219 protein-coding genes, 3 tRNA genes, 1 other RNA gene, 15 pseudogenes and 1 riboswitch (2 of these 239 running past the window's edge) are annotated in these 230,686 nt (G+C 53.9%); of the genes and pseudogenes, 139 read left to right on the top strand and 99 right to left on the bottom strand.

All coding sequences use genetic code 11. From position 1 onward, the window contains the following. The 14 genes from LCD46_19495 to LCD46_19430 all read left to right on the top strand — a co-directional run. A protein-coding gene (locus LCD46_19495) for an inovirus Gp2 family protein (GenBank protein ID UOY70199.1) crosses the window boundary here: on the top strand, nt 1–328 show its 3' portion. It extends 299 nt beyond the left edge of the window; 328 of the gene's 627 nt are visible here — the last part of the coding sequence; the start codon falls outside the window, past its left edge; its stop codon occupies nt 326–328. Nucleotides 329–568: 240 nt separating this feature from the next. Then, nucleotides 569–1,266, top strand: a protein-coding gene (locus tag LCD46_19490) for an IS1 family transposase (protein ID UOY70198.1) whose coding sequence is annotated in 2 segments (ribosomal slippage) — nt 569–818 and nt 818–1,266 — 699 coding nt in all. Because the reading frame shifts where the segments join, the coding sequence is not laid out codon by codon here. A 296-nt stretch (nt 1,267–1,562) separates the two neighbouring features. Then, a complete protein-coding gene (locus tag LCD46_19485; protein UOY70197.1) occupies nt 1,563–2,426 on the top strand; it encodes a GTPase family protein in 864 nt (287 codons plus the stop codon). Nucleotides 2,427–2,517: 91 nt separating this feature from the next. Beyond that, nucleotides 2,518–3,339, top strand: a complete 822-nt coding sequence (locus tag LCD46_19480) for a DUF945 domain-containing protein (protein UOY70196.1) — start codon at nt 2,518–2,520, stop codon at nt 3,337–3,339. 216 nt (nt 3,340–3,555) lie between these two features. Then, nucleotides 3,556–4,257 carry a WYL domain-containing protein gene (locus LCD46_19475; GenBank protein UOY70195.1) on the top strand — a complete coding sequence of 234 codons (702 nt, stop codon included), beginning with the start codon at nt 3,556–3,558 and terminating at the stop codon, nt 4,255–4,257. Between the two features lie 36 nt (nt 4,258–4,293). Then, a complete protein-coding gene (locus LCD46_19470) occupies nt 4,294–4,530 on the top strand; it encodes a hypothetical protein (GenBank protein UOY70194.1) in 237 nt (78 codons plus the stop codon). Further along, complete coding sequence (locus tag LCD46_19465) at nt 4,530–4,973, top strand: hypothetical protein (GenBank protein ID UOY70193.1); 444 nt, start codon at nt 4,530–4,532, stop codon at nt 4,971–4,973. Before LCD46_19470 ends, LCD46_19465 begins: the two co-directional genes overlap by 1 nt. Nucleotides 4,974–4,996: 23 nt before the next feature. Then, entirely contained in the window at nt 4,997–5,464 is a 468-nt protein-coding gene (locus tag LCD46_19460; GenBank protein ID UOY70192.1) for a hypothetical protein, read from the top strand. 76 nt (nt 5,465–5,540) lie between these two features. Continuing rightward, nucleotides 5,541–5,780, top strand: coding sequence for a DUF905 domain-containing protein (locus tag LCD46_19455; GenBank protein ID UOY70191.1), 240 nt, complete (start codon nt 5,541–5,543; stop codon nt 5,778–5,780). Between the two features lie 101 nt (nt 5,781–5,881). Next, a complete protein-coding gene (locus tag LCD46_19450; protein ID UOY70190.1) occupies nt 5,882–6,340 on the top strand; it encodes an antirestriction protein in 459 nt (152 codons plus the stop codon). A gap of 15 nt (nt 6,341–6,355) precedes the next feature. After that, complete coding sequence (locus LCD46_19445; GenBank protein ID UOY70189.1) at nt 6,356–6,832, top strand: RadC family protein; 477 nt, start codon at nt 6,356–6,358, stop codon at nt 6,830–6,832. A gap of 8 nt (nt 6,833–6,840) precedes the next feature. Continuing rightward, nucleotides 6,841–7,062 carry a DUF987 domain-containing protein gene (locus LCD46_19440; GenBank protein UOY70188.1) on the top strand — a complete coding sequence of 74 codons (222 nt, stop codon included), beginning with the start codon at nt 6,841–6,843 and terminating at the stop codon, nt 7,060–7,062. Nucleotides 7,063–7,081: 19 nt separating this feature from the next. Then, entirely contained in the window at nt 7,082–7,399 is a 318-nt protein-coding gene (locus LCD46_19435; protein ID UOY70187.1) for a type IV toxin-antitoxin system YeeU family antitoxin, read from the top strand. A gap of 20 nt (nt 7,400–7,419) precedes the next feature. Beyond that, nucleotides 7,420–7,761 (top strand): toxin, encoded by a 342-nt coding sequence (locus LCD46_19430; GenBank protein ID UOY70186.1) that lies wholly within the window; start codon nt 7,420–7,422, stop codon nt 7,759–7,761. A gap of 161 nt (nt 7,762–7,922) precedes the next feature. Here LCD46_19430 and LCD46_19425 read toward each other — a convergent pair. Then, nucleotides 7,923–7,998 (bottom strand) — tRNA-Ile (locus LCD46_19425). Nucleotides 7,999–8,122: 124 nt separating this feature from the next. Here LCD46_19425 and mug point away from each other — a divergent pair. Next, nucleotides 8,123–8,629, top strand: coding sequence for a G/U mismatch-specific DNA glycosylase (mug, locus tag LCD46_19420; GenBank protein ID UOY70185.1), 507 nt, complete (start codon nt 8,123–8,125; stop codon nt 8,627–8,629). A gap of 88 nt (nt 8,630–8,717) precedes the next feature. Here mug and rpoD read toward each other — a convergent pair whose 3' ends face one another. The 3 genes and pseudogenes from rpoD to rpsU all read right to left on the bottom strand — a co-directional run bounded on the left by rpoD (nt 8,718) and on the right by rpsU (nt 12,796). Further along, complete coding sequence (gene rpoD, locus LCD46_19415; protein UOY70184.1) at nt 8,718–10,565, bottom strand: RNA polymerase sigma factor RpoD; 1,848 nt, start codon at nt 10,563–10,565, stop codon at nt 8,718–8,720. Nucleotides 10,566–10,660: 95 nt separating this feature from the next. Next, nucleotides 10,661–12,465: pseudogene (gene dnaG / locus LCD46_19410) on the bottom strand (DNA primase). 115 nt (nt 12,466–12,580) lie between these two features. Further along, a complete protein-coding gene (rpsU, locus tag LCD46_19405; protein UOY70183.1) occupies nt 12,581–12,796 on the bottom strand; it encodes a 30S ribosomal protein S21 in 216 nt (71 codons plus the stop codon). A gap of 236 nt (nt 12,797–13,032) precedes the next feature. Between rpsU and tsaD the strand changes: the two genes are divergently transcribed. Then, nucleotides 13,033–14,046, top strand: a complete 1,014-nt coding sequence (gene tsaD, locus LCD46_19400) for a tRNA (adenosine(37)-N6)-threonylcarbamoyltransferase complex transferase subunit TsaD (protein UOY70182.1) — start codon at nt 13,033–13,035, stop codon at nt 14,044–14,046. A gap of 47 nt (nt 14,047–14,093) precedes the next feature. On the opposite strand, the gene ureG is transcribed toward tsaD, so the two are convergent. The 9 genes from ureG to plsY all read right to left on the bottom strand — a co-directional run bounded on the left by ureG (nt 14,094) and on the right by plsY (nt 20,304). Beyond that, on the bottom strand, nt 14,094–14,711 hold the full coding sequence (gene ureG, locus LCD46_19395; GenBank protein ID UOY70181.1) for an urease accessory protein UreG: 618 nt from the start codon (nt 14,709–14,711) through the stop codon (nt 14,094–14,096). A gap of 9 nt (nt 14,712–14,720) precedes the next feature. Next, nucleotides 14,721–15,395 (bottom strand): urease accessory protein UreF, encoded by a 675-nt coding sequence (locus LCD46_19390; protein UOY70180.1) that lies wholly within the window; start codon nt 15,393–15,395, stop codon nt 14,721–14,723. Beyond that, entirely contained in the window at nt 15,395–15,934 is a 540-nt protein-coding gene (locus tag LCD46_19385; protein ID UOY70179.1) for a HupE/UreJ family protein, read from the bottom strand. Before LCD46_19385 ends, LCD46_19390 begins: the two co-directional genes overlap by 1 nt. A gap of 9 nt (nt 15,935–15,943) precedes the next feature. Next, nucleotides 15,944–16,408, bottom strand: a complete 465-nt coding sequence (gene ureE, locus LCD46_19380) for an urease accessory protein UreE (protein ID UOY70178.1) — start codon at nt 16,406–16,408, stop codon at nt 15,944–15,946. Between the two features lie 9 nt (nt 16,409–16,417). Next, nucleotides 16,418–18,121 carry an urease subunit alpha gene (ureC, locus tag LCD46_19375; GenBank protein UOY70177.1) on the bottom strand — a complete coding sequence of 568 codons (1,704 nt, stop codon included), beginning with the start codon at nt 18,119–18,121 and terminating at the stop codon, nt 16,418–16,420. After that, nucleotides 18,114–18,428 carry an urease subunit beta gene (locus LCD46_19370; protein ID UOY70176.1) on the bottom strand — a complete coding sequence of 105 codons (315 nt, stop codon included), beginning with the start codon at nt 18,426–18,428 and terminating at the stop codon, nt 18,114–18,116. The genes ureC and LCD46_19370 overlap by 8 nt, the downstream gene beginning before the upstream one ends. 10 nt (nt 18,429–18,438) lie before the next feature. Next, nucleotides 18,439–18,741 carry an urease subunit gamma gene (locus LCD46_19365; GenBank protein UOY70175.1) on the bottom strand — a complete coding sequence of 101 codons (303 nt, stop codon included), beginning with the start codon at nt 18,739–18,741 and terminating at the stop codon, nt 18,439–18,441. 10 nt (nt 18,742–18,751) lie between these two features. Then, nucleotides 18,752–19,579, bottom strand: coding sequence for an urease accessory protein UreD (locus tag LCD46_19360; GenBank protein UOY70174.1), 828 nt, complete (start codon nt 19,577–19,579; stop codon nt 18,752–18,754). Between the two features lie 110 nt (nt 19,580–19,689). Further along, complete coding sequence (gene plsY / locus LCD46_19355) at nt 19,690–20,304, bottom strand: glycerol-3-phosphate 1-O-acyltransferase PlsY (GenBank protein UOY70173.1); 615 nt, start codon at nt 20,302–20,304, stop codon at nt 19,690–19,692. Between the two features lie 107 nt (nt 20,305–20,411). On the opposite strand from plsY, the gene folB reads away from it, so the two are divergent. Then, on the top strand, nt 20,412–20,780 hold the full coding sequence (gene folB / locus LCD46_19350; GenBank protein UOY70172.1) for a bifunctional dihydroneopterin aldolase/7,8-dihydroneopterin epimerase: 369 nt from the start codon (nt 20,412–20,414) through the stop codon (nt 20,778–20,780). A 106-nt stretch (nt 20,781–20,886) separates the two neighbouring features. After that, nucleotides 20,887–21,708, top strand: coding sequence for an undecaprenyl-diphosphate phosphatase (gene bacA, locus LCD46_19345; GenBank protein UOY70171.1), 822 nt, complete (start codon nt 20,887–20,889; stop codon nt 21,706–21,708). Between the two features lie 10 nt (nt 21,709–21,718). On the opposite strand, the gene LCD46_19340 is transcribed toward bacA, so the two are convergent. After that, nucleotides 21,719–22,960, bottom strand: coding sequence for a multifunctional CCA addition/repair protein (locus LCD46_19340; GenBank protein UOY70170.1), 1,242 nt, complete (start codon nt 22,958–22,960; stop codon nt 21,719–21,721). A 61-nt stretch (nt 22,961–23,021) separates the two neighbouring features. Further along, nucleotides 23,022–23,642, bottom strand: coding sequence for an SH3 domain-containing protein (locus LCD46_19335; GenBank protein UOY73005.1), 621 nt, complete (start codon nt 23,640–23,642; stop codon nt 23,022–23,024). Nucleotides 23,643–23,871: 229 nt separating this feature from the next. Between LCD46_19335 and LCD46_19330 the strand changes: the two genes are divergently transcribed. Genes LCD46_19330 through hldE form a run of 3 tightly spaced genes read left to right on the top strand, consistent with a single transcriptional unit; the run spans nt 23,872 to nt 29,521 of the window. Next, nucleotides 23,872–25,173 carry an inorganic triphosphatase gene (locus tag LCD46_19330; protein UOY70169.1) on the top strand — a complete coding sequence of 434 codons (1,302 nt, stop codon included), beginning with the start codon at nt 23,872–23,874 and terminating at the stop codon, nt 25,171–25,173. Nucleotides 25,174–25,194: 21 nt separating this feature from the next. Beyond that, nucleotides 25,195–28,050, top strand: a complete 2,856-nt coding sequence (glnE, locus tag LCD46_19325) for a bifunctional [glutamate--ammonia ligase]-adenylyl-L-tyrosine phosphorylase/[glutamate--ammonia-ligase] adenylyltransferase (protein ID UOY70168.1) — start codon at nt 25,195–25,197, stop codon at nt 28,048–28,050. A 40-nt stretch (nt 28,051–28,090) separates the two neighbouring features. Continuing rightward, complete coding sequence (gene hldE, locus LCD46_19320) at nt 28,091–29,521, top strand: bifunctional D-glycero-beta-D-manno-heptose-7-phosphate kinase/D-glycero-beta-D-manno-heptose 1-phosphate adenylyltransferase HldE (protein UOY70167.1); 1,431 nt, start codon at nt 28,091–28,093, stop codon at nt 29,519–29,521. Between the two features lie 77 nt (nt 29,522–29,598). Here the strand turns inward: hldE and ubiK are convergent, their stop codons facing one another. Continuing rightward, the gene (gene ubiK, locus LCD46_19315) at nt 29,599–29,895 is read right to left on the bottom strand and encodes a ubiquinone biosynthesis accessory factor UbiK (GenBank protein UOY70166.1); all 297 of its coding nucleotides are present in this window, start codon (nt 29,893–29,895) and stop codon (nt 29,599–29,601) included. 120 nt (nt 29,896–30,015) lie between these two features. Beyond that, a riboswitch (FMN riboswitch) is annotated at nt 30,016–30,166 on the top strand. 106 nt (nt 30,167–30,272) lie between these two features. Between ubiK and ribB the strand changes: the two genes are divergently transcribed. Continuing rightward, on the top strand, nt 30,273–30,926 hold the full coding sequence (gene ribB / locus LCD46_19310) for a 3,4-dihydroxy-2-butanone-4-phosphate synthase (GenBank protein ID UOY70165.1): 654 nt from the start codon (nt 30,273–30,275) through the stop codon (nt 30,924–30,926). Nucleotides 30,927–30,970: 44 nt separating this feature from the next. Here ribB and LCD46_19305 read toward each other — a convergent pair whose 3' ends face one another. From LCD46_19305 to zupT, 5 genes are all read right to left on the bottom strand, one after another. Then, entirely contained in the window at nt 30,971–32,032 is a 1,062-nt protein-coding gene (locus tag LCD46_19305) for a type 1 fimbrial protein (GenBank protein ID UOY70164.1), read from the bottom strand. After that, the gene (locus tag LCD46_19300) at nt 32,016–32,774 is read right to left on the bottom strand and encodes a molecular chaperone (protein UOY73004.1); all 759 of its coding nucleotides are present in this window, start codon (nt 32,772–32,774) and stop codon (nt 32,016–32,018) included. The genes LCD46_19305 and LCD46_19300 overlap by 17 nt, the downstream gene beginning before the upstream one ends. Nucleotides 32,775–32,783: 9 nt before the next feature. After that, complete coding sequence (locus LCD46_19295; GenBank protein ID UOY70163.1) at nt 32,784–35,228, bottom strand: fimbrial biogenesis outer membrane usher protein; 2,445 nt, start codon at nt 35,226–35,228, stop codon at nt 32,784–32,786. 74 nt (nt 35,229–35,302) lie between these two features. After that, entirely contained in the window at nt 35,303–35,863 is a 561-nt protein-coding gene (locus tag LCD46_19290; GenBank protein ID UOY70162.1) for a fimbrial protein, read from the bottom strand. Nucleotides 35,864–36,194: 331 nt separating this feature from the next. Then, nucleotides 36,195–36,968, bottom strand: coding sequence for a zinc transporter ZupT (zupT, locus tag LCD46_19285; protein UOY70161.1), 774 nt, complete (start codon nt 36,966–36,968; stop codon nt 36,195–36,197). A gap of 196 nt (nt 36,969–37,164) precedes the next feature. Here zupT and ygiD point away from each other — a divergent pair, with 196 nt between their 5' ends. Further along, nucleotides 37,165–37,953, top strand: coding sequence for a 4,5-DOPA dioxygenase extradiol (gene ygiD / locus LCD46_19280; protein UOY70160.1), 789 nt, complete (start codon nt 37,165–37,167; stop codon nt 37,951–37,953). A gap of 92 nt (nt 37,954–38,045) precedes the next feature. On the opposite strand, the gene LCD46_19275 is transcribed toward ygiD, so the two are convergent. The 3 genes from LCD46_19275 to tolC all read right to left on the bottom strand — a co-directional run bounded on the left by LCD46_19275 (nt 38,046) and on the right by tolC (nt 41,514). After that, nucleotides 38,046–39,206 (bottom strand): glutathionylspermidine synthase family protein, encoded by a 1,161-nt coding sequence (locus tag LCD46_19275; protein UOY70159.1) that lies wholly within the window; start codon nt 39,204–39,206, stop codon nt 38,046–38,048. A gap of 2 nt (nt 39,207–39,208) precedes the next feature. Beyond that, a complete protein-coding gene (locus tag LCD46_19270) occupies nt 39,209–39,874 on the bottom strand; it encodes a DUF1190 family protein (GenBank protein ID UOY70158.1) in 666 nt (221 codons plus the stop codon). A gap of 161 nt (nt 39,875–40,035) precedes the next feature. Further along, complete coding sequence (tolC, locus tag LCD46_19265) at nt 40,036–41,514, bottom strand: outer membrane channel protein TolC (protein ID UOY70157.1); 1,479 nt, start codon at nt 41,512–41,514, stop codon at nt 40,036–40,038. Nucleotides 41,515–41,718: 204 nt separating this feature from the next. Between tolC and nudF the strand changes: the two genes are divergently transcribed. From nudF to parE, 5 genes are read left to right on the top strand one after another with little or no spacing between them, the layout of a single operon-like run. After that, the gene (gene nudF, locus LCD46_19260; protein UOY70156.1) at nt 41,719–42,351 is read left to right on the top strand and encodes an ADP-ribose diphosphatase; all 633 of its coding nucleotides are present in this window, start codon (nt 41,719–41,721) and stop codon (nt 42,349–42,351) included. After that, a complete protein-coding gene (locus LCD46_19255) occupies nt 42,348–42,770 on the top strand; it encodes a DUF1249 family protein (protein ID UOY70155.1) in 423 nt (140 codons plus the stop codon). Before nudF ends, LCD46_19255 begins: the two co-directional genes overlap by 4 nt. Before the next feature lie 27 nt (nt 42,771–42,797). After that, complete coding sequence (gene cpdA, locus LCD46_19250) at nt 42,798–43,625, top strand: 3',5'-cyclic-AMP phosphodiesterase (GenBank protein ID UOY70154.1); 828 nt, start codon at nt 42,798–42,800, stop codon at nt 43,623–43,625. After that, nucleotides 43,625–44,206, top strand: a complete 582-nt coding sequence (yqiA, locus tag LCD46_19245; protein ID UOY70153.1) for an esterase YqiA — start codon at nt 43,625–43,627, stop codon at nt 44,204–44,206. The genes cpdA and yqiA overlap by 1 nt, the downstream gene beginning before the upstream one ends. Before the next feature lie 28 nt (nt 44,207–44,234). After that, nucleotides 44,235–46,127: a DNA topoisomerase IV subunit B gene (gene parE, locus LCD46_19240; protein ID UOY70152.1), complete on the top strand. Its 1,893-nt coding sequence runs from the start codon at nt 44,235–44,237 to the stop codon at nt 46,125–46,127. A gap of 37 nt (nt 46,128–46,164) precedes the next feature. On the opposite strand, the gene LCD46_19235 is transcribed toward parE, so the two are convergent. Beyond that, the gene (locus LCD46_19235; protein UOY70151.1) at nt 46,165–48,306 is read right to left on the bottom strand and encodes a TonB-dependent siderophore receptor; all 2,142 of its coding nucleotides are present in this window, start codon (nt 48,304–48,306) and stop codon (nt 46,165–46,167) included. A gap of 385 nt (nt 48,307–48,691) precedes the next feature. Between LCD46_19235 and LCD46_19230 the strand changes: the two genes are divergently transcribed. The 5 genes from LCD46_19230 to LCD46_19210 are packed head-to-tail and all read left to right on the top strand — an operon-like array spanning nt 48,692 to nt 53,366. Beyond that, nucleotides 48,692–49,504 (top strand): ABC transporter ATP-binding protein, encoded by an 813-nt coding sequence (locus LCD46_19230; GenBank protein ID UOY70150.1) that lies wholly within the window; start codon nt 48,692–48,694, stop codon nt 49,502–49,504. Beyond that, a complete protein-coding gene (locus LCD46_19225) occupies nt 49,501–50,484 on the top strand; it encodes an iron ABC transporter permease (GenBank protein UOY70149.1) in 984 nt (327 codons plus the stop codon). Before LCD46_19230 ends, LCD46_19225 begins: the two co-directional genes overlap by 4 nt. Beyond that, nucleotides 50,481–51,521 (top strand): iron ABC transporter permease, encoded by a 1,041-nt coding sequence (locus LCD46_19220; GenBank protein UOY70148.1) that lies wholly within the window; start codon nt 50,481–50,483, stop codon nt 51,519–51,521. The genes LCD46_19225 and LCD46_19220 overlap by 4 nt, the downstream gene beginning before the upstream one ends. A 10-nt stretch (nt 51,522–51,531) precedes the next feature. Beyond that, nucleotides 51,532–52,482 (top strand): iron-siderophore ABC transporter substrate-binding protein, encoded by a 951-nt coding sequence (locus tag LCD46_19215; GenBank protein UOY70147.1) that lies wholly within the window; start codon nt 51,532–51,534, stop codon nt 52,480–52,482. Then, nucleotides 52,479–53,366: a MurR/RpiR family transcriptional regulator gene (locus LCD46_19210; GenBank protein UOY70146.1), complete on the top strand. Its 888-nt coding sequence runs from the start codon at nt 52,479–52,481 to the stop codon at nt 53,364–53,366. Before LCD46_19215 ends, LCD46_19210 begins: the two co-directional genes overlap by 4 nt. Before the next feature lie 45 nt (nt 53,367–53,411). On the opposite strand, the gene LCD46_19205 is transcribed toward LCD46_19210, so the two are convergent. The 4 genes from LCD46_19205 to qseB form a co-directional block, all read right to left on the bottom strand. Continuing rightward, a complete protein-coding gene (locus LCD46_19205; protein UOY70145.1) occupies nt 53,412–53,726 on the bottom strand; it encodes an antibiotic biosynthesis monooxygenase in 315 nt (104 codons plus the stop codon). Between the two features lie 31 nt (nt 53,727–53,757). Continuing rightward, a complete protein-coding gene (locus tag LCD46_19200) occupies nt 53,758–54,339 on the bottom strand; it encodes an NAD(P)H-dependent oxidoreductase (protein ID UOY70144.1) in 582 nt (193 codons plus the stop codon). Nucleotides 54,340–54,444: 105 nt separating this feature from the next. Beyond that, on the bottom strand, nt 54,445–55,782 hold the full coding sequence (gene qseC / locus LCD46_19195; GenBank protein UOY70143.1) for a two-component system sensor histidine kinase QseC: 1,338 nt from the start codon (nt 55,780–55,782) through the stop codon (nt 54,445–54,447). Then, on the bottom strand, nt 55,779–56,438 hold the full coding sequence (gene qseB, locus LCD46_19190; GenBank protein ID UOY70142.1) for a two-component system response regulator QseB: 660 nt from the start codon (nt 56,436–56,438) through the stop codon (nt 55,779–55,781). Before qseB ends, qseC begins: the two co-directional genes overlap by 4 nt. Before the next feature lie 138 nt (nt 56,439–56,576). On the opposite strand from qseB, the gene LCD46_19185 reads away from it, so the two are divergent. The 4 genes from LCD46_19185 to ftsP all read left to right on the top strand — a co-directional run bounded on the left by LCD46_19185 (nt 56,577) and on the right by ftsP (nt 61,727). Then, nucleotides 56,577–56,978 (top strand): YgiW/YdeI family stress tolerance OB fold protein, encoded by a 402-nt coding sequence (locus LCD46_19185; GenBank protein ID UOY70141.1) that lies wholly within the window; start codon nt 56,577–56,579, stop codon nt 56,976–56,978. A 118-nt stretch (nt 56,979–57,096) separates the two neighbouring features. Further along, the gene (gene parC, locus LCD46_19180) at nt 57,097–59,355 is read left to right on the top strand and encodes a DNA topoisomerase IV subunit A (GenBank protein UOY70140.1); all 2,259 of its coding nucleotides are present in this window, start codon (nt 57,097–57,099) and stop codon (nt 59,353–59,355) included. A gap of 163 nt (nt 59,356–59,518) precedes the next feature. Next, nucleotides 59,519–60,256, top strand: a complete 738-nt coding sequence (gene plsC, locus LCD46_19175; protein ID UOY70139.1) for a 1-acylglycerol-3-phosphate O-acyltransferase — start codon at nt 59,519–59,521, stop codon at nt 60,254–60,256. A 58-nt stretch (nt 60,257–60,314) separates the two neighbouring features. Next, entirely contained in the window at nt 60,315–61,727 is a 1,413-nt protein-coding gene (gene ftsP / locus LCD46_19170) for a cell division protein FtsP (protein ID UOY70138.1), read from the top strand. 32 nt (nt 61,728–61,759) lie between these two features. Here ftsP and LCD46_19165 read toward each other — a convergent pair whose 3' ends face one another. Then, complete coding sequence (locus tag LCD46_19165; protein UOY70137.1) at nt 61,760–63,235, bottom strand: TrkH family potassium uptake protein; 1,476 nt, start codon at nt 63,233–63,235, stop codon at nt 61,760–61,762. Between the two features lie 200 nt (nt 63,236–63,435). Between LCD46_19165 and LCD46_19160 the strand changes: the two are divergent. Next, nucleotides 63,436–64,611 (top strand): annotated as a pseudogene (locus LCD46_19160) (YgiQ family radical SAM protein). A 135-nt stretch (nt 64,612–64,746) separates the two neighbouring features. Here LCD46_19160 and LCD46_19155 read toward each other — a convergent pair. Next, complete coding sequence (locus LCD46_19155; protein UOY70136.1) at nt 64,747–65,382, bottom strand: hypothetical protein; 636 nt, start codon at nt 65,380–65,382, stop codon at nt 64,747–64,749. Nucleotides 65,383–65,995: 613 nt separating this feature from the next. Between LCD46_19155 and LCD46_19150 the strand changes: the two genes are divergently transcribed. The 7 genes and pseudogenes from LCD46_19150 (at nt 65,996) to LCD46_19120 (ending at nt 75,100) form a co-directional block, all read left to right on the top strand. Next, entirely contained in the window at nt 65,996–67,243 is a 1,248-nt protein-coding gene (locus LCD46_19150) for a site-specific integrase (GenBank protein ID UOY70135.1), read from the top strand. Beyond that, nucleotides 67,230–68,996 carry a hypothetical protein gene (locus LCD46_19145; protein ID UOY70134.1) on the top strand — a complete coding sequence of 589 codons (1,767 nt, stop codon included), beginning with the start codon at nt 67,230–67,232 and terminating at the stop codon, nt 68,994–68,996. Before LCD46_19150 ends, LCD46_19145 begins: the two co-directional genes overlap by 14 nt. Beyond that, nucleotides 68,984–71,101: a hypothetical protein gene (locus LCD46_19140; GenBank protein ID UOY70133.1), complete on the top strand. Its 2,118-nt coding sequence runs from the start codon at nt 68,984–68,986 to the stop codon at nt 71,099–71,101. Before LCD46_19145 ends, LCD46_19140 begins: the two co-directional genes overlap by 13 nt. Nucleotides 71,102–71,104: 3 nt before the next feature. Further along, nucleotides 71,105–71,533, top strand: coding sequence for a hypothetical protein (locus tag LCD46_19135; protein UOY70132.1), 429 nt, complete (start codon nt 71,105–71,107; stop codon nt 71,531–71,533). Between the two features lie 90 nt (nt 71,534–71,623). Continuing rightward, a protein-coding gene (locus LCD46_19130) for an IS3 family transposase (protein UOY70131.1) occupies nt 71,624–72,771 on the top strand; the annotation gives its coding sequence in 2 pieces (ribosomal slippage) (nt 71,624–71,861 and nt 71,861–72,771; 1,149 coding nt in all). A gap of 334 nt (nt 72,772–73,105) precedes the next feature. Then, nucleotides 73,106–74,239, top strand: coding sequence for a glutathione-independent formaldehyde dehydrogenase (locus LCD46_19125; protein ID UOY70130.1), 1,134 nt, complete (start codon nt 73,106–73,108; stop codon nt 74,237–74,239). Between the two features lie 165 nt (nt 74,240–74,404). After that, nucleotides 74,405–75,100, top strand: a pseudogene (locus LCD46_19120) (IS1 family transposase). A 14-nt stretch (nt 75,101–75,114) separates the two neighbouring features. Here LCD46_19120 and lacA read toward each other — a convergent pair. From lacA to lacI, 4 genes and pseudogenes are all read right to left on the bottom strand, one after another. Then, a pseudogene (gene lacA / locus LCD46_19115) lies at nt 75,115–75,255 on the bottom strand (galactoside O-acetyltransferase). A gap of 65 nt (nt 75,256–75,320) precedes the next feature. Beyond that, a complete protein-coding gene (gene lacY, locus LCD46_19110; protein ID UOY70129.1) occupies nt 75,321–76,574 on the bottom strand; it encodes a lactose permease in 1,254 nt (417 codons plus the stop codon). Nucleotides 76,575–76,625: 51 nt separating this feature from the next. Then, nucleotides 76,626–79,700 carry a beta-galactosidase gene (lacZ, locus tag LCD46_19105; protein UOY70128.1) on the bottom strand — a complete coding sequence of 1,025 codons (3,075 nt, stop codon included), beginning with the start codon at nt 79,698–79,700 and terminating at the stop codon, nt 76,626–76,628. A gap of 121 nt (nt 79,701–79,821) precedes the next feature. After that, the gene (lacI, locus tag LCD46_19100; protein UOY70127.1) at nt 79,822–80,904 is read right to left on the bottom strand and encodes a DNA-binding transcriptional repressor LacI; all 1,083 of its coding nucleotides are present in this window, start codon (nt 80,902–80,904) and stop codon (nt 79,822–79,824) included. 346 nt (nt 80,905–81,250) lie between these two features. Here lacI and LCD46_19095 point away from each other — a divergent pair, with 346 nt between their 5' ends. Then, nucleotides 81,251–81,529 carry an EAL domain-containing protein gene (locus LCD46_19095; GenBank protein UOY70126.1) on the top strand — a complete coding sequence of 93 codons (279 nt, stop codon included), beginning with the start codon at nt 81,251–81,253 and terminating at the stop codon, nt 81,527–81,529. Between the two features lie 28 nt (nt 81,530–81,557). Here LCD46_19095 and LCD46_19090 read toward each other — a convergent pair. Further along, nucleotides 81,558–81,815, bottom strand: a pseudogene (locus tag LCD46_19090) (IS66 family transposase). Nucleotides 81,816–81,834: 19 nt separating this feature from the next. Here LCD46_19090 and LCD46_19085 point away from each other — a divergent pair. Next, nucleotides 81,835–82,803 (top strand): IS5 family transposase, encoded by a 969-nt coding sequence (locus LCD46_19085; GenBank protein ID UOY70125.1) that lies wholly within the window; start codon nt 81,835–81,837, stop codon nt 82,801–82,803. 56 nt (nt 82,804–82,859) lie between these two features. Next, nucleotides 82,860–83,144: pseudogene (locus tag LCD46_19080) on the top strand (copper-binding protein). A 199-nt stretch (nt 83,145–83,343) separates the two neighbouring features. Here LCD46_19080 and LCD46_19075 read toward each other — a convergent pair. The 3 genes and pseudogenes from LCD46_19075 to LCD46_19065 all read right to left on the bottom strand — a co-directional run bounded on the left by LCD46_19075 (nt 83,344) and on the right by LCD46_19065 (nt 85,616). After that, nucleotides 83,344–84,936, bottom strand: a pseudogene (locus tag LCD46_19075) (IS66 family transposase). A 30-nt stretch (nt 84,937–84,966) separates the two neighbouring features. After that, complete coding sequence (gene tnpB, locus LCD46_19070; GenBank protein ID UOY70124.1) at nt 84,967–85,317, bottom strand: IS66 family insertion sequence element accessory protein TnpB; 351 nt, start codon at nt 85,315–85,317, stop codon at nt 84,967–84,969. After that, nucleotides 85,314–85,616, bottom strand: coding sequence for a hypothetical protein (locus tag LCD46_19065; protein ID UOY70123.1), 303 nt, complete (start codon nt 85,614–85,616; stop codon nt 85,314–85,316). Before LCD46_19065 ends, tnpB begins: the two co-directional genes overlap by 4 nt. Before the next feature lie 99 nt (nt 85,617–85,715). Here LCD46_19065 and LCD46_19060 point away from each other — a divergent pair. From LCD46_19060 to LCD46_19045, 4 genes and pseudogenes are all read left to right on the top strand, one after another. Then, nucleotides 85,716–86,575, top strand: a pseudogene (locus tag LCD46_19060) (IS3 family transposase). A 281-nt stretch (nt 86,576–86,856) separates the two neighbouring features. Then, nucleotides 86,857–87,933, top strand: coding sequence for an IS110 family transposase (locus LCD46_19055; protein ID UOY70122.1), 1,077 nt, complete (start codon nt 86,857–86,859; stop codon nt 87,931–87,933). 16 nt (nt 87,934–87,949) lie between these two features. After that, a pseudogene (locus tag LCD46_19050) lies at nt 87,950–88,226 on the top strand (IS3 family transposase). 114 nt (nt 88,227–88,340) lie between these two features. Beyond that, nucleotides 88,341–88,493: pseudogene (locus tag LCD46_19045) on the top strand (resolvase). 27 nt (nt 88,494–88,520) lie between these two features. On the opposite strand, the gene fghA reads toward LCD46_19045, so the two are convergent. From fghA to LCD46_19015, 6 genes are all read right to left on the bottom strand, one after another. Beyond that, a complete protein-coding gene (fghA, locus tag LCD46_19040) occupies nt 88,521–89,357 on the bottom strand; it encodes an S-formylglutathione hydrolase (GenBank protein ID UOY70121.1) in 837 nt (278 codons plus the stop codon). 64 nt (nt 89,358–89,421) lie between these two features. After that, nucleotides 89,422–89,820: a VOC family protein gene (locus LCD46_19035; protein UOY70120.1), complete on the bottom strand. Its 399-nt coding sequence runs from the start codon at nt 89,818–89,820 to the stop codon at nt 89,422–89,424. 43 nt (nt 89,821–89,863) lie between these two features. After that, the gene (gene frmA / locus LCD46_19030; GenBank protein ID UOY70119.1) at nt 89,864–90,973 is read right to left on the bottom strand and encodes an S-(hydroxymethyl)glutathione dehydrogenase; all 1,110 of its coding nucleotides are present in this window, start codon (nt 90,971–90,973) and stop codon (nt 89,864–89,866) included. 34 nt (nt 90,974–91,007) lie between these two features. Further along, complete coding sequence (gene frmR, locus LCD46_19025) at nt 91,008–91,283, bottom strand: formaldehyde-responsive transcriptional repressor FrmR (GenBank protein ID UOY70118.1); 276 nt, start codon at nt 91,281–91,283, stop codon at nt 91,008–91,010. Between the two features lie 113 nt (nt 91,284–91,396). Beyond that, nucleotides 91,397–92,094, bottom strand: a protein-coding gene (locus LCD46_19020; protein ID UOY70117.1) for an IS1 family transposase whose coding sequence is annotated in 2 segments (ribosomal slippage) — nt 91,397–91,845 and nt 91,845–92,094 — 699 coding nt in all. Because the reading frame shifts where the segments join, the coding sequence is not laid out codon by codon here. A 536-nt stretch (nt 92,095–92,630) separates the two neighbouring features. Next, nucleotides 92,631–92,927, bottom strand: a complete 297-nt coding sequence (locus tag LCD46_19015) for a helix-turn-helix transcriptional regulator (GenBank protein UOY70116.1) — start codon at nt 92,925–92,927, stop codon at nt 92,631–92,633. Between the two features lie 858 nt (nt 92,928–93,785). Between LCD46_19015 and LCD46_19010 the strand changes: the two genes are divergently transcribed. The 3 genes and pseudogenes from LCD46_19010 (at nt 93,786) to LCD46_19000 (ending at nt 98,717) form a co-directional block, all read left to right on the top strand. Next, nucleotides 93,786–97,061: a KAP family NTPase gene (locus LCD46_19010; protein ID UOY70115.1), complete on the top strand. Its 3,276-nt coding sequence runs from the start codon at nt 93,786–93,788 to the stop codon at nt 97,059–97,061. Nucleotides 97,062–97,265: 204 nt separating this feature from the next. After that, complete coding sequence (locus tag LCD46_19005; protein UOY70114.1) at nt 97,266–97,595, top strand: hypothetical protein; 330 nt, start codon at nt 97,266–97,268, stop codon at nt 97,593–97,595. Nucleotides 97,596–97,709: 114 nt separating this feature from the next. Further along, nucleotides 97,710–98,717: pseudogene (locus LCD46_19000) on the top strand (DUF3362 domain-containing protein). 32 nt (nt 98,718–98,749) lie between these two features. Here the strand turns inward: LCD46_19000 and dkgA are convergent. Both dkgA and yqhD read right to left on the bottom strand, forming a co-directional pair. Beyond that, nucleotides 98,750–99,577, bottom strand: a complete 828-nt coding sequence (dkgA, locus tag LCD46_18995; protein UOY70113.1) for a 2,5-didehydrogluconate reductase DkgA — start codon at nt 99,575–99,577, stop codon at nt 98,750–98,752. A 105-nt stretch (nt 99,578–99,682) separates the two neighbouring features. Next, complete coding sequence (gene yqhD / locus LCD46_18990; protein UOY70112.1) at nt 99,683–100,846, bottom strand: alcohol dehydrogenase; 1,164 nt, start codon at nt 100,844–100,846, stop codon at nt 99,683–99,685. A gap of 195 nt (nt 100,847–101,041) precedes the next feature. Between yqhD and LCD46_18985 the strand changes: the two genes are divergently transcribed. Beyond that, the gene (locus LCD46_18985) at nt 101,042–101,941 is read left to right on the top strand and encodes an AraC family transcriptional regulator (protein UOY70111.1); all 900 of its coding nucleotides are present in this window, start codon (nt 101,042–101,044) and stop codon (nt 101,939–101,941) included. A gap of 46 nt (nt 101,942–101,987) precedes the next feature. Here LCD46_18985 and LCD46_18980 read toward each other — a convergent pair whose 3' ends face one another. Both LCD46_18980 and metC read right to left on the bottom strand, forming a co-directional pair. Next, nucleotides 101,988–102,647, bottom strand: coding sequence for a DedA family protein (locus tag LCD46_18980; protein UOY70110.1), 660 nt, complete (start codon nt 102,645–102,647; stop codon nt 101,988–101,990). A gap of 143 nt (nt 102,648–102,790) precedes the next feature. Continuing rightward, entirely contained in the window at nt 102,791–103,978 is a 1,188-nt protein-coding gene (metC, locus tag LCD46_18975; protein UOY70109.1) for a cystathionine beta-lyase, read from the bottom strand. Nucleotides 103,979–104,229: 251 nt separating this feature from the next. On the opposite strand from metC, the gene exbB reads away from it, so the two are divergent. Continuing rightward, a complete protein-coding gene (exbB, locus tag LCD46_18970; GenBank protein UOY70108.1) occupies nt 104,230–104,961 on the top strand; it encodes a tol-pal system-associated acyl-CoA thioesterase in 732 nt (243 codons plus the stop codon). A gap of 4 nt (nt 104,962–104,965) precedes the next feature. Continuing rightward, nucleotides 104,966–105,391 (top strand): TonB system transport protein ExbD, encoded by a 426-nt coding sequence (gene exbD, locus LCD46_18965; protein ID UOY70107.1) that lies wholly within the window; start codon nt 104,966–104,968, stop codon nt 105,389–105,391. Between the two features lie 45 nt (nt 105,392–105,436). Here exbD and LCD46_18960 read toward each other — a convergent pair whose 3' ends face one another. After that, complete coding sequence (locus LCD46_18960; protein ID UOY70106.1) at nt 105,437–105,889, bottom strand: cytoplasmic protein; 453 nt, start codon at nt 105,887–105,889, stop codon at nt 105,437–105,439. Between the two features lies 1 nt (nt 105,890). Then, nucleotides 105,891–106,295, bottom strand: a complete 405-nt coding sequence (locus tag LCD46_18955; protein ID UOY70105.1) for a hypothetical protein — start codon at nt 106,293–106,295, stop codon at nt 105,891–105,893. Between the two features lie 103 nt (nt 106,296–106,398). On the opposite strand from LCD46_18955, the gene LCD46_18950 reads away from it, so the two are divergent. Together LCD46_18950 and LCD46_18945 are read left to right on the top strand one after the other, a co-directional pair. Further along, nucleotides 106,399–106,902, top strand: a complete 504-nt coding sequence (locus LCD46_18950) for an RNA helicase (GenBank protein ID UOY70104.1) — start codon at nt 106,399–106,401, stop codon at nt 106,900–106,902. A gap of 81 nt (nt 106,903–106,983) precedes the next feature. Further along, nucleotides 106,984–107,472 carry a TIGR00645 family protein gene (locus LCD46_18945; protein UOY70103.1) on the top strand — a complete coding sequence of 163 codons (489 nt, stop codon included), beginning with the start codon at nt 106,984–106,986 and terminating at the stop codon, nt 107,470–107,472. A 44-nt stretch (nt 107,473–107,516) separates the two neighbouring features. On the opposite strand, the gene LCD46_18940 is transcribed toward LCD46_18945, so the two are convergent. Then, nucleotides 107,517–108,557, bottom strand: coding sequence for an aldo/keto reductase (locus LCD46_18940; GenBank protein UOY70102.1), 1,041 nt, complete (start codon nt 108,555–108,557; stop codon nt 107,517–107,519). Nucleotides 108,558–108,786: 229 nt separating this feature from the next. Here LCD46_18940 and LCD46_18935 point away from each other — a divergent pair, with 229 nt between their 5' ends. The 3 genes from LCD46_18935 to LCD46_18925 all read left to right on the top strand — a co-directional run bounded on the left by LCD46_18935 (nt 108,787) and on the right by LCD46_18925 (nt 111,385). Next, a complete protein-coding gene (locus LCD46_18935; protein ID UOY70101.1) occupies nt 108,787–110,334 on the top strand; it encodes a methyl-accepting chemotaxis protein in 1,548 nt (515 codons plus the stop codon). A 127-nt stretch (nt 110,335–110,461) separates the two neighbouring features. Continuing rightward, nucleotides 110,462–110,716: a hypothetical protein gene (locus LCD46_18930; GenBank protein UOY70100.1), complete on the top strand. Its 255-nt coding sequence runs from the start codon at nt 110,462–110,464 to the stop codon at nt 110,714–110,716. 390 nt (nt 110,717–111,106) lie between these two features. Continuing rightward, the gene (locus tag LCD46_18925) at nt 111,107–111,385 is read left to right on the top strand and encodes a hypothetical protein (protein ID UOY70099.1); all 279 of its coding nucleotides are present in this window, start codon (nt 111,107–111,109) and stop codon (nt 111,383–111,385) included. A gap of 10 nt (nt 111,386–111,395) precedes the next feature. Here LCD46_18925 and LCD46_18920 read toward each other — a convergent pair whose 3' ends face one another. After that, the gene (locus tag LCD46_18920) at nt 111,396–111,986 is read right to left on the bottom strand and encodes a TetR/AcrR family transcriptional regulator (GenBank protein ID UOY70098.1); all 591 of its coding nucleotides are present in this window, start codon (nt 111,984–111,986) and stop codon (nt 111,396–111,398) included. Between the two features lie 141 nt (nt 111,987–112,127). Here LCD46_18920 and LCD46_18915 point away from each other — a divergent pair, with 141 nt between their 5' ends. Genes LCD46_18915 through LCD46_18905 form a run of 3 tightly spaced genes read left to right on the top strand, consistent with a single transcriptional unit; the run spans nt 112,128 to nt 114,996 of the window. Then, nucleotides 112,128–113,183, top strand: a complete 1,056-nt coding sequence (locus LCD46_18915; protein ID UOY70097.1) for a sugar phosphate isomerase/epimerase — start codon at nt 112,128–112,130, stop codon at nt 113,181–113,183. Nucleotides 113,184–113,207: 24 nt separating this feature from the next. Next, complete coding sequence (locus LCD46_18910) at nt 113,208–114,104, top strand: alpha/beta hydrolase (GenBank protein ID UOY70096.1); 897 nt, start codon at nt 113,208–113,210, stop codon at nt 114,102–114,104. Continuing rightward, complete coding sequence (locus LCD46_18905) at nt 114,094–114,996, top strand: alpha/beta hydrolase (GenBank protein ID UOY70095.1); 903 nt, start codon at nt 114,094–114,096, stop codon at nt 114,994–114,996. Before LCD46_18910 ends, LCD46_18905 begins: the two co-directional genes overlap by 11 nt. A 73-nt stretch (nt 114,997–115,069) precedes the next feature. Here LCD46_18905 and LCD46_18900 read toward each other — a convergent pair whose 3' ends face one another. Beyond that, nucleotides 115,070–115,402, bottom strand: a complete 333-nt coding sequence (locus tag LCD46_18900; GenBank protein ID UOY70094.1) for a glycine zipper family protein — start codon at nt 115,400–115,402, stop codon at nt 115,070–115,072. 160 nt (nt 115,403–115,562) lie between these two features. Continuing rightward, nucleotides 115,563–116,429, bottom strand: coding sequence for a glutathione-dependent disulfide-bond oxidoreductase (gene yghU / locus LCD46_18895; GenBank protein UOY70093.1), 867 nt, complete (start codon nt 116,427–116,429; stop codon nt 115,563–115,565). Between the two features lie 245 nt (nt 116,430–116,674). On the opposite strand from yghU, the gene LCD46_18890 reads away from it, so the two are divergent. The 19 genes and pseudogenes from LCD46_18890 (at nt 116,675) to LCD46_18800 (ending at nt 134,857) form a co-directional block, all read left to right on the top strand. After that, on the top strand, nt 116,675–118,264 hold the full coding sequence (locus LCD46_18890; protein UOY70092.1) for an ABC transporter substrate-binding protein: 1,590 nt from the start codon (nt 116,675–116,677) through the stop codon (nt 118,262–118,264). A gap of 45 nt (nt 118,265–118,309) precedes the next feature. Beyond that, entirely contained in the window at nt 118,310–119,263 is a 954-nt protein-coding gene (locus LCD46_18885) for an ABC transporter permease (GenBank protein UOY70091.1), read from the top strand. A gap of 4 nt (nt 119,264–119,267) precedes the next feature. Continuing rightward, nucleotides 119,268–120,113: an ABC transporter permease gene (locus LCD46_18880; protein UOY70090.1), complete on the top strand. Its 846-nt coding sequence runs from the start codon at nt 119,268–119,270 to the stop codon at nt 120,111–120,113. Beyond that, nucleotides 120,106–121,083, top strand: a complete 978-nt coding sequence (locus LCD46_18875) for an ABC transporter ATP-binding protein (protein UOY70089.1) — start codon at nt 120,106–120,108, stop codon at nt 121,081–121,083. The genes LCD46_18880 and LCD46_18875 overlap by 8 nt, the downstream gene beginning before the upstream one ends. After that, nucleotides 121,080–122,057, top strand: a complete 978-nt coding sequence (locus tag LCD46_18870) for an ABC transporter ATP-binding protein (protein ID UOY70088.1) — start codon at nt 121,080–121,082, stop codon at nt 122,055–122,057. The genes LCD46_18875 and LCD46_18870 overlap by 4 nt, the downstream gene beginning before the upstream one ends. A gap of 112 nt (nt 122,058–122,169) precedes the next feature. Continuing rightward, nucleotides 122,170–124,032 carry a bifunctional glutathionylspermidine amidase/synthase gene (gene gss / locus LCD46_18865; protein ID UOY70087.1) on the top strand — a complete coding sequence of 621 codons (1,863 nt, stop codon included), beginning with the start codon at nt 122,170–122,172 and terminating at the stop codon, nt 124,030–124,032. Between the two features lie 129 nt (nt 124,033–124,161). Continuing rightward, a complete protein-coding gene (locus tag LCD46_18860) occupies nt 124,162–124,713 on the top strand; it encodes a peroxiredoxin (GenBank protein UOY70086.1) in 552 nt (183 codons plus the stop codon). Nucleotides 124,714–124,733: 20 nt separating this feature from the next. Beyond that, complete coding sequence (locus LCD46_18855) at nt 124,734–125,966, top strand: thioredoxin family protein (protein UOY70085.1); 1,233 nt, start codon at nt 124,734–124,736, stop codon at nt 125,964–125,966. A gap of 20 nt (nt 125,967–125,986) precedes the next feature. After that, nucleotides 125,987–126,544, top strand: a complete 558-nt coding sequence (locus tag LCD46_18850; GenBank protein UOY70084.1) for a sigma-70 family RNA polymerase sigma factor — start codon at nt 125,987–125,989, stop codon at nt 126,542–126,544. Next, nucleotides 126,531–127,160 carry an NrsF family protein gene (locus LCD46_18845; GenBank protein UOY70083.1) on the top strand — a complete coding sequence of 210 codons (630 nt, stop codon included), beginning with the start codon at nt 126,531–126,533 and terminating at the stop codon, nt 127,158–127,160. The genes LCD46_18850 and LCD46_18845 overlap by 14 nt, the downstream gene beginning before the upstream one ends. Nucleotides 127,161–127,822: 662 nt before the next feature. Next, nucleotides 127,823–128,323, top strand: a complete 501-nt coding sequence (gene tssB, locus LCD46_18840; protein ID UOY70082.1) for a type VI secretion system contractile sheath small subunit — start codon at nt 127,823–127,825, stop codon at nt 128,321–128,323. A gap of 33 nt (nt 128,324–128,356) precedes the next feature. Then, nucleotides 128,357–129,067, top strand: a pseudogene (locus LCD46_18835) (type VI secretion system contractile sheath large subunit). Then, nucleotides 129,066–130,361: pseudogene (locus LCD46_18830) on the top strand (AAA family ATPase). The pseudogenes LCD46_18835 and LCD46_18830 overlap by 2 nt, the downstream one beginning before the upstream one ends. A 1-nt stretch (nt 130,362) precedes the next feature. Next, nucleotides 130,363–130,932, top strand: a pseudogene (locus tag LCD46_18825) (type VI secretion system baseplate subunit TssF). Next, on the top strand, nt 130,896–131,981 hold the full coding sequence (gene tssG, locus LCD46_18820) for a type VI secretion system baseplate subunit TssG (GenBank protein UOY70081.1): 1,086 nt from the start codon (nt 130,896–130,898) through the stop codon (nt 131,979–131,981). The pseudogene LCD46_18825 and the gene tssG overlap by 37 nt, the downstream one beginning before the upstream one ends. Then, a complete protein-coding gene (tssJ, locus tag LCD46_18815) occupies nt 131,959–132,504 on the top strand; it encodes a type VI secretion system lipoprotein TssJ (protein ID UOY70080.1) in 546 nt (181 codons plus the stop codon). The genes tssG and tssJ overlap by 23 nt, the downstream gene beginning before the upstream one ends. Further along, complete coding sequence (gene tssE / locus LCD46_18810; GenBank protein UOY70079.1) at nt 132,504–132,974, top strand: type VI secretion system baseplate subunit TssE; 471 nt, start codon at nt 132,504–132,506, stop codon at nt 132,972–132,974. Before tssJ ends, tssE begins: the two co-directional genes overlap by 1 nt. A gap of 40 nt (nt 132,975–133,014) precedes the next feature. Continuing rightward, nucleotides 133,015–133,464 (top strand): hypothetical protein, encoded by a 450-nt coding sequence (locus tag LCD46_18805; protein UOY70078.1) that lies wholly within the window; start codon nt 133,015–133,017, stop codon nt 133,462–133,464. Nucleotides 133,465–133,501: 37 nt separating this feature from the next. After that, complete coding sequence (locus LCD46_18800) at nt 133,502–134,857, top strand: type VI secretion system ImpA family N-terminal domain-containing protein (protein ID UOY70077.1); 1,356 nt, start codon at nt 133,502–133,504, stop codon at nt 134,855–134,857. Between the two features lie 213 nt (nt 134,858–135,070). Here LCD46_18800 and LCD46_18795 read toward each other — a convergent pair. Together LCD46_18795 and LCD46_18790 are read right to left on the bottom strand one after the other, a co-directional pair. Beyond that, nucleotides 135,071–135,146, bottom strand: a tRNA-Phe gene (locus tag LCD46_18795). A 95-nt stretch (nt 135,147–135,241) separates the two neighbouring features. Beyond that, complete coding sequence (locus LCD46_18790; GenBank protein UOY70076.1) at nt 135,242–135,958, bottom strand: DUF554 domain-containing protein; 717 nt, start codon at nt 135,956–135,958, stop codon at nt 135,242–135,244. Nucleotides 135,959–136,139: 181 nt separating this feature from the next. On the opposite strand from LCD46_18790, the gene LCD46_18785 reads away from it, so the two are divergent. Next, nucleotides 136,140–138,275, top strand: coding sequence for an ornithine decarboxylase (locus LCD46_18785; protein UOY70075.1), 2,136 nt, complete (start codon nt 136,140–136,142; stop codon nt 138,273–138,275). A gap of 42 nt (nt 138,276–138,317) precedes the next feature. Here LCD46_18785 and LCD46_18780 read toward each other — a convergent pair whose 3' ends face one another. Together LCD46_18780 and LCD46_18775 are read right to left on the bottom strand one after the other, a co-directional pair. Next, nucleotides 138,318–139,010: a response regulator gene (locus tag LCD46_18780; GenBank protein ID UOY70074.1), complete on the bottom strand. Its 693-nt coding sequence runs from the start codon at nt 139,008–139,010 to the stop codon at nt 138,318–138,320. After that, on the bottom strand, nt 139,000–140,625 hold the full coding sequence (locus LCD46_18775; GenBank protein ID UOY70073.1) for a sensor histidine kinase: 1,626 nt from the start codon (nt 140,623–140,625) through the stop codon (nt 139,000–139,002). The genes LCD46_18780 and LCD46_18775 overlap by 11 nt, the downstream gene beginning before the upstream one ends. A 345-nt stretch (nt 140,626–140,970) precedes the next feature. On the opposite strand from LCD46_18775, the gene LCD46_18770 reads away from it, so the two are divergent. From LCD46_18770 to citG, 8 genes are read left to right on the top strand one after another with little or no spacing between them, the layout of a single operon-like run. Then, a complete protein-coding gene (locus tag LCD46_18770) occupies nt 140,971–142,332 on the top strand; it encodes a 2-hydroxycarboxylate transporter family protein (protein UOY70072.1) in 1,362 nt (453 codons plus the stop codon). A 17-nt stretch (nt 142,333–142,349) separates the two neighbouring features. Beyond that, entirely contained in the window at nt 142,350–143,213 is an 864-nt protein-coding gene (locus tag LCD46_18765; protein UOY70071.1) for a fumarylacetoacetate hydrolase family protein, read from the top strand. 13 nt (nt 143,214–143,226) lie between these two features. Then, a complete protein-coding gene (gene citC / locus LCD46_18760) occupies nt 143,227–144,249 on the top strand; it encodes a [citrate (pro-3S)-lyase] ligase (protein ID UOY70070.1) in 1,023 nt (340 codons plus the stop codon). Between the two features lie 16 nt (nt 144,250–144,265). Next, on the top strand, nt 144,266–144,559 hold the full coding sequence (citD, locus tag LCD46_18755) for a citrate lyase acyl carrier protein (GenBank protein UOY70069.1): 294 nt from the start codon (nt 144,266–144,268) through the stop codon (nt 144,557–144,559). Next, nucleotides 144,556–145,431: a citrate (pro-3S)-lyase subunit beta gene (gene citE / locus LCD46_18750; protein UOY70068.1), complete on the top strand. Its 876-nt coding sequence runs from the start codon at nt 144,556–144,558 to the stop codon at nt 145,429–145,431. Before citD ends, citE begins: the two co-directional genes overlap by 4 nt. A gap of 10 nt (nt 145,432–145,441) precedes the next feature. Next, nucleotides 145,442–146,959 (top strand): citrate lyase subunit alpha, encoded by a 1,518-nt coding sequence (gene citF, locus LCD46_18745; protein UOY70067.1) that lies wholly within the window; start codon nt 145,442–145,444, stop codon nt 146,957–146,959. Between the two features lie 2 nt (nt 146,960–146,961). Next, the gene (gene citX / locus LCD46_18740; protein UOY70066.1) at nt 146,962–147,501 is read left to right on the top strand and encodes a citrate lyase holo-[acyl-carrier protein] synthase; all 540 of its coding nucleotides are present in this window, start codon (nt 146,962–146,964) and stop codon (nt 147,499–147,501) included. Then, entirely contained in the window at nt 147,479–148,288 is an 810-nt protein-coding gene (citG, locus tag LCD46_18735; protein UOY70065.1) for a triphosphoribosyl-dephospho-CoA synthase CitG, read from the top strand. Before citX ends, citG begins: the two co-directional genes overlap by 23 nt. Nucleotides 148,289–148,306: 18 nt before the next feature. Here the strand turns inward: citG and LCD46_18730 are convergent, their stop codons facing one another. The 4 genes from LCD46_18730 to mutY form a co-directional block, all read right to left on the bottom strand. Further along, entirely contained in the window at nt 148,307–149,563 is a 1,257-nt protein-coding gene (locus LCD46_18730; protein ID UOY70064.1) for a nucleoside permease, read from the bottom strand. 217 nt (nt 149,564–149,780) lie between these two features. Further along, nucleotides 149,781–150,857, bottom strand: a complete 1,077-nt coding sequence (gene mltC, locus LCD46_18725; protein ID UOY73003.1) for a membrane-bound lytic murein transglycosylase MltC — start codon at nt 150,855–150,857, stop codon at nt 149,781–149,783. 56 nt (nt 150,858–150,913) lie between these two features. Further along, complete coding sequence (locus LCD46_18720; GenBank protein UOY70063.1) at nt 150,914–151,186, bottom strand: oxidative damage protection protein; 273 nt, start codon at nt 151,184–151,186, stop codon at nt 150,914–150,916. A gap of 25 nt (nt 151,187–151,211) precedes the next feature. Then, entirely contained in the window at nt 151,212–152,264 is a 1,053-nt protein-coding gene (gene mutY / locus LCD46_18715; protein UOY70062.1) for an A/G-specific adenine glycosylase, read from the bottom strand. A 144-nt stretch (nt 152,265–152,408) separates the two neighbouring features. On the opposite strand from mutY, the gene trmB reads away from it, so the two are divergent. From trmB to LCD46_18700, 3 genes are read left to right on the top strand one after another with little or no spacing between them, the layout of a single operon-like run. Then, nucleotides 152,409–153,128, top strand: coding sequence for a tRNA (guanosine(46)-N7)-methyltransferase TrmB (gene trmB / locus LCD46_18710; GenBank protein ID UOY70061.1), 720 nt, complete (start codon nt 152,409–152,411; stop codon nt 153,126–153,128). Further along, a complete protein-coding gene (locus tag LCD46_18705; protein UOY70060.1) occupies nt 153,128–153,454 on the top strand; it encodes a YggL family protein in 327 nt (108 codons plus the stop codon). Before trmB ends, LCD46_18705 begins: the two co-directional genes overlap by 1 nt. Nucleotides 153,455–153,510: 56 nt before the next feature. Further along, entirely contained in the window at nt 153,511–154,227 is a 717-nt protein-coding gene (locus LCD46_18700) for a DUF2884 domain-containing protein (protein ID UOY70059.1), read from the top strand. An 82-nt stretch (nt 154,228–154,309) separates the two neighbouring features. On the opposite strand, the gene LCD46_18695 is transcribed toward LCD46_18700, so the two are convergent. The 6 genes from LCD46_18695 to LCD46_18670 form a co-directional block, all read right to left on the bottom strand. Continuing rightward, complete coding sequence (locus LCD46_18695; GenBank protein ID UOY70058.1) at nt 154,310–154,648, bottom strand: endonuclease domain-containing protein; 339 nt, start codon at nt 154,646–154,648, stop codon at nt 154,310–154,312. A gap of 63 nt (nt 154,649–154,711) precedes the next feature. Then, nucleotides 154,712–155,854, bottom strand: a complete 1,143-nt coding sequence (gene hemW, locus LCD46_18690; GenBank protein ID UOY70057.1) for a radical SAM family heme chaperone HemW — start codon at nt 155,852–155,854, stop codon at nt 154,712–154,714. Continuing rightward, nucleotides 155,847–156,440, bottom strand: a complete 594-nt coding sequence (locus LCD46_18685) for an XTP/dITP diphosphatase (protein UOY70056.1) — start codon at nt 156,438–156,440, stop codon at nt 155,847–155,849. The genes hemW and LCD46_18685 overlap by 8 nt, the downstream gene beginning before the upstream one ends. A gap of 3 nt (nt 156,441–156,443) precedes the next feature. Then, nucleotides 156,444–156,740, bottom strand: coding sequence for a DUF167 family protein YggU (gene yggU, locus LCD46_18680; protein UOY70055.1), 297 nt, complete (start codon nt 156,738–156,740; stop codon nt 156,444–156,446). Further along, nucleotides 156,737–157,303, bottom strand: coding sequence for a YggT family protein (locus LCD46_18675; GenBank protein UOY70054.1), 567 nt, complete (start codon nt 157,301–157,303; stop codon nt 156,737–156,739). The genes yggU and LCD46_18675 overlap by 4 nt, the downstream gene beginning before the upstream one ends. Before the next feature lie 21 nt (nt 157,304–157,324). Then, nucleotides 157,325–158,026 (bottom strand): YggS family pyridoxal phosphate-dependent enzyme, encoded by a 702-nt coding sequence (locus LCD46_18670; GenBank protein ID UOY70053.1) that lies wholly within the window; start codon nt 158,024–158,026, stop codon nt 157,325–157,327. 17 nt (nt 158,027–158,043) lie between these two features. Here LCD46_18670 and LCD46_18665 point away from each other — a divergent pair, with 17 nt between their 5' ends. Continuing rightward, on the top strand, nt 158,044–159,042 hold the full coding sequence (locus LCD46_18665) for a type IV pilus twitching motility protein PilT (protein ID UOY70052.1): 999 nt from the start codon (nt 158,044–158,046) through the stop codon (nt 159,040–159,042). Here LCD46_18665 and ruvX read toward each other — a convergent pair. The 9 genes and pseudogenes from ruvX to LCD46_18620 form a co-directional block, all read right to left on the bottom strand. After that, a complete protein-coding gene (gene ruvX, locus LCD46_18660; protein ID UOY70051.1) occupies nt 159,036–159,452 on the bottom strand; it encodes a Holliday junction resolvase RuvX in 417 nt (138 codons plus the stop codon). The genes LCD46_18665 and ruvX overlap by 7 nt on opposite strands. Further along, complete coding sequence (locus tag LCD46_18655; protein UOY70050.1) at nt 159,452–160,012, bottom strand: YqgE/AlgH family protein; 561 nt, start codon at nt 160,010–160,012, stop codon at nt 159,452–159,454. The genes ruvX and LCD46_18655 overlap by 1 nt, the downstream gene beginning before the upstream one ends. Before the next feature lie 87 nt (nt 160,013–160,099). Continuing rightward, nucleotides 160,100–161,047 carry a glutathione synthase gene (gene gshB, locus LCD46_18650; protein UOY70049.1) on the bottom strand — a complete coding sequence of 316 codons (948 nt, stop codon included), beginning with the start codon at nt 161,045–161,047 and terminating at the stop codon, nt 160,100–160,102. Nucleotides 161,048–161,066: 19 nt separating this feature from the next. After that, on the bottom strand, nt 161,067–161,798 hold the full coding sequence (rsmE, locus tag LCD46_18645; protein UOY70048.1) for a 16S rRNA (uracil(1498)-N(3))-methyltransferase: 732 nt from the start codon (nt 161,796–161,798) through the stop codon (nt 161,067–161,069). A gap of 52 nt (nt 161,799–161,850) precedes the next feature. Next, entirely contained in the window at nt 161,851–162,558 is a 708-nt protein-coding gene (gene endA, locus LCD46_18640; protein UOY70047.1) for a deoxyribonuclease I, read from the bottom strand. 94 nt (nt 162,559–162,652) lie between these two features. Next, a complete protein-coding gene (locus tag LCD46_18635; GenBank protein ID UOY70046.1) occupies nt 162,653–163,150 on the bottom strand; it encodes a SprT family zinc-dependent metalloprotease in 498 nt (165 codons plus the stop codon). A gap of 59 nt (nt 163,151–163,209) precedes the next feature. Continuing rightward, complete coding sequence (gene galP, locus LCD46_18630; protein ID UOY70045.1) at nt 163,210–164,607, bottom strand: galactose/proton symporter; 1,398 nt, start codon at nt 164,605–164,607, stop codon at nt 163,210–163,212. Between the two features lie 344 nt (nt 164,608–164,951). After that, nucleotides 164,952–166,106, bottom strand: coding sequence for a methionine adenosyltransferase (gene metK / locus LCD46_18625; protein UOY70044.1), 1,155 nt, complete (start codon nt 166,104–166,106; stop codon nt 164,952–164,954). A gap of 367 nt (nt 166,107–166,473) precedes the next feature. After that, nucleotides 166,474–166,632: pseudogene (locus LCD46_18620) on the bottom strand (hypothetical protein). Between the two features lie 136 nt (nt 166,633–166,768). Here LCD46_18620 and yqgB point away from each other — a divergent pair. The 3 genes from yqgB (at nt 166,769) to speB (ending at nt 170,017) form a co-directional block, all read left to right on the top strand. Next, complete coding sequence (yqgB, locus tag LCD46_18615) at nt 166,769–166,900, top strand: acid stress response protein YqgB (GenBank protein ID UOY70043.1); 132 nt, start codon at nt 166,769–166,771, stop codon at nt 166,898–166,900. An 8-nt stretch (nt 166,901–166,908) separates the two neighbouring features. Further along, nucleotides 166,909–168,885, top strand: coding sequence for a biosynthetic arginine decarboxylase (speA, locus tag LCD46_18610; protein UOY70042.1), 1,977 nt, complete (start codon nt 166,909–166,911; stop codon nt 168,883–168,885). A gap of 211 nt (nt 168,886–169,096) precedes the next feature. Continuing rightward, entirely contained in the window at nt 169,097–170,017 is a 921-nt protein-coding gene (speB, locus tag LCD46_18605; GenBank protein ID UOY70041.1) for an agmatinase, read from the top strand. 86 nt (nt 170,018–170,103) lie between these two features. Here speB and LCD46_18600 read toward each other — a convergent pair whose 3' ends face one another. Further along, complete coding sequence (locus LCD46_18600; protein UOY70040.1) at nt 170,104–170,862, bottom strand: M48 family metallopeptidase; 759 nt, start codon at nt 170,860–170,862, stop codon at nt 170,104–170,106. Nucleotides 170,863–171,134: 272 nt separating this feature from the next. Here LCD46_18600 and tkt point away from each other — a divergent pair, with 272 nt between their 5' ends. The 4 genes from tkt to fbaA all read left to right on the top strand — a co-directional run bounded on the left by tkt (nt 171,135) and on the right by fbaA (nt 176,856). Next, nucleotides 171,135–173,126, top strand: coding sequence for a transketolase (tkt, locus tag LCD46_18595; GenBank protein UOY70039.1), 1,992 nt, complete (start codon nt 171,135–171,137; stop codon nt 173,124–173,126). A gap of 325 nt (nt 173,127–173,451) precedes the next feature. After that, nucleotides 173,452–174,471 carry an erythrose-4-phosphate dehydrogenase gene (gene epd, locus LCD46_18590; GenBank protein UOY70038.1) on the top strand — a complete coding sequence of 340 codons (1,020 nt, stop codon included), beginning with the start codon at nt 173,452–173,454 and terminating at the stop codon, nt 174,469–174,471. A gap of 49 nt (nt 174,472–174,520) precedes the next feature. Further along, complete coding sequence (gene pgk / locus LCD46_18585; protein UOY70037.1) at nt 174,521–175,684, top strand: phosphoglycerate kinase; 1,164 nt, start codon at nt 174,521–174,523, stop codon at nt 175,682–175,684. Nucleotides 175,685–175,776: 92 nt separating this feature from the next. Further along, on the top strand, nt 175,777–176,856 hold the full coding sequence (fbaA, locus tag LCD46_18580) for a class II fructose-bisphosphate aldolase (GenBank protein UOY70036.1): 1,080 nt from the start codon (nt 175,777–175,779) through the stop codon (nt 176,854–176,856). 47 nt (nt 176,857–176,903) lie between these two features. Here the strand turns inward: fbaA and LCD46_18575 are convergent, their stop codons facing one another. Further along, the gene (locus LCD46_18575; GenBank protein ID UOY70035.1) at nt 176,904–177,809 is read right to left on the bottom strand and encodes a carbamate kinase; all 906 of its coding nucleotides are present in this window, start codon (nt 177,807–177,809) and stop codon (nt 176,904–176,906) included. 334 nt (nt 177,810–178,143) lie between these two features. Between LCD46_18575 and LCD46_18570 the strand changes: the two genes are divergently transcribed. The 8 genes from LCD46_18570 to LCD46_18535 all read left to right on the top strand — a co-directional run bounded on the left by LCD46_18570 (nt 178,144) and on the right by LCD46_18535 (nt 186,659). Continuing rightward, on the top strand, nt 178,144–179,367 hold the full coding sequence (locus LCD46_18570) for an MFS transporter (GenBank protein ID UOY70034.1): 1,224 nt from the start codon (nt 178,144–178,146) through the stop codon (nt 179,365–179,367). A 13-nt stretch (nt 179,368–179,380) separates the two neighbouring features. Continuing rightward, on the top strand, nt 179,381–181,042 hold the full coding sequence (locus LCD46_18565; GenBank protein ID UOY70033.1) for an acyl-CoA synthetase FdrA: 1,662 nt from the start codon (nt 179,381–179,383) through the stop codon (nt 181,040–181,042). Nucleotides 181,043–181,058: 16 nt separating this feature from the next. Then, entirely contained in the window at nt 181,059–182,321 is a 1,263-nt protein-coding gene (locus LCD46_18560; GenBank protein ID UOY70032.1) for a DUF1116 domain-containing protein, read from the top strand. A gap of 40 nt (nt 182,322–182,361) precedes the next feature. Continuing rightward, on the top strand, nt 182,362–183,237 hold the full coding sequence (locus LCD46_18555; GenBank protein ID UOY70031.1) for a DUF2877 domain-containing protein: 876 nt from the start codon (nt 182,362–182,364) through the stop codon (nt 183,235–183,237). Further along, nucleotides 183,155–184,084, top strand: coding sequence for an HTH-type transcriptional activator AllS (allS, locus tag LCD46_18550; protein ID UOY70030.1), 930 nt, complete (start codon nt 183,155–183,157; stop codon nt 184,082–184,084). Before LCD46_18555 ends, allS begins: the two co-directional genes overlap by 83 nt. Before the next feature lie 123 nt (nt 184,085–184,207). After that, a complete protein-coding gene (locus LCD46_18545; GenBank protein UOY70029.1) occupies nt 184,208–185,062 on the top strand; it encodes a small-conductance mechanosensitive channel MscS in 855 nt (284 codons plus the stop codon). A gap of 145 nt (nt 185,063–185,207) precedes the next feature. Further along, nucleotides 185,208–185,843 (top strand): arginine exporter ArgO, encoded by a 636-nt coding sequence (gene argO / locus LCD46_18540; protein ID UOY70028.1) that lies wholly within the window; start codon nt 185,208–185,210, stop codon nt 185,841–185,843. A 93-nt stretch (nt 185,844–185,936) separates the two neighbouring features. Next, nucleotides 185,937–186,659 (top strand): oxidative stress defense protein, encoded by a 723-nt coding sequence (locus LCD46_18535; protein UOY70027.1) that lies wholly within the window; start codon nt 185,937–185,939, stop codon nt 186,657–186,659. A 41-nt stretch (nt 186,660–186,700) separates the two neighbouring features. Here the strand turns inward: LCD46_18535 and argP are convergent, their stop codons facing one another. Then, nucleotides 186,701–187,594: a DNA-binding transcriptional regulator ArgP gene (gene argP / locus LCD46_18530; GenBank protein ID UOY70026.1), complete on the bottom strand. Its 894-nt coding sequence runs from the start codon at nt 187,592–187,594 to the stop codon at nt 186,701–186,703. 127 nt (nt 187,595–187,721) lie between these two features. Between argP and rpiA the strand changes: the two genes are divergently transcribed. Both rpiA and serA read left to right on the top strand, forming a co-directional pair. Then, nucleotides 187,722–188,381, top strand: coding sequence for a ribose-5-phosphate isomerase RpiA (gene rpiA, locus LCD46_18525; GenBank protein UOY70025.1), 660 nt, complete (start codon nt 187,722–187,724; stop codon nt 188,379–188,381). A 267-nt stretch (nt 188,382–188,648) separates the two neighbouring features. Continuing rightward, entirely contained in the window at nt 188,649–189,881 is a 1,233-nt protein-coding gene (serA, locus tag LCD46_18520; GenBank protein UOY70024.1) for a phosphoglycerate dehydrogenase, read from the top strand. A gap of 41 nt (nt 189,882–189,922) precedes the next feature. Here the strand turns inward: serA and LCD46_18515 are convergent, their stop codons facing one another. From LCD46_18515 to zapA, 3 genes are all read right to left on the bottom strand, one after another. Continuing rightward, nucleotides 189,923–190,519: a 5-formyltetrahydrofolate cyclo-ligase gene (locus LCD46_18515; protein ID UOY70023.1), complete on the bottom strand. Its 597-nt coding sequence runs from the start codon at nt 190,517–190,519 to the stop codon at nt 189,923–189,925. A gap of 24 nt (nt 190,520–190,543) precedes the next feature. Next, nucleotides 190,544–190,727: non-coding RNA, 6S RNA (gene ssrS, locus LCD46_18510), on the bottom strand. Between the two features lie 41 nt (nt 190,728–190,768). Next, nucleotides 190,769–191,098, bottom strand: coding sequence for a cell division protein ZapA (gene zapA / locus LCD46_18505; GenBank protein UOY70022.1), 330 nt, complete (start codon nt 191,096–191,098; stop codon nt 190,769–190,771). A 168-nt stretch (nt 191,099–191,266) separates the two neighbouring features. Here zapA and LCD46_18500 point away from each other — a divergent pair, with 168 nt between their 5' ends. From LCD46_18500 to LCD46_18465, 8 genes are all read left to right on the top strand, one after another. Then, nucleotides 191,267–191,845, top strand: coding sequence for a YecA family protein (locus LCD46_18500; GenBank protein ID UOY70021.1), 579 nt, complete (start codon nt 191,267–191,269; stop codon nt 191,843–191,845). Between the two features lie 31 nt (nt 191,846–191,876). Beyond that, nucleotides 191,877–193,190: a Xaa-Pro aminopeptidase gene (gene pepP / locus LCD46_18495; protein UOY73002.1), complete on the top strand. Its 1,314-nt coding sequence runs from the start codon at nt 191,877–191,879 to the stop codon at nt 193,188–193,190. Beyond that, on the top strand, nt 193,187–194,365 hold the full coding sequence (ubiH, locus tag LCD46_18490; protein ID UOY70020.1) for a 2-octaprenyl-6-methoxyphenyl hydroxylase: 1,179 nt from the start codon (nt 193,187–193,189) through the stop codon (nt 194,363–194,365). The genes pepP and ubiH overlap by 4 nt, the downstream gene beginning before the upstream one ends. Before the next feature lie 12 nt (nt 194,366–194,377). After that, on the top strand, nt 194,378–195,580 hold the full coding sequence (gene ubiI, locus LCD46_18485) for an FAD-dependent 2-octaprenylphenol hydroxylase (GenBank protein UOY70019.1): 1,203 nt from the start codon (nt 194,378–194,380) through the stop codon (nt 195,578–195,580). Nucleotides 195,581–195,977: 397 nt separating this feature from the next. Further along, nucleotides 195,978–197,072 carry a glycine cleavage system aminomethyltransferase GcvT gene (gene gcvT, locus LCD46_18480; protein UOY70018.1) on the top strand — a complete coding sequence of 365 codons (1,095 nt, stop codon included), beginning with the start codon at nt 195,978–195,980 and terminating at the stop codon, nt 197,070–197,072. A 23-nt stretch (nt 197,073–197,095) separates the two neighbouring features. After that, complete coding sequence (gene gcvH, locus LCD46_18475) at nt 197,096–197,485, top strand: glycine cleavage system protein GcvH (protein UOY70017.1); 390 nt, start codon at nt 197,096–197,098, stop codon at nt 197,483–197,485. A gap of 124 nt (nt 197,486–197,609) precedes the next feature. Beyond that, nucleotides 197,610–200,483, top strand: a complete 2,874-nt coding sequence (gene gcvP / locus LCD46_18470; protein UOY70016.1) for an aminomethyl-transferring glycine dehydrogenase — start codon at nt 197,610–197,612, stop codon at nt 200,481–200,483. 70 nt (nt 200,484–200,553) lie between these two features. Further along, nucleotides 200,554–201,297: an SDR family oxidoreductase gene (locus tag LCD46_18465; protein ID UOY70015.1), complete on the top strand. Its 744-nt coding sequence runs from the start codon at nt 200,554–200,556 to the stop codon at nt 201,295–201,297. A gap of 32 nt (nt 201,298–201,329) precedes the next feature. Here LCD46_18465 and bglA read toward each other — a convergent pair whose 3' ends face one another. Continuing rightward, nucleotides 201,330–202,763 carry a 6-phospho-beta-glucosidase BglA gene (gene bglA, locus LCD46_18460; protein UOY73001.1) on the bottom strand — a complete coding sequence of 478 codons (1,434 nt, stop codon included), beginning with the start codon at nt 202,761–202,763 and terminating at the stop codon, nt 201,330–201,332. Between the two features lie 116 nt (nt 202,764–202,879). Further along, nucleotides 202,880–203,611 (bottom strand): MurR/RpiR family transcriptional regulator, encoded by a 732-nt coding sequence (locus LCD46_18455; protein ID UOY73000.1) that lies wholly within the window; start codon nt 203,609–203,611, stop codon nt 202,880–202,882. A 266-nt stretch (nt 203,612–203,877) separates the two neighbouring features. Here LCD46_18455 and LCD46_18450 point away from each other — a divergent pair, with 266 nt between their 5' ends. After that, nucleotides 203,878–204,537 carry a hemolysin III family protein gene (locus LCD46_18450; protein UOY70014.1) on the top strand — a complete coding sequence of 220 codons (660 nt, stop codon included), beginning with the start codon at nt 203,878–203,880 and terminating at the stop codon, nt 204,535–204,537. An 84-nt stretch (nt 204,538–204,621) separates the two neighbouring features. Here the strand turns inward: LCD46_18450 and ygfZ are convergent, their stop codons facing one another. Continuing rightward, nucleotides 204,622–205,602 (bottom strand): tRNA-modifying protein YgfZ, encoded by a 981-nt coding sequence (gene ygfZ, locus LCD46_18445; GenBank protein ID UOY70013.1) that lies wholly within the window; start codon nt 205,600–205,602, stop codon nt 204,622–204,624. 294 nt (nt 205,603–205,896) lie between these two features. Here ygfZ and sdhE point away from each other — a divergent pair, with 294 nt between their 5' ends. Both sdhE and LCD46_18435 read left to right on the top strand, forming a co-directional pair. Beyond that, nucleotides 205,897–206,163 carry an FAD assembly factor SdhE gene (gene sdhE, locus LCD46_18440; protein UOY70012.1) on the top strand — a complete coding sequence of 89 codons (267 nt, stop codon included), beginning with the start codon at nt 205,897–205,899 and terminating at the stop codon, nt 206,161–206,163. Beyond that, nucleotides 206,144–206,554, top strand: a complete 411-nt coding sequence (locus LCD46_18435) for a protein YgfX (protein UOY70011.1) — start codon at nt 206,144–206,146, stop codon at nt 206,552–206,554. Before sdhE ends, LCD46_18435 begins: the two co-directional genes overlap by 20 nt. A 6-nt stretch (nt 206,555–206,560) precedes the next feature. Here the strand turns inward: LCD46_18435 and fldB are convergent, their stop codons facing one another. After that, nucleotides 206,561–207,082 (bottom strand): flavodoxin FldB, encoded by a 522-nt coding sequence (gene fldB, locus LCD46_18430; GenBank protein UOY70010.1) that lies wholly within the window; start codon nt 207,080–207,082, stop codon nt 206,561–206,563. 101 nt (nt 207,083–207,183) lie between these two features. On the opposite strand from fldB, the gene xerD reads away from it, so the two are divergent. From xerD to lysS, 5 genes are all read left to right on the top strand, one after another. Beyond that, nucleotides 207,184–208,080 carry a site-specific tyrosine recombinase XerD gene (gene xerD, locus LCD46_18425; GenBank protein ID UOY70009.1) on the top strand — a complete coding sequence of 299 codons (897 nt, stop codon included), beginning with the start codon at nt 207,184–207,186 and terminating at the stop codon, nt 208,078–208,080. A gap of 28 nt (nt 208,081–208,108) precedes the next feature. Then, nucleotides 208,109–208,822: a bifunctional protein-disulfide isomerase/oxidoreductase DsbC gene (gene dsbC, locus LCD46_18420; GenBank protein ID UOY70008.1), complete on the top strand. Its 714-nt coding sequence runs from the start codon at nt 208,109–208,111 to the stop codon at nt 208,820–208,822. Between the two features lie 5 nt (nt 208,823–208,827). Further along, nucleotides 208,828–210,561: a single-stranded-DNA-specific exonuclease RecJ gene (gene recJ, locus LCD46_18415; protein UOY70007.1), complete on the top strand. Its 1,734-nt coding sequence runs from the start codon at nt 208,828–208,830 to the stop codon at nt 210,559–210,561. A gap of 90 nt (nt 210,562–210,651) precedes the next feature. Further along, nucleotides 210,652–211,750 (top strand): peptide chain release factor 2 gene (gene prfB, locus LCD46_18410; GenBank protein ID UOY70006.1). Its coding sequence is split into 2 segments (ribosomal slippage): nt 210,652–210,726 and nt 210,728–211,750, totalling 1,098 coding nucleotides; the frame shifts between segments, so codons are not numbered across the junction. A 9-nt stretch (nt 211,751–211,759) separates the two neighbouring features. Next, nucleotides 211,760–213,277, top strand: a complete 1,518-nt coding sequence (lysS, locus tag LCD46_18405; protein UOY70005.1) for a lysine--tRNA ligase — start codon at nt 211,760–211,762, stop codon at nt 213,275–213,277. A gap of 38 nt (nt 213,278–213,315) precedes the next feature. On the opposite strand, the gene idi is transcribed toward lysS, so the two are convergent. After that, nucleotides 213,316–213,858, bottom strand: coding sequence for an isopentenyl-diphosphate Delta-isomerase (idi, locus tag LCD46_18400; protein ID UOY70004.1), 543 nt, complete (start codon nt 213,856–213,858; stop codon nt 213,316–213,318). A gap of 213 nt (nt 213,859–214,071) precedes the next feature. Here idi and LCD46_18395 point away from each other — a divergent pair, with 213 nt between their 5' ends. The 3 genes from LCD46_18395 to LCD46_18385 all read left to right on the top strand — a co-directional run bounded on the left by LCD46_18395 (nt 214,072) and on the right by LCD46_18385 (nt 216,906). After that, nucleotides 214,072–214,764: a peptidoglycan DD-metalloendopeptidase family protein gene (locus LCD46_18395; protein ID UOY72999.1), complete on the top strand. Its 693-nt coding sequence runs from the start codon at nt 214,072–214,074 to the stop codon at nt 214,762–214,764. An 80-nt stretch (nt 214,765–214,844) separates the two neighbouring features. Continuing rightward, a tRNA-Gly gene (locus LCD46_18390) sits at nt 214,845–214,918 on the top strand. 840 nt (nt 214,919–215,758) lie between these two features. Continuing rightward, nucleotides 215,759–216,906 (top strand): IS3 family transposase gene (locus LCD46_18385; protein ID UOY70003.1). Its coding sequence is split into 2 segments (ribosomal slippage): nt 215,759–215,996 and nt 215,996–216,906, totalling 1,149 coding nucleotides; the frame shifts between segments, so codons are not numbered across the junction. 1 nt (nt 216,907) lies between these two features. On the opposite strand, the gene LCD46_18380 is transcribed toward LCD46_18385, so the two are convergent. Beyond that, nucleotides 216,908–218,035: a PAAR domain-containing protein gene (locus LCD46_18380; GenBank protein UOY70002.1), complete on the bottom strand. Its 1,128-nt coding sequence runs from the start codon at nt 218,033–218,035 to the stop codon at nt 216,908–216,910. A 251-nt stretch (nt 218,036–218,286) separates the two neighbouring features. On the opposite strand from LCD46_18380, the gene LCD46_18375 reads away from it, so the two are divergent. Together LCD46_18375 and LCD46_18370 are read left to right on the top strand one after the other, a co-directional pair. Beyond that, a complete protein-coding gene (locus LCD46_18375) occupies nt 218,287–218,826 on the top strand; it encodes a GNAT family N-acetyltransferase (GenBank protein ID UOY70001.1) in 540 nt (179 codons plus the stop codon). A gap of 165 nt (nt 218,827–218,991) precedes the next feature. Beyond that, nucleotides 218,992–220,112, top strand: a protein-coding gene (locus LCD46_18370; GenBank protein UOY70000.1) for an IS3-like element ISSen4 family transposase whose coding sequence is annotated in 2 segments (ribosomal slippage) — nt 218,992–219,250 and nt 219,250–220,112 — 1,122 coding nt in all. Because the reading frame shifts where the segments join, the coding sequence is not laid out codon by codon here. A gap of 105 nt (nt 220,113–220,217) precedes the next feature. Here the strand turns inward: LCD46_18370 and LCD46_18365 are convergent. The 6 genes from LCD46_18365 to LCD46_18340 all read right to left on the bottom strand — a co-directional run bounded on the left by LCD46_18365 (nt 220,218) and on the right by LCD46_18340 (nt 227,249). Then, entirely contained in the window at nt 220,218–220,781 is a 564-nt protein-coding gene (locus LCD46_18365) for a recombinase family protein (GenBank protein ID UOY69999.1), read from the bottom strand. After that, entirely contained in the window at nt 220,760–221,830 is a 1,071-nt protein-coding gene (locus tag LCD46_18360) for an ABC transporter ATP-binding protein (protein ID UOY69998.1), read from the bottom strand. Before LCD46_18360 ends, LCD46_18365 begins: the two co-directional genes overlap by 22 nt. Then, nucleotides 221,823–223,592, bottom strand: a complete 1,770-nt coding sequence (locus LCD46_18355; GenBank protein ID UOY69997.1) for an iron ABC transporter permease — start codon at nt 223,590–223,592, stop codon at nt 221,823–221,825. The genes LCD46_18360 and LCD46_18355 overlap by 8 nt, the downstream gene beginning before the upstream one ends. Nucleotides 223,593–223,672: 80 nt before the next feature. Beyond that, nucleotides 223,673–224,761 carry an ABC transporter substrate-binding protein gene (locus LCD46_18350; GenBank protein UOY69996.1) on the bottom strand — a complete coding sequence of 363 codons (1,089 nt, stop codon included), beginning with the start codon at nt 224,759–224,761 and terminating at the stop codon, nt 223,673–223,675. 168 nt (nt 224,762–224,929) lie between these two features. Next, nucleotides 224,930–225,625 carry a response regulator gene (locus tag LCD46_18345; protein UOY69995.1) on the bottom strand — a complete coding sequence of 232 codons (696 nt, stop codon included), beginning with the start codon at nt 225,623–225,625 and terminating at the stop codon, nt 224,930–224,932. Then, on the bottom strand, nt 225,609–227,249 hold the full coding sequence (locus tag LCD46_18340; GenBank protein UOY69994.1) for a sensor histidine kinase: 1,641 nt from the start codon (nt 227,247–227,249) through the stop codon (nt 225,609–225,611). Before LCD46_18340 ends, LCD46_18345 begins: the two co-directional genes overlap by 17 nt. A gap of 178 nt (nt 227,250–227,427) precedes the next feature. Between LCD46_18340 and LCD46_18335 the strand changes: the two genes are divergently transcribed. After that, nucleotides 227,428–227,658 (top strand): (4Fe-4S)-binding protein, encoded by a 231-nt coding sequence (locus tag LCD46_18335; protein UOY69993.1) that lies wholly within the window; start codon nt 227,428–227,430, stop codon nt 227,656–227,658. A gap of 10 nt (nt 227,659–227,668) precedes the next feature. Beyond that, complete coding sequence (locus tag LCD46_18330; GenBank protein UOY69992.1) at nt 227,669–227,941, top strand: N-acetyltransferase; 273 nt, start codon at nt 227,669–227,671, stop codon at nt 227,939–227,941. A 25-nt stretch (nt 227,942–227,966) separates the two neighbouring features. On the opposite strand, the gene LCD46_18325 is transcribed toward LCD46_18330, so the two are convergent. Beyond that, nucleotides 227,967–228,578 carry a LysE family translocator gene (locus LCD46_18325; protein ID UOY69991.1) on the bottom strand — a complete coding sequence of 204 codons (612 nt, stop codon included), beginning with the start codon at nt 228,576–228,578 and terminating at the stop codon, nt 227,967–227,969. A 115-nt stretch (nt 228,579–228,693) separates the two neighbouring features. On the opposite strand from LCD46_18325, the gene LCD46_18320 reads away from it, so the two are divergent. Further along, nucleotides 228,694–229,164 carry an Lrp/AsnC family transcriptional regulator gene (locus LCD46_18320; protein ID UOY69990.1) on the top strand — a complete coding sequence of 157 codons (471 nt, stop codon included), beginning with the start codon at nt 228,694–228,696 and terminating at the stop codon, nt 229,162–229,164. 36 nt (nt 229,165–229,200) lie between these two features. Here the strand turns inward: LCD46_18320 and LCD46_18315 are convergent, their stop codons facing one another. Both LCD46_18315 and LCD46_18310 read right to left on the bottom strand, forming a co-directional pair. Next, entirely contained in the window at nt 229,201–230,430 is a 1,230-nt protein-coding gene (locus LCD46_18315; protein UOY69989.1) for an amino acid permease, read from the bottom strand. Nucleotides 230,431–230,549: 119 nt separating this feature from the next. Then, nucleotides 230,550–230,686: the 3' portion of a multidrug/biocide efflux PACE transporter gene (locus LCD46_18310; protein UOY72998.1), read on the bottom strand. Its footprint extends 325 nt past the window's final position; only the last 137 of its 462 coding nucleotides appear in the window; its start codon lies beyond the right edge, outside the window — the gene reads right to left on this strand; its stop codon occupies nt 230,550–230,552.

Genomic DNA, 230,686 nt, shown 5'->3' with positions numbered 1-230,686 from the left:
AGAATATACCAAAAATGGAAAGCGGCATTATCATTTAATACTGTGCTTCAATCAGGATGCTTATTATCATGTAGGTGATTACGATTTAAACCGTAACACTCTAAGAACAATGATAACAACAGCTTGGTACAGTGCACTTGGCATCCCGCTTGATGACTCTGGGAAGTTAGTTAATTACCCGTCAAATGGCAAATACCTTCTCAATCGTAAAAGGAACAACTTCGAGCAAACTTACAACGATTTGATGAACAGGGTGGATTACATGACCAAAGTAAGGACTAAAATAGTCGGTGATGGAGACCGTAATTTCGGTTGCAGTCGCGGGTAATTTATTTTTTACAGCAATGGCCTTTCTTATGGATGGAAAGGCCAATATTCTTCAGTTAAAATTATTAGCTGCTTGGGGTGTGCATATCGGACGAAAAGATAGCATCCAGAATTTCAGTCGATTTCAGTAACTTTTCAAGTGCTGTTCTTAGTGGGGAAAATACCTCATGCTCCACTGGAAATTCAGGTAATGCTGCCAACTTACTGATTTAGTGTATGATGGTGATTTTAAGGTGCTTGCGTGGCTTCCATTTCCATCAGATGTCCTTCCTGCTCCGCTACTGAAGGCGTGGTGCGTAACGGCAAAAGCACTGCCGGACATCAGCGCTATCTCTGCTCTCATTGCCGTAAAACATGGCAACTACAGTTCACTTACACCGCCTCTCAGCCCGGTACGCACCAGAAAATCATTGATATGGCCATGAATGGCGTCGGATGTCGCGCCAGTGCACGCATTATGGGCGTTGGCCTCAACACGGTTTTACGTCACTTAAAAAACTCAGGCCGCAGTCGGTAACCTCGCGCATACAACCGGGCAGTGATGTGATTGTCTGCGCTGAAATGGACGAACAGTGGGGCTACGTCGGTGCTAAATCACGTCAGCGCTGGCTGTTTTACGCGTATGACAGGATACGGAGGACGGTTGTGGCGCACGTCTTCGGTGAACGCACTCTGGCCACACTGGAGCGTCTTCTGAGCCTGCTGTCGGCCTTTGAGGTCGTGGTATGGATGACGGATGGCTGGCCGCTGTATGAATCACGCCTGAAGGGAAAGCTGCACGTTATCAGCAAGCGTTACACTCAGCGCATTGAGCGACATAACCTGAATCTGAGACAACATCTGGCAAGGCTGGGACGGAAGTCACTGTCGTTCTCAAAATCGGTGGAGCTGCATGACAAGGTCATCGGGCATTATCTGAACATAAAACACTATCAGTAAGTTGGAGTCATTACCATGTTTCTATAACGTTAGATTAATGCCTAACAACTATAAAACCTTACTGCCCAATGCCCTATCGCCCCTCGGACAATTTGCCCTTATCCACTGATCGGGCTTGAGGATGAGGGGGGCAGAATAACCTAACGACTTAGGGGCCGGGATCACAGGCGGCAGCTGTTTAACGCTTACCTTAATTCAAATTATTTTCAGACATATATCATTCTTCTGAACATACCCGACTAACGGCGGAATCTCACGATTCTGCCGTTTTTGTATTATTTTTCAGAGGAGTAGTAATGAACAATTCTGAAGGTTTGAAGCCGTTTCAGCAGTCGCTTGATGGTCTGCCACAATGGGTATCTGAACGTATATTGCAGCAGATAAATCAGTTAACCCGCTACGAGCCAGTGATCGGCATTATGGGTAAATCCGGAGCCGGGAAATCCAGCCTGTGTAATGTCCTGTTTGCCAGTGAGGTATCGCCAGTCAGCGATGTTGCTGCCTGTACCCGTGAGCCACTGCGCTTTCGGCTGCAGGTTGGTGAGCGGTTTATGACGCTGGTGGACCTGCCCGGTGTGGGTGAAAGTGGCGCTCGCGATACCGAGTATGCTGCGCTGTACCGCGAACAGCTTCCTCGCCTCGACCTGGTGCTGTGGCTCATTAAAGCCGATGACCGCGCACTGGCAGTGGATGAGCACTTTTATCATCAGGTAATTGGGGAGGCATACCGGCATAAAGTACTGTTTGTGATCAGCCAGTCGGATAAGGCCGAACCCACCAGCGGTGAGGGACTATTGTCCACGGCGCAGAAGCAGAATATCAGCCGCAAAATCTGTCTGCTGCATGAGCTGTTCCAGCCCGTACATCCGGTGTGTGCTGTGTCGGTCCGTCTACAATGGGGGCTACGGGTGGTGGCCGAACGAATGATTAAGTGCCTGCCACGTGAGGCCACCAGCCCGGTAGTGTCGCAACTCCAGTCTTCCTTTCGCACGACGGTAGTCCGGGAGCAGGCTCGTAGCGACTTTGGTGAAACCGTCGGTGCTGTACTCGATAGCATCAGTGCCTTTCCCCTGATACCCGCCCCGGTGCGGGCCGTCATTCAGGCCGTGCGCACCACCGTGGTGTCAGTGGCCCGCGCCGTCTGGGATTTCTTCTTCTGAATATTTAACCCATTCCTGTTATTTCCCTGACCCTGTCGCCGATGCGACGGGGATCCCTTTTATTTGTTTTCCCGTTATGAGGAGTCTGCTTATGACCCGTCTGGCTTCGCGCTTTGGCGCAGCAAACCTTATTCGTCGCGACCGCCCGTTAACCCGCGAAGAGCTGTTTCGCGTGGTGCCCAGTGTATTCAGTGAGGACAAACACGCATCCCGTAGTGAGCGTTATACCTATATACCCACCATATCCCTGCTGGACAGCCTGCAGCGCGAAGGCTTCCAGCCGTTCTTTGCCTGTCAGACCCGGGTACGCGACCTGGGTCGACGCGAGCACACAAAACACATGCTACGCCTTCGTCGGGAGGGGCAGATTACCGGTAAACAGGTACCAGAAATTATCCTGCTCAACTCCCATGATGGCACCAGTTCGTACCAGATGTTGCCGGGTTTATTTCGTGCGGTTTGTCAGAACGGGCTCGTCTGCGGTGAGTCATTTGGCGAGGTGCGTGTGCCGCACAAAGGCGATGTAGTGAGTCAGGTGATTGAGGGGGCCTATGAAGTGCTGGGCATTTTTGACCGTGTGGAGGAGAAGCGGGATGCGATGCAGTCGTTGCTGTTGCCACCACCTGCGCAGCAGGCACTGGCAAAAGCCGCGCTGACGTACCGCTTTGGTGAGGACCACCAGCCGGTGACTGAGTCGCAGATCCTCTCCCCGCGCCGCTGGCAGGATGAGAGTAGCGACCTGTGGACCACGTACCAGCGAATTCAGGAGAACCTGATTAAGGGTGGGCTCAGTGGCCGTAATGCCAAAGGAGGACGGTCACATACCCGTGCCGTTCGCGGTATCGACGGGGACGTGAAACTTAACCGGGCACTGTGGGTGATGGCGGAAGCGATGCTCACGCAACTGCAGTGACCGTTTAATGTTGCCGCTTTGTTAATATCGGACACCACCTGTCCGCATCGCACCGTGCTGGCGGTCCTCACTCACTGAGGAATGGCCTGTAACCCCCGCTGCCTCTGGCTTTTGCAGAAATGAAAAATAGTTTCTGTGATGTCCATACCCTGTCCGACCCCCTCTTTAAAGTAATCACATCATTTTCAGTCAGTTAACTTTCACGGAGAACGTCTCATGACACAGGCAGAACGCCGCCATGACCGGCTGGCTGTCAGGCTGTCACTGATAATCAGCCGTCTGGTGGCAGGGGAAACGCTGAGTGTGCGTAAGCTGGCCGCTGAGTTTGGTGTGTCGGTGCGCACGCTGCGGCGTGATTTTCGTGAGCGGCTGATGTATCTGGACCTGGAGTATCAGTCCGGATATTGCCGCTTACGTACTGCGGGCAGTGAGACGCAGATGGTGCCCGACGTGCTTATCTTTGCCCACCGCAGCGGGATGGCCGGTCTTTTCCCTGGCTTTAACCGTCGTCTGGTAAACGCACTGCTGATGTGCGATGAGTCTCCCTGCGTAATCGCACCCGCCAGTCCGGCTCCTTCGCTATCAGGCGCATTGTCTTTCTGGCGACTGATTCAGGCCATTACCGGGCGCAGGCGGGTGACGCTGATTGCCGAGGGGCAGCGCTGTGAGCGGCTGGCACCCTGCCGGTTACTTATCCACCAGCAGGCCTGGTATCTGGTGGCAGAGCACGACGGACATATCGCCGTATTCACCCTGGATGAAATCCATCTGGTTCAACCCCTGCAGGAGTCTTTTCGCCGCAACGACAGTCTGTGCAGTCTGGTTGAAGACCCGGTGTTTATTCAGGCCTTACCCCATTTTCGCTTTATCCAGCAGTCGCTGCTTGCGTTTGTTCCGGCCGACAGCCCACCGGAATAGTGCAGGTCTATCTCAACTCATCCGCAGGGAGAGCCTATGCCATTTATTGCCATTATCGCCATTGTTGTCATCGTCATCATTCTGAACAAAACCGGGGTGTCCGACAGCCTCACGGCCCTGACCCTTGCCACCGTTGCCGCACTGCTGACGGGCGGAGGGGCAGCCGGTGCGGCCAGTGTCGCACTGACACCGTTCGTCGGCGTGCCGGTGGGTATTTTCGTGGGCATTTATGTCTTTGCCAAAGTGGTTCGTCTGATTTCAGGAAAAAAATAATGAAACGTAAAACACTGTCTCTGCTGGTGCTGGTTGCCATCACGCTGTTTCTCAGCGCATGCGATAACAGAAGTGATGACCTGAAGGCCATCAGCAAATTTAAGGATCTCACCCCACCGCGTTTCAGTGATGTGGTCAGCCACCAGGATGATGTCAGCGAAGAATGGTCACAGGTTGACTACTTATCCGGTCCCACCTTGCAGGTTTTACGTACCCACCAGTCGCCCGATGGCTGCGAGGGTGGCAGTTACTACTACCTCGTGGATATGCAGGAAAAAACCGTCCAGCCACTGATGAATGCGCTGTGTATTGCCGATAACATCAAACTGGAATACCAGGAGGTGACGGACCCGTATACCAAAGAAAGATACTTTGAGTACGCCCATGACGGCAAACTGATGGGTCGACTGCTGATACCCTCAAACCCTGAGAACCAGGAATAAAAATAACGATAAAGGAGAGAGAAATGACAATACGTTCACTAAGTCGATTTATGCTGGCGGGTGTACTGCTCGCGAGCTTTAATGCCTCTGCGATCCCGGGGTTCTGGCAGCAGGGTTACGGTCAGGGCAATACGGAATACAGTGTGACCGAAGCCAGCGGGAAGACGTTTACCATCAACTGCACAGGGAACCCGGACCAGAATGGTTTCTATCAGCATTCTGTTTTTCTTACCCTTGCCGATGACAAGACGGTCAGTTCGCACGATGACGACACCACTATCACCGTAGTGATGGATCACCAGCAATATATTATTCCGTCCAGCCTGGGCTGGCGTAACGGCGATAATGCCTGGTTTGACTTCATCAGCAATATCTCTGAGGCCGGGCAGTTCGACGTCTACGTCAATGACCACAAAGCAGGGAGCTTCACGGCAGACCGGAAGAACGCAGAGAAAGTTCTGTCCACTCTCGGAGACTGCAGTAACGACTGATAGCAGTATCTTCCCCAGCAAATCCACCCCGACAGCCAGCAGGCTGCCGGGGTTTTCTTTTATCAGGAGTCCGAAAATGTCCCAATCCGTGTTGCTGCCACCGGGGCCTTTCACCCGGAGACAAGCGCAAGCGGTCACTACCACTTACAGCAATATCACACTCGAAGACGACCAGGGCAGTCACTTCCGCCTGGTGGTTCGAGACACTGAAGGCCGGATGCTCTGGCGGGCATGGAACTTTGAACCGGATGCCGGTGAAGGTCTTAACCGCTATATCCGCACCTCAGGCATCCATACAGGCACCTCCACCCGCTGAGCCCGAAGCATTTACCCGCGACATTTCACCTTCCCGAATACCCTTTATTCCCCATTCGCCAGCCATCGCCGCTGGCGTTTTTGATTAACGGAGAAATATCCATGACAACGCAGACACAGCAAGACCTCGCCCCCGCGAACCAACCTGAATTTGAACTGACCGTCACGCCGGTCCCCGATGAACAGCGTATCGATTTCTGGTCACAGTACTTTGGCGCTATCCCGCAGTGGCTACTCCTGGAGCCGCATATCTTCGCCTGGATGGACCGCTTCTGCGAGGGCTACAGCGGCGGCATCTGGTCGTTCTACACCCTCAGCAATGGCGGCGCGTTTATGGCCCCTGATGCTGACAATGACGATAAATGGCATCTGTTCAACGGCATGAACGGCAATGGTGCGGAAATGAGCGCGGAAGCCGCAGGTATCGCTGTCTGCCTGATTGAATACAGCCATCACGCCTGTCGCACCGAATGCGATGCCATGACAGAGCACTATTACCGCCTGCGGGAGTATGCTCTGCGGCATCCTGAAGCTCACGCCATTTTGCGTATCATCGACTGACCGGAGGCACAACGGATGAAACAGCTTTCCTTTTTACCCGGCGAGATGACGCCACAGGACCGGCGTCTCATTCAGCGGGCGCTCAGGGCTCTGGACCGCCACCTGCATGAGCCCGGGGTGGCCTTCACCTCCTCACATGCTGTCCGTGAATGGCTGCGACTGCATATGGCCGCACTTGAGCGAGAAGAGTTCCGGGTGTTGTACTTGGACAACCAGAACCAGCTTATCGCCCATGAAACGCTCTTTACCGGCACGATTAACCGCACCGAGGTGCATCCCCGGGAAGTGGTCAAACGTGCTCTGCACTTCAACGCGGCTGCGGTGATATTGGCGCATAACCATCCTTCCGGCGAGACAGCTCCCAGCCAGGCTGACAAAGCCCTCACGCAGCGACTGGTGCAGGCACTTCAGCTGGTGGATATCCGCGTTCCTGACCACCTGATTGTCGGCGGCAGGCAAATCTATTCGTTTGCAGAACACGGCCTGTTGTGAGGTATGACATGAAAATTATCAGTAAACGCCGGGCAATGACGATATACCGCCAGCATCCTGAGTCCCGGATCTTTCGCTACTGCAGTGGAAAATATCAGTGGCACGGTAGCGTCTGTCATTACACCGGTAGGGATGTGCCGGATATCACCGGAGTCCTCGCGGTATACGCCGAACGACGCCAGGACCGTAACGGGCCCTATACCTGCCTGATGAGCATCACCCTGAACTGACAATAAAAGGAGAGCCGCCATGACCCACACCATCTGGGGCCTGCAGCGGAATATCACGCCGCGCCTGGGAGCCCGTCTGGTGCAGGAGGGGAACCGGCTGCATTATCTGGCTGACCGGGCCAGTATCACCGGCAAGTTCAGTGACACCGAATGCCGGAAGCTGGATGAAACATTCCCGCACTTTATCCGCCAGATGGAATCGATGCTGACCACTGGTGAAATGAATCCCCGCAATGCCCACTGTGTCACCCTGTTCCACAACGGTTTCACCTGTGAAGCCGACACCCTTGGCAGTTGCGGTTACGTGTACATCGCCATTTATCCCACCCAGCGCTAATAACTTTCACGAGAGCAAACATGAAAACTTTACCTGCAACAACTCAGCGGGCGGTGAAGCCCTGCCTGTCACCCGTGGCTGTCTGGCAAATGCTACTGACACGCCTGCTGGAACAGCACTATGGTCTCACCCTCAACGACACACCGTTCAGTGAGGAACGTGTTATACAGGAACATATCGATGCCGGGATCTCGCTGGCTGATGCCGTGAATTTTCTGGTGGAAAAATACGAACTGGTGCGTATCGACAGGAAGGGATTTAACTGGCAGGAACAATCCCCTTATCTCCGGGCTGTAGACATTCTGCGAGCGCGGCAGGCAACTGGCTTGTTGCGGCAAAGCCGTAAAAATTCGGTACGGTGAATATTACAGGCAGTGCTACTGGCTTTCATCACTATCCGGGGATGCTGGCAGCGAGATGAAGAGGGCAGGGTAGCAATTCCTTACCTGACCCATTACCTGACCCAAATCGCATCCAAAGAAAAAGGAGTCAGACGATTTCTCATCTAACTCCTTGTTTTGTTTGGTGGCCCCTGTTGGGTTTGAACCAACGACCAAGCGATTATGAGTCGCCTGCTCTAACCACTGAGCTAAGGGGCCGTGGCGGTGAATTATAAAGTAACTCCCCTCAGCAATCCAGCCATTCAAACCTGCCTGCTGTTTTTATAAACAACGCATAATCAATCCTTTATACTTCCATAACGATGTATCAGTGGGAGTAAAGATGATCAACGACATTCTGGCCCCTGGGCTGCGGGTGGTGTTCTGCGGAATTAACCCTGGCAAGTCCTCGGCGCACACCGGTTTTCACTTCGCCCATCCGGGGAATCGTTTCTGGAAGGTTATCCATCAGGCGGGGTTTACTGACCGTTTGCTCAAGCCCGAAGAAGAGCAACACCTTCTGGATACGCGCTGCGGTATCACCATGCTGGTCGAGCGTCCTACGGTGCAGGCAACGGAGGTCAACCTGCATGAACTGCGCAGCGGCGGTCGGGAGCTGATCAAGAAAATAGATGATTATCAGCCGGCAGCTCTGGCAATCCTCGGTAAGCAGGCCTACGAGCAGGCGTTCAGCCAGCGTGGAACGAAGTGGGGCAAGCAGAGCATCATGATTGGCGTTACGCAGGTGTGGGTGTTGCCGAACCCGAGCGGGCTCAACAGAGCAACACTGGATAAGCTGGTAGAGGCTTATCGGGAGCTGGATGAGGCGTTGATGGTGCGGGGGCTTTAGGGGCCTCTCCGGCCTGATGCCCTCGCCCTGAGAGGGAATAAACAAAAAAAAAGCTCCCCGAAGGGAGCTTTTTCACTGTCAGGACTGATTAGTCGTCCAGGAAGCTACGCAGTACTTCAGAGCGGCTTGGATGGCGCAGTTTACGCAGCGCCTTCGCTTCGATCTGACGGATACGTTCGCGGGTAACGTCAAACTGTTTACCCACTTCTTCCAGCGTGTGGTCGGTGTTCATGTCGATACCGAAACGCATACGCAGAACTTTTGCTTCACGGGCGGTCAGGCCAGCCAGAACGTCGTGCGTCGCGGCACGCAGGCTCTCGGTGGTGGCAGAGTCCAGCGGCAGCTCGAGGGTGGTATCCTCGATGAAATCACCCAGATGCGAATCTTCATCATCACCGATTGGTGTTTCCATGGAGATTGGCTCTTTGGCGATCTTCAGCACTTTACGGATTTTGTCTTCTGGCATCAGCATGCGCTCAGCCAGCTCTTCCGGCGTCGGTTCGCGACCCATCTCCTGCAGCATCTGGCGAGAAATACGGTTGAGCTTGTTGATGGTCTCAATCATATGCACCGGAATACGGATGGTGCGCGCCTGATCCGCGATAGAGCGGGTGATCGCCTGACGGATCCACCAGGTTGCATAGGTGGAGAACTTGTAGCCACGACGATATTCAAACTTATCTACCGCTTTCATCAGACCGATGTTGCCTTCCTGAATCAGATCCAGGAACTGCAGACCACGGTTGGTGTATTTCTTAGCGATAGAGATAACCAGACGCAAGTTCGCTTCAACCATCTCTTTCTTCGCACGGCGGGCTTTCGCTTCACCGATGGACATACGACGGTTGATGTCTTTAACCTGTTCGATGGTCAGGCCGGTCTCTTCTTCAATCTGTTGCAGCTTCTGCAGGCCACGATGCACATCGTCCTTCACGTCGTGCAGTTTTTCAGACCACGGCTTGTTCATCGCGATAGCGGCGTTGAACCAGGTTTCGCTGGTTTCGTTGCCGGTGAAGAGGGTGATGAAGTTCTTCTTCGGCATTTTGCACTGCTCAACGCACAGCTTCATGATGATGCGTTCCTGGGTACGTACGCGATCCATCATCACGCGCATGCTGTTAACCAGGTAGTCGAACTGTTTTGGCACCAGGCGGAACTGTTTGAACACTTCAGACAGTTTCAGGATCTCTTCCTGAGCGGCGGCATGGCTGCGGCCTTTCGCTTTGATGGTGTCACGCGTCACTTCGTACTGGGTACGCAGCTCGGCAAACTTCTCACGCGCCAGTTCAGGGTCGATGCTGTTGTCATCGTCGCTGCTGTCGTCGTCGCCGTCTTCCTCATCTTCGTCTTCGTCGTCATCCATCTCTTCCTGAGACAGTTCAGAACCGACGTGAGTGGCGGTGGGTGCCATATCTTCTTCGGCGTTAGGGTCGACAAAACCGGTGATCAGGTCAGACAGGCGCGCTTCTTCCGCTTCAACGCGATCGTACTGCTCCAGCAGATAGGTGATCGCTTCCGGGTATTCGGCAACAGAGCACTGAACCTGGTTGATCCCGTCTTCGATGCGTTTTGCGATGTCAATTTCGCCTTCGCGGGTCAACAGTTCAACGGTACCCATTTCGCGCATGTACATGCGGACCGGGTCAGTGGTACGCCCGATTTCAGATTCCACGCTGGACAGTACCTGTGCAGCAGCTTCTTCCGCATCTTCGTCAGTGTTGTTGGAGGTTTCAGCCAGCAACAGATCATCGGCATCCGGTGCTTCTTCCATCACCTGAATGCCCATGTCATTGATCATTTGGATGATGTCTTCGATTTGATCTGAATCGACGATATCTTCCGGCAGATGGTCATTGACCTCGGCATAGGTCAGATAGCCTTGCTCCTTACCGCGTTGGACAAGAAGTTTCAGCTGTGACTGCGGGTTTTGCTCCATAAGACGGTATCCACACTTAATTCGTTTGATTGGTGTCGGCGATGGGGCTGCCAACCTTTAAAGCGAGGGCGTACTTATATTTTTGCCGCTGCCTCTCAGTGCGGCTGCCGGGGGCTTCCCGATCGATATTCGGCACTTAAGCCGTTAAATTCTTTTATTTCTTCGCCAGTTCCTGGTTAATCATCCAGAGTTCCCGGCGTTCTTCGCTGCTTAAGCCGTGTGTGCGCTCGCGAGCAATCAACTCTTCCTGGCGCAGCTCAAGCATCGAATCAAACATATGGTTGAGTGAGTCGGTGAACGTTTTTTCTGCAATATCCTTATCTGCTATATCGTCCCACATCGACAGTTTTTCAAGGGTTACGGCCTCTTTTGTGCCGCGATAATGTTCTAAAAGTTGTCCGGTGGTCAGACCTGGTTGCGACAAACAAATGTTGACCAATTCTGAAAATAAGCCAAGTCCGGGCAATTTTTCGTGGTTCAAACCCGCCAGCGACGGCACTTGCGGAGCAAGTTCGGGGTTTTGCACCAGTAACCCTATCAGTATACGCATGGTTGTGCGTTTTAGCTGAGGCGCGGGGCGAACCGCACCATTTTCAGCCTGTTTTGGCATTAAACGTTCAAGCTGGCTGTCATCCAGAATGCCAAGCTTGTTGCCTAACTCCTGACGCAGATAGATACGCAGCGTTTCGCCCGGCACCTGGCTGATTAACGGCAGTGCCAGCGTACTGAGCTGCGCGCGTCCGTCAGGGGTACTCAAATCCACCTGCGGCATCAGGCTGTTAAACAAAAACGTGGAGAGCGGCTGAGCCTGCTCCATCCGCGCTTCAAACGCCGCTTTGCCCTCTTTACGCACCAGCGTATCCGGGTCTTCACCGTCGGGCAGAAACATAAAGCGCAATTGACGCCCGTCGGTCATGTAAGGAAGTGCCGTTTCCAGCGCGCGCCAGGCGGCATCCCGTCCTGCGCGGTCACCGTCGTAACAGCAGATGACGTTGTTGGTCACCCTGAACAGCAACTGAATATGATCGGCCGTGGTGGACGTCCCTAACGACGCAACGGCGTAGTTAATGTCGTACTGCGCCAGGGCAACGACATCCATATAGCCTTCGACGACCAGAAGACGCGGAGGTTCCGCATTATCTTGCTGCGCCTCATAAAGGCCATACAGCTGACGGCCTTTATGGAAAATATCGGTTTCCGGGGAGTTGAGGTATTTCGGCAGGGCATCACCCAATACGCGACCACCAAAACCTATTACCCGTCCACGCTTGTCGCGAATCGGGAACATCACCCGTTCGCGGAAGCGGTCGTAGCTTCGTCCCTGGTCATTGGTGACCAGCATGCCTGCATCGATGAGGGATTTACGATCTTCGCTATTGCCGCCAAAACGCTTTAACACGTTATCCCAGCCGGGCGGGGCGTAACCAATAGCGAAACGCGCAATGACATCGTCGCTCAGTCCGCGCTTGTTCAGATACTGACGCGCAGGCTCAGCCGCAGAGTGCTTAAGAGACTGTTGGTAAAACGAATTCAGGCCATCCATCAGCTGATACAGCGTTTGCCGTTGATGGCGCTCTATCTGGCTTGGCCCACTGCCTGCTTCATACGGCACTTCAAGGTTATGCATTGCCGCCAGTTCTTCGACGGTTTCAACGAACTCGAGCTTGTCGTAGTTCATTAAAAAATCAACGGCGTTACCGTGAGCACCACAGCCGAAGCAATGGTAAAACTGCTTTTCACCGTTTACGGTGAAGGAGGGGGTTTTTTCGTTATGGAACGGACAGCACGCATGGTAGTTCTTGCCCTGCTTTTTCAGCTTTACCCGCGCGTCGATGAGATCGACGATGTCGGTTCTGGCGAGCAGGTCATTGATGAAAACGCGTGGGATTCTTCCGGCCATATGCCCCAAAAATTTAAGCGACTTATAAACGAAAACAAGCCGCGCATTCCTTCCGGAAGCACGGCCTTACGACTATTACTCTGTCTGTCAATTGAGGGCTGAGGCCCTCAACCAATTAGTACAGACGAGTACGGCGTGCGTTTTCGCGAGCCAGTTTCTTCGCGTGACGTTTCACTGCAGAAGCTTTAGCGCGCTTACGTTCGGTCGTTGGTTTTTCATAGAACTCACGACGACGAACTTCAGCCAGAACACCTGCTTTCTCGCATGAACGTTTGAAGCGACGCAGTGCTACGTCGAACGGCTCGTTTTCACGTACTTTAATTACCGGCATGTAACTCTCACCTTTAATAAATTCGGTTTGCCGCTGGCATCAACGCCAGCTTATTTCAAAATGGTGCGGAATTTTACTGCAAATGCTGCTGCTTTGTAAAGCACCGATGCGATTTTGAAAGGGACTTTAATAAGGGTGAGGAGTATACACGAGCCTTCTTCCTGGGGCGAACAAAGTTTTACATCAACCCGCCCAGGCTCTACACTGCGCGGTATTGAAACGAGGTAAAACAAGTCATGCGTGTACTGGGTATTGAAACATCCTGCGATGAAACCGGCATCGCCATTTACGACGACGAGAAAGGGCTTCTGGCCAACCAACTGTATAGTCAGGTGAAATTACATGCTGACTACGGCGGCGTCGTGCCAGAACTGGCCTCTCGTGACCACGTGCGTAAAACGGTTCCCCTGATTCAGGCGGCACTGAAAGAGGCCGGGTTGAGTTCAACAGATATTGATGCCGTAGCGTATACCGCAGGCCCGGGTCTGGTCGGTGCCCTGCTGGTGGGTGCAACGGTTGGGCGTTCGCTGGCCTTTGCATGGGATGTGCCGGCCATTCCGGTTCACCATATGGAAGGGCATCTGCTGGCGCCGATGCTGGAAGATAACCCACCTGAGTTTCCGTTTGTGGCACTGCTGGTTTCTGGCGGTCATACCCAGCTGATTAGCGTGACGGGCATTGGCAAGTATGAGCTGCTGGGCGAGTCGATCGACGACGCCGCCGGTGAAGCGTTCGATAAAACCGCCAAGCTGCTGGGGCTCGATTATCCTGGCGGCCCAATGCTTTCTAAGATGGCGTCGCAGGGTACGGAAGGGCGCTTTGTCTTCCCGCGTCCGATGACCGACCGTCCGGGGCTGGACTTCAGCTTCTCTGGCCTGAAAACCTTCGCAGCCAATACCATTCGTAATAACGATGATAGCGAGCAGACCCGCGCCGATATCGCCCGCGCGTTCGAAGATGCGGTAGTCGATACGCTGATGATCAAGTGCAAACGCGCGCTGGATCAGACCGGTTTTAAGCGTCTGGTGATGGCTGGCGGCGTCAGCGCCAACCGTACGCTGCGGGCGAAGCTCGCAGAGATGATGCAAAAGCGTCGTGGGGAAGTGTTCTACGCGCGTCCGGAATTTTGTACCGACAACGGTGCGATGATTGCCTACGCCGGGATGGTACGTCTCAACGCCGGTGCAACGTCCGATCTGAGCGTCTCCGTGCGTCCGCGCTGGCCGCTGGCGGAACTGCCTGAGGCGTAACCCCCTCAGCCTAACCCTCTCCCCATAGGGGAGAGGGAAATTTACGACTACACCCGCAACATCCCTTTCTCTTCTAAAAAACCAATAATCGTCGCTAACCCGTCACCTGCCTTCAGGTTGGTAAAGGCCCACGGACGTTCACCGCGCATGCGGTTGGTGTCGCGCTCCATCACCTCCAGCGAAGCACCCACGTACGGCGCGAGATCGGTTTTGTTGATCACCAGGAAATCGGATTTGGTGATCCCCGGCCCACCCTTGCGCGGTATCTTCTCCCCCTCGGCCACGTCGATCACGTAGATCGTCAGATCCGCCAGTTCGGGACTGAAGGTCGCACTCAGGTTATCGCCGCCACTTTCAACGAAGATCAGATCCAGATTACCGAATTTCTCGCTTAATGCTTCTACAGCGGCCAGGTTCATTGAGGCATCTTCACGGATGGCGGTATGCGGGCAGCCACCGGTCTCCACGCCCACGATGCGTTCCGGCTCCAGCGCACCCGCTTCGGTCAGGATGCGCTGATCCTCTTTGGTGTAGATATCGTTCGTCACCACCGCCAGGTGATAGGTGTCGCGCATCGCTTTGCACAGTGCTTCCAGCAACGCCGTTTTGCCCGACCCTACCGGGCCGCCGACGCCCACGCGCAGGGGATGTTTGTAATCAGCCATGTTCACTCCTCAGGAACGGAATAACCGTGAATATTGTGTTTCGTGGCGCGCAGAGGCGATAGCGGACAGCGGCGTCGCTGCACCTATCTCGTCATCACTGCGCAAAAATGCCTGTTCAAGCCCGTCGGCAAAATGGTTGCTCAGGTCGATAATCAGCTGCTGGGCGGCCTGTTGCCCAAACGGCACCAGCTTGACGCCCGCCATGACCGCGCTCTCTATCCAGCTGTAGCCGAGACTCAGCGCCAGCTCGCGCACGCCGATGCCCCAGCGCACGCCGAGCCACGCCATGCCGCAGAGCTGGCTTTGTGTAAACAGCGGCAGCCATTCGGGCGGACAGTCAGGCTCCCAGCTTTTGATGAGGCGCGTAAAGGCCGCCCCGCGGTTGCGCTCCTCTTCACGTAACTCGCGCGTTTCCCGGCAGGCGAGCAGATACGCTGTCCAGCGTTTGGCTGTGACGAGATCCTGTTGCTCACAGGCCTGATACAGGCGGATAAACAGCGGCAGATCGACACAGAAAAAACTCTGCTCCATCTGCTGCGTCTGCCAGCGTTTGAAGGCATCGGTACTCGTGACCCAACCGGCTTCAACAGCCCATTCCAGCCCCTGTGACCAGGTAAATGACCCGACCGGCAGGCTGCTGCTGGAAAGCTGCATCAGGCGCAGCCACTGGCGGGCGTGCTCCATTAGCTCATCAGCGCCAGCAGGGCGGAGACAATCAGTCCGCCGCCGAAGGTTTTACGCAGCCCATCGTGACGGCGCAGCAGCAACCCTGCGGCGAAACTGGCGCACAGTACGGTGGCGCTGGCAAACATAAACCCGCTGGTGAACAGCCAGAAGCTGTGGCCGGACATCTCCACACCGTGCGCCCAGCCGTGGAACATCGCCAGGGCAGGGACTGCCAGCAGCAGACGGTTTTCGGTTTTAAACATCATCACGCCGCAGACCGCCAGCGAGGCGATAATCAGCATCTCCATGCCGCTAAAGCCACCCAGCAGACTGCCCGCAATGGCGCCGACAAGCATCATGCCGAGGGTGGCAAAGGGCAGTAACAACTTGCGGCCGCTCAGGGCGGAGAGCACGCCAGCGCCTGTCAGCATCAGCAGATGATCGAGGCCGGTCAGCGGGTGGAAAAATCCGGCCTGGAAGCTATCGGCACCGTGTCCCGGATGTGCCAGCGCAGGCAGGGAAAAAGCCAGCAGTAAAAGGGGTGAGTACTTGCGCATGATTAATCCTTAATGTGAATGAGCGTGAGAGTGGCTATGACTATGGGCCTCGCTGGTGTAGGCCCCTGCTTCGGGTTCAAATGGCAGGCTGGCAAACGTCACCTCAAGCCCGAACTGGCGCAGCATATCGTCGAGGACGTGATCGTGATGATAGCGCAGCTCGCCGGGCATGATTTGCAGCGGCACGTGACGGTTGCCCAGGTGATAGCAGGCGCGGGCGAGCAGGAACGGATCGGCGCAGCGCACCACAGAGACGGACTCCGGAGCGGCAATCACTTCAATGACTTCGCTGCCGTCTTCGTTGCAGAGCAGGTCACCGCCGCGCAACAGTAAACCGCGCGGCAGCATCAACCCGGCTTCGCGCCCGTCGTTCAGCGCCACGCGGGCGCGGCTTTTCACCCGCACGTCAATCGGCAGCGTGACGCTGGCGGTGACGGGGTGGGCATGGTCCAGGCGTTGGGTTAAATAGATCATCATCACTCCTCAAAACAGGAAATAGCGTTGCGCCATCGGCAGAACGTCAGCCGGTTCGCTGGTAATCAGTTCGCCGTCGACGCGCACTTCATAGGTCTGCGAATCAACGGTGATATTTGGCTGAAGGCCGTTGTGGATCATGTCCACTTTTTTCACCGTCCGGCAGCCTTTCACCACCGCGATGGCGCTCTGCAGGTTGAGCTGCTGCGGGATGCCGTTCGCACTGGCGGCTTGCGAGATAAACGTCAGCCGCGTGGCGTGGCGCGCGGCACCGAGTGCGCCAAACATCGGGCGGTAATGGACCGGCTGCGGCGTGGGGATAGAGGCGTTGATATCCCCCATCGGCGCGCAGGCGATCATCCCACCTTTGACGATGGTGGCGGGTTTGACGCCAAAAAACGCCGGGGACCAGACCACCAGATCCGCCAGTTTTCCCGCCTCAATCGAACCCACTTCATGGGCGATACCGTGGGTCAGCGCCGGGTTGATGGTGTATTTGGCAACATAGCGCTTCACGCGGAAGTTGTCGTTATCGCCGGTCTCTTCCGGCAGGGGGCCGCGCTGCACCTTCATGCGGTGTGCCACTTGCCAGGTGCGGATAATCACTTCCCCCACGCGGCCCATCGCCTGAGAGTCTGACGAGATGAGGGAGAATGCGCCGATATCGTGCAGCACATCTTCAGCGGCGATGGTTTCACGGCGAATACGTGATTCCGCAAAGGCGACGTCCTCAGCAATATCCGGATCGAGGTGATGGCAGACCATCAGCATGTCGAGATGCTCGTCGATGGTGTTCACCGTGTAGGGCAGCGTCGGGTTGGTGGAGGAGGGCAGAATATTCGGGTGCGCGCAGGCGGTGATGATATCCGGCGCGTGGCCGCCGCCCGCGCCTTCGGTGTGGAAGGTGTGGATGGTACGCCCGCCAATCGCCGCCAGCGTATCTTCGACAAACCCGGATTCGTTCAGCGTGTCGCTGTGCAGCGCCACCTGAATATCCATCTCGTCTGCGACCTCCAGAGAACAGTTGATGGCGGCAGGCGTGGCACCCCAGTCTTCGTGGATTTTAAGCCCGATAGCACCGGCGGCGATCTGCTCGCGCAGAGCGTCCGGGTTTGAGCCGTTACCCTTGCCGAGCAGACCAATATTCACCGGCAGCGTATCTGCGGCCTGTAACATGCGGGCGATATACCACGGCCCCGGCGTGCAGGTCGTGGCGTTGGTGCCTGCTGCAGGCCCGGTACCGCCGCCGATCATGGTCGTGACGCCGGAGACCAGCGCCTCTTCCGCCTGCTGCGGGCAGATCCAGTGAATGTGGGTGTCGATCCCGCCGGCGGTGACGATCTTCCCCTCGGCGGCAATTACTTCCGTTGCCGCGCCAATCGGGATCGTCACGCCGGGCTGAATATCCGGGTTACCGGCTTTACCGACGGCAAAGATCCGCCCGTTCTTCACACCGATATCGGCTTTCACGATCCCCCAGTGATCAACTATCAGCGCGTTGGTGAGAACCAGATCCACGCATTGATCCGTTGTCATTTGTCCTTGACCCATGCCGTCGCGGATCACTTTTCCGCCGCCGAATTTTACCTCTTCACCGTAAACAGTGAGATCCTCTTCCACTTCGATCCACAGATCGCTGTCGGCCAGCCGCACTTTATCGCCCGTGGTGGGGCCGAACATGTCGGCGTAGGCCTGACGTGAAATTTCAGCCATTGCTCACCTCTCCCATCACCTCACCGCGAAAACCGACAATGCGCTTCGCGCCGCTGATCTGAACCAGCGTCACTTCGCGCTTTTGGCCGGGTTCGAAACGTACGGCGGTCCCGGCCGGAATATTCAGCCGGTAGCCTTTGGTTATCGCCCGGTCGAACTTCAGCGCCGGGTTGACCTCGTAAAAGTGGTAGTGCGATCCCACCTGGATCGGCCTGTCACCGTGGTTTTCGACGATCACACTCTGCGTTGCTCGCCCTACGTTGATGGCAATATTTCCGGGCTGGATCTGGTATTCACCTGGGATCATCACGCGCTCCTTAGACGATCGGGTTATGGACAGTGACGAGCTTTGAACCGTCGGGGAAGGTGGCTTCTACCTGAATGTCGGGGATCATCTCGGGTACACCTTCCATCACCTGGTCGCGTGTGAGGACATGGCGGCCCGCCTCCATCAGTGAGGCGACGGTTTCGCCATCGCGCGCACCTTCCATAATAAAGGCGCTGATCAACGCGACGGATTCCGGATAATTGAGCTTTACCCCGCGTGCAAGGCGGCGTTCGGCAACCAGCGCGGCGGTGAACAGCAACAGCTTGTCTTTTTCTCTGGGGGTCAGTTCCATAACGTTTCTCTTATGTCTGCCAGATACGCGGCGAACAGGCAGTTTTGTGGGATAAAAGCGGGCGAAGCGACTGCCAGATATCGCGCATCACTCGCTGACAAATCAGGTTATCGTGAGAGAGAAAGCGCACCGACAGCAGATCGTCAGTAAGGGTTGCCCCGGCAACGTTTTCCAGTGGTGTAAGCAGTTCACGTACTCTGTCGAGATGCTCTTCCCTGGCCGGATAGAACAGCAGCGTGCCGACCCACGGATGCCCGGCAACGGGCGTGAGATCGCCATCGCTAAGATGCTGACGCTCAATCAGGCGAGGTTCGTCTTCAATCCAGATTTCAAGGCGGCTCTCCAGCCTGCCGTGGCTGAAGGTCTCACCGATCACCGGGCGCCCCAGACAGTACAGCTCCCAGGCCATCAATGTACTGGAGGCCTTCAGGTGGAAAACGGAGCGCAGCGCGGCGTTCGCGCCGGGAAAGATAATGGTGTCCTGCGGCAACCACTCCAGCGTGGCGTCTTCATCGAGATAAAAGTGCTGGCTCAGACGAGCCTGCGGGCCACTGCTGCGATAGAACTTACTGGCACCGGGCATGGTGATGAGCGCATGGCTTTTGGCGTCCAGCCGAACGGAAATGTCCAGCGTATCGCCACCCACAATTCCGCCGGGTGGATGCAGCAGGTAAAGGTGGCAGGTATCCCCTTCCGGGTAAAACGGACGCTGAACCGTAAGCGGCCCGAGGTGATGAGCGGAATGCAGGAGGGTTTTCTCAGGCGTGTGACAAAACTGCAGGGCAAGCGACGCTTGCCAGCCTTTATACGTAGTATCAGTGACCTGAGCTGCTATCATGCTGCATCCATTTGCTCACCATCGGGATACGTTTCAGTATGCCCTGGCGGAAATGAAGGCTGTCATATGAGTCGCTTATGGATACGTTATCTGCTGCGGGTGTCGCGCGATTACTCAGGCTCTTTTTTCTTTCTCTTGAGCTTTGTCCAAATTTTGGTCTCCTGGCGACGCCACAGGCGCTGGATATTGTCGTGATGACGCAGCAGGATAAGGCAAGAGAGCATCGACACCGGGAAGGTGAATTGAGGTTTGAACCACCAGACGTAAAACGGGGCGATCAGCGCGCTGACAATGGCACCCAGTGACGAGTAGCCGCTCAGAAGAATGGTCAGCAGCCAGGTGCCGGCCATGACGCCGGTTAAGTCCCAGCCGATAGGCGCAATGGCACCAAAGGCGGTTGCAACGCCTTTGCCACCTTTAAATCCGAAGAATACAGGCCAGATGTGGCCGACACAGGCAGCGATGGCAATGAGCCCCAGCCAGAACGGCGTGACGCCCAGCGCATATGCGCCCCAGACGGGTAGCATCCCTTTCAGTACATCAAAAATCAAAACCGCTACGGCTGCACCCTTGCCGCCAATTCGTAGTACGTTGGTCGCCCCCGGGTTCCCGGAACCACTTTCACGCGGGTCAGGTAACCCTGCAATGCGGCAGACCAGAATGGCGCTGGAGATTGAGCCGCAAAGATAGGCGAGGAGGATCATTCCAGGCGCGATTGCACTCATAACGCTGTTCCGTTTTGAAAATGTATCTGTATTCTCAGCATCTGTGGATAATACGCATAATTCGCCGGAAGTGGTATCCGGTTTAGCCAAAAAGCAGGCAGGTCGTGATGGATATTGTATTTATAGAGCAACTTTCGGTAATCACCACTATTGGTGTTTACGACTGGGAACAGACCATTGAGCAGAAGCTGGTGTTCGATATCGAAATGGGCTGGGATAACCGTAAGTCAGCAAAAAGTGATGACGTGAATGACTGTCTGAGCTATGCCGATATCAGTGAAACGGTCATCGCCCACGTTGAAGGGCAACGTTTTGCGCTGGTCGAACGGGTGGCTGAAGAAGTCGCAGAATTGCTGCTGAAAAAATTCAATTCACCGTGGGTGCGCATTAAGTTAAGTAAACCAGGAGCAGTGGCGCGCGCCACCAATGTTGGCGTTATTATTGAGCGTGGCACAAATCTGAAAGGCAAGATTTAACGTCATAATAGCTAAACCATTTTAGGTTATACCGGTCTTAACGCTGTATCTTTCTCGGTTGTCCGAATGGGGCACCGTTTTTTTATATCTTCTTAGGGGTTTATAGATGAGCGATATGCACTCGCTGCTGGTGGCGGCAATACTGGGTGTGGTCGAAGGATTGACGGAGTTTTTGCCGGTTTCCAGTACGGGCCATATGATTATCGTTGGCCATCTGCTGGGCTTTGAAGGCGATACCGCTAAAACGTTTGAAGTGGTCATCCAACTGGGTTCTATTCTGGCGGTAGTGGTGATGTTCTGGCGTCGTCTGTTTGGTCTGATCGGCATCCACTTTGGCCGTCCGCCTCAGCATGAAGGTATGGGTAAAGGCCGACTGTCACTGATCCATATTCTGCTCGGGATGATCCCTGCGGTGGTGCTGGGTCTGGTGTTCCACGACGCCATTAAATCGCTGTTTAACCCGATTAACGTGATGTACGCGTTGGTCGTGGGTGGTTTCCTGCTGATCGCGGCGGAAGTGCTGAAGCCGAAAACCCCGCGTGCGGAAGGTCTGGATGACATGACCTACCGCCAGGCGTTTATGATTGGTTGCTTCCAGTGCCTGGCACTGTGGCCGGGCTTCTCACGTTCAGGCGCGACTATTTCTGGCGGGATGCTGATGGGCGTAAGCCGTTATGCGGCCTCTGAGTTTTCGTTCCTGCTGGCAGTACCAATGATGATGGGCGCCACTGCACTCGACGTCTACAAAAGCATTGGGTTCCTCACCACGGGTGACATTCCGATGTTCGCCGTTGGTTTCATCACCGCCTTTATCGTGGCGCTGATTGCCATTAAAACTTTCCTGCAGTTGATTAAGCGTATCTCGTTTATTCCGTTCGCAATCTATCGCTTTATCGTGGCGGCAGCGGTTTACGTGGTCTTCTTCTGACCGATAGCCCTCAGTCTTTCGGCTGAGGGCAATGCTTTTCTTTCCAGTCTGTCACCGCCTGAATCCGACGTCTGGTGAGTTCTTCACGGATCTCAGGTCCTTTAAAGCCCGCTTCGACAACATCCTTCGTTGGCACCGCTTTCGCGACTTCCCAGGCTTTACGCAATAAACGTCCCTGCGGGTAATCACACGCTTCAAACCCGGTGCGCCCACGTACGTCAGCTTCACTGGTCAGGGCGATTTGCTCCACGCGGTGAGGTTTGCGCCAGGCGTCGATGTTATCGAACAGCTTGACGATGGTGGCCGGTTTCAGGATGGGGAAGGTGTGGATCAGGTCGTGGAACTCGGCCACCAGTTTCGCCAGATCGCGGATCTCATTCGGGACGCGCAGACGCTGACAAAGCCCCTCGACCAGCTTCACGCCTGCCGGGCCATGCCCGTGATGACGCGGCCAGAACTCTTTTGGCGTTAAGCCTTTGCCCAGATCGTGGCACAGGGTGGAAAAACGGATGTCGACCTCGGGGCTGAGCATAGCCGCCATACTGAGCGTCATCAGGGTATGAACGCCGGTATCAATTTCCGGGTGCCATTTCGCCGGTGCAGGGACACCAAACAGCGCGTCGATTTCCGGGAACAGCACCTTCAGCGCGCCGCAGTCGCGCAGAACCTGGAAAAAGACCTGCGGGTTGCGCGTAGTGAGGGCATTTTCCGTCTCTTTCCAGACGCGCTCTGGCGTCAGGTGTTCAAGTTCACCCGCCTCGGTCATGGCGGTCATCAGCGCCATTGTCTCATCGGCAATACGGAAACTCAGGTGGGCATAACGCGCGGCAAAACGCGCCACGCGCAGAACGCGGAGCGGATCTTCAGAAAACGCCGGGGAGACGTGACGTAAAAGGCGGTTACGCAGATCGTCCTGACCGCCATAAGCGTCAATGATGTGCCCCTGCTCATCCTGTGCCAGCGCGTTGATGGTGAGATCGCGACGCAGGAGATCTTGCTCCAGCGTGACGTCCGGCGCGGCATAACAGGTGAAACCCGTGTAGCCAGAACCGGATTTCCGCTCGGTACGCGCGAGGGCGTACTCTTCCCGGCTTTTTGGGTGCAGGAATACGGGAAAATCGCGGCCTACCTGCTGGTAGCCCGCGTCGAGCATCTCTTCGGGGGTGGCACCGACCACCACCCAGTCTTTATCTTTGACCGGCAGACCTAACAACGCATCACGTACCGCACCACCGACCAGATAACTCTTCACGCCCTACACTCCCGTTTTCTCTTTTTCCAGGATCATACGTAAGTCTGGCAGAGAAGACGAGTTAGTTCATCCAGCGGTCTTTACGCTTACGGCTTGGGATCAGATGCGGCAGCACCAGACCGAGCACCAGACCCACGCCCAGCACGCCACCGCCATACATAAACCACTGCATGATGATGGTGCGCTGTTTGTCGTCGAGCTGCAGATTGGCGGCATTCACTTTCTTCTGCGCGACAATCAGCTCGTTTTTGAGTTTTTGGTTCTCTTCTTTCAGACCGTTGATCACACCGTCACTCTGCGCCACTTTCTGCTGCATTTCTGCGGTGCGTTGGTTCCAGGTTCCGTCGATGTTATTCAGCTTGTCGGTCAGGGTTTTCACCTGGTTTTCCAGATCCGGTACGCGGGTGCGCAGACTTGGCACGGTGCTCAGCTCTTTCAGCGGGATCCAGGACGTACGGCCGGTACTGTCGCGAACCTGGCCATAGTTGGTGTCCGCGTTGGTCTGTAACAGGGTGACTTCCTCGCCGGCATTTACCGTGCCCACGAGGCGATAATTATCTCCGGGGCCACTGCGTACCCAGGTGTTCAGTTCGTCAGAAACGTAACGCTTCTCTTCAGCGTGCACGGTGGTTGCGGCGCTAAAAGCGAGTAAAGTAAGTCCAATCAGGCGTAATTTAAGCATCATTAGTCGTTATTTTCATAAATAGTGGAACGATAGTAGTGGCAACAGTGTCTCTACGCAAAGCATTCGTCAGCAATCAGAATCATCTGTGTCACGACTCTACACATTTACGCCCGTCAAATTGCTCATTGCATGGCAATTTGGCGCAAAATACTATGTACTGACAAACAAATGGCGAGGAAGTTCGTCCTCATTGACGCGTCTGTGACGCCCGCAAAAGTACAAGGCTATGGCACAAGAAATTGAATTAAAGTTTATCGTCGAAAAAGACAGCTTTGACGCTCTTAGTCAGCATCTGCACACGCTTTCCGGCGAACACCATGCACCGGTACAACTGCTTAATATCTATTACGAAACGCCAGACAACTGGCTGCGCCGCCACGATATGGGGCTACGTATCCGTGGCGCGAACGGACGCTACGAGATGACGATGAAAATTGCCGGTCGCGTGGTTGGCGGTTTACATCAGCGCCCGGAATACAATATCGACATCAGTAAGCCAGAACTTGAGCTGGAACGTTTCCCGACAGAAGTTTGGCCTGAGGGTAAACTGCCAGAAACCTTATCCGCAGACGTACAGCCCCTGTTCAGTACTGATTTCTGGCGCGAAAAATGGCTGGTGACGGAAGGCAAGAGCCGCATTGAAATCGCGCTGGATTTAGGTGAGGTGAAGGCGGGTGAGTTCCAGGAGCCGATCTGCGAACTGGAGCTTGAACTGCTGGAAGGGGATGCGAATGATGTGCTGAAGCTGGCGCGCAAGCTGGTGAACCAGTCCGGGTTGCGTCAGGGAAGCCTGAGTAAAGCCGCGCGAGGTTACCACCTGGCGGTCGGAAATGCGCCACGCGTGGTGAAAGAGACGACGATTTTGCACGTTGCGCCGAAAGCCAGCGTAGAGCAGGGTCTGGAAGCCGCGCTGGAGCTGGCGCTCTCGCAGTGGCAGTACCATGAAGAGCTGTGGGCGCGGAATGTGAAAAACGCGAAATCCCACGTGCTGGCGGCGATTGCCATGGTGCGCCATACCCTGACGCTGTTTGGCGGTATTGTTCCTCGCAAAGCGAGCGCTCACTTACGTGACCTGCTGACGCAAATCGAAACGCTGATGCTGTCCGACGTATCGGCACAAACAGCGATCTATAGCCCGCAAACGGCGACGGCAAAACTGGCACTGACCGAGTTTCTGGTCACGCGTGGCTGGCGTACCTTCCTGGATGCGAAAGCGCAGACCAAAATCGCGGAGAACTTCAAACGTTTCGCGGATATTCATCTCTCTCGTCATGCCGCCGAGCTGAAGAGCACCTTTGCTTACCCGCTGGGTGACCAGTATGGCGATCAGCTTCCTCGTCTTTCGCGCAATATCGACAGCATGCTGCTGCTTTCCGGTGCCTATGACGGCGTGAAGGCTCAGGCCTGGCTGGAGAACTGGCAGGGGCTGAAGCATGCCATTGAAACCCGTCAGCATATTGAGATTGAGCATTTCCGTAACGAGGCCATTTCGCAGGAGCCGTTCTGGCTGCACAGCGGAAAACGTTAACTCTGGCAAGGAACCCCAATCATGCCGCTTTCTTCGCAGTTACAGCAGCAGTGGCAGACCGTTTGCGAACGTCTGCCTGAGTCATTACCGACGTCATCATTAAGCGAGCAGGCGAAGAGCGTGCTCACTTTCAGTGATTTTGTGCAGGAAAGTATCACCGCCAACCCGGACTGGCTGGTGGAGCTTGAAAATTCACCGCCACAGGCAGAAGAGTGGCGGCATTATGCTGACTGGTTGCAAACCGCGCTTGCTGAAGTTGCGGATGAAGCAACGCTGATGCGCGTCCTGCGCCAGTTCCGTCGCCGGGTAATGGTGCGTATTGCCTGGGCGCAATCTCTGGCGCTGGTCAGCGAAGAGAGCACGTTACAGCAGCTAAGTGAGCTGGCACAGACGTTGATTGTTGCTGCGCGAGACTGGCTCTACGCCGCCTGCTGTAAAGAGTGGGGAACACCGTGCAGCGAGGAAGGGGTTCCTCAGCCACTGTTGATTCTGGGGATGGGTAAGCTGGGCGGTTGCGAGCTTAACTTCTCCTCCGATATCGATCTGATTTTTGCCTGGCCGGAGAACGGCTCTACGCGCGGCGGACGTCGTGAGCTGGACAACGCCCAGTTCTTTACCCGACTCGGCCAGCGTCTGATTAAGGCCCTGGATCAGCCGACGCAGGATGGTTTCGTCTACCGCGTGGACATGCGTCTGCGTCCCTTTGGCGACAGCGGCCCGCTGGTGTTGAGCTTTGCCGCACTGGAAGATTATTACCAGGAGCAAGGGCGCGACTGGGAGCGTTATGCCATGGTCAAAGCGCGGATCATGGGCGACAGCGACGATGCCTACGCCAACGAGCTGCGCGCCATGCTGCGCCCGTTCGTGTTCCGCCGTTACATTGACTTCAGCGTGATCCAGTCCCTGAGAAACATGAAAGGGATGATTGCCCGAGAAGTGCGCCGCCGTGGGCTGAAAGACAATATTAAGCTCGGTGCAGGCGGTATCCGCGAAATCGAATTTATCGTCCAGGTCTTCCAGCTTATTCGCGGCGGGCGTGAGCCTACGCTGCAGTCCCGTTCACTGCTGCCGACGCTGAGCGCCATCGAGCAGCTTCACCTGTTACCGGACGGTGACGCGCAAACCCTGCGTGAGGCCTATCTGTTCCTGCGTCGTCTGGAGAACCTGCTGCAAAGTATCAACGACGAACAGACCCAGACCCTGCCAGCGGATGATCTGAACCGGGCGCGTCTTGCCTGGGGGATGCGCGCAGATGACTGGTCAATGCTGACCGAACGGCTGGATGCGCATATGGCAGGAGTACGCCGTATCTTTAACGACCTGATTGGCGATGACGAAAGTGAATCGCAGGACGATGCGCTTTCCGAGCACTGGCGCGAGCTATGGCAGGATGCGCTTCAGGAAGATGACACTACGCCAGTGCTGGCACACCTGAGTGACGACGCCCGCCATCGTGTGGTGGCACTGATTGCTGATTTTCGTCTTGAACTGAATAAACGTGCGATTGGGCCACGTGGTCGGCAGGTACTTGATCATTTGATGCCGCATCTGCTGAGCGAGGTTTGCTCCCGCGCGGATGCGCCGGTGCCGTTGTCACGCATGATGCCGCTGCTGAGTGGGATTATCACGCGTACCACGTACCTTGAACTATTGAGCGAGTTTCCAGGGGCGCTTAAACATCTGATTACGCTCTGCGCTGCGTCGCCAATGGTAGCCAACAAGCTGGCGCGTTATCCGCTGTTGCTCGACGAACTGCTCGACCCGAATACGCTCTACCAGCCGACGGCGACGGACGCCTACCGGGACGAGCTGCGCCAGTATCTGCTGCGGGTGCCGGAAGAGGACGAAGAGCAGCAGCTGGAGGCGTTGCGTCAGTTTAAGCAGGCACAGATGCTGCGTGTGGCAGCGGCAGATATCGCCGGAACGCTGCCGGTGATGAAAGTGAGCGATCACTTAACCTGGCTTGCGGAAGCGATCATCGACGCGGTCGTGCATCAGGCCTGGGTGCAGATGGTGGCTCGCTACGGCCAGCCGAAACACCTGGCCGACCGTGAGGGTCGTGGTTTTGCGGTGGTGGGGTACGGCAAGCTCGGCGGCTGGGAGCTGGGCTATAGCTCCGATCTGGATTTAATCTTCCTGCACGATTGCCCGGTCGACGTGATGACTGACGGCGAACGTGAGATTGACGGGCGCCAGTTCTATCTGCGTCTGGCCCAGCGCATTATGCACCTGTTCAGCACCCGTACCTCATCCGGCATTTTGTACGAAGTGGATGCACGTCTGCGACCCTCCGGCGCGGCGGGCATGCTGGTCACCTCGACGGAGTCCTTTGCTGATTACCAGAAGAACGAAGCCTGGACGTGGGAGCATCAGGCGCTGGTGCGTGCCCGCGTGGTGTACGGCGATCCGCAGCTTAAAACGCAGTTTGACGTCATCCGTAAGGATGTCATGACGACGGTGCGAGAGGGTGTCACGTTGCAAACTGAAGTGCGGGAAATGCGCGAGAAAATGCGCGCGCATCTGGGCAATAAACATCGCGATCGCTTTGATATCAAAGCCGATGAGGGGGGGATTACCGATATTGAGTTTATTACCCAGTACCTGGTGCTGCTGCACGCGCACGATAAACCGAAGCTGACACGCTGGTCGGACAATGTACGCATTCTGGAACTGCTCGCGCAAAACGACATTATGGACGAGCAGGAGGCACAGGCGTTAACCCGCGCCTATACCACGCTACGCGATGAGCTGCACCACCTGGCACTGCAGGAACAGCCGGGGCATGTGGCGCTGGACTGTTTCAGCAGTGAACGCGCTCAGGTGACGGCAAGCTGGCAGAAGTGGCTGGTGGAACCGTGCGTAACAAAACAAGTGTGATATTATCGCGCGCAAATTGTGAATCTTTCTGGAGTCAGGAATGAAAGTAACACTGCCAGAGTTTGAACGTGCTGGAGTTATGGTTGTCGGGGATGTGATGCTGGATCGCTACTGGTATGGGCCAACCAGCCGCATCTCTCCGGAAGCGCCGGTACCGGTGGTTAAGGTCGACACCATTGAAGAGCGTCCCGGCGGCGCGGCAAACGTGGCGATGAACATTGCCTCTCTGGGCGCGCATTCGCGTCTGGTGGGCTTGACCGGCATCGACGATGCGGCGCGTGCGCTGAGCAAGTCACTGGCGGACGTGAACGTGAAGTGTGACTTCGTTTCTGTACCGACCCACCCGACGATCACCAAACTGCGCGTGCTGTCGCGCAACCAGCAGTTAATCCGCCTCGACTTTGAAGAAGGGTTCGAGGGAGTTGACCCTGAGCCGCTGCACGAGCGTATTAATCAGGCGCTGGGTAATATTGGTGCGCTGGTGCTGTCCGACTATGCCAAAGGTGCGCTGGCGAGCGTGCAGACGATGATTCAGCTCGCGCGTAAAGCCAACGTGCCGGTGCTGATCGACCCGAAAGGCACCGATTTTGAGCGCTATCGCGGCGCAACGCTGCTGACGCCAAACCTCTCTGAGTTTGAAGCGGTGGCGGGTAAGTGCAAAACGGAAGCAGAAATTGTCGAACGTGGCATGAAGATCATTGCTGATTTCGAGCTGTCTGCACTGCTGGTGACCCGTTCAGAGCAGGGGATGACCCTGATTCAACCAGGCAAAGCACCCCTGCATATGCCCACTCAGGCGCAGGAAGTGTATGACGTGACCGGTGCTGGCGATACGGTGATTGGCGTGCTGGCGGCGACGCTTGCAGCCGGGAATTCCCTTGAAGAAGCCTGTTACTTTGCTAACGCAGCGGCGGGTGTCGTCGTCGGCAAACTCGGTACTTCAACCGTTTCGCCTATTGAGCTGGAAAATGCCGTGCGTGGCCGTGCAGACACCGGTTTCGGTGTGATGAGCGAAGACGAACTGAAAGCCGCCGTTGCCGCAGCGCGTAAGCGCGGTGAGAAAGTGGTGATGACCAACGGCGTGTTTGACATTCTGCATGCGGGCCACGTCTCTTATCTGGCGAATGCGCGCAAGCTGGGCGATCGCCTGATTGTGGCGGTGAACAGTGATGCGTCAACGAAGCGTCTGAAGGGTGAAACGCGTCCGGTGAACCCGCTGGAACAGCGTATGATCGTTCTCGGTGCGCTGGAAGCCGTGGACTGGGTGGTGTCGTTTGAAGAAGACACGCCGCAGCGTCTGATTGCCGGTATTCTGCCGGACCTGCTGGTGAAAGGTGGCGATTACAAGCCGGATCAAATTGCGGGCAGCGAAGAGGTCTGGGCCAACGGCGGCGAAGTGATGGTGCTCAACTTTGAGGACGGGTGTTCAACCACCAACATCATTAAGAAGATCCAGAAAGACAGTCAGTAAAAAAACGGGCCAATTGGCCCGTTTTTTTTCTCCCTCTCCCACAGGGAGAGGGTTGGGGTGAGGGCATCAGGCCGCTCTTACTCCTGCTCATCCACCGGTGGAATGGCCGGTGCCGGCTTCACTTCTTCCTGCGTATTGCGGTTTTCCAGCTCGGTCAGACGCTGTTCCAGCAACGCCAGCTTCTCGCGGGTACGCAGCAGAACCTGGGTCTGCACGTCAAACTCTTCGCGGCTGACTAGATCAAGGCGAACCAACTGCGCCTGCAGCGTCTGGCGGATTTTCTTTTCTACGTCATCACCAAATTCACGAATGCCTTTCGGCATGGATTCGTGTACCTGACGCGCAATTTGCTCAATTTTTTTCGGGTCAATCATTGTCGTTTCCCTTGATGAAAAGGTGTCAGTGCCTATTGTAGCGCGTCATGCCGCGGGTTAAACAAAATTGTTTGATGCTTATGCATTGCCCAGGGTAATCAATAGCGTTATAGTTATCTCGCTTATTCTCAGGGCGGGGCGAAATTCCCCACCGGCGGTAAATCAGCTTCACGCTGAAAGCCCGCGAGCGCTTTGGGTGAACACTCAAAGGTCAGCAGATCCGGTGTAATTCCGGGGCCGACGGTTAGAGTCCGGATGGGAGAGAGTAACGATCCAGTCGGGCATGGGCCCGCTCACGTTATCTTTTTGCCGCTTATACGGCGCTCCTAAGACTGCCCTGATTCTGGTAACCATAATGTTAATGAGGTTTTTTTACCATGAATCAGACGCTACTTTCCTCTTTTGGCACTTCAACTCAACGTGTTGAACATGCACTGGATGCACTGCGCGAAGGCCGCGGTGTGATGGTGCTTGACGATGAAAACCGTGAAAACGAAGGCGACATGATTTTCGCCGCCGAAAACATGACCGTTGAGCAGATGGCGCTGACCATCCGTCACGGTAGCGGCATCGTATGCCTGTGTATTACCGAAGACCGTCGTAAGCAGCTCGAACTGCCAATGATGGTTGAGAACAACACCAGCGCCTTTGGTACCGGTTTTACCGTGACCATTGAAGCGGCGCATGGCGTGACCACCGGTGTGTCTGCGGCTGACCGTCTGACCACCGTACGTGCCGCGATTGCTGATGATGCGAAGCCCTCCGATCTGCATCGTCCAGGCCACGTCTTCCCTCTGCGCGCGCAGGCTGGCGGCGTCCTGACCCGCGGTGGCCACACCGAAGCGACTATCGATCTGGTGACGCTGGCAGGCTTCAAACCTGCAGGTGTTTTGTGTGAACTGACCAACGATGACGGCACCATGGCGCGCGCGCCGGAGTGCATCACCTTTGCCCGTCTGCACAATATGCCGGTAGTCACGATTGAAGATCTGGTCGAGTACCGCCAGGCGCACGAGCGCAAAGCCAGCTGAAACCGCTGAAGTGAAAAAGCCGGGGAAACCCGGCTTTTTTATGTTTAGTGGTAGTTAATTTTAAACAGCACTACGGTTTCGAATGGTCCGGACTGGATCGCTTTTCCCGGCACCGGCGTCAGCTCAGCGGTATAGGTCTGTTCGTACTGCAACGTACTGCCGGTAAAATCGGCATACTCTTCGTATCGGTTAAAGGTGTAGGGCTGCGTTCCGTTCAGGATGCGTAATTTCAGGCCGTTACCGATGAGCAGGGCGGTATCTTCATCGCTCAGCGTCTCGTTCGTATAGAACGACGAATCCATTTTGAATCCATCGGAACACTCGGCGTCCTGTATCTTGGTCGTTCTGACCGAGAACGTGCGCGTTCGCTTTCCCTGATTCATCATGTCGCGGGCGCTGAACGTACCAAAATCAATCTCCTGATTTTCCGGATAGATGCTGAAGGTCGCCCCGCAGTCCAGCACGGTGATATTGTTCAGGCCATTAATATGATACTTAAGGTTTTTCGCGTCGGACATCTGGTTGACGCCGCCCTTGCCGTCGAACTGCACCACGATATAGTCCCCAAGCGTGCTGACGTAGCCGTGCGGCGGCATGACCTTGATTCTGACGTACAGACGAAAGCGCACGATGAACGTGCGTGAGGTGTGAATGTCGTTTGCATTGCCGGAGCAGATGCGGTTCTCCCAGCCCATTTGCTGGATTTGGGCAGGTGTATAGATAGTGATCTGTTTGTTATCAAGGCACTGGGACGTATCGACCCCGTTGGGTTGTCCTGTCGCATCGTAGTCGATCCCTTCATAAGTTACGCCGAGATCGTAGTAGGGATCGGACGCCGACGGGTAGGGGTTAACCCAGGCATAGATGTCCTCTTTTTCAAAATTACTGGTGGCATTGTGGTCGCAGGTCACAGGAACTTTGATTTCGTCAGATTCCCATATTTTCTCCCCCACCTGCGCGTTGCTGGGAATGGCAAAAGGCGAGATTGTTTTTGTCTCCTCCACAGGCCCGCCGGAAACGCCGAGATAACAATCAAGCGCCAGCGCCTCCCTGAATGGCAGAAGGGCAAGTAGCAGCAAAAACAGAAAATTAGCGAGCTTGCGCATTGTTTTGACCCTTCCGCTCGCTGAGCTGGCATTGAGCCTTACCCACACAGGTAACGTCCACTTTTTTCAGCGCGCCGTAATCATCAATGTAACCCACGCTGTAGTAGCTCCCGTGGTAGTCGCCGGTAGAGGTGGACGCTGTGGCAAACGGAGCAATCATCAGGCTGTCGAAGCCCGGCAGCTGGGTTTTCGCATTTTTACTCAGCCACGCGAGGGTAATGTAATAGGGCGTGGGGTTGTGCACGCTGAGCCCCGTTGCGGTGGCGGTAATTTCCATGCGCATTTCGCTTTGATCACCCGGCTTTTTGGTGATGGCTTTTGGCCGCCAGAACAGCTTAATGAGACTCTGCATGGCCACCTGCATAACGCTGCGCGCTTCGCTGGCGCTGCTTGTGGGCGGAACTTCGCGCAGGTTGAAGTAAAACAGCGACTCTCTGTCCTTCGGCAACTGCCCAACCGCCGCCTGCTTCACAATTCTGACCTGCGATGACGCGCCCGCTTCAATGCGCTGAATGGGCGGCAGCGCCATGAAGTGGCTGTCCTCTTTGCGCCCGTTTTCGTCTTCAATCCAGGAAAGCGCCAGGTAGGGTAAGGTTTTGCTCTGGTTATCGACTTTCAGGCTGCTTGCCTTGTCCCCTTCGGGAAAAACGATCCGCGTACGGTCCAGGTTAATGGCGGCATGCGCGTTCAATGCGGTGCCGAGCAACATCAGGCTCAGGGCCTTAAGTGGGGTGGGTTTCATCATGGTTTCTTACTGGCAAGGCAGCATGAGCTGCATACTGTTTTCAAGGTGAGAAGGTAACGAGAAGCGACACTGATGGTTGTTTCCCCACGTGACCAGGAACTGTTGCTCAGGCTGGACGGCGCCCAGCCAGACGCGACCCTCCTCGGCGACCATACCTACCTGCTGGCCGTTATCCTGCAGGCTGACCAGGGCGCCGAGCGGCGGTGTCCCGGAAGGCGTTCGCAAAATGCCGGCAATATCGTTACCGGCTCGGGTCGCGATTTGACGATAGCCGATGGCGCCTTCTGTCCAGGTGGCAGTGACCACCCGCGTATCAACGTCAACGCCGTCAGGCAAATTGTTCATGTTGACCCGCACGCTGGCCGGGGTATAGCTGGAAAACGACGGCAGAACACCGATACCCGACGCGTTGGTTTCGTCATGCGATACGTTCAGCGGGATATGGCCCACGCCGTCGGTGCTGACCATGACGCGTGGCTCATTGCCGTAGCTGCGACGGTGCAGGGCAAACCCTTTCGCCGTCCCGGTAAACGAGCCGTTCCAGCTGGCGCTCATTGAGTTGTACTCATTCGCCTTATAGCTGCCCGAGACGTTGAGATCCCCCAGCGAAGAATAGTGCTGATAGTTTCCGCTGAACTGTGCGCCCGCATCGGCTTTTTCGCTCTCGGTGCCTGCAGAGACGCCCCAGGTATTGTTCCGGTCAGAGGTATCGTACCAGGAGACGCTCTGGCTCAGGCTGTCGCCGTTGCGAAGATCGTAGTTCAGGCGATGGTCAGGATCGAGCGGCACGCTCAGCGAGAGATAAAACTGGTTGTCGTCCTTTTCATCATCTTCGTAATGGGTTCTGCTCAACGACAGGGTCAGGCCAAGGTTTTTCCAGCGGCCAAGGTCGAAGTTATAGCCTGCGGTGACGCTGCCGGTCGTGGAAGGCGAGTCATCCCACCATGTTTGGCGCAGCATGCTTAGATAAAGGTTTAGCGAGAGGGCCGATATGTACTGACTGGCGGTGACGCTGAGAGTCTGTTTTTCCGTCTGGCTGTCGCTGTAGTCGTCATCCAGATAGCGCGCATAGCTCAGGAACTGACGGTCCGAGTATCGGTAGCTCGCCAGCGTAAGCTGGCTACCGGTGGTGTCGAATCGTTTACTGTAGTTAAAACGGTAGCTGTAGCCCGTCTGCGGATCCTCACCCGGCAGCTGGCTGGTGGCCCGGGTGATATCAAACGAGAGCGCCCCCAGATACGCCATGTTTTGTCCCAGCCCGGCGGCCAGGGCGCGGTAGTGGTCACCATCGGCCAGCGTTCCGCCATAGAGTGAGGTTTGCGACAGCATGCCCCAGGAAAACTCGCCGCTCATGAAGGTGCTGTCCTCAACGTCATGCGATGCGTCCTTTCGCGGCTTGCCTGCTGCCAGCTTGTAGCGAACCTGTCCCTGACGCGTCAGGAAGGGAACGGATTCGGCAGAGACCTGGAACGTACTCACCCGGCCATCTTCTTCCGTTACCTTCACGTCGAGCGTGCCCTGCACCGACTGGTTGAGATCCTGAATGATGAACGGGCCCGGCGGGACTTTTGTTTGATAGATGACCCTGTCGGCGAGGCTTACGGTGACCGTCGCGTTGGTTTGGGCAATGCCGGAGATTTGTGGCGCATAGCCGCGCAGTGACCACGGCAGCATGCGCTCATCGCTGATAAGCGACGCGCCGGTGTAGGTGAAGGCGTCGAAGATCGACGACTGGAAATCCGTTTCGCCGAGCGTCAGCTTTGCGCCCATGGTGGGGAGGGGGCGGAACATATAAACGCGCGAGAAGCGCCCGTTATGCTCTGAACCGCCGTCCGCGTGCGTCTGGTTGTATTGATAATCGCTGCGCAGCCGCCAGGCGCCGACGTTCGCGCCCGCCGTGCCGTAAGTGTTGGCATTATCTGAACTGCTGCCGCTGTTGGGCTGGTAGTGGCTGGCAAAAAGATTGTAGTCCAGGAGGACGCCCGCCACGCCGTTATCCCAGGTTGACGGGGGCATCCAGTCGGCAGAACGGTACTGCAACCACGCCTGGGGAATGGACACGTTTAGCGTCTGGCTTGCTTGTTCAAAGGTAAAATGAACGTCCGGCAGCGGGGCGAAGTCTATACAGCCCTCTTTTTCAGTTAGCGATTCCCGTATTTTATCCTGCAGGCCGAACGTGTCGGCCAGCTCGGCGGGAATACAGACCTGGACTGCATCATTCACTTTTTTCCACGTTAACTGCCAGCCGTTTGCTAAGGGGATGTCATTAATCGAAACCGTAACAAAATAACGTCCGGGTACGACGGAGGCGCGATCTTTAAACTGTGTTAAGTCGACGCTGTTGCGCTGATCTTTATCGATGGCATTAATATTAAATTCGGTACCAGAGGCGACTTTCGTCATTAACAGGGCGGTAATGATGATTATGCATGTTGATTTATGTTTCATCATCCTGTTGCCCAAAGTAAATATAAAATGCCGACTGGCATAACGAGCCAGTCGGTAGATAACGAGGTAAATTTGAATTATTTATACGCCAGCACATAGTTTGCGGTGGCTTCAACCTGACCCGGCGTTGCCGTTTTGCCGCTCAGTACTTCCATCTGCGCCTTAAAGTGCAGCGTCTGGGTGGTGGAGCCTGCCAGCAGGGTAACTTCACTGGCGCTACCCAGGGTGATGTTCGCTTCCGCATTATCCAGCAGGCGGACGCCCACGTTCTGCGCGCCGTTGGCATACGTGTTGGTCATCAGACTGGTATCCGTTGTATCCGTGGCGGAGCTGGTGAACGTGACGTCAACTTTGGTGATTGGGGTATCGGTTTCATCGCCTGGATCGTCCAGTTGGCAGTTTTCCAGGTTGATATCTACCGCCACGGGTGACGATTTTTTATTGGCATTAATAACTGCGGTCGTAATTTCACCCAAATCGACTTCTTTATCAACGCTGTCTGGTGCAATATTGCATGGTGCATCAATCACCACACCTTTGAATTTGATCTTACCGGAACCTTGTTCTGCAGCAAACGCCGACCCAGAAATAAGCGTGGCCATTGCCACGGCTAAAAGCGCTTTTTTTCCTGTAAACATGAAAATATCCTTTTTCAGTTGAATTCATATCCTGAATATTAATCAGAATATTGCCAGGGAAGTATACCGATCTCCGACGAGGCAATGCGATTAACCAAGCTTAAAAATCATTTTAGATCTAATTAAAATATAAATGCGGGTTATTGTAAGTGGATGAATTTCAAGAAGTGTAAATTATAATTCCGGATGCATTGTTTAATGTTATTACGCACAATAATGTTCAGTAAAAAACTTTATTTTTTTATAAGTAAGGATGCGGGACATATATTCCTTAAAAAGTTATTTCTTTAACAAATAATAGGCACCTCCGTTTCAGGAGGCGCCCGTCACGTCAGCCAATGCCTGCGGCCTGAAGTAAGACCAGACTTAACCCCATCACCGACATTCCGCACAGGACGCCATAGCTTGGGTTGTTGTTTGGATCGATCTCTTTTGCCAGCGGCATCAGCTCGTCAACCGACAGCGCAACCATAATCCCCGCAACCGCGGCCATAATGGCAGCCATGACTACCGGCGAAACCAGGCTACCGAGGATGAGCCAGGCCAGCACGCCGCCAAGAATTTCCGCCATGCCGGATATCCCGGCCCAGAAGATTGCCGTGCGCTTTGAGCTCGTGGCGGCATAGACCGGACCGGCCACCGCGAGTCCTTCAGGAATATTGTGCAACGCCACCGCCAGGGCGATGCCGAGGCCCATTTCCAGGTTACTGCTGGCGGTGACATACGTCGCCACGCCTTCCGGGAAGTTGTGCAGGCTTATGCCGAGCGTCAGCAAAATGGCGGTGCGCTTAATGTTACGCGGCGCGGGCGCTACGTTTTTTTGCATTAAGTCCTGAGGGTGCGCGTGGGGCAACATGCGATCGAGCGCGAAATATCCCAGCAGGCCAACGACAAACATGCCGTAGCCCAGCAGCGGAGATATACCTTCTGTTCCCAACGCGGCAGGCAGCATCTCCATCAGGGAGATGAGTAGCATGATCCCGGCTGCAAAGCCCAGTGAGAAGGCCAATACGCGATTAGAGGGTTTCTGACCAAGAACACCGAGGATCGCACCGATGAAGGTCGCAGCGCCCGCAAGTATCGTCAGGATCAAAGGTACTGACATTCATTACTCCTTTTGATAATGATTCTCATTAATATAAATGATTCTTTGTCAGCAAAGCGAGCAGAGTGGTTCTGCTTTACATATTCCTTACATTCAAATTTCCTGATGATGATCTTCACGCTTATCAGCGTTCATCTTTGCCGGATTGCGCGTAATGTAGCACCATTAAATTGACACCTTCTGTAAGGATATCATCATGACTTCTTCCCGTATGCCAGCCCTGTTTTTAGGCCACGGCAGCCCAATGAACGTTCTGGAAGACAACGTCTATACCCGCGCATGGCGTAGCCTGGGCGAGACGCTGCCGCGTCCAAAAGCGATTGTGGTGGTATCCGCGCACTGGTTCACCCGGGGCACGGGCGTGACCGCCATGGAAGCGCCTAAGACAATTCATGATTTTGGCGGCTTCCCGCAGGCGCTGTATGACACGCACTATCCGGCCCCCGGCTCACCTGAGCTGGCACAGCATCTGGTGGAGCTGCTTGCTCCTGTTCCGGTGGCGCTGGATAAAGAAGCCTGGGGTTTTGACCATGGCTCCTGGGGCGTGCTGATTAAAATGTATCCTGATGCAGATATCCCGATGGTGCAGTTGAGCATCGACAGCACCAAACCGGCTGCCTGGCATCTGGAGATGGGTCGTAAGCTTGCAACCCTGCGTGATGAAGGCATCATGCTGGTGGCAAGCGGTAACGTGGTTCACAACCTGCGAACGGCACGCTGGCACGGCGAGAACACGCCCTATCCGTGGGCGACCTCTTTTAATGATTACGTCAAAGCGAATCTGACCTGGCAAGGCCCGGCTGAGGAGCATCCGTTAGTGAACTATCTGGATCACGAAGGCGGTTCGCTCTCTAACCCGACGCCGGAACACTTCCTGCCGCTATTGTACGTTCTAGGTGCGTGGGATGGTCAGGAGCCGGTTACGATCCCGGTCGACGGTATTGAGATGGGGAGCCTGAGTATGCTTTCGGTGCAGGTGGGGTAATAAAAGCAAAACGGCAACCTCAGGTTGCCGTTTTTAGTGTTTGCACCCTCTCTCTGTGGGAGAGGGGCTGGGTGAGGGCATCAGGCCGCGGTCTATTCAACAAAAATATGCGGATAGAATCGTGACAGATCCTGCGTGATCAGGGCGCGATCTTCGCGGATGCCAATCCCGGCTGGCCGATCGTTGATGAGCCAGCTGCCAATCAGCGTGTAGCTGTCGCCAAATTTCGGCAGTTGATAAAATTCCTGGACGATCATCCCTTCTTCGCCGTAAGGCCCTTCAACCGCTTCCAGCGTTTTGCCGTTTTCGATAATCGACACGTTCGCCCCTTCACGGGAGAAGATCGGCTTCACGACGTATTTCTCCATTTGCGGATAATCATCTTCCGCAAAATACGCAGGCAGCAGGTTAGGATGGTTCGGGAACATTTCCCACAGCAACGGCAGCAGGGCTTTGTTGGAGATAATGCTCTTCCATGCGGGTTCCAGCCAGCGTACGCCTGCATCTTCCAGCTTCGTGGAGAACATTTCGCGCAACATATATTCCCACGGGTAGAGCTTGAACAGGTTGCTAATCACCTGATCCTGCAGGTCGGTAAACTGACCTTTCTCACCCAGACCGATATCTTCGATATAGAGGAATTCGGTTGCCACTTCCGCTTCGGCGGCGCAGTCCTGCAGATACTGAACCGTCCCGCGATCTTCTTCCGTGTCGCGGCAACAGGCGAGGTGCAGCAGGTTGAAGCCAAATTGTTCGCGCAGCTCGGCAAAACGCTCTATCAGCTTTTCCTGCAGGCTGTTGAACTGATCGCTTCCTTCCGGCAGGTTTCCGGCATTGGCCTGGTCTTCCAGCCAGATCCACTGGAAGAACGCCGCTTCGTATAAAGAAGTGGGCGTGTCGGCGTTATTTTCAAGAAGCTTAGGTTCACCCACGCCGTCCCATGCCAGGTCAAGGCGAGAGTAAAGCGAAGGCTGATTCGTTTTCCACGACTGACGGACAAAGCTCCAGGTGTGCTTTGGAATGCGGAATTTTGCCATCAGCTCGTCGCTGTCGATGACTTTATCCACCACCTTGAGGCACATCTGGTGCAGCTCGGCCGTCACTTCTTCCAGTTTCTCAACTTGGGCGAGCGTGAGTTTGTAATAGGCATCTTCACACCAGTACGGCTCGCCGTACATGGTGTGGAAGTTAAAACCGTATTCGGTGGCTTTTTCGCGCCAGTCCGGGCGCTCGGTGATACTGACTCGCTCCATGATCAGCCGCCCATTGAGCGAGTAGAGGAGCCTGTCGCGCTACGCTGCATGCTGGTCTGCTTCGCTACGGATTCACCAAACCCGCCACGGGTGATGGTGCTGGTGGTCGCAGGCTTCGGCGCCATCGCCGTTTTCGGGACGGTCACAGTGCGGCCTGGGGTTGCTGCGCCGTAGCCTTTGCCGCTGGCGTCGGTGTATTGACCATAAGCCGGGCTGGCCGGGTTTTTCGAGCTAAACAGCGGTTGCTGCTGATAACCCGCACCGCCACCCATCAGACGGCCCATCATATAACCTGCCATCAGCGGCATCCAGAAACTGCCGCTGGACTGCGCCTGTGCCTGATTTTCTGGCGCAGTGCCCGCCTGAGCAGGCGTCTGCTGGCACTGACCTTCACCGAACTCAGCCACACAATCTGCGCGTGAAGCATATTTCGGTGCGGTACGTTCTGCTTCTTTCAGGGCGTTGTTATAAGCAGTCTTACATTCAGCGGCGTTACCGGTTGCCGTTGAGCAGTCTTCCGCATTTTGATACAGCGAAACCGTTTCATCGGTTTTCTCACAACCAGCCAGCATAAAGACAGCCGTAACTGCCAGCGCAACAGGGGTGAGGTGACGCGCGTTCCAGCTCTTGCGGAACGATGCGTGATTTATGGATTTTGTCCGTTTCATCTTTGTCTTCCAGGACCCAGTGGTAATAACGCTCAGGATAGAGGATGAGTGGTTGAAAATGAAGCGAAGAGGGGGGGAATCAGGGGGATCTTTACGTTGGCTTACGTTCGGGTGTGATTCAGATGCGCCCTCTCCCCGTGGGAGAGGGCCTGATGACAATCTTAGTTACGGAACGGGTTATTACCTTTGCTGGCGGACGTGGTCGTACGCGCGGCGGCAGGCTGTGCAGCAGGGGCGTTGCTGTTAGCGTTGAAGTTATCTACGGCGGCAACCTGATCAGGGTTCTCAGGTGCAACGCTGTCCGGCGACGTTGAGACCGGTTTGCCCAGTGCGCTGTTCAGCATCTGCAGGTCTTGCTCGTTCAGCGTACCCAGAGCCTGTTTGATGTTCAACTGGTTAATCAGGTACTGGTAACGTGCGCTGGAGAGCTGTTGTTTCGCGTTGTACAGCGTGGTGGTTGCGTCCAGCACGTCAACGATAGTACGTGTACCCACGGAGTAGCCCGCTTCCATCGCATCCAGGGAGCTCTGTGCAGACACAACGGCCTGTTTATAGGCGTTGATGCTGCTGATTGAGGCGTTCACGTTGTTGAAGGATGAACGTACGGTCTGCACCACGTTGCGGTGGGCACTTTCCAGCTGCTCGCTCGCGCCAACAAAGTTGTACTGCGCCTGTTTCACCTGCGAGTTGACCTGGCCGCCCTGATACAGTGGCAGGGAGAAGTTCAGACCCACTTTGTTCTGACCCATATTGCTGTCGTCATACTGGGCTGAGTTCGTTTTGGAGCCGCTGTAGGTCGTATCTGAAATACCGGTAGATGCACTGAGGCTCAGGGTAGGCAGGTGGCCATCCTGTGCCTGACGAATCTGTTCGCGGGCCAGATCCTGGCTCAGACGCGCCTGCAGCAAGGTCAGGTTACGGTTTTCCGCTTCTTTCAACAGGGCGTTGACCGCCTGCGGTTTATCCGTTTTGAAGCTGTCCACGTTCAGAGACGCCAGCTCAGGGTAGTAATTCCCGGTGACCTGACGCAGTGATTCCAGTGCGTTGTCGAGGTTGTTACGCGCGGTCACTTCGTTGGCCAGTACGCTGTCGTACTGTGAACGGGCGTTCTGCACGTCAGTGATCGCAACCAGACCTACGTTGAAACGCTGTGTGGTTTGATCTAACTGGCGGTAAATGGCCTGTTTCTGCGCTTCGGTGTAGGAGAGCGAGTCAATCGCGCTCAGCACGTTGAAATAAGCTGTGGCGGTGTTCAGAATCAGCGTTTGCTGGTCAGTCTGATAGGTCACATCCTGGATGCCTGCGCTCTTTTCCTGCAGGGTCAGGGCACGCCATTTGGACATATCAAACAGCGTTTGTGTCAATTGCAGTGAGGCGCTGGTAGCATTGGAGTTGACGCCGTTAGCGTCGCGGAAACCGTTGCTGTAGGTATAATCTGCACCTAAACCTAACTGTGGCAGCAATGGGCTACGCGCTTCGTTAATCTTTTCAAACGCAGCATCACGATCGGCCGCTGATTTACGTAAATCAGGGTTGCCCAGACGTGCCTGCTGATAGACCTGTAACAGGTTTTCCGCCTGGCTCATTGCACTGAAGCCCGTCAGGCTCAGGCCGATAAGGATGGGGAGCAATTTCTTCATTTGCATTCCTTGTTGTGAAGCAGTATTAGCGCTGATCTAATTAAAAAATAATTGCCGATTCTAACAGAATCTTCCATACCAAAAGGTTGGCGTTACGTGCCATCTGGCGGTAATTTGCACCAATCTAACATATAGCCTTGCAAACGGCAGCCAAACAGCCTTGAAATTCACAATTTCATCACCATTGCTACCAGGACTCGACTCATGCAGAAACCAGAAAAGTTGCCCGTGACATTCGCCAAAAACGATGTAGAAATTATTGCACGAGAAATGCTTTATAGCGGTTTTTTTTCGATGGAACTTTACCGTTTCAGGCATCGCCTGTTTAACGGTGAAATGAGCGGCGAAATCAGACGCGAAATTTTTGAGCGCGGGCATGCGGCAGTCTTGCTACCCTTTGACCCAGTGCGCGACGAAGTTGTGCTGGTGGAACAGATCCGAATTGCGGCTTACGACGTCAGCGAGAGCCCGTGGTTACTGGAGATGGTAGCCGGGATGATCGAAGAGGGCGAATCGGTCGAAGACGTTGCCCGCCGTGAGGCACTGGAAGAAGCAGGATTGGTGGTGGGACGTACAAAACCGGTGCTGAGCTATCTGGCAAGCCCGGGGGGCACCAGCGAGCGCCTTTCCATTATGGTAGGCGAAGTGGATGCCACGACGGCGGAAGGGATCCACGGTCTGGCAGATGAAAACGAAGATATTCGGGTTCATGTGGTGAGCCGGGAACAGGCTTATCAGTGGGTAGAAGAGGGGAAAATCGACAACGCAGCGTCTGTCATCGCCCTGCAATGGCTGCAACTGCATTATCAGACATTACGAAACGAGTGGAAAAAATGAAGCGTTATACACCTGACTTCCCAGAAATGATGCGCCTGTGCGAAACCAATTTCGCACAATTGCGCCGCCTGCTGCCGAAAAATGACGCACCCGGCGAAACGGTAAGCTATCAGGTGAGCAACGCGCAGTATCGGTTAACGATAACAGAATCAACGCGCTACACTACGCTGGTGGAGATTGAGCAAACGGCACCCAGTATTAGCTACTGGAGCCTGCCGTCGATGACGGTGCGCCTCTATCACGATGCAATGGTCGCTGAAGTGTGTTCAAGTCAGCAGATCTTTCGCTTCAAGGCACGGTATGATTACCCGAATAAAAAGTTGCATCAACGCGACGAAAAGCATCAAATTAACCAGTTTTTAGCTGACTGGCTAAGATATTGTTTAGCACATGGAGCAATGGCGATTCCGGTTTGTTAGCGTCATAAACCTACCTAAGGACACCATTTGGAAAGCCTGTTGAACCTGACTGTTGCTGGTGGGGCGCCAGTCAGGATATTACAAATCACCGATACCCACCTTTTTGCCGAAAAGCATGAAACTCTGCTGGGGGTCAACACCTGGGAGAGCTATCAGGCGGTACTTAGCGCCATTCACGCTGAAAATCGTGCATGCGATCTGATTGTCGCAACGGGCGATCTGGCGCAGGACCAATCCTCCGCGGCCTACCAGCATTTTGCTGAAGGCATCGCGAGCTTCAGTGTGCCTTGCGTCTGGCTACCTGGAAACCACGATTTCCAGCCGGCTATGTACAATGCCCTCCAGGATGCGGGTATTTCTCCGGCAAAATGTGTCTTTGCGGGTGAACAGTGGCAGATCCTGCTGCTGGATAGCCAGGTGTTTGGTGTCCCGCACGGTGAGTTAAGCGAGTTCCAGCTCGACTGGCTGGAGACCAAACTGGCTGCTGAACCTGAACGTCATACGCTGTTATTACTTCATCATCACCCTCTGCCAGCGGGTTGCAGCTGGCTCGATCAGCACAGTCTGCGTAATTCTGCTGCGCTGGATCGCGTGCTGGCGAAATTCCCGCGTGTGAAGAATCTCCTGTGCGGACATATCCATCAGGAACAGGATCTCGACTGGAATGGTCGCCGTATGCTGGCGACGCCATCGACCTGCGTTCAGTTTAAGCCGCACTGTGCCAACTTTACGCTTGATACCATCGCACCAGGCTGGCGCTGGCTGGAACTGCATGCTAATGGTTCGCTGACCACGGAAGTCTGTCGTTTGACAGGCGCAAAATTCCGTCCGGACACCGCTTCAGAAGGCTATTGATGTCTACGCTCCTTTATCTACACGGATTCAACAGCTCGCCGCGCTCCGCAAAAGCGACACAGTTTCGCCAGTGGCTGAGCGAGCATCATCCCGATGTTGAGATGATTATCCCGCAGCTGCCTCCTTACCCGGCGGAAGCCGCGGAGATGCTGGAATCTATTGTGCTTGAACACGGCGGCGAATCATTCGGTGTGGTCGGCTCATCGCTGGGCGGATACTACGCCACCTGGCTCTCGCAATGCTTTATGCTGCCCGCAGTTGTTGTTAACCCGGCGGTACGGCCATTTGAGCTGCTCCGTGACTTTCTTGGCGCAAACGAGAACCCCTACACCGGCCAGCAATATGTGCTAGAGTCACGCCATATTTACGATCTCAAAGTTATGCAGGTTGACCCGCTTGAAGCGCCGGATCTTATCTGGCTGCTGCAACAGACGGGTGATGAAGTGCTGGATTACCGCCAGGCAGTGGCGTATTACGCATCCTGCCGCCAGACTATAGAAGAGGGCGGAAACCATGCTTTCACGGGCTTTGAGAATCATTTCACCCAGATTGTCGATTTTCTTGGACTGCACAGCCACTGACAATCAATGCGAATTGCTAGTTTAAATCATGACGCAAACCTATAACGCTGATGCCATTGAGGTCCTCACCGGGCTTGAGCCGGTTCGCCGCCGCCCGGGGATGTACACCGATACGACGCGCCCAAACCACCTGGGCCAGGAAGTTATTGATAACAGTGTGGACGAAGCGCTGGCGGGCCATGCCAAACGCGTTGACGTCATCCTGCATGCCGATCAGTCGCTGGAAGTCATTGACGACGGACGCGGTATGCCGGTGGATATCCACCCGGAAGAGGGCGTCCCGGCCGTTGAGCTGATCCTCTGCCGGCTGCATGCAGGCGGCAAGTTCTCCAACAAAAACTATCAGTTCTCTGGTGGTTTACACGGCGTGGGGATCTCTGTGGTTAACGCCCTGTCTAAGCGCGTGGAAGTAAACGTCCGCCGTGATGGTCAGGTCTACAACATCGCGTTTGAAAATGGTGAGAAGGTGCAGGATCTGCAGGTCGTCGGCACGTGCGGTAAACGCAACACCGGCACCAGCGTTCACTTCTGGCCTGACGAAAGTTTCTTCGACAGCCCGCGCTTCTCCGTTTCCCGCCTGACGCACCTGCTGAAAGCCAAAGCGGTGCTCTGCCCCGGCGTGGAAATCACCTTTAAAGACAACGTTAACAACACCGAGCAGAGCTGGCGCTATGAAGACGGTCTTAACGACTATCTGTGCGAAGCGGTAAACGGCCTGCCGACGCTGCCGGAAAAACCGTTCGTCGGCAATTTCACCGGCGATACCGAAGCGGTGGACTGGGCGCTGCTGTGGCTGCCGGAAGGCGGTGAGCTGCTGACCGAAAGCTACGTTAACCTGATCCCCACCATGCTCGGCGGTACGCACGTCAACGGCCTGCGCCAGGGGCTGCTGGACGCGATGCGCGAGTTCTGCGAATACCGTAACATTCTGCCGCGCGGCGTGAAGCTGTCGGCGGAAGATATCTGGGATCGTTGCGCCTACGTACTCTCTGTGAAAATGCAGGATCCGCAGTTTGCCGGTCAGACCAAAGAGCGTTTGTCGTCACGTCAGTGTGCGGCGTTTGTCTCCGGCGTGGTGAAAGATGCGTTTACCCTGTGGCTGAACCAGAACGTTCAGGCGGCAGAGATGCTGGCTGAAATGGCCATTTCCAGCGCCCAGCGTCGTCTGCGTGCCGCGAAGAAAGTGGTGCGTAAAAAGCTGACCAGCGGCCCCGCGCTGCCGGGCAAACTGGCGGACTGTACCGCGCAGGATCTCAACCGTACCGAACTGTTCCTCGTGGAAGGCGACTCGGCGGGTGGATCGGCCAAACAGGCGCGCGATCGTGAATACCAGGCGATCATGCCGCTCAAGGGTAAGATCCTGAACACCTGGGAGGTCTCTTCAGATGAAGTGCTGGCCTCGCAGGAAGTGCATGATATCTCGGTGGCGATCGGCATCGATCCTGACAGCGACGATCTGAGCCAGCTGCGCTACGGTAAGATCTGTATCCTTGCGGATGCGGACTCCGATGGTTTGCACATCGCTACGCTGCTGTGCGCACTGTTTGTGAAGCACTTCCGCACGCTGGTGAAAAACGGCCACGTTCACGTGGCGCTGCCGCCGCTGTACCGTATCGACCTCGGCAAAGAAGTGTATTACGCGCTGACGGAAGAAGAAAAAGCGGGTGTGCTGGAACAGCTGAAGCGTAAGAAGGGCAAACCGAACGTCCAGCGCTTTAAAGGGCTGGGTGAGATGAACCCGATGCAGCTGCGCGAAACCACGCTGGATCCCAACACGCGTCGTCTGGTGCAACTGACGATCAGTGACGAAGACGAGCAGCAAACCAACGCGATGATGGATATGCTCCTTGCCAAGAAACGTTCGGAAGACCGACGTAACTGGCTGCAGGAGAAAGGCGATATGGCGGATATTGAAGCCTGATGCTGAAAAAGCCCTGCGATGCAGGGCTTTTTTTATGTCAAAACTCCATCTTCACCGTAAACTGCACTTCGCGCGGGTCGCCAATCTGGTTGCCCAGGTTATTGGTCGCGATAGATGAGGTGTAGTAAGTCTTATCAAACAGGTTCTTCACGTTCACCTGCAGCGTCACCGGATACTGCAGTTTCATCTTATAGGCCGCAAAGGCATCGGCAACAAAATAGCCCGGTAAATAATAGTCCGCGCCGTTGGTCGCTGAGCGACGGCTCACGCCGTGTCCACCCCCGCCAAGCGTCAACGTATTTCCGCCGATCGCATTGTGAATGTCATAGGTCAGGAACAGTGAGCCGGTATGGCGTGGCACGTTCGGCAGCGGTTTGCCTGCATAGTCCGGGTCTTCCAGCACTTTTGCGTCGGTATAGCCGTAGCTGGCAATAATATTGGTGTTTTCCGTCAGGGACCCTGCCAGATCCACCTCTACACCCTGCGAACGCACACGCCCAGCGGTTTTTGCGACGGTTTCTCCCGCGATGCTTTCGGTGTACAACACGTTGCGTTTGTGAATATCAAACAGTGCGATATTGGCAGTAATACCGTCAAACAGGTCAAACTTAGCGCCAATTTCATACGCATTTGATGTTTCTGGCGGCAGATCGCCGATGTAGCTCGCAATGGACGATTGCGGCATAAACGTCTGGGAATAGTTGGCAAACAGCGAGACCGCTGGCGTGAGTTTGTAAACCAGCCCCAGCTTCGGTGTCCACTGGTCGTCGCGGCTGTCGGTATTGACGTTGAACGGGCGACCTTTACCGGCGTACTGTGTGTAATACTGATAGCGTAATCCGGCGACGGCGATCCATTTATCGGTCAGGTACAGCGCGTCCTGAGCGTAGGCGGAGTAGCTCTCTTGCTTGATGGTCTGGTCGCTGTCTGACGCTGAGACAGTGGTGCACTTGCTAAGGTTGCCATACGTCGGGTTATAGATATTGAAATCTTTGACGTTTTTACAGCGGATCATATCCGTACGCAGCAGATCGTAATTCTCATACGATACGCCGGTCAGGATCTCGTTGTAGAAGCCAGCGATGTCCACATTCCCCTGCAGATCCGCACGCGACGTATGCATCCGCTGGGTCGAGCCTTGCGTCGCATCTACGCGGCGGGTCAGGTTGCCAGTTTTTGAATCGTAGGCCATTACGCGGGCCTGGTTATCGCTGTATTTATCCTGGCTAAAGCTGTAGTCGAACTTTGCGGTCCACTGGCTGTTCAGGCGATATTCTGCGTTGAGCTGCGCCAGGTCTGACTGACCATCGGTGATGTTAAACGGTTCATCAAAACGCGTTTTGCGATCAACGTTTACCGGCTGTTTGGTGTTGAGATCGAAGATCGTTCCGCGATCGAATGGTGTCTTATAGTCGCGATGCGAATAGAGCACGGTCACGGTGGCATCATCGCCAAACCAGGTCAGCGACGGTGCGATAAAGGTGCTGCGCTCGTTGCCAAAATTGCGCCAGTAATCTTCGTCCTGATACTCACCCGTGAGACGATACGCCAGACGCGTGCCTTCAATTGGGCCGGTAACATCAACCTGGCCGGTACCGCCGCCAAAGCTGGAAGAAGTGGCAGAAAGTGAGCCGCCGAAGGTCTTCTCCGGGCGTTTAGTGACGACGTTAATCAAACCGCCAGGATCGAGAATGCCATACAGCGTTGAGGCCGGGCCTTTAAGCACTTCCACGCGCTCGGTTGCGGCATTAAAACTGCGCGGCAGGACGGTGCGCAGACCGTTGGTCATGATTGACCCGTCGCGGTTCGCGCCAAACCCACGACGAACAAATGCATCCTGCGTACCGCCCAGAGTATTGGTTTGCACCACGTTGCTGACGTTATAGAGCGCTTCATCCAGCGTAGTGGCGTGCTGATCTTCCAGCACCTTATCGCTGACGGTATTGACCACCTGCGGGATATCCAGCATTGGCATGTTGGTCAGTGTCGCGGTGGAGGTATTCAACGGCTGATAGCCATTTGTAGCATCTGCCGTGGCATTCGGACTGGCGATGACGGTAAGCGTTTCGCCGTCTTTAGCCGTTGTGTTGTCCGCTGCCTGTACCAACGGCGCCATAAACAGCAGTGAAAAGAGCGCGCGCCCTTTTGCCCCAGAGAGAGAAGGTGTGTACGTAGCCATTACATCTGTTTTCCCGAAATATCCCGCACATGAATGTTTGCGGAAGAATGTGTGAGTCATTGCCCTTAATGGTCTGTCCGTTAGCCTGTTCAGGCATCGAACATGTAATTGAGAATCATTCAATCACGTGAGAATGTAGTAGTAAATGGAAAAAAACAAAAATCGACTACAGCCGAAAATCACACGTAAAAACGAAACGAAATTGCATTTAACGTGATGAAATTAATGTATTTATGAGGTTTTGTGTTTTCGATTAATTTCTTGCTTATCCCTGTTTTTGCCAGGGTGTTTCTTCGCTTGACTACTACATGGCGCCGCGTCAAACTTCTCAAAAGAGAATGAGTTTTATTTTTATTTGTTAGTTTTTCATTACGTTGGCGTTCACGTGACTTACAACACGAAAAAATCGGGACTGGTTCTGGAGAACCTCTCTGCGGGTTATCAGAAAAAAATCATCGTTGATGATATCTCCCTTGCGATCCCTCAGCAGAAAATGACGGTGCTGGTAGGGGCGAACGGCTGTGGAAAGTCCACACTGTTGAGCACTATCGCGCGACTGCTGCAGCCGCTCGGGGGCACCGCGCTGCTGGACGGTAAAGCCATTCATGAGCAGCCGACCAAAACGGTTGCCCGTCAGTTGGGTATCCTTCCTCAGTCTCCGCTGCTGCCGGAAGGGTTAACCGTCTTTGAGCTGGTTTCTCGCGGGCGCTTTCCCTGGCAAAATTTTATGCGCCAGTGGAGCGACGAGGACGAACGGGCTGTTGAAGAGGCGCTTCACCTGACGGGGACGGCGGAGTTTGCGCATCTGTCGGTCGAAAGCTTGTCCGGCGGCCAGCGCCAGCGCTGCTGGATCGCCATGGCCCTGGCGCAGCAAACGCCGTATATCCTGCTGGATGAACCGACAACCTTTCTCGATCTCCGCTATCAAGTGGAGATCCTGGAATTGCTGCATACGCTGACCCGCCAGCACGGACGCACCGTCGTGGTGGTGCTGCACGATCTTAATTTCGCGGTGAACTACGGTGATTCACTGATCTTTTTACGTCAGGGGAAAGTTGAAGGCGTATTGCATGAGGGCGATGCCTGCACGCCGGAACTGATCAAAGCGGTGTTTGATGTCGACGTGCATATGTCGGTTAACCCGTTAACCGGCAAACCGTTTTTTATGCCGTTTCGTCAGGTCACTGAAAAACCATGATACGCACGACGCTGGCTTTTATTCTCTTTGCGTTACTGCTGATGATGGGGGCGATCGCCCACCTGGGTATCGGCGCGCGCGTTATTCCTCCGCTGACGGTGGTCCAGGCGTTTTTTGATTTTAATCCCCATAATTTCGATCATAACGTCATTATCAAATTAAGACTGCTGCGCCTCAGCGCCGCGATGGTGACAGGCGCCGCGCTCGGCGTGGCGGGCGTCCTGCTGCAGTCCGTGATCCGCAACCCGCTCGGTGAACCGCATATTCTGGGGCTGAATGCCGGTGCGGCGCTGGCGGTGGTGCTGACGAGTGCGCTCGGAATGACGCTGCCGTTTGGTCGCCCGCTCGTTGCCGCCGCCGGTGCCGCCGCGCTGTTTTTGCTGGTGCTGATGTTCTCCTCGTCTGGCCGCACCGGGCTCACACCCATGAAAGTGACGCTGTGTGGCGTGGCACTGTCGGCATTTGCCTCATCAGTGACTGCCGCAGTCCTGATTCTGGATGAACAGACCCTGCTCGCCCTGCGAACCTGGCTGGCGGGGGATTTAGCGGGGATAAAACAAGAAACGCTCCGGAGTGCCCTGTGGGCTGCTGCTGCCGGTTTTGTTCTCGCTATCGGAGTGTCGCCGTCGCTCAATATGCTGGCTCTGGGCGACCGGATGGCGCAGGGGCTTGGCGTATCGCTGCTGAAAACTCGCCTGCTCGCCCTGCTGGCCATCGCGCTGCTCTGCGGTGCGGCCGTCTCTATCGCCGGGCCGATTGGCTTTATCGGCCTGGTCGTGCCGCAGCTCATTCGCCGTCTGGTGTCGGTCGATTTACGCGTGATGGTGCCGCTGTCTGCCCTGTGTGGCGCGCTGGTTCTGCTGCTGGCAGATATTGCCGCCCGTACATTGTTTACGCCCTGGGAGCTGGCAACCGGCATCATGACAGCCCTGGTTGGCGCACCAGTCTTCATTTTCATGGCGTCGAGGATGTTCAAATGAACCGGGCCGGACTCCGCGCGATCCGTATTGGTCGCCTGTCGGCATTGGTTCGCCCGAAGACGCTGGCATGCCTGGCGTTTTTAGCACTGGTGGCATTAAGTCTGCTGGGCTTTGGTCTGACGCACGGTTCGTTGCCCATTCCCACCTCCGCTATTGCCCGCGCGCTGTTTTCTCCTGAAGGTCTGACAGCAGAGGCGCACTATATCGTGATGGATATTCGTCTGCCGCGCCTGCTGATGGCGATACTGTGCGGCGCAATGCTCGGTATGGCCGGGGCGGCCATGCAGTCCATCACCCGCAATGGCCTGGCCGATCCCGGTCTTATTGGCGTGAAAGAGGGCTGCAGTGCGGCAGTGCTGGTGCTGATCTTTCAGTTCCCGGAGTTGAGCCTGGCCTGGCGTCCGCTGGCAGGAATGGCCGGGGGACTACTCACTGCGATGCTGGTGATCTTGCTGGCGCGTGATATTTCGCGCCCGCGATTCATCCTGATTGGCATCGGCGTGTCATGGGCCTTTGCTGCTGCAATGGGCGTCTTTATGACCACCGCCGACGTGCGTGACGTGCAGACGGCAATGCTCTGGCTGGCAGGAAGCCTGCATGCGGCAAACTGGACGCTGGTGGGGCTGGCTGCACTCTGGACGCTTCCCGCGTTTGCGTTGTTACTGTTTACCGCGCGCGCCGCCGATGTTGCGTTACTCGGTAATCAGGCCGCAACAGGCCTGGGCGTGCGTACAACCCGACTGGCGCTGCTGCGCGTTCTCGCCCCGGTGGTGCTGACGGCGGCCTGCGTCTCCTGCGTAGGCAGTATTGGTTTCGTGGGACTCATTGCCCCGCATATGGCACGTCTGCTGCTGCGTGGTGGGCAAACCGCGCTCCTGACGGGAAGTGCTGTGCTGGGTGCGCTGCTGGTGCTGCTGGCGGATAACGTTGGCCGTCTGGCATTTCTCCCGCTGCAACTGCCAGCGGGAATTGTGATTTCATTGATTGGCGGACCGTTTTTCCTGCTGTTGCTCTGGCAGCGTCGGGACAGATTTTAGGGGACTGAGGATGCGCGTACTTTTTTCGATGTTGTTGCTGGTCGGGTTTGCGGTGAGCGCGGCAGAACCGACTCAGACATTTACCGATGATTTGGGGCGCAAGGTTGTTGTGCCAGTTCATCCGAAACGGATTGTCTCGCTGCATGACCTGGATATCACCATCCCGCTCATTGAGCTTGGCGTACCGCCGGTAGCCAGCCACGGCCGTACGCGACCGGACGGCAGCCATTTTCTGCGCTCCAGCGGCATGCTAACGGGCGTCGATTTCGATAATTCCGACATCAAGTTTATCGGCACTGCGGATATCGACATTGAGGCCATCGCCGCTGCAAAACCGGATCTGATTATCACTGAGCCGACCCGCAACACGCCGGTGGAACAGCTGCAAAAAATTGCCCCGACGGTGAGCATCGATCATCTCGACGGCGGTGCGCCGGAAATCTACCGCAAACTGGCGCAACTTACCGGAACGCAGGCGCGACTGAAGATCCTGGAGCGCCGCTATAAGGAACAAATCAACGCGCTGAAAGCGACGGTGGATACCCGTAAAATTAGCGTATCAGTGATTCAGGCGAATCAGGGAAAGATTAACGCCATGCACAGCTACCACTCGTTGGGGCGTGTACTGCGTGATGCCGGGTTCACCTTCCCGCCGCTAATTGAGGCCATCCCGGAAGGGGGACGGATTGACGTCAGCGCCGAGCGCCTGCCGGAGCTGGATGCTGATTTCGTCTTCGCCACCTGGCGTGGGGATACGGGCGGTAAACCGCAGGACGAGCTGGCAGCGATGGAGGCGGTAATGCCTGGCTGGTGTCAGTTCCTGAACGCCTGCCGAACCGGACACTACGTGCTGATCTCACGTGAAGAGGCCATCTCGAATTCCTTCGCGTCTTTAGGCCTGATGGCCGCGCAGGTGCAATCGCAGATCGCCGGGCGACCACTGCCGGAGGCAGCACGGTGATCCGCAAAGAGAAAGGGCGCGTGGATGTCTACGGTGACCGCTTTCGTTCGCGTGCGCACCAGTTGACGCCGCGCGTGCTGCAGGTGGCAAGCTATATCAATGAGAACCGCGAAGCGGTGATGGAACAGACCGCAATGGAGATCGCGACGCAGTTGAAAACCTCGGATGCCACCGTCGTTCGCGCCATTCAGGCGCTGGGGTTCGCCGGGCTGCGCGATCTCAAACAGACGCTGGAGCAGTGGTTTGGCCCAGTGGTCAGTTCCAGCGAAAAGATGTCTACCACGGTGAATACACTGACCAGCGACGTCAACGCGAGCATTGATTTTGTGCTGGAGGGACATCAGCACACTCTGGACGTGTTATCCGAACCCCACAACCGCTATGCGATGGCTCAGGCGGTCTCACTGCTGGCACAGGCGAGGCAGGTCGCGATTTTTGGTATCGGCGCATCGGGTATTCTGGCCGAGTACACCGCCAGGTTGTTCAGCCGTATGGGATTACCCGCCACACCGCTTAACCGCACAGGAATAGGGCTTGCCGAACAGCTCATCGCCCTTCAGCGCGGTGACGTGCTGGTGATGATGGCCCAGAAATCCGCGCACCGGGAGGGGCAAACCACGCTGCGTGAAGCAAAACGTCTCGGTATTCCGACTATCCTGCTGACCAACGCCCTGGACTCGCGTTTCAGTAAAGAGGCCAGCGTGGTGATCCACGTCCCGCGCGGCGGTGAAAAGGGCAAAATCCCACTTCATGGTACGGTACTGCTGTGTCTGGAGATGATTATTGTGTCCGTCGCCTCCACCGAGCCGCAGCGCACCATCAAATCAATGAAGCGGATCAACGAGTTTCATCGGGGATTAAAACCGGGGAAGAAAAGCAGCTAAAAACAAAGCCCGGTGGCGCTAGCGCTTACCGGGCCTGGGGGAAACTTAAACCCCTTGCTCCAGAATACGGATGTGGGTTTCCAGCACGTCACCCTTCACCGCGTCGCTCCACGCTTTCATGTGCGGGGTCTGCAGGTGCGCTTCAAGATGCGCGACGGTTTCCCACTGCTCAACCATGATGATCGAGTCCGGCGCGGTGGCCTGGAAGCTGGCGTCAGTGGCGGCATCCACCATTGGCGCGTAGCCATGGCAGCCTTCTTCTTTCAGTACGGTCGGGATAATTTTCGCGAACTGATCCAGCACCGCCTGACGGTGATGTTGACCTGGACGAGTACGGATTTCTGCGATAACGGTAAGCATGTTTACTACTCCTTTAATTCCAGGCTACCAGTTAAGCAAAAATTTCCGCGAGATGCTTGCGATATTCTGCGATATAGCGTGGGACATCAGGCATTTTAATCACGTCGTTGACGATAAAGGTTGGCAGCGGATCCATCCCCAGGAACTGGTTAGCCTTATGGAACGGCAGGTATGCGCCGTCAACGCCTACGCCTTCGAAGAACTGATCTTTCTCGGTGAAGGCTTCCAGCGGGGCGTTCCAGGTCAGTGACAGCATATATTTTTTGCCCTGAATCAGACCGCCTGAACCGTATTTTTTGGACGCGTCAGAGCGGGTGCGGCCATCGCTGGCATACAGAGAGCCGTGACCTTCAGTGAACACGTCATCCATGTATTTTTTCACGGTCCACGGCGCGGCCATCCACCAGCCCGGCATCTGCCAGATCACCACGTCAGCCCACAGGAAGTTCTGCACTTCGGCTTTCACGTCATAGTTGCTGTCTGCACGCACGACCTTAACATCATGCCCGGCGTCGCGCAGGAAACCGTCCGCGACCTCGGTCAGGGTGTCATTCAACTGGCCTTTAGAGTGCGCAAATTCTTTTGCACCGTTAATAATCAGAATGTTGCTCATTATTTGTCCTCGATGATGAGAGTATGGCGGGTATTCTACGCGCGAGGACGAAGCGGAAAAATGAGCAAAATGTGCAAAGTCTTTTGCGCTAAATGCAATAATCCCTTACCAGCTGACCTTCACTTCAAAACCGCCTTCCGCCGCATTGCTTAATGAAACACGCATACCGTGCAGGGCGGCGATGCGCTTCACAATGGATAATCCGAGCCCGCTGCCCATGGCATCCTGACCCGGTGGTCGATAAAATCGCTCGCCGAGGCGCGCCAGCGCATCAGGCGAAATACCAGGGCCGTTGTCGCGTACGGTAAAGCTTCGGGTGTCCAGCGTCACGTCCACCACGCTGCCTCGCGGGCTATAACGAATGGCGTTATCCAGCAGGTTGCGAACAAGCAGGCTCAGGAGCAACTGCTGACCCGTGCGTGTAACCTCTGGCGCATTGATGTTCAGCCGGATATCAATGCCTGCCTGTTGAGCGGGATGCCAGATATCCAGCACGGCCGACTGCAGTAAATCGGCAAGGGTAATCGGTTCGACATCGTCAAGATTATCCAGTGAATCCAGACGCGACAGCGTAAGAAGTTGATCCACCAGCCGGGACGCACGGTCAATACCCGCATGCAGTTGTGTGAGCGCTTTTGCCTGCGCCTGCGGATCGTCCGAGGAGAGCTGTGCCACGTCAGTTTGCACTTTCAGGGCCGCCAGCGGACTGCGTAATTCGTGGGCGGCATCGGAGGTAAAACGGCGCTCGCGGGTCATCATCTCCTGGGTGCGGGCGAACAGATGATTCAGCGAGTCGAGCAGGGGGCGCACTTCCGTGGGGACACCCTGAACCGTCAGCGGTTCGGTGGCATCTGGCGAGCGGGAGCGCAGGGTCTGCGCCAGTTTTTTCAGCGGCCTGAGTTCACGGCTTAACAGAAGGATTAGCAACAACAGCATCACGGGGAGCGCCACCAGCCACGGCGTAAGCTGCGAACTGACTATATCCAGCGCCATATCCTGCCGGTACTCCCACTCCTGGCCGATCACCACGCGGTACTTTCCGTCGGGGGAGGTCAGCCATAAAAAACGCCACTCGTCGTTGTCGCCCTGTAGCTGCCCGTTATCAAACCCGTCGCGGCGATAGTGGTACGGAATATCGCGCCCGTTTTCCCCGTCGTTCAGTATCATTTTGCCGTCGACGGTATAGATGGCGAAAGCCAGCGCGTCGTCATCCAGACGACCATGCTTCGCTTTCTTTGGGATCTCACGCATGCGCTCGGGGGCACGGATCTCATCAAGATCCATTGTCAGCAGCCGTTTGGCAAATAGCATTTGCTGGGTATCAAACAGCTTATCGAGCTTGTGTGTCGTCTGCTGCCAGGCGACCAGGCTGGCGGCAAACCAGGCCGTCAGAGAGAGCAGCAGGAAGAGAAGCGTCAGGCGAAGTTTCAGGCTCAGTTTCATGCGTCACCCAGGGTATAGCCGATGCCATGCACGGTGCGGATAAACTCGCTGCCAAGTTTACGGCGCAGATGATGGACGTGAACCTCGATGGCATTGCTGGAGACCTCATCGTCCCAAGTATACAGTTTTTCTTCGATCAGCTTACGCGGCAACACCCGGCCTGCATTACGCATCAGCAGCTCAAGCAGCGCGAATTCTTTGGGTTTGAGCGTCAGCGTTTCGCCGTCCAGCGTGGCGATGAGACGGGTCGGATCGAGCGTGACGTTGCCGTGTCGAAGCTCGCTGCGTGCCTGTCCATGGCTGCGGCGGACCAGTGCTTCGAGACGGGCACCGACCTCGATCAGGGCGAACGGCTTACAAAGGTAATCATCCGCGCCCAGACGCAACCCTTCAACACGCTGGTTCAGTGCATCCCGCGCGGTCAGGATCAGCACCGGTTCGCTGCGCCCGCTTTCGCGCCAGCCACGCAGGATCTCAAGCCCGTCGATTTCCGGTAACGTCAGATCCAGCACCACGGCATCATACGGCGCGCTATACAGTGCAGCCTGACCCGTTTTTCCGTCGGTAAACCAGTCCACGCTAAAGCCCATTTTGCCTAAACCCGCTTTGATGCCATCGCCGATTAACCTGTCATCTTCTACCAGTAAAATGCGCATGTTCCCTCCTTGATGTCGTCAGTAAACCCTCTGTAAGCGCCTGCTGTACAGCAATAATAAATAAATTTTTCCCTTAAGAAGTTGTTAAGGATTACCCTGTTAAATGGACTGCGAAACCAGATTAAAGGGAGAGTTAATATGAGAAAATTCGCTGCAATTGCCGCCATCATGATGATGACCACTGCCCCTGTTTTTGCTGCACAGGGTGGATTTAACGGCCCGTCGGCCACACAAACCCAGACCCAAACGCAGGCAGGCGGCTTTGTCGATAATGACGCGAACCTCACCACCGCGGTGAAGGTGAAAGAGATGAAGGATGACAGCTGGGTGAAGCTGCGCGGGAACATCACCCAGCGCCTGTCCGACGATCGCTATACCTTCCGCGATGAGACCGGCACGGTCAACGTGGAGATTGACCACAAGCGCTGGAACGGCGTGACTGTAAGTCCACAGGATAAAGTGGAAATCCAGGGTAAGGTCGATAAAGAGTGGAACGACTTCGAAATCGACGTGAAGCAGGTTATTAAGCTGAACAAATAACCCGGAAAGGGCCGCATAAGCGGCCCTTTTTCTTTGTGACTCAACACGGCAGATAAGGTAGTATCTGCGGCAATATTGCCTGAAACCCTTCGGTTTCTGAGTTGAGGAATCACACGTAATGAGCGATATGGCAGAGCGCCTCGCGCTACATGAATTCACGGAAAACGCCTACCTGAACTACTCCATGTACGTCATCATGGACAGGGCGTTGCCGTTTATCGGGGATGGCCTGAAGCCTGTTCAGCGCCGCATCGTCTATGCGATGTCCGAGCTGGGGCTGAATGCCAGCGCCAAGTTCAAGAAATCCGCCCGTACCGTTGGTGATGTACTGGGTAAATACCATCCACACGGCGACAGCGCCTGTTATGAAGCGATGGTGCTGATGGCACAGCCGTTCTCTTACCGCTATCCACTGGTGGATGGCCAGGGGAACTGGGGGGCGCCGGACGATCCAAAATCCTTCGCAGCGATGCGTTATACCGAATCCCGTCTGTCTAAATATGCCGAAGTGCTGCTGGGCGAACTGGGTCAGGGAACCGTTGACTGGGTGCCAAACTTCGACGGCACGCTGCAGGAGCCGAAGATGCTGCCTGCGCGCCTGCCGAACATCCTGCTGAACGGCACCACCGGTATCGCGGTTGGTATGGCGACAGACATCCCGCCGCACAACCTGCGTGAAGTGGCGAAAGCCGCCATCACCCTGATTGAACAGCCGAAAACCTCGCTGGACGAGCTGCTGGATATTGTGCAGGGGCCGGACTATCCAACCGAAGCGGAGATCATCACCTCCCGCGCGGAAATCCGTAAAATCTACCAGAACGGTCGCGGCTCCGTGCGTATGCGCGCGGTGTGGACCAAAGAAGACGGTGCGGTGGTGATCACCGCGCTGCCGCATCAGGTCTCCGGCGCCAAAGTGCTGGAACAGATTGCCGCCCAGATGCGCAATAAGAAGTTGCCGATGGTGGACGATCTGCGCGATGAATCGGATCACGAGAACCCGACTCGTCTGGTGATCGTGCCGCGTTCCAACCGCGTGGACATGGAGCAGGTGATGAACCACCTGTTTGCCACCACCGATCTGGAAAAAAGCTACCGCATCAACCTGAACATGATTGGCCTCGACGGGCGTCCGGCGGTGAAAAACCTGCTGGAGATCCTCACCGAATGGCTGACGTTCCGCCGCGATACGGTACGCCGTCGTCTGAACCACCGTCTGGAGAAAGTGCTTAAGCGCCTGCATATCCTCGAAGGTTTGCTGGTGGCGTTCCTCAATATCGACGAAGTGATTGAGATCATTCGTACCGAGGACGAGCCTAAGCCTGCATTGATGTCGCGTTTTGGCATCAGCGAAACCCAGGCCGAAGCGATCCTCGAACTGAAACTGCGCCATCTTGCCAAACTGGAAGAGATGAAGATCCGCGGTGAGCAGAGCGATCTGGAAAAAGAGCGCGATCAGCTGCAGGCGATCCTCGCGTCCGAACGCAAGATGAACAACCTGCTGAAAAAAGAGCTGCAGGCCGATGCCGATGCTTTCGGCGACGACCGTCGTTCTCCGCTGCACGAGCGCGAAGAAGCGAAGGCAATGAACGAGCACGACATGCAGCCGTCCGAACCGGTGACCATTGTCCTGTCGCAAAGCGGCTGGGTGCGCAGCGCTAAAGGCCACGACATCGACGCGCCAGGGCTGAGCTACAAAGCGGGCGACAGCTTCAAAGCCGCCGTGAAAGGTAAGAGCAACCAGCCGGTGGCGTTTATCGATTCTACGGGCCGTAGCTACGCGATTGACCCAATCACGCTGCCTTCCGCGCGCGGGCAGGGCGAGCCGCTCACCGGCAAGCTGACGCTGCCGCCGGGTGCCACGGTTGACCATATGCTGATGGAAGCCGACGAGCAGAAACTGCTGCTGGCGTCTGATGCCGGTTACGGTTTTATCTGTACCTTTAACGATCTTGTCTCGCGCAACCGTGCCGGTAAGGCGCTGATTAGCCTGCCGGATAACGCCCACGTTATGCCGCCGCTGGTGATTGAGAATGAGAGTGACATGCTGCTGGCGATCACCACCGCCGGGCGTATGCTGATGTTCCCGGTTAGCGATCTGCCTGAACTGTCAAAAGGCAAGGGTAACAAGATCATCAACATCCCGTCGGCGGAAGCAGCGAAGGGTGAAGATGGTCTCGCGCACCTCTTCCTTCTGCCGCCGCAGAGCACGCTGACCATTCATGTCGGTAAGCGTAAAATCAAACTTCGTCCGGAAGAGTTGCAGAAGGTCGTCGGTGAGCGCGGCCGTCGCGGTTCACTGATGCGTGGCCTGCAGCGTATTGACCGCGTGGAGATTGACTCTCCTGCACGCAGCACCGCAGGTGACAGCGAAGAGTAATGTCGTGATATCCCCCTCTGTCCGGAGGGGGAGTTTCAATAAAATTTCCCGTAAAATCGTTGTTAATTCGTGCGTTGCGATTAACAATACGCGCTCGTAATAAAGTCCTTACCTGGCCACAGGTGAAGTATAATTGTCAGCTGTTGGGGCTTCAGAGGTCGCTATGCTATACATTGTTCGTCTTATTCTTACCGTTATCTACTGCATTCTGGTCTGTATTTTCGGCTCTATTTATTGCCTGTTCAGCCCGCGTAATCCGAAGCATGTTGCCACCTTTGGTCATATGTTTGGTCGTCTTGCGCCGCTGTTTGGTCTGAAGGTTGAAAAACGTTTGCCGGAAGGCGCTGAGAATTTCGGTAATGCCATCTTTATCGCCAACCATCAGAACAACTACGATATGGTGACGGCCTCTAATATCGTTCTTCCACCAACCGTGACGGTGGGGAAAAAGAGCCTGCTGTGGATCCCGTTTTTCGGCCAGTTGTACTGGCTCACCGGTAACCTGCTGATCGACCGTAATAACCGTGCAAAAGCGCACAGCACTATTGCGGAAGTCGTGAATCATTTTAAAAAACGCAGAATATCCATCTGGATGTTCCCGGAAGGGACGCGCAGCCGTGGTCGTGGCCTGCTGCCGTTTAAAACTGGCGCGTTTCATGCCGCAATTGCGGCAGGTGTTCCAATTATTCCTGTGTGTGTTTCCAATACTTCTAATAAGATTAATCTTAATCGCCTGAATAATGGGTTGGTAATTGTCGAAATGCTGCCACCCGTCGATACCAGCAAATACGGTAAAGATCAGGTGCGTGAGCTGGCAGCACACTGCCGCGAGCTGATGGCTCAGCATATTGCGCTGCTCGACAAAGAAGTCGCAGAGAGAGAAGCCGCCGGTAAGATTTAATCCGGCGTTAAAGGGAAAACGAATTCCCGCGTTGTTAGTCGTTTCAGATGGAGCTTATATGTCACTCAGTCGGCGTCAGTTTATTCAGGCTTCAGGGATCGCCCTTTGTGCGGGTGCGATGCCGCTGACAGCCAGCGCCGCCGGGCAGCAACAGCCGCTGCCCATTCCGCCGTTAATTGAATCCCGTCGCGGACAACCGCTTTTCCTGACATTACAGCGCAGCCACTGGTCCTTTACCCAGGGGACGCGTGCGCCGGTATGGGGCATTAACGGGCGTTACCTTGGGCCGACCATACGCGTGTGGAATGGCGATGACGTTAAACTCATCTACAGTAACCGCACGTCCGAAAATGTTGCCATGACCATCAGCGGTTTACAGGTTCCTGGCCCGCTGATTGGCGGTGCGCCGAGGATGATGTCACCCAATGCTGACTGGGCGCCAGTGCTGCCCATTCGTCAGAGTGCGGCAACGCTGTGGTATCACGCCAATACCCCTAACCGCACTGCACAACAGGTGTATAACGGTCTGGCCGGGATGTGGCTGGTAGAAGATGAGGTCAGCAAATCCCTGCCGATCCCGAATCACTACGGTGTGGATGATTTCCCGATCATTATCCAGGACAAACGCCTGGATAATTTCGGTACGCCGGAATACAGCGAGCCGGGCAGCGGTGGCTTCGTCGGCGACACGCTGCTGGTCAATGGTGCGCAAAGCCCTTACGTTGAAGTCTCGCGTGGCTGGGTGCGTCTGCGTCTGCTCAACGCCTCAAACTCGCGCCGTTATCAGCTGAAAATGAGTGATGGCCGCGCGCTGCACGTGATCTCCGGTGACCAGGGCTTTTTACCTGCGCCGGTTTCCGTTAAACAACTGGCGCTGTCGCCGGGTGAACGTCGTGAAATTCTCATTGATATGACGAATGGGGATGAAGTGTCTGTCACCTGCGGTGAAGCGGCAAGTATTGTTGACCGTATTCGAGGGTTCTTTGAGCCGTCGAGCATTCTTGTTTCTACCCTGGTGCTGACCTTGCGCCCAACCGGCCTGCTGCCGTTGGTGACTGACAGTCTGCCCATGCGCCTGCTGCCGCAGGAGATCATGAGCGGTTCGCCAGTGCGCAGCCGCGATATCAGCCTGGGCGACGATCCGGGTATCAACGGTGCGCTGTGGGACGTCAACCGTATCGACATTACCGCGCAGCAGGGTAGTTGGGAGCGCTGGACCGTGCGTTCCGACATGCCGCAGTCGTTCCATATTGAAGGTGTGTCATTCCTGATCCGCAACGTGAACGGCGCGATGCCTTTCCCGGAAGACCGTGGCTGGAAAGACACCGTCTGGGTGGATGGTCAGGTCGAACTGCTTGTCTACTATGGTCAGCCTTCGTGGCCGCACTTCCCGTTCCTGTTCCACAGCCAGACGCTGGAGATGATGGACAGGGGGTCAGTGGGGCAGATGCTGGTCAACCCTGCGCCATAACCCCCCGACATTCCCGGTTCGCCGGGAATGTTTTATGCCCGCCAGAAAAAGCGCGAGAAGAGGATCAGCACCGGATAAATTTCCAGACGCCCTAAGATCATCGCTGCGCACATCAACAGCTTGGCCTCTTCTTTTAACGTCCCGAAGGTGGACGCGGTCTCGCCAAAACCCAGGCCCATGTTATTGATACAGGCAGCGACCGTTGCAAATGACGTAAACAGGTCGTAGCCCATCAGATTGAGCGCCCAGACAAAAAAGCCCGTAATCATCACGTAGAGGAAAAAGAAGCTCCATACCGAGCGCAGGACGCGTTCATTCACCACGCTTTTACCGACCTTGATACTCAGTAGCGCGCGCGGATGTGCAAGCTGATTCATTTCCTGAATACTCTGTTTGAACATGATCAGAAAACGCAGCGCTTTTATCCCGCCACAGGTCGATCCCACGCAGCCACCAAAAAAGCTGGCGCTCAACAGCAGGAAAATGGTGTGGGCAGGCCAGTGCGCATAATCGGCCGTCGAAAGGCCGTTATCGGTCATCATCGAACTGGCGAGGAAGAAAGCATGAACCAGGCTATCCGTCGCGTTGTACATCCCCGCATGCCAGACCTGCCAGGCGGTAATGACAATCACCACTGCGGCGGCACCCAGAAAGAATTTAACCTCCGGGCTGCGGCGAATCGGCTTCAGGGTGCGTCTGACAATCGCGACGTACCAGAGGGTGAAGTTGAACGCGGAGAGCAGCGAAAACGCGCCAGCGACGAGTTCAATCGCGTGGCTGTCGTAAAAACCAATGCTCTCGCTGCGGGTGGAGAATCCGCCCAATGACACGGTCGAAAGTCCGTGACAGATGGAGTCAAAAAAAGACATGCCCGCCAGCCAGTAGGCCAGGGTGCAGGCCGCGCCCAGCGCGAAGTAAGTTACCCACAGCGTGCGCGCGGTATCGGCAAGGCGGGGAGTCAGACGCTCCTCCTTGAACGGCCCCGGCATCTCTGACTGATACAGTTTCATGCCACCGATGCCCAGCAGCGGCAGGACCGCGACGGCCAACACGATGACGCCTAAGCCACCAATGAAATTCAGCTGGGCGCGGTAATATAGGTACGACTTAGGCAGGGCGCTGACGTCCCCGATTACCGTTGCACCGGTAGTGGTTATCCCGGAAACCCCTTCGAAGAGCGCGTCAGCAAAGGAAAGATGCAGACCATCGTCCATCCATAACGGCATGGCACTGATCAATGAAAACAGCAGCCAGAACAGCACAATAATCACAAACCCGTCGCGGGTGCGCAGCTGAATACCGGCATGACGGGTTGCCCTCCACGTCACTCCACCCAGGCTGAAAAAGGTTAAAAAGGTGGTTAAAAATGCAAAGTAGGTCCGCTCTTTATTCAGCAGGGCGATGACCATTGGCGGCAGCATCGAAAGGCTGTACAGCAGAACCAGAAAACCGCAGAGGTGAAGGACAACCCGCAGCTGGGAAATGTGTAACGAATCGTTGGACTTCACAGCAGAACTCCGCGCAAGAACACGTTCCGGGGGCAAAACACCGGAAGATATAGTGGATATTATGATCCAAAATTAACAGGGCGCTGTATTTTAACGACTTCCAGGAATATCTGTCTGCTTCATGCATCCTTTTCTTCAAATGTGGCGGATGAACAGCGTATAATCCGGCTCCTTTTGTCTATTTTTTCTTCGGAAGCATTATGAGCGCAATTTCCCTGATCCAGCCGGATCGTGACCTCTTCTCCTGGCCCCAGTACTGGGCGGCCTGCTTTGGACCGGCGCCGTTCCTGCCGATGTCCCGGGAAGAGATGGACCAACTGGGCTGGGACAGCTGCGACATCATTCTGGTCACGGGCGATGCCTACGTTGACCATCCGAGCTTCGGCATGGCCATTTGTGGCCGCATGCTCGAAGCACAAGGCTTCCGCGTGGGGATCATCTCTCAGCCTGACTGGAACAGCAAAGACGACTTTATGCGTCTGGGTAAACCCAACCTGTTCTTCGGTGTGACCGCCGGCAACATGGATTCGATGATCAACCGCTATACCGCTGACCGTAAGCTGCGTCATGACGATGCCTATACCCCGGATAACGTGGCGGGTAAACGTCCGGACCGCGCCACCCTGGTGTATACCCAACGCTGTAAAGAAGCCTGGAAAGATGTGCCGGTGATCCTGGGCGGCATTGAAGCAAGTCTGCGCCGCACCGCGCACTACGATTACTGGTCAGATACCGTGCGCCGCTCGGTGCTGGTGGATTCTAAAGCCGACATGCTGATCTACGGTAACGGCGAGCGTCCGCTGGTGGAAGTCGCACACCGTCTGTCGCAGGGGGAACCGGTGAGCAGTATTCGCGACGTGCGTAACACCGCGATCATGGTGAAAGAGGCGCTGCCGGGCTGGAGCGGGGTCGATTCCCGTATTATTGATATGCCGGGCAAAATCGACCCTATCCCACATCCTTACGGCGAAGATCTGCCGTGTGCCGATAACAAGCCGGTTGAGCCGAAAAAAGCGGAAGCGAAGGCGATTGTTGTACAACCGCCACGCCCGAAACCGTGGGAAAAAACGTATGTACTGCTGCCGTCCTACGAGAAGGTAAAAGCTGACAAAGTGCTCTACGCGCATGCGTCGCGTATTCTGCACCATGAAACCAACCCGGGCTGTGCCCGCGCACTGCTGCAGAAACACGGCGAGCGCTATATCTGGATCAACCCGCCAGCGATCCCGCTGTCAACTGAAGAGATGGATAGCGTCTTTGCACTGCCGTATAAGCGCGTGCCGCACCCGGCATATGGCAACGCCCGTATCCCGGCGTATGAGATGATCCGCTTCTCGATCAACATCATGCGCGGCTGCTTCGGCGGGTGCTCGTTTACTCTTGTTTTTATGTATTTAGAGTTAAACTCTACTTTTCTATTTTTAGAATTCAAGCTATTCATCGTAATTGAGAGATATCCTTTTAATGTTCAGCAAGCCTGTTAAAAGCACTTTATCTGAACCGCGTTTTGCCTAAATCCTGCTCAATATATACTCTCCCTGAGTTCTGAAATCCTCAAATTCCCCAATCTTAAAGCATTGATACATAGATGATGTCAGATAATGCGCAATCATCTCACCGCCAATATGGATCCGTTCCGGGTGTGGGTATGTCGCCTGTATAGCCCTTTGTTCATTCATCATTACAGGAATTGTCTGCAACAAATCCCCATCCAAGATTTGGCACTCAGGTTTTACTCCTGTTCCGTATTGTAATTGCTCTGATTCGAAATCATGGACTGAGCGATAGGCGAACGAAACGATATTTCCTGTTTCCTCGCAAATTGCGAACTGATAAACACTGGTTGTCACCGTTGAAGAAGAGGGAATTGCATGGTCATGCTTGTATTGTTTCCACAGCCTCCTTAGACAGGCCGATGTATGATAATTGAGATTTTGTATACCTGATACGACCATTCTGGTTGATGCTTCAAGCAACCAGGTGTTAGAAAATCCACCTGCCCCCGTTCCTGCTATGATGGTTCTTAGCTGGGGGATGTAACCTGCTTTGGAAACAAAAGATAACGGCTCCCCATTATCGGTGACGGCAAGGGTATCTGTTACAATCAGTGCTTGTGCTTCGTCTGTATAAAATATCAGTGATGACATATTTTCCTCATCCAGAAAAGACATTACATGAATCACAGAACAGGTCACTACAACCACGTGAAAGGGAGTCAGACCATTTTCCAGAGGTAAATATATTCTTGTGTTTGGACGCGTTGCGGTTCTCTGTAAAAAATATATAGCACAAACAAAAGTCCCCGCAGGGATAAATATAGTTATATGCGCTTTTTCTGCTGGCTTTTACAATTGAAAGTGACAGGTAAACGAAATGTGTTACAGGTTTCTTTTGCTTTTCGTTGGGTTCTGTATATGCGAATTTACCCTGTGTGTTATTTTTGCAATGGACTCAGGCTGTATTCAATCAATTAAGGTTTACTTCTGGCATTAAGATGTATCCGTTGCCTGTTTTTTAAGGGCACGGTTTGTGCCGGGAAATGAAAATCACATCTTAAGTTCTTCACTCAAAGGATTTGTGATGTTTATCACGTATGGTCCGGGTAACGTGTTGAGGTCAATGTATTGCATCGTGATGGTGTCGTTACATCTTTTACTTTCCTCCTGATTTGCATATTCACTCCCGGCAACCTGGTTGTTTGTTTTTTCTTCTTCCGGATTTATAGTGTAGGCATGAGGTGGCGTTTCAGGGCGACAGACTGTGAGGATAATCACTAACATTCATGCGCGTTATGGGCGTGTCAGCAAACTGGATGCAACAGAGCCGAAACTGAAATTTGAACCCGGATTTCTGTATGCTGAAATACCTTATATTAGCGGCATCCAGAATCGAAAACTGAGCCGATATGTACACTTTTATCTTATGGATAAAGCTATCCTGCAGGCCAGGGATTTAAAGCCTTTAGCCCGGGCATTTTTACGCTGGATAAGGTGGCTGGAGGATAACGGACTTGACCCTTTCACCCCGGGAACGTTGAAATACCAAAGCCCTACATATGGCTTCAGGGAGTATCTTCTGGGGGCCGTAAGGCAGGGGCGCATCGCCTCATCCACCGCGGCGGTGTACATCAGCGTTATCCGACGGTTTTACGTATTTCTGGGCAAGTGTGGTGAGCTGGCTGCCAGCTCATTTTTTACGTTGGTCGAAAAAGTCGTTGACGGGCGACGCAAGGTGATAAGTTCGGATCTTGCCATCAGGATAACCAGCACAACAAAAAGGACAATCAACCCACTGAATGATGCAGAGGTTCATATCCTGGATGAGGCACTGAAATCTGAGTCCGGGTTGTTCAGTTTAATGATTGTGCTGATGAAAAATTGTGGGCTACGGCTGGATGAAATGCTGACCCTGCCGTCGTCACTCTTTACTGAAGAGTACCTTGCCAGTGTCCCTGTATCTGAGTTGACCATCAGGGGGCTTCATATTGGTCCGAGATGCGGAGTTCATACGAAGTTTGGGATGACGCGAGAACTCTTCATCACCAGACGATTGTACGAGCAGGTTCTGGATTATCTGGCGGATGAGGAGTATGAAAAGAAGATCCAAAAATGGCGTGCACGACAGGGTGGGGAAGGGCGGCACGAGCCTTTATTTTTAATGGCAAACGGGAAACGGATGTCTGAAAAAGCCTTTTACTCCCGCTGGTACAGTTTTCGCCATCGCCTGGCCCGGTCTGCTCCGGGAAATGTGTTCAGACATAAACCCCATGATTTGCGGGCAACGTTTGCGACCCATTTTTTACGCTCGGCACTGAGTTGCTATCCCGATCAGGCCGCAAATGCGCTGGGTACAGTAAAATACTGGATGGGCCATAAAAGCGAAAATACGACGATGAAATACATCGTCTTTCTTCAGCAAAACCAGATTTCTGATGCAGTCGCCGGGGTCATGGACGCATTGATTGACGGTGCTGCAGGTCGCGATGGAGCCATATATGAGCCGGAGTGAAACGCAGATAACGTGGATGGCCGAAAATGTGCTGTCATGGGAGACGGTCAGCGGACACATCACTCAGCGGGATCTGAACCGATATTATTTACTTGACGTTTATCTTCAGGCTCATTTTTCAGATTATGTGTTGCTCCCCGGATGGTTTAGTGAACATTCGCATCTTGCCCGCCCTGAAAAACGCGATTTTATTGCCTCTCTGAAACGATTTCTTCTGTCTTACCGTCCCGCCGGAAGGTTAACCATTTTCCGTTATCTCAATATGTTTTTTATATGGCAGTCAGTCAATCAGTATGACTATGGCACGGCTGAAGGCGTTGAAATGTATATTAAACATCTCATGAACGATATTCGTCGGCGAAAAATTTCAGTCAGGATGGCAAGACACTACTTGTCCGTGGTCAACCGGTTTTTGCTTACGGGCGGGCAGATTCAGAGGCGGTATGAATATGAATTCTTACCGAAAGGAACGTATCAGCAGCAGGGAAGGGATAGCTATACCAGGAATGAACTTTCCGAGATCCTGAGGCAGTTGTCATCCATGAATGAGTTCCTTGCGGGATGTATCCGGGAGCATATCGCTAAATCGGAAAAAGGGGTGCGGCATTTCTCACCGTCTTTGCTGGCACCTGTTTATGAAGCGTATTTCCGGTATCCGGGAGAGAACGGGGTCAGCAGGGCAGAGATCATCATCAGGGACGTTCTGGAAAATTACTTTCTTACTTCTTTTTTTCTGTTCTGTTACCACACATGGGGAAACACCTCTCAGGTTCTGGGTCTGACGCGGGATGATATACATCTGGATGAAAAGGGTATCAGCACTGATTATGTTTATAAGGGGAGAGCGAATAAGTATATACGTCTGACGATAGGTAAATCGGAGTATGTGACCAAACGTGCGGGCTATTACTGGTTTCTGTCTTTTATCAGGCTCAGGGACGACATCGTTAACTATCTGGTTTCCGCAGATAACTTCCCTCCGGTACAGGCGCTGTTTCTGAGTGAGCCGCAGGTGAAATTCCGTAAGCTTTATTCTCTTAATCCCAGTCATCTGACTAAATTTTCTAACTCTGAGGGGGCGTGGGCCACGATGCGGCAGCTTAATCCCTCGCTTCCATCAATTACCGTTTCTGGCTTGCGCAAAACGTCTGAGCAGTATACGGACAGAACATTAAAGAATGGTCTGATTACGGCGGAAAAAGCACAGCATAACTGGGGCACTTACAGGCGGAATTATGCTGCAGGTAACCCACAGGGGGCGAAGGAAAACTTCAGTGCTGCACTTGATACGCTTATGAATCAGGGGATTGCGACACGTGCGTTATCCGAGCGGGTAAAAGTTGCTGATGAGCTGGGGATCGATCTGCGTGGAAGCGATGAGGGTGTGGATCTTTTATTGAATGGCCTGGGATGTCGATCGCAGGAGCCGCCTACAGATATTGAATTGCGCTTTATAAAAAAGCAAAAACGATTTGGCCGGACACCAAAGGCTTGTGCGGATTTTTCTCATTGTGTCGAATGTTCAAAAAATTGCGTTGTGGAAACGCTGGAGTCTGTATGGCTCCTGCTGTCATTCAGGCATGCTATCGAGTATGGAAAACCGTTGTACATCGGTTCGGTCAATGCTGTGGAGCGTTATGAAACGTTACTCCTGAAGATTGATTTACGGCTTGGGCTGGTAGATGAGGCGACCCTGAAAAAAGCGCGCGTTAAACTTCAGCGAGAAGGTGTGGCTCCGGTATGGCAGATTTGAAGAAAAAAGAGGTAAGCCGTAGTCGAATGGCGGAGTTTCCTGCCGGAACGCCGCTTCGTTCAGGGGATGAGTTTCCGACTGAGGATATCATCTGTGAGGCACTAGAAAACAAAAGCTTTGAACGTCTGAATAACTGCCTGGTTATCGCCAGCTCAGATGAACATGATATGCGTTTTATCAATGAGGAGACGCTGAATATTTATTTCAGGGATGATGTCTGGACCAATCGCTATGTCAGAACCCATATTGGTGAAACGTTAAGAACCGTTAATTTTTCAGGCATACGGGATCCTGAACTGCGTCTTGAAGCCAAAATCATCTCAGCCAGCCTGCTCTGGATTGTCGGCAGGACCGCGAAGACGCAGTCACTGATCCGGAAATGTGCAAACATTGTGGCGGGAGCCCGTATTATTGAGTCTATGGGGTATCGCAGTCTGTTTCAGCTTCGTTTTCCGCTTGTCCGGAATGCTTTCATTGTAAAGATGAAGGAGGAGGATGAGCACGGCAGGAAGCGTTCTGAAAGAACATTACGTAATTACTTTATGGACCTGGCGGATATCTCGCTGACAGGTCATACCCGTCTTCGAAAATACGGTTACTTTCCTGATATTAGCTTCGACAGTTACAACAGTGTGGATGATTCAAACCAGACATATTGTATGCCTTTCAGTCTTATGATGTCTGTCTGGGAAGGGCTGATTACTGAACTGGATGCTGAAATCAGTGATTTCGATTTTGACGGGTTTTCCCGGCTGTGCGCTATCATAAACGGTTTTTATGATTCGCCTTACTATACGTCGATGCTGGAAGCCCGTAAAAGAGGGACAGCAAAAAGCATACCGGATTACCGGGCCGCGTATTACTACAATATTGTTGCCGGGGAAATTCGGGCGCTTTTCGCGACACTTGGCCCCGGGATGCAGGGCTGGTTCTCGGTACATAAAAATAAGCGCTGGAGATCTGATTTTATTGGCGTTGATCACATAAAGCTGAACACCTGGCATTTTGAGCTGACGTTAAAAGTCATGAATGTGATACAGGCCATGTCGGGGATGAGACACAGCGAAGTGCTTGGCGTGATGCACGGTTCACTGATTTATGATGGTGATATCCTGGGACTTCGTTCGGTGTTGCATAAGTTCGCCCCGGAAGGTGGAAGTCACGAAGACTGGGTTGTTTGTCGCTATGTGGAAAAGCCTTTTCAGCATTTACGCAGAATTAATCAAATCATGACAGGCCTGGACGGGAAGACGCTGGACAATGTTCCATTGTCTTTAAATATCAGGTCGTGGTTCTCGGAGCAAAAACTCTCTTTTATGGGGACGCAGCGCCAGACTGAGTGGGCAAAGAAATTTGTGAAAAGACACCATCTGTTCATCCGACGTGACCATATTGATGAGTTCAGGCTTTTAAATCCAAACATACGTGATGATGAACGCGTTGCGATGGAGATTCGGGAGGGGGCTTTCTGGCCATTGCGAACCCATCAGTTTCGCCGTTCACTTGCTGTACACCTCAGGCGTCTTGATCTGATTTCTACTAATGATCTTATCCGGCAGTTTAAGCACTTAATCAGAGGCATGACGGAGTGGTATATGTCCGGTGCACTCAACGCTTCGCATTTTAGCCGGGCGATCCCTCAGGCATTCGCTGCCGAGATTGAAAGGGTTGATACCGAACTCTCAGCTTCCAGGGCTGTTTCTTATCAGCATGAAGGCCTGCTTTATGGCGAAGGCGGGAAGTTACTGATGTCCCAGAGAGGTGGGCACTTACATCAGATGACGTTTCCTACACTGAAAAAAGCGATGAGCATGGCTAAACGAGGCGGGCAAAAACTGGTATCTCTTGGAAACGGTTTTTATTGCATGAATGGCCATGACTGCGAGTTTAAGGCGGTTGTTCAGTCAGCGTCCTGCAATCCGGGATGTGAGAACATGCTGGCCGGAGCTGATTCTGTTCCCGTGTGGAAACGCAGGATGGCTCATTATGACAACCTTCTGGAGATTGCCGTGCGAAATAATGCTCCTCAGGCTGACAGGGATTTTCTGATGCTTGAGAGAGATTTTTATGCAGATGCTGTCCGCTTTTTTGAAAAGGATGAATAGAGCATGACGAACGAACAGTCGGGGGTTAAAAAAACACAGGCAAGAGCAGAGCAGGCCCTGAGGGAACTGATGTTATCAGGGGAGCGTATCAGCCAGTATGCTGTGGAAAAACGAGCGGGGCTGGCAAACGGCACCCTGAATTATAACTGTCCTGAGTACAGGCAGGTCAGGGAGGCTATCCGCAGTCTGAAAAAAACGTGCCAGGGCACCGCGCCGGTTGATGAGCAGGGCATTGAGCAGCAGATCAAGCTGAAAGAAAAGTATCGCCGTCAGAGAAATGAGCTGAGGGAAGAAATCAAAAAGATGATGGCTGAAAATGTAGAGCTGTTACATAACCTTATACTTTTACAGCAGTATGTCAGGGAGCTTGAACGCAACACCGGGAGGGAGAAAGGGGACGTCATTCCGTTCTCGGGTGGTGTCAGGGACTGAGGCTATACTGAACGGAAGGACGCGAGGTGAATCGCCACGCGTTTAACAGACACCTCAGAGTCATTTAAGATGACTTAAAGAGAGGTGCCCATGAGCGGTAAGCGTTATCCTGAAGAGTTTAAAACTGAAGCAGTCAAACAGGTTGTTGATCGCGGTTATTCTGTTGCCAGCGTTGCAACACGTCTCGATATCACCACCCACAGCCTTTATGCCTGGATAAAGAAGTACGGTCCGGATTCTTCCACTAATAAAGAACAGTCAGATGCTCAGGCCGAGATCCGCCGTCTCCAGAAAGAGCTGAAACGGGTTACCGACGAACGGGACATATTAAAAAAAGCCGCGGCGTACTTCGCAAAGCTGTCCGACTGAGGTACGCCTTTATCCGTGACAACTCCTGTTGCTGGCCTGTTCGCCTGCTCTGTCGGGTGCTGGATGTTCATCCCAGTGGTTTTTACGCCTGGCTTCAGCAGCCGCATTCACAACGCCATCAGGCAGACCTGAGACTGACAGGACAGATTAAACAGTTCTGGCTGGAATCGGGATGCGTCTATGGTTATCGCAAAATCCATCTGGATCTGCGTGACAGCGGGCAACAGTGCGGAGTAAACAGAGTCTGGAGACTGATGAAACGTGTCGGAATAAAGGCTCAGGTCGGATACCGAAGCCCGCGGGCACGTAAAGGCGAGGCCAGTATCGTGTCACCCAACAGGCTCCAGCGACAGTTCAATCCGGATGCTCCTGATGAGCGTTGGGTAACGGACATAACCTACATCAGGACCCACGAAGGCTGGCTGTATCTTGCCGTTGTTGTTGATCTGTTCTCACGCAAAATTATCGGCTGGTCCATGCAATCCCGGATGACAAAGGACATTGTCCTGAACGCACTGCTGATGGCTGTATGGCGGCGTAATCCCGAAAAACAGGTGCTGGTTCATTCGGATCAGGGCAGTCAGTACACAAGCCATGAGTGGCAGTCGTTCCTGAAATCACACGGCCTGGAGGGTAGCATGAGCCGTCGCGGTAACTGCCATGATAATGCGGTTGCAGAAAGTTTTTTCCAGTTGTTGAAACGTGAACGGATAAAGAAAAAGATCTACGGAACGCGGGAAGAAGCCCGCAGTGATATTTTTGATTACATCGAAATGTTTTATAACAGTAAGCGTCGGCATGGTTCTAGCGAACAGATGTCACCGACAGAATATGAAAACCAGTATTATCAACGGCTCGGAAGTGTCTAGATTATCCGTGGCGATTCACTAGGGTTACCTAATTCACCTATGTCTACTTCTGGCACAATGCAGAAATGAGATAGATTTACTTTATCCGCTTCTCGCTCAAAGCTGTCCGTAATCCCCTGCCTGCTTAAAAAAACCGGATTAACGTGTGATGTTTTTACGTTTTCCAGGCAGCCTTCATCGGTAAGTACCTGTCTTACAGACTTCAATGCACTTAGTTAAGAAACATCCTAATCGTCCTTTCGCCGATCGCGAGATCTGTTATGGCAGCTAAACTCGATTGATACCCCAATCCGCCGGGCAGCATTTCCTTTCCGCACGCAAGAAGGAGAAGATCATGAAAGCAGTAATTTACAACGGTCCTTATGATGTAAAAGTAAAAGACGTACCGGATGCGAAAATTGTCCGCCCCACGGATGTACTCGTCCGCATCACCACCACCAACATTTGTGGGTCGGACTTGCACATGTATGAGGGCCGGACCAGCTTTGAACAGGGACGGATTCTGGGTCACGAAAACCTGGGTGAAGTGGTCGAAATTGGCTCAGGCGTTGAACGTATTAAGGTGGGCGACTATGTTTGTCTGCCGTTTAACGTGGGATGTGGTTTTTGCGAAAACTGTGAAAAAGGTCTGACCGGCTTTTGTCTCACTACCAATCCGGGTTCGGCAGGCGCAGCTTATGGTTTTGCTGAAATGGGTCCCTGGGAGGGGGGGCAGGCGGAACTGCTTCGGGTGCCATTTGCCGACTTTAACTGCCTTGTTCTTCCCCCTGATGCGGCAGAAAAAGAAGATGATTATGTGATGCTCTCTGACATTTTTCCTACCGGCTGGCATGCAACAGAACTTGCCGGATTGAAGCCTGGTGAAAGCGTGGCCATTTATGGCGCGGGGCCGGTCGGTTTGATGGCAGCTCATTCGGCGATCATTAAAGGTGCTTCACAGGTGTTTGTGGTTGATACGCACACAGACCGGTTGGCTCTGGCTGAAAAAATGGGGGCGACGGGCATCAATGCTACTGGCGATGAAGCTGTACAAAAAATTCTCGACCTGACGGATGGACGCGGTACGGATTGTGGCTGCGAATGTGTTGGCTATCAGTGCTGTAACAAACATGGCCATGAAGATAACTCTGTCACCATGAACAGTCTTGTTGCGTCGACGAAAGCAACCGGGGGAATTGGTGTGGTTGGCGTCTTTATTCCTCAGGATCCGGGGGCTGAATCGGAGCTTGCCAGAGAGGGTAAGATGCCATTTGATTTTGGGAGTTTCTGGTTTAAAGGACAGGCAATCCGTACCGGCCAGGCGAACGTTAAGGCCTATAACCGTCAGCTGTCTCGCCTCATCCATCACGATAAAGCCAGTCCGGGCAAAATAATTTCTCATCGTCTTTCGCTTGAAGAGGCTCCTGCCGGATATAAGCACTTCGATGAGCGGGATGAAGGATGGACGAAGGTTATCCTTAAGCCTTAAATAGAGTTATCCGGTATGAGAAAGCAAAAACCGGGAAAGAATGTATGACTTTTGACAGGGTGCAATAAAATATCCTGTCAGGGCGTTATTATTCATACTTTCAGCTGCCAGGTGATGCTGCCAACTTACTGATTTAGTGTATGATGGTGTTTTTGAGGTGCTCCAGTGGCTTCTGTTTCTATCAGCTGTCCCTCCTGTTCAGCTACTGACGGGGTGGTGCGTAACGGCAAAAGCACCGCCGGACATCAGCGCTATCTCTGCTCTCACTGCCGTAAAACATGGCAACTGCAGTTCACTTACACCGCTTCTCAACCCGGTACGCACCAGAAAATCATTGATATGGCCATGAATGGCGTTGGATGCCGGGCAACCGCCCGCATTATGGGCGTTGGCCTCAACACGATTTTACGTCACTTAAAAAACTCAGGCCGCAGTCGGTAACCTCGCGCATACAGCCGGGCAGTGACGTCATCGTCTGCGCGGAAATGGACGAACAGTGGGGATACGTCGGGGCTAAATCGCGCCAGCGCTGGCTGTTTTACGCGTATGACAGGCTCCGGAAGACGGTTTGCGCACGTATTCGGTGAACGCACTATGGCGACGCTGGGGCGTCTTATGAGCCTGCTGTCACCCTTTGACGTGGTGATATGGATGACGGATGGCTGGCCGCTGTATGAATCCCGCCTGAAGGGAAAGCTGCACGTAATCAGCAAGCGATATACGCAGCGAATTGAGCGGCATAACCTGAATCTGAGGCAGCACCTGGCACGGCTGGGACGGAAGTCGCTGTCGCTCACAAAATCGGTGGAGCTGCATGACAAAGTCATCGGGCATTATCTGAACATAAAACACTATCAATAAGTTGGAGTCATTACCCTTTTTTCAACTTCTGATGGATGCGAGTGATTGAACTCATACATTAATGTTTTCCCACGAAGTCTTTTTTCAGGTAAGCCTTCGCACATATCGGTAAATAGCTTGCCTGCTTTTATTTTTTCTGTCATCGACATGTTCATTTTTAACATTCCGTCCTGATAAGTTGGTCGGATAAGGCGCTCGCGCCGTATCCGACATTAATTTCTTAAGCGACTTCATTCACCTGGCGACGCAGCAGAGAAAGTGGGCCGGGGCCGCTAAGCGTGAACACGGAAATTAAGGTGAAGCCCAGCGCCACCAGACCCAGCACCAGGTAAGCGCCCTGGAAACCGATGCTTTCATACATATTGCCCGCCAGAATAGACATAAAAATCATCGCCAGTTGCTTAAAGAAGCAGAAACAGACCAGATAAATCGTCGCTGAAAAACGCACTTCAAACTGGCTGGTAATATATTTAAAGCAGCCCACCAGCAGGAACGGTACTTCAAACATATGCAGCGTTTTCAGAATAACCACTTCCAGTGCTGAGGTAGCGAACGATGAGCCAATAATACGTACTGACATAATAGTGCCAGCCAGCAGCAGGGCGTTTTTCCCACCGATGCGATTAATGATCAGTGGCGCAAAAAACATAATCGAGGCGTTAAGTAATTCGCCCATTGTCGTTACGTAGCCAAATACCCGCGTACCCTGTTCACCGGTAGCAAAGAACGAAGTAAAGAAATTAGCAAACTGTTGGTCAAAAACATCGTAGGTGCAGGAAACGCCAATAACATACAGTGACAAAAACCACAGTTTTGGCTGTCTGAACAGTTCCAGCGCCAGCTTAAGGCTAAATGCCGAATGGTTGGCACCTACCGCATTGGCAACCGTGGCAGAAGAGGGCGCATCCGTTTTGGCGAAAAAGAGTAAAACGGCGAGGATGAATGCACAGCCAGAACCCAGCCAGAAAACAAACTGATTATTGATGGTGAACATGATGCCGACAATCGAGGCACACAGCGCCCAGCCAACACAGCCAAACATCCGCGCGCGACCATATTCGAAATTACTGCGACGGCTGACTTTCTCGATAAATGCCTCTACTGCTGGCGCACCGGCGTTAAAACAAAAGCCTAGATAAATACCACCAACAATCGATCCTACTAAAATGTTGTATTGTAACAGTGGCCCGAAGATAAAAATAAAGAACGGCGCAAACATCACTAACATGCCGGTAATAATCCACAGCAGGTATTTGCGCAGCCCGAGTTTGTCAGAAAGCAGACCAAACAGCGGTTGGAATAATAGCGAGAACAGAGAAATAGCGGCAAAAATAATACCCGTATCACTTTTGCTGATATGGTTGATGTCATGTAGCCAAATCGGGAAAAACGGGAAGTAGGCTCCCATGATAAAAAAGTAAAAGAAAAAGAATAAACCGAACATCCAAAAGTTTGTGTTTTTTAAATAGTACATAATGGATTTCCTTACGCGAAATACGGGCAGACATGGCCTGCCCGGTTATTATTATTTTTGACACCAGAGCAACTGGTAATGGTAGCTACCGGCGCTAAGGTGGAATTCCGCCGACACTGACGGGCTCCAGGAGTCGTCGCCACCAATCCCCATATGGAAACCGTCGATATTCAGCCATGTGCCTTCTTCCGCGTGCAGCAGATGGCGATGGCTGGTTTCCATCAGTTGCTGTTGACTGTAGCGGCTGATGTTGAACTGGAAGTCGCCGCGCCACTGGTGTGGGCCATAATTCAATTCGCGCGTCCCGCAGCGCAGACCGTTTTCGCTCGGGAAGACGTACGGGGTATACATGTCTGACAATGGCAGATCCCAGCGGTCAAAACAGGCCGCAGTAAGGCGGTCGGGATAGTTTTCTTGCGGCCCTAATCCGAGCCAGTTTACCCGCTCTGCTACCTGCGCCAGCTGGCAGGTCAGGCCAATCCGCGCCGGATGTGGCGTATTGCTCGCCACTTCAACATCAACGGTAATCGCCATTTGACCACTTCCATCAATCCGGTAGGTTTTCCGGCTGATAAATAAGGTTTTCCCCTGATGCTGCCACGCGTGGACCGTGGTAATCAGCACCGCGTCGGCAAGCGTATCTGCCGTGCACTGCAACAACGCTGCTTCGGCCTGGTAATGGCCCGCCGCCTTCCAGCGTTCGACCCAGGCGTTAGGGTCAATGCGGGTCGCTTCACTTACGCCAATGTCGTTATCCAGCGGTGCGCGGGTGAACTGATCGCGCAGCGGCGTCAGCAGTTGTTTTTTATCGCCAATCCACATCTGTGAAAGAAAGCCTGACTGGCGGTTAAATTGCCAACGCTTATTATCCAGCTCGATGCAAAAATCCGTTTCGCTGGTGGTCAGTTGCGGGATGGCGTGGGGCGCGGAGGGGAGTGTCACGCTGAGGTTTTCCGCCAGACGCCACTGCTGCCAGGCGCTGATGTGTCCGGCTGCTGACCATGTGGTCGCGTTCGGTTGCACTACGTGAACCGTTAGCCAGAGTTGTCCGGCGCTCTCCGGCTGCGGTAGTTCAGGCAGTTCAATCAACTGTTTACCTTGTGGAGCGACATCCAGAGGCACTTCACCGCTTGCCAGCGGCTTGCCATCCAGCGCCACCATCCAGTGCAGGAGCTCGTTATCGCTATGACGGAACAGGTATTCGCTGGTCACTTCGATGGTTCGCCCGGATAAACTGAACTGGAAAAACTGCTGCTGGTGTTTTGCTTCCGTCAGCGCCGGATGCGGCGTGCGGTCTGCAAAGACCAGACCGTTCATGCAGAACTGGCGATCATTCGGCGTATCGCCAAAATCACCGCCGTAAGCCGACCACGGATTGCCATTTTCATCATATTTAATCAGCGACTGATCCACCCAGTCCCAGACGAAGCCGCCCTGTAAACGGGGGTACTGACGAAACGCCTGCCAGTATTTAGCGAAGCCGCCAAGACTGTTACCCATCGCGTGGGCGTATTCGCAAAGGATCAGCGGGCGCGTCTCTCCAGGCAACGAAAGCCATTTTTTGATGGACCATTTCGGCACAGCCGGGAAGGGCTGGTCTTCATCCACGCGCGCGTACATCGGGCAAATAATATCGGTTGCGAAGGTGTCGGCTCCGCCGCCTTCATACTGTACCGGGCGGGAAGGATCGACAGATTTGATCCAGCGATAGAGTGCGTCGTGATTAGCGCCGTGGCCTGATTCATTCCCCAGCGACCAGATGATCACACTCGGGTGATTACGATCGCGCTGCACCATTCGCGTTACGCGTTCGCTCATCGCGGGTAGCCAGCGCGGATCATCGGTCAGACGATTCATTGGCACCATGCCGTGGGTTTCAATGTTGGCTTCATCCACCACATACAGGCCGTAGTGGTCGCACAGCGTGTACCACAGCGGATGGTTCGGATAATGCGAACAGCGCACGGCGTTAAAGTTGTTCTGCTTCATCAGCAGGATATCCTGCACCATCGTCTGCTCATCCATGACCTGACCATGCAGAGGATGATGCTCGTGACGGTTAACGCCGCGAATCAGCAACGGCTTGCCGTTCAGCAGCAGCAGACCATTTTCAATCCGCACCTCGCGGAAACCGACATCGCAGGCTTCTGCTTCAATCAGCGTGCCGTCGGCGGTGTGCAGTTCAACCACCGCACGATAGAGATTCGGGATTTCGGCGCTCCACAGTTTCGGGTTTTCGACGTTCAGACGTAGGGTGACGTGATCGGCATAACCACCACGCTCATCGATAATTTCACCGCCGAAAGGCGCGGTGCCGCTGGCGACCTGCGTTTCACCCTGCCACAAAGAAACCGTCACCCGCAGCTCATCGCGCAGCTCGCCGTACATCTGAACGTCTGCCTCCAGTACAGCGCGGCTGAAATCATCATTAAAGTGAGTGGCTACATGGAAATCGCTGATTTGCGTGCTCGGTTTATGCAGCAACGAGACGTCACGGAAAATGCCGCTCATCCGCCACATATCCTGATCTTCCAGATAACTGCCGTCACTCCAGCGCAGCACCATCACCGCGAGGCGGTTTTCTCCGGCGTGTAAAAATGCGCTCAGGTCAAATTCAGACGGCAAACGACTGTCCTGTCCGTAACCGACCCAGCGCCCGTTGCACCACAAATGAAACGCCGAGTTAACACCATCAAAAATAATTCGCGTCTGGCCTTCCTGTAGCCAGCTTTCATCAACATTAAATGTGAGCGAGTAACAACCCGTCGGATTCTCCGTGGGAACATACGGCGGATTGACCGCAATGGGATAGGTCACGTTGGTGTAGATAGGCGCATCGTAACCGTGCATCTGCCAGTTTGAGGGGACGATGACAGTATCGGCGTCAGGAAGATCGCGCTCCAGCCAGCTTTCTGGTACCGCTTCTGGTGCCGGAAACCAGGCAAAGCGCCATTCACCATTCAGGCTGCGCGACTCTTGGGAAGGGCGATCGGTGCGAGCCTCTTCGCTATTACGCCAGCTGGCGAAAGGGGGATGTGCCGCAAGGCGATTAAGTTGGGTAACGCCAGGGTTTTCCCAGTCACGACGTTGTAATACGACGGCCAGTGAATCCGTAATCATTGTCATAGTTGTATCCTGCGTGAATTGTTATCCGCTCACATTTTCGCATAACATACGAGCCGGACACATAGAGTGTAAAGCCTGGGGTGCCTAATGAGTGAGCTGACTCACATTAATTGCGTTGCGCTCACTGCCCGCTTTCAAGTCGGGAAACTTGTCGTGCCAGCTGCATTAAGGAATCTGCCAACGTGCGGGGAGAGGTGGTTTGCGTATTGGGCGCCAGGGTGGTTTTTCTTTTCACCAGTGAGACGGGCAACAGCTGATTGCTCTTCACCGCCTGGCCCTGAGAGAGTTTCAGCAAGCGGTCCACGCTGGTTTGCCCCAGCAGGCGAAAATCCTGTTTGATGGTGGTTAACGGCGGGATATAACACGAGCTGTCTTCGGTATCGTCGTATCCCACTACCGAGATATCCGCACCAACGCGCAACCCGGACTCGGTAATGGCGCGCATTGCGCCCAGCGCCATCTGATCGTTGGCAACCAGCATCGCAGTGGGAACGATGCCCTCATTTAGCATTTGCATGGTTTGTTGAAAACCGGACATGGCACTCCAGTCGCCTTCCCGTTCCGCTATCGGATGAATTTGATTGCGAGTGAGATATTTATGCCAGCCCGCCAGACGCAGACGCGCCGAGACAGAACTTAATGGGCCCGCTAACAGCGCGATTTGCTGGTGACCCAATGCGACCAGATGCTCCACGCCCAGTCGCGTACCGTCTTCATGGGAGAAAATAATACTGTTGATGGGAGTCTGGTCAGAGACATCAAGAAATAACGCCGGAACATTAGCGCAGGCAGCTTCCACAGCAATGGCATCCTGGTCATCCAGCGGATAGTTAATGATCAGCCCACTGACGCGTTGCGCGAGAAGATTGTGCACCGCCGCTTTACAGGCTTCGACGCCGCTTCGTTCTACCATCGACACCACCACGCTGGCACCCAGTTGATCGGCGCGAGATTTAATCGCCGCGACAATTTGCGACGGCGCGTGCAGGGCCAGACTGGAGGTAGCAACGCCAATCAGCAACGACTGTTTCCCCGCCAGTTGTTGTGCCACGCGGTTGGGAATGTAGTTCAGCTGCGCCATCGCCGCTTCCACCTTTTCCCGCGTTTTCGCAGAGACGTGGCTGGCCTGGTTCACCACGCGGGAAACGGTCTGATAAGAGACACCGGCATACTCTGCGACATCGTATAGCGTTACTGGTTTCACATTTACCACCCTGAATTGACTCTCTTCGGGTGCTATCATGCCATACCACGAAATGTTTTGCGCCATTCGGAGGGGGCACGCCGAAGTGAGATTCAAAATGCCGACGTCAGTTCACAGGTGGGTAATGATACCAACGTGTTGATTTCGTATTTTCACTGACACCAGGATCATCCTGATGTTACAAGGATTGAATGACTACAGATTAAAATAGTCATCAACAGGTTGACAGCATTACCGTTTTTTTCGTCTCATTTTTATCGTATTCGGGTGTCTGTCTGTACCATGCAGACGCTCGCTTTTTGTAATGCCAGCTAAAGAAACAGGCTTAACGTAGGATATTTTCCGTTTGCCAAGCGGCCCCCATATTGAATGGCTGACGGTACTGGATTTCGATGAGATAAAAATAGACCGTATTTTTATTGCCAATATTGATGACCCGGTGAAGCGAGCGCTACTTGTTTCTGTGGTGAAAGGGTTACGTGGTACTGGCAAACCACTGGTGTTTGAAGGGGTGGAAACGCCAGGACAGTTTGAATTCGTCCGTTCTCTTGGCCCCGGTTACCTAGTTCAGGGCTGGTATACCGGAAAACCCGAAACAATATCTGCGATGAATATTCAGGGTTAAAACGATACGGGGCCCGGCCCGTATCGGCAACCCGACCCGTCAGCGTATCGCTTTCTGTCTGAAGCCGGTTCAGGTCGGCTTCTATCTGCGCGATGCGGCGGGAGATTTATTCAGAACGACTGCCGAAGTTCATCCGGCGAATCTTATCCAGCTGCGCCTGCAGATGGTCTATTTCGCGCTCCCGGTCGGCCTGCTTTTCCAGCAGGGCGCGGTTCAGCGCTTCCTGTTCGGACAGGCGCTGTTTCAGCAGAAGGATGTCGTCAGGGGGAGGTGGGCTTTGTTGAATAAATCGAACTTTTGCTGAGTTGAAGGATCAGATCACGCATCTTCCCGACAACGCAGACCGTTCCGTGGCAAAGCAAAAGTTCAAAATCACCAACTGGCCCACCTACAATAAAGCCCTCATCAACCGTGGCTCCATAACTTTCTGGCTGGATGATGAAGCTATTCAGGCCTGGTATGAGTCGGCAACGCCTTCATCACGGGGAAGACCTCAGCGCTATTCTGATCTCGCCATCACCACCGTTCTGGTCATTAAACGCGTGTTCAGGTTGACCCTGCGGGCTGCACAGGGTTTTATTGATTCCATTTTTACACTGATGAATGTTCCGTTGCGCTGCCCGGATTACACCAGTGTCAGCAAGCGCGCAAAGTCGGTTAATGTCAGTTTCAAAACGCCCACCCGGGGTGAAATCGCGCATCTGGTGATTGATTCCACCGGGCTGAAGGTCTTTGGTGAAGGCGAATGGAAAGTCAAAAAACATGGCCAGGAACGCCGCCGTATCTGGCGAAAGTTGCATCTGGCAGTTGACAGCAACACACATGAAATCATCTGTGCAGACCTGTCGCTGAACAATGTGACGGACTCAGAAGCCTTCCCGGGTCTTATCCGGCAGACTCACAGAAAAATCAGGGCAGCATCGGCAGACGGCGCTTACGACACCCGGCTCTGTCACGATGAACTGCGGCGTAAGAAAATCAGCGCGCTTATCCCGCCCCGAAAAGGCGCGGGTTACTGGCCCGGTGAATATGCAGACCGTAACCGTGCTGTTGCGAATCAGCGGCTGACCGGGAGTAATGCGCGGTGGAAATGGACAACAGATTATAACCGTCGCTCGATAGCGGAAACGGCGATGTACCGGGTAAAACAGCTGTTCGGAGGTTCACTGACACTGCGTGACTACGATGGTCAGGTTGCAGAGGCTATGGCCCTGGTACGAGCGCTGAACAAAATGACGAAAGCAGGTATGCCTGAAAGCGTGCGTATTGCCTGAAAACACAACCCGCTACGGGGGAGACTTACCCGAAATCTGATTTATTCAACAAAGCCGGGGAGAGCATGAAAATGATGGATATGAGCGGTCACGATCAGGCCGCAATGTCCCATGAAATGATGCAAAACGGCAATTCTGCTGCCCATCAGGACATGGCTGAAATGCATAAAAAAATGATGAAATCCAAACCTGAGAACACCCAAGAAACTGCTAAGCCATTTTCCGAAATGAACGAGCATGAGAAAGCCGCTGTTGTGCATGAGAAGGCGAATAATGGTCTATCTTCCGTTATTCATCAGCAGCAGGCTGAAAAGCATCGCAGCCAGATCACCCAGAATTAACCCGCAGCTCCACTTGTCAGACCCTCATTTGACGCCGAAGTCACTGGCTTACGCTCCCGTCCGGGAGCGTTTTTTTCCCATATATCAAACTTTAACTCTGAAGAGGTGGAAGTATCTGACCAACACTGTCACGTAACGCCAGATAACTACAAAAACACCTCAGGTGAACGTAAGCGTTAAGTGAGCGCCGTATTGACGGCTATTTATTGGTGAGATCTACGTTCCATGGCAGCAGTTCGGCCACTTTGTTGATGGGCCACTCCGGCAATACGCTCAGGATATGGCGAAGGTAACCCTCTGGATCGATACCGTTCAGCCTGCACGTTCCGATCAGACCATACAGCAGGGCACCACGTTCACCACCATGATCACTGCCGAAGAAGATGTAGTTTTTCTTGCCCAGACAGACCGCTCGTAGCGCGCGCTCAGCAGCGTTATTATCCGGCTCTGCCAGACCATCATCGCAGTAGTAACACAGGGCATCCCACTGGTTCAGTGCATAAGCGAACGCCTCGCCTAACCGGGATTTTTTCGACAGAGTGGCACTTTTCTCCACCAACCAGTCATGCAGGGATATCAGCAACGGTTAACTTCGGGACCGTCTGGCGGCCAGCCGCTGAGATGCCGGAAGGCCGCGTATTTCCTCTTCTATCGCGTATAACTCACTGATGCGCTTCAGAGCCTCCTCTGCTGTGGCCGTCCGGGTGCTGATATAGACGTCATGGATTTTGCGCCGCGCATGAGCCCAGCATGCCGCTTCTGTCAACGGGCCACCTTCACGCTCTGCGCTGAACAACCTGTCGTACCCTGCGAAGGCATCTGCCTGCAGCACGCCATGATAGTGCCGAAGATGTTGCTGAGGGTGTTTCCCCTGTCGGTCCGGTGAGAAGGCGAACCATGCCGCTGGCGGATCTGATGAACCCGCGCTTCTGTTATCACGGACATATGTCCAGATACGCCCGGTTTTCGTCTTCTTTCTGCCCGGCGCCAGCACGGGCACCGGAGTGTCATCCGTATGCAGTTTGCGGCAGTCCATCACGTAGTGGTAGAGGGCTTCATCCAGCGGGGCCATTAACCGGCAGCACGCATCCACCCAGTTGGAGAGCAGCGCACGACTCAGATCCACACCCTGACGGGCAAAGATTTCGCACTGGCGATACAGCGGCAGGTGTTCACAGTATTTGGCCGTTAACACGCGGGCCAGCAGACCCGGCCCGGCGATGCCCCGGTCGATAGGACGTGAGGGCGCTGGCGCTTCAACGACGCAGTCGCATCGGGTACAGGCCTTTTTCACCCTGACCGTGCGGATCACTTTCAGGGCGCTGGAGACCAGCTCCAGTTGCTCCGCGCTGACTTCGCTGAGATAGGCCATATCACTACCGCAACCAGGACAGCTGGTTTCAGCTGGCTCCAGTCTGTTTATTTCGCGGGGAAGATGTTCCGGTAACGGGCGACGATGACGGGACTGGCGCAACTGACGCGGAACCTGCTGATCATTGTCCCGGCCGTTGTAACGATCGCTTTGCTGCTCCTGCTGTTTCAGCAGGGCTTCGGCTTCTTCGACCTGCCGGCGTAGCTTTTCTGAACGGGTACCGAACAGCATTCGGCGCAGTTTTTCTATCTGAGCCCGCAGATGTTCTATTTCACGCTCTTCGTTCTCTATTTTCTCTTCTGCGCGGGCCAGCGCTGAACGCAGGAACGACTCAGTCTCAGCAACGAGACTGAGCTGGCTGTCTTTCTGGCGAAGCGCGTCTTCCAGCGCAGCGATACGGGCGAGATAGTCCTGACTCATGACCCCATTTATAATGCGGTCATGCGCTTTTTACAACATCGTCAGTGAGTTAAGGCGTGCAGTTTTAGGTTTCCGCCAGTCCAGCTTATCGAGGAGCATGGCGAGTTGTGAGCGGGTGATGGCGATTTTGCCGTCGCGTACAGCAGGCCAGACGAACTGTCCCTCTTCCAGACGTTTGGTAAACAGACACAGACCGTCAGCATCAGCCCAGAGGATCCTCACGGTGTCACCTTTACGACCACGGAAGATAAACAGGTGGCCGGAGAACGGATTGTCATCAAGAACATGCTGGACCAGTTCGCCCAGACCATTGAAGGACTTACGCATATCGGTGACCCCGGCAACCAGCCAGATACGAGTGCCTGACGGTAAGGGTATCATCGGCTCCTCCCGCTCAGCTCGCGGATCAGCGTTTTCAGAAGTGCAGGTGATAAATCCCCGGACAGACGCAGGCTGGCACCGCCGACAGTCACCTCGCATGTCATGGCCTCGCGGCAGGCTGGAGCGGCGGGTTCATAGTGCGGCTCAGCATGGTGTGACAGGACCATATCAGGCAGGACAACGGGGATAACAGAGTCTTGCTCTCTGATTGACCGTTGTATTTCATCGGGCAGAAGATGTCTGTAACGCTGGCGCCAGGTAAACAGCAGATTGTCATTAATTCCATTATCCCGCGCCAACCGGGCAACACAGGCTCCAGGCTGATATGAAGTGGTTTACTGAATTTGGCCACCTGAACAGAGGTGATATGCTCACCTCAGAACAACACAGGTGTCATAATGAAAAAAAGAAATTTCAGCGCAGAGTTTAAACGCGAATCCGCTCAACTGGTCGTTGACCAGAACTACACCGTGGCAGATGCAGCCAGCGCTATGGATGTCGGCCTTTCCACAATGACGCGATGGGTGAAACAATTACGTGATGAACGGCAGGGCAAAACACCAAAAGCCTCCCCCATTACCCCGGAACAAATTGAAATCCGTGAGCTCAGGAAAAAGCTACAACGTATTGAAATGGAAAATGAAATATTAAAAAAGGCTACCGCGCTCTTGATGTCAGACTCCCTGAACAGTTCTCGATAATCGGGAAACTCAGGGCGCGTTATCCTGTGGCCACTCTCTGCCATGTGTTCGGGGTTCATCGCAGCAGCTACAAATACTGGAAAAACCGTCCTGAAAAGCCAGACGGCAGACGGGCTGTATTACGCAGTCAGGTACTTGAACTGCATGGCATCAGCCACGGCTCTGCCGGAGCAAGAAGCATCGCCACAATGGCAACCCAGAGAGGTTACCAGATGGGGCGCTGGCTTGCTGGCAGACTCATGAAAGAGCTGGGGCTGGTCAGTTGCCAGCAGCCGACTCACCGGTATAAGCGTGGCGGTCATGAGCACGTTGCTATCCCGAATCATCTTGAGCGACAGTTCGCCGTAACGGAACCAAATCAGGTGTGGTGCGGTGATGTGACCTATATCTGGACGGGTAAGCGCTGGGCGTACCTCGCCGTTGTTCTCGACCTGTTCGCAAGAAAACCAGTGGGCTGGGCCATGTCGTTCTCGCCGGACAGCAGGCTCACCATGAAAGCACTGGAAATGGCATGGGAAACCCGTGGTAAGCCCGTCGGGGTGATGTTCCACAGCGATAGTAATAATGCCGATGTCAGTCTTTACCACCACTTAGTTTGCCGTTTAACCAGATTGGTGTGATTACTGATGCAGTGAAGACCTTCCCGCATCCTGACTCACACAGCGATCGACCTTTTGTGTCCTGCCCTGGACCCGTCGGTTGCCGGAAGCGCCTTCATGCGAGGCATCTCCTCACCGATGCGCGTGACTCAAGAAGGGCCTGACGGCTTGTCTCGTTACTGTCCTGTCCAGGTTATCTGTCTGGAGATTCAACTCTGTTTCCTCACAGGAGCTCTGTCATGGTTGATAAAGTTACCGAAGCTGCCGTTGTGGGTGGCGTGGATACACATAAAGATTTGCACGTTGCCGCTGTCGTAGATCAGAACAATAAAGTCCTTGGGACTCAGTATTTCTCCACAACACGACAAGGTTACCGGCAGATGCTGGCATGGATGACCTCGTTTGGGACATTAAAGCGAATTGGTGTTGAGTGCACAGGTACCTATGGTTCCGGTTTGCTTCGTTATTTTCAGAACGCCGGGTTAGAAGTTCTTGAGGTGACTGCTCCAGACCGGATGGAGCGACGCAAACGGGGTAAAAGTGACACAATTGATGCTGAATGTGCCGCTCATGCAGCATTCTCAGGCATCAGGACAGTTACTCCCAAAACGCGTGATGGCATGATTGAGTCCCTGCGGGTATTAAAAACTTGCCGAAAAACAGCAATATCAGCCCGCAGAGTCGCTCTCCAGATTATCCATTCAAATATTATCTCTGCCCCGGATGAATTACGTGAACAGCTCAGAAATATGACGCGCATGCAGCTCATCAGGACCCTGGGTTCCTGGAGACCTGATGCCAGTGAATACCGCAATGTAACCAACGTTTATCGCATTTCATTAAAGTCCCTTGCCCGACGCTATCTCGAGTTACATGACGAAATCGCTGATCTGGATGTCATGATTGCGGCAATTGTCGACGAGTTGGCACCTGAGCTGATTAAACGTAATGCTATCGGATACGAAAGCGCTTCACAGTTGCTGATCACTGCCGGAGACAATCCTCAACGGTTAAGATCAGAATCAGGATTTGCGGCACTGTGTGGTGTCAGCCCGGTCCCCGTTTCTTCTGGAAAAACGAACCGTTACCGACTTAATCGTGGTGGAGATCGTGCTGCAAATAGTGCACTTCACATCATCGCCATCGGACGCTTACGAACTGACGCAAAAACAAAGGAATATGTCGCCAGGCGTGTAGCCGAAGGACATACAAAAATGGAAGCGATACGCTGTCTAAAGCGATATATCTCCCGCGAAGTTTACACGTTACTGCGCAATCAAAACAGGCGGATCAACAGTATCCCGATAACAGCTTGACTCTTAGAAGGGCGTCCAGGGCAGCCAGTACGGCAGTGACGACTGGCAGCGCTTCTACCGGGCCAATAACCTGGCGCCGAGCATGAGCCGGCGTGGCAACTGCTGGGATAATGCGGTGGCCGAATCGTTCTTCAGTTCGCTGAAAAAAGAACGGATCAGAAAACGCATATATAAAACCAGGGATCTGGCCCGGGCGGATCTTCGATTACATTGAAGTCTTCTATAACCGGTCCCGGCGCCACAGCCACCTCGGCGGCGTCAGTCCGGAGGCCTTCGAACAGGCCTCGTCGTGAGGACAGGATTTGTCTACAGGCGTGGGGTCAGTCCAAACTATAGGGCAGGATCGTCTACCGGGGCGGGGTCAGTCCATCAACGGCTCGGAAGTGTCTAGATTATCCGTGGCTATTCACCGGGGCAAACAGGCCGATCAGGAACGACATAAGAAAGTTCTGTATTACCGACAGGTCAAGAAACTGAGCATAAGAGAAACTGCTGAAGCCACCAGTTACAGTACATCTCAGGTCTGCAGGGTTCAGGCCCTGTTCAGGCCTGAAAATTAAGCACATTTTCTGAGGCTGGAAATCAACTCATGCTGACAGCCTGAGCCTGTTGGCATGGTAAGCAATGTGCTCACCAATAAAGCTGGAAATGAAATAATAGCTGTGGTCGTATCCAGTATGATATCGGAACGACGCATTGAGGTTCATCTCATTGCATACTCTCTCAAGGATTTTGGTGCGCAGTTGCTCTTCATAAAAGGCGTCACTCAGCCCCTGATCAATGAAGATTTCTGGTAATTTTTCACCCTGTAAAATGAGGCTGACTGGATCGTAGGCTTCCCACGTTTTTCTGTTTTCACCCAGGTAAGCGCTAAATGCCTGTTGCCCCCATGGCACCTGAGAAGGCGATACTATCGGGGAAAATGCTGATACGCTCACATATTCACCAGGATTTCGCAGAGCCAGCACCAGAGCACCCAGCCCTCCCATAGAATGACCGGATATAGATTTTCTTGCCGTTGCAGGAAAATGATTCATGACGACATCCGGAAGCTCTCTGAGAATATAGTCATACATCCTGTAATGAACATTCCACGGCTGTTCCGTCGCGTTCAGATAAAAACCGGCCCCCTGGCCAAGATCGTAACTGTCGGCATCCGGGACATTATTACCCCGGGGACTGGTATCCGGGACAACAACGATGACGTTATGCCGGGCTGCATAATGCTGCATACCTGATTTGGTGATGAAATTCTGCTCAGTACAGGTCAGGCCCGACAACCAGTATAGTACCGGCAGTTTTTCTGTTACTGCTTTGGGAGGAAGATACACACCGAAATTCATTTCACAATTAAGGGATTGTGAATAATGCCGGTACACGTTTTGCCAGCCGCCAGAGCTGGCATGCTGCTCAATGAGTTCCATCAGCCGTTATCTCATGGTTATTTCCCCTGACCGAAGCCAGGGGAAGTATCTTTAAATCCGGACGTCAGATAAACGTATACGCCGTGATTTTGTTACCCGCCGGATCCCGCAGGTAGGCAGCATAGGCCCCGGGAAGGTGACCACGCGGGCCAGGTTGACCTTCATCAGCTCCACCGGCGGCAAGGCCGGCAGCATGGAAAGCATCAACCTCTTCCGGGGTGGCAGCAGCGAAGCCGACAGTCACCCCGTTAGCGGAAGGTGCTTCACCGTTGCCCGGACGGGCAATGATAAATGCCGGCTTTTCGCGGCCATAGAGTACCCAGCCGTTGCCAAACGGGCCGAGGTTATTGATACCAAGCGTGCCCAGGACGACATCGTAAAATGCGGAGGATTTCTCGACATCGGCTGCGCCAATGAACACATGAGAAAAGATGCCGTCACCAGAAATTACCGGAGTTGTCATTTTCCACTTCCTTCAGTTTGAGTTGATTAAAATTCTGATGGGATCAGTAATGAATCACTGTCCGGATAGATTTGCCTTCATGCATAAGCTCGAAGGCGTCATTGATTTCATCCAGTGTCATCGTATGGGTTACAAATGGCTCAAGGTCAATATCCCCCTTCATGGCATCCTCGACCATACCGGGGAGCTGAGTGCGGCCTTTTACTCCGCCAAACGCGGAACCTTTCCATACGCGCCCGGTGACCAGCTGGAAAGGACGGGTGGAAATCTCCTGTCCGGCCCCTGCGACACCAATGACAACGGACTGCCCCCACCCACGGTGAGCACTTTCCAGCGCTGCACGCATGACGTTAACGTTACCGATACATTCAAAGGTATGGTCAATACCCCACTTGTTGATATCCAGCAGAACATCTTTAATCGGTTTGTCATAATCATTCGGGTTAATGCAGTCAGTGGCCCCGAACTGACGGGCCAGGTCAAATTTTGTCGGATTAGTATCGATAGCGATAATACGTCCCGCTTTTGCCTGACGGGCCCCCTGTACCGCAGCCAGACCAATTGCCCCCAGACCAAAAATGGCAACTGAATCGCCCGGCTGCACTTTAGCCGTGTTATGGACGGCGCCAATACCGGTAGTCACGCCACAACCCAACAGGCAGACGTGTTCATGGTTCGCCTCCGGGTTAATTTTTGCCAGAGAAACCTCGGCCACAACGGTGTATTCACTGAATGTGGAACATCCCATGTAGTGGTAAAGAGGCTGACCGTTGTATGAAAAGCGAGTGGTCCCGTCAGGCATCAGTCCTTTGCCCTGAGTCTCGCGAACCGATACACAGAGGTTCGTTTTACCGGACTGGCAGAATTCACACTCCCCGCATTCAGCGGTGTAGAGCGGAATAACATGGTCACCCGGCTTCACACTGGTGACGCCTTCACCAACTTCAACGACGATACCGGCTCCCTCGTGGCCGAGAACCACCGGGAAAACGCCCTCAGGGTCATTCCCTGAGAGGGTAAAGGCATCGGTATGGCAGACACCTGTGTGGGTGTTTTTAATCAGCACCTCGCCTTTTTTAGGCGGAGCAACATCAATTTCAACAATCTCCAGGGGCTTCCCTGGTGCAAATGCAACAGCGGCACGTGATTTCATACGTAATATATCCTCAATGTAATAATGGCCTCACCTATTTAAGATAGGCACGAACCAGCTCAATCGTATCGTCAACTGATTTACTGACTTCATGACTGTAGCTGTCATTCTGGTCAAAGGTTTCCCGTATGTGGCTCTCCAGCACCTCTGCCATCAGTCCGTTAGCGGCGCCCCGGACGGCGGCGATTTGCTGGAGAACGGAACGGCATTCAGCGCCACTTTCAAGTGCTCTTTCCAGAGCATCAATCTGACCCCGGATACGGCGAACCCGGGTTAGGACCTTTTTTTTCTCTTCAGGAGTACTGGGCATTGCTTACCTCACTGCTCTGTATTTCTTATACTATAGGGGAGTATTACATTAAGATCAACACATACCCCACTATAGTATAATAAATATATCAGAGCACCGGTAATGACTCCAACTTACTGATAGTGTTTTATGTTCAGATAATGCCCGATGACTTTGTCATGCAGCTCCACCGATTTTGAGAAAGACAGTGACTTCCTGCCCAGCCTTGCCAGATGCTGCCTCAGATTCAGGTTATGCCGCTCAATGCGCTGCGTATATCGCTTGCTGATAACGTGCAGTTCTCCCTTCAGGCGTGATTCATAAAGCGGCCAGCCATCCGTCATCCATACCACGACCTCAAAGGCCGACAGCAGGCCCAGAAGACGCTCCAGCGTGACCAACGTGCGTTCACCGAATACGTGCGCCACAACCGTCCTCCGTATCCTGTCATACGCGTAAAACAACCAGCGCTGGCGTGATTTAGCGCCGACGTAACCCCACTGTTCGTCCATTTCCGCGCAAACAATAACGTCACTGCCCGGTTGTATGCGTGAGTTTACCGACTGCGGCCTGAGTTTTTTAAGTGTCGTAAAATCGTGTTGAGGCCAACGCCCATAATGCGTGCACTGGCGCGACATCCGACGCCATTCATGGCCATATCAATAATTTTCTGGTGTGTACCGGGCTGAGAGGCGATGTAAGTGAACTGTAGCTGCCATGTTTTACGGCAGTGAGAGCAGAGATAGCGCTGATGTCCGGCAGTACTTTTACCGTTACGCACCACGCCTTCAGTAGCTGAACAGGAGGGACAGCTGATAGAAACAGAAGCCACTGGAGCACCTCAAAAACACCATCATACACTAAATCAGTAAGTTGGCACCCTTACCCTGTATAGGTACTCTCTGTTTTTCGTGGCCTGCCTCGCCCACGAATTTCGCCAGTCATGACTTTGCTCCTGCATTTTATTAACGGAAAAGAATAAGTGATTTTGCGCGGAGGCTTCAATCAGTTTATCCCCGGCGGTGACGAGGTGGCCACCTATGCCGACTGGACAGGGGACTGACTATTGCCATAACGCCATCGCAGGTTGCTTCAGTAAACCTGCTAATCCCGTACAATGGCGAATTCGCTATATCCGCTTCTCGCACTTAGCTGCCATAAATCGGCCAGGCAATCACAGGTCATTTCTGTCTCGCAAAGAAGGTGCCGTTTCTGCTTTGCGTTGACACCCCTAAATATTAGAATTAAAAGGAGAGAGTTACTGGAAAAAGGCAGCGGAGGCAGTGACAATCGTGGCTTGAAGCCACTACTCGATGGATGCGGACATGTAGTTGGCGTCATTCGACAAAACTAGCAAACTTCTAATAGTCACCATTTCTCCCGTCTGGCGGGAGTGCTGTCAAATGCCCCCCTCATCTCTGTGTGGGAAATGAAGGGTGAAGGGGAAATAGATGACAGCGTTATTTCTACGCCCAGAATACTGAATACCTTGTACAGACGATCAATACTGGCGCTAGCAGGGTTTGCTTCCAGGCGGGCATAGGTTTGCTGCGTTACGCCAAGCCTCTCAGACACATCTTTTTGCGTGAAGCCCTTGATTTTGCGAAACCCGATTAGCACAGGTCTGAGCTGGTTCAGCGTTTTTATCGGGAACTGATTATTCATAAGTGACCTGCCTCGCAGACTGAGTAGGGAGTACCGCCCTGTAATACAGCAGGTAAGGTGTATTTTGTGTTATACAGACTATAGGCTGTAAAACCTTTATTGAAAAGATGCTGATGTTCCAGGGGCATGCCGAGCATGGACGATTTTCTGCGGGGCGGTATTTCGCTACGGGGGAGATTGCGTTCGGGCAATGTACCGGTGTAAAAAACGTCAATTTTTCAAAACCGCTGTTATCGGGATAAGCTGAAAACTCCGAAGGCAGACACAGCCACGAATAATGTCAGACTTAAGCTCTGTAGCTGTCTTCTTTTGCCTGTAAATAACGTCTAGTTTGACTCTGATGAAGGCTGTACCAGGCAGAGAACATGTCACTCTCGGGGCCGGATGATAAAATGTGTTCAACTGGCTGGGCAGGGTAATAGCGAAGAACGTTCTCTGAAATTCGATTCAGCTCAGCGTAACGTGCGCTGTAGGTATGTATAATCCATTGCATCAATTTTGCATCCGTATTATTCGCAGATTACACACAAGAAGCTTAACAATGGCTGAAAGAGTGAGCAGGGATATGTAACAAAAACAAGGGCTTCAAGATGAACTGGATAAAACCGGAGCAGAGCAAGCCCTGTTCCGGTTTGTCAGGCTTTGGAATTTCTTCCAGGCCCCTGCAGCTAGTCACAACAAACACATTAATGTTTTCATTGCTTCAATTCAATATTATTGTGTGAAAGGGATTCCATCGAAATCGGCTTATGCATGCTTAAAACTAAACTGCCCCGGCTGCAGTCATTTGGTTGCTGTGGGCTCTGTACTGTGTCTAATAGTGAAAGAATCTTACGTTATAACGAAGGAAATTGCTGAATGACTCTACGATTGCAGACGGAATCACCCGCTGACCAGGATATGTTTAGAGGCAGCAGTCATGAAAAAGTTGCAGAGAATGTGGCTCAGATCATCAGGACACCTGATGTCAATATTATTGGTCTGGAAGGTGAGCTGGGTTCAGGTAAGTCAACAATATTGAAGTTCCTGCAGAAAAAGCTTAAAGATGATTTTACGTTCATTAACTTTGATGCAGAACGTTACCATCATGGCTCAACTAAAAAAGCGCTTATCGATGTCATCCACCACGGGGTCAGCCTACAATGTCCGGGCTCCCGGGATGTGTTGGATAAGTATAAAAATCTGGCTCTGGGTAACATCGTTGAATACGACAAGAGGGTCAGCAGCAGGCTAAGCTGGTTGACCGTCGTTTTTATTTTACTGTCATTGCTTTCCGTGCAGATGCTTCGTTATGTGCTAACAGACCTTAATCAATATTTTACTAACAAGGAGTCATTATTAGGGTGGCTTTTTTATGTTGAGGTGGCCGCGTTTCTTTCTCCTGCCATTATGGTCGCAGGACTGGCATGCCTGCAGAACATGGAATGGTACAGAAAGAAAGGGTATTCGAGTATTGGTGATTTGTTCAAACGCAACAGTACTGACAGGATTGAAGAGACTTGGCTAGTTAATAAGGAGGTCGGAGCTATTGAGCTGGCTGAAGCTCTGCAGGGATTTACCTCCAAAGAGGTCATTTCCCATGGAGATCGCTTCATCCTTATCATTGATAATCTGGACCGAATCAGTGCAGACAAAGTGAAAGAGCTCTGGAGTGATATGGAGCTTATTGCCGGAGCCACTCATGAACACTTCAGGATAGTGGTGCCCTATTCGGCAAGACAGGTTTCAGCCTCACTTTCTGTGGCGGGTTTCAGCGGGCGTGAGTTTATTGCAAAGCGGATTCCTGTAAGTTTTCAGGTTCCTCCTCTTATTTCGGCAGGATGGCAGGAAGCGTTAAGGCAGTACTGGAAAGAAACAGTAAATGAGGATGCAGGGATAGCGTGCCGGGAAGCAACGGTGTTGCTTGAGCGCTGGAAACCCTCTGAGTATCCTCGTATCACACCGCGATTAATGAAGAAGTTTGTTAATGATATTCATATTCTGAACCTTACCGTTCCTGCAACAGAAGATCATCGCCATATTCTTATTGCTCTCTACTTACTGGTGGTCAGATACGGGGAGCGAGATATTAAAGTATTACTTCGCGATCCCAAAGCTAGTCAGACCGAACCCGGTATTGCTCCGGATGATTTTGACGAGATGCTCTCGCTAACTTATCAACAAATATCCCGAATTTTTAATAACGATACAGAAAGATGGAGCGAATTTCTGATGAGCATCCACTATCAGTCCACGGTGGAGCTTGCCAGGAGCGAGTTGCTTGATACGCCTCTTAAAGACGCGATTGGTGCTATAAATATCCCACGGCTTGAAGAACTGACGGCCTTGTGGGGTTTCGCTGAAGCATGGCAGCGAGTGGCACCACATATTCAGATGCGAGACTGGCTGGTTTCTTATAGCCGGATGGATGAGAAGTGTCAGGCTCTCGCCGAACCGCAACTCAAAGTCGCAGTGCAAATGCTGAATCAGAGTTATGCTGTTTCACTCAGAGAAAAGAATGATGAAGGTTTCGTATTGAGTCTGCAGAAACTGATGGCTGACGGGCGGATAAGCCTAGAGCCTTTCGTCGAAAGGCAAATATCGTTTATTGTGAGTAAACTTGATGAAATTCAGGATTCAGAAAAATTGGAGGCTGAATCCACGAAGACGTTGCTGCAGGAAGCTGATTCATACTCTGTTCTGGCCGGTGAATCACTACTGAATAAAATGGAGAATTTTGTAGATGGCGTATTTTATGTGGAATACCTTGTCAATAATGAAGAGACCTTGTCAAACCTGAAAATTGGCACACTAGATATCGGAAATCACGGTCGGGAGGAGATGTTACGCTATGGAGCTGAGCAACCTCAGATAGACCTTTTTAATCCGGGAATTATCCGGCATATCAATATTGCATCGAAGGCGGTACAGAACGTAATTGGAAAGAATGATGGTACAGGTGGGGCTCAGGTTAGCTCTGCAATAATGACGCTTAAAAATCGTCAGGTTGTTGAGGACGTTATCCATTTCAGAAAAATTGTTCTGAGCCCGGACTGGAATAATAATGTTTTAAATCAATATTATCTTAATAATACGGCGACGAGGAATCTCTTCCCTGCGGAATTTGCTGCACAGGCTGTTGCTCACATGGTGCTCCATGGTAACTATGCCGGTATCGAGTCGTACAGTGAACATATTGGTGAGGAACGGTTTGACCTGGCTTTGGCTGCATATCTTCGTTATCTACGTACTGCCGAGAGTATCTTTATAGCACTTAAGGATAAAAATGTTCTGCCGTACATCAAAAATGCTGTTGGCAGGATTGTTGATTTAGGTCTTCTGGTGAATATACCTGTCCTGAGCTTTGTTAAAGGTCAGTATGACGTCATCAAAGAAGCTACAAATGCAACCTCTCTTTTAATATTTGTGCGAGAGCGTCAAAAAGCACTGTCAGAGAAAATAATTGAGTCTGATGTGAATGCTATGGGTCCAGTATTTCTCCATGACGTATATCAGTCAGGTGAGCAGTTTGATATTTTGAAGAAAAAGCTGAACGCCCTGGCATGTGGAGTATTTAGTTCTTCTGAAAGGCTTATTGAGTGTTTTACGGTTCTTCCTGTGAACATGCGCTTTATCCTTGAACAAATGCAACTTCAGGGGCAGCATATCCGGATGGAAGGTAGTGTGGGTATCTTTGCATCATGGTTCCGTGATGCAGAGCCAGACGTTGTCACAAATGCCGAGAACATTCATTTTCTGTGGTCTTGCCTCGACGATACCCAGAGAGAGACTGTACTTGATGAGTTGCACGATGTCTTACTTGAAAGACATATTCGTATTGACAGCCGTATTGCGATTATTACCCGTTTTCATAATGAGTTGTCGTTTATTGAACCTGAGAAGGCCGTTGAACGCAGGGCTATTGCGGCGCTGTTTAGCGCTTCTGTTGATAATGTATTATTGTCTCAATGGCTTGACCGTCAGACGTTTTCATTTTCATCATGGTCTCCGGAGGACGCCCGTACGGCAACGAGTTGTATAATGAATAACTCGGAGATTTTTCCTCTCATCTGCAGGAATTCACAGTATATTAAAAACAGAATGTTACCAGAGAAAGCGGACGTTACAGAAGATAGTGATACGTTTCCGGACTGAGTTCGTTCTTTAAATCCTATACCTGAAGACCACAGCGGTGGTCTTTGGGAGTTTTTTTATTGCCTGATATACATTAAGCATGTTATATCTTGCTAAGAAATAATCATTCAGGGATTAATCATAACTACTGAAGTTATGTTGTGTTCTTTTCTTTTAAAAATAAATTATTCAGATTTATTTTCTATTGATTTAATGAGGTAGGGAATGACAGAAAGTGCTTTGCTTTTGCGAGAGGCATTTAATGAATCGGTTAACTATATGACATGGTCTTTTTATTCACTGATAACTGCTTACGTTTCGATGGCTTTTTATGATAGAGTTGAGGTTAAGACCCGAATAAATAATTATCTGAATAAGTTACTTTTCGTGATTGCTATGTCCGTTTTTATCCCAAATATGTACTTTGTTTCAATGGTGTTCAGTCAGAAGTTAGGCACCGCAGCTGGCGTTGCGTCATTCATTATTGGGCTACTTTTCATGATGTTAAACTCGGCACCTGTAATTACTGGTATCGTACAGCAGCGCAAAGATTGAGTTTTATGAGTATAGTCAGTTGGGTTTTCATCTGTTTTATCAGACTTAGAAAAATGAAATCTTTCAATTCATTGATTTTAAACGCAAAAAAATTTCTAAATGATCAGAATTATAGGGTGCTCGCTCTGCTCTATTACCGAGCATGAAGGACGCATCATCCAGAGCCGCTCTGAAGATTCGATCATCAATGAGATCGAAGCTATTCGCGATACCGTACCGGGTTTTACTGGCGTGATCTCCGATCTTGGCGGCCCAACCGCCAACATGTACATGCTGCGCTGTAAGTCGCCGCGTGCAGAGCAAACCTGCCGTCGTCTGTCTTGCGTCTATCCGGATATCTGCCAGCACATGGATACCAACCATGAGCCGACAATCAATCTCTATCGCCGCGCCCGCGACCTTAAAGGCATCAAGAAGATCCTCATCGCCTCCGGAGTACGTTACGACATCGCCGTGGAAGATCCGCGCTACATCAAAGAGCTGGCAACGCACCACGTTGGCGGCTATCTGAAGATTGCGCCGGAGCACACCGAAGAAGGCCCGCTGTCGAAAATGATGAAGCCGGGCATGGGCAGCTATGATCGCTTTAAACAGTTGTTCGATACCTACTCTAAGCAGGCAGGGAAAGAGCAGTACCTAATCCCTTACTTCATCTCTGCCCACCCGGGTACGCGCGATGAGGACATGGTGAACCTGGCGCTGTGGCTGAAACAGCGTCGCTTCCGTCTGGATCAGGTGCAGAACTTCTACCCGTCACCGCTCGCCAACTCGACGACCATGTATTACACTGGCAAGAACCCGCTGAGTAAGATTGGTTATAAGAGCGAAGACGTGGTGGTGCCAAAAGGGGATAAACAGCGCCGTCTGCACAAAGCGCTGCTGCGTTATCACGATCCGAAAAACTGGCCGCTGATCCGTCAGGCGCTGGAAGATATGGGTAAAAAGCACCTGATTGGCTCGCGTCGCGACTGTCTGGTACCGGCTCCTACCCTGGATGAAATGCGCGAGGCGCGTCGTCAGAATCGCAATACGCGCCCGGCATTGACCAAGCACACACCGATCGTGCACCAGCGTTCAAACGGTGGGGCTACGGCGAAGAAGCCAGCCAAACGTAAAGCGTAAAATAAAAACCCCGGCAAGCCGGGGTTTTTTATCTATCCGCCAAACTGCTCCGGGTCTGGCCCAAGCCGTTTGCCCTTATCCAGTTTCGCAATCTCACCCAACTCATCTTTGTCCAGGCGGAAATCCCAGACGTCGAAGTTCTCGGCGATGCGCGAAGGGGTGACCGATTTCGGGATCACCACCAGGCCGTTATCCAGATGCCAGCGAATCACAATCTGTGCTGGCGTCTTACCGTATTTATCCGCCAGGTCGCGAATAATTTTCTGATCAAATAGGCCTTCACCACCCTGAGCCAGCGGGCTCCAGGATTCGGTCTGGATATTGTGGGTTGCGTTCCAGGCGTGAAGCTGGCGCTGCTGCATCAGCGGGTGCAGCTCGATCTGATTGATGACAGGAGCGATACCCGTCTCGTCGATCAGGCGCTGCAGATGGTGAACCTGGAAATTACAGACACCGATACTTTTCACCCGCCCCTCTTTTTGCAGCTCAATCATTCCTTTCCAGGCATCAACATAATGGTCGATAGCCGGAACAGGCCAGTGCATCAGCCAGAGATCGATGTAATCGAGCTGGAGCTTGTCCAGGCTCTCCTGCAGGGCTTCGCGGGGGCGCTTTTGATCGTCGTTCCACAGTTTAGTGGTAATGAAAAGGTCGTCGCGGGGCAAGCCAGCGCTGGCCAGTGCCTTACCCACACCGTCTTCGTTTTTGTACGCAGCGGCGGTATCAATCGACCTGTAGCCGACTTCCAGGGCTTTATGAATGGCGGAGACGACCTCGTCGTTACCGGCTTTCCATACGCCGAGCCCCAGTTGGGGCATCACGTTGCCGTCCTTCAGCCTGATTACGGTTTGGTTTGCCATTTTTCCTCCTTCAGGTGCGCATCGTCGGAGGGTTTCTCCGACGATGGGGTATGCATTAAGTCTGGACGAAATGTCAAAAAACGAAAGTCGGGAGGACAAAAACGCTTAGCGTGCCGCTTCGTAGATACGACGGCTCACGTCCAGCGTGATGTCGCCGTGCTCACCCAGGTGAGTCATACCGTGTTCTTCCAGTTTCGCCAGCAGGGCAGGGATGGAGCTACCATCCAGGCCGTAGCCAGAGAGACGCGTTGGCACGCCCAGGCCTTCAAAGAAGTTGCGGGTCGCTTCGATGGCGGCATCAATACGCGCATCGTCAGAACCTTCGGTAATGTTCCACACGCGCTCGGCGTACTGCAGCAGTTTGGCGCGTTTGGTGTCACGTTTTTCGTTCCACAGCGCAGGCAGTACTACGGCCAGCGTCTGAGCGTGATCCAGACCGTGCATGGCCGTCAGTTCGTGGCCCAGCATATGGGTTGCCCAGTCCTGAGGCACACCCGCACCGATCAGGCCATTAAGCGCCTGCGTTGCCGCCCACATCACATTGGCGCGAACATCGTAGTTTTCTGGCTCTTTCAGCGCTTTCGGACCTTCTTCAACCAGCGTCAGCAAAATGCCTTCCGCGAAGCGATCCTGAATTTTGGCATCCACCGGGTAGGTCACGTACTGCTCAACGGTATGCACAAAGGCGTCGACCACACCGTTAGCCACCTGACGTGCAGGCAGGGTGTAGGTGTAAACCGGGTCGAGGATGGCGAACACAGGCTGAACGTGTTCGTTCATAAAGGCCTGTTTATCACCGGTGGTTTTGCGGGAGATCACGGCACCTTTGTTGGATTCAGAGCCTGTGGCTGGCAGAGTCAGTACCGAGCCCATCGGGATAGCGCTTTTCACATCGCTGCCACGGGTTTCCAGGATATGCCATGGGTCGATGCCGTCAGCGTAATGTGCCGCTGCGGCGATGAATTTGGTGCCGTCCAGCACTGAGCCACCGCCAACGGCCAGCAGGAAGGTGATGTTCTCTTCGCGGGCGATTTTCACTGCATTCATCAGCGTTTCGTAAGACGGGTTTGGCTCAATGCCGCCGAATTCACGCACGTCCAGACCTTCCAGGGCACTGTAAACCTGATCCAGCACGCCGGTTTTTTTCACGCTGCCGCCACCGTAGGTGATCAGTACGCGGGCGTCAGCAGGGATCTGTGCGCGCAACTCGGCAATAGCGCCTTTACCAAACAGAATGCGGGTTGGGGTGTGGAGATTAAAGTTGTTCATTGCTCGTTCCCTTATGTGGGTGAAAAATCGTGGTGGCGCAGAAGGCTACCTGATGCTGCACATTGTGGCTGTCCGGGGCTATCCTCTCAATGCACATTCCTGCCGATGTCTTGCCCATTTCTACAGAGCGCTGGAGAAAGCGCGGAAAAGCACGCACACTATCAACGTCGGAAACCGTACCCGGAGTAACGTAATATGAACCGTGAAGCGATCTGTCATCAGCTCACAATGCAGATTAAGAGACTGATAGATAATGAAAATGGTGTCAGCAATTTGCTGCCGGACATTCGCCTGCTCTACGGTACGCAACCCGGGACGCGCACGCCGGTCATGTATCAACCAGGCATCGTTTTTCTCTTTTCTGGCCATAAAATTGGCTATATCAATGAACGAGTCTTCCGTTACGACACCAATGAATACCTGCTGCTGACAGTACCTTTACCCTTTGAATGTGAAACTTTCGCGACAGAGGCCGTTCCGCTGGCGGGTATTCGCGTCAATGTCGATATTCTTCAGCTGCAGGAGCTGCTGATGGAGATTGGTGAAGACGAGCTTTTCCAGCCTTCAATGGCATCAAGCGGGATTAACTCCGCGACATTATCTGAAGAGATCCTCTGCGCCATTGAGCGTCTGCTGGACGTAATGGACAGGCCGCTGGATGCACGTATTCTCGGCAAGCAGATTATCCGCGAAATTCTCTACCATGTACTGCTGGGGCCGGGGGGAGGGGCTTTACTCGCGCTGGTGAGCCGACAGACCCACTTCAGCCTGATAAGCCGCGTGCTCAAGCGTATTGAAAGTCAGTACACGGAAAACCTGAGCGTCGACCAGCTCGCGGCAGAAGCGAATATGAGTGTTTCGGCGTTTCACCATAATTTTAAGTCGGTGACCAGCACTTCACCGCTGCAGTATCTCAAAACCTACCGCCTGCATAAGGCGCGAATGCTGATGATCCACGATGGCATGAAGGCCAGCGCGGCGGCGATGAGGGTGGGCTATGAAAGTGCGTCGCAGTTCAGTCGGGAGTTTAAGCGCTACTTCGGCGTCACGCCGGGGGAAGATGCGTCACGTATAAGAACCATGCAGGGAGCGTGAAGGGGAAGCTTAGGCCGGGTAAGCGGTAGCGCCACCCGGCTTTTGTTTATGCACTGCAGTACTTTTTCTTAATCACTACCGCGATGGTCCCTACCAGCCCTGCCACCAGCAGGAAAATCGGCAGCACCATCAGGAAGGTCATCACCTGATCTTCGTGGTGTTTCACGAACGGGATCATATTCAGCGCGTAGCCGAGCGTCGTGACCACACCAACCCACAACAGGGCGCTCAGCCAGTTAAAGAACTGGAAGCGGCGGTTCGACAGACCAGAAATGCCCGCCATTGTTGGCAGCAGAGTACGAACAAACGCCAGAAAACGCCCGGCCAGCAGTGCCAGCAGGCCATGCCGATCAAACATGCAGGTCGCACGTTGATGATATTTATGCGGTAACTGGGCCAGCCAGCTTTTCACGACGCGCGTGTTCCCAAGCCAGCGGCCCTGCAAATAGCTCAGCCAGCAGCCCAGGCTGGCTGCGGAAGTGAGGATCACCATCGTTGGCGTGAAGTCCATGACGCCTTTGCCGATCAACGCCCCGGCAAGTAAAAGCAAACTGTCACCGGGTAAAAATGACGCTGGCAGTAATCCATTTTCCAGAAACAGAGTCGCGAACATCACGAAATAGACGATACCTAAGACGTGAGGGTCCGCCAGCGCGGCAAAATCGTGTTGCCAGAGCGCTGCGATAATATCTTGAATAACAGCCATGGACTTTCCTGTGGAACAGCAGATATAGAGCTATTGTACTCCTTTATTTGCGCTTCGGGTTTGATCCCGGGCGCAACTAATGCGGACTTTTCTGGTGGCAATGTTCACAAAAACGTCCAGGGAGTACATTTTCAGCCAGCACTCTACACGATACGCTCAAACCCTGCTGTTAAATCCGCGATTAAATCGTCAACATTTTCTAAACCGATATGCAGTCGGATCAGGGTTCCGCTGAAGTCCACTTCACCACCGGGACGCAAAGCCGCGATCTGCTCCGGTTGGTTTGGCAGGATCAGGGATTCAAAGCCGCCCCAGGAGTAGGCCATGCTGAAGAGGGTAAAATTATCCAGATAGTTTGCCAGTTCGTCATTATTCAGCCGTTTTTTAAGAACGAATGAGAACAAACCGCTACTCCCCGTAAAGTCCCGTTGCCAGTATTCATGACCTTTGCTGCCGGGCAACGCCGGATGGTTGACGCGCTCAACCTGCGGGTGTTGCGCCAGCCATTCGGCTATTTTCAGGCTGCTTTCGTGATGCTGACGCAGGCGCACGCCCAGCGTACGGAGCCCGCGGCTGGTCATGTAGGCGGTATCCGCATCCACCATTTGCCCCATCAGGTAGGCATTTTCACGCAGCTGATCCCAGCAGCGTGCATTGGATACCGCAGTGCCAATCATGCCGTCAGAATGGCCAATCAGGTATTTGGTCGCCGCCTGAATCGAGATATCAATGTCAAACTCCAGTGCTTTAAACAGCACGCCCGCCGCCCACGTGTTGTCGATCATGATGATCGCTTCTGGCGCTTTGCTGCGAACCGCTTTCACGATAGCCGGGACGTCGTGGACTTCCATGGTGAGTGACCCTGGAGATTCCAGGAACACGATACGCGTGTTTGGCTGAATAAGTTCTGCGATGCCTTCGCCGATCAGCGGGTCGAACCAACCGGTTGTTACGCCGAGCTTACGGAGGATTTTGGTGCAGAAGTCCTGGCTGGGTTCATAGGCGGTGTTGGTCATCAGAATATGATCGCCTTGTTCCACAAACGCCAGAATGGTATTGGCGACGGCTGCCGCCCCACACGGGAACAACGCACAGCCCACGCCGCCTTCCAGTTCGCACATGGCCTCCTGGAGTGAAAAATGGGTTAGGGTGCCGCGACGACCATAAAAAAGTCCGCCTTTTGCGCGGTTACGCGTGGCGATTTTTTTCTCCTCAACGGTATCAAATACCAGTGAGGAGGCTCGTTGAATCACGCTATTGACCGATCCCTGGGTGTATTTTTTGCTGCGTCCTGCCTGTACCAGCGTGGTATCAAGATGCTTCTTTGTCATGTTCGCTAACCCTGTTTTTATACGTCTGGACGTCCAGACTACCACGATTGTAAAAAACTGCACCCGGATGCTTATCGAATAAGCAGAAAATATTAGCAAAAAACCGCATAAGAAATTTTTACTGCGTAAGCGCAAGGAAAGTGAGCGAAAATTACGGCACCATGCAAATACTAATGAGAACTACTATCAATTCGACGATGTTTTGATATTATTACGTTCAGATTTTGTGATTTGCGTCCTGGAGATACAGAGTGGGTAATAATTTGATGCAGACGGATCTCTCCGTTTGGGGCATGTATCAACATGCTGACATCGTGGTTAAGATTGTGATGATCGGCCTGATTCTGGCGTCCGTTGTCACCTGGGCTATCTTCTTCAGCAAAAGTGCTGAACTGCTTTCGCAGAAGCGTCGCCTTAAGCGGGAGCAACAGCAACTGGCTGAAGCCCGTTCTCTGGATCAGGCTTCAGATATGACCTCATCCTTCCACGTAAAAAGCCTGACCACCCTGTTAGTTAATGAAGCTCAGAACGAGCTGGAACTTTCCGCTGGCAGTGAAGATAACGAAGGTATTAAAGAACGTACCGGCTTCCGTCTGGAGCGTCGTGTTGCCGCTGTAGGTCGACATATGGGCCGTGGCAATGGTTATCTGGCGACTATCGGTGCGATCTCGCCGTTCATCGGGCTTTTCGGTACGGTCTGGGGCATCATGAACAGCTTTATCGGTATCGCGCAGTCTCAAACTACCAACCTTGCGGTGGTTGCGCCGGGTATCGCGGAAGCGCTGCTGGCGACGGCAATCGGTCTGGTTGCAGCAATCCCGGCTGTGGTTATCTACAACATCTTCGCGCGTATGATTGGCAGTTACAAAGCCACTCTCGGCGATGTTGCAGCACAGGTTCTGCTGCTGCAAAGTCGCGATCTTGATTTGAATGCCAGCTCGGTTAAGCCGGTGCACGCGGCGTCTAAACTGCGCGCAGGTTGATGCTATGGCGATGCGTCTGAACGAAAATCTGGACGATAACGGCGAAATGCATGAAATCAACGTAACGCCGTTTATCGACGTTATGCTGGTTCTGCTGATTATCTTCATGGTGGCTGCGCCGCTGGCGACGGTGGATGTGAAGGTGAATCTACCTGCCTCTTCCAGCCAGCCACAGCCGCGCCCGGAGAAGCCAATCTATATCTCGGTAAAAGCGGATAAATCCATGTTCCTCGGGAACGACCCGGTGACGGCCGACTCTGTCATCCCGGCACTGGATCAGCTCACGGGTGGCAAGAAGGACACCACGGTCTTCTTCCGTGCGGATAAAACCGTCGATTATGAAACCATGATGAAGGTAATGGACACGCTGCATCAGGCGGGTTATCTGAAGATTGGGCTGGTCGGCGAAGAGAAAGCGACCGTGAAGTAAAAAAGAGCTGGCGAAAGCCGGCTTTTTTTATGCATATCGGTTTGATTATTTTTTTGTATCAGTGGATGCAGGAGCGGTCGGGTGAGAAGCCAGCGCGTCCTCATCAAGCGCCACGCAGGTGACGTTTGAGGTACGGTACTCACCGTCTGACAGCTTGCGCGTCAGACGCAGGGTGGCGATTTCTCTGGCAAGCAGATACTGATAATTGGCCTCAAGACGTCCCAGCACCTTCTCTTTCAGCTCTGGACGCTGCTCGATGATGGCATTCAACACGGCACCGTAAATTTCTTCTTTGACCTGTAGCGGGTAAATTTCACGGCGATTCTGCCATTTCAGACGCACCAGCGTCGCCGGGATCGATACCAAATCTTGTGTTATACGCGTCATCTCGTCATTTTTTGTCTTTCTCAGCGCGTCGAGATTTTGCTTTAAGATAAATTCATCACTTTTTTTATCATCTAAAGTCAAATAAACGTCGTTATTTTTAATTTCTTTCACGTTAATCTTCCCCCAGGGTGTAAAATATAGGGTTGTTTTTTTCTCGTGTAATTAGATTAAGCCAAATTTCATTGCCCGCTTCATTTATTTCTTCTGTTTTTTCGGCCATTATTTGACTTAGTTTCTGGGCATCTATTTCGCCTTCGGCTTGCAGGTCATTCAGCAGATGGACAAAGGCTTCAATTTTTATAGCGCGAAATAAGCGGTCCTTTATATGACGATCGTGCTCTTCCAGCAACATATTACGGGATTTCCCTGTTTGGGAAACGCCAATTAATATGTCAGGCTCGAAATCGGAGAGCTTTCTTTTTCCCTGAGTGAAACTCGCCTCTTTTTCTGCTTCCGCGGGTTGCTGTTCCACAGACGCAATGTGGTACTTAGCCGGGACGAGATAGTCGGGCAGCATTTTTAATTTCCTTTAATTTCAACAGGGTGGGGTTGGTAAAGGCGTGAGATTCGTTGACAATATCATGAGGCAATTTTAAAATCAAAAAAAATGGAGCCTACCCATGAACAGCATCTTTTTTACGGTCATCACATTACTATTACTGACCGCTGGTGTTCTTTTATTGATGCAGGAATTCAATAAAACGAAAGTGTCGAAGGACGCCAGTGAACCTCCACAACCTGAACGGATGACAAAAGAGGAAGGGGAAGATCATTTCTCTGTATTGATGAACTCAGTAACGCCTGTTTGGTACTGGCGGGTGAACCATGAATATATCGACTTTTTACACGCGACAATTAAACGCATGAAAATGTCGGAAATTAATGATACGCCCGGACTGTTTGAGGCACAGCGTCGCTGCAGCGACCTGAATTCAGCAGTGTATAAATATTATGATAATATCAAAAAACGCTGTCTGAACGGTGAGAAAGTATCATATTCTGACCTCGACGTATTAAATCTGCGTCAGTGCTTTCGTGAGTTCAGTCTGGAAGCCTATCCTGAGCTGGTGGCGCTTGTCTGGCCTGAGTACGCACGTCCGGAGGTTAACCCGGATAACGTCTGAGTGACGTACCGTTGAGTTATTGCAAACAGTCAGCGCCGTTGAGATATACTGGGCGCTGGTTTCTTTTGCAAACAGGACTTTATGGAACGCTTTTTTGAAAATGCCATGTACGCCTCTCGCTGGATACTGGCTCCCGTCTATTTTGGCCTTTCGCTGGCGCTTATCGCTCTGACGATTAAGTTCTTTCAGGAAATCTGGCATGTTCTGCCGAACATTTTTTCCATTGCCGAAGCGGATTTGATTCTGGTTCTGCTGTCGCTGGTAGATATGACCCTGGTGGGCGGACTGCTGGTGATGGTGATGTTCTCTGGCTACGAAAATTTTGTCTCCCAGCTTGATATCGACGAGCGTAAAGAGAAGCTCAGCTGGCTGGGCAAAATGGATGCTTCATCGCTGAAGAACAAAGTGGCCGCGTCGATTGTGGCAATCTCCTCTATCCACCTGTTACGCGTATTTATGGACGCGAAAAATGTCCCGGATAACAAACTGATGTGGTACGTCATTATCCATCTGACGTTTGTGTTGTCTGCATTTGTGATGGGGTATCTGGATAAGATCAGTAAGAAGTAAAGTACGTGTCCCCCTCGCCCTACGGGCTGAGGGGGCGAAAAGACCTATTTATCCGATGATGCCTGCCACAGGTTCAACTCCCCGTCCGCAACATGTCGATCAATCCTTTCCAGCTCATCTTCGCTGAAGTGCAGGTTATCCAGGGCCCGAACGTTTTCTTCGATCTGGGCCGGGCGACTTGCACCGATCAGCACTGAGGTAACGCGTTCATCCTTGAGCAACCAGCTCAGTGCCATCTGCGCCATCGTCTGTCCACGGACATGCGCCATTTCACTCAGCAAACGCAGGCTGTTGAGATTGGCTTCGGTCAGCATTTTTTCCGTCAGGCCGCGTACCTTTTTACCCTCGCGCTGCATGCGAGAATCTTCAGGGATCCCGTTCAGGTATTTTCCGGTAAGCAACCCCTGCGCCAGCGGGGTAAACGCAATGCAACCCGTCCCGTTTTGCTTAAGCGTATCCAGCAGGCCGGTGTTATCTACCCAGCGGTTGAGCAGGTTGTAGGATGGCTGATGAATAAGCAGCGGAATTTTCCACTCACGCAACAGGTCAGCCATTTTCTGGGTGCGCTCCGTTGAATAGGATGAAATCCCGATATACAGCGCTTTACCGCTTAGCACAGCATGGGCCAGTGCCGCCGCAGTCTCTTCCATCGGCGTATTTTCATCGACGCGATGGGAATAGAAAATATCAACATACTCCAGACCCATCCGCTTCAGACTTTGATCGAGACTGGCAAGCAAATATTTGCGCGAACCGCCTGACCCATACGGCCCCGACCACATGTCGTAACCCGCTTTAGTGGAGATAATCAGTTCGTCGCGATACGCGGAAAAATCCTCACGCAGCAGGCGGCCGAAATTCTCTTCCGCGCTGCCTGCCGGAGGGCCGTAGTTATTGGCGAGATCGAAATGAGTAATGCCGAGATCGAAGGCTTTGCGCAGCAGCGCGCGCTGGGATTCGAGAGGGTGTACGTGGCCAAAGCTATGCCACAAACCAAGCGATAGTGCTGGCAGGCGCAAGCCGCTTTTTCCGCAGTAGCGGTACTGCATATTTTCATAGCGGGCGGGGTCAGGGTTCCAGGACATGATGTCTCCTTTTTTATCGTTGAATTTTCGAAACAACGTTTTCATTCTGAACTTATCACATCACAAATGACATAACTAAGCGCGAGGTGATGGTTAACGTCAGCTGTGTGACTAATGAAGCCACGCTAATCAAAAATGATCACAAAACGTTATAATTTCCCCGGTTCCTGCCGATAACGAGAGAAGTACTCGCCTCTGGGCGAATTCACCCTCACGGCAAGGAAGACTTATGAATATGCTCCGTAATTTCACGATCCGCTTCGTCATGCTGACGATTCTCGGGATCTTTTGTTTAATGTGGGCGGGTGTTGGCCTGTACAGTACCTGGTCCCTTTCGCGTGTTTCGGATGGCAATGACGTGGATCGTCAACTGGTCAAACAGATGACGGTACTCAGTCAGGGCAACGATCAGTATTTCCGCTTTGTGACCCGTTTGAGCCGTGCGATGGAAGTCAAAGCCGCAGGCGGCACGCCGGATTTGGCCTCTGCCCAACAGGCACTGGATAACATGGGTAAGAAACTGGCCGAGATGAAAGCGATCTCGCCAGGACCAATGGACGAACAGATTTCTGCTCAGGTCATCGGTACCTGGCAGGCGTTGCTTGATCAAGGTATCACGCCGCAAATGCAGCAGGCGAAGCTGGAGACTCTGGATGGCTATCGCCAGCAGGCCAATAACGTTACCCCGCCGCTAAGCCGTGCGTTTGGTGCTGCTGCCGAGAACTTTAACAACGCGGCCGCGAAGGCGCTCGACAGCACCCGCGTGGTGGTGGACAACCTGACCAGCATGACGCGTACGGTGATTATCACCGCCACTATTATCGGCCTGCTGATCCTGCTTTTCACCGACCGCTACCTGGTCGCGATGCTGGTCAAACCGCTGGACCGCATTCGCCAGCAGTTCCGCCAGATTGCCCAGGGCGATCTCAGTCAGCCAATTGAACCCTTCGGCCGCAACTGTGTGGGGCAGTTGGTTCCTCTGTTGAGCGCGATGCAGGACAGTCTGCGCGAAGCGGTCAGCACTATCCGCTCCGGCAGTGAAAATATCTGGCGCGGTGCGACGGAAATCTCCAGCGGTAATAACGATCTCTCTTCCCGTACCGAAGAGCAGGCTGCTGCGCTGGAAGAGACGGCTGCCAGCATGGAACAACTGACTGCAACCGTGAAACTGAATGCGGAAAGCGCGCGTCAGGCAAGCCAACTGGCAGATGTGGCATCGACCACCGCCAGCCGTGGCGGCTCGCTGGTGGAGGAAGTGGTGACCACCATGAGCGGCATTTCTGAAAGCTCGAAGAAAATTGCTGAAATCACTAACGTCATCAACAGCATTGCCTTCCAGACCAACATTCTGGCACTCAATGCGGCCGTTGAAGCGGCGCGCGCGGGTGAGCAGGGGCGCGGTTTCGCCGTGGTGGCAGGTGAAGTCCGTAACCTGGCAAGCCGCAGCGCCAATGCGGCAAAGGAAATTGAGGGGCTGATTGCCGACTCCGTTACCCGCGTAGAGCAGGGCGCGCAGCTGGTGGGCGACACCGGCACCACGATGGATGCGATTTTGCGCGACGTGACGGAGGTGACAACCATTATGAAACAGATCGCCTCAGCTTCTGAGGAACAAAGTAAGGGTATTTCTCAGGTCGGTATTGCCATTACGCAGATGGACGGCGTTACCCAGCAGAACGCCTCGCTGGTGGAGGAGGTTTCTGCAGCGGCTTCTGCACTGGAACGCCAGACCGAAGAGCTTCAGCGCTCGGTGCAGAAATTCCGTCTCACCGCATAACGATATGTTGCAAGGCTGCCAGGTGCGGCCTTGCATTATTAGCGCCTTCCTCATTTATATTTCTCTGAAACTGCTATTCTTTGGCTAAACCCACTGACGTTCTGGGCTCCTTCTACGAGGTGTTGCTATGAACAGATCGTTGTCCGTCATCCCTGTCCTTTCTGTCATGTTTCTTGTGCTGTTTTCGGTATCTGCCAGCGCCACCCAGCAGGCGCAAGAGCGGCGTGTGTCGCGTGATGTCAGGCAGGAAACCCGCGACGCGTCACGGCAGGTGAAGCAGACCTGCGTGGCGAACAATAACCAGAGTAATCACGACTGCCGTCAGGACAAGCGTCAGATGAAACAGGCCGGACGGCAAAAAGCGCGGGATATTAAGTATTAATTAGATTTGCGAGACGGCTTCCGGGAATGCCCCTTGTCGGCTCGGGCAATACTGCCAGGTCTTAACCCAGTTGCTGATCGGCCGCGCCCTGCCAGAGGAGATGGCGCGCGTGATAGAGGATTTGCTGTGTGAGCTGGTGGGATATTACGCCGATACGCTGAAAGCGCCGCGCTGGATAAATACGCCGGAAGGTCATATCGCGATTAATTAAAATTGTTTTATGTTGCCGGGCGGCGGCTGCGCCTTGCCCGGCCTACGTTATTATTTTCATGTGTTAATGTAACAATATATTTGGCATTTTCTGCACCGTAACGGCGATGGGAATTAATATAGCCTTAAGCTCCTCCCGACATTATTAATTTTCTTATTTTACCGGAAATAATACAGTCTATGAAAAAGTCCTATATTGTATTGGCCGTCATGGCAGGCTTGGCTATGGTTAATTCAGCAATGGCGCAAAGCGTCACCGTGGATGTCCCGAGCGGTTATAAAGTGGTGATTGTCCCGTCATCCACCACGGTTCCGCAGGCGGTAGCCGTCGCGCCTGCACCGTCACAAACGGTCTATGCCGCGCCAGCGCCTGCTCCGGTTTATCACCCGCGTGCGCGGCATGTGGCGAGCGTGGCGGAAGGGATGGTGATTGAGCATCAGTACGACGATCATCATTGATGCTTCGCACTCAGCAATGCGGCAGCAGGCTAAGCGCTTGCTTAACCGCCGCCTGCAAACGAGATTCAGGAACACCGTCTCTGGCCTGCACCGACAAACCATGTAAAAAGACGGCAAAATAGTCTCCCAGACTCTCTGCATCGGTCGTATCCGGCAGTTCACCGTTATGCACTGCCTGGTGGAGACGATCGATGATCTGCTGCGTACGCTGCAGGCGATGCTGTGCCAGCCAGGTTTTGAGCGTTTCATTTTCCGCACTGACGCTGGCTGCAGAGGCCACCACCATACATCCTTGCGGCAAATCCGGATGGCAGTACAGGTGAACCGCATCCATTAACAGCGTCTGGATGGTATCCCGCACGTTGCCCCCTGCGGATAAGGCCCGATCCGCAAAACCGCCTTCCTGTTTTTCGTAATCGGCGATAGCTTCCCGAAAGAGCTGCTCTTTTGAACCGAACGCCTTGTAAATCCGTGCCGATGCAATCCCCAGCTCTGCCACCAGATCCGACATTGAGGTTCCTTCATAACCCTGTCGCCAGAACAGGTTGCGCGCTTTGATAAGCGCCTGGTCACGATCGAACTGGCGCGGTCTGCCTGCCATTTTGTTGCTCCGGTTGGTCCTGAATTCAGTGAAACAGGATCGCCTAAATCATCTGGATTACCAACGAATTTATAATTTTCGCTTGCGGTTATCCGGCTTTACTCCTATTGTTTGTCAATCGACAAACAATAGGAGTATACGATGAAAACCCTCAAAGGTCCCTCTCTCCATCTGGCTCAGTTCAGCGATGATGCGGCCCCATTCAATAATTTGCCTGCGATAGCCCGGTGGGCGGCGGAAACGGGGTTTAGCGCTCTGCAAATCCCGGTATGGGATCGCCGTCTCTTCGACGTGGCGACGGCGGCAGAAAGCCAGACCTACTGCGACGATCTGACCGGTATGCTGGCGGAGCATGGCCTGGTGGTGAGTGAGCTGACCAGCCACATCTTCGGCCAACTGATGGCGGTACATCCTGCTTACGACAGCTTATGCGACAGCTTTGCGCCGCCGGAAGTCCACGGCAACCCACTGGCCCGCGGCGAATGGGCACAGCAACAGCTGCTGATGGCGGTCAAGGCCTCTGCCAGGCTTGGACTCAGCGATCTGGGTACCTTCTCTGGCTCGCTGGCGTGGCCCTATTTGTTCCCGTTCCCGCAGCGCCCGGAAGGGTTAATTGAAACCGCCTTTGACGAGCTGGCCAGGCGCTGGATGCCGGTGCTTAACGCCTGTGACGAGCAGGGTATTAACCTCTGCTATGAGATCCACCCGAGCGAAGATCTGCATGATGGGGTGACGTTTGAAATGTTTTATCAAAGGGTGAAAGAGCATCCCCGCTGCCGGATACTTTTCGACCCCAGCCACATGGTGCTACAGCAGCTTAACTATCTGGAGTTTATTGATATTTATAAGGACATGATCAACATGTTCCACGTCAAAGACGCTGAATTTAATCCGACCGGGCGTCAGGGTATTTATGGTGGCTATCAGTCGTGGGTCGATCGTGCAGGACGTTTTCGCTCATTAGGTGACGGTCAGGTGGATTTCAGGGCTATTTTCTCGAAGCTGACTCAATACGATTATGCCGGCTGGGCAACCCTGGAATGGGAGTGCTGTCTGAAAAATCCGCTGGATGGTGCCAGAGAAGGTGCTGCGTTCATCCGCGACCATATTATTCACATCACCGATAAAGTCTTCGATGATTTCGCCGGTGCGCCAGTTAACCCTCAGCAAATCAACGCATTACTCGGCATTCGCTAAGCTACGACATCACAGGGAGTCACCATGGAACAACAATACGGTGAGATCGCGCACGCGGATCTCAGGGCAGAACACGTCTATACGAAAGTGAACGGACAGCGCATCCACTGCGTCGTGGCGGGAAAAGGACAACCGGTATTGCTGATACCGGGCTGGCCGCAGACCTGGTATACCTGGCGCTATGTCCTTCAGGCGCTGGCGGCGGCGGGTTTTCAGGCGATAGCGGTCGACCCTCCGGGCATTGTTGAGTCAGATAAACCGCGCGACGGCTATGATACCGGACGTGTCGGTGCCATGCTGCATACCATGATGGTGCAGCTGGGCCATGCGCGTTATAGCATAGTGGGTCACGATATCGGCATGTGGGTTGGTTATGCCATGGCAAGCGATTTTCCTCAGGCGATAGAAAGACTTGTGCTGACAGAAGCGGTTATCCCTGGACTGGCACCACCACCGCCGATTTTTGTCGCACCGGAAGAGAACATCTTTCTCTGGCACTTCATGTTCAATCAACTGGCGGATCTACCCGAAACCCTGACCAGCGGGCGCGAATCACAGTATCTCAGCTATATTTTCGACCGCTGGTCTCATCGACGTGAACGGGTTGCCGCAGAGGTGTATATCGCCGCCTATTCAACACCCGGCGGGCTGCGTGCGGGCTTCGACTATTATCGCGCTATCCCGGAAACCATCCGGCAGAACCAGCGCCGTGCGCAAACACCTTTAACCATGCCGGTGTTAACGGTGGGGGCCGAACATGCGACGCGCGATGCGCCGTTGATAACCCTACAGGGCAATGCCATTGATTTGCGTGGCGAGACGGTGGCGGACTGCGGGCATTTTATTACCGAAGAGTGTCATGAGGCGTTTATTGGGCTAATCGTACCCTTTCTCTCAGAGGACACCGATCGTGCCGCTTGATAAAAACATTGCTGACTTTCTGGCTGCGTCATCGGGCGCGCCGCAACCGGCGTCGTTAGCCGACCTGCGTGCCGCCACCGAAGTGGATTTGTTGCGGCTACAGGGTGAGGAGGAAACAGGTTGCGGCATTCAACATTACGTTGTTATCGCTGATGATGGTTACGCTATCGGTCTTCGCGCGTATACGCCTGCTGCCTCAAACGCTGAAATCGTTCTGCCTGCAATGCTCTTTGCTCACGGCGGCGGATGGTATCTGGGCTCGCTGGCGCTGTACGATCGGCCCTGTCAGGCACTGGCCAATGCTACTGGTCGGAAAATACTCTCCGTTGATTACCGTCTGGCACCGGAGTTCCCCTTCCCAAGGCCGTTAGAAGATGTTTATCAGGCACTGTGCTGGGCCAGTGAACAGGCCGCGCTTTTGGGGATAGATGCGACCCGTCTGGCGGTGGGCGGCGACAGTGCTGGCGGCAATCTTGCTGCCGCGACAGCTCTGCTGGCCCGGGGTCGCGGCGGACCTCACATTGAGCATCAGTTGCTGCTCTACCCGGCGTTAAGTCGCGAAATGTCGTCCCAAAGCTATTGTGAATTTGCTGAAGGTTATTATTTAACGCGTGATGCGATGGTGTTTTGCTGGGAGAACTATCTGGGAGAATGTCGTCATCCTTATGCCGAGCCGCTGCATATGGCCTCGCTGAGGGGGTTACCGCCAGCAACCATCCTGAGTTGTGAATATGATCCCTTGCGCGATGAGGCTGAAGAGTATGCTCTGCGGCTTGAGGAGGCGGGGGTGCCAGTACGCTGTGAACGGTTGCCGGGAATGGTGCATGCCTGCATGCATATGTCAGGGTTAACGCCAGCCGCGCGTCGGTTGTTCGAACGGGCTTGTATCTAATTCAAAAAAACAAAAAACCCAGCGCGATCGCTGGGTTTATTATTCATGCCTGTTCACAAGGTGGCACACAGCCCTAGTGCGTCGCTTCACCAATCAGCGCGCCTGTACCCGCACCAACCGCCGCACCTTTCAGCACGCTCTTGCCGGTAACCGCCGCGGCACCTGCGCCCACGGCAGCACCTACCGCACCACCTTTACGCGCGTCTTTGCCTTTTTCGCCGTTTTTGAACATCGCCCCCGTGCCAGCGCCAACGACGGCACCGCCAACGGTTGATTTCAGATCTTTGCCCGTGGCTGCGCCAATGGCCGCACCTGCTACCGCGCCGGCAGCGGTTTTGTCGATGGCCATTCCCGAGGTAGAAAAAATGAGAGCGCTGATAACCAGCGTTGTTTTAATGAGTTTCATAACAGATCCTTTGTGACTGCTGTCGGTTAATTCGTCGTATCTCACGGTCTGGTGTGAGAAAAACGGACAAATAGTGCCAGCAATATAGGGTCAGCCTTTAAGCTAATCATGCCCTGGGAAAGGATCCTTGCAGCCGGGCGGTGTCCCGCCCGGCCAGCTATCACGCCTGACGTTTGTCTTCGGTATTTGTCTCGAAGTCACTCGCCGCGTGGCGTTCGTGAAGCTGCTCGTTCAACTCGCCGCTGGTGCGGTTAACGATGCGTCCGCGCTTCACTGCTGGGCGATGCGCAATGTCTTTTGCCCAGCGCTGAACGTTGATGTACTTCTCCGCGTCCAGGAAGTCGGCGGCGTTATACACGCTGCCCAGCGCGACGCAGCCAAACCACGGCCAGATTGCCATATCCGCGATGGTGTATTCCTCACCGGCCACGTAACGGCCGCGCGCCAGCTGTTTATCCAGCACGTCGAACAGGCGTTTGGCTTCCATGGTGAAGCGGTCAATCGCATATTCAATTTTCACCGGAGCATAGTTGTAGAAGTGGCCAAACCCGCCGCCGAGGAACGGGGCGGCCCCTTGCAGCCAGAACAACCAGTTCAGGGTTTCCGTGCGGCCTGCCGGATCTTTTGGCAGGAAGTGACCAAATTTTTCTGCCAGGTAAAGCAGAATGCTGCCGGATTCAAATACGCGCGTCGGCGGAGTCGTGGAGTGATCGCGCAGCGCGGGTATTTTTGAGTTCGGGTTCACCTCTACAAACCCGCTGGAGAACTGATCGCCTTCGCCGATGCGGATCAACCATGCGTCGTACTCGGCGCCCGTCACGCCCAGCGCCAGCAGCTCTTCGAGCATAATCGTTACTTTCTGACCGTTCGGTGTGCCCAGGGAGTAGAGCTGTAGCGGATGAGAACCCACAGGGAGCTCTTTCTCATGCGTTGCACCGGAAATCGGACGGTTGATGTTGGCGAATGCACCGCCGTTGTTCTTTTTCCATTCCCACACTTTCGGTGGCTGATAAGTGTTGTCTGACATGTTGGTCTGCCTTTTGAGTGATGTGTTGAGGCAGTGTAGCAGGAGATTTGTGAACCGTTTAACGATGTGAGCGCAATCAATTAACCGCTATTCCTTCTGGCGCTTATATATATCAAATTCGGCATAAGCTTAATCGAAAATCGCATTTTCATAATTAATGCGGAAACCGATAAAGCTGCATATGATGCTTCAACATAAATAAAAGATGCAGTAATAAACACTTTATAAGGCAAGGAGTAAGTGAGATGCGCAAGCTTCTGTTATCGGCAGTGCTGGTTTCGCTCGCGTTAGGCCTGGCTGGCTGTGATGATGCGAAAAATAAAGAGACAAATACGCCCTCAGCGGCAAAAAGCGACGCGCCGAAAGAGGGTGGTTCGCTGATTATTGGTATAACCTCCGGAGACCCGTTAGCCGTTAATCCTCTCTATGCCAGCGACCGTACCACGTTAACGATCATGCAGGCACTCTATGCCCCGCTGTATAGCTTTAATAACGGCAACATTGAGTGGGGTCTGGCGGAAAGCCTGACGCCCTCCGCCGACAATCTGAGTTATACCCTGACGTTAAAACCCAACCTGAAATGGCAGGACGGCCAGCCGCTGACGGCGGACGACGTGGTCTTTACGTTCAATAAGCTGCTGGATGCCAAACAGCATAGCTTCTTCCGCAGCATGTTTACCTGGGGCGGCAAGCCCGTTGAGGTGAGCAAGGTTGACGACCGCACCGTTAAGTTCACGTTACCGCAGGTCAGTGCGGCCTTTACCGGCACTCTGGTACAGATCTACCCGATCCCGCAGCACGTGTTCGCCGGTGAAGGCGATCTGGAAAAGAGCAGCAAAAACGATGCGCCAGTGGGTTCTGGCCCGTTCAAATTCAAAGAGTACCGCGCCGGACAATATTACGCCCTGACCCGTTTCGATGATTACTGGAACGGCAAAGCGAAGCTTGATTCGGTCACCTACCGTTTCGCCAAAGACAGTAACGCCGCCAACCTTGCGCTGCAAAACGGTGAAATCAACCTCAAGATGGTTGATCCGCAGGATGTGAATCGCCTGAAAAATACCGGGAAGTTTGACTTTGTGGTCTATCCGGAAGGCCGTTTGGCCTATATGACGTTCAACCAGAACGTGCCGGTGATGAAGAGCAAAGAACTGCGACAGGCCATTGCGTATGCCATCAACAAAGATGAGCTAACCCAGACCGCGTTTACCTCGCTTGACTACGCTAAACCGGCGACGTCCTTCCTGACGCCCGATACGCTTTACAAGACGGATGACGTTGAACAGTACAAATTCGATCTGCAAAAAGCCAAAGACCTGCTGAAGACGTCCGGCGCGCCGGGCAACATCAAGCTGCGCCTGGCGTATGTGAACACCAACAAAACCCAGGAGAGCATGGCGCTCTATATTCAGCAGGCGCTGAAGGGCATTGGGGTGAGCGTGGAGCTGATGCCGCTGGACTCCAACGCCATGTCTCAGCGCAGTCTCGACATGAACAACACCGCGTGGGAGCTGAACCTGGGCGGCTACATCATGGGCTCCGAGCCGGATGGTTACAAATCGCTGTTCATGAGCAACGAAGCCTATAACTACGCGCACTACAAAAATCCGCAGTTTGATGCCCTGTGGGATAAAGGCGCGGTGGAAACCGACGCCGCGAAACGTGCCGATATCTACGAGCAAATTCAGCAGACGGTGGCGAATGACATGACGTACTACCCGATTGCCTACACCAATGCGACCGTCGCGGTGGACAAGCGTTTCGGCGGCACCCAGGAGGCAGAGCCGAAACCAGTCTACCTCTTCCAGGATCTGTCAAAAATCTATCAGAAATAAGCGATTGCCCCGGCCGTCGGGTCGGGGCTTTGGTAAGGGCACGTCGTGAACACACTTCTTACGCGTCGGCTGCTGCAATTACTGCCGATGCTGTTCTTTATTTCACTGGTGGCGTTTTTGCTGGTCAAACTCGCACCCGGCGATCCGGTGGCGGCCTACATTACGCCGCGCATGGCCCCGGAAGATATCGAGCGTATTCGCCAGAGCCTGGGGCTGGATAAGCCCCTGGTCACGCAGTACGTCCTGTGGCTAAAAAACGTCCTGCAGGGCGATCTCGGCTATTCGCTGATTTACCACCGCCCGGTGCTGGAGATGATCGGCGAACGCATTCCGGCCACGCTGGGGCTGATGGGGTCGTCGCTGCTGATGGCTATCGTGCTGGCGATCCCGCTGGGCCTGCTGGCGGGGGCATTTAAGCACCGCTGGCTGGATCACCTGCTGAACCTGTTCGCCTATATCGGCATCTCGGTGCCGATTTTCTGGTTCGGTATTTTGCTCATCACCGTCTTTGCCGTGCAGCTTAACTGGTTTCCCAGCATGGGGATGCGCACCATCGGCGTGGAGGATAACGGCCTGGACGTGTTGCGCCACGGCGTGCTGCCGTGCATTGCGCTCACGTTCTACAACCTTTCCAGCTACGTGCGCTACATCCGATCCAACACCATCTCGCAGCTCTCGGCCGACTACGTGCAGACCCAACTGGCTTACGGTGCCACGCGCTCCAGCATTCTGTTTCGCCACGTGCTGAAAAACGTGTTGCTGCCGGTTATCACCCTGTTCGGCCTGTCGTTCGGTGAGCTGATTGTGGGGGCCTATGTGACGGAAAGCGTCTTCTCCTGGCCAGGGATGGGGCTACTTGGGATCCAGTCGATCGCTTCGCTGGACTACCCGCTGATCATGGCGATCATCATGCTCTCGTCGATGATGCTGATCGTCGGTAACCTGATCGCCGATGTGCTTTATCGCTTCGCCGATCCCCGCATTCGTACGCTGAGGTAACCGGATGAGCAGACGCTGGCAGCAGGTTCGTCACCAGCTGCGCCGCAACCGTCCGGCGCAGTTCTCCCTGTTTGTGCTTTTTATTTTCGTTGTCGCCGCGCTCTGTGCGGGCTTAAGTCCGTACGATCCGGATCGGATGGCGCTCGGCGCGCGCACGCTACCGCCGGATGCCGCGCACTGGTTCGGCACCGACGAGTACGGACGCGACTACTTCACCCGCGCGCTGTATGGCGGCCAGATCTCCCTGATGGCCGGTTTTCTCGCCATGCTCTTTTCCACGCTTATCGGCACGGTAGTGGGAACGGTGAGCGGCTATTTTGGCGGCTGGCTGGATAACCTGATGATGCGCGCCGTGGATATCCTGATGGCCATTCCGGCCTTCTTCCTGCTGCTGGTGGTGAATGCTTACCTCAAGCCGGGCGTGGATAACATCATTCTGATTATCAGCCTGCTGACGTGGATGAACATGTCGCGGCTGGTGCGTGCTGAAACCCTATCGGTGAAAGAGCGCGAGTACGTGCTGTATGCCCGCGCGTCGGGGGAGCATCCTCTGCGCATTATCATGCGCCACATTATTCCCGGCGTGCTGCCGACCATTATCGTGGCGGCCACGCTCAATATCGCCTCGGCCATTTTGATGGAGTCAACGCTCAGCTTCCTGGGGCTGGGCGTGCAGGCGCCTGCGGCGTCGTGGGGAAGCATGCTTAACAACGCGCAGTCTTACATTGGCGAGGCATCGTGGCTGGCGATGTTCCCCGGCATTCTGATCCTGTTGACGGTGTTCAGCTTTAACGTGCTGGGCGATGTATTTCGTACCGCCTTTGAGCCAGGAGCGAATCGCGATGAGTAACTTATTAGCGCTTGAGAACCTGCAAACCACGTTCCGCACCCGCGAGGGCGAGGTTCATGCGGTGCGCGGCGTGAGCTTTCAGGTGCAGCCGGGGGAACTTGTCGGCATTGTTGGCGAGTCGGGCTGCGGGAAAAGCGTCACCTGTAAGTCGATCATTCAGCTTCTGGGGAACAACGGACGGATCGCCGGGGGCAGTATCCGGTTCCAGAACGAGGATCTGGCGCAGAAAACCCCCGCGCAGATGCGCGCCATTCGCGGCAACGAGATCGCGATGATTTTCCAGGATCCGATGACCGCCCTGAACCCGGTGCTAACCATCGGCAAACAGATGGCTGAGATCCTGATGCGCAATAAAGGACTGACCAAAAAAGCGGCCAGGGCAGCGGCGATCGCCATGCTGGAACAGGTGGGTATTGCCGAGGCGGAACGCCGATACGACCAGTATCCGCACGAGTTCAGCGGCGGGATGCGCCAGCGGGTAATGATCGCAATTGCGCTCTCCTGCAACCCGAAGCTTCTTATAGCCGATGAGCCGACCACCGCGCTGGACGTGACCATTCAGGCGCAGATCCTGCGCCTGCTGAAAAGCCTGCAACAGCAGACCCAAACCGCGATTCTGCTGATCACCCACGATCTCGGTGTGGTGGCGCAGGTCTGCAGCCGCGTGGTGGTGATGTACGGTGGACTGGTGATGGAGGAGGGGAGCGTGGAAGATATTTTTTATCGCCCTGCGCATCCTTACACCCAGGGGCTGCTGGCCTCGCTGCCGCGCCCGGATGAGGTGAATCAACGTTTATCCCCGATTGAAGGTTCGCCGCCTGGCCTGCTTAACCCGCCGCCGGGCTGTCCGTTCGCGGAACGCTGCCCGAAACGCACGCCCCAGTGTGAACGGCAACCCGCATTTTACACCGCCGGAGAGGGGCATCGTGCTGCCTGCTGGCTATGGGCCGACAAGGAGATTCAGGCATGAGTGAACAACAGGCGCCATTAGTGAGCGTGCGCGATCTGCGCAAGCACTATCCGCTCAACGGCGGTTTGCTGCGTAAAGGCGCGGCCGTGAAAGCGGTTGATGGCGTGAGCTTTGATATCCAGCCCGGCGAGACGTTTGGCCTGGTGGGGGAGTCCGGCTGCGGGAAATCTACCCTCGGGCGTGCCATCCTGCGCCTTTTCGATATCACCTCTGGTGAAATCCACTTTGCCGGGCAGGCGATCGCCCACGCCCGTGAAAAAGAGCTCAAGCCGCTGCGTAAGCGGATGCAGGCGATTTTTCAGGATCCTTATTCCTCGCTCAACCCCGGAATGACCGTGCGACAGCTGGTGGCCGAACCGATGCAAATCCACGGCTACAGCCGCGAAGAACAGCGGGAGCGTATGGAAACGCTGCTCTATAAAGTGGGGCTGAAACACGAACACCTTGAACGGTTCCCGCATGAGTTCAGCGGCGGACAGCGTCAGCGCATCAGTATTGCCCGTGCGTTGTCCGTGCATCCTGAATTTGTGCTGTGCGATGAACCGCTCTCGGCGCTGGACGTCTCGGTGCAGGCGCAGGTAGTGAATATTTTGCAGGACCTGCAGCAGGAGCTGGGGCTGACCTATCTGTTCATCGCCCACGATCTCTCCATGGTGCGCCATATCTCCAGCCGCATTGGCGTGATGTATCTCGGTAAACTGGTGGAGGTCGCACCCGCGAATGAGCTGTATCAGCGTCCGGCGCACCCTTACACCCGCGTGCTGCTGGCGGCGGTTCCCCAGCCCGATCCGCGCATTCGCAATCTCGAAGATGCAACCCTGCGCGGCGACATTCCTGGCCCCACGTCCGCGCTCGCGGGCTGTAAGTTCTGCAGCCGCTGCCCGCACGCCATGCCGGTTTGCCAGACGCAGGAGCCTGCCATGCAGGAGATTGCACCAGGACATTTCGCGGCATGTTGGTTGTTTAACATGTAATTAATGTGCCTTGCAGGTGTATGATAAATCCACCTCTGTCAGGTTAATTACAACGTGCAGACGACGACAACCCTTTCAAAAAATTGCCGCCTGCCTGTTTTAGGTTGGATACATGCGTAAAGGAAAGTTAAGCAGTGACGCGCCATTCGGGACGTTATTAGGCTATGCGCCGGGTGGCGTGGCGATTTACTCTTCAAATTACGGCAGTCTCGATCCGCGTAAGTACCCGGAAGATGCGGATTTTCGCAGCTACATCGGCAATGAATACATGGGCCACAAGTGGCAATGTGTTGAGTTTGCCCGCCGTTTCCTGTTCCTCAACTATGGTTTCGTTTTTACCGATGTCGGCATGGCGTGGGAGATCTTCTCCCTGCGCTTTTTGCGCCAGGTAGTGAACGATAACATTCTGCCGTTACAGGCCTTTTCCAACGGTTCGAAACGCGCGCCGCGAGCCGGAGCGCTGCTTATCTGGCAAAAGGGTGGGGAGTTTCATGAGACCGGCCACGTAGCGGTGATCACCCAGCTCCTGGACGATAAGGTCCGTATCGCGGAGCAGAACGTCATTCACTCACCATTGCCGCTTGGGCAGCAGTGGACGCGCGAACTGCGTTTGAGCGTCGAGAACGGGTGCTACACCATTCATGACACCTTCAACGACACTGAAATTCTCGGCTGGATGATCCAGACGGACGGCACGGAACACAGCATTCCCCAGCCGGAAATCGACGGTGCGCTGTTGAAAATCAGCGGCGCGCGGTTGAAAAACAAACGTCAGTTCGACGGTAAATGGCTTAACGAAAACGACGCGTTGCAGCAGGCATATGTCCGCGCGAACGGCCACTTTATCAATAAAGATCCCTGCCAGTACTTCACCATTACCGAAAGCGCCGAGCAGGAGCTGATCAAAGCGACTAACGAACTGCACCTGATGTACCTGCATGCGACCGACAAAGTGTTGAAAGACGACAACTTACTGGCACTTTTCGACATCCCTAAAATTCTCTGGCCACGTCTGCGCCTCTCCTGGCAGTGGCGCCGTCACCATATGATTACCGGTCGTATGGATTTCTGCATGGATGAGCGGGGCATTAAGGTCTACGAGTACAACGCTGATTCCGCGTCCTGCCACACCGAGGGCGGACTAATTCTCGAAGAGTGGGTGAAAAACGGCTATCGCGGCAACGGACATAACCCGGCGGAAGGGCTGCTGGAAGAGCTAACCGGGGCGTGGAAACACAGCCACGCGCGTCCGTTTGTGCACATCATGCAGGACAACGATGTCGAGGAGGATTATCACGCGCTGTTTATTCAGCGTTCTCTGCTGCAGGCCGGGTTTGAAACCAAAATTCTGCATGGGCTCGGCGCACTGAGCTGGGATGCTGCCGGACAGCTGATTGACGACGAAGGCCGTCACGTGAATTGCGTGTGGAAGACCTGGGCGTGGGAAACCGCGATCGAACAGATCCGCGAGGTGAGCGAAACCGAGTATGCCGCCGTGCCGATCCGCACCGGACATCCTGAAGGCGAAGTGCGCCTGATTGACGTCCTGCTGCGCCCGGAAGTTCTGGTGTTTGAACCGCTGTGGACGGTTATTCCCGGCAACAAGGCAATCCTCCCGGTACTCTGGCAGCTGTTCCCGAATCATCGTTACCTGCTTGATACCGATTTTGAGGTTAACGACCTGCTGAAACAGACCGGCTATGCCGTTAAACCGATTGCCGGACGCTGCGGCAGCAATATCGATCTGATCAGCCCTGAGGATGAGCTGCTTGATAAATCCAGCGGCAAGTTTGTCGACCGCAAAAACATCTACCAGCAGCTGTGGTGCCTGCCAAACGTTGATGGCAAGCACATTCAGGTCTGTACCTTTACCGTGGGCGGTAACTACGGCGGAACCTGCCTGCGCGGCGACGACTCGCTGGTGGTGAAGAAAGAGAGCGATATTGAGCCATTGATTGTGGTGAAAGATGAATAGCCTCCGCAGAGCGTAAGCAAAGATCCGCAAGCGACCCTTGCGGATTTTTTTTATCCGTGAGCGAAACCTTCAGGCGTTAGCGTGCGAACTATTATTCATACAGCACCTTTTTCTCTGATGGAGCCGCCCATGATACGTTTGAATACCTTGTTAGCCGCCGCCGTTCTGAGTCTTTCCCTTTTCACCCTTCGTGCCCATGCTGCCCTTGAAGCCGGTGCGAAAGCGCCGGATTTCAGTTTGCAGGGGGCGCTTGGCGGCAAACCGCTCACCTTCTCTCTTCAGCAGGCGCTGCAGAAAGGCCCGGTGGTGCTCTATTTCTTCCCGGCGGCATTTACCAAAGGCTGCACCCTTGAGGCTCATGCTTTCGCTGAAGCGACGGATGACTTCAGGAAACTGGGCGCAACCGTGGTGGGGGTAACTGCCGGGAATGTCGATCAGGTGGATGAATTCTCGAAGCTGGAGTGTCGCGATAAATTTGCCGTTGCGGCTGACCCTGGCGCGAAAGTGGCAGCCGAATACCAGACGTTGATGCAGATGAACGGTAAAACGGTGTCTGACCGTACCTCATTCGTTATCGCGCCGGATGGCAAAATCCTGCTGAGTTATACCGATCGTAACCCTGACGAGCACATCCAGAAAACCATGGATGCCGTGAAAAAATACGCAAATTCGCACTCGTAATTTAGCCGTCGGGGTTTGCTATGTTAACAGCCATGCTGGCCGCCTTTGTGGGCGGCATTATTCTCAACTTTATGCCCTGCGTGTTCCCGGTCATTTCCCTTAAGGCGTTAGGGATTTTACGTCATCAAGGCGATACCCGGAGCGCGCGCACCGAAGGGATTGGGTTTCTGCTGGGTGTGATTTTTACCATGCTGGTCTTAGCAGGCGTACTGCTGGCGCTGCGGGCGGGTGGAATGGCTGTTGGCTGGGGGTTCCAGCTTCAGTCTCCGCTGGTCATTGCTGCACTGGCGCTGGTTATTCTGGGGGCGTCACTGAACCTGCTCGGTGTGTTTGAGGTGGGGCTATCGCTTCAACGAGCAGGGGAAATCTCGGTCGGGCGCGGCGCGTTTACCCGCTCAGCATTAACCGGTGCGCTGGCGATTGTGGTCGCGACACCGTGCTCAGCGCCCTTTATGGCCGGGGCGGTAGGGTATGCGCTGGTGCAGACTCCGGCCGTTTCGCTGGGTATTTTTCTCGCGCTGGCACTCGGGTTCGCGGCACCGTTTACTCTGATCTCACTCTTTCCGGCTATTGCCGAACGCTTGCCCCGACCAGGTGCCTGGATGGATATCCTTAAGCATGGTCTGGCATTCCCAATGCTCGGTGCCTTTGCCTGGCTGGTGTGGGTACTTACACAGCAGGCAGGTACGACGGCGTTGGCGGCTCTGCTTGCGAGTGCGGTGGTGGTGAGCTTTGCGGCGTGGTTGTACGGTATGGCACAGCGCAGACGCTATACCGGTCAGCCCTATAAAGTGCTGTTGGCGGTCACCGCGGTGCTGTTGATTGCGGCTATCGGCCCGCTACCGGGTGTGATGCACACCCAGTCCTCTCAGCCGGAAGTGCTGAGCGCAGAAAACATCACGCGGGTAACGTGGTCACCGCAGACGGTAGAAAAGATGCGCGGGCATGGCAAAGCCATTTTTGTGGATTTTACGGCGTCGTGGTGTATCACCTGCCAGGTGAACGAGCGAACGTCACTCTCAACCGCGGCGGTGAAACAGGCCCTGGCCGAAACGGGAACGGTCTATATGGTGGCGGATTCCACCAGGTTTAACGCCGATATTGATGATGCGATGAACACCTTCGGGCAGGGTGGGTTACCTCTCTACGTGGTTTACCCTGCAGATGGTAGCGCACCGAAAGTGCTTCCTCAGGTTCTGACGCCCTCAATTGTCGTTAACGCCCTGAATCAGGCATCCGGTAAAAAAGCATGAGGTAACTGCCATGGCGAAAAATGGATAGCGGTTTAGCGCCGCGTGAAGCCTGGCCCGCGCTAATGGCTCGCGCTCAGGCGGGCGAACGCGAGGCTTATACACAGTTGTTGCGGGCTATCGTCCCGGTGATCCGGGCGATTGTTCGCAAGCAGATTTCCGACAGCGTGCTGGTGGACGACGTTATTCAGGACGTCCTGTTAACGGTTCACCGGGTGCGGCATACCTACGATCCTGTCTGTCCTTTTTTGCCCTGGTTGATGGCTATCGCCCGGGCCAGAACCGTTGACGCATTACGCAGGCGTGGCCATCACTGGCTACGTGAAACGGATGATGGGCAGATTGCAGAGGAGGTCTCTGACAACACCCCGGAAGATGAAGAAAGGGAAGAAGAGTTGGCGATGATATTAGACCAGCTTCCTTCGCGTCAGCGCCAGATTGTGGAGCATATCCATCTACAGGAAATGAGTCTTGCGGAGGCTGCTGCTCGTCATAATTTAAGCATTGCTGCCGTGAAATCGTTACTACACAGAGCACTAACCAACCTTCGCCGGATGGGAGCGAACCATGGCCGATCATAATCTTTTAATTGCAAAACTCAGTCAGGATGCCAGTCCGATACGTCGGCCCTGGGCAAGCAACCGACGCGTTGTCGCGTGGCTGCTGATGGCACTGCCGTGTGGCTGGTTAAGCAGTCTGGTATTTCAGCGTGTGGCAACGGACTGGACGCAATCCGGCGCAATACTGGCGGCGTTTCAGCTTATTCTGGCATTTGTCATGGGGACACTGGCCATTCGCAATGCGTTTCTGCTGAGTATTGCCGGGCGTAAGCTGTTGGGCTGGAAAGGGTTCGCACCGTTGATTGCACTCTGGCTGGGGGGCGTGGTGTTAAGCCTCGGACGGACGCATATTCAGGCCCATCATCCCGACGAGGTGAATTGCTATCTGTTTATGATGGCGGTCAGCACACCAATGGTCGCGATTGTGATCGCGTATTTACGCAGAACGCGGACGTTGTATCCGTTGCGCACGCTAGCTATCGCTGGAGCGGGGGTGTCCTGTATGGCGCTGACGTTACTGTCATTTTGCCATCCGGTGGAGGTACATCCATTGGATTTTCTGCTGCATGTGGCGGCGGGAGTGACGATTGTGGCGGCGACAATGGCTATTGGATGGCGGTGGGTCAGAGTAAGGTGAATTCAAACGCATCGCCGGAGCGTGATTGCATTGCTCACAGCGGTAATTATCTTATATTTTTTTCGATACTCTTCTGTAGTGGACTACTGATATATATTTTTTGTGAATAATTTCGTGTGTGTTAAATGATCTTGTAAATGAATTAATGTTGCACGCCATGCTGGGTGTGCATGCTATTTTAAACATGCTCATTCCCTTCCAATCTCTCATTTTTTTAAAAAAGTACAAAATCAGATATTTCACGAGTTAGGTGAGATTTTGCTCGATTTCATCCCTAAGTTAAATTGAGCGCTTACTAAGCAGCCTTATCCCATGGGGTTTACATGGATGTCTTAAAGAAAATTCTTATAAATCAGAATGATGATCTTTTTTTTGTTAAATTTTAATCTGTAACTTTCTGTTACATATTTTCATTTCCAGTCCCGTAGGGAACGTTCCTACACTCACCGCTAGTGGGTCTTATCCGAAATTTTTTATTTCAGAGAAATACCCAAAATACAGTGTCGACATGCTGGTGAATAGAATGCGCTCGCTTTTAACTCCGGGATTTTGATTCTCGTCGGATTATGTGAACCAGGAAGATGTTCTGGCTGGGTTTGCCATTCTTATTAAATTCTCGCTGGTATTGATCGTATTTATAACTCCATAGAACAGGGACAGCTATGTCTAACTCTTCCTATCAATCCGAAATTCCTAAGGCACGTATTAATCTAAAACTGGATCTGCATACCGGTGGCGCGAGCAAGAAAACGGAGCTTCCTCTGAAATTACTGGTAGCTGGCGATTTCAGTCATGGCCAGGAGTCCGCGTCATTATCCGAGCGTAAAAAAGTTAATCTCAACAAAAATAACTTTGACTCTGTGCTTTCCGAATATTCCCCAAAAGTAAATCTGACCGTGAAAAACACGCTTGCCGGTGATGGCAGTGAAGACAATATCAGTCTGACATTCCAGAGCATGAAGGATTTCACACCGGAACAGGTCTCACGACAAATTCCACAGCTGAAGGCGATGCTGTCCATGCGTAATTTGCTGCGTGATTTAAAAGCAAACCTGCTGGATAACCAGGCATTCCGAAAGGAGCTGGAAAAAATTCTCCTCGACCCGGAATTAAGCGCAGAACTCAGAACTGAGCTGTCAGCTCTGGCTCCGAAACAGCCATAACGGTCACGTTGTTTAAACGGATTAATAAGGAAGATGTTGATGTCTGTAAAAAATGAGAATGCCGCTGGTGGCGAGAGTGTGGTGCTTGAACGTCCTGCAGCTGGTGGGGTTTACGCGTCTCTGTTTGAGAAAATCAATCTGAACCCGGTGTCTGAACTGAGTGCACTGGATATCTGGCAGGACGCGCAGGCGATGTCGGATGCGACTGCGGATGAGCGTTTAACGGCGGGAATGCAGGTGTTTCTGGAGTGCCTGACAAAATCGGGATCAAAAGTTGAAAAACTCGACAAAAACCTGATTGACCATCATATCGCAGAGCTGGACTACCAGATTAGCCGTCAGCTTGACGCTGTCATGCACCATGAAGACTTTCAGGCGGTAGAAAGTCTGTGGCGCGGCGTTAAATCCCTTGTCGACAAAACCGATTTCCGCCAGAACGTGAAAGTCGAACTGCTTGATATGTCTAAAGAAGATCTGCGTCAGGACTTCGAAGACAGCCCGGAAATTATCCAGAGCGGATTATATAAACAGACATACATTGATGAGTATGACACGCCGGGTGGAGAGCCTATTGCTGCGCTGATTTCCGCATACGAATTTGACGCGTCTGCACAGGACGTTGCCCTGTTGCGTAACATCTCGAAAGTCTCAGCTGCCGCGCATATGCCGTTTATCGGCTCTGCAGGTCCGAAATTCTTCCTGAAAGATACCATGGAAGATGTCGCGGCCATCAAAGACATTGGTAGACGAGCCGGACGATGACACTGCTTGCCTGATGTTGCGCGGCCTGAAATCTCGCTACGCCGAACATCACAACGTGCATATCACAGACGATGCGGTCCGTGCCGCGGTCACGCTCTCCCGTCGCTACCTGACCGGCCGCCAGTTGCCGGACAAAGCAGTTGATCTGCTGGACACCGCCGCTGCGCGCGTGCGTATGAGCCTCGACACTATGCCGGAACAACTGACCCGCATTCGCGCGCAGATTACCTCTCTTGAAATGGAGAAGCAGGCGCTGCTGGAAGATATTGCGGTCGGCAATCAGTGCCACGGTGAACGCCTGACCGCCATCGAGCAGGAAGAGAACGACCTTATCGTCGGGCTCGACGAACTGGAAACCCAGTACGGTCAGGAGTTGAAACTCACCGAACAACTGCTGGAATGCCGCCAGGACATCTCCCGCCAGAGCGAGACCCACGCGCTGCAACAGGAACTCAATCAAATGCAGCGCAGCAACCCGCTGCTCTCCGTTGATGTGGACGTACGCACCGTTGCCACCGTGATTGCAGACTGGACGGGCGTACCACTCTCCTCGCTGATGAAGGACGAGCAAACTGAGCTGTTAACTCTGGAAAACGAAATCGGCAAGCGCGTAGTTGGGCAGGATGTGGCGCTGACCGCCATCGCCCAGCGCTTGCGTGCGGCGAAAACCGGGCTTACGTCCGAGAACGGTCCGCAGGGCGTGTTCCTGCTGGTTGGCCCGAGTGGCGTCGGTAAGACTGAAACCGCGCTTGCACTGGCAGACGTGATGTACGGCGGTGAAAAATCGCTGATTACCATCAACCTGTCCGAGTACCAGGAGCCGCACACTGTTTCCCAGTTGAAGGGCTCGCCTCCGGGTTACGTCGGTTACGGACAGGGCGGGATTCTCACTGAAGCGGTGCGTAAGCGCCCTTACAGCGTGGTACTGCTCGATGAAGTGGAAAAGGCGCACCGAGACGTCATGAACCTGTTCTACCAGGTGTTCGATCGCGGTTTTATGCGTGATGGCGAAGGCCGAGAAATCGACTTCCGTAACACCGTCATTCTGATGACCTCGAATCTTGGCAGCTACCACCTGATGCAGTTGCTCGACGAACAGCCGGAGGCCACCGAAGGCGATCTCCACGAACTGCTGCGTCCGATACTGCGAGACCACTTCCAGCCGGCGCTGCTTGCCCGCTTTCAGACCGTGATTTACCGCCCGCTGGCGGAAGCGGCTATGCGCACCATCATTGAGATGAAGCTCGCACAAGTCAGCAAGCGCTTACATCGCCACTAACCACACGGTGCCGGAGGATGAAAGCCTGTCGCTGACGCTCACGGGCACCAACGGACAGCTACCTCGCCGTGCGCTGCAGAGCACTGTGCTTGATACGCTAATGAAAACCACCTCGACCAGTATTGCCGTCCGTAACCTGTGTGCGCCGACGTTACCCTGTTATCCCCCGGCACAGGATCGTTTTCACTGGCGCGTGCTGAGTCATCTTGGCAGCGGCTTCCTGTCGATGATGGACAACGCGGAAGTGTTACGCGGAACCCTGGCGCTGTACGAGTGGACCGACAGCGAGATGAACCGCCGTCGTCTGGAAGCCATCATTGATGTGAAACACAGTGAAACCGAGCGCTTCGAGCAGGGATACCTGGTGCGCGGCGTGCAGATTGAAGTGACGCTGGACAGCCACGGCTTTGCCGGACGCGGCGACATCTGCCTGTTTGGCGAGATGCTGAGCCGCTTCTTCGCGCTATATACCGATATCTATCTGTTTAACCGCCTGATTATTATCCTGCAACCGACTGGAGAGCGCCTGGAATGGGAAGAGAAGCACAACCGCCGTATTCCCGGCTGACTCCGAGGCTGGAGGCTGATCTTAACCGGATAAACTTTTACCGTTTCTGCCAACTGCTGGAGAAACTGAATCCGGACCGGCCGCTGATGGGCTCAACCAGCCATCCTGGTGATGACCCGGTGCGATTTGCACCCCATCCCGGAATGGGCTTTCCGGCGAGCGAACTCAAATCCGTTGAGTATGACGAAGAGGATGACAGTAAACCACCGCTCATCCGCGCCACGTTTATGGGGATGTACGGCGTGGATTCGCCGCTGCCAACCGCCTATCTCGACGACATCGCCCAGCGTCGGGAAGGGCATGAGGCGCTACAGGGCTTTCTGGATATCTTCAGCCACCGCATCCTGACGCAGTTTTATCGCATATGGCGAAAATATTCCTACCCGGCCACATTCGAGCCTGGCGGGACTGACAGCATTTCGCAGTCGTTGCTGGGTTTGGTGGGGCTGGGCATTCCGGGCACCGCAGAACAGATTGCCACCCCGGTATCCCGTTTTCTGGCGCTGCTGGGTGTGCTGCGCCAGCCGGGAAAAACCCAGGAGGGGATGCAGGCGCTGGTGACCCTGCTGGCCCCGGAGACCTCCGTCAGGGTTAGTCCTTACTGTCTGCGTCCGGTCGAGGTCAGTCGGCCTCTGGGCTTTTATGACGATGATGATTTTCTGCTGGACGGCAATACGCCGCTCGGTGACGAAGCAATGGATGCCAGCAGCCAACTGCTGATTGCACTCAAGACGGATAACGAACATGAAGCGCAGGGGTGGAAGCCGGACAGTCTGCTGTATCAGGACTTTCTGGTGATGCTGCGGGTGTATCTGGGCTGGCGCTTTAAGGCAAAAATCACCCTGACTACCCGGACCCGACTGCTGGCCGCTCCACCGCTCGGCAATGGTCCTTTCTGGTTGGGCATGAACGGCGTACTGGGTGTGGAGGGGGATGATCTCCCGGATGATATCCCTCAGACCTTTACGACCGAACTGGGTTACTACACCGGGCTGGAGCCTGCGAAACCACAACAAGGAAACCGACGTGTTACGTACAAGTTTAACTAAAAAAGCGCGCTGGCTGTTACCCCTGCTGGCATTCAGCCTGGCAGGCTGCGGGGTGACGCAGAGCGTTACCGATGGCACCAAATCAGCATTTAACGCCGTGTTCTACAAAAAGATTAAGGTGTTGCACCTCGATTTCACCGCCCGTGAAGCGCTGAACACCGATTCCCGCGAGAGTAACTCGCTGTCTGAGCCGGTGGTGGTCCGTATCTACCAGTTGAAAGACCGCAAAACCTTCGACAAAACGATCTACCAGCAGTTGCTGAAAGACGGGGAGACCATTCTGAAAGCTGACCTGCTGGCGAGTCGTGATGTGGTGGTTAAGCCGGGCGGTGATGCTAACCTGAATATGCCGATGGAGGCCGATGCACAGTTTGTGGCGGTGGTGGGTCTGTTCCGTCACCCGGACATGGTCAACAACACCTGGAAGCTGGTGATGGGGCGTGAAGAACTTGACCCGGATAAGCCGCGCATTCTGGAAGCCGGTAACAATCATCTGACGCTGCAACCTCTCAAGGACGACTGATGCCCCAGGGACACAACACACCTTCATTGTATGAAATGCTGACCGGCAACTTCACCGGAGGCCTCGACCTCCATCAGGTCAGCGAGCAAAATCAGGTGATTTTGTCCGTGCTCGATAACATGCAGCGGATCCTCAACTGTCGTACCGGCACGCTGGCGCATCTGCCAGACTATGGTCTGCCTGATTTGACCAAAATTCTGCAGGGGATGCCGGGTACCGCACACCAGTTGCTGCAGATCTTCTCCGGGGTGCTACTCAAATACGAACCGCGCCTGAAAAGTATCAATGTCATTCTGCTTGACCAGGAAATCCCCGGCGAATTGCGTTACGCCATTGATGCCGAGCTAAAAGGCATCGGCCTTGTCCGCTACGGCACGGAGTTTATGCCGGAAGGGCGAGTGCTGATTCGCCACCTCAAACAGCAGAATTATCTCGATACCAAATCCCATATACAGGGCTCATTTATCTGACGAAAACCACAGGGAAAGTATGTCAGCCAAAGCACGATTTATGAAAAAACTGCAGGAGCAGCCCCGCAGCCGCGTTTTTGACAGCAAAAGTCAGGCCGATATTGCCGAGTTTTGTGAGCGAATGAACCAGCTTCAGGAAACAATGGAAAGCTGGCTCAGCGGGATGGGCATCAGCATTGAAGCGATGCCGGTGTCGGTTCTCGACGCCTTTGCGGGCAACCATTCCTTCACCGTCCCCGCTATTGCTTTGCGTTATGGAAACCGATTGGTGAAATTTACCCCTGTGTTTTTGTACGGGCAGGGTGTGACGGGGGGGATCGAAGTGACGCTATGCAGTGACGGTCGCATTACGCCGTTATACCGCCTGTTTATGCGTTCGGGAGAGGATGCGAACTGGTCATTCAGTACATTTGGCCGCCCGGCGGCTCCCCGAACGGTATTCAGTGAAAATGCATTTTTCGACATGATTAGCGTACTGCTACCAGAGTAAACCTCGCTTTCTGCTTATCCTCAGGGATGGAACCACTATGCACGATGTTCAACCTCGCCCGGTGAAAACCGGCAGTGACCCACGTCAGCTACCTGATTTTATTGCGCTGCGCGATGAGATGGCCAAACTCACCCATCCGGCACGTCCCGACGTGAACTGGTCGCAGGTGGAGGCGCTATCGCTCTCATTATTTGAGCTAAATGGCGTCGAGTTACAAACCGGTGCGTGGTATACGCTTGCACGTAGCCACCTGGCCCGTATCAATGGCCTGAATGAAGGGCTGGCTATCCTGAATGCCCTGCTGAGCCATCAATGGGCGCAGTTCTGGCCGCAACCGATTCATGCTCGCGCAGAAATCCTCAACGGGCTTTTGCAGCGCTTGCAGAAGCTTTTTCGCACATTTTCACTCGATCATGGTGATTTGTCTGCGCTAGTGCAGACAGAAGGGCTGCTACGATCCATCAATGATATTTTGGTGCGTCAGGAGCTGAAACATGTCTGCCTGACTGCGCCGCTGATGCAGCAGATACAAGGTGCGTTGACACGTCTTGAAAACAGCTCGGCACAAGACAGTGGACTGCAGGCGGTGACGCTGCCACCACAGGCGCTGGTCGCGGAATCGGCCCTGGAAAAACCCTCTTCTGCCAGCCGCCTGGTGTACGTTATTCGTCCTGAGCCAGAGTTGAATGTGCAGGTCGTGCATGCGGCAACACCGCAGCCGAAGCGCTGGCCGGTGTTTCTGGCGGGGGTCTGTTCCGCATTGGTGTTGAGTTCTATTGCACTCACTGGCTGGCACTATATATCCAGGGTAGATGAGGCTACGGATGCGCTTGCAGCTTCGGTGGCTCCTCTTCCTCAGGCGCTGAGCAGTGCTCAAGTGCAGACACTTCAGCAATCTGATAAAGACAAACTTGACCCTACAGGCTGGCTGAAAAATGCATCATTGCAGCTGGACAGTCTGGCCGCACTTCCTCCTGACTGGATATATCAGTATGGCAATGGGTTGCTGGCACAGGCAAAAGTGCTGTGGCCCCAGAAACCCGAAGTCGCTGAACTACAGCAGAAGTGGCAACAACGACAGGCCGAAAACAAACTCTCTGCAAGCGCATTAACTGGCTGGCATGAAGGCATGCAGCAACTTCAGGTGTTGGCCGACAGGCTCAATACGCTGGACGGACAGAAAGGCAAATACATCACCGTCAGCGAACTGAAATCCAGCGTCTACCAGATGATGAACAGCTTTAGCCAGACGATCCCTCTGGAGGAGCAACTACGTGTGATGCAGGGCCAGCAGGGCGATGCCGCACTGGTTACGCAACAGCAAATTCAGCGTCATTTGAACGGGGTGACTCAGTTATTTGCGGAGCAAAAATCTCCCCCTGTAACGCCTTAAAAAGGTGATGACAGCTTCGGTTTGGCAAACAGAAAGGAGGCACTGCAGGAGAAGTAGAATTGTCGAAGACATGATTAGCAAAGTGGAAAGCACTGCAGAAAAAGATCGGGTAACTCGGGATGAAATGATTCTGGTGGTTGCGACGATAATGAAAGCGATGATGGGGCTTAAAACGAAAAACGGACGTCTTTCGACGTCCGTTAATACTGAATTTGGTGCCCGGACTCGGAATCGAACCAAGGACACGGGGATTTTCAATCCCCTGCTCTACCGACTGAGCTATCCGGGCAACGGGGCGCATTAAACCCGATCTGCCCCCGGTCGTCAACGAAATTTGTTGTTTTCGTTACAGACTGCGCAATCTCTCACCATTTCGCCGCAAACTTAAGCGAAAAGGTGCGTCCAGAGCGCAGAGAGCGGCATGGCGATCAATAGTGCAGGCAGCATATTCACCACGGCAAACATCTTAATTCCGCAGATGCGCAACCCGGTTGCCAGCAGGAGCAGTCCGCCAACGGCAGTGAAATCGGCCATCATCGCCGGCGTTGTCAGCGGGAGAATCAATGTGGCGCAGGTGGCGAGCGCCAGCTGGATTATCAGCATCGGGACGCAAATCACCGCAACGGCGACGCCAAGGGTAGTGGCGAAAATGGTGGCGGTGAAGAAATCGAGAAACGCTTTCGCAATCAATATGCTCGGGTCGCCAGTCATCCCTTCCTGCATCGAACCAAAAATCCCCGTACCGCTGGCGCAAAACAGAATAATGATTGCTACATAGTTCTGAATAAACGACTCGTGCGTGCCGTGTTTCGCTTTGCCGCCTGGTCGGGAAATCAGGTTTTTGGCTCTACTCACCGCACTGTTAATGCCTTTTTCCAGATAGCAGAATTCGCCAATCAGCGCGCCGAGCAGGGTCGCCAGCACCATCACCGGCAGGTTGGCGCATTTGATCACCAGCAGAATGCCAATCCCTGACGACGCCAGACCGAATATAGAAGGCATAGATGAGCGAATACGCTCCGGCAACCGCTGACTCAACACTGCGCCGAGAACACCGCCCAGCAATACGGCTCCCGCATTGATAAATGGCCCGATAACCACGCTTAACTCCTGTTACTTAATCATTGGTATTGCATGATTATGACATGTTAGTGCTGCATTACGCTTGGCTTTGGGTGGTTTAATGCATAATGATTCCTTCTTGCACCTGAAAATAAAAGGTGACATTATTGCGCGAATTTTCTCCTCCCTGTCTCACCACTCGGTGAGGGTAACTGCGCTTATGAAAACCATGAAAATCGCCGTCAGCCGCGAGCTGCTCTCTTCTGTGTCTACGCACCGTGAAAAGGTGACGCTGGACAATACTGATTTCACCGATGTGGCGGCAGTCGTTATTTCGACGGCTGACAGTCGCAGCGGCATTCTTGCGTTGTTGAAACGTACGGGCTTTCAGTTACCGGTGTTCATTTTCTCGCAAGAGCCAATGGAAGTGCTGGATGGCGCGGCCGCGGTTATCTCGGGAAAAGCTCAGGAGTTTCTGGAACTCGAAACTGCAGCCAGCCGTTACGAAGAGAATCTGTTGCCACCCTTTTTCGACACCCTGAGCCAGTATGTGGAAATGGGCAACAGCACCTTTGCCTGCCCGGGACACCAGCACGGTGCATTTTTCAAAAAACACCCAGCAGGGCGGCAGTTCTATGATTTCTTCGGGGAGAACGTGTTCCGCGCCGATATGTGCAATGCTGATGTGAAACTGGGCGATCTTTTGATCCACGAAGGGTCCGCTAAGCACGCGCAAAAGTTCGCGGCAAAAGTGTTCAACGCGGATAAAACCTACTTTGTGCTGAACGGTACGTCGGCGGCCAACAAGGTCGTGACCAACGCGCTGTTGACCCGCGGCGACCTGGTGCTTTTTGATCGCAACAACCATAAATCTAACCACCACGGGGCGCTGATCCAGGCGGGGGCCACGCCGGTTTATCTGGAGGCTGCACGTAACCCGTTTGGTTTTATTGGCGGGATTGACGAGCACTGCTTTAATGACGCTTATTTGCGGGACCTGATCCGCGAGGCGGCTCCGGAGAAAGCCGACGAGGCGCGTCCATTCCGCCTGGCGATCATTCAGCTTGGCACCTACGATGGGACGATCTACAACGCCCGTCAGGTGATCGACAAGATCGGTCATCTGTGTGACTACATCCTTTTTGACTCGGCCTGGGTGGGCTACGAGCAATTTATTCCGATGATGGCGGAATCATCCCCGCTGTTACTGGAGCTGAACGAGAACGATCCGGGCATTTTCGTGACCCAGTCGGTGCATAAACAGCAGGCCGGGTTCTCGCAAACCTCTCAGATCCATAAAAAGGATAACCATATCCGCGGCCAGGCACGTTTCTGTCCGCACAAGCGGCTGAACAATGCGTTTATGCTGCATGCCTCCACCAGTCCATTTTATCCGCTGTTCGCAGCGCTGGATGTGAATGCCAAGATCCACGAAGGGGAAAGCGGACGCAGGCTGTGGGCGGAGTGCGTCGAGCTGGGTATTGAAGCGCGCAAGGCAATCATTGCCAACTGTCATATGATCAAACCGTTTATCCCACCAGTGGTGGCGGGGCGGCCGTGGCAGGATCATCCGACGCATGCCATCGCCAGTGAGCTGCGCTTCTTCAGCTTTGAGCCGGGTGCCAAATGGCACGGGTTTGAGGGGTATGCCAGCGAGCAGTACTTTGTCGACCCGTGCAAGCTGCTGCTGACCACGCCGGGCATTGATGCCGAAACGGGGGAGTACACGGATTTCGGGATCCCGGCGACGATTCTGGCACACTACCTGCGTGAAAACGGTATCGTGCCGGAGAAATGCGATCTCAACTCGATCCTGTTCCTGCTGACGCCCGCCGAAAGCAGCGAGAAGCTGGCGCAGCTGGTGGCGATGCTGGGGCAGTTTGAACAGCATATCGAAGACGATACGCCGCTGGCTGACGTGCTGCCGACGATCTTCCAGAAATACCCGGTGCGCTATCGGGATTATACGCTCCGACAGCTGTGTCAGGAGATGCACGATCTCTACGTCAGCTTCGACGTGAAGGATTTGCAGAAGGCGATGTTCCGCAAGGAGAGCCTGCCGGAGGTGGTGATGAATCCGCAGGATGCCAACCAGGCGTATATTCGCGGTAACGTAGAGCTGGTGCGCATACGAGATGCAGAAGGACGCATTGCTGCCGAAGGGGCGCTGCCATACCCGCCAGGCGTACTGTGCGTGGTACCGGGTGAAATCTGGGGCGGGGCGGTACAGCGTTACTTCCTGGCGCTGGAGGAGGGCATTAACCTGCTGCCGGGCTTCTCGCCGGAACTTCAGGGTGTGTACAGCGAGAAGGATGCCGATGGGATCAAGCGGCTGTATGGGTATGTGTTGAGATAGTGCAGGCTGTTGCCCTCTCCCTGTGGGAGAGGGCACATTTCATCAAACCGCACTACGCCTGTACATCCTCCTCGGATGCCCAATCTTGCCGTACAGCATCTCCACCGTCAGAAACCCCGCTTCCACACAGTGCTCCAGATAGCGCCGGGTAGTAGTTTTACTTAACCCGGTTTCCTGTACCACCTCATCGACTGAAAAACAGTGTGTGGCCTGATCGTTAAACAGCGCCTGCACCCGCGCCAGCGTATTTTCCTCAATGCCTTTGCTGCCGTTGTCCTGGCGGTAGTTTTTCGCCTGTAGCTGATACAGCGAATCCACGTTTTGCTGGTCGACAATCTTCCAGACGCGCTGTTGCTCGGCGAATTGGACAAACCGCTCCAGCGACTGGCTGAGCCGCTTCCAGGAGACGGGTTTGAGGATGTAGTCGAACGCGCCATTACGAATCGCCTGGCTGCAGGTGTCCATATCGCTGGCGGCGGTGATGAAAATCACCGAGCAGTTGGCACGGGCGAGCATGGGGTTATTGATAAGCGAGATACCTTTGCCATCAGGCAGATAGTTATCCAGCAGCACGAGCTGCGGCTGTTTGCTTTCAAGCTCTGCCTGGGCTGCAGCCAGCGACGAGGCAATGCCCACCAGCCTCAGACGCGGATGCTTGCCTATCAGCTCCGCGTGCAGCTGCGCCAGCTCGTTCTCGTCTTCCACAATCAGTACGTCGATAAGTTCATGTCGCATAGTCGGTGTTTTCCAGTTGCCGGGCGGTTCCCGTGGCCGGGATAAACAAGGAGAAAATGGCGCCGCGCGGGGTATTATCGGCAACTTCTATCGCGCCGCCAGCCTGCGTAACATAGCTTTCGATCAGATACAGGCCAATCCCATGATCGCCGCGCGTTTTGGTGGTGATACCGCGTTCAAATATCCTGTCACGGATCTCCGGTTGAATGCCCACGCCCTGGTCCGCCACTTCAATAATCAGCTCCTGTTCGCTGAGCTTAATCAGTACCTCCACCGGCGCGTGGGGCAGTGGCGACCGCTGCGTCGCTTCAATGGCGTTATCCAGCAGGTTACCAATAATTGAAATCAGCTCTTGCTCCCCAAGGGGCAGGAACTGTCTGTCCAGTCGACAGGCCGGGTCGAAACTCAGTTCGACACCTTTCTCCCGCGCGCGGGCGGCTTTCCCCAGCAGCAGACCGCACAGAGTTGGAGAGCTGAAGCGAGAGGAGATAAAGTCCAGCAACTCCTGGGCGTGTTCAGACTGCGCCTGAATGTAGCCAATCGCCTCTTCATAGCGTCCCATATGCAGCAGGCCGGACAAGGTCGTCATCCGGTTTAACTGCTCGTGGCGCATAATGCGCAGGTTATCTACATAGCGTTTTACCTGGCTGAGCTGGGCGCTAAGCGAGTCTATTTCATTGCGATCGCGGAACGTGATCACCCAACCCTGCAGCGACCCCTCAAGCATGATGTGCACCCGGCTGGCAATCACCGTGAGATCGTTAAAACGGCAAATCTCGTCGTGGGTATCTTTCGCCAGCATCGTCTGGGTGTCGAAGAACGGGACCGGATCGATCACCTGGCTTATCAGCTGTCCGCGCAGCTCGCGGGCCGGCTGGCTCAGACCCAGCAGTTTGCGCGCTGCCTGGTTGATCACTTCAATGCGCCGCCGATCGTCAATGGCAATCACCCCTTCATAAATAGACTCCATCATCGCCTTTTGCTGGCGCACCAGCAGGCCGATCTCTCGCGGTTCGAGGGAGAAAATCTGCTTCTTAATGCTGCGGGTAAAGAACCAGGAGAAGATGAAGAGGGCTATCAGCAACAGCACGGCGGCAATCAGGATATTGACGACTTTACTGACGGTAACGGTCTCAAGGTAGCTGGTGAGATAGCCTACCGAAACAATGCCCACTACCTGCCCGGCATCGTTGAAAATGGGGGCTTTACTGCGTAACGAAATGCCCAACCCTCCTTTACGGATGGTGGTGGTACTTTTTCCCTGCAAAACGGCTTCGTTGTCTCCGCCAACCAGCGTAGTACCAACTCTGTCAGCAAAAACGGAATGAAAAAGGTGCTGTCCCTTATTATCTCCAATCACAATAAAGCTGGCGTCACTGTGTGAAGCTATTTTCTGCATAAAGTCGTGAATGCTTTTGATATCTTTTTGTTCAACTTCATCACGTAATGTAGGAATAATCGCAATTTCTTCTGCCTGTATTTTGGCTCGCGCACTCATTTCCTGATAAAGCTGTTTACCGACGTCGACATAATAATATCCGCCCAGTAACGCAAAAAGTACTGAGAAAAAGGCAACCAGCGAAATAAACAGCTTGATCTGGAAAGATACTTTCATAACTATCACGCGAGGTAGCAACAAAGAAAGCCAATATATCATCTTTTCTCGAGTGGATGACCGCTTTGCCGAAAACTTGTGATCCCTTGCACAGCAGGGGCTATAAAAGATTTATCCGGAAGACTTATGCGCTTTAGAGCGCGCAAAAAAATGTTATTTGTTTGTTCAAATCGGAAAAGAAACCATAAAAACCACGATAATAAATAAGGTGTAAATCACATTAAATAAAAGAAACCATTAAAACCATAGCTGCCATTAAAACTTCGCTTTTAATATGCCATCCCTCACATAAAGTAAGCCTTTGTGACTCTAAGCTGAATACACAAAATAACTAAGGGGCTTATTATGAGCACAACTGACGATTCTTTCTCTGTTACCCACGACCCGATTGAAATTCAGCGACCTTCGCTCAAAGAGCGCTGGTGGCATATTATGGATACCTGGAAAGTGGGGATTATTCCTCTGCCGCTGTTCGTTCTGGCGGGTGCGCTGATTGCGATTGATTGTCTGGGCGGGAAACTGCCGAGTGATATCGTGGTAATGGTGGCGACGCTGGCTTTCTTTGGCTTTGCCTGCGGCGAGTTTGGCAAACGCCTGCCGATTGTCGGCAAGCTGGGCGCGGCGGCGATTTGCGCCACCTTTATCCCTTCCGCGCTGGTCTATTACGGCCTGCTGCCGGATGTGGTGGTCGAGTCCACGACCAAGTTCTACAAATCTACCAACATTCTCTATCTCTACATCTGCTGCATCATTGTCGGCAGCATCATGAGTATGAACCGCACGGTACTGATTCAGGGCTTCCTGCGCATCTTCTTCCCGATGCTGTGCGGCGAAATCGTCGGCATGCTGGTGGGAATGGGGGTCGGTCTGGCGCTGGGTCTTGAGCCATTCCAGATCTTCTTCTTTATCATTCTACCGATTATGGCGGGCGGCGTTGGGGAAGGGGCGATCCCGCTCTCTATCGGTTATGCCACCCTGTTGCATATGGACCAGGGCGTGGCGCTCGGTCGCGTGTTGCCGATGGTGATGCTCGGTGGTCTGACGGCGATCATTATCTCCGGCTGCCTTAACCAACTGGGTAAACGCTACCCACACCTGACCGGTGAAGGCCAACTGATGCCAAACCGCGCCAATGCGGATACCTCCGTCTCTCAACCTGCCTTCTCCGGTAAAGCGGATGTCACCACGATTGCTTCTGGCGCGCTGCTGGCGGTACTGCTCTACATGCTGGGGATGCTCGGTCACAAACTGATTGGTCTGCCCGCACCGGTTGGCATGCTGTTTATGGCGGTACTGGTGAAGCTGTGCAACGGTGCTTCCCCGCGTCTGCTGGAAGGTTCTCAGGTGGTCTACAAATTCTTCCAGACCTCAGTGACTTACCCGATTCTCTTCGCCGTTGGCGTGGCGATCACCCCGTGGCATGAGCTGGTGGCCGCGTTCACAGTGAGCAACCTGTTAGTCATCGTCAGCACTGTTTCTGCACTGGTGGCGACCGGTTTCTTCGTCGGTAAAAAGATTGGTATGCATCCGATTGATGTCGCCATCGTCTCCTGCTGCCAGAGCGGCCAGGGCGGTACCGGCGACGTGGCGATCCTGACCGCAGGCAACCGTATGAGCCTGATGCCATTCGCCCAGATTGCAACCCGTATCGGCGGCGCGATTAACGTCTCTATCTCACTGCTGATTCTGGGCAACTTCCTCGTTTAAGTTTTCAGGAAAGAACAATGAAACTCGCAAGCTTTTTATTCCAGGGAAAACGCAGCTACGGCATCGTGCAGGCCGAAGGTGTAATTGATTTAGGTCGCCGTCTGGGCGACCGCTACAGCGACCTTAAAGCGCTGTTGCAGGGCAACGGGCTGGCGCAGGCCACCCGTTATCTGAACGATGCCGTGGATGTACCTCTGAATGCCATCACCTTCTTACCGGTAATTGAGCAACCGGAAAAAATCCTCTGCGTGGGCATGAACTACGCCGATAAGCGCAAGGAGTTTGACCAGCATAACCCGGCCCCGACGCTGTTTGTACGCTTCCCGGATTCCCAGACCGGCCACAACGAGCCGGTACTGAAACCGCGCCATTCCAGCGAATTTGACTATGAAGGCGAGCTGGCGGTGATCATCGGCAAAGGCGGGGAGAACATCAGCCGTGACGACGCGCTGCGCCACGTTGCAGGTTACAGCTGCTACATGGACGGTTCCGCCCGCGACTGGCAGCACACCTGGTTCACCGCCGGGAAAAACTGGCGTCAGACCGGAGCGTTTGGCCCATGGATGGCGACGGCCGATGAGATCCCGGACCCGCATCAGCTGGCGATCCGCACCTGGCTGAACGGCCGTATGGTGCAGGAGGACAATACCAGCAGCATGATCCACAAGGTCGCGGAGCTGATCGAGTACATCAGCACCTTTACCCGCCTCAGCCCAGGCGATGTGATCATCACCGGCTCCCCTGGCGGTGTGGGTAAAAAACGCAACCCGCCGCTGTTTATGAAAGAGGGCGATCGCATTGAGGTGGAGATCGAGCATATCGGTCATCTGAGCAATGTGATCATGGAAGCGCCAGCCACCGGGCTTGCGGTAGCACACTAAGTAAGGCGGCAGTATGCAATCGCAACCCATTGATTTTCGCCACACCCTCGTGGCGAAACACCCGGAACGCTTAAGCCAGATCCGTTACCTGCTGGCAGACAGCGGCCTTGGCCTGGACAACGACATTGAGCTGTTTGTCGAAGCCTGGTCCGGCACGCAGTTAGTGGGTTGTGTCGGACTCGCCGCAAACGTCATCAAGTGTGTGGCCGTAAACGAGCAGCTTCGTGGGGAGAACCTCAGCGCGCGCCTGCTGGCAGAGGTGCAAAATGCGGCGCTGGAGCGCGGCCATTTTCACCTCTTCCTCTGCACCCGCCCGTGCAACAGGGAGCGCTTTGCCCGCAGCGGCTTCTGGCCGATTGCGCAGAGCGGCAACAACGCCGTACTGATGGAGAACACCCCGCAGGGGATTGAGCGCTACTGCCGATCTCTGCGCGCGAAGCGCAAGTGCGGGGAGAAGATTGGCGCGATAGTGATGAACGCCAATCCGTTCACTCTCGGCCATCGTCATCTGGTGGAGCAGGCGGCAGCGCAGTGTGACGCCCTGCATCTGTTCGTGGTGCGCGAAGACGCCTCGTTCTTCCCCTTCAGCGCACGCATCGAGATGGTGCGGGCGGGCGTGGCGCATCTGCCGAACGTGGTGGTGCATGAAGGCTCGCAGTACATCATCTCCCGCGCCACATTTCCGGCCTATTTCCTGAAGGAGACCGGCAAAGTGCAGCAGGCGTGGAGCGAAATCGACGTGCTGATCTTCCGGGACTTCATCGCCCCGGCGCTGGGGATTACCCATCGCTTTATTGGCTCGGAGCCATTTTGCGATATCACCCGTCAGTACAACCAGACGCTGCACGACCTGCTGGCCACGCATATCGAGGTGGTGGAGATGCCGCGCATCAAGGCCACCGGTAACGCTATTTCGGCGTCAGAAGTACGCCGCTTACTCAAGACACAGCAGTTTTCCCGGATCCGGGAGATTGTCCCGGACTCCACCTTCGCGCATCTCGAAACGCATTACCGTGCGAGTGCGGAAGTCGCTTAATTACCAGGAATTTATCATGAAAATTGTTAGGGAGGCGCTGGCCGGAACGCAGGAGTCCAGCGACCTGATGGTGAAAATCGCTCCCGCTCACGGCGAGCTGGAGGTTGTCATCCACAGTGAAGTTATTAAGCAGTTTGGCGAGCAGATCCGCCAGGTGGTCAACGACACATTGCGCGCTATGAACGTGCACCAGGGATTAATCATTATTGAAGATAAAGGGGCGCTGGACTGCGTGATCCGCGCCCGCCTGCAGAGCGCACTCCTGCGTGCTGCGGATGAACAGGCTATCAACTGGGGGGCGCTGAAATGAGCAAACTCCGTCGCAGCATGCTGTTCCTGCCTGGTGCTAACGCCGCCATGCTCTCAACCGCGTTTATCTACCGTCCTGACTCCATCATGTTTGACCTTGAAGACGCCGTCGCTCTGCGCGAGAAAGACACCGCCCGCATGCTGGTGTTCCACGCGTTGCAGCACCCGATGTACCAGGATATCGAAACCGTGGTGCGCATTAACCCGCTGAGCACGCCGTTTGGCTTGCTGGATCTGGAAGCCGCCGTGCGGGCTGGCGTGGACGTGATCCGTCTGCCGAAAACCGATACTCCGGATGACATCTACGAACTGGAAGGCCACCTGGAGCGCATTGAGCAAGAATGCGGGCGCGAGGTCGGTTCTACCCGTGTGATGGCGGCCATAGAGTCAGCCATTGGTGTGATTAACGCCGTGGCAATTGCCCGCAGCTCTCCGCGCTTGATCGGTATCGCGCTGGCCGCCTTTGACTACGTGATGGATATGCAGACCGAGCGCGGCGACGGCACCGAGCTGTTCTACGCCCGCTGTGCCGTGCTGCACGCCGCTCGTGCGGCAGGCATCGACGCCTTCGACGTGGTGTGGTCAGACGTTAACGACGAGGCCGGGTTCCTGCGCGAGGTCGATCTGATCCGCAAGATGGGCTTTAACGGCAAATCGCTGATTAACCCGCGCCAGATCGACCTGTTGCATAACGCCTACGCCCCGACGCAGGAAGAGGTGGATCACGCCAAAAGGGTGATTGAAGCGGCAGAAGAGGGCGAGCGCAACGGGCTGGGCGTGGTGTCGCTCAATGGCAAAATGGTGGATGCACCGATTATTAACCACGCGCAGGTGGTGCTGGAACGCGCGGCGGCTTCCGGCGTGCGTCGTTAAGGATGAGATAATGAATCAGACAGAACTGCTCCATGTGAATTTTCCCCATCTGCGGGACTTAAAACCCTTTGATACCGCCCACAGCGCGACGCCGTGGCTGAACAATCCAGAAGAAAAACATACCCGTAAACTGTGTGCTTCTGTTGAAGAGGCCGTGTTACGTAGCGGCTTGCAGGACGGGATGACCATTTCGTTTCACCATGCGTTTCGCGAAGGCGACCGGGTGATCAATAACGTCGTGGCACTGTTGGCGAAGATGGGTTTCAAAAACCTGACCCTGGCCTCCAGCTCACTGATGACCTGCAACGATGCGTTGATTGAACATATTGAACGCGGCGTGATCACCCGAATTTATACTTCCGGAATGCGCGGCAAGCTGGCGGATGCCATCTCTCACGGCCTGATGGACGAGCCGGTGCAAATTCACTCCCACGGTGGGCGCGTGAAGCTGTTGCAGGACGGCGAGCTGAACATCGACGTGGCGTTTCTTGGCGTGCCATGCAGCGATGAGTTCGGCAATGCCAACGGCACGCACGGCAAATCGAGCTGCGGCTCGCTTGGCTACGCCATGGTGGACGCGCACTTTGCCAGCAAGGTAGTACTGCTGACCGAAGAGCTAGTGCCGTTCCCCAATATGCCCGCCAGTCTGGTGCAGGACCAGGTGGACTACATTGTGCAGGTCGAGAGCGTGGGCGATCCGGCGAAAATTAGCGTCGGCGCGGCGCGCGTCACCAGCAATCCGCGCGAGCTGATGATTGCCCGTTATGCGGCCGATGTGATTGAGCACTCCGGCTACTTCAAACCAGGCTTCTCGATGCAGACCGGCTCCGGCGCGGCGGCCACCGCCTGTACGCGCTTTATGGAAGAGAAGATGGAGCGCAGCGGCGTGAAGGCACGTTTTGCGCTCGGCGGCATCACCGGTAGCCTGGTGGATCTGCACGAAAAAGGGCTGATCGAAAAGCTGCTGGACACCCAGTGCTTTGACGGCCAGGCAGCAGCATCGCTGGCGCGCAACCCGAACCACGTGGAGATCTCCACCAACGTTTATGCCAACCCGGGCAGTAAGGCGGCAAGCTGCGACCAGCTCGACGTGGTGATCCTCAGTGCGCTGGAGATCGACGTTGATTTCAACGTCAACGTTATCACCGGTTCCGACGGCGTGATGCGCGGCGCCTCCGGCGGGCACTGCGACGTGGCCGCCGCAGCGAACCTGACCATTGTGGTCGCGCCACTGCTGCGCAGCCGCATTCCGACGGTCGTGAAGCGAGTCACCACGCGCCTCACGCCGGGCGAAAGCATCGACGTGCTGGTTACCGATCACGGCATTGCGGTCAACCCGGCGCGCCCGGAGATCCGCGAGCGGCTGCTGGACGCCGGGCTGAAGGTTGTGGATATCAACGCGCTTTACGAACGGGCGATTTCCCTGACGGGCGTGCCCAAACCGATTGAATTTACCGACAAGATCGTCGGGGTGATCCGCTACCGTGATGGCAGCGTGATCGACACCGTTCGACAGGTGAAGGAGTAGTTATGACTTTAGCGACACCCGTGCGGGCGGGTGTCAGCCTGGACGAACTGCTGGCGGCGAAAGAGTGCCGCGCAGCGCGTCAGGCTGACTGGCTTACGCACTATCAACAACCGGTGATTTCCCTCACGTTGGTTACGCCAGGAGAAATCAAAGACAGCCTGCGCTATCGCAATACCATGGGCGTGGCATTACAGATGTGCGATCAACTGCTGTGGGAAAACCACTGGCAGGTGCTCGACCGCCAGGTGCTGTGGTTGCCAACCGGGCCCGAAGCGCTTTGGTGTGTGGCCCATCCGGCGGTGGAAATCAAAGCGCACTGTGCGGAGCTGGAGCAAACGCACCCGCTCGGCAGGCTGTGGGATCTGGACGTGATCTGCCCTCAGCACGGCCATGTTGGGCGCCAGTCGCTGGGAACCAATCTCAGGCGCTGTCTGATTTGCGATGAACCGGCCCACGCCTGTTCCCGTTCGCGTAACCATCCCGTTGAACAGGTGGTTTCTCGCGTGGAGAAGATGATCGATGACTGGTTTGCTCGCGACTAAACCGCGCCGGGCTGACGTGCCTGCGCTTGCCGAAGCGGCGTTGTGGCAGGAGCTGGAACTGACGCCCAAGCCGGGGCTGGTGGACAAACTCAATAACGGTTCCCATCGCGATATGGACCACGCGCTGTTTGTCCGCAGTATTGCGGCGATTACGCCGTGGTTTTCGCGCTTTGCTGAACTCGGCAACGCGCATGCAGATAGGCCCGCAGATGAACAGCTACGGATTATTCGCCCTATGGGAATGGCCTGCGAACAGGCGATGTATGCCGCGACGAACGGAGTGAACACGCACAAAGGCGGAATTTTTGCCCTGGGTTTACTGTGCTATGCCGCCGGACGTGTGAAAAATGTCTCCCCAGAAAGCCTCTGCTGTGAGGTAAGTAACATCTGCAGTGGGATGGTGTCGCGGGAGCTGGTCGCCCGCAGCGGACAGGCGACGGCGGGAGAGCGTCAGTTTCAGCAGTACGGTTTAACCGGCGCGCGCGGTGAGGCAGAAAGCGGCTTTGCTACGGTGCGTAAGGCGCTGGCGCAATGGAACGGGCATTCACTTCACGGCCTGCTGTTACGCCTGATGGCAGTCAATCAGGACAGTAATCTGGTGTCACGCGGTGGCATTGAGGGGCTGCGCTATGCGCAGGGATATGCGCACGAATTACTGGTGAACGGCTGGGATCGTGAGGCGTTGCTTAGAATGGATAAGGCATTGATTGAACGCAATCTGAGTCCTGGCGGTAGCGCGGATTTGTTGTCGGTGGGTTGGGTGTTGTCAAAATTACCCCTCTCCTGAAAGGAGAGGGGATAACGATTAATGCGCGATAGGCTGCGCGCCGTGCGCTTCGCGGACGTGCTTGTACTTGAACAGCGCGATAAACGCGAAGAACAGCACCAGCGAATATGCTGCGAAGATGAGCCACACTGGCTGCCAGTTGGTGATGCCGTTAGTGGTATACATCTCAACCACTTTACCGCTCACCACACCGCCCAGAATACAGCCGAAGCCGTTGGTCATCATCAGGAACATGCCCTGCGCACTGGCGCGGATTTCGGGCTTCACCTCTTTTTCCACAAACACCGAACCGGAGATGTTGAAGAAGTCGAAGGCACAGCCGTAAACAATCATCGACAGAACCAGCAGCACGGTACCGAACGGGCTTGGGTCGCCATAGGCGAACAGACCGAAGCGCAACATCCACGCCGCGATACTGATAAGCATCACGTTCTTGATGCCGTAGCGGCTCAGGAAGAACGGGATGGTCAGGATGAACAGCGTCTCAGAGATCTGAGAGATGGACATCATCACTGACGCATGTTCAACGATAAAGCTGCCAGAGAACAGCGGGTTGTTATCGAAGCTGTGCAGGAAGGTGTTGCCAAACATGTTGGTGATCTGCAGCTCAGCTCCCAGCAGCATGGAGAAGATAAAGAAGATCGCCATGCGTTTGTTTTTGAACAGCGCGAACGCGTCCAGGCCGAGCATGGTACTCCAGCTCTGGTTTTTCTGCTGGTTTGAGACCGGAATATGCGGCAGCGTCAGGGTGAAGATCGCCAGCACCACGGAGAGCGCTGCACCGATATAGAGCTGCATATGGCTCAGTTCGAAGCCTGCGAAGCTCACGCCCCACATCGCCATAATAAAGCCGATGGTGCCCCAGATACGGATTGGCGGGAAATCGGTCACGATATCCATATCATTGGATTTCAGGCGGTAGTAGGAGATGGTGTTGATCAGCCCAAGCGTTGGCATGTAGGCCAGCGAGTTAAGCAGGATCACCATGAACATCGCCCCCGGCGTGGTTACCTGGGCTGCCATAAACAGCGTCCCCGCGCCTACCAGATGGCAAAGCATGTACAGCCATTTCGCACTTAACCACTTATCCGCCACGATACCCAGCAGCGTTGGCATGAAAACAGCCGCAATACCGAGCGAGCTGTATACGGCACCGATTGACGCGCCATCGAACTTGAGCGTCACAAACATATAGGAGCCGAGCGTAGTCAGCCAGCTACCCCACAGGCAGAACTGCAGAAACGACAATATTTTAAGCTGCAGCTTAAGGTTCATGTTACTTTCCTCACAAGTGAGCGGGAGATATGTTGTTTTGGGAACATTCAGGGTTGTTATTTGATGCAATTCTATCAGTTGGCAACGATATGTTTTGTTACCTCCCGCAAAAAAATGCAATCCACATTAATTTGCAGTTTGGATTGTGATGCAAATAACATTTTCGTATGGGTGGGGGAAACAGAACACCTTCTCCGTTTAGGAGAAGGTGTGTTGATCAACGGCGGCGGTAGTTTTTCTGTGCCGTATTCACCTTATACAGATAGCGGCGGGATTCCGCAGACGGGTGGCGAGTGGTGAGGGTTGAGTAGACATCCCCCGGCGCCATGCTGTTGATGATGTTTGCGGCTTGAACCTTGTCATTCGAGAACACGCGCAACACGCTGCCCGCACCACCGTTATACGCAGTAATCACCGCATAACGACGTGACGTCGGGTTATCAATTCCGCCCAGGTACACATTGTTGAGCATGGCCAGGTAAGCCGTACCGGTATCAATGTTGCTCTGTGGGTCGAACAGATAACCGCGGCTTGGTGTGCCGGATTTCCCCTGAGCACGGAAGACATCTTTACCGGCGCTGTGTTGCACAACCTGCATCAGCCCCAGAGCATCGGAACGACTTACCGCGTATGGGTTAAAAGAAGATTCCGTTTGCATGATCGCCAGGATCAGCGACTCATCCACACCATATTTACGTGAGGCCTGACGCACCATTCCCAGGTACTTATGCGCACGCTTGTCGAGGTGGTTCGGGACGAGGTTGATGGTGATGCTGTAGATAATCTTCAGGCCGTTTGAGCGGCTTTTCAGACGGGTCTGCAGCAGATAGTCAGCAAATTTTGTGGCGCGACCTTCCCAGCGGATTGGCTGTCCGGTCTGATCGACCACCTGACCGTACAGGAACGGCTCTTTCGAGATCGTAATATCGTCGGCATCGGAGTAGAGATCGATAGAGCCTGGATCGTCACCCATCAGCAGGGTTTTGATAATTGCCTGCCTTAACCGTGCCGCCGGATCCGTACCTGCGATGGTCTCTATCGTGATCGTACCTTCATCAAAGTTGATGTGGCTACGGGTCAGATAAGCGTCGGTGTACTTAACGTAGTCCTTAGGTCCGGCAATAAGAACTTCGTTAAATCCCCATATATTCTCGATGTTGTGGGCAAACTGCCCCATCAAAATGTCAAAACCGTTGGTGTCCTTGATCCAGGCTTCGTTGTATTCTTCGCCTTTTTTTGACGAACACGAGACAAGCAACGGCGCAACAAGGGCTAGCGCTAAAAGTTTTTTCATCATTCCGGGAGTGCGTGTTGTGTTTGCTTTAACGGCGGGGGCATCCCCGCGCGCTGTTATTTTTCCGGCGGCGTATAGCCTTCGATGTGTACGTCTTTGCCTTCAAACAGGAAGCTCACCATCTCCTGCTCCAGCAGCTTGCGGTGTTCCGGGTTCATCATGCTGAGTTTTTTCTCGTTGATCAGCATGGTCTGTTTTTTCTGCCACTGTCCCCAGGCTTCTTTGGAGATTTCGTTATAAATGCGCTTACCCAGATCGCCCGGATAAAGCTGGAAGTCCTGGCCTTCAGCGTCACGCTGCAGGAAAGTACAAAAAATCGTTCTGGCCATACTCATTCCTCTTTTTTAGCCGATGCTAAACCATTGCACCGGCACGTAATTGCTGTAACAGGCGCTCCACGGGAGCCGCCAGCCCGACTGATGGCGGTTGCGCTAAGTTATACCAGAGAGCAGTGCCTTCATCCATGCATGAGGTGAATGAGGACACGGGAAGCCACATCGGAACAATATCCAGATGGAAATGGCTAAAGGTGTGGCGAAACGCGGTCAGTTGCGTCAGATTATCGGCAGCAATCCCGCGCTTTTTAAGCCATTCGCGCAGCAAATCTTCATCTTCAAACTGTGGGAAACAGTACAGACCACCCCACAAACCGCTCGGTGGACGCTGGGCGAGGAAGACTTCGTCGCCGTGTTGCATCAACAACATATAGCCCGTGCGCTCCGGCAGCGTCTGCTTAGGTTTCTTGCCCGGATACTGCGCCCATGAATGGTTGGCATACGCCACGCAGAGATTATTGACCGGGCAGAGTTCGCATTTCGGTTTCGAGCGCGTGCAGACCATTGCGCCGAGATCCATCATCGCCTGGTTAAAACGCTCAACGCCTTTGGCTGGGGTCACGTCTTCACTGATCTCCCAGAGCCGTTTTTCAACGTCTTTCTTCCCTGGCCAGCCATCGACGGCATAGCAGCGTGCCAGTACGCGTTTTACGTTGCCGTCGAGGATCGGGAAATGTTTGCCGAGTGACAACGAGAGAATGGCACCTGCGGTTGAACGTCCGACGCCAGGCAAATCTGCCACCTCGTCGAAGGTTTCCGGGAATTGTCCGTTGTGGCGCGTCGCGACCTGCTGTGCGGCCTTGTGAAGGTTGCGTGCGCGGGCGTAATAGCCAAGCCCCGTCCACAGGTGTAGCACTTCGTCCAGCGGCGCATTGGCCAGATCGGTCACTGTCGGGAAACGCGCCATAAAACGCTCAAAATAAGGAATCACCGTGGCGACCTGCGTTTGTTGCAACATCACCTCGGAGAGCCATACTTTGTAAGGCGTTTTTTCAATTTGCCAGGGCAGGGTTTTACGCCCGTATTTGTCGTACCAGTCCAGCACCTGGGCTGAAAATTGAGAGGCTTGCATGGTCATCGATTCGCATAATCAGGGACGCAGATTGCAGCACAGCGTCAATCTGCTGTAAACCGGATCTTTCCCATGCTTGCATAGAAGCCTTAACTTTGGATAATGCCCGTTTCCCGAACATTCTCACAAGCAGACAACTCTTTTATGAAAAACGACGTCATTTCACCGGAATTTGATGAAAACGGTCGCCCGCTGCGCCGTATTCGCAGCTTTGTCCGCCGTCAGGGTCGCCTGACTAAAGGGCAGCAACATGCGCTGGACAACTACTGGCCGGTGATGGGCGTTGAGTTCACAGAACAGCCTGTCGATTTTGCCGAGCTGTTTGGCCGCGAAGCGCCTGTGACGCTTGAGATTGGTTTTGGTATGGGGACCTCGCTGGTGGCCATGGCCAAAGCCCGCCCTGAGCAGAACTTCCTCGGCATTGAAGTACACTCGCCTGGCGTAGGTGCATGCCTGGCAACGGCTCATGAAGAGGGCGTTGAGAACCTGCGCGTGATGTGTCACGACGCGGTGGAAGTGCTGCACAAAATGATTCCTGACAATTCTTTGAACATGGTTCAGCTCTTTTTCCCTGACCCATGGCACAAAGCACGTCATAATAAACGCCGTATCGTTCAGGCTCCGTTTGCAGAGCTGCTGAAAAGTAAGTTAAAACTGGGCGGTGTCTTCCACATGGCGACCGACTGGGAACCTTATGCGGAACATATGCTGGAAGTAATGTCTTCGCTGGACGGGTATAAAAACCAGTCTGAAAGCAATGACTATGTACCGCGTCCGGATTCGCGTCCGGTAACGAAATTTGAACAGCGTGGCCATCGTCTTGGCCACGGTGTATGGGACTTAATGTTCGAGAGGGTGAAATAATGGCAAAGAATCGTAGCCGTCGTCTGCGTAAAAAAATGCACATCGAAGAATTCCAGGAAGTGGGTTTCTCCGTTGCGTGGCGTTTCCCGGAAGGCACCAGTGTAGAACAGATCGATCAGGACGTAGATGCGTTCATCAATGACGTGATCGAACCTAACAAACTGGCCTTCGACGGTAGCGGCTACCTGGCATGGGAAGGTCTGATCTGCACCCAGGAAGTGGGTAAATGCACCGAAGAACATCAGGCTCTGGTACGCAAATGGCTTGAGGACCACAAACTGGAAGATGTCCGCGTCAGCGAACTTTTCGACGTTTGGTGGGACTAATTAAGAAGTCAAGGGCCAGCATTAGCTGGCCCATTTTGTCTGAGGGAGTGTTTAAGATGCGCAAAACGTTGCTGGCTGTTGCTTTGATGGCAACCGGATTCACCGCCCATGCGGATTACAAATGTAGCGTCACCCCGCGTGATGACGTGGTGTTAAGCCCGCAAACCGTTCAGGTCAAAGGCGAAAATGGCGATCTGGTGATTACGCCGGATGGTAACGTGACGTTTAATGGCAAGGTGTACAACCTGACTGCCGCGCAGCGTGAGCAGGCGAAAGACTACCAGTCCGATTTGCGTACCGCGCTTCCGTGGATTGACCAGGGCGCTCTGACACGCGTTGAGAAAAGTCGCGTTGCGCTGGACAAGATCATTACCAAAGAAGTGGGTGAGAGCAGTAATATGCGCTCCCGCCTGACAAAGCTCGATAAACAGCTGAAAGAGCAAATGAACCGTATTATTGAGCATCGCACCGATGGCCTGACGTTCCACTACAAAGCGATTGATCAGGTCCGTGCTGACGGGCAGCAACTGGTGAACCAGGCGATGGGCGGCATTCTGCAGGACAGTATCAACGAGATGGGTGCTAAAGCGGTGCTGAAGGGCGGCGGTAACCCGCTTCAGGGCGTGCTGGGCAGTCTGGGCGGCCTGCAGACCTCAATTCAGAACGAGTGGAAGAACCAGGAAGATGATTTCCAGCAGTTCGGCAAAGACGTGTGTAAACGCGTGGTGTCGCTGGAAGATAGTCGGAAGGCGCTGGTGGGGACGTTGAAGTAGGATCTCTGCGCGCTGGGCCCCTCACCCCGGCCCTCTCCCACAGGGAGAGGGAGTAAGAGTTCCCTCTCCCTGTGGGAGAGGGTTAGGGTGAGGGCATCAGGCATTGCAGTCGTTGAAGAATGATATTTAACACTTCTTCTTCGTTAACGCGAAATTCATTATTCCAGAACCGCGCAACCTCCCATCCGTTAGTTTTCAAATACGCAGTCCGTCGCTGATCGTAGGCCTCTTGGTTCTGATGCTGTCCACCGTCCAGCTCGATAATCAGCTTTGCCTTAAAACAGGCAAAATCCACGATATACGCGCCAATCGGCATCTGGCGGCGAAACTTATATCCAAAGAAACGACGACCTCGAAGCAAATACCAGAGGCGTAATTCTTCGGGCGTCATTTGTTTACGCAGTTGTTTTGATTTTTCCACCCCCACACTCTGCCAGCCTTTCCCTCAGCTGGCAGAACGGGATGCAAAATCCTGAATCAGCCTTCAGGGATCTTCAGCGAGGAACAGCTCAAGAAGAGAGTTTAAGAACAGTTTGCCGTGCTCAGTGATTTGCCAGTATTCATCACACTCGGTCAGATACCCCTGCGCCAGCGCTTCGTCAATCTGCGGACGAATCACCGCTTCCGGCAGGCCGGTGTAGAGTTCGAACTCTTTACGTGGCGCGGCTTCCAGCAGACGGAAGCGGTTCATAAAGAACTCAAACGGCTTATCCGCCGCCTCGACGTCATGCTGACGCTCCAGGTAGCGGCCTTCCATATACCCACGCGGGTGGCGAGTCTTGGCCGTGCGCAGAATACGCCCGTCCGGGAACGTCACTTTACCGTGAGCGCCGCAGCCAATCCCCAGGTAATCACCGAAACGCCAGTAGTTCAGGTTGTGCTGACACTGGTAGCCCGGCTTCGCGTACGCGGACGTTTCATACTGCTGGTAGCCCGCAGCGGTCAGAAGCTGATGGCCCTGCTCGAAGATATCCCACAGCGCGTCGTCATCCGGCAGTACCGGCGGGCGGGAACCAAACAGCGTGTTCGGCTCAATGGTGAGCTGGTACCACGACAGGTGCGGTGGGTTCAGCTCAATCGCCTGGCGTAAATCGTCCAGCGCCTCGTCCAGCGACTGGTCCGGCAGGCCGTGCATCAAATCAAGGTTAAAGCTGCGCAGGCCCAGGCCTGTCGCCAGCTTTGCCGCACGCTTCGCCTCTTCCGGGCCGTGAATGCGCCCCAGACGTTTTAACTTCGGTTCGCTAAAGCTCTGCACGCCGATGGAGATACGGTTAACGCCCGCACGTTGATAATCGACAAAACGGTCAGCCTCAACAGTGCCGGGGTTGGCTTCCATCGTGATTTCAGCATCAGCTGCCAGGTTCAGGCGAGCACGCACGCCGTCCAGCAGCGTTTGCATCGCCGGACCTGACAGCAGGCTCGGTGTACCGCCACCAATAAAAATGGTCTTAACTTCACGTCCCTGTGCGTAAGGTACATCGGTATCCAGGTCGGCCAGCAGATGTGCAACGTAGTCATCGTGCGGCACTTCACCTTTCAGCGCGTGCGAGTTGAAATCGCAGTACGGACATTTCTGCACGCACCACGGGATGTGAATATAAAGACTCAGAGGTGGCAAATTAGCCATTACGTAACGCTTCCAGTAACAGTTTCAGTGCGCGTCCACGGTGGGATATCGCGCTTTTCTCTTCACGGGTCAGTTCCGCCGCGGTTTTACCCTCAGACGGGACAAAGAAAATCGGGTCATAACCAAAGCCGCCATTGCCTGCTGCTTCACGGGTAATCACACCCGGCCAGCTACCGTGGCAGACGATGGGGGTTGGGTCTTCCGCATGACGCATATACACCAGCACACAGTGGAACTGCGCGGTACGCTGTTCGGCAGGCACATCTTTCAGTGCAACAAGCAGCTTTTCCAGATTCTGCTGGTCGGTTGCATCTACGCCAGAATAGCGCGCGGAGTAGATCCCCGGCGCGCCACCGAGAAAATCCACGGCAAGACCGGAATCATCGGCAATTGCGGGCAGGCCCGTTATCTGCGAGGCATGGCGCGCTTTCAGGATCGCGTTTTCGATAAACGTCAGGCCTGTCTCTTCGGCGGAATCAACACCGAGTTCGGTCTGGGCAACCACATCCAGCCCAAAATCATTTAATAGCGAGGCCAGCTCGCGTACTTTACCGGCATTACCGGTCGCGAGAACAACTTTCTGCATGGTTTAGTCCTGTTCTGTCAGAGCCGCGACTTCCGTCGGGATAGATTGCGGGTTGAGGATTTTTACCTGTTTATGCCGCCCAAGTTCGCCTTTTTCGATGATGACCTGGCTTTTCGCCACGCGAAACTGTTTTGCCAGATATTTGGTCAAATGCGCGTTCGCCTGGCCGTCAACGGGTGGGGCAGTGATGGCGACTTTTAACTCGTCGCCATGCAGTCCAACAATACTGTCGCGGCTGGCTTTCGGCTGAATATACAGCCGCAAAACCAGCCCGTCAGCGCAGGTGCTTACTGCGCTCATAGCGCCATCCACAGCCCCGGCAGCAGCATATCGCCCGTGGACTGTAACAGCTCTGCGATGCCCATGTTGATCACGTAGAGCAGCAGAACCAGGATCATTGGGGAAAAATCGATGCCGCCCATAGACGGAAGCAGGTTACGGATCGGGCGCAGCAGAGGTTCTGCCAGTTGCATCAGCGCGTACTCCACCGGGCTACGACCCTGGCTCACCCAGCTCATGATTGCCATGACCAGCAGCACCCAGAAGATCAGCAGACCGACGGTTTTAATCAGAATCAATACCGCTGCAATCCAGATAATCGGCTGGAAGGTGATGACCATAAACAGCACAATCGCTTTGATAATGCTCAGAATAAACGCCACCAGCACAGAAGCGCTGTCGATGGGACCCATTGCCGGGATAATACGACGCAGCGGTCCGACAACAGGCTGCGTGATTTTCACGACAAACTGCGAGAATGGGTTGTAAAAATCAACACGGGCCCACTGCATCCAGACGCGCAGCAAAAGCGCCATCGTATACAGCTCAATGACCGTTGAGAGCAGGAAAGTCAACGTCTTCATGGCGTTCCTCAGGTTTCCTTATTATTTTGAGTAGTCGCGCGCACCGAAAATTGCCGTACCGATGCGCACCATAGTGCTGCCTGCCGCGATGGCGGCTTCCATATCATCCGACATGCCCAGAGAAAGCGTGTCTACCGTTTGATAGCGCGATTTAAGCGACTCAAATGCTACAGCCATTTGCTGTGCCACGGCAAACTGCCTTTCATAACTTGACTCAGGCGCCGGTATTGCCATCAGCCCACGCAGGGTTAAACGCGGCAATGCGGCGACTTCAGCCGCCAGCGCATCCAGTTCGTCCAGAGTAATGCCGGACTTGCTGTTTTCGTCACTGATGTTGACCTGAATCAGCACATTAAGAGCGGGCATTTCAGCCGGACGCTGCTCGTTCAGGCGGGTAGCGATGCGCAGACGGTCTATGGTATGACACCAGTCGAAGTGTTCCGCGACCAGTCGGCTTTTGTTTGACTGCAGTGGCCCAATAAAGTGCCATTGCAGATCCGTAACCCCCTGTTCCTGGAAGTCGCGAATTTTATCCACGCCTTCCTGCACATAGTTTTCGCCAAACGCCCGCTGGCCAGCATCAATTGCTTCTGCGATGGCGCTCGCAGGCTTAGTTTTGCTGACTGCAAGTAACGTAATTTCTTCTGAAGCACGGCCGCAACGTGTTGCTGCAGCTGAGATTTTGTCCCGGACCTGTGCCAGGTTATGCGCAATGTCGTTCATTTTCCGAGGAGTAGTCTATGGATGTGGAAGAAATTGTGGCCCTTAGTGTAAAGCATAACGTCTCCGATCTACACCTGTGCAGTGATTCACCACCCCGATGGCGCAGATTAGGCCGTCTTGAACCGGCACCGTTTCCGCCCCCTGATGTCGAGTCATTGCTAAAAGCGTGGCTCAACGATGAGCAGCAAGGAGCCTGGTGGGCAAACGGGCAGGTGGATTTTGCCGTAACCATTGCCGGAGGCCAGCGTTTGCGCGGCAGTGCCTTTAAACAGATGAAGGGGGTCTCTGTGACGCTACGGTTGTTGCCGCGAAGCTGTCCGCAACTCTCTTCGCTGGGGGTACCACGGGCTGTGCCGGAACTGCTAACGAACGACAACGGATTGATTCTGGTCACGGGGGCAACCGGCAGCGGCAAATCCACCACGCTGGCGGCGATGGTCGATTTTCTCAACCGCAATACTGACGGCCATATCCTGACGCTCGAAGATCCGGTGGAGTTTATGTACCAGAGTGAACGCTGCCTGATACAGCAACGAGAAATTGGCCAGCACAGTCCGTCATTCGCCGAGGCGCTACGTAGCGCGTTACGCGAGGATCCTGACATTATTCTGCTGGGGGAACTGCGCGACAGCGAAACGATCCGCCTGGCGCTGACGGCGGCTGAAACCGGGCATCTGGTGCTGGCAACATTGCATACGCGCGGTGCATCCCAGGCGATTGAACGGCTGGTCGATACGTTCCCGGCTCAGGAAAAAGATCCGGTGCGTAATCAACTGGCCAGCAGCCTGCGGGCGGTGCTGGCGCAAAAGCTACTCCCCGATCTACAGGGCGGTCGCGTGGCGCTGTATGAGCTACTGGTGAATACCGCTGCCGCGGCGAATCTCATTCGTGAAGGAAAAACATGGCAACTGCCCGGCATCATTCAAACCGGTCAACAAATGGGGATGCAGAACTTTGACCAGAGCCTGGCAGAGAGGCGGGCACAGGGGCGACTTCAGGCTCCCTGTGCTCAGTAGCCCTGTTCGAAATAGCTTTCGAGAATGATGACGGCAGAAGCAGAGTCTACGCTGCCTTTGTTGAGCGCCCGGAAACCCCCGTGCTCAAACAGACCCGCACGCGCTTCGACAGTGCTAAGACGCTCGTCGTGAAGCTTCACGGAGACGCCAAAGCGGCCATGGATTTTATTGGCAAACTTCCGCGCTCTGGCGGTCAGTGGCTGCTCTGTACCATCCATATTCAGCGGTAGTCCAACGATAACATCATCCGGCTGCCACTCTTTGAGCAGACGCTCAATCAGATTCCAGTCAGGCGTGCCGTCGTTGGCCTTCAGAGCCGTTAGCGGACGGGCAGTACCCGTGATGCGCTGACCCACGGCGACACCGATGCTTTTCGTACCAAAATCGAAAGCCAGAAGTGTTCCGCTCATCAGGCGTGCCCCGCTACGCCAGGCATGGTCAGAATATCAATGCCAATCAGTTTCGCCGCCTCACGCCAGCGATCGGCGATAGGGGTTTTAAACAGGATATTCATGTCCGCAGGTGCCGTAAGCCAGGCGTTATCGAGAAGCTCTTGCTCAAGCTGACCTTTTTCCCATGACGAGTAGCCCAGCGCCACCAGTACTTCAGAAGGCTGCTCTGCAGTTCCCAGCGTTTCGAGCACGTCGCGTGAGGTTGTGATGACGGTATTATCAGAGATTCGAATACTGGAAGAGAACTCAGGCGGCGTGTGCAGGATAAAACCACGATCTTCTGCAAGCGGTCCGCCCAGCATCACCGGTTTATCAAGCCGGATTTCCGGCAGGCGGGCTTCAGCCGAAATTTTCAGCTTTTCCAGAATCCCCTCAACCTGGAGGTTTTCCAGCGGTTTGTTGATGATGATACCCATCGCACCGTCTTCGTTGTATTCGCAAATATAAACCACGGCGCGGCGAAAAATCGGATCCTGGAGAGCAGGCATGGCAATAAGAAAGTGATGCTGTAAATTCATTGTCAGAGGTACTGTTTCCTGGTTTAAAAAGCGACAGCACCCAGTATGCGGACAAACTGTGGGGCTGTCACTAATAGTATTAGTAAGTTATTTCTGGATACGTTTCTCGATCGCGTCCATCAGCATTCCGGTAATCGAAATCGGGAATTCCGCTTCGATTTCACGAATGCAGGTCGGGCTGGTAACGTTCACTTCGGTCAGGCGGTCGCCAATGATATCCAGACCCACAAAAATCAGACCTTTGGCTTTAAGCGTCGGGCCGACACGGCGGGCAATTTCCCAGTCGCTTTCTGTCAACGGACGCGGCTCGCCGCGGCCACCTGCCGCCAGGTTGCCACGGGTTTCTCCACCCTGCGGAATACGTGCAAGGCAGTAAGGAACCGGTTCGCCATCCACGACCAGAACACGTTTATCCCCATCTTTAATGGCCGGAAGGTAGTTCTGTGCCATGCAGTAACGGGTGCCGAGTTCAGTCAGTGTTTCAGCAATCACACCAATATTCGGGTCGCTTTCTTTCACGCGGAAGATTGACGCACCACCCATCCCATCCAGCGGTTTCATGATGATATCGCCGTGCTTCTGCCAGAATTCCTTCAGCTGCGCCTTGCTGCGGGTCACCAGGGTTTCCGGCGTCAGGTCAGAGAACCAGGCGGTGTAGAGCTTCTCGTTACAGTCGCGCAGGCTCTGCGGTTTGTTGACGATCAGAGTGCCTTTCTCTTCGGCACGCTCAAGAATGTAGGTGCAGTAGATGTATTCGGTGTCGAACGGCGGATCTTTACGCATCAGGATGACGTTCAGATCGGCAAGCGCAATATCCTGCTCGGTGCCGAATTCATACCATTTGTCGTAGTTCTGCTCGACGTTAACGATACGGGTGCGCGCGCGGGCTTCACCGTTGATCAGGTAAAGATCGTTCATCTCCATGTAGTGGAGTTCATAGCCACGACGCTGCGCTTCCAGCAGCATTGCGAAGCTGGAATCTTTCTTGATATTGATGTTTGCGATGGGGTCCATCACGATGCCGAGCTTGATCATGTTCTTCTCCGTTAATGCTTCAACCCAGATCGCCAAACCGTACCTGTAGCGCGGTAATGGCCGTGAGTGCCGTTGTCTCAGTGCGCAGAACGCGAGGTCCCAACAGAATATCAGTAAACTGGTAACGTGCCGTCATCGCAATTTCGTCGGCCGACAGGCCACCTTCCGGGCCAATCAACAGGCGTACGCGCTCAACGGGCAGCGGCAGCGTATTGATGCTGGCGCTGGCGCGCGGATGAAGATTGAGCTTCAGCCCACTGTCCTCTTCTGCACACCAGTCCTCCAGATCCATCGCCGGGCGGATCTCCGGAATACGGTTGCGGCCACTCTGTTCACAGGCCGCAATAGCGATTTTCTGCCACTGCTGGATCTTTTTGTTCAGACGTTCCGCATCCAGTTTAACGCCACAGCGCTCAGAAAAAAGTGGCGTAATGAGGCTTACACCCAGTTCAATCGATTTCTGGATGGTAAATTCCATCTTTTCACCGCGCGACATTACCTGGCCTAAATGAATATGCAGCGGCGATTCACGGTCATCCACTTCGCCACGCAGCACATTTACGTGGACACTTTTCTTATCCGCGCGTGTGATTTCGGCGTCGAAAACCTGATTAGAGCCGTCAAATAGCTGTATGGCCTGGCCAGCACCCATGCGCAGCACGCGGCCAACATGGTTGGCGGCTTCATCAGACAGTGCGATTTCGCGGCCTGCGGTAATCAGTTCAGGGTGGTAGATGCGAGGGATGCGCATAGTCAGAAATTCCATTAGTCATGCGATGTAAGCGAATTGCCGCTAGTGTAGGTTAGCTCTTTTGCGCCTGGCAAGCCCGCTGGACATAAGGGTTATGATTCCCCTGGACTTTAGCGATACGCTCATCACGCTGGCATTCCCACTCCGTTACCGGGTATTGCTTATCCCATGCATTGAACAGCAGGGTTTGCTGGCGTGAAAGGTTGAGGTCGTAACGGTCACGCATATAGAAGTAGGTGCGGGCGATACTGCCGCGCGCGCGGGCTGGGGGCTCGGCGACTTTCTCTTTGAAATCAACCTTCATACCGCACTGTCCGTACTGGCCTTCGCCACCGTTCCACTGGCTGTACATAAAATTGCCGCGGTCGCCGTTCACTTCACCCACGGCGGGTTGCAGGTTATGCATATCGCTTTCCATCTGGCGATAAACCGGGTCGCTGGCGCAGTTTTTACGTCCGCCATCCTGCCAGCACTGACGCTGGTGGCCAAACTGCCATGCCGGCACCACATGTTCCCATTCGATGCGGCTGGCGCGATTCTCGTTTTTACGCACTTTATAGCCGCAGGACTCCAGGTCAACGATCCCTTTTTTACCCTGCCAGTTAATTTTACAGCCGCAGTAGAAATCGCCTGGCACGTCAGCGTTGACCTTTACACCGGCCGCTTTAGCCTGAGAGAAACTGTTGATACCATCGGCCAGCACATGGCCTGAGAATGCCGTCGCCAGAAAAGCGACCGCGAGAGAGAAATTACGGGACATCTTACACTCCGTGTCAAAACGAGCCCGCAACGTAACGAATGTTGTTCCTGTATGCAATCAGTCAGATCAGGAAAGTTCCTGAAAGTTCAGCTGATTATTCCGCGATCAGCGGCTCGCCGCATTTGACGCAGCGGTAGGTTGCCTCGCCGCGCACCACGCGATTGTGACGGCGAACGGTGAGCTGATGCTGCTGACACTGGCAGCGGTAAGGGAAGGTATTGCGGCGTACTGATTCCAGCTCGAACTGATGGGTTCTGCGAGCCGGAACACCGAGCACGGCTTCCATCATCCATTTCCACTCTTTTCCGTGGGGCGCGACGCGGCCAAATTGTTTCCACACCAGAAGATGGGCCAGCTCGTGCGGAACCACTTCCTCGATAAACGCCTGCTGGTTTTCCATCATTAACACCGGGTTAAGGTGGATCTCGTAAGACTCCAGCCACGCTGTGCCCGCTGCGGTTCCACGCTGCTGGTAGACGAGTTTGGGTTCAGGATAATTGCGGCCGAGCTTCAGGTTCGCCTGGGCGAGTTTTTCCCGCAGGCTGCGCATAACGGCTTGCTGGATGGCAATGGGGAGACGGGGTGCTTTCATAGGGGCAGAGCATAAAACGCGAAGCGGGGAGGTGCAAGGGGCGCCTCCCCGTGAGGGGATTAGTCGTGGGCGCCGATTTCGCGCAGCGGACGACCTTTCATCAGGTTACGTTCTATATGTTCCAGCGAAACGTGTTTGGTTTCTGGAACCAGCCAGATAGTCAGAACAATAAAGAACAGGTTCAGACCGGAGTAAATCCAGAATGTGTTGGCATTCCCCAGACTGTTGAGCATTGTCAGGAAGGTTGCGCCGACAATCATGTTTGCCACCCAGTTGGTCGCAGTTGAGCAGGTGATACCAAAATCACGCCCTTTCAGTGGCTGAATTTCGGAGCACAGCACCCAGATCAGCGGGCCGGCACTCATCGCAAACCCGACGATAAACATCAGCAGCATACCTACCGCGAAGTACTGGGCTGTTGGTGAGTGAATACCCACATGCATCATTGTACCGAGGACGCCCATACCGGCCGCCATCACCAGGAAGCCCAGCGTCAGCGTTGGCTTACGTCCCCAGCGATCAACCAGGCCGATGGCGATAAAGGTCGCCAGCACGTTGGTCAGACCCACGATGACGGTACCCCACATCTGCTCGGTGGTGTTGGTGTAACCCGCCAGTTCAAAGATTTTTGGCGCGTAGTACATGATGACGTTCATCCCGGTGAACTGCTGCATCACTTGCAATAACACGCCCAGGAATACGGCGCGACGGAAGTTACTGTTCTCTTTAAACAGCGCCCAGCCGGACTGTTTCACCTTCAGGCTTTCGCGGATCTCTTCCAGCTCGTTTTTCGCTTCTGCGCTGGTATCACGCAGGCGCAGCAGCACGCGTTCTGCATCAACGAAGCGGCGTTTGGCGGCAAACCAGCGCGGGCTGTCCGGCAGGAAGAAAACACCAATCAGCAACAGAATTGCCGGGATGATGATCACGCCGAGCATCCAGCGCCATGCGCCGCTGTAGCTAAATGCGGTATCGGAAAGGTAGGCCCCCAAAATACCGATGGTGATCATCAGCTGGTACATGGAAATCATACTGCCACGGATTTTCTCAGGGGCGATTTCTGACAGGTAAAGCGGGGCGGTATAAGAGGCAACGCCCACGGCGAGACCCAGCAGCACGCGGGAGACCAACAGCACCTCTACGTTTGGCGCCGCCGCCGAGAACAGTGAACCGGCCACAAACAGAATAGCGCCGATCATCAGGCTTTTTTTACGGCCCAGTTTGAACGAGAGCCAGCCGCTGCCAACCGCACCAACCGCTGCACCGAACATCATGGAGCTCACCACCCATTCCTGAGTGTGGGCACTTATTTGAAACTCATCGGTGATGAAGGGGAGCGCGCCGGCAATCACGCCGATATCCAGGCCAAAGAGTAATCCTGCCAGGGCTGCGAGGAAGCAGACGAAGAAAGTCATCGCCTTGTTGGACGTACGCCCCTGTTTTTTATTGTCAGGCATTATGCCCTCCAGTTGGGTTATCAGTTTTATTGATATTAAGGTTAGGTGAGCGACCCGCAAAAATATGTGAGATAAATCACAATGGTGTAATCGGTTACACTAGCTTGTAACCGTCAATAAAATTAACGCTTTGAAAATATAGAGGAAAATTTGGTGAGGTGCATCGCGAAAGACGACATTTCAGACTTAACTGAAATGAGATGTAACAGCAGAAGAAAGGCGATCATGCAAAGAGATTTTTCTGAAATCGGGGCATATCCAGTGTGGTGTAATCGATACCATTATCTCTAAAATGCAAAAGGCCAGCACGAAGGCTGGCCTTTTAAACAACAACTGTCAGTCGATTATTTCAGACCGGCAGCTTCACGCAGCAGAGCGGCTTTGTCGGTTTTTTCCCATGGGAAATGTTCACGACCAAAGTGACCGTATGCCGCGGTTTCTTTGTAGATTGGGTGCAGCAGATCCAGCATCTGGATCAGGCCGTATGGACGCAGGTCGAAGAACTCGCGCACCAGCAGCGTCAGCTGTTCTGAAGGGACTTTCTCAGTACCGAAGGTTTCAACCATGATGGAGGTTGGTTCAGCGACGCCAATAGCGTAGGACACCTGAATCTCGCAACGATCGGCCAGACCTGCAGCAACGATGTTTTTCGCAACATAACGTGCAGCATACGCCGCAGAGCGGTCAACTTTTGATGGATCTTTACCAGAGAACGCACCGCCACCGTGACGCGCCATGCCGCCGTAGGTATCAACGATGATTTTACGACCGGTCAGACCGCAGTCACCCATTGGGCCGCCGATAACAAAGCGTCCGGTTGGGTTGATGAAGAATTTGGTTGCAGAGCTCAGCCATTCGGTCGGCAGAACCGGCTTGATGATCTCTTCCATCACTGCTTCTTGCAGGGATTTCTGATCGATATCTTCGGAATGCTGGGTAGACAGAACCACCGCGTCAATCCCGACGATTTTGCCGTCGTCATACTGGAAGGTCACCTGGCTTTTTGCATCCGGGCGCAGCCACGGCAGGGTGCCGTTTTTACGCACTTCAGCCTGACGCTGCACCAGACGGTGTGCGTAGGTCACAGGTGCTGGCATCAGCACGTCGGTTTCGTTGGTTGCATAGCCGAACATCAGGCCCTGGTCGCCCGCACCCTGTTCCAGTGGATCGGCGCGATCAACGCCTTGGTTGATGTCTGGAGACTGTTTACCAATTGCGCTCAGTACCGCACAGGAGTTGGCATCAAAGCCCATATCAGAATGCACATAGCCGATCTCACGCACCGTGTTACGGGTGATCTCTTCGATATCAACCCATGCGCTGGTGGTGATCTCACCGCCAACCAGAACCATGCCTGTTTTGACATAGGTTTCACACGCTACGCGCGCTTTAGGATCCTGGGTCAGGATCGCGTCCAGCACTGCATCGGAGATTTGGTCAGCAATTTTATCAGGATGTCCTTCTGATACGGACTCGGACGTAAACAGGTGTTTTGCCATGTTTTATTTCACCTAAGAGGAATTTGGTTAGCTCAAGCTGCTGTGTGGATTAGCCAAAGGAGATAATTCTACCAAGGCCTGCAGGTTTTTGACACTGGCAGTATGAGTGTTAATCAGTATAGATGGATTAACATCTGGACGTCTATTTTAGGTCACTTCTTCACCCGATTTCCAGTTTTTTTTGACTAACCTCTCACTCAGTTGAAATTACGGCTGGCAATAATTCCTGACGGCCCTGGCAACACGCACATTTATCTTTTGCTTTTTACCCCTGTTCTCGGTATAAAACGCGGCGCGCGGCTCATACAAAAAAGCGCTCGATGAACTCATCGTGTCGCCACTTCCAGCCGGGTTAAGCAGTGAACTTTTAGCTTTGGCTTGTGGTCCGTTTCAGCAGAGGCGGCCGTGGAGGTGATACGAGATAATGAACCATCGTTTTCCGCTAATTCAGCGCAGCCGTTCTGGCGCGCATTTGATTCCCGCAACCCGCATTTCTAGTCTGCAAACCTGCCGATGTTATACCCATCTCGGCGCTTCTCAGGATTCCAGGGCCGGTCACGCTTTGTGAAAACTGAACAAGGGCGCTCTTGTTAATACAAGAGTTTTCTCGTGGTTTCGCCGAACCTTGTCATACAGAGTTCGGATACGTGTTTTACAATGATATGAATAAGAAACCGGTCGCACGGTCTGGATTTCAGCATACTCTGCTGGGAAACGGAGCCGTTTATGGGTTGTTATCGCCGTATAACGCTGCGATAGTAGTCAACTGTTTTACACTTAATACAAAGAGTTGAGGTTCGCTATGTCTGACGACATGTCTTCTTTTTCGCCTTCGTCAGCGGGCGAACAGGGTGTACTACGTTCTATGCAGGAGGTTGCGATGAGCTCCCAGGAAGCCAGCAAGATGCTGCGCACTTACAATATTGCCTGGTGGGGCAATAACTACTACGACGTCAACGAACTGGGCCACATTAGCGTTTGCCCGGACCCTGACGTCCCTGAAGCGCGCGTGGATCTCGCCAAACTGGTGAAAGCCCGCGAAGCACAGGGCCAGCGTTTGCCTGCACTGTTCTGCTTCCCGCAGATCCTGCAACACCGCCTGCGTTCGATTAACGCCGCGTTCAAACGTGCGCGTGAATCCTACGGTTATAAAGGCGACTATTTCCTGGTTTACCCGATCAAGGTGAACCAGCACCGCCGCGTGATTGAATCGCTAATCCACTCCGGCGAACCGCTGGGCCTGGAAGCAGGTTCAAAAGCAGAACTGATGGCCGTGCTGGCGCATGCGGGCATGACCCGTTCGGTTATCGTCTGTAACGGCTATAAAGACCGTGAATATATTCGTCTGGCGCTGATTGGCGAAAAGATGGGTCATAAGGTCTATCTGGTTATCGAGAAGATGACCGAAATCGCTATTGTGCTGGAAGAAGCCGAGCGTCTGAACGTGATCCCACGCCTCGGTGTGCGTGCGCGTCTGGCCTCTCAGGGGTCTGGTAAATGGCAGTCCTCCGGCGGCGAAAAATCCAAGTTCGGCCTGGCGGCGAACCAGGTACTGCAACTGGTGGAGATCCTGCGCGAGCGCGGTCGTCTGGACAGCATTCAGCTGCTGCACTTCCACCTCGGTTCGCAGATGGCCAACATTCGCGACATCGCGACAGGCGTACGTGAGTCGGCGCGTTTCTACGTTGAGCTGCACAAGCTTGGCGTGAATATTCAGTGCTTCGACGTGGGCGGCGGCCTGGGTGTGGACTATGAAGGCACGCGTTCTCAGTCTGACTGCTCTGTGAACTACGGCCTGAACGAATATGCTAACAACATCATCTGGGCGATTGGCGATGCGTGTGAAGAACACGGTTTGCCTCATCCGACGGTGATCACTGAGTCCGGCCGTGCAGTAACCGCGCACCATACTGTGCTGGTGTCCAACATTATCGGCGTAGAGCGTAGCGAAATTTCCGAAGCCACACCGCCGCAGGATGATGCGCCTCGTTCCCTGCAAAATATGTGGGAAACCTGGCAGGAGATGCACGAACCTGGCACGCGCCGTTCCCTGCGCGAGTGGCTGCACGACAGCCAGATGGATCTGCACGATATTCACGTTGGCTACTCTTCAGGTAACTTTAGCCTGCAGGAGCGCGCGTGGGCCGAACAGCTCTATCTGAACATGTGTCATGAAGTGCAGAAACAGCTTGACCCGAGCAACCGCGCGCACCGTCCGATTATCGACGAGCTGCAGGAACGTATGGCGGACAAGATTTACGTCAACTTCTCCCTGTTCCAGTCGATGCCGGATGCATGGGGTATCGATCAGCTGTTCCCGGTTCTGCCGCTGGAAGGGTTGAACCATGCTCCGGAACGTCGAGCGGTGCTGCTCGACATCACCTGTGATTCCGACGGCGCTATCGACCACTACGTGGATGGCGATGGTATTGCGACCACCATGCCAATGCCGGAATACGACCCTGAGAACCCGCCAATGCTGGGCTTCTTCATGGTCGGGGCATACCAGGAGATCCTCGGCAACATGCACAACCTGTTCGGTGATACCGAAGCGGTTGACGTGTTTGTCTTCCCGGATGGCAGCGTGGAAGTGGAGCTGTCTGACGAAGGGGATACAGTGGCGGACATGCTGGAATACGTTCAGCTGGATCCGAAAACGTTGCTCACCCAGTTCCGCGACCAGGTGAAAAATACCGGTCTTGACGAAACATTGCAGCAGCAGTTCCTGGAAGAGTTTGAAGCGGGTCTGTACGGGTACACCTACCTGGAAGACGAGTAAGGTAAATCTCCCTTTCCCTATGGGAGAGGGGCGGGGTGAGGGCATCAGACCGCACAATGCCCTATACTCTCTTGAACCCGTATGAATTAGCGGCGATAATTCGCCCCAATATGCTATTTACGAATCAATCCCTTCCTCGTCGGGTTTAACGACGCGGAGGGGATTTTTTTTCATCTGTTTTTAATGAATCGACTTTAAAAGAGGTCAGGACATGAGCACTTTAGGTCATCAGTACGATAACTCTCTGGTATCTAACGCGTTTGGTTTTTTACGCCTTCCGATGAACTTCCAGCCGTACGACAGCGATGCCGACTGGGTTATCACTGGCGTGCCATTTGATATGGCAACCTCCGGTCGTGCCGGTGGGCGTCATGGCCCGGCAGCCATCCGTCAGGTATCGACTAACCTGGCCTGGGAGCACAACCGCTTCCCGTGGAACTTTGACATGCGCGAGCGTCTGAACGTGGTGGACTGCGGTGACCTGGTGTATGCCTTCGGCGACGCGCGTGAGATGAGCGAAAAACTCCAGGCGCACGCCGAGAAGCTGCTGGCTGCCGGTAAGCGCATGCTCTCCTTCGGTGGTGACCACTTCGTGACCCTGCCGCTGCTGCGCGCCCATGCCAAGCACTTCGGTAAAATGGCGCTGGTGCACTTTGATGCACATACCGACACTTATGCGAACGGCTGCGAGTTTGACCACGGCACCATGTTCTTCACCGCGCCAAACGAAGGCCTTATCGATCCAAACCACTCCGTGCAGATCGGTATTCGTACTGAGTTCGATAAAGATAACGGCTTTACCGTACTGGACGCCTGCCAGGTGAACGATCGCGGTGTTGACGACATCATCGCGCAGGTGAAGCAGATCGTGGGCGATATGCCGGTCTACCTGACCTTCGATATCGATTGCCTGGATCCAGCGTTTGCTCCGGGTACCGGTACACCTGTGATCGGCGGCCTGACTTCTGACCGTGCCATCAAACTGGTTCGTGGTCTGAAAGATCTGAACATCGTCGGGATGGACGTGGTGGAAGTGGCTCCGGCTTACGATCAGTCCGAAATTACCGCTCTGGCTGCGGCGACGCTGGCACTGGAAATGCTTTACATCCAGGCGGCGAAAAAAGGCGAGTAAGTTTAGCGGTTAAGTAAAAGCCCTCACCAGCTGGTGAGGGCTTTTTTGTGCTTTTGAAAAGGAGGCACAACAGCCTCCTTCTGAAATTATTTAATTCCGTCTGCGGCCATACGGTCGCGAATATGCTGCGCGCGTTCTTCTGAGGCTGGGTGATCATCAAACATTGAGCTTTGACGTCCTGCTTCCAGTTTGGCCAGTTTTTCGAAGCTGGTGGCTAAACCTGATGGATTAATGCCGCGTTTGCGCAACAGGTCGTAGGAGTAGTCATCCGCTTCGGACTCCTGACGCTGGGAGAACTGAGAATTAACCAACTTCTCTCCGACATCGCCAAGCTGCGACTGCGACAGGCTACCAACAATACCGCCCGCTGAAGCCGCCGCCGCGCGAATAGCATTGGTACCTAAGGCAACTTGCATCCCTTTCTTCACGTGACCGAGCGCAACGTGGCCCATTTCATGGCCGATAACCGCTTCAACTTCGTTGTCGGTCATCATATCCATCAGCCCGCTATAGACGCGGATACAACCGTTCGCCATCGCGAAAGCGTTCACGTCTTTGGCCATGTAAACCTTGTAGTTTACCGGCTGGCCGTTGATGTTATCGCCCAGCGCGGAAGCAATCTTATTCAGACGCTGCGTGTAGGTACTGTTAGCAGGGGCAAGTGTGGCTTTTCCGTCCATATCTTTACAGGCCTGGTCGCTCAGCGCTTTTACCTGCGCGTCGCTCAGGGAATAAGCCTGAAAAGCTTCTGCGCCTGAGGTCATCAGGCCGTTAGAATCCATATTCTGACAGCCACTCAGCAGGAGCGTTGTTCCCAGGGCCAGCACTATTGCACGCATTTTCATGTGGTTGCTTCCGTACTCGTTAATCTGAATAAAATCCGAAAAGTACACCGGCAACGAAGCCGGGGTCGGGCTAAGTATAAGGAATATCTACGGGGCCGGGCGAGCAGATTGCGCAACATGCGAGCATGATCCAGAGATTTCTTAAGCTGCAAAAGAATGCTCCATGTACATGGCATGCCGCTTGGGTTACATTGTTGGCACTTTTTTCCGGCGTAGCCCAAAACGCGCTGTCGTCAAGGGCATGGCCTTTAACAGTCCGATCTGGAGTTAAAATGTCCTCACGTAAAGAGCTTGCTAATGCTATTCGTGCGCTGAGCATGGACGCAGTACAGAAAGCCAAATCCGGCCACCCAGGGGCCCCTATGGGTATGGCTGATATCGCCGAAGTCCTGTGGCGTGATTTCCTGAACCACAACCCGCAGAACCCGGCATGGGCTGACCGCGACCGTTTCGTGCTGTCCAACGGCCACGGCTCTATGCTGATCTATAGCCTGCTGCACCTCACTGGCTACGATCTGCCAATTGAAGAGCTGAAAAACTTCCGTCAGCTGCACTCCAAAACTCCAGGTCACCCGGAAGTGGGTTACACCGCTGGTGTTGAAACCACGACCGGTCCACTGGGCCAGGGTATTGCGAACGCTGTGGGTATGGCGATTGCTGAGAAGACCCTGGCGGCGCAGTTCAACCGTCCTGGCCACGACATCGTAGACCACTTCACCTACGCGTTCATGGGTGATGGCTGCATGATGGAAGGCATTTCTCACGAAGTGTGCTCCCTGGCGGGTACCCTGAAACTGGGCAAACTGGTTGCGTTCTACGACGACAATGGTATCTCCATTGACGGTCACGTTGAGGGCTGGTTCACCGATGACACCGCTAAACGTTTTGAAGCCTATGGCTGGCACGTTGTGCGTGGTGTTGATGGCCACGATGCTGACTCGATTAAACGTGCAGTAGAAGAAGCGCGCGCTGTCACTGACAAACCATCCCTGCTGATGTGCAAAACCATTATCGGCTTCGGTTCACCGAACAAAGCCGGTACCCACGATTCTCACGGTGCGCCACTGGGCGACGCGGAAATTGCATTGACGCGCGAAGCGCTGGGCTGGAAACACCCGGCATTCGAAATCCCATCTGACATTTATGCTCAGTGGGATGCCAAAGAAGCAGGTCAGGCGAAAGAAGCCGCATGGAACGAGAAGTTCGCTGCGTATGCTAAAGCCTTCCCACAGGAAGCTGCTGAGTTCACCCGTCGCATGAAAGGCGATATGCCGTCTGACTTCGATGCAAAAGCGAACGAGTTCATCGCTAAGCTGCAGGCGAACCCATCTAAAATCGCCAGCCGTAAAGCGTCTCAGAATGCGATTGAAGCATTTGGCCCACTGTTGCCTGAATTCCTGGGCGGTTCTGCTGACCTGGCGCCTTCTAACCTGACCCTGTGGTCCGGTTCTAAAGCGATCAATGAAGATACTGCCGGTAACTACATCCATTATGGTGTACGTGAATTCGGTATGACGGCAATTGCTAACGGTATCTCCCTGCACGGTGGTTTCCTGCCGTATACCTCTACCTTCCTGATGTTCGTAGAGTACGCACGTAACGCCGTACGTATGGCTGCGCTGATGAAACAGCGTCAGGTGATGGTCTACACCCACGACTCCATCGGTCTGGGCGAAGATGGTCCAACTCACCAGCCGGTAGAGCAGGTGGCTTCTCTGCGTGTGACTCCGAACATGAGCACATGGCGTCCATGTGACCAGGTTGAATCCGCAGTGGCGTGGAAATACGGTGTTGAGCGTCAGGATGGCCCAACCGCACTGATCCTCTCCCGCCAGAACCTGGCACAGCAGGATCGTACTCCAGAGCAGTTGGCGAACATCGCTCGCGGTGGTTATGTGCTGAAAGATTGTGCAGGTCAGCCTGAACTGATCTTCATCGCTACCGGTTCTGAAGTTGAGCTGGCTGTTGCGGCATGGGACAAACTGTCTGCCGAAGGCGTTAAAGCGCGTGTGGTCTCCATGCCGTCTACCGATGCGTTCGACAAGCAGGATGCTGCATACCGCGAGTCCGTACTGCCTAAAGCGGTTACTGCTCGTGTGGCGGTGGAAGCGGGTATTGCTGACTACTGGTTCAAATATGTGGGCCTGAATGGCGCAATCGTCGGTATGACCACCTTTGGTGAGTCTGCACCGGCAGAGCTGCTGTTCGAAGAGTTCGGTTTCACCGTTGAGAACGTTGTAGCGAAAGCGAAAGAACTGCTGTAATCGCCGTTTCGCCCGGTGGCGCTATGCTAACCGGGCCTACAAATGGCTCGAAAGTAGGCCGGGTTAGCGCTAGCGCGCCACCCGGCTTTTTTGTTGTCATTATTCCACCAAAAATGTGACGCAAGTCATATAGCTCGCTTATTCATCTGGACAGACATTCCTTTTATTCCCCGATTCGCTTATTCTTGCTGAAGCGTTTCAGTCGATTAAATGTTCGACAATTGACCAATCAATCGCAGTTTGTGACAGCAAGGATTCCCCTTCGGGCGTAGCTGGATTACTCTTTCAGCCACCTCAAACCCAGGGATAGCTTTGCAGGAGATCTATGACCGTACGCGTAGCGATTAATGGCTTCGGTCGCATCGGACGTAATGTGGTTCGTGCTTTGTATGAATCCGGACGTCGGGCGGAAATGACCGTGGTGGCAATCAATGAACTGGCGGATGCTACGGGCATGGCGCATTTGTTGAAATATGACACCAGCCACGGACGCTTTGCCTGGGATGTGCGCCAGGAAAGAGATCAGCTTTTTGTCGGTGATGACGCTATTCGTGTGCTGCATGAGAACAGCATTACCGGGCTACCCTGGCGTGAATTGGGTGTGGATGTGGTGCTTGACTGTACCGGCGTGTATGGCAACCGCGAACATGGCGAAGCCCATCTGGCAGCAGGTGCGAAAAAAGTCCTGTTTTCTCATCCCGGCAGCAACGATCTCGACGCGACCGTCGTGTTTGGCGTCAATCAGCATGAGCTGCAAGCTGAACACCGCATTGTCTCCAACGCCTCCTGTACCACTAACTGCATTATTCCGGTCATTAAACTGTTAGACGATGCATATGGCATTGAATCCGGCACGGTGACCACGATTCACTCCGCCATGCACGATCAGCAGGTGATCGACGCCTACCATCCGGATTTACGACGCACTCGCGCGGCGAGCCAGTCAATCATTCCGGTGGACACAAAACTGGCTGCAGGGATCACACGTATTTTCCCGCAGTTTAATGACCGTTTTGAAGCGATTGCCGTGCGCGTTCCGACGATTAACGTCACTGCAATTGACCTTAGTGTGACGGTGAAAAAACCGGTAAAATCCTGTGAAGTCAACATGTTGCTGCAAAAAGCGGCACAGGGTGCATTTCATGGTATAGTTGACTATACGGAATTGCCGTTGGTCTCAGTAGATTTTAACCACGACCCGCACAGCGCCATCGTTGATGGCACTCAAACGCGCGTCAGTGGCGCACACCTTATCAAGACGCTGGTTTGGTGTGATAACGAATGGGGCTTTGCTAACCGAATGCTCGACACAACGTTAGCAATGGCCGCTCAAGGTTTCAGGTAAGACGCATCGTGCGTCTGCAAAACTTTAAGAATCAACGAGAGGATTCACCATGTCTGTAATTAAGATGACCGATCTGGATCTGGCTGGTAAACGCGTTTTCATCCGTGCTGATCTGAACGTACCGGTTAAAGAGGGTAAAGTGACCAGCGACGCGCGTATCCGTGCATCTCTGCCAACCATCGAACTGGCTCTGAAGCAGGGCGCTAAAGTGATGGTAACCTCCCACCTGGGTCGTCCAACCGAAGGCGAGTACAACGAAGAGTTCTCTCTGCTGCCAGTTGTTAATTACCTGAAAGACAAACTGTCCAACCCGGTTCGCCTGGTGAAAGATTACCTGGACGGCGTTGAAGTTGCTGCCGGTGAACTGGTTGTTCTGGAAAACGTTCGCTTCAACAAAGGCGAGAAGAAAGACGACGAAGCACTGTCCAAAAAATACGCTGCACTGTGCGACGTATTCGTAATGGATGCTTTCGGTACGGCTCACCGTGCGCAGGCTTCTACCCACGGTATCGGTAAATTCGCAGACGTAGCCTGTGCAGGTCCTCTGCTGGCTGACGAACTGGAAGCGCTGGGTAAAGCACTGAAAGAACCAGCTCGTCCAATGGTTGCTATCGTTGGTGGTTCTAAAGTTTCTACCAAACTGACCGTTCTGGACTCCCTGTCTAAAATTGCTGACCAGCTGATCGTTGGCGGTGGTATCGCGAACACCTTCGTTGCTGCTCAAGGTCACAACGTGGGTAAATCCCTGTACGAAGCAGACCTGGTTGACGAAGCTAAACGCCTGCTGAGCACCTGTGATATTCCAGTTCCAACAGATGTTCGTGTTGCTACTGAGTTCTCTGAAACTGCAACGGCGACCCTGAAGTCTGTAAACGACATCAAAGACGAAGAGCAAATTCTGGACCTGGGCGACGTTTCTGCACAGAAACTGGCTGAAATCCTGAAAAACGCAAAAACTATCCTGTGGAATGGTCCTGTTGGCGTGTTCGAATTCCCGAACTTCCGCAAAGGGACTGAAATCGTTGCTAACGCTATTGCAGACAGCGAAGCGTTCTCTATCGCAGGTGGTGGTGACACCCTGGCGGCAATCGACCTGTTCGGTATCGCTGACAAGATCTCCTACATCTCCACTGGTGGCGGTGCATTCCTCGAATTCGTGGAAGGCAAAGTACTGCCAGCAGTAGCAATGCTCGAAGAGCGCGCTAAGAAGTAAGCCATTCAAGGGCAGGGAAACCTGCCCAATTTTCAGCGCGCTTTTAAGAGCTCGCACCTTTTCTAACGGCCGAAGATACAGGACTAAGCAACATGTCTAAAATTTTTGATTTCGTAAAACCTGGCGTTATCACTGGTGATGACGTACAGAAAGTGTTCCAGGTAGCTAAAGAAAACAACTTCGCTCTGCCAGCAGTTAACTGCGTAGGTACCGACTCCATCAACGCCGTACTGGAAGCCGCTGCAAAAGTTAAAGCACCGGTTATCGTTCAGTTCTCTAACGGCGGTGCTGCGTTCATCGCTGGTAAAGGCGTGAAAACTGACGTTCCTCAGGGTGCTGCAATCCTGGGTGCTATCTCTGGTGCGCACCACGTACACCAGATGGCTGAACACTACGGTGTTCCAGTTATCCTGCACACTGACCACTGCGCGAAGAAACTGCTGCCGTGGATCGACGGTCTGCTGGACGCGGGTGAAAAACACTTCGCTGCTACCGGTAAGCCACTGTTCTCTTCTCATATGATCGACCTGTCTGAAGAGTCACTGCACGAAAACATCGAAATTTGCTCCAAATACCTGGCGCGCATGGCCAAAATGGACATGACCCTGGAAATCGAACTGGGTTGCACCGGTGGTGAAGAAGACGGCGTGGACAACAGCCACATGGACGCTTCTGCACTGTACACCCAGCCAGAAGACGTTGATTACGCTTACACCGAGCTGAGCAAAATCAGCCCACGCTTCACCATTGCAGCGTCCTTCGGTAACGTGCACGGCGTTTACAAACCAGGTAACGTGGTTCTGACCCCAACTATCCTGCGTGATTCTCAGGAATATGTGTCTAAGAAACACAACCTGCCGCACAACAGCCTGAACTTCGTCTTCCACGGCGGTTCCGGTTCTTCTGCTCAGGAAATCAAAGATTCCGTAAGCTACGGTGTAGTGAAAATGAACATTGATACCGATACCCAGTGGGCTACCTGGGACGGTATTCTGCAGTACTACAAAACTAACGAAGCTTACCTGCAGGGCCAGCTGGGCAACCCGAAAGGCGAAGACCAGCCGAACAAGAAATACTACGATCCACGCGTATGGCTGCGCGCAGCGCAGACTTCCATGGTGACCCGTCTGGAGCAGGCTTTCAAAGAACTGAACGCGGTTGACGTTCTGTAATATGAATTTGCCCCAATAAAAAAGGCTTCCTTCGGGAAGCCTTTTTTTTAGCCTGTAATGCAGGTTCCTTTTTTGCCCGCCAGTATTTGCGGTGCATCGTTGAGCGCGCCGATAAACGCTGTGTTTCCCGTTTGCTGCACGAACTGTATCACTGCTGCTGCCTTCGGCCCCATCGCGCCGTCCGGAGCGGCAAAAGGTGCTAGCTCCTGCAACGTGACATGCCGAAGCGGGCGAGCCTGCGGCGTTCCCCAGTTTTCGTAGACCGCATCGGCATCGGTCAGGATCAATAAATGATCGGCATGAATAGACTGCGCCAGCACCGCTGCGGTCAGGTCTTTATCGATGACCGCTTCCGTCCCCTCATAGCCTTCTCCCTGAGCGATCACCGGGATCCCTCCGCCCCCACAGCAAATCACTAAATGCCCGGCGTCCATCAGCGTCGAGATTGCCTTATCATCAACGATTTTTAGCGGAAGCGGAGAGGGGACCACGCGACGGATATAATTACCGTCTGCTTTCATAATCCAGCCGTAACGCGACTCAAGCGCTGCCTGCTGCTCGGGTTGATATACCGGGCCAATGTATTTTCCCGGCAGGGAAAATGCGGGATCGTGTACATCTACCTCTACGCGGGTCATGAGCGTTGTGACCGGCACGTTTCGCACAAAATGCGTCAGTTCCTGCGCGATGGCGGAACCAATCATCCCCTGGCTTTCAGCTACCAGCAGGTCCAGCGGCCAGGCGGGCGATTCGGTATAGGCCGCATTCTGCAGTGCCAGCAGGCCGACCTGCGGCCCGTTGCCGTGAACGATCACCAGCTGGTAATCACCCGCCAGCGCGGCGACCATTTTGGCAAAGACCTTAATGCTGCGCTGCTGATTTTCTGCGCTCAGGACGTCCCCACGCTGTAATAACGCATTGCCCCCAAGAGCAATAACAATTTTCTTTTTCATTATGACCTCTGTGGTAAATAACTCGCGGTCAACATAAAGGTTTATGAAAACGATAATGTGATAGGCGTTACAACCCGGCGACCACAAAAAATATCTCGTTAATTAATGATGTTTCGCTTTTGTTTATTTAATTAATTTTAAAAGTCATTATTAGATTTTTTTTAATAATATCGATGCCAATTCCCAGGAATTTATAACAATAGATTTTGTGTGACTTTGTTCAAATGAAATAGCGTTATACCCCGATACTGTAACGGCAGTTAAAACATCAAACCTCACGTATCAGCGCGATAACATGAGGTATTCAGCGGTAATTATTACCGGGAGATTGCTTATGTCTGCATCATATGACGTGGCTGAGGCCACAAAGAAAAAAGGAATACCGGCCTGGTGGGTCACAATTTTCCTGTTCTGGCTTGGCTGGATTTTTATGTACGCCGACCGTACGGTACTAAATCCTGTGATGGGCGAACTGGAAAAAGAATTCGGCCTGAGCGGTACGCAGTTAGGGATACTTAATTCAGTATTCTATTTTTCTTATGCTTTATTGCAGGTCCCTGCCGGGATCCTCGGCGATAAAATTGGTAAGAAAAAAGTACTGGTTCCTGGCTTTATTCTTTTTGGCGTTTTTACCGCGGTGACCGGTTGGGCAAAAAGCTGGTACACGCTGCTCTTTGCGCGAGTCGTGACCGGCGCAGGGGAAGGGACATATTACGGCCCTCAGTACGGATTATCCTCTGAACAAATCCCGAAAAAATACCGTTCTCTCGGTAGCGCGATAATTAACAGCGGTATGGCATTTGGTATTGCCCTCGGATTAATGACCTCCAGCTGGCTGGTCTACGACCAGGGCTACTCCTGGCGAATGCCGTTTTACGCTATGGCCATACCTTCTGTTCTGGTCGGGGTTGCAATCTGGCTGTTCGTTAAGGAAAAGAAACGCACCGCCGAAGCCGAAGGACAGACGGTTAAGAAAGGTAAGTTCAGCGATCTCTTTAAGAACCGTAACCTGATCCTGACTTACATCATGGTGTTCTGCAGCCTGTTTGGCTTCTTCGTGATCCTGACCTGGCTTCCTTATTACCTGCAAAACGAACGCGGCATTCCGGGCAGCGAAACCGGGTTTATCTCCTCGCTGGTGGCGTGGATCTCTATTCCGGGTGCGCTGCTGTTCTCCAGCCTCTCCGATAAGTTAGGCAAGCGTAAGCCATTAATTCTGTTTTTAGTACCGGTGGCGATAGTCAGCATGTTGTCCATCGTCTGGATGCCAAATATGACCGGCGTTATCGTCGCGCTTTGCGTGTACGGCCTGGTAGGCAAGCTGGCGCTGGACCCGGTACTGGTGGCGCTGGTTGCCGACAGTGTGGATGAAAACAACTACAGCACCGCATTCGGATTATTCAATTTCATTGGTATGAGCTCATCCATTCTGGCACCGATTATTGCCGGGGCCGTTCGCGATATGACGGGAAGCCTGGCTTCCAGTTTCTATGTTTCCGCGGTACTCCTGGCGATTGGTCTGTGCGGGATGCTGTTCTTAAAAGAAAAACGCGCATAAAGAGGTAGCGGTAATGATTTACGCCTTTGTTAAAAAGGGAAGTTTTCAGGATTCCGTCAGCCTGATGATTATTTCCCGCAAATTAAGCGAGCACCCGGAAGTGGATCAGGTCTCCGTCATGATGGGAACCCCAGCCAATAAATCAATGCTGGATTCAACGGGCTTCTGGCATGACGATTTTTCCCAGTCGACACCAAACGATATATGCGTCGCCGTACGCACCGAATCCGAACAGCCCGAGATCCTGGACGTTATCCGCGAGCAGTTAGAGAAAGAGCTGAACGCGATTGCCACTGCGTCGGGAAGTTCGCACCAGTTGGTGAAAGCACGGCGCTGGGAAAGCGCCTGTCAGAAACTGCCTGATGCCAATCTGCTGCTGGTCTCCGTTGCCGGAGAGTATGCAGCGTCGGTCGCCAAAGAAGGGTTACTGGCTGATAAAAACGTGATGCTGTTTTCCGATAACGTGCCGGTTGCGCAGGAAGTTGAGCTGAAAACGCTGGCTCGCGAGCGTGGACTGATTGTTATGGGGCCGGACTGCGGTACGGCGATGATTGCCGGCAGCCCGTTGGCTTTTGCCAACGTCCTGCCCGAGGGGGGAGTTGGCGTAATTGGCGCGTCCGGGACGGGTATTCAGGAAATCACCTCTCAGATTGCCCTTCACCAGCAAGGCATAAGCCATGCCATCGGTTTGGGGGGACGCGATCTGAGTGCTGACGTCGGTGGCCTTAGTGCGCTTACCGCGCTAGAGATGCTGGCAGGAGATGAGGTAACAAAGGTCATCGCATTCGTTTCTAAGCCGCCGTCACCTCAGGTGCGCACCCGGGTTATTACAGCCATGCAGAGTGTCGGTAAGCAGGTAGTCGCGCTCTTCCTCGGGAGTAAACCGGAGCAGCGTCGCGACGGCAACGTCTGGCTCGCGCACTCGCTCTCCGATGCAGCCCGGCTCGCGGTGCTGCTGATGCGCGTGGCTAAGCAGCGCCAGTCTCAGCCAGAGGTGGTGGGGAAAGGCATTTGCGGTTTGTATGCCGGCGGTACGCTGGCAGCGGAAGCGGCGATGTTGCTTTCCGAGGAGCTGGGCATTCCGCTGAGCGAAAGCCATCAGGATGGAATCATGCTGGCGTTTGAGGAGCATCGTATCGTCGATTTAGGAGATGACAGTTACACCCTTGGCAGACCGCACCCGATGATCGACCCAACTACCCGCAGCATCGAAATTGAAAAGCTGGCGGCTCAGCCTGAGACGGGCGTTTTGCTGCTGGACGTGGTGCTGGGCTATGGCGCCTGTGCCGATCCTGCGGCGGCGGTGGTTGAGGCGATTGAAAAAGTGCGCTCGCAGCGCGCTGAGCCTCTAGCAGTTATCGCCACGCTGACCGGTACCGAGGACGATCCTCAGGGGCGTGACGGGCAGTTAGAAAAGCTGCGGCAGGCCGGCGTCGTCGTTGTTGAGACGCTGGAAGAGGCCGTTTTGCTCGCCAGCAGCCTGATCCAACACCAGACCCCGAGCGCATCAGACAAGCACTGCGCACTTCTCGACGGTGTTCAGGTTATCAATGCCGGACTGCGTAGTTTTGCGCTGGATTTACAAAGCAGCGGAACGCCGGTTGTCCACTATCAGTGGGCACCTGTCGCCGGCGGCAACGCCCGTCTTGCCAGTTTACTCAAACAGTTACATTAAGTTCAGAGGTACAAATATGTATTCATCTATTGCACAGGCCAATGAAGCCATCATTGAACGAATCAAAGCTGCGCGTCCACACTGGGTTGCTGTCCGTCCGGCCAAAGAGGCTGTAACTGAACTTTCTTCCGGGCGTAAGCTATTGCATGCGGGTCCACCGATTGCCTGGGAGGAGATGACCGGTCCAATGCGCGGGGCGTGCATTGGGGCAGCGCTTTTTGAAGGCTGGGCCGAGCGTGAAGAGGATGCGGTGCGCCTGCTGGAGCAGGGAGAAGTGGCGTTTATCCCGTGCCACCATGTTGGCGCCGTGGGGCCAATGGGCGGGATCACCTCGGCGAATATGCCTGTGCTGATTGTGCGTGATGTGGTTCATGGTAACCAGTCTTGCTGCAACCTGAACGAAGGTATCGGCAAGGTGATGCGTTTTGGCGCGTACGGTGATGATGTACAGCAGCGGCTGCGCTGGATGCGAGATACGCTTGCCCCGGTTCTTCAGGCAGCGCTGAGCAAAATTGACAATGGAATCGACCTGACAGCGATGATGGCGCAGGCCATTACCATGGGCGACGAGTTCCACCAGCGCAACATCGCCGCGTCTTCTTTATTACTCCGCACGCTCTCTCCGGTAATTGCAGGGCTGGACCGCCCGCAGGCTGAAATCATCGAGGTGCTGCAGTTCCTGAGCGTAACTGACCAGTTCTTCCTCAACCTGGCGATGGCTTACAGCAAAGCGGTGATGGATACGGCCGCGCAAATCAAAGCCGGTACCGTAGTCACGGCTATGACGCGCAACGGTCGCGAGTTTGGTATCCGAGTCAGCGGTACAGGTGACCGTTGGTTCACTGCACCCGTGAATACGCCGCAGGGTCTGTTCTTTACCGGTTATAGCCAGGCGGATGCGAACCCGGATATCGGCGACAGCGCAATCACCGAAACGCTGGGGATTGGCGGTGCGGCGATGATTGCGGCACCTGGCGTCACGCGTTTTGTCGGGGCGGGCGGCATGGGTGCCGCGCTGGAAACGTCGGAAGAGATGGCTGAAATCTATCTCGCCAGTAACCCGCTCTTCCAGATCCCCTCCTGGGACTTCAAGGGAGCATGTCTGGGGTTAGATGTCCGTAGGGTTGTTGAAACCGGGATCACGCCGCTGATTAACACCGGTATCGCTCACCGCGAGGCGGGGATCGGACAGGTGGGTGCCGGAACGGTGCGCGCACCGCTGCCGTGCTTTGAAAAAGCCCTTGAGGCTCTCGCTGAGCTGTATCACGTTACCGCGTAATGGTTAAAAGGGGCGGTCCTGCCGCCCCGGAGTTCTTGCTATGATCCTGGAGTCTATGGCCTATGGTGGCGTTGAGCGTCTGAGTGACGGAGAGTGGCATCTGCACAGCCGCTTCACTCAAGCGATCAACTACGTTCATGCTGATGGCACGCTGATGTCTTTTATCCGTTACGGCAAAGGGGTTGCGCCTGCCGGTGTATTACTCTCAACGCGGAATTTTGCGAAAGTGTACGATGCCAAACGGTGGACCAAACGGGGTAAAACTCTGCTGGGGTATGACGCCTCTATCTTGTTAAGACGTCGGCTCAACCTGGCCCCTCAACGCGGTACGATGCCCGTGCCGGATTTGCGAGACTACCCCGAACAAACGGGGCTGTGTGGCCCGCTCTGCCAACTGGACGCGGGTGCCATTGCCTTCAGGTTATTGCTGGATGGCCTCGCCCAGTGGAAGAACGGTAATCCCCCTTCCTGGACAGGATTAATTGGCATGGGGCCCGGCCTAACGCCCGGTGGTGACGACATGCTGACAGGCGCGCTGGCAGTGTTACATGCTTCACACTTTTTTCCGCAACTCCAGGCTTGCCCATTTTTACCCTCGGCCGATCAACTCATGACGCTCACAACTTCGGTAAGCTGCAGTTACCTCAACAGCGCCCGCTACGGCGAATTTTCTACTCCGGTTCTTCATCTGCTGCGCTGCCTGCAGGCCGGACGCGATCCGCACAGAGCCATTCGGCGGCTGGTGCTGATGGGGCATACGTCGGGCGCTGATATCGTTGCCGGCATGGTGATTACGTTGCGATGGTTACAGATCCAGAAGGAAAGGCGAGAACATGCTCGATCAGGAAACAGTGCGGACATTTATACGGGTCGCGGAGACCGGGAGTTTTTCGCGAGCAGCCGCTTCACTCCATAAAACGCCCGCAGCGATCAGCTACCGGATTAAAACGCTTGAGGAGCAGACCGGCACGCAGCTCTTTTTACGCACCACCCGTTCAGTGAGCTTAACCCCTGCGGGCACGCATCTGCTCGAAAACTGTCGGCAGTGGCTGAGCTGGCTGGATGCCATGCCGGATGAACTGCAGCAAATTAATGCGGGTGTCGAAAGACAGATCAATATTGTTGTTAACAATCTGCTCTACCAGCCGCGCTCTGCAGCCAGGCTGTTAACCTGGCTGCATCAACGTTTTCCCTTCACGCGTTTCCAGCTTTCCCGACAGGTGTATATGGGGGTGTGGGATACGTTGCTCTATGATGATTTTCATCTCGCCATCGGGGTGACGGGCTCGGAATCCCTGTCAAATACCATTTCTCTTCTTCCACTGGGTGAGATTCGCTGGCGCTTCGTTGTTGCAAGCGATCACCCGCTTGCTTCACATCCAGCGGATCGCTTAACAGACGATATGCTGCGCAAGTATCCGGCAATCAATATTGATGATACCTCGCGTAATCTGACGCGTCGGGTGGCGTGGCTGCTCGGCGGGCAAAAAGAAATTAAGGTGCCTGATATGAGCACAAAAATTGTCTGTCATGTTAGCGGGCTGGGGGTAGGTTTTCTGCCAGAGCGTCAGTGTCAGCCCTATATTGAGTCCGGGCAACTGGTGGCACGAGATGTGGTAAACCCACGCCAAAAATCTCCGCTTTCGGTGGCGTGGAAGTCCGTCGGTAGCGGAAAAGTGATTGATGAGATTGTGACGTTATTTCGCAATAAAGATCTGCTGGTAGCGGAATTTACCAACGAGATTGACCGTCAGCTTAACTAACTCCTGCAGAAATCAGCCGCCGTAAATGGCATATTTTCCTGCTTTTGTTTACCTTTAACACTGGCGTTTTCGTGATTAAGATCTCGTTAGCGCGTGTTTTGGGTTATTAACAAGGAAAATTGAATGGACGATCTCGGTGTAGTAGATGGTATTAACAATGCGGGAACCTGGCTGGTGCGCAACCAGGCATTGCTGCTGAGTTATGCGGTTAATATTGTAGCAGCCATTGCGATCATCATCGTCGGGATGATCGTGGCGCGTATCGTATCGAACGCGGTTAACCGCGTAATGCTGGCCCGTCACATTGACGCCACGGTGGCTGACTTCCTCTCCGCACTGGTGCGCTACGGCATTATCGCCTTTACGCTGATTGCGGCGCTGGGACGCGTCGGCGTACAGACCGCATCGGTAATCGCCGTGCTTGGTGCAGCAGGTCTGGCTATTGGCCTTGCATTGCAGGGCTCGCTCTCGAATCTGGCCGCCGGCGTACTGCTGGTCACCTTCCGCCCATTCCGTTCTGGTGAGTACGTTGACCTTGGTGGGATTGCCGGAACGGTACTTCAGGTACAGATTTTCTCTACCACCCTGCGTACCGTTGATGGTCGTATTGTTGTTGTGCCAAACGGGAAAATTATTGCAGGCAACATCATCAACTTTTCCCGCGAACCTGTGCGCCGAAATGAGCTGATCATCAGCGTGGCATATGATTCTGATATCGATCAGGTGAAGTCGCTGATTAGCAATATCATTGCTTCAGACGATCGTATTCTGAAAGACAAAGAGCAGACCGTACGCCTGAACGAACTGGGTGCTTCTTCGATTAACTTCGTGGTACGTATCTGGAGCAAAAGCAGCGATCTGCAAAACGTCTACTGGGATGTTCTGGAGCGTATCAAACGTGAGTTCGATGCTAACGGCATCAGCTTCCCGTACCCGCAGATGGACGTAAACGTCAAAAAAGTCAAAGAAGCAGAATAACTTCACCACCAGGCCCGGTAAGCGTTAGCGCCACCGGGCATTATTTTTATAAGCACGACTAATCCCCAATTAATATTATCAATTTCCTCTAATGTGATTCGCGCAGTATAGTCTGCTTCCAGAACAACACTGTGAGAGTTTCGTCATGTTATCCTATTACTTTCAAGGGCTTGCCTTAGGTGCGGCCATGATCCTTCCGCTTGGCCCGCAAAATGCGTTCGTGATGAACCAGGGCATTCGCCGCCAGTATCATCTGATGATTGCTCTCCTGTGCGCGGTAAGCGATTTGCTGCTGATCTGCGCCGGGATTTTTGGCGGTAGTGCATTGCTGATGCAGTCGCCGTGGCTTCTTGCATTGGTTACCTGGGGCGGCGTGGCGTTCCTGCTGTGGTACGGTTTTGGCGCACTGAAAACGGCCATGAGCAGCAACCTTGAACTCGCAAGCGCTGAAGTCATGAAGCAGGGGCGCTGGAAGATCATCGTCACCATGCTGGCGGTTACCTGGCTTAACCCGCACGTTTATCTCGATACTTTTGTGGTGCTGGGGAGCCTGGGCGGACAGCTGGATGTTGAGCCGAAGCGCTGGTTTGCGCTTGGCACGGTCAGCGCCTCTTTCCTCTGGTTCTTCGGTCTCGCCATACTTGCGGCATGGCTGGCCCCTCGTCTTCGCACTGCTAAAGCGCAGCGGATCATCAACACGCTGGTGGGTCTCGTGATGTGGTTTATCGCCTTCCAGTTGGCAAAAGAGGGCATTCACCATGTCCAGGAATTGTTCAACTAAGCCATTGTCTTATGGACAACTGAACAAGACCCGCTAAGCTTGCTGGCATGCGCCCTGTTGTTGGGGCACTCTTCGCAACATGGAGGAATGACAGTGAAGTTTAAAGTGATGGCCCTGGCGGCATTAGTGAGTTTAGGTGCGGTGTCGGTGCAGGCAAGTGAACTGCCAGATGGCCCGCACATCGTCACTTCAGGCACCGCAAGTGTGGATGCGGTACCGGATGTTGCAACCCTGGCGATTGAAGTCAATGTGGCTGCGAAAGATGCGGCATCTGCCAAGAAGCAGGCTGACGATCGTGTTGCGCAATATCTCTCTTTTCTTGAGCAGAACGGTGTAGGTAAAAAAGATATCAACTCCGCTAACCTGCGTACTCAACCCGATTACGACTACCAGAACGGCAAAAGCATTCTGAAAGGCTACCGTGCTGTGCGTACTGTCGAAGTGACGGTGCGTCAACTGGACAAGCTGAATGCATTATTGGATGGCGCGCTGAAGGCGGGGCTGAACGAAATTCGCTCTGTGTCGCTGGGCGTTGCGCAACCGGAGAAATACAAAGACGAAGCGCGTAAAGCGGCGATTGATGATGCGATGCATCAGGCGCAACAGCTGGCCGCTGGCTTTAACAGCAAGCTCGGCCCGGTTTACAGCGTGCGTTACCACGTCTCTAACTATCAGCCAAGCCCGATGGTGCGGATGATGAAAGCCGATGCGGCGCCAGTATCTGCTCAGGAAACTTACGAGCAGCCGACTATTCAGTTCGACGATCAGGTTGATGTGGTGTTCCAGCTGGAACCGACTCAAAAGCCAGCTCAGTAACCGGTAGGCCGGGTAGGCGAAGCCGCCACCCGGCTTATTTTTTAATCCTGTCTCAACACCTTATGTCCGTACGCCAGTAGCGCATCGGTCACGTTGCGCATCATGCGGCTTTCCGGCGCAAAACGGTGCCAGTAAAGCATCCGGCGCTGATACAGCCCCGGCGTTAGGTCAATCAGCTCTCCGCTTTTCAACTCTTTCTCAATCTGCAGATGCGGGATCATGCAGCAGGTGGTGCCCTGACGCGCAAGCTGCACGAAGGCTTCAGACGAGTTGACGATATGGCACGGTACGCTGCCCGGCGGCAGGTCAAAGTTTTGCTGCAGGAACGCCTGATGCATATCGTCCAGATGGTCGAACGCTACGGCGGGAGCTTTCAGCAGCGCGGCGCGGGTGACGCCGTTCGGGAAGTAGCGCTCGGCAAAGGCTTTTGAACCGACAAACAGGTAATCCAGAGCACCTAACTGATCGACAAGACAGCTCGGCAGCGCCTGAGGCTGAATACTGACCGCACCAACCACTTCACCACGACGCAGGCGCTCCTGGGTACGGGTTTCATCTTCAACCTGTAAATTCAGACGGATAGGTGAATCTGCCAATACCGGGGCCAGGGCCGGCAGCAGCCAGGTTGCCAGACTGTCGGCGTTGACCGCCAGAGAGAGCAGCAGTGGCGTAGAGCCCGTTTGTTCGTCACCCAACCACTCATCTTCCAGCAGTTCAACCTGGCGCAGCAGGGCGAGGAGCTTTTGCCCTTGCTCGGTTGGACGTGGCGGCACGGTGCGTACCAGCAGCGGCTGGCCGAACATGTTTTCAAGCTGTTTGATACGCTGTGATACGGCGGACTGCGTGATGCAAAGCTTTTGCGCCGCGCGCTCAAAACCTCGTTCACGAATAACTGCATCAAGTGCCTGTAGTGTTCTGTAGTCCGGACGTTTCATTGCTCTGGCTGGCTCCTTAATTTGGCTTATTCTGCACTATGACACAATTTTCCCTTTGTGACAGACGAATTCCACCTCACGTGTTCTATAATGCGGCCTAAGTTTTCACACCACAGGCAAAACGATCATGACGCAGGATGAACTGAAAAAAGCAGTAGGATGGGCCGCTCTCCAGTATGTACAGCCGGGTACCATTGTCGGTGTCGGTACGGGATCAACCGCGGCACACTTTATCGATGCGCTGGGCACGATGAAGGGGCAAATCGAGGGCGCGGTTTCCAGCTCCGATGCTTCCACGGAAAAGCTGAAAAGCCTCGGCATTACCGTTTTCGATCTCAACGAAGTTGACCGTCTGGGGATTTACGTTGATGGCGCGGATGAGATTAACGGCCATATGCAGATGATCAAAGGCGGTGGTGCAGCGCTGACGCGTGAAAAAATCATCGCCTCCGTTGCGGACAAGTTCATCTGCATCGCGGACGCCTCCAAGCAGGTCGATATTCTGGGTAATTTCCCGCTGCCGGTGGAAGTGATCCCGATGGCCCGTAGCGCGGTTGCCCGTCAGCTGGTGAAGCTGGGCGGTCGTCCGGAATATCGTCAGGGCGTAGTCACTGATAACGGTAACGTGATCCTCGACGTTCACGGTCTGGAAATCCTTGATGCTATTGCGCTGGAAAATGCCATCAACGGCATTCCAGGCGTAGTGACCGTAGGGCTATTCGCCAACCGTGGCGCGGATGTGGCGCTGATCGGCACCGCTGACGGCGTGAAAACCATCGTAAAATGATCTGACGGGGGGAGTCCTCCCCCCGCTAAAAAATTTTTGAAAAGCTAAATTCGGTGACTTGTGTCACGTTTTTACGCCTCTTTTGCCGATCCTGCCGCATTCACAAATTTCTGTAGCATTTTCCTCTGTCATTTTACCCTGTATGACTTTTCTTCAGAGTGCCGACGCAAACGTTCATATTGCTGCAATAGTTTTTTTTGATATGTTGGCTATAGCGGATTTAAATCCAGCACAACATCAGTTCAGATAAAATACAGGGTCGGGTAAATGGCAAAGGTATCACTGGAGAAAGACAAGATTAAATTCCTGCTGGTAGAAGGCGTGCATCAGAAAGCGCTTGATAGCCTTCGTGCAGCGGGTTACACCAACATCGAATTTCACAAAGGCGCGCTGGACACCGAAGAGCTGAAAGCGGCCATCCGTGATGCCCACTTCATTGGTCTGCGATCCCGTACCCACCTGACTGAAGATGTAATTGCTGCGGCGGAAAAACTGGTTGCCATTGGCTGTTTCTGTATCGGCACCAATCAGGTCGATCTGAATGCAGCCGCCAAACGCGGTATTCCAGTGTTCAACGCCCCGTTCTCCAACACCCGTTCCGTGGCGGAGTTAGTGATTGGCGAGTTGTTGCTGCTGCTACGCGGTATCCCTGAAGCTAACGCCAAAGCACACCGCGGAGTCTGGAATAAACTGGCAGCGGGGTCATATGAAGCCCGTGGTAAAAAATTGGGTATCATTGGTTATGGTCACATTGGTACTCAACTGGGGATTCTGGCTGAATCTCTCGGGATGCATGTCTATTTTTACGATATTGAAAGCAAGCTGCCTCTGGGTAACGCGACGCAGGTTCAGCACCTGTCTGATCTGCTGAACATGAGCGACGTGGTGAGCCTCCACGTGCCGGAAAATGCCTCCACCAAAAACATGATGGGCGCGGAAGAGCTGGCGCTGATGAAGCCGGGCTCACTGCTGATCAACGCCGCGCGCGGCACGGTTGTCGATATCCCGGCACTGGCGGATGCGCTGAAGCGTAAGCATCTGGCGGGTGCGGCCATCGACGTCTTCCCGACGGAGCCTGCGACCAACAGCGATCCGTTTAATTCTCCGCTGTGCGAGTTCGATAACGTGATCCTGACGCCACACATTGGCGGCTCGACCCAGGAAGCGCAGGAGAACATCGGTCTGGAAGTGGCGGGTAAACTGAGCAAATATTCTGACAACGGTTCTACGCTCTCTGCGGTGAACTTCCCGGAAGTGTCTCTGCCGCTGCACGGTGGTCGTCGCTTGCTGCACATTCACGAAAACCGTCCAGGTGTGCTGACCGCCATTAACCAGATCTTTGCCGAGCAGAGCGTCAACATCGCCGCGCAGTATCTGCAGACGAATTCTCAGATGGGTTATGTGGTGATTGATATTGAAGCGGATGACGATGTTGCCGAGAAAGCACTGCAGAGCATGAAGGCGCTTCCGGGGACGATTCGCGCGCGTCTGCTGTACTGATTGTGTTGTGTCGGGTGGTGGCTGCGCCACCCGGCTTTATTCTACCAGGTCCAGGTTTTACTGGGCGTCACCACCGCCGGCAGCGGCACATCCCATTTTTCCACCGGCAATGCCTCCACGCCCTGACAATCATGCGCGTAACCCACCGGCTGTAGCCCATACTGTTGCCAGTTTTGCAGCGTCCGGTCGTAAAAGCCGCCGCCCATCCCTAAACGCTGGCCCTGTTCATCAAACGCCACCAGAGGCGTAATCAGCACATCCAGCTGTGACAGCGGCAGCACGTCACGAACATCCAGTTTTGGCTCAGTGATTTTCAGACGATTCACGACCAGATCGCTGTGCGGGTGGTAGTGAAGAAACAGTAGATTACCTTCGCTAAACGGATGCAGCACTGGCAGGTAAACTTTCTTCCCGGCTCGCCAGAGTTGCTCGATGAGAGGTTGGGTATCCAGCTCGCCATCAAATGAGAGAAACAAGGCGACGGTATGCGCCATCACAACAGGCGGATACGCCATCATGCGCGCGGCAGCCTGCTGGGCAAAATGCGCTTGCTGATCGGAGGTTAACGCACGACGGCGTTGACGAATTAACTGACGAATGTCCTGGCGTGAAGCAGAAACTTCAGGGAATTGAGTCATGGTAGTCGGTAGAAGAAAAGAGAGGGAATCTCCGAGATGCCGCCGCAGGCTGTAACCCTTGAACCCTTGGTTCAAGGTGAATGTGTCGTCATAGTTTTAAGGCTTCTCGGACGGACCGAGCATGCTCACCAACCATGGAGCGCCACATTCTTGTGGTATGAAATATCGGCTCAGGGGACTGGCCCGCTTGCGAACATCTCAGAGAAATTTTGTCTTCACAGTTACTCTACCATAGTCAACTGAGAAGTGTTATTCAAACTTTGGTCCCGGTCTTTCGGGATTGCGACCTTGATCAAGCAATGCCTGTTCTATGGTCTGCTGGAGCATTTTAATGCGCTGCTCCATGCTTGCCGCGTAGTCGCGGGTCTTCGCTTTTTCCTGAGTCAGTTCATAGCTGATGTTCAACGCGGCGATGAAAACCAGCTGCTCAGTATTTGTGACTCTAGTGCGTTCTTTTAGATCTTGCAACCGCTGATTCAAATCGTCCGCAGCCTGATTCAGGGCATCCCTTTGTTCAGGTGGACAATTCACTCGCAGTGAACGGCCAAAAATCTGGAGATCGACGGGTTGTGCAGACATGCCACCTTCCTGCTGATTGACTGCGCTGCCTTCGCTTATTGCCCCGGGGGCCGCGAAGGGGCGACACTATAGCTACCCTGATGTGAAGATACAAGCCCTTTTCTGGTATCACCAGGGTCCAAAGTGGTAGCATATCATGAAACTTCCCCCCTTTGACGACGAATGCTCATGTCTATACAGAACGAAATGCCTGGTTACAACGATTTAAACCAGTTACTGAACCAGCAGGGAGTGGGTTTAACCCCTGCCGAAATGCACGGTTTGATCAGTGGCATGCTGTGCGGCGGAAACAGCGACAGCTCATGGCAGCCGCTGATCCACGACCTCACGAACGAAGGGCTGGCGTTTGGTCACGAGCTGGCGGAAGCGCTGCGTAAAATGCACGCCGCCATCAGTGATTCACTGGAAGATGATGGCTTCCTTTTTCAGCTTTATCTGCCTGAGGGCGATGACGTAAGCGTGTTTGATCGCGCTGATGCGCTGGCAGGGTGGGTAAACCACTATCTGCTGGGGCTGGGTGTGACACAGCCTAAACTCGATAAAGTGACCGGCGAAGCCGGTGAAGCGATCGACGACCTGCGTAACATTGCACAGCTTGGTTACGATGAAGACGAAGACCAGGAAGAGCTGGAAATGTCTCTCGAAGAGATCATCGAGTATGTGCGCGTGGCGGCGTTGCTGTGCCACGACAACTTTACGCGCTCACAGCCGACCGCGCCGGAAGTCCGCAAACCAACCTTACATTAAGAAAAATAACGCACAGGAGGGTGTCATGGTTATCTCGAATCAAGAGTATTCGCGCCGCCGCCAGGCGCTGCTCGCCAAAATGCAGCCGGGAAGCGCTGCGCTGATTTTTGCCGCGCCCGAAGTAACGCGCAGTGCCGACAGCGAATATCCCTATCGCCAGAGCAGCGATTTCTGGTACTTCACCGGCTTTAACGAGCCGGAAGCGGTACTGGTGCTGATTAAAAGCAATGACACCCACAACCACAGCGTGATTTTCAACCGCGTACGCGATCTGACGGCCGAAATCTGGTTTGGCCGCCGCTTAGGCCAGGAGGCCGCGCCGGCGAAGCTGGGCGTTGACCGTGCGCTGGCGTTTAGCGAAATCAATCAGCAGCTCTATCAGTTGTTGAATGGTCTGGATGTGCTTTACCACGCCCAGGGCGAATACGCGTATGCCGATGAAATAGTCTTTACTGCCCTGGATAAGCTGCGCAAAGGCTCGCGGCAGAACCTGTCCGCCCCCGCCACGCTCACAGACTGGCGTCCGGTCGTGCATGAGATGCGCCTGTTCAAGTCCGAAGAAGAACTGAATTTGATGCGTCGGGCAGGTGAAATCAGCGCGCTGGCGCACACCCGAGCGATGGAGAAATGCCGTCCCGGAATGTTCGAATACCAGCTGGAAGGCGAAATTCACCACGAATTTAACCGCCACGGCGCGCGTTATCCCTCTTACAACACCATCGTTGGCGGCGGAGAAAACGGCTGCATTCTGCATTACACCGAAAACGAAAGTGCGCTGCGCGACGGCGATCTGGTGCTGATTGACGCCGGTTGCGAATATCAGGGCTACGCGGGGGACATCACCCGTACCTTCCCGGTGAACGGTAAATTCTCACCGGCGCAGCGCGCGATTTACGACATCGTCCTGGAATCGCTTGAAACGGCGCTCAGGTTGTATCGCCCCGGGACCTCCATCCAGGAAGTGACCGGCGAAGTTGTGCGCATCATGATTACCGGCCTGGTTAAGCTCGGTATTCTGAAAGGGGACGTAGACACTCTGATTGCTGAAAATGCACATCGACCGTATTTTATGCACGGCCTGAGCCACTGGTTGGGGCTGGATGTGCATGATGTGGGGGCGTATGGCGCAGAGCGTTCGCGCGTGCTGGAGCCGGGCATGGTATTAACCGTAGAGCCTGGGCTGTATATCGCACCTGATGCCGACGTGCCTGAAGAGTACCGCGGGATTGGCATCCGCATTGAAGACGATATCGTCATTACCGAAAGCGGCAACGAGAACCTGACGGCCAGCGTGGTCAAAAATGCTGACGATATCGAGGCGCTGATGGCAGCGGCACACAAATGAGCGTGATTATTGTTGGCGGCGGAATGACGGGGGCCACGCTGGCACTCGCTATTTCGCACATGACACAGGGGAAACTCCCGGTGCATCTGGTGGAAGCCGTTGCTCCAGAGGCTTCCGACCACCCCGGTTTTGATGCCCGCGCCATTGCGCTGGCGCAGGGGACATGTCAGCAACTGTCACGAATTGGTATCTGGCAGGCAATTGCCGACTGTGCGACGGCGATCAACACCGTTCATGTTAGCGATCGCGGTCATGCGGGTTTTGTCACGCTGGATGCGCAGGATTATCGTATTGATGCCCTGGGGCAGGTCGTTGAGCTGCACGACGTCGGATTACGTCTGTTCCGTCAGCTCCAGGATGCACCAGGCGTCACGCTGCATTGTCCGGCGCGTTTGGCCAGTTTTAGTCGCACTGAAGGAGCGGTCAGCGTGACGCTGGAAAATGGCACTGTTCTTGAAGGCCAGCTTTTGGTTGCCGCAGATGGTTCTCGATCTGCGCTCGGCACCCAGTGTGGTATCGAGTGGCGTCAGCAGGCTTATGGGCAGGTGGCGGTCATCGCGAATGTCTCCACGGCCGGAGCGCACAGCGGCAGGGCGTTTGAACGTTTTACACAGCATGGTCCGCTGGCGATGCTGCCGATGTCGAACGGACGCTGCTCGCTGGTGTGGTGCCATCCCCAGAGTAAGTCTGAAGAGATTCAGTCCTGGTCCGACGAACGTTTTTGCACTGAGTTGCAAAAAGCCTTTGGCTGGCGGTTGGGACAGATCGCTCATGCAGGCAAGCGGACGGTATATCCGTTGTCGCTGACGACAGCGTCTCAATCCATCTCGCATCGTGTCGTGCTAGTGGGCAATGCCGCGCAGACGCTGCATCCGATTGCGGGTCAGGGCTTTAACCTCGGGTTACGTGATGTCATGAGCCTTGCAGAAACCCTTTCGCAAGCGTGGGGTGAGCAAAAAGATTGCGGTGCGTACTCAGTGCTAAGCCATTACCAGAAGCGACGTCAGGCGGATAAAGAGGCGACGATTGGTGTCACTGATGGTCTGGTTCATCTTTTTGCCAATCACTGGGCGCCGCTGGTTGCGGGCCGTAACCTCGGGCTGATGGCGATGGAATTATTCATTCCGGCACGTGACGTGCTGGCGCAGCGGACCCTTGGTTGGGTCGCGCGTTAAGGAGTTATCACCGTGCAAAATGTTGATGTCGCCATCGTTGGCGGCGGAATGGTTGGACTGGCGCTGGCCTGTGGTTTACAGGGCAGCGGCCTGCGCGTGGCCGTGCTGGAGCAAAAGCAGCCCCAGCGTGTCGCACAGGATGCGCCGCCGGAACTCCGCGTCTCGGCAATTAATGCGGCCAGCGAAAAGCTGCTGACGCGCCTTGGTGTCTGGTCAGATATCGTGGCGCAGCGTGTCAGTTGCTATCACGGCATGGAAGTATGGGATAAAGACAGCTTTGGTCATATCGCTTTTGATGACGAAAGTATGGGCTATAGCCATCTCGGTCACATCATCGAGAATGCCGTTATCCATCATGCGCTGTGGCAAAAAGCGCAGTCATGTAACGATGTTACCCTTATGGCACCTGCACAAATCCAGCAGGTCGCGTGGGGTGAAAACGAGGCGTTTATTACCCTGCAAAGCGGCGACATGTTGACTGCACGTCTGGTCGTTGGCGCTGATGGTGCGAACTCCTGGCTGCGTAATAAAGCCGATATTCCGCTGACGTTCTGGGATTATCGTCATCATGCTCTGGTGGCGACAATCCGCACTGAAGAGCCGCACGGCGGTGTCGCGCGTCAGATCTTCCACAATGACGGCATTCTGGCCTTCCTGCCGTTAAGCGATCCGCATCTGTGCTCGATTGTCTGGTCCCTGGTGCCAGAAAAAGCGCAGCTGATGCAGGAGGCCACGCCAGATGCGTTCAACCAGGCACTGCGTATGGCGTTTGATAACCGTCTTGGGTTATGCACGCTTGAGAGCGAGCGTCTGGTGTTTCCGTTAACCGGACGCTACGCGCGTCAGTTTGCGGCTCACCGTCTGGCGCTGGTGGGGGATGCGGCACACACAATTCATCCGCTGGCCGGGCAGGGCGTTAACCTTGGCTTTATGGATGCGGCAGAGCTGGTTGAAGAACTGCGTCGTCTGCATCGTGAAGGGAAAGACATTGGTCAGCATCTGTATCTGCGTCGCTATGAGCGTAGCCGCAAGCACAGCGCGGCAATGATGCTGGCGGGCATGCAGGGTTTCCGTGAGTTGTTTGCCGGTGCCAATCCGGCGAAAAAACTGCTACGCGACATCGGCCTCAAGCTCGCTGATACGCTTCCCGGCGTTAAACCTCAGCTTCTTCGTCAGGCGATGGGTCTTAACGACCTACCGGACTGGCTGCGCTAATTTAGAACCCCGTCACATTTTATTTTCCCGGCCTCTGTGCCGGGGAAATTCCCTCGTTTGAAATATTCTAATTTCACCTCATTTTTCGCATTAGATAATCTAATCTTGCTGATTTTATGTTACGGAAATTTGGCCCATATTTCCGCAGGAAATATCGCCATGTGCTAAATCCTGTTAGATCATTGTTAATTTTGTGCGGGGTTAATCGCATTTTTCCAGTGAATAACTCTGTAGGCTTTTCAGCGTTTTTTGGTCATAAGCTAATGTGATGACCCATTTTACCTTATGGTTAATCGCCGGTTTCGGTGGTAAGTTCAGGTAAAAGAGAACGTTTGCGTCGGCCCCTGAAAACGAGGCTGATACCGGGTTTCACGGTGAATTTTTCAACGAGGACAAGATGGCTCAACAGACTCCTTTGTACGAACAACACGTGTTATGCGGCGCCCGCATGGTGGACTTCCATGGCTGGATGATGCCGCTGCACTACGGCTCGCAGATTGATGAGCACCACGCGGTGCGCACCGATGCCGGTATGTTCGACGTGTCCCACATGACGATTGTCGATCTGCGCGGTAGCCGCACCCGGGAGTTTTTGCGTTATCTGCTGGCAAACGACGTCGCCAAACTCAAGACGCCGGGTAAAGCGCTCTATACCGGCATGCTAAATGCCTCCGGCGGCGTGATTGACGACCTCATCGTCTATTACTTCACAGAAGATTTCTTCCGCCTCGTTGTTAACTCCGCTACCCGCGAAAAAGACCTCTCCTGGATTACCCAACACGCTGAACCTTATGCCATCGACATCACCGTTCGTGACGATCTGTCGTTGATTGCCGTACAGGGCCCAAACGCCCAGGCGAAAGCCGCATCTCTGTTCAGCGACGAGCAGCGTAAAGCGACTGAAGGCATGAAGCCGTTCTTTGGCGTGCAGGCAGGTGATTTGTTTATCGCTACCACTGGCTATACCGGTGAAGCGGGTTACGAAATTGCGATGCCAAATGAGAAAGCCGCAGATTTCTGGCGTGCGCTGGTGGAAGCCGGTGTGAAGCCAGCGGGTCTGGGCGCACGTGATACGTTGCGTCTGGAAGCGGGTATGAACCTCTACGGTCAGGAGATGGATGAAGGTGTCTCTCCGCTGGCGGCCAATATGGGCTGGACCATCGCATGGGAACCTGCTGACCGTGAATTTATTGGCCGTGAAGCGCTGGAAATTCAGCGTGAGAAGGGTACTGAACAACTGGTGGGTCTGGTGATGACCGAGAAAGGCGTACTGCGCGGTGAACTGCCGGTGCGTTTTACCGATGCTGATGGCAATCCGCGTGAAGGCGTGATCACCAGCGGTACCTTCTCCCCAACGCTGGGCTACAGTATTGCACTGGCACGCGTGCCGGCAGGCATTGGCGAAACGGCGGTGGTGCAAATCCGCAACCGTGAAATGCCGGTCAACGTGACCAAACCGATTTTTGTTCGCGCCGGTAAGCCGGTCGCCTAATCATTTTTATCAGGAGAAATTCAATGAGCAATGTGCCAGCAGAACTGAAATACAGCAAAGAACACGAATGGCTGCGCAAAGAGGCGGACGGCACTTACACCGTAGGGATCACCGAGCACGCACAAGAGCTGCTGGGCGACATGGTGTTTGTTGATTTGCCAGAAGTGGGCACGACCGTAGGCGCAGGCGATGACTGCGCTGTGGCGGAGTCCGTAAAAGCGGCATCTGACATCTACGCCCCTGTGAGCGGCGAAATCGTTGCCGTCAACGACGCGCTGAGCGACTCCCCGGAGTTGGTCAACAGCGAGCCTTACGGCGAAGGCTGGATCTTTAAGATCAAAGCCAGCGACGAAGCGGAAGTTGCTGCACTGCTGGATGCGACCGCGTACGAAGCACTGCTAGAAGACGAGTAATTGTTAATCCCCCTCTCCCACAGGGAGAGGGCAGGGGTGAGGGTGCTCATCTTCCCCTCACCCTAACCCTCTCCCCATGGGAGAGGGAACTTAAATTCACTGCACGTTTCAGGAACCATCGCTCATGACACAGACTTTAAGCCAGCTTGAAAACCGTGGCGCCTTCATTGAACGTCACATTGGGCCGGATGCTCAGCAACAGCAGGAGATGCTGAAGACAGTTGGCGCGGATTCATTAAACGCACTGATCGGCCAGATTGTGCCAAAAGATATCCAGCTTGCCACGCCGCCTCAGGTGGGGGAAGCCACTACGGAGTTCGCCGCACTGGCGGAGCTGAAGGCCATTGCCGGCCTGAACAAGCGCTACAAGTCTTACATTGGCATGGGCTACACCAACGTGCAGTTACCGCCGGTTATCCTGCGCAATATGCTGGAAAATCCAGGCTGGTACACCGCTTATACACCTTATCAGCCAGAAGTGTCTCAGGGTCGTCTGGAAGCGCTGCTGAATTTCCAGCAGGTAACGCTGGATCTGACTGGCCTGGATATCGCTTCCGCGTCTCTGCTGGATGAAGCGACTGCCGCGGCAGAAGCCATGGCAATGGCCAAACGCGTAAGCAAGCTGAAAAATGCGAACCGCTTCTTCGTGGCCGCCGATGTTCATCCGCAAACCCTGGACGTTGTTCGCACCCGTGCGGAAACCTTCGGTTTTGACGTGATTGTCGACGATGCAGACAAAGTGCTGGATCATCAGGACGTCTTCGGCGTGCTGCTGCAGCAGGTAGGCACCACCGGTGAAGTTCACGACTACAACGCACTGATTGCCGAGCTAAAATCCCGCAAGGTAGTGGTCAGCGTCGCCGCTGATTTTATGGCGCTGGTATTGCTGACTGCGCCGGGCAAACAGGGCGCGGATATTGTCTTCGGCTCTGCACAGCGCTTCGGTGTGCCGATGGGCTACGGTGGCCCACACGCGGCGTTCTTCGCTGCAAAAGATGAATTCAAACGCTCCATGCCGGGCCGTATTATCGGGGTCTCAAAAGACGCTGCCGGTAACACTGCGCTGCGCATGGCGATGCAGACTCGTGAGCAGCATATCCGCCGCGAGAAAGCGAACTCCAACATTTGTACCTCGCAGGTTCTGCTGGCCAACATCGCCAGCCTGTACGCGGTCTTCCACGGTCCGGTTGGCCTAAAACGTATTGCCAGCCGTATTCACCGCCTGGCGGATATTCTGGCCTGCGGCCTGCAACAGAAAGGCCTCAAGCTGCGTCATGCCCATTACTTTGACACGCTGTGTGTTGAAGTGGCAGACAAAGCAGCAGTACTGGCGCGTGCGGATGCCGCGGAGATCAACCTGCGCAGCGATATTCACAATGCGGTCGGTATTACGCTGGATGAAAGCACCACCCGCGACGATATCCTGAACCTGTTTAACGTGTTGCTGGGTGATGCACACGGCCTGGACATTGATACGCTCGATAAAGAGGTTGCCCTCGACAGCCGTTCTATCCAGCAAAGCATGCTGCGTGATGATGCGATCCTGACGCATCCGGTCTTCAATCGCTATCACAGCGAAACCGAGATGATGCGCTATATGCACTCTCTGGAGCGTAAAGATCTGGCGCTGAATCAGGCGATGATCCCTCTGGGCTCTTGCACCATGAAGTTGAACGCCGCTGCTGAGATGATCCCTATCACCTGGCCTGAGTTCTCTGAACTGCACCCGTTCTGCCCACCTGAGCAGGCGGAAGGTTATCACCTGATGATCAATCAGCTTTCCGACTGGCTGGTGAAGTTGACGGGGTATGACGCGCTCTGCATGCAGCCAAACTCCGGTGCACAGGGTGAATATGCCGGTCTGCTGGCGATTCGTCATTATCACGAAAGCCGTAACGAAGGGCATCGTGATATCTGCCTGATCCCAAGCTCCGCACACGGTACCAACCCGGCCTCTGCCCAGATGGCGGGGATGGAAGTGGTGGTGGTGGCTTGCGATAAGAACGGTAACATTGACCTCGCCGACCTGCGTGCAAAAGCCGAACAGGCTGGCGACAAGCTCTCCTGCATCATGGTGACCTACCCGTCTACTCACGGTGTGTATGAAGAGACAATCCGTGAAGTGTGCGAAGTAGTGCATCAGTTTGGCGGCCAGGTTTACCTCGACGGCGCGAACATGAACGCCCAGGTTGGCATTACCTCTCCGGGCTTTATCGGCGCGGATGTGTCGCACCTGAACCTGCATAAAACTTTCTGCATTCCGCACGGCGGTGGCGGCCCGGGTATGGGGCCAATTGGCGTAAAAGCGCACCTGGCACCGTTTGTTCCGGGTCACAGCGTCGTGCAAATCGAGGGGATGCTCACCCGTCAGGGCGCGGTCTCTGCGGCACCGTTTGGTAGTGCCTCTATTCTGCCAATCAGCTGGATGTACATCCGCATGATGGGTGCAGAAGGGCTGAAGCAGGCAAGCCAGGTGGCGATCCTGAACGCCAACTATATTGCGACTCGTCTGAAGTCTGCTTTCCCGGTGCTCTATACCGGCCGTGATGGTCGCGTGGCGCACGAGTGCATTCTGGATATTCGTCCACTGAAAGAGCAGAGCGGCATCAGCGAACTGGATATCGCCAAGCGTCTGATCGACTACGGATTCCACGCCCCGACTATGTCGTTCCCGGTAGCGGGTACGCTGATGGTGGAGCCAACGGAGTCCGAAAGCAAAGCCGAGCTGGACCGCTTTATTGATGCGATGCTGGCGATCCGCATGGAGATCGATCGCGTGCTGGACGGCGAGTGGACGCTGGAAGATAACCCGCTGGTTAACGCACCGCACACCCAGCATGAGATGGTGGCAGAGTGGAACCACGGTTATTCCCGCGAACTGGCGGTCTTCCCGGCAGGTGTGGCAAACAAATACTGGCCGACCGTGAAGCGTCTTGATGACGTGTACGGCGACCGCAACCTGTTCTGCTCCTGCGTGCCGATGAGCGAATACCAGTAATATTGTTGGTGTAGTAACCCAGGCCGGGTAAGGCGTAGCCGCCACCCGGCTTTTTTATTGGGAGAAGCGTATGAGCATTGCACTTGTAACAGGCGCCAGCCGCGGCATCGGGAAAGCCACCGCGCTGCAACTGGCACGCGAAGGCTATACCGTGGCGGTGAATTATCAGCACAACATTAAAGCCGCGACGGACGTCATCAGGCAGATCGTTGAAGCGGGTGGTAAAGCCTTTGCCGTCCGCGCAGATATCAGCGATGAAGCTCAGGTGCTGAGGATGTTTGACAGCCTCGATCGTGAAGGTGAGCCGCTTACTGCGCTGGTCAATAATGCGGGCATTTTGTTTGAGCAATCCACTATCGAGAATCTCTCCGCGGAGCGCATTAACCGCGTCCTGGCGACCAACGTCACGGGCTACTTCCTCTGCTGCCGGGAAGCGGTGAAGCGCATGTCCTTCAAACATGGCGGCAAGGGTGGGGCGATCGTGAATGTCTCTTCCGCGGCGTCGCGCCTGGGCGCGCCGGGTGAATATGTGGATTATGCCGCGTCCAAGGGGGCGGTGGATTCGCTGACAACCGGGCTATCGCTGGAGGTGGCGGCACAGGGCATTCGCGTCAACTGCGTGCGTCCGGGTCTGATCTATACCGATATTCATGCATCGGGCGGTGAACCGGGGCGCGTAGACCGGGTTAAGTCGATGCTACCGATGCAGCGCGGCGGCCAGCCGGAAGAGGTGGCCCAGGCGATAGTCTGGCTGCTGAGCGAGAAGGCGTCGTACGTCACGGGCAGTTTTATAGAGCTGGCTGGCGGGAAATAAATGCCGGGTAGCGTCATGCCACCCGGAAAAAATTACAGCGCCTCGCCGTTGCTGGCAATCACGCCTTTATACCACTCGAAGCTTTTCTTACGGGAACGCGACATGTCGCCAGTACCGTCGTCGTGTTTGTTCACATAGATAAAGCCGTAGCGCTTGCTGTACTGGCCGGTGGTGAACGACACGCAGTCGATGCAGCCCCACGGGGTATACCCCATAAGATCCACACCATCGTGCGTGACCGCCTTCATCATTTCTTCCACGTGAGCACGCAAATAGTCGATGCGATAGTCGTCGTTGATGCTGCCGTCTTCTTCTACTTTGTCGTATGCACCGAAACCGTTTTCTACGATAAACAGCGGTTTCTGATAACGCTCGTACAGCTCACACAGGGAATAGCGCAGGCCAACCGGATCAATCTGCCAGCCCCAGTCAGACGCTTTCACATGTGGGTTCGGTACGCTGCCCTCAAAGCCGGAAATGGCATCACCGGTGCCGCCTTCTGCTTTCACAGCGTTGGTCATGTAATAGCTGAAACCTAAATAGTCACAGGTTCCTTCACGCAGGATCTGTTCGTCACCCGCTTCCATTTTGATGGAGAAACCACGGCGTTCCCACTCGTTCAGCACATAAGATGGGTAGTAACCACGCAGCTGGACGTCGGTAAAGACATAGCGCTCGCGCATGGATTCCTGAGCAAACATCACATCTTCTGGTTTGCAGGAGAATGGATAGAGTGCAACCATCGCCAGCATGCAGCCGACTTTCATCTCTGGGTTAATACGACGGGCGGCTTTTACCGCCAGAGCGCTGGCCACGAACTGGTGGTGCAGCACCTGATACATGGTTTCTTCCGGGTTGTCGTGCTCGGTATAGACCACCCCAGAGCAGCAGTAGCCGAACAGCGGCGCGCGCCAGTTGCGCTGGTTGTTGATTTCGTTAAAGGTCATCCAGTATTTGACCTTGTTTTTGTAGCGCTCAAATACCACTTCCGCGAAGTGCACAAAGAAATCGACCACTTTACGGTTAGTCCAGCTGCCATACTCCTGAACCAGATGCAGCGGCATTTCGAAGTGGGAGAGGGTGATGACCGGCTCGATGTTGTATTTGAGCAGCTCGTCGAACATGTCGTCGTAGAACTTCAGTCCTTCTTCGTTTGGCTGTGTCTCATCCCCTTTCGGGAAGATGCGCGTCCAGGCGATAGAGGTACGAAAGCACTTGAAGCCCATTTCCGCAAACAGCTTGATGTCTTCTTTGTAGTGACCGTGGAAATCAATCGCTTCATGGTTTGGGTAGTATTTACCCGGCACCACTTCCCGGGTGATTTCTCGCGGAACGCCGTGTGCGCCACCGGTCAATACGTCGCAGATGCTTGGCCCTTTACCGCCTTTGTTCCAGCCGCCTTCAACCTGGTGAGCGGCAACTGCGCCACCCCATAAAAAATCTTTTGGTAAGGTCAATTTTTTCATCATTACTATTCTCAATATATGGCTTATTGATTTCGAGTCTAGCAAAGTGAAATTAAATGTCACGATATAACAATTTGTGTGAAATGTGATTTGTCACATCAAAAAAACAGGGTGTTTTATTCTGTCAATTTCTTCGCCAGTTTGCGGCCGAGAGATTCCAGAATATAGATAACGGGGATTTGCGTGGTGATATCATAAACGCCCCCAATACGCGTCTGGGGGACATGCCATGAGAGATTAAAGTCTGCCAGTTTTGCCAGACGCGAGTGTTCGTGGCTGGTAATGGAGAGCACCTTGCAGTGATGCAGGCTGAACTGGCTGGCGAAACGCAGGATCTCCTCAGTCTCACCGGAGACAGAAAGCACAATCGCCAGCGCATTTTTAGCCATATCATTGGTGACCGGGAAATAAGGATCGTCGATATGGTTGCTGAATTTACCAATATTTGAAAAGAAACGTGCACCATATTTTGCCAGAGAGCCTGACGTACCCGCGCCGACAAATATAATTCGCTCAGAAGACAAAATAATATCTACCGCGTTATCTAATAACGCATCGAACTCTTCATTATTCACGCTTTTAAAGAAGCTGATAATTTCGCTGGTACCGAAGTTTGCCTGCTGGGGCTCGTTTTGCTCCAGATAGAGTTTGAAGCGTACGCGAAATTCAGAATAACCTTCGCAGTTGAGCTTGCGGCAAAAGCGCAGGATCGTAGTGGTTGAGACACCAGCCGCGTCCGCCAGCTCGCGGATGGTCATGTACATGACTTTGTCACGATTTTTAATGACATAGTTGTAGACCATCATCTCCAGATTATTGAGACTGGCAATGGCGGTGTGGGTGAACATAGTCACAATGGCAAAACTCTCATTCAGACCTCATCCGTCCATCATAACATGCAGCCAGATTGCAGGATCCAATTTTATGCTATTGATTCATAATGATTAAATTTTTATGTGAACAAATGTTAGGTGAATAGATTATTTATGTATATGATTTTTATATACAAAAAATCATGATGAAAATATTTTAGCTAACAGGTGTTCACTGGAATCATTCTCAGTTAGCATAGTCTTGCGATGAATAATCATCTTTTGTTTTCCCGGAGTTTTGTATGGCGAGCAGACCATTAATCGCACAGGGATATTCGCTGGCTGAGGAAATAGCCAACAGCATCAGCCACGGCATTGGCCTGGTGTTTGGGATTGTCGGTTTAGTATTATTGCTGGTGCAGGCGGTAGACACCAATGCCAGCGCGATGGCCATTACCAGCTATAGCCTGTATGGCGGGAGTATGATCCTGCTGTTTCTGGCTTCTACGCTGTATCACGCAATTCCGCATCAACGGGCCAAGATGTGGCTTAAGAAATTTGACCACTGTGCCATCTATCTTCTTATTGCCGGTACCTATACGCCTTTTCTGCTGGTGGGGCTCGATTCACCGCTCGCCCGCGGCCTGATGATTGTTATCTGGAGCCTGGCACTGCTGGGGATCCTGTTTAAGCTGACGATTGCCCACCGGTTTAAGATATTGTCACTGGTGACCTATTTGACGATGGGCTGGCTGTCGCTGATTGTGGTTTATCAGTTGGCAATCAAACTGGCGGCGGGTGGGGTAACATTGCTGGCTGTTGGCGGGGTGGTTTATTCGCTGGGCGTGATTTTCTACGTTTGCAAGCGTATCCCTTACAACCACGCTATCTGGCACGGTTTTGTACTGGGCGGCAGCGTGTGTCACTTCCTGGCGATTTATTTGTACGTGGGGCAGGTGTAGTTTTTAGTCGGGTGGCGGCGGCGCCTTACCCGACCTACGGGATCTGTAGGCCCGGTAAGCGCAGCGCTACCGGGCGATACAGAATTACTCTTCCAGCGAATACGGTAGTGGTTCAATACTCAATGTATTGGCATCGTCACGCACGCGGAACACGCTATTGGCTTCCATGTCATTATTCATAACGGCCTGAACCAGAAGACGGCCATCTTCCAGCTGTACGGCTGCTAACACGGTGCCGGTGCGGCGCCAGTTATCACCCATCTTCAGCTCTAAATCTTCGCCCGCTTCAGGTACACGGCTGGCATGACCCGCGAGTGTCCACAGCGCACGTTTGTTTGCCCCGCGGAATTTTGCACGAGCCACCATCTCCTGGCCGGTGTAACAGCCTTTCTTAAAGCTGATACCACCCAGAGCCTGGAGGTTGGTTGCCTGAGGAATAAACTGCGCGCTGTTTGCTGCGTCAATCACCGGCAGACCTGCTTCAATGTTCAGTGCCAACCACTGCTGACTGTTGTTGAACTGGGCCTCACCGCGTAGCGCCTCGGTCACGCGCTCTGCTGTGGCGACATCCGTCACTAACAGGAAACGCTCCTCCGGGTGTTCGAACCACAGGATAGAGCTAGCACCTTCGCTGACTACCTGTTTTTCGGCATCGGGCAATTCGCTGAACAGATTTTTCAGCGCGGCACGCGCCTGAAAACCCGCCACACCCAGCAGGATATGTTCGTCGTCCGGGGCAATCGTGACTTTGGAAAAGACGGCGTACTTTTTCAGCTCTTTGAGTTGGGCGTCTTGCAGGCTACGGCGCTCAATAAAGGCAAAGCCGCCCTGACGGCGGAAGAGACGCAGGTTACTCCACATTTTGCCTTTAGGGTCGCAATGTGCGGCCAGCAGGTGCTGGTGTTCAGTCATCTGGCTGACATCGGCGGTCACCTGACCCTGCAGGTATTTTTCGGCATCGGCTCCGGTGAGTGTTGCCAGCGCCCAGTCATCAAGAGAAATAAGCGTCAGCGGCAGACGCGCAGAGGCGGCGGGCTGGCGAGGAGAAAATGGTGTAAATGCCATAACGATATCCTGAATTGCTTAACGCTTTAATAATGCCTAATGGTAAAAGAGCCTGCTGGCAATGCAAGCGCTTTCAGCAGACCATTTGTGCCATAAACCGGTTCTGCGTAACGCCACGCAAAATAGTGTAATCCGCTGTCTTCGTGGGGTTTATTCTGGAAGCCTGCTTGTAGATCGCAAGATTCCAGTAAAGAAACGGTCAAAAACACGTTACACTAGCTGGTGTCCCCGTAGCGAAATCAAGAACACTGAACGGGGTACCGACTGTGCCAAACGTAATGCAGGAAACAGAACATGGATATTAACAACAAGGCCCGTATTCACTGGGCATGCCGTCGCGGCATGCGTGAACTTGATATTTCCATCATGCCTTTCTTCGAATATGAGTATGACAGCTTAAGCGATGATGATAAGCGTCTGTTTGTTCGCCTGCTTGAGTCTGACGATCCAGATTTATTCAACTGGCTGATGAACCACGGCAAACCCGCCGACACCGAGTTGCAACGGATGGTGCAATTAATTCAAACACGGAATCGGGAACGTGGTCCTGTGGCAATCTGATCTTCGCGTCTCGTGGCGTTCTCAGTGGATGTCTTTATTGCTCCACGGCCTGGTTGCGGCCATTGTATTACTGATGCCATGGCCGTTGAGCTATACGCCTCTGTGGCTGCTGTTACTGTCATTTGTCGTTTTTGACAGCGTACGCAGCCAGCGTCGCATTAATGCCCGTCAGGGAGAAATTAAACTCCTGATGGATTCCCGCCTGCGCTGGCAGGGTAAAGAGTGGGATATTCTCGGGATGCCCTGGATGCTCAACTCCGGCATGATGTTACGGTTACGCAATGTGGACGGTGGGCGTTGTCAGCATCTGTGGTTGGCGGCTGACAGTATGGATGCTTCAGAGTGGCGAGACCTGCGCCGGATGTTATTGCAACAGTCGACGCAGGAGTAAAGTGCGTTAGCTAAACTGTTCTGCCATTTCGCCCAGAATCTGCTCGCACCACGTTTGCAGGCGATCATCGCTGAGATCGTACTGGTTGGTTTCATCCAGTGCGAGTCCAACAAACAGCTCGCCATCGGCAATAATCGGCTTTTTACTGGTGAACTCATACCCTTCGGTTGGCCAGTAGCCGATAAACGTAACGCCTTTCGGTACCAGTTTATCGTGCAGCATACCGAGTGCATCCAGGAACCATTCTCCGTAACCTAATTGATCACCCATGCCGTACATGGCGATAATTTTGCCGCTGAGGTTGAGCGTATCAAGCTGGTCCCAGATAGCTTCCCAGTCTTCCTGTATCTCACCGAAATCCCAGGTTGGGATACCGAGGATCAACACGTCGTACTGCTCCATCAGCGTGAGTGCGTCATCTTTCAGGTTATGCAACGTCACCAGTTCCGGGCCAATGATGTCGCGAATTTTCTCTGCCGCCATTTCGGTGTAGCAGGTGCTGGAACCATAGAACAGACCAATATTCATCGCGTAACTATCTCAATTCTTGCTTTGACTTTGCGCGTAGTGTACCAGAAACCTGTAGCAATCAGGCATAATGGCCTGACTGCAGAATCAAAGGGGCTGATGTGGAAAAGGATCTCGCACTGATCGAACAGTTTCTCGACGCGCTGTGGCTGGAGAAAAACCTGGCTGAGAATACGCTCAGTGCGTACCGGCGCGATCTCACCATGCTGGTTGAGTGGCTGGCCCGTCGGCAGCTCTCGCTGGCGAGCGCGCAAAGCGACGACCTTCAGGCACTGCTCGGTGAACGCGTGGAAGGGGGATACAAAGCGACCAGCTCTGCGCGCTTGCTCAGCGCCATGCGTCGTCTGTTCCAGCACCTCTATCGTGAGAAAATTCGCGAAGACGATCCCAGCGCGCTGCTGGCATCCCCGAAACTTCCGCAGCGGCTGCCGAAAGATCTTAGCGAAGCACAAGTTGAGAGATTATTACAGTCACCCGCAGTTGACCTGCCGCTGGAGTTACGCGATAAAGCCATGCTTGAGCTATTGTATGCTACCGGCTTGCGCGTTTCTGAACTGGTTGGTCTGACGATGAGCGACATCAGCCTGCGTCAGGGTGTGGTTCGTGTAATCGGTAAAGGAAACAAGGAAAGGCTGGTACCGCTGGGAGAAGAGGCGGTTTACTGGCTGGAAACGTACCTGGAGCACGGCCGTCCGTGGTTGCTCAATGGTGCTTCTATCGATGTTCTGTTCCCGAGCCAGCGCGCGCAGCAGATGACACGGCAAACGTTCTGGCATCGCATCAAGCATTACGCCACACTGGCGGGTATCGACAGTGAAAAGCTTTCGCCGCACGTATTGCGTCATGCTTTCGCGACGCATCTGTTAAACCACGGCGCTGATTTACGCGTGGTGCAGATGTTGCTGGGGCATAGCGACCTTTCCACGACGCAAATTTATACTCATGTCGCGACGGAACGCCTGCGGCAGCTACACCAACAGCACCACCCTCGTGCGTGAGTGCCGACGAATTGTAACAGGATCAAATATGAAAAAGTCTTTTGCGCTGTTCACCCTGCTGGCAGCCTCATTTACCGGTTTCGCCCATGCGGATGACGCCGCAATCAAACAGTCGCTGGCTAAGCTTGGCGTCACGGGTAGCGATATTCAGCCAGCACCGGTTGCTGGCATGAAAACGGTGCTGACGAGCAGCGGCGTGCTGTATGTCACCGAAGACGGCAAACACATTATTCAGGGGCCAATGTACGATGTGAGCGGCGCGCAGCCGGTAAACGTCACCAACCAGCTGCTGATGAAAAACCTGAACGCGCTCGAAAAAGAGATGATTGTCTACAAAGCGGCGCAGGAAAAACATGTTATTACCGTCTTCACTGACATCACCTGTGGCTACTGCCACAAACTGCATGAAGAGATGAAAGACTACAACGCGCTGGGCATTACCGTGCGTTACCTGGCTTTCCCACGTGCAGGCGTGCAGAGCCAGCCAGAGCAGGATATGAAAGCTATTTGGTGTGCAAAAGACCGCAACAAAGCGTTTGATGATGCGATGAACGGTAAAGCTGTTACACCTGCATCCTGCGACATTGACATTGCCAACCACTATGCACTGGGCGTGCAATTTGGCGTGAGCGGTACGCCGGCGATTGTCCTGAGCAACGGCTATGTTGTTCCAGGTTACCAGGGACCAAAAGAGATGAAAGAGTTCCTCGACGCGCACCAGAAACAGTTTGGTGGTAAATAATCCGCGTGAAAGCCCCAATAAAATTGCGCCGCCGCGAGGTGGCCGAGCAGATTGATTTGCCAGACGATCTTCCACCACTGCTGAAACGGCTCTACGCCAGCCGTGGCGTGCGTACCGCTGAAGATCTTGAGCGGAGCGTGAAAGGGATGCTGCCCTGGCAACAGCTGAATGGCATCGAAAAAGCCGTGGAAATGCTCTACAACGCGTTTCTGGAAGGAACGCGAATCGTGGTGGTGGGGGATTTCGATGCAGACGGAGCAACCAGCACTGCATTAAGTGTACTCAGCCTGCGCGCGCTGGGTTGCAATAACGTGACCTATCTTGTGCCGAACCGGTTTGAAGACGGCTACGGCCTCAGCCCGGAAGTGGTCGATCAGGCCCATGCCCGCGGTGCACAGATGATCATGACCGTGGACAATGGGATCTCCTCCCATGCGGGTGTCGATCATGCCCATAAGCTTGGGATCCCGGTGCTGGTCACCGATCACCACCTGCCGGGTGACACACTCCCTGCAGCGGAAGCGATCATCAACCCAAACCTGCGCGACTGTGATTTCCCGTCGAAATCACTGGCGGGTGTAGGGGTGGCGTTTTATCTGATGCTGGCGCTGCGTACGCTGTTGCGCGACAAAGGCTGGTTTGACTCCCGCGGGATTGCCGTACCCAATCTGGCCGAGTATCTCGACCTGGTGGCGCTGGGGACAGTTGCAGACGTGGTGCCGCTTGATGCCAATAATCGTATTTTGACCTGGCAGGGTTTAAGCCGCATTCGGGCGGGCAAATGCCGTCCGGGAATTAAGGCCTTGCTGGAGATTGCCAACCGTGACCCGCTCAAACTGGCGGCCAGTGATTTGGGCTTTGCCATCGGACCGCGTCTGAACGCAGCCGGAAGGCTGGACGATATGTCCGTCGGCGTCGCACTGCTGCTTTGCGACAATATTGGTGAAGCGCGTGTCCTTGCCAATGAACTGGACGCTCTGAACCAGACCCGTAAAGAGATTGAGCAGGGAATGCAGGCAGAAGCGCTGACCTTGTGCGAAAAACTTGAACGGAGTGGCGATACGCTGCCTGGCGGTCTGGCGATGTATCACCCCGAGTGGCATCAGGGCGTAGTAGGCATTCTGGCGTCGCGCATTAAAGAGCGTTTCCACCGTCCGGTGATCGCGTTTGCCCCGGCAGGGGACGGCACGCTGAAAGGCTCCGGTCGTTCGATTCAGGGCCTGCACATGCGCGATGCGCTGGAGCGTCTTGATACGCTTTACCCGAATCTCATGATCAAGTTTGGTGGCCACGCGATGGCGGCAGGCTTGTCGCTGGAAGAGGCGAAATTCGATGAGTTCCAGCGTCTGTTTGGCGAGCTGGTGACCGACTGGATCGACCCGGCCCTGTTGCAAGGGGAAGTAGTATCTGATGGCGAGCTTGCCCCCGCTGAGATGACGATGGATGTGGCACAAATGCTCCGCGATGCCGGTCCATGGGGGCAGATGTTCCCGGAGCCGTTGTTTGACGGCCGTTTCCGTCTGTTGCAACAGCGTATTGTCGGCGAACGCCATCTGAAAGTGATGGTTGAACCCGTGGGCGGTGGTCCGTTGCTGGATGGTATTGCCTTCAATGTTGACACGGCGATATGGCCGGACAACGGCGTGCGCGAGGTTGAGCTGGCGTACAAACTGGACATCAACGAGTTTCGCGGTAACCGCAGCCTCCAGATCATCATCGACAATATCTGGCCAATTTAGCGGCAGTAATCTCTATAAAAAAGGGCGTGGATTCGGTACAATCCCGCTCTTATCACCGCATTTTGACAAGTCCATAAAAGAAAACAGACCATGTTTGAAATTAATCCGGTAAAAAACCGTATTCAGGACCTCACGGAGCGCTCTGACGTTCTTAGGGGGTATCTTTGACTACGATGCCAAGAAAGAGCGTCTTGAAGAAGTAAACGCCGAGCTGGAACAGCCTGACGTCTGGAACGAACCTGAGCGCGCACAGGCGCTGGGTAAAGAGCGTTCCTCTCTCGAAGCTATCGTAGATACGCTGGATCAAATGGCTCAGGGGCTGGAAGATGTTTCCGGTTTACTGGAGCTGGCTGTAGAAGCCGACGACGAAGAAACCTTTAACGAAGCCGTGGCAGAACTCGACGTTCTGGAAGAGAAGCTGGCGCAGCTTGAGTTCCGTCGCATGTTCTCCGGCGAATATGACAGCGCTGACTGCTATCTCGATATTCAGGCCGGTTCTGGCGGTACTGAAGCGCAGGACTGGGCCAGTATGCTGACGCGTATGTATCTGCGTTGGGCAGAAGCACGCGGCTTCAAAACCGAAATTATCGAAGAATCTGAAGGTGAAGTTGCGGGTCTGAAATCCGTGACCATCAAAATTATTGGCGATTACGCCTACGGCTGGTTGCGTACTGAAACCGGCGTTCACCGCCTGGTACGTAAGAGCCCGTTCGACTCCGGTGGACGTCGTCATACCTCCTTTAGTTCTGCATTCGTTTACCCGGAAGTTGACGAAGATATTGATATCGAAATTAACCCGGCTGACCTGCGTATTGACGTTTACCGCGCATCTGGCGCGGGTGGTCAGCACGTTAACCGTACAGAATCTGCGGTGCGTATCACCCACATTCCAACCGGGCTGGTAACGCAATGCCAGAATGACCGTTCCCAGCATAAAAACAAAGACCAGGCCATGAAGCAGATGAAAGCGAAGCTTTATGAACTGGAAATGCAGAAGAAAAATGCTGAGAAACAGGCGATGGAAGATAACAAGTCTGACATCGGTTGGGGCAGCCAGATCCGTTCTTATGTCCTCGATGACTCCCGCATCAAAGACTTGCGTACCGGGGTTGAAACCCGCAACACGCAGGCGGTGCTGGATGGCAGCCTGGACCAATTTATCGAAGCAAGTTTGAAAGCAGGGTTATGAGGAACCAACATGTCTGAACAACAAGCACAGGGCGCTGACGCGGTAGTCGATCTTAACAACGAACTGAAAACCCGCCGCGAGAAGCTGGCAGCACTGCGTGAGCAGGGCGTGCCGTTCCCGAACGATTTTCGTCGTGACCATACCTCAGACCAACTGCACGCTGATTTCGACGGTAAAGAGAACGAAGAGCTGGAAGCTCTGAACGTAGAAGTGTCAGTGGCAGGCCGTATGATGACCCGTCGTATCATGGGTAAAGCCTCTTTCGTGACCTTGCAGGACGTTGGCGGCCGTATTCAGTTGTACGTTTCCCGTGACGATCTGCCAGAAGGCATCTACAACGAGCAGTTCAAGAAATGGGACCTGGGCGATATCCTGGGCGCGAAAGGTAAACTGTTCAAAACTAAGACCGGTGAACTGTCTATCCACTGCACCGAACTGCGTCTGCTGACCAAAGCCCTGCGCCCGCTGCCGGACAAATTCCACGGCCTGCAGGATCAGGAAGCGCGTTATCGTCAGCGTTACCTGGATCTCATCTCTAACGATGAATCCCGCAATACCTTCAAAATTCGCTCCCGGATCATGGCCGGTATCCGCCAGTTCATGGTTAACCGCGACTTTATGGAAGTGGAAACCCCAATGATGCAGGTGATCCCTGGCGGTGCGTCTGCACGTCCGTTCATCACCCATCACAACGCCCTGGACCTGGACATGTACCTGCGTATCGCGCCGGAACTGTACCTGAAGCGTCTGGTGGTGGGTGGTTTCGACCGCGTGTTTGAAATCAACCGTAACTTCCGTAACGAAGGTATCTCCGTTCGTCATAACCCAGAGTTCACCATGATGGAACTCTATATGGCGTATGCGGATTACAAAGATCTGATCGAGCTGACAGAATCTCTGTTCCGTACCCTGGCACAGGATATTCTGGGCACCACGCAGGTCCCTTACGGTGAAGAAGTGTTCGACTTCGGCAAGCCGTTTGAAAAACTGACTATGCGCGAAGCGATCAAGAAATACCGTCCGGAAACCAACATGGCCGATCTGGATAACTTCGACTCTGCGAAAGCGATCGCTGAAAGCATCGGTATCAAGGTTGAGAAGAGCTGGGGTCTGGGCCGTATCGTGACCGAGATCTTCGAAGAAGTGGCCGAAGCGCACCTGATTCAGCCGACCTTCATCACCGAATACCCGGCAGAAGTTTCTCCGCTGGCGCGTCGTAATGACGTGAACCCGGAAATCACTGACCGTTTCGAGTTCTTCATCGGTGGCCGTGAAATCGGCAACGGCTTTAGCGAGCTGAACGATGCGGAAGATCAGGCTCAGCGCTTCCAGGATCAGGTTGACGCGAAAGCGGCAGGCGATGACGAAGCGATGTTCTACGACGAAGACTATGTGACTGCGCTGGAGCACGGCCTGCCACCAACTGCAGGTCTGGGTATTGGTATCGACCGTATGGTGATGCTGTTCACTAACAGCCACACCATCCGTGACGTAATCCTGTTCCCGGCGATGCGACCGGTGAAATAAGGCGTTAAGATGTAAAAAAAGCCCCGAAAGGGGCTTTTTTATTGCGCCGCGAAGGCTTTGAGTTTTTCGCGGGCGGTCGTCGCTTCCATGACCATCCAGGGGCTAAAGGCCCAGGGCGTCGCGTCCAGCGCGCTGAATAACGTGTCCAGTTCAATCCACTGATACTCCATCACTTCACCTTCGTTTATCGTCACTTTATTGGTGATGCGGGCAGCAAATACCGGGCAAATTTCGTTTTCTACTATCCCGGAAGGGTCGATTTCGCGGTAGCGAAAATCTGATGCGACAGGGGTGATATCGGTAATTTCGGCGCCGACCTCATAGCGGCAGCGTCGGATAATAGCCTGCTCCGTCTCTTCACCCGATTGTGGATGTCCGCACACGGAGTTAGTCCAGACACCCGGCCAGGCTTTTTTGCTTAACGCGCGTCGGGTCACCAGACATTCGCCTTTGGCATTAAACAGCCAGGTGGAGAAAGCCAGATGCAGCGGGGTATGCGAGGTGTGAGCGGCGTACTTTTCCTGAGTGCCAATCACCATTCCCTGGTCATTTACCAAAATAACGTGTTCTTGAATACTCATTCATGCTCCAGTGCCAAAATGCCGAGTGGTTCAGCACCATCAGCCGGGGCATTATACGGCATTCTTATACGAACGGTTTATCCCACAGAGCGGAAAAGGGCTGACCCATATCTATCCGGACTGTTATCATAGAGCGCCATTCACGCTGACCGAGGATCTGTTTTGTTTGCAGGAAGCCTGACGAGAAATCCCATCACCGCCATTATTTACCTGATGCTAACGCTATTGCTGGCAGGTTGTTCAGGGAGCAAATCTTCGGATATGGGTAGCTATTCCGGTTCGGTCTATACCGTTAAGCGCGGGGACACCCTGTATCGAATTTCGCGCGCTACGGGGACCAGCGTGAAGGATCTGGCGCGGTTAAATAATCTCTCTCCGCCATACACCATCGAGGTGGGTCAGCAACTGAAGGTTAGCGGTGGAACGTCTTCTGGTAAAAAATCCTCGTCGAAGGGCAAAACTGCCAAAGTGACGCCATCCTATCAGGTGCCTCAATCGTCATGGCCACCGGTTGGACAGCGCTGCTGGATTTGGCCTGCCAGCGGTAAAGTGGTCGCCCCTTACTCACTCTCTGAAGGTGGCAACAAGGGTATTGATATTGCCGCTACACGCGGTACGCCGGTTTATGCCTCTGGGGCAGGGAAGGTGGTTTACGTCGGTAATCAGCTGCGCGGTTACGGCAATCTGATTATGATTAAGCACGGTGAAGATTACATCACGGCCTATGCTCACAACGACACGATGCTGGTTAACAACGGGCAGAACGTCAAAGCAGGGCAGAAGATTGCCACCATGGGCAGCACCGGTACGGATTCGGTTAAGTTGCACTTCCAGATCCGCTATAAGGCGACGGCCATCGATCCGCAGCGTTATCTTCCGGCTCCTGGTAGCAAACCGAAGTGCTAAGTGATTATTTTATCGCCATTTAGTTGTGAAGAGGCTTGTATGAAGGTGCGTAAGGTCTATAATGCCATACGCACCTCAAAGCGGGCGTAGTTCAATGGTAGAACGAGAGCTTCCCAAGCTCTATACGAGGGTTCGATTCCCTTCGCCCGCTCCAATCTTATGATAAATCAACTGGTTATGATTTATCAGTTAGTTACGTTGCCCTGCTTAAGCAGGTACAACTTAAACTACCCATTGTTCTACGCCCGCACCTGTCGCGTAATTGGTCTGTGGTACAAGGGAGCATATCATCACGCTGGCGGTGGTTCCTGGTTCTTACCACGACAGCAAAATATGGAACAAAAAGCCCAATACCTGGCATAACTCCCGAACAGAATGATCACACGCATTTTAAGCCCGATGCGTGGCCCCATGAGCCACGTAAACAGGTGAATAGTGGTAATGCCCCGGTAGCTACAGATCCGGCTCTGCTAGCGCTTCGCTTACGCTCCTAACGGTACACGAGCACCCTGATAAGGTGTGATCCTTCTGACAATCTGATGAAGTCGCTACGCTCCGCTTGTCTTCTTACCACTAACGGGGCTTTATGGCCTCTATTGTCTATAACCAGGGAGAAGGGGAAAGGCTGGAGACTTCCAGCCTTTGGCGGTCATCTTACTTTCTTGAAGATGAGCAAGATCAAAACAATACAAATGGCACTACCGACAAATGCAGTAATTAAGAGGTTATCCACTGACCGCGATAAGTCATCTATGATCGCTTCACATAAACGAGCTTCCATCTGACCAGTTGAAGGGGGGCCGTTGTATTTCCGGGTTAGCCCAAAATCAAGCACTGGTATCATCAAGGCGATAGAGTAGATGGCGAATACTAAAGCAATGCCTCCCCATCGAAGGATAGCCTTTGCTCTATTCGTCAATGTCATACGAGGTGAATCGCCACGCGTTTAACAGACACCTCAGAGTCATTTAAGATGACTTAAAGAGAGGTGCCCATGAGCGGTAAGCGTTATCCTGAAGAGTTTAAAACTGAAGCAGTCAAACAGGTTGTTGATCGCGGTTATTCTGTTGCCAGCGTTGCAACACGTCTCGATATCACCACCCACAGCCTTTATGCCTGGATAAAGAAGTACGGTCCGGATTCTTCCACTAATAAAGAACAGTCAGATGCTCAGGCCGAGATCCGCCGTCTCCAGAAAGAGCTGAAACGGGTTACCGACGAACGGGACATATTAAAAAAAGCCGCGGCGTACTTCGCAAAGCTGTCCGACTGAGGTACGCCTTTATCCGTGACAACTCCTGTTGCTGGCCTGTTCGCCTGCTCTGTCGGGTGCTGGATGTTCATCCCAGTGGTTTTTACGCCTGGCTTCAGCAGCCGCATTCACAACGCCATCAGGCAGACCTGAGACTGACAGGACAGATTAAACAGTTCTGGCTGGAATCGGGATGCGTCTATGGTTATCGCAAAATCCATCTGGATCTGCGTGACAGCGGGCAACAGTGCGGAGTAAACAGAGTCTGGAGACTGATGAAACGTGTCGGAATAAAGGCTCAGGTCGGATACCGAAGCCCGCGGGCACGTAAAGGCGAGGCCAGTATCGTGTCACCCAACAGGCTCCAGCGACAGTTCAATCCGGATGCTCCTGATGAGCGTTGGGTAACGGACATAACCTACATCAGGACCCACGAAGGCTGGCTGTATCTTGCCGTTGTTGTTGATCTGTTCTCACGCAAAATTATCGGCTGGTCCATGCAATCCCGGATGACAAAGGACATTGTCCTGAACGCACTGCTGATGGCTGTATGGCGGCGTAATCCCGAAAAACAGGTGCTGGTTCATTCGGATCAGGGCAGTCAGTACACAAGCCATGAGTGGCAGTCGTTCCTGAAATCACACGGCCTGGAGGGTAGCATGAGCCGTCGCGGTAACTGCCATGATAATGCGGTTGCAGAAAGTTTTTTCCAGTTGTTGAAACGTGAACGGATAAAGAAAAAGATCTACGGAACGCGGGAAGAAGCCCGCAGTGATATTTTTGATTACATCGAAATGTTTTATAACAGTAAGCGTCGGCATGGTTCTAGCGAACAGATGTCACCGACAGAATATGAAAACCAGTATTATCAACGGCTCGGAAGTGTCTAGATTATCCGTGGCGATTCAAACCACCTAAAACGCCGCCAATAGTTCCGCCAGAATAACCCGAAGATGATCCAACCGTTGATGCACTATTAGCAAGCCCTTCCTCCACTCGACCTGTCAGGCTCTCAGAATTTGGCTTGAAGTGGTCGATATTCGGATACTGCTCCCTGAATTTGCTGGTAACTTCTATAACGTTCATTGAGGACAGAGAGTCGCTCTTCTCCGTCAAGTAACGCTGTAATGATACAGGGATAGTGAAATCTTCTTCATTGTCGATACGAAGCTGTGTCGTTGTTGATGTGTAGCTGGTATCGAAGATATTGGTCCCTGCCTTTCTGATAGCTTTCACTGTATGAGTGGTGCAGTTGCTCCCGGTGAGATCGTAAACGTCTATCACTTTTCCGTTTCGTTTGGTGCGTTCCCCCATTGAATTTGTGAATACGGGAGTCGTACCTGAGTTCCATAGAGATTCAAAAATTCTGCGGGTTTCTTCGGGTGTAACGTCATCGATCTGGAATACTCTTGCCCGAACTTTGTAGAGTTCTTCACGATAGTAAAGGCGAGCATCATCACCAGTTAGGAAGTTAAGAATCCCATCACCTGTAAGTGTGGCGGGGCCTTTTCGACCAAAGCGCCCGTAGGTGTAAACGTAGATTGAATTATTCTGATGTACGGATACGAAAGCGTGTCCTGCATCCGTGGTTTCAGTCCAGATGTAAACGCCGTTCAATAGCTGATTATCTTCTGGCTTGCAGGTGTCAGCAAAATTATCAGTTTCAGGACCTGCTATCGGGCCGGGGAGAACGGGAAATTCAACGTTGTGGGATTGAGCAGCGTTGGTTTCCGTTTGTCCCGTAGATAACTCGTAAGTGTCAAAGATGGAAGGAATAAAACGTGATTTGCAGGGGCAGGAGCTACGGCTGTGCAGTGTTCCGGCTATCCTTTTTCCATGTATATCATCGGTATCAAGACCGCCACAGATACGGTAACGGCCTGGATGTTTACCACAGGTTACTTGATGGCCTTCACATGCCATGTCTTTACCGAAAAATTGATGGTCAGGGAATCCTTCGAGAATCCTACCACCGCAAACTGTCTTATCACCTCTGAATAAAAAGTGACCAACGGCCATTCATCCTTATCCTTATGTTACTTGTAAGTCCATGCGGAAAGTGTAGTCTTTTGGCTCTGGCGAGTAAATGAGCAAATGTAACAAAATCAGCGTGTAAGCGTGGTTAAATTTGAGTTAAGCAACACTAAGGGAAGGGGGGGCGCCTCCTCGCATTATTCTCTCAAAGCCTGTAACCACATCATAAGCAAATGAAGCTGGCTTCCTGGTGGTTGGCGGCCCCTGCCACCTCAAAAGACTACTGAGGAGGTAAAATGTTCTGGGAATCGGAAAGGCTGCTATACAGGCATGCTGTGATGTCAGATTTGGAGGACTTGTTTCGTATTTACGCCAATCCAGAAACAAATGTTTGTAACCCGGCTGGCCCACATCGCGATATTCAGCAGTCCAGAAATTCTCTGGAAAAACGGATAACAAATACAACTCTCTACGGCTTTAATGATTGGGCGATAATGACTAAAGACAACCCAAATAAAATCATTGGTTTTGGTGGTTTTTTTGTAAGTGATACCGATGGGAAGCTGATTAACAATCTCGGTTACAGATTCGAGCCTAATGAATGGGGCAAAGGGTATGCTACTGAGCTTTCCAGAAGAGCTATTAGCTATGGGTTTGATGAAGTAGGTTTAAAAGACATTTCAGCTTTCCTTTGGGAGGATAATCTCGCGTCTAAGAGAGTACTTGAAAAGGTTGGGATGAGATTCGTTGAGAGATCCGAGAAAACCGACAACGAGCCAACATCTTTAACGTTCAGACTTACTTATGACGAATGGTTGGCTTATGGCGGTGATTAATAAAATTCATTTTCCTGCTTGGACCAAGGTTGGAAGTAGTGCCAGCGTAAACACTAAGCTGTTTTTGCATGTTCGTTTTTTACTTGCGCCATTGTGACCTGCTCCCCGTTGATTAGTACACCCCGATGTTAGTAATGTCTTCATAAGCCACATGAGGACATCCCCATGAAGAAGCGTTTTTCCGACGAACAGATCATCAGTATTCTCCGCGAAGCCGAAGCTGGGGTACCCGCCCGTGAACTCTGCCGCAAGCATGCCATTTCCGATGCCACGTTTTACACCTGGCGTAAGAAGTATGGCGGTATGGCGGTGCCTGAAGTTAAGCGCCTGAAGTCGCTTGAGGAAGAGAACGCCAGACTCAAGAAGCTGCTTGCCGAAGCCATGCTGGATAAAGAGGCGCTTCAGGTGGCTCTTGGGCGAAAGTACTGACGACAGACCAGAAGCGGGAAGCCGTGATGTTGATGTGTGATGCGACCGGTCTGTCGCAACGTCGTGCCTGCAGGCTTACAGGTTTATCCCTGTCGACCTGCCGCTATGAGGCTCACCGTCCGGCTGCTGATGCGCATTTATCAGGGCGCATCACTGAGCTGGCACTGGAGCGCAGGCGTTTTGGCTACCGTCGTATTTGGCAGTTGCTGCGCCGTGAAGGGCTTCATGTTAATCATAAGCGCGTGTACCGGCTTTATCACCTCAGTGGCCTGGGCGTAAAACGCAGAAGACGTCGTAAAGGGCTGGCAACAGAACGTCTGCCGCTGCTCCGTCCGGCGGCGCCCAATCTGACCTGGTCGATGGATTTCGTCATGGACGCACTTTCCACCGGTCGCAGGATCAAGTGTCTTACCTGCGTCGATGATTTCACAAAGGAATGCCTGACGGTCACTGTTGCCTTTGGGATTTCAGGCGTTCAGGTCACGCGTATTCTGGACAGCATTGCACTGTTTCGAGGCTATCCGGCGACGATAAGAACTGACCAGGGGCCGGAGTTCACTTGCCGTGCACTGGATCAATGGGCCTTTGAGCATGGTGTTGAGTTGCGCTTAATCCAGCCGGGCAAGCCAACGCAGAACGGATTTATTGAGAGCTTTAACGGACGATTTCGCGATGAATGTTTGAATGAGCACTGGTTCAGCGATATCGTTCATGCCAGGAAAATTATTAATGACTGGCGGCAGGATTATAACGAATGCCGCCCGCACTCCACGCTGAATTATCAGACACCGTCTGAATTTGCAGCGGGCTGGAGAAAGGGTCATTCTGAGAATGAAGATTCCGACGTTACTAACTGAGTGTTGTATCTAATCGTGGGGGCAGGTCAATTGCGAGAGGGATTGAACGACCTGATTGAAGGCCACCCCATTCTGATGCCAGAAAACGGCAAGTATCAGGGATTATCACGCCTCTTGCTCTGCTTTAATGCGCTTCACAGTGGATGTGTTGACGTTGAAATCCTTCGCTACATTGCGCACAGAGCCGCCAGCCGCAAGCGCTGAGACAATACCTGCACGGTCTACTGCTTTACCTTTACCACGCTTTGCAGGGTTCACTGCTTTCGCCTCTCGCTTACGTTCCAACATCAACTCACGCTTACAAGTGGCAACTGCTGACAGCATAGTGAGCATCATCTTTCCTATTGTGCTGGTAATGTCTGCCGTGATCCCTTCCTTATGAAAGCGAACTGCCACCCCTCGATCATTCAATTGTTTGACCAACTCCAGAATGTTCAGCGTATTACAACCTAAGCGGTCGAGGCTGTGGACGTGGAGAGTGTCACCTTTATGCAGAAATGCCAGGCAAGCTGCCAACCCTGGTCGATTGGTATCCTTGCCTGAGAACTTATCGGAATACTCAGCGCGGAACTTATCCCGACGACGCAACAGCCAAGACACATACACAAACAGAAAAGGCCGCATCCCGCAGCCTTTTCTTTTTCCATTCACCCTTTCGGGAACACCCAAACATGCTTCTCAGGCAGCGAAAGATGGCAGTGCTGCGGGTCGCGAACCTCATGCCCATACGCGCGGATTACAAAATCATCCCCCGCCGTGCGGAACAGGTACTCCCAGCGGTCGCCAAGATACATGCTGGTGAGCAGCGGTAGCTCAAGCTGATTTTCCCCTGGCCCCTCGACCACCGCCACGCGCTCGACGCGGATCACCGCCGTGGCTTCATCACCGCTTTGCACCCCTTCGCCCGCCTGGCCCCACAGCACCCAGCCTTTCCCCTCGATGCGCGCTTTGCCGTCGCGTACTTCGGTGACCTTGCCGTGCAGGCGGTTGTTACTGCCCATAAACTCGGCGGTAAACAGCGTTTTCGGCGAGCCATACATCTCCTGCGGCGTGCCCTGTTGCTCAATTTTACCGTTGTTGAGCAGCAGGATGCGGTCAGAAATGGACATTGCTTCATTCTGGTCGTGCGTCACCATCAGTGCCGATAACCCGAGCTTGATAATCAGCTCGCGCAAGAACACGCGGGCCTCTTCGCGCAGCTTGGCGTCGAGGTTAGAAAGCGGCTCGTCCAGCAAAATCACCGGTGGGTTGTAGACCAGCGCGCGGCCAATCGCCACGCGCTGCTGCTGTCCGCCGGAGAGCTGGTGCGGGTGACGTTTGCCAAGATGCCCCAGACCAAGCTGATCCAGCACATCCTGCACGCGCTGCTGGATCTCTTTGGCCGGCACTTTACGCAGTTTGAGCGGGTAAGCCACGTTTTCAAAAACGGTTTTGTGCGGCCACAGGGCATAGGACTGGAACACCAGCCCCAGGTTACGCTCTTCCGCAGGGACCTCACTGCGCGGCGTGCCGTCGTAAACTTTGTTTTTGCCAATAATAATCGAACCCTGGGTGGGTTTCTCCAGGCCCGCTACTGCGCGAAGCAGGGTGGTTTTGCCGCTGCCGGAGGGGCCTAACAGGGAGACCACTTCGCCGCGCTTGAGGTTCATGGAGACACCTTTTAAAACAGGATTGTCGCCGTAGGTTAAGTGCAGATCGTCAACCGCTAATTCAATCATGTATTTTGACTCCGAAACGAAGGGCAATGCCCAGACCTACCACGACCAGCAGGATGTTAATGAAAGAGAGCGCCGCCACGATATCAATGGCACCCGCGGCCCAGAGGGAAACCAGCATCGAGCCGATGGTTTCCGTGCCGGGCGAAAGCAGGTACACACCCGTTGAGTATTCGCGTTCAAAGATCAGGAACATCAGCAGCCACGAACCGATAAGACCGTAGCGGGAGAGCGGAATGGTAACGTGACGGGTGATCTGGCCACGCGTTGCCCCGGTGCTGCGCGCCGCTTCTTCAAGCTCCGGCCCTACCTGCAGCAGCGTGGAAGAGATGAGCCTCAGCCCGTAAGCCATCCACACCACGGTATAGGCCAGCCAGACGCTGAAAATGGTGCTGCGCAGCGAACGCAGCCAGACGATGACGTTTTCGCGCATCCAGTCCGTCCAGGCAAACCCGGAAAGCCAGCCGGATTTCAGCGCGTTATCCAGCCACATCGGCAGGAACAGGAACACCCACAGGAATGCCAGACCCGCCAGCAGGCCAGGCACGGCGCGCGGTACCAGCACGCTGTAGTCCAGGAAACGCGTGGTGTTATCCGGTTTACGGTGCATGGCAATGCCGACAAACAGGTAGCAGACCACCGCCAGCGCGCCGCCAATCACGCCAATCGCCATGGAGTTGACGATGGCGCGCAGCAGGTTGGGCTGCGCCCAGATGGTGCGGAAGGTGTTCAGAGAGAGCTCATCCCACAGCGAAACGCCCACGCCCCAGTTGGAGATAAACGCGCGCAATACCACGCCGAGCAGCGGAACGCCGATGGTGACGGTGAGCCAGAAGGCAATCACCGCGCCAGCAACCCAGCGCCATTTACCCAACGGTAGCGCGCGGGCCTGAGAGGCTTTTCCCTTCATGGTGACGAAGCGGTTGGCGGTGCGCATCAGGCGACGCTGGAGCATCACCAGCGGGATGGTGATGCAGATCAGCACCACGGCAACCGCCGCCATCAGGTTATAGGATGGGGTACCCATCTTGTTCGTCAGCTTATAGAGATAGGTCGCCAGTACCATGTTGCCTTCCGGGTCGCCGAGGACCAGCATCAGGCCGAACACTTCCAGCCCCAGGAAGAACAGCAGCACGGTGGCGTACAGAATGGAAGGGCGCACCATCGGCAGGCTGACGGAGGTCATCACCTGCCAGGGCGACGCCCCCGCGGTGCGCGCGGCCTCTTCCACATCAGAACCCACGCTGCGCAGCGCTGACGAGATATACAGATAGGCATGCGGGACGTGCGTCAGACCGGCGATGACCACAATGCTCGACATGTCGTAGATATTCCACGGCACAAAGCCAATCAGCGCCTCAGCCCACTGGGAGAGAAAGCCTACCGGACCCGCGGCCACCACGTAGCCGAAGCCCAGTACCATCGGTGAAACGAAAATCGGGACCAGGATCAGCGGCTCAATCAGCCGGCGACCGGGCAGGTCGGTACGCACCATCAGAAACGCCAGCACGCCGCCCAACGGAATAGAGATAAAGACCAGCCCGAAAGCAAGAATAAAACCACTTTTCAGGGCTTTATAAAAATCAGGGTCGGTGAAAATAAACTCAAATGATTCAAAGCTCCACTCTTTTGACGGCGAAAAGAACGGGGCGGACAGGAAGCTCTGTATCACGATAAACGACAGCGGCGTGTAGATAACCAGGGCGGTTATCAGCACGACGATGCCTCGCGGCAGGCTTTGCCACTTTCTGCGTAATGTATTCATGGGGTATCCCTGGTGTTGCAGCCCAGAAAAACGAACTCAGTCGATAAGGGAGCGCGGCGGCCTGCGCCGCGCTCAGACGCTTATTTGCCGGCGGCGGTACGCCACTCTTTGATGTACTCCAGGCGTTTTTTCGGCTGCAGGTATTCCAGCAGCGTTTCATCAACCGGGATCGGCTTCAGCGCGTTGCCGAGGATTTTGGTCAGGCCGTCGATATCATTTTTCCCTTCGATATCGTTACGAATGGACGGAATGTCAGCCTGGTTTGCCAGAATGTTTTGCCCTTGTTCAGACAGCACATAGTCGAGCCACAGTTTTGCCGCATTGCTGTTTTGCGATTGCTGGCTGATGAACGACACGCGCGACAGCACCAGGGTGTAATCTTTTGGATAGGAGATGCCGAGCGACGGATCGTTCTTCGCACGTGCTTCCGCATAAGATCCGAGGATATTAAAGCCGATCAGGTTTTCACCGGAGGAGACGCGCTCCATCATGGTACCGGTAGAGGACTGTACCGATAAACCACCTTTGGCAACGTCTGCCAGGGTTTTGAAGTAATTAGGATCGGCGTTGTGATCCTGGACTGAAAGCATAAAGCCCAGACCCGATTTTTCGATGTCGTAGGTGGTGACTTTGCCCTTGAATTTGTCCGTCTGGCTGGCAATCAGCTTCGCCAGCGCGGTGTGAGAGTCCGGCACGTCGCCGGCCGGGATCAGACGCTTGTTGTAGATAAAGACCACCGGCTCATAGGTGGTGCCGTATGCCTTATCTTTCCAGACCGCCCATTCCGGCAGTTGGCTTTGCTCCGGAGATTTGTACTCCATGGCGTAGTCGGTGGCGAGCTTCAGACCGGTGTCCATGGATGAGCTCCAGACCACGTCGCCGCTCACGCCGCCGGAGGCCTGTTCGCTGATGAAACGGTTGTACAGCTCGGTGCTGTTCATGTCGTTGTATTCAACTTTGATGCCTGGGTAGGTTTTTTCGAAGCCCTGGATCAGCGGCCCGGTAGCTTTGATGTCGGTGGTGGAGTAGATAACAACCTTGCCCTCTTTCGTTGCGGCATCAACAACTTTTTGATACTCAGCAGGATAGCCCTGCGGCAGGGCAGACAGTGCAGAAGCAGAGAACAGTACAGTAGCGGTAAGCAGAGAAATTCGGAACGTGTTCGACATTATAGTTAACCTTTTAGTTACATTTGAGGAACTAATTGTCAACATAGCGCAGTGGGCTCCACCCACAATAGGGTGAAGCGGGCAATGATTCCGAAGTGTGATTGTTGCCGTCGTTTCAGCAATTAACACCATAAAATCCGCGAACGTTAGCCTGTGAACGGTTTCGGATTACGGTTTATCGGCGGCTTTGCGGTACAACCTTCGCGGATGACCAATATTGCCATACAGCATTTCGACGCTGATTAACCCGCTCTCCACGCAGTATTCAAGATAGCGACGCCCCGTGGTTTTACTGATCCCGACGTTCTCCACTACCTCTTCCACCGACATCGCCCTGTCGGGATTGTCGGCGAAAAATTGTTTCATCCGTTCCAGCGTTTGGGGCTCAATCCCTTTCGTCGACGGTGTAACGGACGATTCCGCGGCAGGCAGGTTAAACAGGCGATCCAGCGCATGCTGGTCGACCACCTTCACCTGCTGTACGGTATGGATGAAGCGCATAAACCGCTCAAGAGAGGCGTGCAGACGCTGGAAAAAGACGGGCTTAATCAGATAGTCGAACGCACCGCTGCGCATGGCATGGCTGCAGGTTTGCATATCACTGGCGGCGGTGATGAAGATCACCGAGCATTCGTAGCTTTTTAGCAGTGGGTTGTCGATTAACTCCACGCCTTTACCGTCCGGAAGATAGTTATCCAGCAAAATTAGCCGCGGCTGATGCTGACGAATCAGGCTACAGGCCTGCTCAATGGACGCGGCGATGCCCACCACGCGCAAAAGGAAATTTTGCTCGATATACTCGCGATGCAGCTCCGCCAGGTGCGGTTCATCTTCAACTATCACAACATCAAGTGGTCGGGTCATGCTGTTGCCCATTCGGAATAAACACAGAAAAAATAGTGCCCTGTGGCGTGTTGTCGGCAATCTCAATACTGCCGCCAGCCTTATCGATATATCCTGCCACCAGAAACAGACCAATACCGTGCTCGGTGCCGACAATGTCGTTCTCACTGTCTGGTTTACTGCTGAACCCCTGGCGGAAGATATGCGGCTTCATCGTATCATCCACCCCACAGCCACGGTCAGCCACCTCTATCAATAACTCCTGATTGCGGTCAGAAATGTAGAGCTCAACAGGTGCAGGCACCGGCGCTTTCAGGGTTGCATCCACGGCGTTATCCAGCAGATTACCAATAATGGACATCAGCTCCGTTTCATTGAGGGTGGCTGGCATGCGGGTGAGCTGACAGGCGGGATCAAACAGCAGTTCAATGCCTTTTTCGCGTGCGCTGACATATTTTCCTAACAGCAGCCCACACAACGCCGGAGAAACAAAACGGGCAGAGACAAAGTCCAGCACGCGCTGCGCCCCTTCTGACTGCACCTGGATGTAACGGATTGCCTCGTCGTAGTGTTTCATCTGCAGCAACCCCACCAGCGTGGCGGTCCAGTTCAGCTGTTCGTGGCGCATAATGCGCAGGTTATCCGCATAGCGCTTGATCTGACTGAGCTGGCTGCTAAGCGTGTTAATGTCGTTTTTGTCGCGAAAGCTATATACCCAACCACTCTCGACACCCGGTTCAACCTCGATCGCCACGCGGTTAACGATCACCTCTCGCTGATTAAGCACCGCAATCTGGTCGTGGTTGCCGCTGCTCACCGAAGCGTAGCGCTGAGACAGGAATCCCGGGGAGGTTTGCAGAACATCTTTCAGCGGTTTGCCGATAAGGTCTTTCTCACTTTGCCGAATATCCAGCATCTCTCGTGCCGCACGGTTAATGAGAATCAACTGCTTCTCTTTATTAATGGCGAATATCCCTTCATACATGGCTTCCAGCAACGCTCTTTGCTGCAAAACCAGTTGAGCAATATCCTTTGGTTCAAGCCGGAACATCTGCTTTTTAAGATTGCGGGTAAACAGCCAGGAGAAAATAAACAGCAGCAGCAGAAGACCTGCACCGTACAACCCGGATTGCCAGAGAATGCGGGCATTAATATTGGCGATATATGAGGTCAGATAGCCGACGGAGACAATGCCAATCACCTGGTGCTGTGCGTTAAAGATGGGGGCTTTGCTGCGCAGTGAAACCCCGATTCCGCCCTGGCGCACGGAAATAATGGTTTTGCCTTTTAACACCTCGGCATTATCCCCACCGATCATCGGTAAATTAATCCGCTCCGGGGATTCAGAATGATAAAGGTGCTGTTCCTGGGGATCGCCAATCACAATATAGCTGGCATCGCTTTCGGCACGCAGCGGCTGAATTAACCGGGCAATGCCGGGGATATCTCGGGCCGCAACCATTGCCGCCAGACCCGGCATCAGCGCGATCTGACTGGCCTGAACCCTGGCGCGCTGGCCAAGATCGTGATGGAGCTGTCGGTCAATAAAATGAAACAGGATCGTTCCCAGCAGAACTAACAGCAGGCAGGAGAAGCACACCAGCGCTAAAAAAAGCTTTACCTGAAAAGAGAGTCTGCGTTTCATTCAACCTGCGGTAGCCATTTAAAAGTGAGACATTTGCGGAGCCTGACATGCACATCAGGGGCGCGCAATCCGGCATGAAAAGAGTTGTGACCTGGCTTTTCGTTTTCGGTGTAATAGCCATCGGGATCGCGTAAGGCTATGCTTCATTTCATACCAGAATAATTACAGAGGCAATGTCATGGATAAAGAACTACTGGATGCAGGTTACCGGGCCTATACCGGCGAGAAAATTGATGTTTACTTCAATACCGGGATCTGTAAACACTCAGGTAACTGCGTTCGCGGAAGCGCTAAGCTGTTTAACCTGAAACGTAAACCGTGGATCATTCCCGATGAAGTGGACGTTGAAACGGTTGTACGTGTGATTGATACCTGCCCGAGCGGTGCGTTGAAGTATCGCCAAAAATAAGCGAGGAACCATGGATATTCTGGAAGGCCATAACAAGTTTTACGTGAACGATGCTCACGGAAATCAGGTCGCGGAGATTGTCTTCGTACCGACCGGCGAGCACCTGAGCATTATTGAGCACACCGACGTCGATCCGAGCCTGAAAGGGCAGGGCGTTGGCAAACAGCTGGTGGCGAAAGTGGTGGAGAAGATGCGCGGCGAGAACCGTAAAATTATTCCGCTGTGCCCGTTTGCTAAACATGAGTTTGATAATACGCGGGAATATGACGATATTCGGGCGTAAGTAACACCGGCGATGGCCGGTGTTTTTATCTTACCTGCTCAAACAGCAATACCATCGCTATCAGCACCATCAACCCTCCCGATGCTCTGCTCACCAGACGCGCCGCCTGTGGCCGGGTCGCCAGCACGGCTTTCGAGCCATACCCCACCAGCAGGTAGACCAGCGTACAGGTGATAAGATGCATCATCCCAAGCGCAGACATCTGCATCGCTATCGACCAACTTCCGGTTGGGTCTGTAAATTGCGGAAGCAGGGCCAGGAACAGCAAAAAAACTTTCGGGTTTAGGCCGCTAATACAGAGTCCTTTCACCGCCCACTGTGTCCAGTTTCCCGTATGGCGGGTGGCCTTTTCCGGTGCGGCTGGGTGACGCAATAACGTTATGCCAAGCCACAGGAGATACAGGGCTCCCGCCACGGTCAGCCCGGCTAACGCCATTGGATGTTGAGCAATTAAAACGCCCACGCCCGCAACCACGATCATCGTAGCCAGCAGATGACCGGACATCAGCCCCATCACAGCCGGGACCACGCGTCGACCGTTAATCCCGGCGCTAATGGCATAGGCCCAGTCCGCCCCCGGTGTCATGATAAGCAGAAAAGAAACCACCCAAAAGCCGGCCACAATACTCATTTCCATAGTCCTGAAGACCCCCGCAGTGCGTCAAACGTTGAGAAAAAGAATATCGCTAACCCTGCGAAATAGGCTTTCAATGTTATGCTTACAACACGGTAAAACTGAGAAAATCTTCCACATGGATAGCATTGATCGAAAAATTCTTGCGGAGCTGCAATCTGACGGTCGTTTATCACTTACGGAGCTGGCAGAGCGGGTGAATCTGAGCCTCTCGCCGTGCCATCGTCGCGTGCGGGCGCTGGAGCAAAGCGGAGCCATAACGGGATACCGCGCCAGCCTCGATCCCGCCAAAATGGGATTTAACTTCCTGGCGATAGTATTTGCGACGCTTAAAGAGGGTGACAGAAAAGCGGTTAGCGCCTTTGAAGATGCGGTGGAAGAGATACCGCAAATCGTGCTGGCACAGCGTTTATTTGGCGATCCCGATTATTTGATGCACGTTGTGACGCGTGACCTGTCTGCATTTCAAAAACTCTATGACGAGAAACTCTCAGCGATGCCGGGCGTGCAGCATCTTCGCTCGACGCTTGTCATGAAAACGGTCGTGCAGGACAGGCCTTTTCCGCTGGATACGACAGGACGAGACTGAATGGCGTGCCCGGCAGAGCGCCGGGCACGAAAGGGATTAGCCGACAAACATCACCGACACGCACAGCACGCCGACGATCAGCGTCAGCAGGTTGCCAATGGAACGGTACTGTTTCAGGGACGGGATCAGATACGTCGACAGCGTCGGCATGATAAACAGGATCATGGCGATAAGCGGACCGCTGATGGCATAAATCATCGAAATGGCATTCGGGTTTATGCAGCAGACCGCAAAGGTGATTAACGACACCCCGATAATGGAAACTGCACGGTTAAAGGCGCGGCTCTTTTTCACGCCCACCTGATTCAGTGACGATTTCACGATCTCCGTTGCCCCTTCAATCACGCCAAAATAGGTGCCGAGGAACGATTTCGACATCGCAATAATCGCCACGATAATCCCGGAAATACCCAGCCATGCCGGAGAGGAAGGCATCATCGACAGCGCGGACAGGATCGTAACCCCTTGCTCTTTGGCGGTCACAATATACGACGGTGGAATAGAGAGCAGGCAGCTGAAGACAAAGAACAGCACGCTCAGGCAGATAATCAGGTATGCCACCTTCATGATTTTCTTGCATTTATCCATAGCACCGTCAGCAAACTTCTCACGACGGTCAACGGCAAACGTTGAGATAATCGGGGTATGGCTGAAAGCAAAAACCATCACCGGAATCGAAATCCATACCTGATGCAGGGTATGTTGATCAAATGCCATCTGGCTGGTGAGCAGCGACGGCTGCCAGCTTCCCGTCAGATACAGGGAGACAAACAGGAAATAGGCAATCAGGGGAAACACCAGGAAGCCCATCACTTTTATCGTGATATGCCGTCCCATCAGGAAGATCAAATTGAGAACCAGCACCACCCCCAGGCTGACCAGTACGCGAACGGCGGTATCCACCGTCAGGTGTTTTGCCAGTTGCTCCGTGAGCGAGTTGGTGATGGCCACCGCATAAATCTGCACCACCACAAAGAAGGCGATGAAATAGAGCGTGGTGATCAGGTTGCCAATCTTCCTGCCGTAATAGTGCGATACGGCGCCGGTGATCCCTTCATTGCCTTTGGTTTTCGACGACAGGATAAATTGTGCCAGCGCTCGGTGCGGCCAGTAGGTTAACGGATAAGCCACAAGGGCGGTAATAAACAGGACGATAGCGCCTGCGGAGCCCAGCTGAATGGGCAAGAACAGCGTTCCTGCGCCCACGGCCGTGCCGTAGAGAGCGAAACTCCAGAGAGTCTCATCTTTTGACCAAATTTTCGACATTAGAGCAACGTATCAACTATCAAACCATCGGAATGGAGTGCAATTTACCATAGTTATGCGTAGAGAGCGCAGTTGCTTCGACGGAGTTTGGCCGGACCAGTCGTCCGGCCAGGGGGGAGTTAGCCTGCCAGGGCGCGTCTTTGCTGACGACGCTTAATGAATTTTTCACGTAACGTGTCATATGCCCAGTTGTAGAACATGGTGTACGGCAGGAAGAACAGGAAGAAACCTATTTCCAGCGTGAATGCCTCTAGCA

Origin of the sequence: Enterobacter ludwigii, from assembly GCA_023023105.1 — a bacterium.
Classification (GTDB): Bacteria; Pseudomonadota; Gammaproteobacteria; order Enterobacterales; family Enterobacteriaceae; genus Enterobacter; species Enterobacter adelaidei.
Note: the sequence above shows the minus strand (reverse complement) of the source record. Positions and strands in the feature narration are given on the sequence as shown.

Bases quoted from the DNA above. Each gene is read 5' to 3' on its own strand.
- LCD46_19485 (UOY70197.1), top strand. From the start codon at position 1,563: ATGAACAATTCTGAAGGTTTGAAGCCGTTTCAGCAGTCGCTTGATGGT.
- LCD46_19480 (UOY70196.1), top strand. From the start codon at position 2,518: ATGACCCGTCTGGCTTCGCGCTTTGGCGCAGCAAACCTTATTCGTCGC.
- LCD46_19475 (UOY70195.1), top strand. From the start codon at position 3,556: ATGACACAGGCAGAACGCCGCCATGACCGGCTGGCTGTCAGGCTGTCA.
- LCD46_19470 (UOY70194.1), top strand. From the start codon at position 4,294: ATGCCATTTATTGCCATTATCGCCATTGTTGTCATCGTCATCATTCTG.
- LCD46_19465 (UOY70193.1), top strand. From the start codon at position 4,530: ATGAAACGTAAAACACTGTCTCTGCTGGTGCTGGTTGCCATCACGCTG.
- LCD46_19460 (UOY70192.1), top strand. From the start codon at position 4,997: ATGACAATACGTTCACTAAGTCGATTTATGCTGGCGGGTGTACTGCTC.
- LCD46_19455 (UOY70191.1), top strand. From the start codon at position 5,541: ATGTCCCAATCCGTGTTGCTGCCACCGGGGCCTTTCACCCGGAGACAA.
- LCD46_19450 (UOY70190.1), top strand. From the start codon at position 5,882: ATGACAACGCAGACACAGCAAGACCTCGCCCCCGCGAACCAACCTGAA.
- LCD46_19445 (UOY70189.1), top strand. From the start codon at position 6,356: ATGAAACAGCTTTCCTTTTTACCCGGCGAGATGACGCCACAGGACCGG.
- LCD46_19440 (UOY70188.1), top strand. From the start codon at position 6,841: ATGAAAATTATCAGTAAACGCCGGGCAATGACGATATACCGCCAGCAT.
- LCD46_19435 (UOY70187.1), top strand. From the start codon at position 7,082: ATGACCCACACCATCTGGGGCCTGCAGCGGAATATCACGCCGCGCCTG.
- LCD46_19430 (UOY70186.1), top strand. From the start codon at position 7,420: ATGAAAACTTTACCTGCAACAACTCAGCGGGCGGTGAAGCCCTGCCTG.
- mug (UOY70185.1), top strand. From the start codon at position 8,123: ATGATCAACGACATTCTGGCCCCTGGGCTGCGGGTGGTGTTCTGCGGA.
- rpoD (UOY70184.1), bottom strand. From the start codon at position 10,565: ATGGAGCAAAACCCGCAGTCACAGCTGAAACTTCTTGTCCAACGCGGT.
- rpsU (UOY70183.1), bottom strand. From the start codon at position 12,796: ATGCCGGTAATTAAAGTACGTGAAAACGAGCCGTTCGACGTAGCACTG.
- tsaD (UOY70182.1), top strand. From the start codon at position 13,033: ATGCGTGTACTGGGTATTGAAACATCCTGCGATGAAACCGGCATCGCC.
- ureG (UOY70181.1), bottom strand. From the start codon at position 14,711: ATGGCTGATTACAAACATCCCCTGCGCGTGGGCGTCGGCGGCCCGGTA.
- LCD46_19390 (UOY70180.1), bottom strand. From the start codon at position 15,395: ATGGAGCACGCCCGCCAGTGGCTGCGCCTGATGCAGCTTTCCAGCAGC.
- LCD46_19385 (UOY70179.1), bottom strand. From the start codon at position 15,934: ATGCGCAAGTACTCACCCCTTTTACTGCTGGCTTTTTCCCTGCCTGCG.
- ureE (UOY70178.1), bottom strand. From the start codon at position 16,408: ATGATCTATTTAACCCAACGCCTGGACCATGCCCACCCCGTCACCGCC.
- ureC (UOY70177.1), bottom strand. From the start codon at position 18,121: ATGGCTGAAATTTCACGTCAGGCCTACGCCGACATGTTCGGCCCCACC.
- LCD46_19370 (UOY70176.1), bottom strand. From the start codon at position 18,428: ATGATCCCAGGTGAATACCAGATCCAGCCCGGAAATATTGCCATCAAC.
- LCD46_19365 (UOY70175.1), bottom strand. From the start codon at position 18,741: ATGGAACTGACCCCCAGAGAAAAAGACAAGCTGTTGCTGTTCACCGCC.
- LCD46_19360 (UOY70174.1), bottom strand. From the start codon at position 19,579: ATGATAGCAGCTCAGGTCACTGATACTACGTATAAAGGCTGGCAAGCG.
- plsY (UOY70173.1), bottom strand. From the start codon at position 20,304: ATGAGTGCAATCGCGCCTGGAATGATCCTCCTCGCCTATCTTTGCGGC.
- folB (UOY70172.1), top strand. From the start codon at position 20,412: ATGGATATTGTATTTATAGAGCAACTTTCGGTAATCACCACTATTGGT.
- bacA (UOY70171.1), top strand. From the start codon at position 20,887: ATGAGCGATATGCACTCGCTGCTGGTGGCGGCAATACTGGGTGTGGTC.
- LCD46_19335 (UOY73005.1), bottom strand. From the start codon at position 23,642: ATGCTTAAATTACGCCTGATTGGACTTACTTTACTCGCTTTTAGCGCC.
- LCD46_19330 (UOY70169.1), top strand. From the start codon at position 23,872: ATGGCACAAGAAATTGAATTAAAGTTTATCGTCGAAAAAGACAGCTTT.
- glnE (UOY70168.1), top strand. From the start codon at position 25,195: ATGCCGCTTTCTTCGCAGTTACAGCAGCAGTGGCAGACCGTTTGCGAA.
- hldE (UOY70167.1), top strand. From the start codon at position 28,091: ATGAAAGTAACACTGCCAGAGTTTGAACGTGCTGGAGTTATGGTTGTC.
- ubiK (UOY70166.1), bottom strand. From the start codon at position 29,895: ATGATTGACCCGAAAAAAATTGAGCAAATTGCGCGTCAGGTACACGAA.
- ribB (UOY70165.1), top strand. From the start codon at position 30,273: ATGAATCAGACGCTACTTTCCTCTTTTGGCACTTCAACTCAACGTGTT.
- LCD46_19305 (UOY70164.1), bottom strand. From the start codon at position 32,032: ATGCGCAAGCTCGCTAATTTTCTGTTTTTGCTGCTACTTGCCCTTCTG.
- LCD46_19300 (UOY73004.1), bottom strand. From the start codon at position 32,774: ATGAAACCCACCCCACTTAAGGCCCTGAGCCTGATGTTGCTCGGCACC.
- LCD46_19295 (UOY70163.1), bottom strand. From the start codon at position 35,228: ATGATGAAACATAAATCAACATGCATAATCATCATTACCGCCCTGTTA.
- LCD46_19290 (UOY70162.1), bottom strand. From the start codon at position 35,863: ATGTTTACAGGAAAAAAAGCGCTTTTAGCCGTGGCAATGGCCACGCTT.
- zupT (UOY70161.1), bottom strand. From the start codon at position 36,968: ATGTCAGTACCTTTGATCCTGACGATACTTGCGGGCGCTGCGACCTTC.
- ygiD (UOY70160.1), top strand. From the start codon at position 37,165: ATGACTTCTTCCCGTATGCCAGCCCTGTTTTTAGGCCACGGCAGCCCA.
- LCD46_19275 (UOY70159.1), bottom strand. From the start codon at position 39,206: ATGGAGCGAGTCAGTATCACCGAGCGCCCGGACTGGCGCGAAAAAGCC.
- LCD46_19270 (UOY70158.1), bottom strand. From the start codon at position 39,874: ATGAAACGGACAAAATCCATAAATCACGCATCGTTCCGCAAGAGCTGG.
- tolC (UOY70157.1), bottom strand. From the start codon at position 41,514: ATGAAGAAATTGCTCCCCATCCTTATCGGCCTGAGCCTGACGGGCTTC.
- nudF (UOY70156.1), top strand. From the start codon at position 41,719: ATGCAGAAACCAGAAAAGTTGCCCGTGACATTCGCCAAAAACGATGTA.
- LCD46_19255 (UOY70155.1), top strand. From the start codon at position 42,348: ATGAAGCGTTATACACCTGACTTCCCAGAAATGATGCGCCTGTGCGAA.
- yqiA (UOY70153.1), top strand. From the start codon at position 43,625: ATGTCTACGCTCCTTTATCTACACGGATTCAACAGCTCGCCGCGCTCC.
- parE (UOY70152.1), top strand. From the start codon at position 44,235: ATGACGCAAACCTATAACGCTGATGCCATTGAGGTCCTCACCGGGCTT.
- LCD46_19235 (UOY70151.1), bottom strand. From the start codon at position 48,306: ATGGCTACGTACACACCTTCTCTCTCTGGGGCAAAAGGGCGCGCGCTC.
- LCD46_19225 (UOY70149.1), top strand. From the start codon at position 49,501: ATGATACGCACGACGCTGGCTTTTATTCTCTTTGCGTTACTGCTGATG.
- LCD46_19220 (UOY70148.1), top strand. From the start codon at position 50,481: ATGAACCGGGCCGGACTCCGCGCGATCCGTATTGGTCGCCTGTCGGCA.
- LCD46_19215 (UOY70147.1), top strand. From the start codon at position 51,532: ATGCGCGTACTTTTTTCGATGTTGTTGCTGGTCGGGTTTGCGGTGAGC.
- LCD46_19205 (UOY70145.1), bottom strand. From the start codon at position 53,726: ATGCTTACCGTTATCGCAGAAATCCGTACTCGTCCAGGTCAACATCAC.
- LCD46_19200 (UOY70144.1), bottom strand. From the start codon at position 54,339: ATGAGCAACATTCTGATTATTAACGGTGCAAAAGAATTTGCGCACTCT.
- qseC (UOY70143.1), bottom strand. From the start codon at position 55,782: ATGAAACTGAGCCTGAAACTTCGCCTGACGCTTCTCTTCCTGCTGCTC.
- qseB (UOY70142.1), bottom strand. From the start codon at position 56,438: ATGCGCATTTTACTGGTAGAAGATGACAGGTTAATCGGCGATGGCATC.
- LCD46_19185 (UOY70141.1), top strand. From the start codon at position 56,577: ATGAGAAAATTCGCTGCAATTGCCGCCATCATGATGATGACCACTGCC.
- parC (UOY70140.1), top strand. From the start codon at position 57,097: ATGAGCGATATGGCAGAGCGCCTCGCGCTACATGAATTCACGGAAAAC.
- plsC (UOY70139.1), top strand. From the start codon at position 59,519: ATGCTATACATTGTTCGTCTTATTCTTACCGTTATCTACTGCATTCTG.
- ftsP (UOY70138.1), top strand. From the start codon at position 60,315: ATGTCACTCAGTCGGCGTCAGTTTATTCAGGCTTCAGGGATCGCCCTT.
- LCD46_19155 (UOY70136.1), bottom strand. From the start codon at position 65,382: ATGTCATCACTGATATTTTATACAGACGAAGCACAAGCACTGATTGTA.
- LCD46_19145 (UOY70134.1), top strand. From the start codon at position 67,230: ATGAGCCGGAGTGAAACGCAGATAACGTGGATGGCCGAAAATGTGCTG.
- LCD46_19140 (UOY70133.1), top strand. From the start codon at position 68,984: ATGGCAGATTTGAAGAAAAAAGAGGTAAGCCGTAGTCGAATGGCGGAG.
- LCD46_19135 (UOY70132.1), top strand. From the start codon at position 71,105: ATGACGAACGAACAGTCGGGGGTTAAAAAAACACAGGCAAGAGCAGAG.
- LCD46_19125 (UOY70130.1), top strand. From the start codon at position 73,106: ATGAAAGCAGTAATTTACAACGGTCCTTATGATGTAAAAGTAAAAGAC.
- lacY (UOY70129.1), bottom strand. From the start codon at position 76,574: ATGTACTATTTAAAAAACACAAACTTTTGGATGTTCGGTTTATTCTTT.
- lacZ (UOY70128.1), bottom strand. From the start codon at position 79,700: ATGACAATGATTACGGATTCACTGGCCGTCGTATTACAACGTCGTGAC.
- tnpB (UOY70124.1), bottom strand. From the start codon at position 85,317: ATGATACCCTTACCGTCAGGCACTCGTATCTGGCTGGTTGCCGGGGTC.
- LCD46_19055 (UOY70122.1), top strand. From the start codon at position 86,857: ATGGTTGATAAAGTTACCGAAGCTGCCGTTGTGGGTGGCGTGGATACA.
- fghA (UOY70121.1), bottom strand. From the start codon at position 89,357: ATGGAACTCATTGAGCAGCATGCCAGCTCTGGCGGCTGGCAAAACGTG.
- LCD46_19035 (UOY70120.1), bottom strand. From the start codon at position 89,820: ATGACAACTCCGGTAATTTCTGGTGACGGCATCTTTTCTCATGTGTTC.
- frmA (UOY70119.1), bottom strand. From the start codon at position 90,973: ATGAAATCACGTGCCGCTGTTGCATTTGCACCAGGGAAGCCCCTGGAG.
- frmR (UOY70118.1), bottom strand. From the start codon at position 91,283: ATGCCCAGTACTCCTGAAGAGAAAAAAAAGGTCCTAACCCGGGTTCGC.
- LCD46_19015 (UOY70116.1), bottom strand. From the start codon at position 92,927: ATGAATAATCAGTTCCCGATAAAAACGCTGAACCAGCTCAGACCTGTG.
- LCD46_19010 (UOY70115.1), top strand. From the start codon at position 93,786: ATGACTCTACGATTGCAGACGGAATCACCCGCTGACCAGGATATGTTT.
- LCD46_19005 (UOY70114.1), top strand. From the start codon at position 97,266: ATGACAGAAAGTGCTTTGCTTTTGCGAGAGGCATTTAATGAATCGGTT.
- dkgA (UOY70113.1), bottom strand. From the start codon at position 99,577: ATGGCAAACCAAACCGTAATCAGGCTGAAGGACGGCAACGTGATGCCC.
- yqhD (UOY70112.1), bottom strand. From the start codon at position 100,846: ATGAACAACTTTAATCTCCACACCCCAACCCGCATTCTGTTTGGTAAA.
- LCD46_18985 (UOY70111.1), top strand. From the start codon at position 101,042: ATGAACCGTGAAGCGATCTGTCATCAGCTCACAATGCAGATTAAGAGA.
- LCD46_18980 (UOY70110.1), bottom strand. From the start codon at position 102,647: ATGGCTGTTATTCAAGATATTATCGCAGCGCTCTGGCAACACGATTTT.
- metC (UOY70109.1), bottom strand. From the start codon at position 103,978: ATGACAAAGAAGCATCTTGATACCACGCTGGTACAGGCAGGACGCAGC.
- exbD (UOY70107.1), top strand. From the start codon at position 104,966: ATGGCGATGCGTCTGAACGAAAATCTGGACGATAACGGCGAAATGCAT.
- LCD46_18955 (UOY70105.1), bottom strand. From the start codon at position 106,295: ATGCTGCCCGACTATCTCGTCCCGGCTAAGTACCACATTGCGTCTGTG.
- LCD46_18950 (UOY70104.1), top strand. From the start codon at position 106,399: ATGAACAGCATCTTTTTTACGGTCATCACATTACTATTACTGACCGCT.
- LCD46_18945 (UOY70103.1), top strand. From the start codon at position 106,984: ATGGAACGCTTTTTTGAAAATGCCATGTACGCCTCTCGCTGGATACTG.
- LCD46_18940 (UOY70102.1), bottom strand. From the start codon at position 108,557: ATGTCCTGGAACCCTGACCCCGCCCGCTATGAAAATATGCAGTACCGC.
- LCD46_18935 (UOY70101.1), top strand. From the start codon at position 108,787: ATGAATATGCTCCGTAATTTCACGATCCGCTTCGTCATGCTGACGATT.
- LCD46_18930 (UOY70100.1), top strand. From the start codon at position 110,462: ATGAACAGATCGTTGTCCGTCATCCCTGTCCTTTCTGTCATGTTTCTT.
- LCD46_18925 (UOY70099.1), top strand. From the start codon at position 111,107: ATGAAAAAGTCCTATATTGTATTGGCCGTCATGGCAGGCTTGGCTATG.
- LCD46_18920 (UOY70098.1), bottom strand. From the start codon at position 111,986: ATGGCAGGCAGACCGCGCCAGTTCGATCGTGACCAGGCGCTTATCAAA.
- LCD46_18915 (UOY70097.1), top strand. From the start codon at position 112,128: ATGAAAACCCTCAAAGGTCCCTCTCTCCATCTGGCTCAGTTCAGCGAT.
- LCD46_18910 (UOY70096.1), top strand. From the start codon at position 113,208: ATGGAACAACAATACGGTGAGATCGCGCACGCGGATCTCAGGGCAGAA.
- LCD46_18900 (UOY70094.1), bottom strand. From the start codon at position 115,402: ATGAAACTCATTAAAACAACGCTGGTTATCAGCGCTCTCATTTTTTCT.
- yghU (UOY70093.1), bottom strand. From the start codon at position 116,429: ATGTCAGACAACACTTATCAGCCACCGAAAGTGTGGGAATGGAAAAAG.
- LCD46_18890 (UOY70092.1), top strand. From the start codon at position 116,675: ATGCGCAAGCTTCTGTTATCGGCAGTGCTGGTTTCGCTCGCGTTAGGC.
- LCD46_18880 (UOY70090.1), top strand. From the start codon at position 119,268: ATGAGCAGACGCTGGCAGCAGGTTCGTCACCAGCTGCGCCGCAACCGT.
- LCD46_18875 (UOY70089.1), top strand. From the start codon at position 120,106: ATGAGTAACTTATTAGCGCTTGAGAACCTGCAAACCACGTTCCGCACC.
- LCD46_18870 (UOY70088.1), top strand. From the start codon at position 121,080: ATGAGTGAACAACAGGCGCCATTAGTGAGCGTGCGCGATCTGCGCAAG.
- gss (UOY70087.1), top strand. From the start codon at position 122,170: ATGCGTAAAGGAAAGTTAAGCAGTGACGCGCCATTCGGGACGTTATTA.
- LCD46_18860 (UOY70086.1), top strand. From the start codon at position 124,162: ATGATACGTTTGAATACCTTGTTAGCCGCCGCCGTTCTGAGTCTTTCC.
- LCD46_18855 (UOY70085.1), top strand. From the start codon at position 124,734: ATGTTAACAGCCATGCTGGCCGCCTTTGTGGGCGGCATTATTCTCAAC.
- LCD46_18850 (UOY70084.1), top strand. From the start codon at position 125,987: ATGGATAGCGGTTTAGCGCCGCGTGAAGCCTGGCCCGCGCTAATGGCT.
- LCD46_18845 (UOY70083.1), top strand. From the start codon at position 126,531: ATGGCCGATCATAATCTTTTAATTGCAAAACTCAGTCAGGATGCCAGT.
- tssB (UOY70082.1), top strand. From the start codon at position 127,823: ATGTCTAACTCTTCCTATCAATCCGAAATTCCTAAGGCACGTATTAAT.
- tssG (UOY70081.1), top strand. From the start codon at position 130,896: ATGGGAAGAGAAGCACAACCGCCGTATTCCCGGCTGACTCCGAGGCTG.
- tssE (UOY70079.1), top strand. From the start codon at position 132,504: ATGCCCCAGGGACACAACACACCTTCATTGTATGAAATGCTGACCGGC.
- LCD46_18805 (UOY70078.1), top strand. From the start codon at position 133,015: ATGAAAAAACTGCAGGAGCAGCCCCGCAGCCGCGTTTTTGACAGCAAA.
- LCD46_18800 (UOY70077.1), top strand. From the start codon at position 133,502: ATGCACGATGTTCAACCTCGCCCGGTGAAAACCGGCAGTGACCCACGT.
- LCD46_18785 (UOY70075.1), top strand. From the start codon at position 136,140: ATGAAAACCATGAAAATCGCCGTCAGCCGCGAGCTGCTCTCTTCTGTG.
- LCD46_18780 (UOY70074.1), bottom strand. From the start codon at position 139,010: ATGCGACATGAACTTATCGACGTACTGATTGTGGAAGACGAGAACGAG.
- LCD46_18775 (UOY70073.1), bottom strand. From the start codon at position 140,625: ATGAAAGTATCTTTCCAGATCAAGCTGTTTATTTCGCTGGTTGCCTTT.
- LCD46_18770 (UOY70072.1), top strand. From the start codon at position 140,971: ATGAGCACAACTGACGATTCTTTCTCTGTTACCCACGACCCGATTGAA.
- LCD46_18765 (UOY70071.1), top strand. From the start codon at position 142,350: ATGAAACTCGCAAGCTTTTTATTCCAGGGAAAACGCAGCTACGGCATC.
- citC (UOY70070.1), top strand. From the start codon at position 143,227: ATGCAATCGCAACCCATTGATTTTCGCCACACCCTCGTGGCGAAACAC.
- citD (UOY70069.1), top strand. From the start codon at position 144,266: ATGAAAATTGTTAGGGAGGCGCTGGCCGGAACGCAGGAGTCCAGCGAC.
- citE (UOY70068.1), top strand. From the start codon at position 144,556: ATGAGCAAACTCCGTCGCAGCATGCTGTTCCTGCCTGGTGCTAACGCC.
- citF (UOY70067.1), top strand. From the start codon at position 145,442: ATGAATCAGACAGAACTGCTCCATGTGAATTTTCCCCATCTGCGGGAC.
- citX (UOY70066.1), top strand. From the start codon at position 146,962: ATGACTTTAGCGACACCCGTGCGGGCGGGTGTCAGCCTGGACGAACTG.
- citG (UOY70065.1), top strand. From the start codon at position 147,479: ATGACTGGTTTGCTCGCGACTAAACCGCGCCGGGCTGACGTGCCTGCG.
- LCD46_18730 (UOY70064.1), bottom strand. From the start codon at position 149,563: ATGAACCTTAAGCTGCAGCTTAAAATATTGTCGTTTCTGCAGTTCTGC.
- mltC (UOY73003.1), bottom strand. From the start codon at position 150,857: ATGAAAAAACTTTTAGCGCTAGCCCTTGTTGCGCCGTTGCTTGTCTCG.
- LCD46_18720 (UOY70063.1), bottom strand. From the start codon at position 151,186: ATGGCCAGAACGATTTTTTGTACTTTCCTGCAGCGTGACGCTGAAGGC.
- mutY (UOY70062.1), bottom strand. From the start codon at position 152,264: ATGCAAGCCTCTCAATTTTCAGCCCAGGTGCTGGACTGGTACGACAAA.
- trmB (UOY70061.1), top strand. From the start codon at position 152,409: ATGAAAAACGACGTCATTTCACCGGAATTTGATGAAAACGGTCGCCCG.
- LCD46_18705 (UOY70060.1), top strand. From the start codon at position 153,128: ATGGCAAAGAATCGTAGCCGTCGTCTGCGTAAAAAAATGCACATCGAA.
- LCD46_18700 (UOY70059.1), top strand. From the start codon at position 153,511: ATGCGCAAAACGTTGCTGGCTGTTGCTTTGATGGCAACCGGATTCACC.
- hemW (UOY70057.1), bottom strand. From the start codon at position 155,854: ATGGCTAATTTGCCACCTCTGAGTCTTTATATTCACATCCCGTGGTGC.
- LCD46_18685 (UOY70056.1), bottom strand. From the start codon at position 156,440: ATGCAGAAAGTTGTTCTCGCGACCGGTAATGCCGGTAAAGTACGCGAG.
- yggU (UOY70055.1), bottom strand. From the start codon at position 156,740: ATGAGCGCAGTAAGCACCTGCGCTGACGGGCTGGTTTTGCGGCTGTAT.
- LCD46_18675 (UOY70054.1), bottom strand. From the start codon at position 157,303: ATGAAGACGTTGACTTTCCTGCTCTCAACGGTCATTGAGCTGTATACG.
- LCD46_18670 (UOY70053.1), bottom strand. From the start codon at position 158,026: ATGAACGACATTGCGCATAACCTGGCACAGGTCCGGGACAAAATCTCA.
- LCD46_18665 (UOY70052.1), top strand. From the start codon at position 158,044: ATGGATGTGGAAGAAATTGTGGCCCTTAGTGTAAAGCATAACGTCTCC.
- ruvX (UOY70051.1), bottom strand. From the start codon at position 159,452: ATGAGCGGAACACTTCTGGCTTTCGATTTTGGTACGAAAAGCATCGGT.
- LCD46_18655 (UOY70050.1), bottom strand. From the start codon at position 160,012: ATGAATTTACAGCATCACTTTCTTATTGCCATGCCTGCTCTCCAGGAT.
- gshB (UOY70049.1), bottom strand. From the start codon at position 161,047: ATGATCAAGCTCGGCATCGTGATGGACCCCATCGCAAACATCAATATC.
- rsmE (UOY70048.1), bottom strand. From the start codon at position 161,798: ATGCGCATCCCTCGCATCTACCACCCTGAACTGATTACCGCAGGCCGC.
- endA (UOY70047.1), bottom strand. From the start codon at position 162,558: ATGTCCCGTAATTTCTCTCTCGCGGTCGCTTTTCTGGCGACGGCATTC.
- LCD46_18635 (UOY70046.1), bottom strand. From the start codon at position 163,150: ATGAAAGCACCCCGTCTCCCCATTGCCATCCAGCAAGCCGTTATGCGC.
- galP (UOY70045.1), bottom strand. From the start codon at position 164,607: ATGCCTGACAATAAAAAACAGGGGCGTACGTCCAACAAGGCGATGACT.
- metK (UOY70044.1), bottom strand. From the start codon at position 166,106: ATGGCAAAACACCTGTTTACGTCCGAGTCCGTATCAGAAGGACATCCT.
- yqgB (UOY70043.1), top strand. From the start codon at position 166,769: ATGAATAAGAAACCGGTCGCACGGTCTGGATTTCAGCATACTCTGCTG.
- speA (UOY70042.1), top strand. From the start codon at position 166,909: ATGTCTGACGACATGTCTTCTTTTTCGCCTTCGTCAGCGGGCGAACAG.
- speB (UOY70041.1), top strand. From the start codon at position 169,097: ATGAGCACTTTAGGTCATCAGTACGATAACTCTCTGGTATCTAACGCG.
- LCD46_18600 (UOY70040.1), bottom strand. From the start codon at position 170,862: ATGAAAATGCGTGCAATAGTGCTGGCCCTGGGAACAACGCTCCTGCTG.
- tkt (UOY70039.1), top strand. From the start codon at position 171,135: ATGTCCTCACGTAAAGAGCTTGCTAATGCTATTCGTGCGCTGAGCATG.
- epd (UOY70038.1), top strand. From the start codon at position 173,452: ATGACCGTACGCGTAGCGATTAATGGCTTCGGTCGCATCGGACGTAAT.
- pgk (UOY70037.1), top strand. From the start codon at position 174,521: ATGTCTGTAATTAAGATGACCGATCTGGATCTGGCTGGTAAACGCGTT.
- fbaA (UOY70036.1), top strand. From the start codon at position 175,777: ATGTCTAAAATTTTTGATTTCGTAAAACCTGGCGTTATCACTGGTGAT.
- LCD46_18575 (UOY70035.1), bottom strand. From the start codon at position 177,809: ATGAAAAAGAAAATTGTTATTGCTCTTGGGGGCAATGCGTTATTACAG.
- LCD46_18570 (UOY70034.1), top strand. From the start codon at position 178,144: ATGTCTGCATCATATGACGTGGCTGAGGCCACAAAGAAAAAAGGAATA.
- LCD46_18565 (UOY70033.1), top strand. From the start codon at position 179,381: ATGATTTACGCCTTTGTTAAAAAGGGAAGTTTTCAGGATTCCGTCAGC.
- LCD46_18560 (UOY70032.1), top strand. From the start codon at position 181,059: ATGTATTCATCTATTGCACAGGCCAATGAAGCCATCATTGAACGAATC.
- LCD46_18555 (UOY70031.1), top strand. From the start codon at position 182,362: ATGATCCTGGAGTCTATGGCCTATGGTGGCGTTGAGCGTCTGAGTGAC.
- allS (UOY70030.1), top strand. From the start codon at position 183,155: ATGCTCGATCAGGAAACAGTGCGGACATTTATACGGGTCGCGGAGACC.
- LCD46_18545 (UOY70029.1), top strand. From the start codon at position 184,208: ATGGACGATCTCGGTGTAGTAGATGGTATTAACAATGCGGGAACCTGG.
- argO (UOY70028.1), top strand. From the start codon at position 185,208: ATGTTATCCTATTACTTTCAAGGGCTTGCCTTAGGTGCGGCCATGATC.
- argP (UOY70026.1), bottom strand. From the start codon at position 187,594: ATGAAACGTCCGGACTACAGAACACTACAGGCACTTGATGCAGTTATT.
- rpiA (UOY70025.1), top strand. From the start codon at position 187,722: ATGACGCAGGATGAACTGAAAAAAGCAGTAGGATGGGCCGCTCTCCAG.
- serA (UOY70024.1), top strand. From the start codon at position 188,649: ATGGCAAAGGTATCACTGGAGAAAGACAAGATTAAATTCCTGCTGGTA.
- LCD46_18515 (UOY70023.1), bottom strand. From the start codon at position 190,519: ATGACTCAATTCCCTGAAGTTTCTGCTTCACGCCAGGACATTCGTCAG.
- zapA (UOY70022.1), bottom strand. From the start codon at position 191,098: ATGTCTGCACAACCCGTCGATCTCCAGATTTTTGGCCGTTCACTGCGA.
- LCD46_18500 (UOY70021.1), top strand. From the start codon at position 191,267: ATGTCTATACAGAACGAAATGCCTGGTTACAACGATTTAAACCAGTTA.
- ubiH (UOY70020.1), top strand. From the start codon at position 193,187: ATGAGCGTGATTATTGTTGGCGGCGGAATGACGGGGGCCACGCTGGCA.
- gcvT (UOY70018.1), top strand. From the start codon at position 195,978: ATGGCTCAACAGACTCCTTTGTACGAACAACACGTGTTATGCGGCGCC.
- gcvH (UOY70017.1), top strand. From the start codon at position 197,096: ATGAGCAATGTGCCAGCAGAACTGAAATACAGCAAAGAACACGAATGG.
- gcvP (UOY70016.1), top strand. From the start codon at position 197,610: ATGACACAGACTTTAAGCCAGCTTGAAAACCGTGGCGCCTTCATTGAA.
- LCD46_18465 (UOY70015.1), top strand. From the start codon at position 200,554: ATGAGCATTGCACTTGTAACAGGCGCCAGCCGCGGCATCGGGAAAGCC.
- bglA (UOY73001.1), bottom strand. From the start codon at position 202,763: ATGAAAAAATTGACCTTACCAAAAGATTTTTTATGGGGTGGCGCAGTT.
- LCD46_18455 (UOY73000.1), bottom strand. From the start codon at position 203,611: ATGTTCACCCACACCGCCATTGCCAGTCTCAATAATCTGGAGATGATG.
- LCD46_18450 (UOY70014.1), top strand. From the start codon at position 203,878: ATGGCGAGCAGACCATTAATCGCACAGGGATATTCGCTGGCTGAGGAA.
- ygfZ (UOY70013.1), bottom strand. From the start codon at position 205,602: ATGGCATTTACACCATTTTCTCCTCGCCAGCCCGCCGCCTCTGCGCGT.
- sdhE (UOY70012.1), top strand. From the start codon at position 205,897: ATGGATATTAACAACAAGGCCCGTATTCACTGGGCATGCCGTCGCGGC.
- fldB (UOY70010.1), bottom strand. From the start codon at position 207,082: ATGAATATTGGTCTGTTCTATGGTTCCAGCACCTGCTACACCGAAATG.
- dsbC (UOY70008.1), top strand. From the start codon at position 208,109: ATGAAAAAGTCTTTTGCGCTGTTCACCCTGCTGGCAGCCTCATTTACC.
- lysS (UOY70005.1), top strand. From the start codon at position 211,760: ATGTCTGAACAACAAGCACAGGGCGCTGACGCGGTAGTCGATCTTAAC.
- idi (UOY70004.1), bottom strand. From the start codon at position 213,858: ATGAGTATTCAAGAACACGTTATTTTGGTAAATGACCAGGGAATGGTG.
- LCD46_18395 (UOY72999.1), top strand. From the start codon at position 214,072: ATGCTAACGCTATTGCTGGCAGGTTGTTCAGGGAGCAAATCTTCGGAT.
- LCD46_18380 (UOY70002.1), bottom strand. From the start codon at position 218,035: ATGGCCGTTGGTCACTTTTTATTCAGAGGTGATAAGACAGTTTGCGGT.
- LCD46_18375 (UOY70001.1), top strand. From the start codon at position 218,287: ATGTTCTGGGAATCGGAAAGGCTGCTATACAGGCATGCTGTGATGTCA.
- LCD46_18360 (UOY69998.1), bottom strand. From the start codon at position 221,830: ATGATTGAATTAGCGGTTGACGATCTGCACTTAACCTACGGCGACAAT.
- LCD46_18355 (UOY69997.1), bottom strand. From the start codon at position 223,592: ATGAATACATTACGCAGAAAGTGGCAAAGCCTGCCGCGAGGCATCGTC.
- LCD46_18350 (UOY69996.1), bottom strand. From the start codon at position 224,761: ATGTCGAACACGTTCCGAATTTCTCTGCTTACCGCTACTGTACTGTTC.
- LCD46_18345 (UOY69995.1), bottom strand. From the start codon at position 225,625: ATGACCCGACCACTTGATGTTGTGATAGTTGAAGATGAACCGCACCTG.
- LCD46_18340 (UOY69994.1), bottom strand. From the start codon at position 227,249: ATGAAACGCAGACTCTCTTTTCAGGTAAAGCTTTTTTTAGCGCTGGTG.
- LCD46_18335 (UOY69993.1), top strand. From the start codon at position 227,428: ATGGATAAAGAACTACTGGATGCAGGTTACCGGGCCTATACCGGCGAG.
- LCD46_18330 (UOY69992.1), top strand. From the start codon at position 227,669: ATGGATATTCTGGAAGGCCATAACAAGTTTTACGTGAACGATGCTCAC.
- LCD46_18325 (UOY69991.1), bottom strand. From the start codon at position 228,578: ATGGAAATGAGTATTGTGGCCGGCTTTTGGGTGGTTTCTTTTCTGCTT.
- LCD46_18320 (UOY69990.1), top strand. From the start codon at position 228,694: ATGGATAGCATTGATCGAAAAATTCTTGCGGAGCTGCAATCTGACGGT.
- LCD46_18315 (UOY69989.1), bottom strand. From the start codon at position 230,430: ATGTCGAAAATTTGGTCAAAAGATGAGACTCTCTGGAGTTTCGCTCTC.